182 protein-coding genes and 5 pseudogenes (2 of these 187 only partly in view) are annotated in these 230,686 nt (G+C 44.8%); 89 read left to right on the top strand and 98 right to left on the bottom strand.

From position 1 onward, the window contains the following. Together ACRRSW_RS18105 and ACRRSW_RS18100 are read right to left on the bottom strand one after the other, a co-directional pair. A protein-coding gene (locus ACRRSW_RS18105; protein WP_432460060.1) for an efflux RND transporter permease subunit crosses the window boundary here: on the bottom strand, positions 1–2,951 show its 5' portion. 127 nt of this gene lie to the left of the window's left edge; only the first 2,951 of its 3,078 coding nucleotides appear in the window; its start codon is at positions 2,949–2,951; the stop codon falls past the left edge of the window. Positions 2,952–2,953: 2 nt separating this feature from the next. Next, positions 2,954–4,081 carry an efflux RND transporter periplasmic adaptor subunit gene (locus ACRRSW_RS18100; protein ID WP_432460059.1) on the bottom strand — a complete coding sequence of 376 codons (1,128 nt, stop codon included), beginning with the start codon at positions 4,079–4,081 and terminating at the stop codon, positions 2,954–2,956. Positions 4,082–4,259: 178 nt separating this feature from the next. On the opposite strand from ACRRSW_RS18100, the gene ACRRSW_RS18095 reads away from it, so the two are divergent. From ACRRSW_RS18095 to ACRRSW_RS18045, 11 genes are all read left to right on the top strand, one after another. Further along, the gene (locus ACRRSW_RS18095; RefSeq protein WP_432460058.1) at positions 4,260–5,153 is read left to right on the top strand and encodes a LysR family transcriptional regulator; all 894 of its coding nucleotides are present in this window, start codon (positions 4,260–4,262) and stop codon (positions 5,151–5,153) included. 652 nt (positions 5,154–5,805) lie between these two features. Beyond that, on the top strand, positions 5,806–6,897 hold the full coding sequence (gene gcvT, locus ACRRSW_RS18090; protein ID WP_432451850.1) for a glycine cleavage system aminomethyltransferase GcvT: 1,092 nt from the start codon (positions 5,806–5,808) through the stop codon (positions 6,895–6,897). Between the two features lie 65 nt (positions 6,898–6,962). Then, the gene (gcvH, locus tag ACRRSW_RS18085) at positions 6,963–7,355 is read left to right on the top strand and encodes a glycine cleavage system protein GcvH (RefSeq protein ID WP_432451851.1); all 393 of its coding nucleotides are present in this window, start codon (positions 6,963–6,965) and stop codon (positions 7,353–7,355) included. 109 nt (positions 7,356–7,464) lie between these two features. Next, on the top strand, positions 7,465–10,350 hold the full coding sequence (gene gcvP / locus ACRRSW_RS18080) for an aminomethyl-transferring glycine dehydrogenase (protein WP_432460056.1): 2,886 nt from the start codon (positions 7,465–7,467) through the stop codon (positions 10,348–10,350). A gap of 813 nt (positions 10,351–11,163) precedes the next feature. Then, the gene (locus ACRRSW_RS18075) at positions 11,164–12,072 is read left to right on the top strand and encodes a hypothetical protein (protein WP_432460055.1); all 909 of its coding nucleotides are present in this window, start codon (positions 11,164–11,166) and stop codon (positions 12,070–12,072) included. Beyond that, positions 12,069–12,470 (top strand): hypothetical protein, encoded by a 402-nt coding sequence (locus ACRRSW_RS18070; RefSeq protein ID WP_432460054.1) that lies wholly within the window; start codon positions 12,069–12,071, stop codon positions 12,468–12,470. Before ACRRSW_RS18075 ends, ACRRSW_RS18070 begins: the two co-directional genes overlap by 4 nt. Positions 12,471–12,887: 417 nt before the next feature. Further along, the gene (locus ACRRSW_RS18065; RefSeq protein ID WP_432460053.1) at positions 12,888–13,877 is read left to right on the top strand and encodes a transposase; all 990 of its coding nucleotides are present in this window, start codon (positions 12,888–12,890) and stop codon (positions 13,875–13,877) included. A 430-nt stretch (positions 13,878–14,307) separates the two neighbouring features. Continuing rightward, positions 14,308–14,991, top strand: a complete 684-nt coding sequence (locus ACRRSW_RS18060) for a winged helix-turn-helix domain-containing protein (protein ID WP_432460052.1) — start codon at positions 14,308–14,310, stop codon at positions 14,989–14,991. Positions 14,992–15,003: 12 nt separating this feature from the next. Beyond that, positions 15,004–16,611, top strand: a complete 1,608-nt coding sequence (locus ACRRSW_RS18055) for an ATP-binding protein (protein WP_432460050.1) — start codon at positions 15,004–15,006, stop codon at positions 16,609–16,611. Between the two features lie 167 nt (positions 16,612–16,778). After that, positions 16,779–17,354 carry a porin family protein gene (locus ACRRSW_RS18050; protein ID WP_432460049.1) on the top strand — a complete coding sequence of 192 codons (576 nt, stop codon included), beginning with the start codon at positions 16,779–16,781 and terminating at the stop codon, positions 17,352–17,354. Between the two features lie 599 nt (positions 17,355–17,953). Continuing rightward, a complete protein-coding gene (locus ACRRSW_RS18045; protein ID WP_432451863.1) occupies positions 17,954–18,460 on the top strand; it encodes a hypothetical protein in 507 nt (168 codons plus the stop codon). Between the two features lie 208 nt (positions 18,461–18,668). On the opposite strand, the pseudogene ACRRSW_RS18040 reads toward ACRRSW_RS18045, so the two are convergent. After that, positions 18,669–18,959, bottom strand: a pseudogene (locus ACRRSW_RS18040) (IS4 family transposase); the annotation flags it as partial. 1,489 nt (positions 18,960–20,448) lie between these two features. Between ACRRSW_RS18040 and ACRRSW_RS18035 the strand changes: the two are divergent. From ACRRSW_RS18035 to ACRRSW_RS18025, 3 genes are all read left to right on the top strand, one after another. Then, positions 20,449–21,924: a pectate lyase family protein gene (locus ACRRSW_RS18035; protein ID WP_432460048.1), complete on the top strand. Its 1,476-nt coding sequence runs from the start codon at positions 20,449–20,451 to the stop codon at positions 21,922–21,924. Positions 21,925–22,172: 248 nt separating this feature from the next. Continuing rightward, a complete protein-coding gene (locus ACRRSW_RS18030; protein ID WP_432460047.1) occupies positions 22,173–22,352 on the top strand; it encodes a hypothetical protein in 180 nt (59 codons plus the stop codon). A gap of 619 nt (positions 22,353–22,971) precedes the next feature. Beyond that, a complete protein-coding gene (locus ACRRSW_RS18025; protein WP_432451868.1) occupies positions 22,972–24,549 on the top strand; it encodes an alkaline phosphatase in 1,578 nt (525 codons plus the stop codon). A gap of 169 nt (positions 24,550–24,718) precedes the next feature. Here the strand turns inward: ACRRSW_RS18025 and ACRRSW_RS18020 are convergent, their stop codons facing one another. Both ACRRSW_RS18020 and ACRRSW_RS18015 read right to left on the bottom strand, forming a co-directional pair. Then, complete coding sequence (locus ACRRSW_RS18020; protein ID WP_432460046.1) at positions 24,719–25,474, bottom strand: Npun_F0296 family exosortase-dependent surface protein; 756 nt, start codon at positions 25,472–25,474, stop codon at positions 24,719–24,721. A 651-nt stretch (positions 25,475–26,125) separates the two neighbouring features. Next, the gene (locus tag ACRRSW_RS18015; RefSeq protein ID WP_432458936.1) at positions 26,126–27,073 is read right to left on the bottom strand and encodes an IS30 family transposase; all 948 of its coding nucleotides are present in this window, start codon (positions 27,071–27,073) and stop codon (positions 26,126–26,128) included. Positions 27,074–28,474: 1,401 nt separating this feature from the next. Here ACRRSW_RS18015 and ACRRSW_RS18010 point away from each other — a divergent pair. Further along, a complete protein-coding gene (locus tag ACRRSW_RS18010) occupies positions 28,475–30,352 on the top strand; it encodes a methyl-accepting chemotaxis protein (RefSeq protein WP_432451870.1) in 1,878 nt (625 codons plus the stop codon). A gap of 204 nt (positions 30,353–30,556) precedes the next feature. Here ACRRSW_RS18010 and ACRRSW_RS18005 read toward each other — a convergent pair whose 3' ends face one another. Further along, complete coding sequence (locus tag ACRRSW_RS18005; RefSeq protein ID WP_432460045.1) at positions 30,557–33,526, bottom strand: DUF3857 domain-containing transglutaminase family protein; 2,970 nt, start codon at positions 33,524–33,526, stop codon at positions 30,557–30,559. 305 nt (positions 33,527–33,831) lie between these two features. Between ACRRSW_RS18005 and ACRRSW_RS18000 the strand changes: the two genes are divergently transcribed. Then, positions 33,832–35,133, top strand: a complete 1,302-nt coding sequence (locus ACRRSW_RS18000) for a methyl-accepting chemotaxis protein (RefSeq protein WP_432460044.1) — start codon at positions 33,832–33,834, stop codon at positions 35,131–35,133. Between the two features lie 133 nt (positions 35,134–35,266). On the opposite strand, the gene ACRRSW_RS17995 is transcribed toward ACRRSW_RS18000, so the two are convergent. The 6 genes from ACRRSW_RS17995 to ACRRSW_RS17970 all read right to left on the bottom strand — a co-directional run bounded on the left by ACRRSW_RS17995 (position 35,267) and on the right by ACRRSW_RS17970 (position 41,304). Continuing rightward, positions 35,267–36,373, bottom strand: coding sequence for an anhydro-N-acetylmuramic acid kinase (locus ACRRSW_RS17995; RefSeq protein ID WP_432460043.1), 1,107 nt, complete (start codon positions 36,371–36,373; stop codon positions 35,267–35,269). A 9-nt stretch (positions 36,374–36,382) separates the two neighbouring features. After that, positions 36,383–37,960, bottom strand: coding sequence for a peptidoglycan DD-metalloendopeptidase family protein (locus ACRRSW_RS17990; protein ID WP_432460042.1), 1,578 nt, complete (start codon positions 37,958–37,960; stop codon positions 36,383–36,385). A 380-nt stretch (positions 37,961–38,340) separates the two neighbouring features. Further along, entirely contained in the window at positions 38,341–39,180 is an 840-nt protein-coding gene (locus ACRRSW_RS17985) for a cobalamin-binding protein (protein ID WP_432460041.1), read from the bottom strand. Next, positions 39,167–40,114, bottom strand: a complete 948-nt coding sequence (locus ACRRSW_RS17980) for a cobalamin biosynthesis protein CobD/CbiB (RefSeq protein ID WP_432451876.1) — start codon at positions 40,112–40,114, stop codon at positions 39,167–39,169. The genes ACRRSW_RS17985 and ACRRSW_RS17980 overlap by 14 nt, the downstream gene beginning before the upstream one ends. Then, entirely contained in the window at positions 40,114–40,812 is a 699-nt protein-coding gene (gene mtnN / locus ACRRSW_RS17975; RefSeq protein ID WP_432451877.1) for a 5'-methylthioadenosine/S-adenosylhomocysteine nucleosidase, read from the bottom strand. Before mtnN ends, ACRRSW_RS17980 begins: the two co-directional genes overlap by 1 nt. Positions 40,813–40,875: 63 nt before the next feature. Continuing rightward, positions 40,876–41,304, bottom strand: coding sequence for a GNAT family N-acetyltransferase (locus ACRRSW_RS17970; protein ID WP_432451878.1), 429 nt, complete (start codon positions 41,302–41,304; stop codon positions 40,876–40,878). A gap of 406 nt (positions 41,305–41,710) precedes the next feature. Here ACRRSW_RS17970 and ACRRSW_RS17965 point away from each other — a divergent pair, with 406 nt between their 5' ends. Continuing rightward, positions 41,711–42,988 (top strand): NAD(P)/FAD-dependent oxidoreductase, encoded by a 1,278-nt coding sequence (locus tag ACRRSW_RS17965; protein WP_432460040.1) that lies wholly within the window; start codon positions 41,711–41,713, stop codon positions 42,986–42,988. Between the two features lie 82 nt (positions 42,989–43,070). Here ACRRSW_RS17965 and tyrS read toward each other — a convergent pair whose 3' ends face one another. Beyond that, entirely contained in the window at positions 43,071–44,354 is a 1,284-nt protein-coding gene (gene tyrS / locus ACRRSW_RS17960) for a tyrosine--tRNA ligase (RefSeq protein ID WP_432451880.1), read from the bottom strand. A gap of 172 nt (positions 44,355–44,526) precedes the next feature. After that, positions 44,527–44,910: a DUF2750 domain-containing protein gene (locus tag ACRRSW_RS17955; RefSeq protein ID WP_432460039.1), complete on the bottom strand. Its 384-nt coding sequence runs from the start codon at positions 44,908–44,910 to the stop codon at positions 44,527–44,529. Positions 44,911–45,082: 172 nt separating this feature from the next. Between ACRRSW_RS17955 and ACRRSW_RS17950 the strand changes: the two genes are divergently transcribed. Both ACRRSW_RS17950 and ACRRSW_RS17945 read left to right on the top strand, forming a co-directional pair. After that, entirely contained in the window at positions 45,083–46,003 is a 921-nt protein-coding gene (locus tag ACRRSW_RS17950; RefSeq protein WP_432460038.1) for a TIGR01212 family radical SAM protein, read from the top strand. Between the two features lie 93 nt (positions 46,004–46,096). Beyond that, the gene (locus ACRRSW_RS17945; protein ID WP_432460037.1) at positions 46,097–47,890 is read left to right on the top strand and encodes a sensor domain-containing diguanylate cyclase; all 1,794 of its coding nucleotides are present in this window, start codon (positions 46,097–46,099) and stop codon (positions 47,888–47,890) included. Positions 47,891–47,911: 21 nt separating this feature from the next. Here ACRRSW_RS17945 and folE2 read toward each other — a convergent pair whose 3' ends face one another. Then, positions 47,912–48,838: a GTP cyclohydrolase FolE2 gene (folE2, locus tag ACRRSW_RS17940; RefSeq protein WP_432451884.1), complete on the bottom strand. Its 927-nt coding sequence runs from the start codon at positions 48,836–48,838 to the stop codon at positions 47,912–47,914. A gap of 179 nt (positions 48,839–49,017) precedes the next feature. On the opposite strand from folE2, the gene arcB reads away from it, so the two are divergent. Next, positions 49,018–51,414, top strand: coding sequence for an aerobic respiration two-component sensor histidine kinase ArcB (gene arcB, locus ACRRSW_RS17935; RefSeq protein WP_432460036.1), 2,397 nt, complete (start codon positions 49,018–49,020; stop codon positions 51,412–51,414). A 100-nt stretch (positions 51,415–51,514) separates the two neighbouring features. Here the strand turns inward: arcB and ACRRSW_RS17930 are convergent, their stop codons facing one another. Beyond that, entirely contained in the window at positions 51,515–52,309 is a 795-nt protein-coding gene (locus ACRRSW_RS17930) for a sterol desaturase family protein (protein ID WP_432460035.1), read from the bottom strand. 91 nt (positions 52,310–52,400) lie between these two features. On the opposite strand from ACRRSW_RS17930, the gene ACRRSW_RS17925 reads away from it, so the two are divergent. Together ACRRSW_RS17925 and ACRRSW_RS17920 are read left to right on the top strand one after the other, a co-directional pair. Then, on the top strand, positions 52,401–52,811 hold the full coding sequence (locus ACRRSW_RS17925) for a GAF domain-containing protein (RefSeq protein WP_432460034.1): 411 nt from the start codon (positions 52,401–52,403) through the stop codon (positions 52,809–52,811). A 167-nt stretch (positions 52,812–52,978) separates the two neighbouring features. Then, on the top strand, positions 52,979–54,178 hold the full coding sequence (locus ACRRSW_RS17920) for an HD-GYP domain-containing protein (protein ID WP_432460032.1): 1,200 nt from the start codon (positions 52,979–52,981) through the stop codon (positions 54,176–54,178). Between the two features lie 117 nt (positions 54,179–54,295). Here ACRRSW_RS17920 and ACRRSW_RS17915 read toward each other — a convergent pair whose 3' ends face one another. The 4 genes from ACRRSW_RS17915 to ACRRSW_RS17900 all read right to left on the bottom strand — a co-directional run bounded on the left by ACRRSW_RS17915 (position 54,296) and on the right by ACRRSW_RS17900 (position 56,727). Continuing rightward, complete coding sequence (locus ACRRSW_RS17915; protein ID WP_432460031.1) at positions 54,296–54,742, bottom strand: copper chaperone PCu(A)C; 447 nt, start codon at positions 54,740–54,742, stop codon at positions 54,296–54,298. 11 nt (positions 54,743–54,753) lie between these two features. Then, positions 54,754–55,359: an SCO family protein gene (locus ACRRSW_RS17910; protein WP_432460030.1), complete on the bottom strand. Its 606-nt coding sequence runs from the start codon at positions 55,357–55,359 to the stop codon at positions 54,754–54,756. Next, positions 55,356–55,808: a hypothetical protein gene (locus tag ACRRSW_RS17905; protein ID WP_432460029.1), complete on the bottom strand. Its 453-nt coding sequence runs from the start codon at positions 55,806–55,808 to the stop codon at positions 55,356–55,358. Before ACRRSW_RS17905 ends, ACRRSW_RS17910 begins: the two co-directional genes overlap by 4 nt. Before the next feature lie 313 nt (positions 55,809–56,121). Next, a complete protein-coding gene (locus ACRRSW_RS17900) occupies positions 56,122–56,727 on the bottom strand; it encodes an acetate uptake transporter (RefSeq protein WP_432451892.1) in 606 nt (201 codons plus the stop codon). Positions 56,728–56,918: 191 nt separating this feature from the next. Here ACRRSW_RS17900 and ACRRSW_RS17895 point away from each other — a divergent pair, with 191 nt between their 5' ends. Next, positions 56,919–57,260 (top strand): 5-carboxymethyl-2-hydroxymuconate Delta-isomerase, encoded by a 342-nt coding sequence (locus tag ACRRSW_RS17895; protein WP_432460028.1) that lies wholly within the window; start codon positions 56,919–56,921, stop codon positions 57,258–57,260. On the opposite strand, the gene ACRRSW_RS17890 is transcribed toward ACRRSW_RS17895, so the two are convergent. The 5 genes from ACRRSW_RS17890 to ACRRSW_RS17870 all read right to left on the bottom strand — a co-directional run bounded on the left by ACRRSW_RS17890 (position 57,257) and on the right by ACRRSW_RS17870 (position 64,988). Beyond that, complete coding sequence (locus tag ACRRSW_RS17890; protein ID WP_432460027.1) at positions 57,257–58,246, bottom strand: alpha/beta hydrolase-fold protein; 990 nt, start codon at positions 58,244–58,246, stop codon at positions 57,257–57,259. The two genes, ACRRSW_RS17895 and ACRRSW_RS17890, sit on opposite strands and share 4 nt — an antisense overlap. A gap of 51 nt (positions 58,247–58,297) precedes the next feature. Further along, positions 58,298–58,978 carry a MaoC family dehydratase gene (locus ACRRSW_RS17885; RefSeq protein WP_432451895.1) on the bottom strand — a complete coding sequence of 227 codons (681 nt, stop codon included), beginning with the start codon at positions 58,976–58,978 and terminating at the stop codon, positions 58,298–58,300. Between the two features lie 435 nt (positions 58,979–59,413). Continuing rightward, on the bottom strand, positions 59,414–60,628 hold the full coding sequence (locus ACRRSW_RS17880; RefSeq protein WP_432460026.1) for a phosphoenolpyruvate carboxylase: 1,215 nt from the start codon (positions 60,626–60,628) through the stop codon (positions 59,414–59,416). Continuing rightward, positions 60,625–61,284 (bottom strand): condensin complex protein MksE, encoded by a 660-nt coding sequence (locus ACRRSW_RS17875; protein ID WP_432460025.1) that lies wholly within the window; start codon positions 61,282–61,284, stop codon positions 60,625–60,627. Before ACRRSW_RS17875 ends, ACRRSW_RS17880 begins: the two co-directional genes overlap by 4 nt. Then, complete coding sequence (locus ACRRSW_RS17870) at positions 61,281–64,988, bottom strand: ATP-binding protein (protein ID WP_432460024.1); 3,708 nt, start codon at positions 64,986–64,988, stop codon at positions 61,281–61,283. The genes ACRRSW_RS17875 and ACRRSW_RS17870 overlap by 4 nt, the downstream gene beginning before the upstream one ends. A gap of 276 nt (positions 64,989–65,264) precedes the next feature. Between ACRRSW_RS17870 and ACRRSW_RS17865 the strand changes: the two genes are divergently transcribed. Then, positions 65,265–65,915 carry a 7-cyano-7-deazaguanine/7-aminomethyl-7-deazaguanine transporter gene (locus ACRRSW_RS17865; protein WP_432456145.1) on the top strand — a complete coding sequence of 217 codons (651 nt, stop codon included), beginning with the start codon at positions 65,265–65,267 and terminating at the stop codon, positions 65,913–65,915. Between the two features lie 130 nt (positions 65,916–66,045). Here ACRRSW_RS17865 and ACRRSW_RS17860 read toward each other — a convergent pair whose 3' ends face one another. Beyond that, positions 66,046–66,486, bottom strand: coding sequence for a DUF2059 domain-containing protein (locus ACRRSW_RS17860; RefSeq protein WP_432451899.1), 441 nt, complete (start codon positions 66,484–66,486; stop codon positions 66,046–66,048). Between the two features lie 159 nt (positions 66,487–66,645). Between ACRRSW_RS17860 and ACRRSW_RS17855 the strand changes: the two genes are divergently transcribed. Further along, positions 66,646–67,077, top strand: a complete 432-nt coding sequence (locus ACRRSW_RS17855; protein ID WP_432451900.1) for a DUF3859 domain-containing protein — start codon at positions 66,646–66,648, stop codon at positions 67,075–67,077. Positions 67,078–67,230: 153 nt separating this feature from the next. On the opposite strand, the gene ACRRSW_RS17850 is transcribed toward ACRRSW_RS17855, so the two are convergent. Next, the gene (locus tag ACRRSW_RS17850; protein ID WP_432451901.1) at positions 67,231–68,133 is read right to left on the bottom strand and encodes a LysR family transcriptional regulator; all 903 of its coding nucleotides are present in this window, start codon (positions 68,131–68,133) and stop codon (positions 67,231–67,233) included. A gap of 91 nt (positions 68,134–68,224) precedes the next feature. On the opposite strand from ACRRSW_RS17850, the gene ACRRSW_RS17845 reads away from it, so the two are divergent. Beyond that, positions 68,225–68,500, top strand: a complete 276-nt coding sequence (locus ACRRSW_RS17845; protein WP_432451902.1) for a DUF1330 domain-containing protein — start codon at positions 68,225–68,227, stop codon at positions 68,498–68,500. Between the two features lie 77 nt (positions 68,501–68,577). Here the strand turns inward: ACRRSW_RS17845 and ACRRSW_RS17840 are convergent, their stop codons facing one another. The 4 genes from ACRRSW_RS17840 to ACRRSW_RS17825 form a co-directional block, all read right to left on the bottom strand. Then, positions 68,578–69,177: a glutathione S-transferase family protein gene (locus ACRRSW_RS17840; RefSeq protein ID WP_432451903.1), complete on the bottom strand. Its 600-nt coding sequence runs from the start codon at positions 69,175–69,177 to the stop codon at positions 68,578–68,580. Positions 69,178–69,470: 293 nt separating this feature from the next. After that, positions 69,471–69,953: a DUF4865 family protein gene (locus tag ACRRSW_RS17835; RefSeq protein WP_432451904.1), complete on the bottom strand. Its 483-nt coding sequence runs from the start codon at positions 69,951–69,953 to the stop codon at positions 69,471–69,473. Next, entirely contained in the window at positions 69,950–70,339 is a 390-nt protein-coding gene (locus ACRRSW_RS17830; protein WP_432460023.1) for a tautomerase family protein, read from the bottom strand. Before ACRRSW_RS17830 ends, ACRRSW_RS17835 begins: the two co-directional genes overlap by 4 nt. 5 nt (positions 70,340–70,344) lie before the next feature. Next, positions 70,345–70,641, bottom strand: coding sequence for a carboxymuconolactone decarboxylase family protein (locus ACRRSW_RS17825; RefSeq protein WP_432451906.1), 297 nt, complete (start codon positions 70,639–70,641; stop codon positions 70,345–70,347). 118 nt (positions 70,642–70,759) lie between these two features. Here ACRRSW_RS17825 and ACRRSW_RS17820 point away from each other — a divergent pair, with 118 nt between their 5' ends. Beyond that, positions 70,760–71,647: a LysR substrate-binding domain-containing protein gene (locus ACRRSW_RS17820; protein WP_432451907.1), complete on the top strand. Its 888-nt coding sequence runs from the start codon at positions 70,760–70,762 to the stop codon at positions 71,645–71,647. 159 nt (positions 71,648–71,806) lie between these two features. On the opposite strand, the gene nhaD is transcribed toward ACRRSW_RS17820, so the two are convergent. Further along, positions 71,807–73,054: a sodium:proton antiporter NhaD gene (nhaD, locus tag ACRRSW_RS17815; RefSeq protein WP_432456146.1), complete on the bottom strand. Its 1,248-nt coding sequence runs from the start codon at positions 73,052–73,054 to the stop codon at positions 71,807–71,809. 437 nt (positions 73,055–73,491) lie between these two features. Next, a complete protein-coding gene (locus ACRRSW_RS17810) occupies positions 73,492–73,668 on the bottom strand; it encodes a PA3496 family putative envelope integrity protein (protein ID WP_432460022.1) in 177 nt (58 codons plus the stop codon). Between the two features lie 323 nt (positions 73,669–73,991). Here ACRRSW_RS17810 and ACRRSW_RS17805 point away from each other — a divergent pair, with 323 nt between their 5' ends. The 3 genes from ACRRSW_RS17805 (at position 73,992) to ACRRSW_RS17795 (ending at position 75,803) form a co-directional block, all read left to right on the top strand. Further along, positions 73,992–74,567, top strand: coding sequence for a cytochrome b (locus ACRRSW_RS17805; protein ID WP_432460021.1), 576 nt, complete (start codon positions 73,992–73,994; stop codon positions 74,565–74,567). Further along, positions 74,564–75,136 carry a YceI family protein gene (locus tag ACRRSW_RS17800; protein ID WP_432451910.1) on the top strand — a complete coding sequence of 191 codons (573 nt, stop codon included), beginning with the start codon at positions 74,564–74,566 and terminating at the stop codon, positions 75,134–75,136. Before ACRRSW_RS17805 ends, ACRRSW_RS17800 begins: the two co-directional genes overlap by 4 nt. A 331-nt stretch (positions 75,137–75,467) precedes the next feature. Next, positions 75,468–75,803, top strand: coding sequence for a DUF3634 family protein (locus tag ACRRSW_RS17795; RefSeq protein WP_432451911.1), 336 nt, complete (start codon positions 75,468–75,470; stop codon positions 75,801–75,803). Between the two features lie 385 nt (positions 75,804–76,188). On the opposite strand, the gene ACRRSW_RS17790 is transcribed toward ACRRSW_RS17795, so the two are convergent. Next, positions 76,189–77,094, bottom strand: coding sequence for a LysR substrate-binding domain-containing protein (locus ACRRSW_RS17790; protein ID WP_432451912.1), 906 nt, complete (start codon positions 77,092–77,094; stop codon positions 76,189–76,191). Positions 77,095–77,282: 188 nt separating this feature from the next. Here ACRRSW_RS17790 and focA point away from each other — a divergent pair, with 188 nt between their 5' ends. Then, a complete protein-coding gene (gene focA / locus ACRRSW_RS17785) occupies positions 77,283–78,824 on the top strand; it encodes a formate transporter FocA (protein WP_432451913.1) in 1,542 nt (513 codons plus the stop codon). On the opposite strand, the gene ACRRSW_RS17780 is transcribed toward focA, so the two are convergent. The 11 genes and pseudogenes from ACRRSW_RS17780 to ACRRSW_RS17730 all read right to left on the bottom strand — a co-directional run bounded on the left by ACRRSW_RS17780 (position 78,821) and on the right by ACRRSW_RS17730 (position 83,403). Continuing rightward, the gene (locus tag ACRRSW_RS17780; RefSeq protein WP_439037763.1) at positions 78,821–79,645 is read right to left on the bottom strand and encodes a tetratricopeptide repeat protein; all 825 of its coding nucleotides are present in this window, start codon (positions 79,643–79,645) and stop codon (positions 78,821–78,823) included. The genes focA and ACRRSW_RS17780 overlap by 4 nt on opposite strands. Beyond that, the gene (locus ACRRSW_RS17775) at positions 79,567–80,028 is read right to left on the bottom strand and encodes a hypothetical protein (RefSeq protein ID WP_432460019.1); all 462 of its coding nucleotides are present in this window, start codon (positions 80,026–80,028) and stop codon (positions 79,567–79,569) included. Before ACRRSW_RS17775 ends, ACRRSW_RS17780 begins: the two co-directional genes overlap by 79 nt. After that, a complete protein-coding gene (locus ACRRSW_RS17770) occupies positions 80,018–80,290 on the bottom strand; it encodes an energy transducer TonB (RefSeq protein ID WP_432461133.1) in 273 nt (90 codons plus the stop codon). Before ACRRSW_RS17770 ends, ACRRSW_RS17775 begins: the two co-directional genes overlap by 11 nt. Positions 80,291–80,322: 32 nt before the next feature. Continuing rightward, on the bottom strand, positions 80,323–80,709 hold the full coding sequence (locus ACRRSW_RS17765; RefSeq protein WP_432451915.1) for a hypothetical protein: 387 nt from the start codon (positions 80,707–80,709) through the stop codon (positions 80,323–80,325). Next, a pseudogene (locus ACRRSW_RS17760) lies at positions 80,709–81,038 on the bottom strand (ExbD/TolR family protein). Before ACRRSW_RS17760 ends, ACRRSW_RS17765 begins: the two are co-directional and overlap by 1 nt. An 81-nt stretch (positions 81,039–81,119) precedes the next feature. After that, the gene (locus tag ACRRSW_RS17755; RefSeq protein ID WP_432460018.1) at positions 81,120–81,329 is read right to left on the bottom strand and encodes a MotA/TolQ/ExbB proton channel family protein; all 210 of its coding nucleotides are present in this window, start codon (positions 81,327–81,329) and stop codon (positions 81,120–81,122) included. Then, a complete protein-coding gene (locus ACRRSW_RS17750) occupies positions 81,322–81,651 on the bottom strand; it encodes a hypothetical protein (protein WP_432460017.1) in 330 nt (109 codons plus the stop codon). The genes ACRRSW_RS17755 and ACRRSW_RS17750 overlap by 8 nt, the downstream gene beginning before the upstream one ends. Next, the gene (locus tag ACRRSW_RS17745) at positions 81,652–82,071 is read right to left on the bottom strand and encodes a hypothetical protein (RefSeq protein WP_432460016.1); all 420 of its coding nucleotides are present in this window, start codon (positions 82,069–82,071) and stop codon (positions 81,652–81,654) included. A 29-nt stretch (positions 82,072–82,100) separates the two neighbouring features. After that, positions 82,101–82,337 (bottom strand): hypothetical protein, encoded by a 237-nt coding sequence (locus ACRRSW_RS17740; RefSeq protein ID WP_432460015.1) that lies wholly within the window; start codon positions 82,335–82,337, stop codon positions 82,101–82,103. A 63-nt stretch (positions 82,338–82,400) separates the two neighbouring features. Continuing rightward, a complete protein-coding gene (locus tag ACRRSW_RS17735; RefSeq protein WP_432460014.1) occupies positions 82,401–82,769 on the bottom strand; it encodes a hypothetical protein in 369 nt (122 codons plus the stop codon). Between the two features lies 1 nt (position 82,770). Further along, positions 82,771–83,403, bottom strand: coding sequence for a DUF3450 domain-containing protein (locus tag ACRRSW_RS17730; protein ID WP_432461132.1), 633 nt, complete (start codon positions 83,401–83,403; stop codon positions 82,771–82,773). Positions 83,404–83,868: 465 nt separating this feature from the next. On the opposite strand from ACRRSW_RS17730, the gene ACRRSW_RS17725 reads away from it, so the two are divergent. The 5 genes from ACRRSW_RS17725 (at position 83,869) to ACRRSW_RS17705 (ending at position 92,426) form a co-directional block, all read left to right on the top strand. Continuing rightward, positions 83,869–86,352 (top strand): EAL domain-containing protein, encoded by a 2,484-nt coding sequence (locus tag ACRRSW_RS17725; RefSeq protein WP_432460013.1) that lies wholly within the window; start codon positions 83,869–83,871, stop codon positions 86,350–86,352. A 241-nt stretch (positions 86,353–86,593) separates the two neighbouring features. After that, positions 86,594–87,007 (top strand): alternative ribosome rescue aminoacyl-tRNA hydrolase ArfB, encoded by a 414-nt coding sequence (gene arfB, locus ACRRSW_RS17720; protein ID WP_432451922.1) that lies wholly within the window; start codon positions 86,594–86,596, stop codon positions 87,005–87,007. A 523-nt stretch (positions 87,008–87,530) separates the two neighbouring features. After that, positions 87,531–87,917, top strand: coding sequence for a DUF2799 domain-containing protein (locus ACRRSW_RS17715; RefSeq protein ID WP_432451923.1), 387 nt, complete (start codon positions 87,531–87,533; stop codon positions 87,915–87,917). Between the two features lie 402 nt (positions 87,918–88,319). Continuing rightward, entirely contained in the window at positions 88,320–90,317 is a 1,998-nt protein-coding gene (locus ACRRSW_RS17710; RefSeq protein WP_432460012.1) for a methyl-accepting chemotaxis protein, read from the top strand. Positions 90,318–90,815: 498 nt separating this feature from the next. Next, positions 90,816–92,426: a hypothetical protein gene (locus ACRRSW_RS17705; protein WP_432460011.1), complete on the top strand. Its 1,611-nt coding sequence runs from the start codon at positions 90,816–90,818 to the stop codon at positions 92,424–92,426. 92 nt (positions 92,427–92,518) lie between these two features. On the opposite strand, the gene ACRRSW_RS17700 is transcribed toward ACRRSW_RS17705, so the two are convergent. The 10 genes from ACRRSW_RS17700 to ACRRSW_RS17655 form a co-directional block, all read right to left on the bottom strand. Next, entirely contained in the window at positions 92,519–93,547 is a 1,029-nt protein-coding gene (locus ACRRSW_RS17700) for a YiiX/YebB-like N1pC/P60 family cysteine hydrolase (RefSeq protein WP_432451926.1), read from the bottom strand. Positions 93,548–94,091: 544 nt separating this feature from the next. Further along, entirely contained in the window at positions 94,092–95,501 is a 1,410-nt protein-coding gene (locus ACRRSW_RS17695; RefSeq protein ID WP_432460010.1) for an amidase, read from the bottom strand. Further along, positions 95,494–96,759 (bottom strand): Zn-dependent hydrolase, encoded by a 1,266-nt coding sequence (locus ACRRSW_RS17690; RefSeq protein WP_432460009.1) that lies wholly within the window; start codon positions 96,757–96,759, stop codon positions 95,494–95,496. The genes ACRRSW_RS17695 and ACRRSW_RS17690 overlap by 8 nt, the downstream gene beginning before the upstream one ends. A gap of 21 nt (positions 96,760–96,780) precedes the next feature. Further along, on the bottom strand, positions 96,781–97,476 hold the full coding sequence (locus ACRRSW_RS17685) for an ABC transporter ATP-binding protein (RefSeq protein WP_432451929.1): 696 nt from the start codon (positions 97,474–97,476) through the stop codon (positions 96,781–96,783). Continuing rightward, positions 97,469–98,230: an ABC transporter ATP-binding protein gene (locus ACRRSW_RS17680; RefSeq protein ID WP_432451930.1), complete on the bottom strand. Its 762-nt coding sequence runs from the start codon at positions 98,228–98,230 to the stop codon at positions 97,469–97,471. The genes ACRRSW_RS17685 and ACRRSW_RS17680 overlap by 8 nt, the downstream gene beginning before the upstream one ends. Continuing rightward, a complete protein-coding gene (locus ACRRSW_RS17675) occupies positions 98,227–99,222 on the bottom strand; it encodes a branched-chain amino acid ABC transporter permease (RefSeq protein ID WP_432460008.1) in 996 nt (331 codons plus the stop codon). Before ACRRSW_RS17675 ends, ACRRSW_RS17680 begins: the two co-directional genes overlap by 4 nt. 1 nt (position 99,223) lies before the next feature. Beyond that, entirely contained in the window at positions 99,224–100,081 is an 858-nt protein-coding gene (locus tag ACRRSW_RS17670; RefSeq protein WP_432451932.1) for a branched-chain amino acid ABC transporter permease, read from the bottom strand. Between the two features lie 61 nt (positions 100,082–100,142). Next, positions 100,143–101,336 (bottom strand): ABC transporter substrate-binding protein, encoded by a 1,194-nt coding sequence (locus tag ACRRSW_RS17665; protein WP_432451933.1) that lies wholly within the window; start codon positions 101,334–101,336, stop codon positions 100,143–100,145. Between the two features lie 69 nt (positions 101,337–101,405). Then, on the bottom strand, positions 101,406–102,152 hold the full coding sequence (locus ACRRSW_RS17660) for a FadR/GntR family transcriptional regulator (protein WP_432451934.1): 747 nt from the start codon (positions 102,150–102,152) through the stop codon (positions 101,406–101,408). Between the two features lie 589 nt (positions 102,153–102,741). Further along, entirely contained in the window at positions 102,742–103,503 is a 762-nt protein-coding gene (locus tag ACRRSW_RS17655; protein ID WP_432451935.1) for a DeoR family transcriptional regulator, read from the bottom strand. A 270-nt stretch (positions 103,504–103,773) separates the two neighbouring features. Here ACRRSW_RS17655 and ltnD point away from each other — a divergent pair, with 270 nt between their 5' ends. The 5 genes from ltnD to ACRRSW_RS17630 all read left to right on the top strand — a co-directional run bounded on the left by ltnD (position 103,774) and on the right by ACRRSW_RS17630 (position 108,897). Next, a complete protein-coding gene (gene ltnD, locus ACRRSW_RS17650; RefSeq protein WP_432451936.1) occupies positions 103,774–104,682 on the top strand; it encodes an L-threonate dehydrogenase in 909 nt (302 codons plus the stop codon). Beyond that, positions 104,682–105,938 (top strand): 3-oxo-tetronate kinase, encoded by a 1,257-nt coding sequence (gene otnK, locus ACRRSW_RS17645; RefSeq protein WP_432451937.1) that lies wholly within the window; start codon positions 104,682–104,684, stop codon positions 105,936–105,938. The genes ltnD and otnK overlap by 1 nt, the downstream gene beginning before the upstream one ends. Beyond that, a complete protein-coding gene (gene otnC, locus ACRRSW_RS17640; protein ID WP_432451938.1) occupies positions 105,935–106,567 on the top strand; it encodes a 3-oxo-tetronate 4-phosphate decarboxylase in 633 nt (210 codons plus the stop codon). The genes otnK and otnC overlap by 4 nt, the downstream gene beginning before the upstream one ends. Then, positions 106,567–107,343 (top strand): 2-oxo-tetronate isomerase, encoded by a 777-nt coding sequence (gene otnI, locus ACRRSW_RS17635; protein WP_432460007.1) that lies wholly within the window; start codon positions 106,567–106,569, stop codon positions 107,341–107,343. The genes otnC and otnI overlap by 1 nt, the downstream gene beginning before the upstream one ends. Before the next feature lie 102 nt (positions 107,344–107,445). Continuing rightward, positions 107,446–108,897 carry a GntP family permease gene (locus ACRRSW_RS17630; protein WP_432451940.1) on the top strand — a complete coding sequence of 484 codons (1,452 nt, stop codon included), beginning with the start codon at positions 107,446–107,448 and terminating at the stop codon, positions 108,895–108,897. A 267-nt stretch (positions 108,898–109,164) separates the two neighbouring features. Here the strand turns inward: ACRRSW_RS17630 and ACRRSW_RS17625 are convergent, their stop codons facing one another. The 4 genes from ACRRSW_RS17625 to ACRRSW_RS17610 all read right to left on the bottom strand — a co-directional run bounded on the left by ACRRSW_RS17625 (position 109,165) and on the right by ACRRSW_RS17610 (position 120,796). Then, complete coding sequence (locus ACRRSW_RS17625; protein WP_432451941.1) at positions 109,165–110,259, bottom strand: HD-GYP domain-containing protein; 1,095 nt, start codon at positions 110,257–110,259, stop codon at positions 109,165–109,167. 11 nt (positions 110,260–110,270) lie between these two features. Continuing rightward, positions 110,271–114,911 (bottom strand): transporter substrate-binding domain-containing protein, encoded by a 4,641-nt coding sequence (locus ACRRSW_RS17620; RefSeq protein ID WP_432460006.1) that lies wholly within the window; start codon positions 114,909–114,911, stop codon positions 110,271–110,273. Between the two features lie 702 nt (positions 114,912–115,613). After that, complete coding sequence (nifJ, locus tag ACRRSW_RS17615; RefSeq protein WP_432451943.1) at positions 115,614–119,165, bottom strand: pyruvate:ferredoxin (flavodoxin) oxidoreductase; 3,552 nt, start codon at positions 119,163–119,165, stop codon at positions 115,614–115,616. Further along, positions 119,162–120,796 (bottom strand): NAD(P)-binding protein, encoded by a 1,635-nt coding sequence (locus ACRRSW_RS17610; protein WP_432460005.1) that lies wholly within the window; start codon positions 120,794–120,796, stop codon positions 119,162–119,164. Before ACRRSW_RS17610 ends, nifJ begins: the two co-directional genes overlap by 4 nt. A 705-nt stretch (positions 120,797–121,501) precedes the next feature. Between ACRRSW_RS17610 and ACRRSW_RS17605 the strand changes: the two genes are divergently transcribed. Continuing rightward, the gene (locus ACRRSW_RS17605) at positions 121,502–123,073 is read left to right on the top strand and encodes a methyl-accepting chemotaxis protein (RefSeq protein WP_432460004.1); all 1,572 of its coding nucleotides are present in this window, start codon (positions 121,502–121,504) and stop codon (positions 123,071–123,073) included. Positions 123,074–123,398: 325 nt separating this feature from the next. Here the strand turns inward: ACRRSW_RS17605 and ACRRSW_RS17600 are convergent, their stop codons facing one another. From ACRRSW_RS17600 to ACRRSW_RS17585, 4 genes are all read right to left on the bottom strand, one after another. Continuing rightward, the gene (locus tag ACRRSW_RS17600; RefSeq protein ID WP_432451946.1) at positions 123,399–123,911 is read right to left on the bottom strand and encodes a cytochrome b/b6 domain-containing protein; all 513 of its coding nucleotides are present in this window, start codon (positions 123,909–123,911) and stop codon (positions 123,399–123,401) included. Next, on the bottom strand, positions 123,904–124,188 hold the full coding sequence (locus ACRRSW_RS17595) for a PepSY domain-containing protein (protein ID WP_432451947.1): 285 nt from the start codon (positions 124,186–124,188) through the stop codon (positions 123,904–123,906). The genes ACRRSW_RS17600 and ACRRSW_RS17595 overlap by 8 nt, the downstream gene beginning before the upstream one ends. 79 nt (positions 124,189–124,267) lie before the next feature. Then, on the bottom strand, positions 124,268–125,920 hold the full coding sequence (locus ACRRSW_RS17590; protein WP_432451948.1) for a phosphoethanolamine transferase: 1,653 nt from the start codon (positions 125,918–125,920) through the stop codon (positions 124,268–124,270). A 1-nt stretch (position 125,921) separates the two neighbouring features. Next, positions 125,922–126,278 carry a diacylglycerol kinase gene (locus ACRRSW_RS17585; RefSeq protein WP_432451949.1) on the bottom strand — a complete coding sequence of 119 codons (357 nt, stop codon included), beginning with the start codon at positions 126,276–126,278 and terminating at the stop codon, positions 125,922–125,924. A 715-nt stretch (positions 126,279–126,993) separates the two neighbouring features. Here ACRRSW_RS17585 and ACRRSW_RS17580 point away from each other — a divergent pair. Then, a complete protein-coding gene (locus tag ACRRSW_RS17580; RefSeq protein ID WP_432460003.1) occupies positions 126,994–128,637 on the top strand; it encodes a methyl-accepting chemotaxis protein in 1,644 nt (547 codons plus the stop codon). 115 nt (positions 128,638–128,752) lie between these two features. Next, the gene (locus tag ACRRSW_RS17575; protein ID WP_432460002.1) at positions 128,753–129,304 is read left to right on the top strand and encodes a sigma-70 family RNA polymerase sigma factor; all 552 of its coding nucleotides are present in this window, start codon (positions 128,753–128,755) and stop codon (positions 129,302–129,304) included. A 302-nt stretch (positions 129,305–129,606) separates the two neighbouring features. On the opposite strand, the gene ACRRSW_RS17570 is transcribed toward ACRRSW_RS17575, so the two are convergent. Further along, the gene (locus ACRRSW_RS17570) at positions 129,607–131,034 is read right to left on the bottom strand and encodes an MFS transporter (protein ID WP_432460001.1); all 1,428 of its coding nucleotides are present in this window, start codon (positions 131,032–131,034) and stop codon (positions 129,607–129,609) included. Between the two features lie 86 nt (positions 131,035–131,120). Between ACRRSW_RS17570 and ACRRSW_RS17565 the strand changes: the two genes are divergently transcribed. From ACRRSW_RS17565 to ACRRSW_RS17555, 3 genes and pseudogenes are all read left to right on the top strand, one after another. Beyond that, positions 131,121–131,585, top strand: coding sequence for an Rrf2 family transcriptional regulator (locus ACRRSW_RS17565; protein ID WP_432460000.1), 465 nt, complete (start codon positions 131,121–131,123; stop codon positions 131,583–131,585). A 917-nt stretch (positions 131,586–132,502) separates the two neighbouring features. Continuing rightward, a pseudogene (locus tag ACRRSW_RS17560) lies at positions 132,503–132,794 on the top strand (IS4 family transposase); the annotation flags it as partial. A gap of 20 nt (positions 132,795–132,814) precedes the next feature. Continuing rightward, positions 132,815–133,036, top strand: coding sequence for a hypothetical protein (locus tag ACRRSW_RS17555; protein WP_432459999.1), 222 nt, complete (start codon positions 132,815–132,817; stop codon positions 133,034–133,036). Positions 133,037–133,181: 145 nt separating this feature from the next. On the opposite strand, the gene ACRRSW_RS17550 is transcribed toward ACRRSW_RS17555, so the two are convergent. Both ACRRSW_RS17550 and ACRRSW_RS17545 read right to left on the bottom strand, forming a co-directional pair. Next, positions 133,182–133,418, bottom strand: coding sequence for a hypothetical protein (locus ACRRSW_RS17550; RefSeq protein WP_432459998.1), 237 nt, complete (start codon positions 133,416–133,418; stop codon positions 133,182–133,184). A gap of 797 nt (positions 133,419–134,215) precedes the next feature. After that, a complete protein-coding gene (locus tag ACRRSW_RS17545; protein ID WP_432459997.1) occupies positions 134,216–134,641 on the bottom strand; it encodes a hypothetical protein in 426 nt (141 codons plus the stop codon). A gap of 135 nt (positions 134,642–134,776) precedes the next feature. Between ACRRSW_RS17545 and ACRRSW_RS17540 the strand changes: the two genes are divergently transcribed. The 3 genes from ACRRSW_RS17540 to ACRRSW_RS17530 all read left to right on the top strand — a co-directional run bounded on the left by ACRRSW_RS17540 (position 134,777) and on the right by ACRRSW_RS17530 (position 138,052). Then, positions 134,777–135,901: an ISAs1 family transposase gene (locus ACRRSW_RS17540; protein WP_432459228.1), complete on the top strand. Its 1,125-nt coding sequence runs from the start codon at positions 134,777–134,779 to the stop codon at positions 135,899–135,901. A gap of 912 nt (positions 135,902–136,813) precedes the next feature. Then, the gene (locus ACRRSW_RS17535) at positions 136,814–137,809 is read left to right on the top strand and encodes a permease (protein ID WP_432461131.1); all 996 of its coding nucleotides are present in this window, start codon (positions 136,814–136,816) and stop codon (positions 137,807–137,809) included. Positions 137,810–137,818: 9 nt separating this feature from the next. Next, complete coding sequence (locus tag ACRRSW_RS17530) at positions 137,819–138,052, top strand: thioredoxin family protein (protein WP_432451964.1); 234 nt, start codon at positions 137,819–137,821, stop codon at positions 138,050–138,052. Between the two features lie 149 nt (positions 138,053–138,201). Here ACRRSW_RS17530 and ACRRSW_RS17525 read toward each other — a convergent pair whose 3' ends face one another. The 5 genes from ACRRSW_RS17525 to ACRRSW_RS17505 form a co-directional block, all read right to left on the bottom strand. Then, positions 138,202–148,446 carry an Ig-like domain-containing protein gene (locus tag ACRRSW_RS17525; RefSeq protein ID WP_432459996.1) on the bottom strand — a complete coding sequence of 3,415 codons (10,245 nt, stop codon included), beginning with the start codon at positions 148,444–148,446 and terminating at the stop codon, positions 138,202–138,204. Between the two features lie 126 nt (positions 148,447–148,572). Then, a complete protein-coding gene (locus ACRRSW_RS17520) occupies positions 148,573–149,184 on the bottom strand; it encodes a phage tail protein (RefSeq protein WP_432451966.1) in 612 nt (203 codons plus the stop codon). A 132-nt stretch (positions 149,185–149,316) separates the two neighbouring features. Further along, positions 149,317–149,805: a hypothetical protein gene (locus ACRRSW_RS17515; protein WP_432459994.1), complete on the bottom strand. Its 489-nt coding sequence runs from the start codon at positions 149,803–149,805 to the stop codon at positions 149,317–149,319. A 143-nt stretch (positions 149,806–149,948) separates the two neighbouring features. Next, positions 149,949–150,908 carry a methionyl-tRNA formyltransferase gene (locus ACRRSW_RS17510; protein WP_432459993.1) on the bottom strand — a complete coding sequence of 320 codons (960 nt, stop codon included), beginning with the start codon at positions 150,906–150,908 and terminating at the stop codon, positions 149,949–149,951. A 3-nt stretch (positions 150,909–150,911) separates the two neighbouring features. Then, on the bottom strand, positions 150,912–152,159 hold the full coding sequence (locus ACRRSW_RS17505) for a hypothetical protein (protein ID WP_432459992.1): 1,248 nt from the start codon (positions 152,157–152,159) through the stop codon (positions 150,912–150,914). An 899-nt stretch (positions 152,160–153,058) separates the two neighbouring features. Between ACRRSW_RS17505 and ACRRSW_RS17500 the strand changes: the two genes are divergently transcribed. After that, positions 153,059–155,182: a methyl-accepting chemotaxis protein gene (locus ACRRSW_RS17500; protein ID WP_432459991.1), complete on the top strand. Its 2,124-nt coding sequence runs from the start codon at positions 153,059–153,061 to the stop codon at positions 155,180–155,182. A 114-nt stretch (positions 155,183–155,296) separates the two neighbouring features. On the opposite strand, the gene ACRRSW_RS17495 is transcribed toward ACRRSW_RS17500, so the two are convergent. Next, positions 155,297–156,526: an aldose 1-epimerase family protein gene (locus ACRRSW_RS17495; protein WP_432451971.1), complete on the bottom strand. Its 1,230-nt coding sequence runs from the start codon at positions 156,524–156,526 to the stop codon at positions 155,297–155,299. A gap of 455 nt (positions 156,527–156,981) precedes the next feature. Here ACRRSW_RS17495 and ACRRSW_RS17490 point away from each other — a divergent pair, with 455 nt between their 5' ends. After that, complete coding sequence (locus ACRRSW_RS17490; protein ID WP_432459990.1) at positions 156,982–159,066, top strand: autotransporter-associated beta strand repeat-containing protein; 2,085 nt, start codon at positions 156,982–156,984, stop codon at positions 159,064–159,066. 192 nt (positions 159,067–159,258) lie between these two features. On the opposite strand, the gene ACRRSW_RS17485 is transcribed toward ACRRSW_RS17490, so the two are convergent. Together ACRRSW_RS17485 and ACRRSW_RS17480 are read right to left on the bottom strand one after the other, a co-directional pair. Next, positions 159,259–160,593, bottom strand: a complete 1,335-nt coding sequence (locus tag ACRRSW_RS17485) for a ferredoxin reductase family protein (protein WP_432459989.1) — start codon at positions 160,591–160,593, stop codon at positions 159,259–159,261. Positions 160,594–160,945: 352 nt separating this feature from the next. After that, a complete protein-coding gene (locus tag ACRRSW_RS17480; protein WP_432451974.1) occupies positions 160,946–161,119 on the bottom strand; it encodes an ATPase in 174 nt (57 codons plus the stop codon). A 616-nt stretch (positions 161,120–161,735) separates the two neighbouring features. Between ACRRSW_RS17480 and ACRRSW_RS17475 the strand changes: the two genes are divergently transcribed. Further along, entirely contained in the window at positions 161,736–163,496 is a 1,761-nt protein-coding gene (locus tag ACRRSW_RS17475; protein ID WP_432459988.1) for an alkaline phosphatase D family protein, read from the top strand. Between the two features lie 120 nt (positions 163,497–163,616). Here the strand turns inward: ACRRSW_RS17475 and ACRRSW_RS17470 are convergent, their stop codons facing one another. Continuing rightward, complete coding sequence (locus tag ACRRSW_RS17470; protein WP_432451976.1) at positions 163,617–163,895, bottom strand: peptidylprolyl isomerase; 279 nt, start codon at positions 163,893–163,895, stop codon at positions 163,617–163,619. 439 nt (positions 163,896–164,334) lie between these two features. Here ACRRSW_RS17470 and ACRRSW_RS17465 point away from each other — a divergent pair, with 439 nt between their 5' ends. Then, entirely contained in the window at positions 164,335–165,519 is a 1,185-nt protein-coding gene (locus ACRRSW_RS17465; RefSeq protein ID WP_432451977.1) for an aromatic amino acid transaminase, read from the top strand. A gap of 340 nt (positions 165,520–165,859) precedes the next feature. Here the strand turns inward: ACRRSW_RS17465 and ACRRSW_RS17460 are convergent, their stop codons facing one another. From ACRRSW_RS17460 to ACRRSW_RS17450, 3 genes are all read right to left on the bottom strand, one after another. Beyond that, positions 165,860–167,215 (bottom strand): hypothetical protein, encoded by a 1,356-nt coding sequence (locus ACRRSW_RS17460; protein ID WP_432459987.1) that lies wholly within the window; start codon positions 167,213–167,215, stop codon positions 165,860–165,862. 350 nt (positions 167,216–167,565) lie between these two features. Then, complete coding sequence (locus ACRRSW_RS17455) at positions 167,566–168,495, bottom strand: sodium-dependent bicarbonate transport family permease (RefSeq protein ID WP_432459986.1); 930 nt, start codon at positions 168,493–168,495, stop codon at positions 167,566–167,568. Positions 168,496–168,497: 2 nt separating this feature from the next. Further along, on the bottom strand, positions 168,498–168,731 hold the full coding sequence (locus ACRRSW_RS17450) for a hypothetical protein (RefSeq protein WP_432459984.1): 234 nt from the start codon (positions 168,729–168,731) through the stop codon (positions 168,498–168,500). 107 nt (positions 168,732–168,838) lie between these two features. Between ACRRSW_RS17450 and ACRRSW_RS17445 the strand changes: the two genes are divergently transcribed. Next, positions 168,839–169,765, top strand: coding sequence for a LysR family transcriptional regulator (locus ACRRSW_RS17445; protein WP_432451981.1), 927 nt, complete (start codon positions 168,839–168,841; stop codon positions 169,763–169,765). A 527-nt stretch (positions 169,766–170,292) separates the two neighbouring features. Beyond that, positions 170,293–171,825: a methyl-accepting chemotaxis protein gene (locus ACRRSW_RS17440; RefSeq protein WP_432459983.1), complete on the top strand. Its 1,533-nt coding sequence runs from the start codon at positions 170,293–170,295 to the stop codon at positions 171,823–171,825. Position 171,826: 1 nt separating this feature from the next. Here the strand turns inward: ACRRSW_RS17440 and ACRRSW_RS17435 are convergent, their stop codons facing one another. Together ACRRSW_RS17435 and ACRRSW_RS17430 are read right to left on the bottom strand one after the other, a co-directional pair. Continuing rightward, positions 171,827–172,135 (bottom strand): DUF1330 domain-containing protein, encoded by a 309-nt coding sequence (locus ACRRSW_RS17435; RefSeq protein ID WP_432459982.1) that lies wholly within the window; start codon positions 172,133–172,135, stop codon positions 171,827–171,829. Between the two features lie 218 nt (positions 172,136–172,353). Further along, positions 172,354–173,811 carry an NCS1 family nucleobase:cation symporter-1 gene (locus ACRRSW_RS17430; RefSeq protein WP_432459981.1) on the bottom strand — a complete coding sequence of 486 codons (1,458 nt, stop codon included), beginning with the start codon at positions 173,809–173,811 and terminating at the stop codon, positions 172,354–172,356. A 241-nt stretch (positions 173,812–174,052) separates the two neighbouring features. Between ACRRSW_RS17430 and ACRRSW_RS17425 the strand changes: the two genes are divergently transcribed. Together ACRRSW_RS17425 and puuE are read left to right on the top strand one after the other, a co-directional pair. Further along, on the top strand, positions 174,053–174,724 hold the full coding sequence (locus ACRRSW_RS17425; RefSeq protein ID WP_432451985.1) for a GntR family transcriptional regulator: 672 nt from the start codon (positions 174,053–174,055) through the stop codon (positions 174,722–174,724). Positions 174,725–174,840: 116 nt separating this feature from the next. Then, positions 174,841–175,773: an allantoinase PuuE gene (gene puuE / locus ACRRSW_RS17420; protein WP_432459980.1), complete on the top strand. Its 933-nt coding sequence runs from the start codon at positions 174,841–174,843 to the stop codon at positions 175,771–175,773. Positions 175,774–175,811: 38 nt separating this feature from the next. Here puuE and ACRRSW_RS17415 read toward each other — a convergent pair whose 3' ends face one another. Further along, positions 175,812–176,882 (bottom strand): MFS transporter, encoded by a 1,071-nt coding sequence (locus ACRRSW_RS17415; protein ID WP_439037762.1) that lies wholly within the window; start codon positions 176,880–176,882, stop codon positions 175,812–175,814. A 412-nt stretch (positions 176,883–177,294) separates the two neighbouring features. Here ACRRSW_RS17415 and ACRRSW_RS17410 point away from each other — a divergent pair, with 412 nt between their 5' ends. Then, a complete protein-coding gene (locus ACRRSW_RS17410) occupies positions 177,295–177,468 on the top strand; it encodes a PA3496 family putative envelope integrity protein (RefSeq protein WP_432451988.1) in 174 nt (57 codons plus the stop codon). Between the two features lie 233 nt (positions 177,469–177,701). Here ACRRSW_RS17410 and ACRRSW_RS17405 read toward each other — a convergent pair whose 3' ends face one another. Next, on the bottom strand, positions 177,702–178,055 hold the full coding sequence (locus ACRRSW_RS17405) for a DUF2750 domain-containing protein (protein WP_432451989.1): 354 nt from the start codon (positions 178,053–178,055) through the stop codon (positions 177,702–177,704). Positions 178,056–178,490: 435 nt separating this feature from the next. Here ACRRSW_RS17405 and ACRRSW_RS17400 point away from each other — a divergent pair, with 435 nt between their 5' ends. After that, the gene (locus ACRRSW_RS17400; protein ID WP_432451990.1) at positions 178,491–179,243 is read left to right on the top strand and encodes a substrate-binding periplasmic protein; all 753 of its coding nucleotides are present in this window, start codon (positions 178,491–178,493) and stop codon (positions 179,241–179,243) included. Positions 179,244–179,256: 13 nt separating this feature from the next. On the opposite strand, the gene ACRRSW_RS17395 is transcribed toward ACRRSW_RS17400, so the two are convergent. Then, the gene (locus ACRRSW_RS17395; RefSeq protein ID WP_432459978.1) at positions 179,257–179,535 is read right to left on the bottom strand and encodes a DUF3634 family protein; all 279 of its coding nucleotides are present in this window, start codon (positions 179,533–179,535) and stop codon (positions 179,257–179,259) included. A gap of 271 nt (positions 179,536–179,806) precedes the next feature. Between ACRRSW_RS17395 and ACRRSW_RS17390 the strand changes: the two genes are divergently transcribed. From ACRRSW_RS17390 to ACRRSW_RS17375, 4 genes are all read left to right on the top strand, one after another. Beyond that, positions 179,807–180,004, top strand: a complete 198-nt coding sequence (locus ACRRSW_RS17390; protein ID WP_432459977.1) for an endonuclease/exonuclease/phosphatase family protein — start codon at positions 179,807–179,809, stop codon at positions 180,002–180,004. A gap of 73 nt (positions 180,005–180,077) precedes the next feature. Beyond that, a complete protein-coding gene (locus ACRRSW_RS17385; protein WP_439037777.1) occupies positions 180,078–180,692 on the top strand; it encodes an endonuclease/exonuclease/phosphatase family protein in 615 nt (204 codons plus the stop codon). 297 nt (positions 180,693–180,989) lie between these two features. Further along, positions 180,990–181,922: a formate dehydrogenase accessory sulfurtransferase FdhD gene (locus tag ACRRSW_RS17380; RefSeq protein WP_432451993.1), complete on the top strand. Its 933-nt coding sequence runs from the start codon at positions 180,990–180,992 to the stop codon at positions 181,920–181,922. A 10-nt stretch (positions 181,923–181,932) separates the two neighbouring features. Then, a complete protein-coding gene (locus tag ACRRSW_RS17375) occupies positions 181,933–184,239 on the top strand; it encodes an FdhF/YdeP family oxidoreductase (protein WP_432459976.1) in 2,307 nt (768 codons plus the stop codon). On the opposite strand, the gene ACRRSW_RS17370 is transcribed toward ACRRSW_RS17375, so the two are convergent. Together ACRRSW_RS17370 and ACRRSW_RS17365 are read right to left on the bottom strand one after the other, a co-directional pair. Continuing rightward, positions 184,232–185,089 carry an alpha/beta hydrolase gene (locus tag ACRRSW_RS17370; protein WP_432459975.1) on the bottom strand — a complete coding sequence of 286 codons (858 nt, stop codon included), beginning with the start codon at positions 185,087–185,089 and terminating at the stop codon, positions 184,232–184,234. The two genes, ACRRSW_RS17375 and ACRRSW_RS17370, sit on opposite strands and share 8 nt — an antisense overlap. A gap of 83 nt (positions 185,090–185,172) precedes the next feature. Beyond that, a complete protein-coding gene (locus ACRRSW_RS17365) occupies positions 185,173–186,945 on the bottom strand; it encodes a putative bifunctional diguanylate cyclase/phosphodiesterase (RefSeq protein ID WP_432459974.1) in 1,773 nt (590 codons plus the stop codon). Between the two features lie 411 nt (positions 186,946–187,356). Between ACRRSW_RS17365 and ACRRSW_RS17360 the strand changes: the two genes are divergently transcribed. Together ACRRSW_RS17360 and ACRRSW_RS17355 are read left to right on the top strand one after the other, a co-directional pair. Beyond that, positions 187,357–188,304, top strand: coding sequence for a LysR family transcriptional regulator (locus tag ACRRSW_RS17360; RefSeq protein ID WP_432451997.1), 948 nt, complete (start codon positions 187,357–187,359; stop codon positions 188,302–188,304). A gap of 146 nt (positions 188,305–188,450) precedes the next feature. Continuing rightward, positions 188,451–189,011 carry a hypothetical protein gene (locus ACRRSW_RS17355; protein WP_432459973.1) on the top strand — a complete coding sequence of 187 codons (561 nt, stop codon included), beginning with the start codon at positions 188,451–188,453 and terminating at the stop codon, positions 189,009–189,011. A 365-nt stretch (positions 189,012–189,376) separates the two neighbouring features. Here the strand turns inward: ACRRSW_RS17355 and ACRRSW_RS17350 are convergent, their stop codons facing one another. The 4 genes from ACRRSW_RS17350 to ACRRSW_RS17335 all read right to left on the bottom strand — a co-directional run bounded on the left by ACRRSW_RS17350 (position 189,377) and on the right by ACRRSW_RS17335 (position 195,993). Next, on the bottom strand, positions 189,377–190,891 hold the full coding sequence (locus ACRRSW_RS17350) for an EAL domain-containing protein (protein ID WP_432459972.1): 1,515 nt from the start codon (positions 190,889–190,891) through the stop codon (positions 189,377–189,379). Positions 190,892–191,090: 199 nt separating this feature from the next. Further along, positions 191,091–192,581: an EAL domain-containing protein gene (locus ACRRSW_RS17345; RefSeq protein WP_432459971.1), complete on the bottom strand. Its 1,491-nt coding sequence runs from the start codon at positions 192,579–192,581 to the stop codon at positions 191,091–191,093. Between the two features lie 334 nt (positions 192,582–192,915). Continuing rightward, positions 192,916–194,169: an NADP-dependent isocitrate dehydrogenase gene (gene icd, locus ACRRSW_RS17340; RefSeq protein WP_432459970.1), complete on the bottom strand. Its 1,254-nt coding sequence runs from the start codon at positions 194,167–194,169 to the stop codon at positions 192,916–192,918. A 135-nt stretch (positions 194,170–194,304) separates the two neighbouring features. Beyond that, positions 194,305–195,993, bottom strand: a complete 1,689-nt coding sequence (locus ACRRSW_RS17335; RefSeq protein ID WP_432452002.1) for an AMP-binding protein — start codon at positions 195,991–195,993, stop codon at positions 194,305–194,307. Positions 195,994–196,394: 401 nt separating this feature from the next. On the opposite strand from ACRRSW_RS17335, the gene ACRRSW_RS17330 reads away from it, so the two are divergent. Then, the gene (locus tag ACRRSW_RS17330; RefSeq protein ID WP_432452003.1) at positions 196,395–196,646 is read left to right on the top strand and encodes a DUF2960 domain-containing protein; all 252 of its coding nucleotides are present in this window, start codon (positions 196,395–196,397) and stop codon (positions 196,644–196,646) included. 733 nt (positions 196,647–197,379) lie between these two features. On the opposite strand, the pseudogene ACRRSW_RS17325 reads toward ACRRSW_RS17330, so the two are convergent. Continuing rightward, a pseudogene (locus ACRRSW_RS17325) lies at positions 197,380–197,519 on the bottom strand (transposase); the annotation flags it as partial. A gap of 1,105 nt (positions 197,520–198,624) precedes the next feature. Between ACRRSW_RS17325 and ACRRSW_RS17320 the strand changes: the two are divergent. From ACRRSW_RS17320 to ACRRSW_RS17275, 10 genes and pseudogenes are all read left to right on the top strand, one after another. Then, a pseudogene (locus ACRRSW_RS17320) lies at positions 198,625–199,854 on the top strand (ISL3 family transposase). A gap of 213 nt (positions 199,855–200,067) precedes the next feature. Further along, a complete protein-coding gene (locus ACRRSW_RS17315; protein WP_432459969.1) occupies positions 200,068–200,724 on the top strand; it encodes a hypothetical protein in 657 nt (218 codons plus the stop codon). A gap of 839 nt (positions 200,725–201,563) precedes the next feature. Further along, positions 201,564–202,178: a hypothetical protein gene (locus ACRRSW_RS17310; RefSeq protein WP_432459968.1), complete on the top strand. Its 615-nt coding sequence runs from the start codon at positions 201,564–201,566 to the stop codon at positions 202,176–202,178. 441 nt (positions 202,179–202,619) lie between these two features. Beyond that, positions 202,620–202,877, top strand: coding sequence for a CBU_0592 family membrane protein (locus ACRRSW_RS17305; protein ID WP_432452011.1), 258 nt, complete (start codon positions 202,620–202,622; stop codon positions 202,875–202,877). Between the two features lie 182 nt (positions 202,878–203,059). Further along, positions 203,060–203,980 (top strand): AAA family ATPase, encoded by a 921-nt coding sequence (locus ACRRSW_RS17300; protein ID WP_432459966.1) that lies wholly within the window; start codon positions 203,060–203,062, stop codon positions 203,978–203,980. Positions 203,981–203,982: 2 nt separating this feature from the next. Next, positions 203,983–204,951 (top strand): hypothetical protein, encoded by a 969-nt coding sequence (locus tag ACRRSW_RS17295; protein WP_432459965.1) that lies wholly within the window; start codon positions 203,983–203,985, stop codon positions 204,949–204,951. Continuing rightward, positions 204,951–206,849 carry a transglutaminase TgpA family protein gene (locus tag ACRRSW_RS17290; protein WP_432452014.1) on the top strand — a complete coding sequence of 633 codons (1,899 nt, stop codon included), beginning with the start codon at positions 204,951–204,953 and terminating at the stop codon, positions 206,847–206,849. The genes ACRRSW_RS17295 and ACRRSW_RS17290 overlap by 1 nt, the downstream gene beginning before the upstream one ends. A gap of 155 nt (positions 206,850–207,004) precedes the next feature. Next, positions 207,005–207,622, top strand: coding sequence for a hypothetical protein (locus tag ACRRSW_RS17285; RefSeq protein WP_432459964.1), 618 nt, complete (start codon positions 207,005–207,007; stop codon positions 207,620–207,622). Between the two features lie 187 nt (positions 207,623–207,809). Beyond that, complete coding sequence (add, locus tag ACRRSW_RS17280) at positions 207,810–208,814, top strand: adenosine deaminase (RefSeq protein WP_432459963.1); 1,005 nt, start codon at positions 207,810–207,812, stop codon at positions 208,812–208,814. 756 nt (positions 208,815–209,570) lie between these two features. Next, entirely contained in the window at positions 209,571–209,810 is a 240-nt protein-coding gene (locus ACRRSW_RS17275) for a hypothetical protein (protein WP_432459962.1), read from the top strand. A gap of 175 nt (positions 209,811–209,985) precedes the next feature. On the opposite strand, the gene ACRRSW_RS17270 is transcribed toward ACRRSW_RS17275, so the two are convergent. Further along, positions 209,986–210,240, bottom strand: coding sequence for a TIGR02647 family protein (locus ACRRSW_RS17270; RefSeq protein ID WP_432459961.1), 255 nt, complete (start codon positions 210,238–210,240; stop codon positions 209,986–209,988). Positions 210,241–210,442: 202 nt separating this feature from the next. Between ACRRSW_RS17270 and ACRRSW_RS17265 the strand changes: the two genes are divergently transcribed. Together ACRRSW_RS17265 and ACRRSW_RS17260 are read left to right on the top strand one after the other, a co-directional pair. Beyond that, entirely contained in the window at positions 210,443–211,036 is a 594-nt protein-coding gene (locus ACRRSW_RS17265) for a LysE family translocator (RefSeq protein WP_432459960.1), read from the top strand. Between the two features lie 40 nt (positions 211,037–211,076). After that, a complete protein-coding gene (locus ACRRSW_RS17260) occupies positions 211,077–211,895 on the top strand; it encodes an AraC family transcriptional regulator (protein ID WP_432459959.1) in 819 nt (272 codons plus the stop codon). A gap of 37 nt (positions 211,896–211,932) precedes the next feature. On the opposite strand, the gene ACRRSW_RS17255 is transcribed toward ACRRSW_RS17260, so the two are convergent. Then, entirely contained in the window at positions 211,933–212,640 is a 708-nt protein-coding gene (locus ACRRSW_RS17255) for an SDR family NAD(P)-dependent oxidoreductase (protein WP_432459958.1), read from the bottom strand. Between the two features lie 129 nt (positions 212,641–212,769). Then, the gene (locus tag ACRRSW_RS17250; protein ID WP_432459957.1) at positions 212,770–214,005 is read right to left on the bottom strand and encodes an OmpP1/FadL family transporter; all 1,236 of its coding nucleotides are present in this window, start codon (positions 214,003–214,005) and stop codon (positions 212,770–212,772) included. Positions 214,006–214,415: 410 nt separating this feature from the next. On the opposite strand from ACRRSW_RS17250, the gene gloA2 reads away from it, so the two are divergent. From gloA2 to ACRRSW_RS17230, 4 genes are all read left to right on the top strand, one after another. Beyond that, positions 214,416–214,799 carry an SMU1112c/YaeR family gloxylase I-like metalloprotein gene (gene gloA2, locus ACRRSW_RS17245; RefSeq protein ID WP_432452024.1) on the top strand — a complete coding sequence of 128 codons (384 nt, stop codon included), beginning with the start codon at positions 214,416–214,418 and terminating at the stop codon, positions 214,797–214,799. 123 nt (positions 214,800–214,922) lie between these two features. After that, positions 214,923–216,371 carry a deoxyribodipyrimidine photo-lyase gene (gene phrB, locus ACRRSW_RS17240; protein WP_432459956.1) on the top strand — a complete coding sequence of 483 codons (1,449 nt, stop codon included), beginning with the start codon at positions 214,923–214,925 and terminating at the stop codon, positions 216,369–216,371. A 58-nt stretch (positions 216,372–216,429) separates the two neighbouring features. Next, a complete protein-coding gene (locus ACRRSW_RS17235) occupies positions 216,430–218,814 on the top strand; it encodes a heavy metal translocating P-type ATPase (protein WP_432459955.1) in 2,385 nt (794 codons plus the stop codon). Continuing rightward, on the top strand, positions 218,807–219,223 hold the full coding sequence (locus ACRRSW_RS17230) for a MerR family DNA-binding protein (RefSeq protein WP_432452027.1): 417 nt from the start codon (positions 218,807–218,809) through the stop codon (positions 219,221–219,223). Before ACRRSW_RS17235 ends, ACRRSW_RS17230 begins: the two co-directional genes overlap by 8 nt. On the opposite strand, the gene ACRRSW_RS17225 is transcribed toward ACRRSW_RS17230, so the two are convergent. Together ACRRSW_RS17225 and ACRRSW_RS17220 are read right to left on the bottom strand one after the other, a co-directional pair. Then, positions 219,209–219,484 carry a hypothetical protein gene (locus ACRRSW_RS17225; protein ID WP_432456149.1) on the bottom strand — a complete coding sequence of 92 codons (276 nt, stop codon included), beginning with the start codon at positions 219,482–219,484 and terminating at the stop codon, positions 219,209–219,211. The genes ACRRSW_RS17230 and ACRRSW_RS17225 overlap by 15 nt on opposite strands. 9 nt (positions 219,485–219,493) lie before the next feature. After that, complete coding sequence (locus ACRRSW_RS17220; RefSeq protein WP_432459954.1) at positions 219,494–219,775, bottom strand: pyrimidine/purine nucleoside phosphorylase; 282 nt, start codon at positions 219,773–219,775, stop codon at positions 219,494–219,496. 87 nt (positions 219,776–219,862) lie between these two features. Between ACRRSW_RS17220 and ACRRSW_RS17215 the strand changes: the two genes are divergently transcribed. The 3 genes from ACRRSW_RS17215 (at position 219,863) to ACRRSW_RS17205 (ending at position 221,288) form a co-directional block, all read left to right on the top strand. Beyond that, positions 219,863–220,120 (top strand): DUF3820 family protein, encoded by a 258-nt coding sequence (locus tag ACRRSW_RS17215; RefSeq protein ID WP_432452029.1) that lies wholly within the window; start codon positions 219,863–219,865, stop codon positions 220,118–220,120. Between the two features lie 270 nt (positions 220,121–220,390). Then, positions 220,391–220,603 (top strand): cold-shock protein, encoded by a 213-nt coding sequence (locus ACRRSW_RS17210; protein WP_432452030.1) that lies wholly within the window; start codon positions 220,391–220,393, stop codon positions 220,601–220,603. Between the two features lie 217 nt (positions 220,604–220,820). Then, a complete protein-coding gene (locus tag ACRRSW_RS17205; protein ID WP_432459953.1) occupies positions 220,821–221,288 on the top strand; it encodes a TIGR02444 family protein in 468 nt (155 codons plus the stop codon). Positions 221,289–221,290: 2 nt separating this feature from the next. Here the strand turns inward: ACRRSW_RS17205 and ACRRSW_RS17200 are convergent, their stop codons facing one another. Then, the gene (locus tag ACRRSW_RS17200; protein WP_432452032.1) at positions 221,291–223,087 is read right to left on the bottom strand and encodes an ABC transporter ATP-binding protein; all 1,797 of its coding nucleotides are present in this window, start codon (positions 223,085–223,087) and stop codon (positions 221,291–221,293) included. 115 nt (positions 223,088–223,202) lie between these two features. Continuing rightward, positions 223,203–224,522, bottom strand: coding sequence for a DEAD/DEAH box helicase (locus ACRRSW_RS17195; RefSeq protein ID WP_432459952.1), 1,320 nt, complete (start codon positions 224,520–224,522; stop codon positions 223,203–223,205). Between the two features lie 244 nt (positions 224,523–224,766). On the opposite strand from ACRRSW_RS17195, the gene ACRRSW_RS17190 reads away from it, so the two are divergent. Then, entirely contained in the window at positions 224,767–227,688 is a 2,922-nt protein-coding gene (locus ACRRSW_RS17190) for an HD domain-containing phosphohydrolase (RefSeq protein WP_432459951.1), read from the top strand. A 23-nt stretch (positions 227,689–227,711) separates the two neighbouring features. Here the strand turns inward: ACRRSW_RS17190 and ACRRSW_RS17185 are convergent, their stop codons facing one another. Further along, positions 227,712–228,983: a GGDEF domain-containing response regulator gene (locus tag ACRRSW_RS17185; protein ID WP_432459950.1), complete on the bottom strand. Its 1,272-nt coding sequence runs from the start codon at positions 228,981–228,983 to the stop codon at positions 227,712–227,714. A gap of 327 nt (positions 228,984–229,310) precedes the next feature. On the opposite strand from ACRRSW_RS17185, the gene ACRRSW_RS17180 reads away from it, so the two are divergent. Both ACRRSW_RS17180 and ACRRSW_RS17175 read left to right on the top strand, forming a co-directional pair. Further along, on the top strand, positions 229,311–229,937 hold the full coding sequence (locus ACRRSW_RS17180) for a LysE family transporter (RefSeq protein WP_432456150.1): 627 nt from the start codon (positions 229,311–229,313) through the stop codon (positions 229,935–229,937). Positions 229,938–229,967: 30 nt separating this feature from the next. Next, positions 229,968–230,686: the 5' end (the start) of a DUF748 domain-containing protein gene (locus tag ACRRSW_RS17175; protein WP_432459949.1), read on the top strand. Its footprint extends 2,989 nt past the window's final position; 719 of the gene's 3,708 nt are visible here — the first part of the coding sequence; it begins with the start codon at positions 229,968–229,970; its stop codon lies beyond the right edge, outside the window.

Here is a 230,686-nt window from a genome sequence, read left to right as displayed (position 1 = left end):
TCTGACAGTAAGGGAATCATCCCTAGCATGGTGGTTAATGCTGCCATTCCTACTGGCCGAACCCGGCTCACTGACGAGTGATAAACAGCCTCATAGGGGCTTTGGCCTTCTTCGAGTTCCAGATTAATTTGGTCGACTAAAACAATACTGTTTTTGATGATCATCCCACTTAAACTGAGCATCCCCAAAATCGCCATGAAGCTGAGAGGTGCGTCTAGAGCCAATAGACCAAAGGCCACACCAATCACTGCTAGAGGTACGGTTAACCAAATAATTAAGGGTTGCTTAATCGAGTTAAATAGCAGCACCGTAAGTAAGAACATCGCCAAGTAACCCATTGGGATGGAACCTGCGATCCCTTGCTGGGCTTCAGAAGAGGTTTCAAATTCGCCTCCCCATTCTAATTTATAGCCGTCTGGCAAGGGGATAGCTTCCACTTTATCGCGTACTTTTCGTAACAATGAATCAGCGGTTTGACCACTACCAATGGCGGGGTCGGCTAATATCGTGATCAAGCGTTTTCGGTCTCGACGCATGATAATCGGATCTTCCCATTCGCTGTCGAAGCTAGAGACCAACTGGGTAATCGGCACAAAACTTTGGTATTTAGAACTCCAAACTTGTAGCTCGTTTAAACTATTGGCATTTTTTCGCTCGGCTGCAGGAGCGCGCGCCACAATTGGCAGCAGGTGCGAGCCATCGCGATAGGTTCCAATGTTTTGGCTATCGAAGTTACGCAGCAAGGCCGCATCTAGGTCTTGTTTACTAATTCCAATTTCACGTGAGCGAGCCAGATCCATTTGCGGGCGAACTAACAACTGCTGGTTGCGCCAAGTATTTCGAATATTATCGGCTGAGGGCTCATTTTGAAAAATGATCACCGCCTGCTCCGCTAATTGACGCAGTACCACGGGATCATCACCATAGAAGCGAGCTTCTATTTTAGCTGCTGGAGAAGGACCATTTTCGATCAATTTAACCCGGTATTTGGCTTCCGGATAGTCTTCTCTTAATTTGTGTTGCAGCCAAGGCAAATAGGCCGAAAGACTCTGTAAATCTTGCATCTCGACGATCAATTGCGCGTAGGCGGCGTAGCCTTTCTCTGGTTGATAAGTTAAGGCATAACGCTGTGCACCTTGACCGATCACCGAGGTGATATTCACAATGCCTCGCTGGTCGCTCGTTTTGGCTTTGTCTTTGATTAAGTCCTGCTCGATGCCGCTTACAAATTTTTCGGTGCCAAGAATATCGGTGCCTTCAGGCATCCAGATATCTACCATAAAAATGGGAGTGGTAGAGGCAGGAAAAAAGACATTCTTCACTTTACTCATACCTACAACGGCTGCTCCTAACATTGCGAGAACCAGAAGTATGCTAATGATTCGATTGTGCATAGCAGCATTAAGAATGCGACGATAAACGTTAAAAATTAAGCCGCTATAAGGTTCTTGCTCGGCGCTGTCTTGATCGCCATCCTTAAACAACAGATAACAAAAGAAGGGGGTAATGGTGATAGCCATCACCCAACTGATCGATAAAGAAATCAGCAATACCTGGAACAATGAGGCACAGAATTCGCCAGTGGCATCGGAGGAGAGTCCGATTGGCGCAAAAGCCATAATTGCGATAACGGTAGCACCGAGCAATGGCCATTGGGTTTGCTTAACAATCGCAGCGGCAGCTTCGGTACGGCTTAAGCCTTTTTTAATGCCAATAATGACCCCTTCGGTCACCACTATGGCATTATCAACTAACATCCCTAAGGCAATAATGAGAGCCCCTAAGGAAATATTTTGTAACTGAATGTGCATTACATTCATCACTATGAACGTGCCAAGGATGGTAATGACCAGCACCGCACCCATCAAAATACCCGATCTTAGGCCCATAAAGACGAGTAATACGATGATCACAATGCCAACCGATTGCGCAAGGTTAACAATAAATCCGCTAACGGCCTTATCGACAATCTTACCTTGATCATAAATCACATTAATCTTCATTCCGATCGGCATTTCAGATTTAAGGGATTCTAGTTTGGCGTTCATTGACTTTGAGATGTCGACCACGTTTACTCCTGAGGAGTAAGAGATCCCCATGGATAAAGCCTTCTCGCCATTATCATGATAAAGCTGACTCGGAGTCTCGGTGGTGGCGCGATAAATATTTGCGATGTCGCCCAAATAGATCAGGTTGTCACTGCTTGGCGGGCTCACCAAAATGTTTTTCATTTCAGAGATATCGGCCAATTCACCGGTGGGGTGGATCCGGACTCGGTTATTGTCAATCAGCATTTCACCGGCGTTAGACACTACATTTTGGGTCTGCAATAAACCGTAGATATAGTCGGGTTCGAGACCCAATGCACTCAGTTTTTGCTGGCTAATTTCGACCACAACTTGCTCTTGCGGGACACCGACTACCGATACCTTTTTCACCCCGGGAGAGAGAACCAGTTCGCGACGTAGCAGGTTACTGTAGTTGTCTAAGTCTCGATAGCTGTAGCCTTCACCTGTTAGATTTAGCAAATAACCATACACATCGGAAAAGTCGTCAATAATTAATGGCGAACCGACTCCGGGAGGCATCTTGCCTTGAGTATCACTAATTTTTCGGCGTAATTCATCCCAGACTTGCGGTAAGCTATTTTTGTCATATTGATCATTCATCTCGACTTCAATTTGCGACAGCCCTGCGCTGTTAATTGAAGACACATGTTTGATCTGTGCCATTTGCTGTAGTGCATCCTCTAGTGGCAGCGTGACTTCTTCTTCCACTTGTTCGGCACTGGCACCGGGATAATTGGTGATCACCAATGCCGTTTTGATGGTAAATTCGGGTTGCTCGAGTTGACCTAAACCAGTGAACGAGATCACCCCTCCGACCAACATCAACACGACCACCATCCAGCTGATCACTTTATGGTTAATACTATAGAGTGCTGCATTCATGGTTAAACTCCTCTAACCCAATGCAGTGGTTTGATTAACTCTTTACCTGTGAGCGCGTTGACTCCGCTGGCAACCACTCGGTCACCTTGATTGAGACCAGATAAGATCTCAATGCCATCGGCGCGAATTTTCCCGAGTAACACTGGAGTCAGTTTAAGTGATTGTGCATCGGGCTGGTAAACCCAAACCGATGCGCTTAATGGTTGGCCTTCAGCGGCTTGAGTAATTGTATCGCTATCGCGAACCAGCGCCGTGAGCGGTAAAATAGCAATTGGGTTGCTTTCAGCAGAAGCCGCAGGCATGTTAATCGCGACCGAAGTACTCATGCCGGGTATCAAACGCATTTGCTCTGGTGCCTTAAGGGTAAAGGTCGTTTCATAGGTTTGAGTCCCTTGCGAGGCAAGGCTACTGTGTTCTTTATAGTGGACCGGAATGGCTTGTCCACCAAGTAAGTTGTCGAACTGCGCATAGGCTTGAATTTGCTCCAGCGCCGCATGGTTTTGTAAACTGAGTAACATGGATTCTGGAAGCTGAATTTTTAGCTCGAAAGTATCGGTGTTTTGCAGTGTCACAATCGCTTGATTTGGCTGAACCATTTGATAGTTGTCGGTATGTACCTTGGCAACTACACCAGAAAATGGCGCATAAATCGTGGTATAGGCCAGCTGGTCGCGGCTACTACGTAAGTTAGCGTCGGCCGATTTTAAACTGGCACTCGCACTGTCAACGTCGGCGGGCGAAATCAGTTTGCGGGTTAACAAAGCTTTCTTTCGTTTAAAGTCGGCTTGAGCCAGTTCAAAATTTGCTTCAGCATTGAGCAGCGCGTTACTTGCATCACGTTTGTCTAATTGCGAGAGCACTTCGCCTTGCTGAACCTTTTGCCCTTCAATTAAATTAAGCTGAGTTAACTCGCCGCTAATTCGAAACGCCAACTCAGCCTGTTGGCTCGCATAGACTTTGCCTGGAAAACTGCGTTGCTTTGGCGGGATCGATTGGTCAATATCGATTAATTTAACCGGGCGCGGTTTCACTATGGCTTTGGTTTCTGCTTGGGCTGAAAAGTCGCATCCGGAAATCAAAGTGGATATAAATACCGCCATGACAATCTGATAAGGAGTGTGATTGAACATATTTTTCCTTGAGATCTGTTTTATATAATAAAAGCTGAGTATAGAGAGTTTATCTTTCACAAAAAACATGACTATTTGTAACTTTGTGTTCTGAAATGTGAAACTTAAGTGTTAGGCTCATCTAGAGCTACAGGGCTTCTAGCTGAAATTGTTATTAGACGCGAGAGAAAATACCGCCATGAAAACAGAAGACATTAAGTTATTTCACTTTATTGTGGATTCGGGAAATTTAACCAAAGCCTCAGAGTTGCTTGATTTACCGAAATCTAATCTTAGCCGTCGACTAAAAAATCTTGAAACTGAATTAAAGGTGAAACTATTTCATCGCCATCAGCGCTCGATTGCGTTATCTGAGAATGGACGGCAGTTTTATCAGCGGACCAAGCCGATCATTATTGAGCTTGAATCAACGATTGAAGACATGGTGCACGAGTCCTATGAATTGAGTGGTCATTTGCGTTTGCAGTTACTACCGCTACCCGGTATCAGTGTATTTGAAAATATTATTTTTGAATTTATGGAGCTTCATCCTAAGGTGCATCTGGAGATTATCACTAGCGCCGATGAGCGAAATTTAATTGAGCATAATATCGATGTTGCACTGCGCATTGGTGATCGTTTGGAAGATTCGAGTTTAATGGCGCGTGCGTTGCAAACCATCTCCATGGGTTATTACGCTAGTCCTGAATACTTAACAAAGTACGGTCATCCGCGCAGTGAAGAAGAATTGAAGCAGCACCAATTTATTATCCAGCGGATGCCAAATGGTAAATTGGCAAAACAATTTCCTTTATCTAAGGGAAAGTTTTTTGAAGCGAAGGGGCGATTGATTGTGAATGATATCGCCTTGGTGACTCATGCTTGTATTAAACACCAAGGCGTGGTGTGTCAACCGAATCATCTGGTAAAGCCTGAGGTAGAAGAGGGGCTCTTAGTTCATTTGTTACCCGAGACCAATTCGATTGTTAGCACCGGTTGGCTGGTATACCCAAACCGTAGCAGTTTGTCTCGGGCAGCCAGAGCTTTAATTGATTTTCTCTATCATGAGATTAATAAGCTATCCATCGAATAACTGGTTTTGTTTTGTGAAATACGGTCTTGTTTGTGTAGGACCATTTGATGCGAAGCCTTGGAAAGTTTACCGCGACCTTTTGTGAAAAAATTCAGCTTGAAAGAGTCGACTCAACGAGCTGGCTGTTTGCTATCGGCTTTTAGTGTAACTGCTCGTTTCTTTGGTTGAATCGTAGTCTCCTGCGCAGCGCAATGTTGAGCACATTTGCGCTTGGTTTTATCTTGCCGTTTTACGGCTTAGTCTTAGCAAACTCATTTATTTTAAGCTTTACTTGTCAATCAGGCGCTACGCTGCTGGTTTTTTGAACGTTAATTGTTGAAATATTTTTATTCAATTTTTTAAAGTGGATTAGTTTATCTAATCAATGGCGGGGTGGGGCGAAAAATAAATATGGTGGAGAAAATTGATTTTCTCAGTTTAAATTGGCGTTAAGTTCGATGCTTACCCAGAAATACTAGCTATTAATACTGTTTTTTGGGGTTTTGACAGGTTTGTTGTCAGCGTCTTGTTGTGCTTATGTAAGTGAACTGTTCAACTTATCTATTAGCTCTATTTGGGATTGTCATTTTACAGTCGCATCGTTGTCGCTATAATCGTTCTGCATTGGCAGAAGGGTTTTTCCTTCTCTACCTTATGATAAAGAGAATAGCAGATGACACAGCAAACGGTTCTTCACCAAGCGCATCTCGATGCAGGTGCAAAATTAGTTGATTTTCATGGCTGGGAAATGCCTATCAACTACGGCTCGCAAATTGAAGAGCATCATGCGGTGCGCCAAACCGCAGGCATGTTTGATGTATCACACATGACTATTGTTGATATTCAGGGTCAACAAGCACAAGCCTTTCTACGTAAACTGTTGGCCAATGACGTGGCTAAGCTCACCGTGAAAGGCAAGGCCTTATATGGTGGAATGCTGAACCATGAAGGGGGGGTTATTGACGACCTCATTACCTATTATTTCAGTGAAACCGACTACCGTTTAGTGGTGAATTCAGCCACTCGTGAAAAAGATCTGGCTTGGATCAATCAACAAGCGGCCGACTATCAAGTGAGTATTATTGAGCGACCAGAGCTGGCGATGATTGCAGTGCAAGGCCCGCAAGCCAAGCAACTCACCGCGGCGGTATTGGATAACGAGCAAAACCTTGCTGTAGAAGGTATGAAGCCTTTCTTTGGAGTGCAAGCCGGTGATTTATTTATTGCCACCACTGGTTATACCGGTGAGCAAGGCTACGAAATTGTGGTACCACAAGATAAAGCGGTTTCTCTTTGGAAGGCGCTGCAAGCACAAGGCGTGAAACCTTGCGGTTTGGGGGCGCGCGATACCTTGCGTCTAGAAGCTGGCATGAATCTATATGGTCAGGATATGGACGAGAGCATTTCGCCGTTAGCCGCGAATATGGCTTGGACCATTGCTTGGCAACCAGAAGACCGGGATTTTATTGGTCGCGCAGCATTAGAAGCGCAACGAATCGAAGGCAGCGATAAGCTGGTTGGTTTGTTGATGGAAAGCAAAGGCGTAATGCGTGCCGGGCAACAAGTGACGGTGGTCAACGAATTTGGCGAAGCGCTCCCTGGGGTGATCACTAGCGGTACATTTTCGCCGACTTTAGGCGTCAGTATTGCTTTAGCACGGATCGCCAATTGTGAGGTTGATGAAGCCTTAGTGGAAATGCGCAAAAAACAGGTTAAAGTGAAAGTAGTAAAACCTGTATTTGTACGTAATGGCGCCAAAGTTTAGCTTCGCTGAGCACTGATTTTTACTTTGAATTAACCCTTAAATTAGCAACCTAGAGGAAAAGAATTATGGCTACTATCCCAGCCGATTTACGCTACGCAAGCACCCATGAGTGGGTTCGTGATGAAGGTGAGGGTGTTTACACTATTGGTATTAGTGAGCATGCTCAAGAACTTTTGGGTGATATGGTCTTTGTTGATTTGCCCGACGTGGGTGACGATATTGATGCGGGCGACGATTGTGCGGTTGCCGAGTCGGTGAAAGCGGCTTCTGATATTTACGCGCCAATCAGTGGTGAAGTTGTGGCAATTAACGAAGATTTAGAAGACTCGCCAGAATTGGTGAACAGTGATGCTTACGGCGACGGTTGGATGTTTAAAGTGAAATGCAGCGACTCCAGCGAGCTTGACGAATTAATGTCGGCCGAAGACTACGCCTTGACCATCGAAGAAGATGAATAAAATCAGGTAAATGATGCGCTCCGCTAGTCGGGGCGCTTTTTTTATCTAAAAGAATTTAAATACCACTAAACGCAAACGCACTTTATTTCAGTTATACAGGAATACTTCAATGAACCCGTCTTTGCCGTTAAATGAATTAGAGCAAAACCAAGACTTCATTCGCCGCCACATAGGCCCCGACCAAGCCGAAGTGGCCACCATGTTGCAGCAACTAGGGCTAAATTCGGTTGAACAACTGATCGAGCAGACGGTGCCGGCGCAGATTCGCCTTAGCCAAGGTCTAAACATTGGAGAGAGCCAAACTGAACAGCAGGCTTTAAGTGCCCTGCGTGACTTAGCCAAGCAAAATAAACTGTATCGTAGCTACATCGGGATGGGGTATCACAATACCCATGTGCCGCATGTGATTTTGCGTAATGTATTTGAAAATCCTGGTTGGTATACCGCTTATACGCCTTATCAGCCCGAGATTGCTCAAGGCCGTTTAGAAGCGTTACTCAATTTTCAGCAGTTAAGCCTCGACCTCACAGGGATGGAGTTAGCCAGTGCTTCATTACTCGACGAAGCCACTGCTGCTGCCGAAGCGATGGCGTTAGCGAAGCGGGTGTCTAAAAACAAAAAATCTAATTTATTTTTCATTGCCGATGATGTGCATCCGCAAACTATCGACGTAGTTCAAGAGCGAGCCGATTTCTTCGGTTTCGATATTGAAGTTGGTCCCGCCGAAAGTGTAGTGGAACACAATATATTTGGTGCGCTGCTGCAATACCCAGGCACCAGTGGTCGAGTGCGTGACTTAAGCGAGCTGATCGGGCAAGTTCACGCTGATAAGGGCATTGTTGCAGTGGCCGCCGATATTATGGCCTTGGTGATGCTTAAATCACCTGGCGCGATGGGGGCTGACGTGGTGCTGGGTTGTGCTCAACGCTTTGGCGTACCCATGGGTTACGGTGGCCCGCATGCGGCATTTTTTGCCACCCGTGATGCCTATAAACGCTCGCTTCCCGGACGAATTATTGGGGTTTCCAAAGATCGCCGAGGCAAGCCTGCGTTGCGCATGGCGCTGCAAACCCGAGAGCAACACATTCGCCGTGAAAAAGCTAACTCAAACATTTGTACCGCGCAGGTCTTACTCGCCAATATGGCTTCATTCTACGCGGTGTTCCATGGCCCAGATGGCTTGCGCACCATCGCCCAACGGATCCATCGTTTAACGGCTATTTTAGCTCACGGCCTCGAGGCTAAAGGTCTCAGCCCTGAGCATGCTCAGTATTTTGATACGCTGTGTATTCCGGTGGCAGATAAACAGTTAATTAAAGCCCGCAGTGAAGCCTTGGGCATTAACTTGCGCATGGATCTGGAGGGCCGAGTTGCTTTAAGCCTTGATGAAACCACGACCGCTGCCGATGTGAATGATCTATTCAGCGTATTGTTGGGCGAAGGCCACGGCTTGGATGCGGCGCGTTTAGATGTGGTTGTGAAGGGGGAGACTTGCATTCCACAAACCTTGTTACGCGATACGCCAATTTTAGAGCACGAGGTTTTTAATCGTTACCGCAGTGAAACCGATGTATTGCGCTATATTCGCAAGTTAGAGAGTAAAGATTTGGCGCTTAATCACTCGATGATTTCGCTGGGTTCATGCACGATGAAACTCAACGCAACTGCCGAGATGATCCCAGTGACTTGGCCAGAATTCTCCAGCATGCACCCTTTCTGCCCAAGTGAACAGGCGCAGGGCTACCATGCCATGATTAGCCAACTAGAAGATTGGTTAGTTAACATCACTGGTTACGATTCAATTTGTATGCAACCAAACTCGGGCGCGCAAGGTGAATATGCAGGTTTGTTAGCGATTCAAAAATATCACGCCAGCCGTGGTGATCATCATCGTAATATTTGTTTAATCCCCAGTTCGGCCCATGGGACCAATCCAGCCTCGGCCCATATGGCGGGCTTAAAAGTGGTGGTGGTTGCCTGTGATAAACTGGGTAACGTAGATATGGGTGACCTGCGTAGTAAAGCCAGCGAGCTAGCCGAGCAGTTATCTTGCATCATGATCACCTATCCAAGTACCCATGGCGTTTATGAAGAATCGATTAAAGAAATTTGTGACATTATTCATGACAACGGTGGTCAGGTATATATGGATGGCGCCAATATGAACGCCCAAGTTGGGTTAACTTCACCAGGCTCGATTGGCTCAGATGTAAGCCACCTTAATCTACATAAAACCTTTGCCATTCCGCATGGTGGTGGTGGCCCCGGTATGGGCCCGATTGGGGTGAAAGCGCATTTAGCACCGTTCGTGGCAGGCCACAGGGTTGTGAGCAATGGTAAAGTTAGTCATGCCAATGCGGCCGTTGCGGCAGCTCCTTACGGTAGCGCGTCTATTTTGCCGATTAGCTGGATGTACGTGGCCATGTTGGGCAACCAAGGCTTACGTCAATCCTCAGAGATTGCCATCTTAAACGCGAACTATCTTGCCAGCCGTTTAAGTCAAGCCTTTCCTATCTTATATAGCGGTAAAAATGGCTGGGTTGCGCACGAATGTATTATTGATATGCGGCCCCTTAAAGAAGCGACTGGTATCACCGAAATGGACGTGGCCAAACGCCTCAACGACTACGGCTTCCACGCACCTACCATGAGTTTCCCAGTTGCGGGTACGCTGATGGTTGAGCCAACTGAATCAGAATCGCTAGCCGAAATTGACCGTTTTGTTGACGCAATGTTAGCCATCCGCGGTGAAATAGCCAAGGTAGAAACCGGAGAGTGGACGCTGCAAGACAACCCGCTGGTATTTGCACCACATACCTTGGATGACATTACCGATGCCGAATGGCCACACATCTACAGCCGTGAGCTGGCGGTATTCCCTAGCACGGCAGTGAAGCAAAACAAGTTCTGGCCAACGGTCAATCGTATCGACGATGTATATGGCGACCGGAATTTGTTCTGTGCCTGCTTGCCGATGGAAGCGTACCAGGAGTAGATGATCACATGATCACGTCAATTGAAGTAGGAAACTAGCTTCAGGTTGAAATCAGATGAAAGCGAGCGCAATTGATATTGTGTTCGCTTTTTTGTTGGTAACTCGTTTCTGCCCCAAAATGAGTTAGCTTATTTTTTTGGGGAGCTGTTAGTCTCGTTTTTATCATTTAGTTTTGGATCGATCTGTTAGTGAGGGTTTCGCTCTGACGGCGATATACTAAGCTTGCTTGGCTAAAGCTTAGTATACAAAAGAAAGGCCACCCAGCATCTTCTTAGATCCTCCGTTGCTCACTCACAAGGGCGTTGAAGTAAACACTACGCTCAAACAGACTTCAACTTTAATCCCTTATTCATTTGCGCTACTCGGCGAAGATGATGGGATTTAAAAGCGTAATCTTGGCTATCAAGAGTGTGAAAGATTTTTGCTTTTAGAATGGGTGTCTAGTTTATTGCAGAATGGGTGTCTAGTTTATTTTTATTGCAAATTTTATAATCGAACAGAAGAGCTTGATGCTTTGAGGTGAGTAACGCAAAAGCTTGCCGAGAACAAAGGCCGTTAAGCGTTGTTGTTGGTAAGCGCAGAGTGGGTAAGACGCGCTTATTGAAAGAACCATTTTTTAGCGCTCAGGATGGGAAGGAAGGCTCTGTACCTGTTCATCAGCCGAAAAAGTGAAGCAGCGATGCTGCGCTTTTTTCTGCTTGTTTGGTTTTGTCTGATGTTTTTATTGCTTGATTAAATTGTTGTTGACTGTGTCAATATTAATGAGTATTTTGTCAGCACACCAGCTGTTAATAAAATTTTTAGGAATAACTCTTGATTTCGTTACTAATGAATGGCTCTGTGGGAGAGCGAGGCAAAAATTCTTCCGCTGATGTTTATCTGATCAAAGCCTTGTTAAATTCATACGCACGAAATACTAAAAAAGCTGTGTTACCAATGAATGGCAGTGTTGATGCTGCAACTTTGGGATTGTTGGAAGAATTTCAGAAAAAAGTTGTACGAATGGCTAAGCCTGACAGATTGGTTTCTGTAGGTGGAGGCACTTTTAAGAAATTGGTTGAGCACCTTAAAACAGGTTTTACAGTTCAATCGCTTACAGCGCCTAAAAAAGGTTTATTAACTTGGGTGGCTGAAGGACACGAAGGCGGACTATTCCATAGCCGATTACTTCATGTTCCCAGTTCCAACTCTGGCTTAACAATAGGCCGAGGGTATGACATGAAAGATAAGTCGTCTAGTTTAGTCGCTTCCCAGCTGATGAAAGCAGGCATTGGCTCTACAGAGGCGATGAAAGTAGCAGCTGGCGCCAGATTAAAAGGAAAGGCAGCGAAAGACTTCGTCATTGCCAACGATCTTTTAGACTTTGAAGTTAGCCCAAAAACTCAATTGGCACTGTTTAATATTGTATATGGGGAGAAGGAAAAAACAGTACTGCGTATATGCAAAAAAGCTGATACGGTTGCGGCTTATGGCTTTGTTAATTGGGGTGCTTTGCCTGGTTCTTTATTAGAGCTATTTATTGATTTAACGTATCGGGGAGATTATTCGGGTACAACACGTAAATTTCTACAAAAACCTTTAGCTCAAGGGGACATACCAGCCTTGAAGTTATTATTTAATGACCGTTCTAAATGGGCTTCAGTACCTTACGAGCGATTTAAGGCTCGAAGCAAGTTTGCCTATTCAATTTCTAATATTTCACCAGCTCAGGTTACGCCATGAAACACCTATTAAAAACTATAACGCTTAGCTTAGTATTGTTTTCTGGCTCGGCTTGCACCCAAGAGAGTAAGTCTTTTCAAGCAAGGGACGAAGTTGTTGGTATTGTCGGTAGCGAAACAGTGACTTACACGAGATACAACACAGAGGAGCAGCCATGTATCACTCTGCGGCTAGAAAATGCAAACGTTTCTAAAACTCTATGTGACTTCACCGATCAACTAGGTAATACCGTAGACGTAAGGAAAGATGTTGCGGCTGTAGACTACCTTTCTCCAACATTTGCAGCTCAGGGTCTTGAAGTGACCTTAGATTTAATCTCTTATTACTTGGATTGTCGTATTCCACTTACCAAATCAACGATTGGTGAGCCTGTTTGCACATTTAAGGATATGGACTAATAGGAAGGCAAGATAGTTAGCCACCTGAGGTAGATTAGATAGATTAGACATCCACCCTGCTTACGGTCTTACAAGGGCCAAGTCGGAGAGGTCTTTGTGGGTGTAAAAGTCCCAGATAATTAGACATCCACTCAAACTAGCCAAATGACGATAATAATCTAAACTATCAATAGCAGATAATTAGACATCCACCCTAATTAGCCAAATGATGATAATAATCTAAACTATCAACACCAGATAATTAGACATCCACCCCAATTAGCCAAAAAAGTCCCAGATAATTAGACATCCACTCAAACTAGCCAAATGACGATAATAATCTAAACTATCAATAGCAGATAATTAGACATCCACCCCAATTAGCCAAATGATGATAATAATCTAAACTATCAATAGTGTTTTTTTGGAGTTATTGCCATGCCTCGGTCAAGACAGTCGCAAGTGAGCTTATCGGATACACCTTATTATCACTGTGTTTCCCGCTGTGTACGCCGGGCTTTTTTGTGCGGTAAAGACCAACACACAGGTAAAAGCTATGAGCACCGCCGCCAGTGGGTGGAAGATTATTTGCTGCAACTTACTGCGGTTTTTGCCATTGATGTCTGTGCTTATGCAGTGATGAGTAATCATACCCATGTGGTATTGCACATCGATAAGGCCAAAGCCGAAGCCTGGTCCATGGATGAAGTGTTAGAACGCTGGCATATTCTGCATCAGGGCACCTTACTGACTCAAATGTATCTCAATTCTGAGTTACGTCCAAAGTTAAGTGAGGTGCAACTACAGGCCATTCACGCCACAGCTGAAGTCTATCGGACTCGCCTTTTTGATTTAAGCTGGTTTATGCGCCATTTGAATGAATACATTGCTCGAGCTGCCAATAAAGAAGACCAATGTACCGGTCGTTTTTGGGAGGGGCGTTTTAAATCTCAAGCCCTATTAGATGAAGCAGCCCTAGCAGCTTGTATGGCCTATGTGGATTTAAACCCGGTTCGCTCAAATATAGCGAGCACGCCTGAAACCTCAGACCACACCAGTATCAAACAGCGCATTCAGCAAGCCAAACAAGGTCAGCAACCCAAGCCGCTAATGCCCTTTGTTGGCAACCCCAGAGAAACCATGCCCAAAGGTTTACCCTTTGAGCTACAAGACTACCTGCAACTGGTGGAGCTCACCGGCCGCGTTATCAGAGAAGATAAACGTGGGTATATCGATGATGCACAAGCGCCCATTTTACAACGCCTCCAAATCGATGAGGAAAGCTGGTTAGCCTTGAGCACGGGTTTAGAGCATCACTTCGCCAGTGTGGTGGGCGCCGGTCACTCGCTAGAACGTTACAAACACCAGCACAAGCAACAACGAATTAAAGGTATGGGAGCTGCTAAACGCTGGCTTGATGTTGGGTAAGTAATTTATGGTCTGATTTTTTGTCGACTGAGTAGGTACTTAGCGTATCTCGAATCACTACGTTTTTCGCCCTCATGAATCGCTTCGCATTGACTAAAGCCCCAATATTTAGCGTTTTCAAGAACAAGTTGGCTCTTCAAAATTGATTTGAGTTGATGACATCGACGGATGCTCATTGGATAGTTAGAATGGCTGTCTAAATATTTAGTCTGTATGGCTGTCTAAATATTTAGTCTCTTAACTCATATCCAAGGCTTCCGGAACAGATTATTGTTAATTTGGCAAGTTTTTGTCACAATTAGTCACAGTCTATCGCTGCTTACCACGTATGATAACGGCCAGATTCATTTTCATCATAGGGGCGAATAAATTGAAACCTTCATGCGATAGACATCCATCAGATAGTTATTCAGCCGACAAGAAACACATCATGTTGGTAGAAGATGACATCGAACTTGCTCATTTGATGAAAGACTACTTCACTCATCATCACTTCACGGTGTCTTTGATTCAAAATGGCCTTGATGCGGTTCCTGCAATCCTAGAGCAACAACCAGATCTTGTTATTCTAGATGTGATGCTACCCGGACAAAATGGCGTTGATGTTTGCAAGCAAGTGCGTCAGAAATATCGGGGAATAATTTTAATACAGACCGCGCTTGATGATGATCTTGACCAAATCACGGGCTTGGAGTCCGGAGCAGATGATTATGTGGTGAAGCAGGTGAATCCTCGTCTACTTTTATCCCGCATTCATTCTCTTTTCAGGCGTGTGAATCGGCAAGTTCAGGCGCAGACTAATCAGGATTCCGATCAGACACGTCAATGTGGGGCATTGACGATATCTTATTCAGATCGGAGTGTTAAAATTAATGATCAGATTCTGGCACTCACGACTGCCGAATTCGAGCTTCTGGCATTATTGGCAGCTTCTCCGGGGAAGGTTGTAAGTCGAGAAACGATCATGCAAGAACTGCGTGGCTATGAATATGATGGCCTTGACCGTTCTATTGATCGACGTATTTCCAGATTGAGAAAAAAATTATCTGAAGACTTAGCTGAACAAACGTTTATCAAAACAGTGCATGGCAAAGGCTATCAACTCTGTTTCTAAGGAATCCGGTTTATGTTTCGAGCATTTTCAGGCTTATGGTTACTCGTTTTTATTCCCTTATGTTTTTTACTTTTCCCATCACGTTACAGTCCAATTCACTGGTTTAATCAACATATTGAGCAAGAACGGTATGTTCATCTCTATGGTGGAACACTGACCCTACTTGAGCAGCAGTTACTTATGCAGCCGCAGGCTGCATGGCCCCAAAAACTTGCTCATATTTCACCTTATTTTGGCTATGGACTATCACTCCAGCAGATGTCAACGCTATCCCTTTCTGAGTCACAGCAAGCAGCATTATCCGCGGGAAACATCTTGTTTATTAATGCTGAACCAGAGTACCTGTTGAAGCGGCTGCCAAACAGTGATTGGGTTATTCGTCTTTTTGTCGATATCACACAAGAAGAAGATATCGACAGGGCGTCATCTGGGACAATCTATCTGCTTAGGAAAGCTCTCGAGCAAACCCCTGTGACACAATGGCAAGCTTTGATTCAGCGACTTTCATCTCAATTTCATCTACGATTACAAAAGCAATCAACCATTGTATTCACGCCCTCAGAACAGGCTCAATGGGATAAAAGGGCCAGTTTTTGGCGATTTGATGCTACACATCAACTGGTTTTTTATACTGCAACGCCTGAAAAAGGGATGACATTGGTTGTATCATCGCTACCTTATTCTTCGAACACACCGATGGTGCTTTTAGTGGTTATTCTGATGTTCGTTTTATTGGTATCTGTCGGAATGTTTTTTTGGAGTTACCCGCTCTGGCGTGATCTGAAACGTTTGAGTGATGCGACAACACAATTTGGTCAGGGCGATTTGTCTCAACGCTCTCCGATTCCCAAGGTTGCAGCCGTGGCGAATCTTAGCCGGCAGTTTAATCAAATGGCACAACGTATTGAGCAAACTGTTCAGGGCCAACGCACACTTACCAATGCCATTGCTCATGATTTACGTCAACCCTTACATCGAATGAGATATGCTTTTGAGATACTCAATACATCGTCACTCACTGCGTCTGAACAGGCAAGGTACCAGCAAAGCATTGAGCACAGTATGCAAGATTTGGATCATCTCATTAATCAAACTCTTCAGCTTTCTCGTTATAGTCATGATCGCGAGCAAATCCGGTTTTCTGAACAGGTTTTGGCGCAATTGCTGCAAAAGGAGTGTAACCATGTTGCTCTCGCAAATCCGTCGCTGTCTGTGGTATTGCATGCTGCGCCGTTAATCCGTTTACGAACCACATGGATTGATCCAACAGCGATCCGGCGCGCTATCAATAATTTATTGAGTAATGCTTGCCGTTATGCCGTAACGACGATTGAAATCCATCTCAATTATGATGCAGGGCAAGATCAGTGGGTGATTGATGTGTGTGATGACGGACCAGGGGTTCCTCCTGAGCATCGTGAACAGATTTTCAATCCTTTTGTTCAACTGGATAACGCTTCCCGAACTCAGGAAGCTGGCCATGGCCTTGGGCTGGCAATTAGTCAACAAATTGCACACTGGCACCATGGGCAGCTTACGGTGAGCGATTCCCTCATGGGTGGCGCTTGTTTTACCTTCCGGTGGCCATGTCATCCTCAATTATTACCTGTTTCGAATTAGCCATGTATCGAGCTATTTCAACACGGATTTCGCCCTTTTTTGACCCTCATTTGAGGTTGTCTCAATCTGTCACAATTAGTCACGAAGGGGCTACAGACGCACCTGATACTTCATCTCTAGAATAGTCTCATTAAACATTTATCCATCCACAAGTAGTGAATAACATTATGAGAAATAAAGAAGTAAAAACCGTCAGAATTCTTTCTATGGTGATAGCGAGTCTCTTAGTTTCCGTGCATCAGCCTGTGTTTGCCCAAACGAATAGCTTTGGGCTGTCTTTGGGGGTTGGTTCAATGAATGTAGACGACGAAGCAGACAATGATGAGACTAATACAGCCTGGACCGGGTCTATCGAGTATGAGCGACGCTTTTATCCATCTTTTGCTATGAAAGTTAGTGGGCATATCGGGAATGCGACAAGCGTTAAAATCAAAGATATTGGTAAGACGACCACTTCAGAGCGAGATATTGACTACAAAGCTATCTCTCTGAGTGCCGTAGGATACTATCCTCTCGCACAAAACCATGAGCTTTATCTCTCTGCCGGAATCAATGCCAATGAAGTAAAAATGGACCCTAAATCGGGCCCATCTACCGATAAGGATGGTATTGGTTATACCGTGCAGGCTGGTTGGCAATATCATTTCAATCAGAGAACAGCGATGCATGTTGGCATACAGCGCTTGGGACTTAAGGATGTTGACATCAATACCGCCAATATCGGCTTAAGCGTGTCATTTTAAGTCATTCTGTTTTAGTCAACCCAAATTGGACACTTTCAGTTGCAATAAAAGGGGCAGAGTAACTATAAATATCTGCACCCTTTAGCGTCTTGCTCTCTTAACTAAAAATGAAAAGAGAAGACGAAGATAACTAGACAGCCACCCCAACTACAGATTTGAGTTGATAACATCGACTGATGCTTATTCGATAGTTAAGATGTTTGTTAAGATGGCCGATAGTTAGAATGGCTGTCTAAACTAGAACACCGGATGATTAGACCCGATTGCTCTTTGGAAAACAGCGGAAACGGGTCGTTAAAAAATATCGGCAGTTTATCTATGAGGGAAGTGAGAAAGCCGCTTTATTCATAGATCCCCTTATAAATCTTCCAACCCTGCTGAATATCTCAGATTCTCTAGATATATTGATTATAGTGAATGATGGATGGTGGGGATGTAAGCATGACGTATTGGCTCCTCTTCCCTTATATTAAGACTTGCATCTTATGGTGTGTCTCTAGTTCGGCTAAACCTCGTTTAATGCAGAAGATTGAGACTTTCACTGGGATCATTATGGTTAGGTTTTTATGTCTGTCTTCATCATGTTGAAGGAGTAACATATGGAAGATTTAGAACGTCAAGAACATCTTCAAGCAGTAACAAAGAGGTTAGTATCTTTCACGGGGTTAATTTTGCTTATATTAGCGATTGGCTTGTATGGATTACATGATGATAAGAGGTCATACCTAGTCACATTAGTATTTGCCTCTGGGCTGTTAGGCGGCTTTGTGAGCATTCAACAGCGACTACCGAAAATAAAATTGCAAGAGTTAAAGACATTATCAACCTCTTGGGTATCTATAACACTGATCCCGATAAATGGTGGAATATTTGCGTTAGTTCTTATGCTGATGTTTATCGGTAATATAATTCAAGGTGAATTATTTCCTGAATATCCGAACAAATTCAATATTTCTAACGCGAATGATTTTTACCAATGGATATCTTTGACTTACCCCAAAACAGGTGAAGATATAGCCAAATTGTTTTTCTGGTCATTTGTCGCAGGCTTTAGTGAAAGATTTGTCCCACAGATAATACGCAAAACAAGCGAAAACAAAACGTAGGCAATTCAACGAGCCCAAGATATTGCGGCTTGGAATAAAAGGGGGGAGGGCCTGATGTTCCTCGAATATACTCATGCTTTTTCAGTCCCGTATTTAGCAGGGTTCGTGCAGAGTATCTTTAGCGTATCTAAGGCTTTACGCTAGTGAGCGTTGTTTAATCTGATTCTTGTGCCTTGGTCGTTTATTAAGCAAGTTATAGGGGGTAATAGAGAACGTTGCGATGCTCAATTGAATTAGCCAGATAACGATAGTGTTTGCCCGCGGCTTTCAACGCTAGACCAGTGAAGTACAAGATAAGATGGGTGAGAGCGGCAATCATGAGTAACACGCTAAGCCACCTTATGTTTTGGGTTCTAGATGGGGTCATTCCCAGCCCTGTTTTTACATTTCTAAAACTTCTTCAATTTGCATCCGAGTGGCGTAAATTTCTCTACAGCTTTTGGTGTATAGCCAGCTAGAGGCTTAATGACGTAGCAATCAACCAAGGCTCTTTCTCTCGAGGGAGTATTGGGTTCAGATCTTGTTTTTTTGCTTACAATAGCTCAAGTTTTACTTAGGCTATTTTTGATGGTGTTAGGATGATGATTATCTGATTACTCTTTGGAAAACAGAGGAAACGGGTCGTTAACAAATATTGGCAGTTTGTCTATGAGGGAGGTGAAAAAGCCGCTTTATTCTCGGGTAAGCAGGATAGTGGCTAAAAGCAAAATCTGCCCCTGAGTTACACTCAAATTTGCTCATCGTTCTGGTGAGTAAACTCCTTAAGCTATCCAGTCCTAAAGCCTAGAGACGTGATTCGATGAATAAAGATGGAAAACTCAACCAGCTAAAGTGCAAGGTTTGCAGGTATAGATGAAAGCCTTCTTATGGCTGGCATAAGTTTTTTGCTGAGCTCGTCGAGGTAAAGTAGGATGAGGAACGAGAACAATAGAAAAATAGCTATTGGTCAGACCTAGAATCTATTAAAGCATTTGCTAGTGAAGATATAGATGTCGAACAACCTTATCCAGAAGATGAGCAATATGAATTAAATCCTGATGCACATGTGACGCATTATAAATTTCGTGAAAATAGTTGGCTATAATTAATGTTAGTGTTACTCCGATCACAGAATTATTATAAATATCTAAGAGGCTCTATTTGTTTGCTATAAAAAATCCAATGAAACGCAAATGCTTTGGCATCATTTAATAATTAATGTTGTCATTAGTTGGTTTTGGATTTAGCGTGCTGCCAAGTTCAATCATGTTATCGTTTATTTTATTTGAAACACTTCACTGATATGTGTCACGTTATGCTTGGCTGTGGTCTAGGGAGGTGGCGATGAGTCAAGTCGGTACCATTAGCGCAGCCATCCGTTCAGCGCGAGTTGTTTTTAATTCCTGTGGGGATGTTACTCGGTGTGGATGAGCGATCGCTAGGCGAGTCGCTCTCTGTCTCAAATCAATTCTATCGCTACACATTTTATCGACTTGCCTATCGCTCTATACATCGACTTACTCGCGCCTACTATCGACTCAAATAAGGTTATTTTTGTAGACCATAGAAGGCTAACAATTAGCAAACCGCATTGGTCGCGAGTGTTTATTGATACTTTTAACTACTGTGTATTGACGGGGGATAGTTAAAATTTAGAATCTAGATCACAAATTTTGAATGCAAATCTGGCTTTCTTTTCATTCTGGATTAAAGGCGTCTCGAACCTTACAAGAAGCAAATTGTCGATAACTAATATATTTTGTGCGCTAAATCTAAAATCGAGATTTTAAAAAAATAAAACAGTATTTTTATTTTGTTTTTCTTGTTAGTTTGTTTGTAGATATAGAGGGTTCCCAAATTATTTTTTTCAAAAAAAATGAAACGAGTATATGAGGGGGAAAACAAACTTTTTATGTTTTTTATATATCTAAAAATCAAAATTCTATTTGAAAATAGGCATCGGTTAGGAAACCGAAAATGTTTATTTTCAACATTATTCGGAGAATAAAATGAATAGAACGATTCTAGCTGCGTCATGTTTGGCGGCCAGTTTAATGACTGGATATTCAAGTGCAGCCACTATGGATATGGCAAGAGTGGTTATGCCTGCCAATGACGGTTGGGCTGCTGCTGAAGGTCCTGTTACAGGTGGGGCGAAAGCGACTGATGCACATGTTTATACGGTGAGCAGTCGAAAAGCGTTAGTCGATGCGTTGTTAGCTGCTGGCGACAATGCAAAAATCCTCAAAATTAAAGGTACCATCAACTTGTCATCTGATGATCAAGGTCGGGAATTGACTGAAGAAGATTACCGAGTTGCACCTTACAATTTTGAAGATTATAAAAATGCTTACGCGCCAGCAGTTTGGAACGTGAAGCCACTGATCAAGAAGCGTCCAAATAGAAAATTGACCGGCCCTCTTGAAGAAGCGCGTGTTGCCTCGCAAAAAAATCAGAAAAAACAAATCGTTATCGACATCCCATCGAATACCAGCATTATTGGTTTAGGCACTGATGCCAAAATCGTTAAAGGCATGCTACATATTGGCAAAGGCTCTGAAAACATCATCATTCGCAACATAGCCTTTGAAGATGCCTTCGACTACTTCCCAGATTGGGATCCAGGCGATAGCTTTAAACTTGACTCAAGCTACCCTGGCTGTCAGGCAGAATACGTTGATGTGAAAACCGGCCCACAAATGTGTTCAGGTGGCCGTTGGAACTCAGAGTATGATTTAATCTCTATCGCTGGCGGTAAACGCGTTTGGGTTGATCACTGTACCTTCTCTGATGGTGACCGTCCGGATTCAATGTTCCCACCGGTTTACCCATTCCCTCAGAATGAGATTACCCAAAAAGTTCAACACCATGATGGTTTGATCGATATTACTAACCAAGCTGATTTTGTAACTATTTCAAATAGCTACTTCCATGATCATGATAAAGCGTTTTTGATTGGTAATAGTGATAAGAAAAAAGCTGATACGGGTCACTTACGTGTGACGTTACACAGCAACTATTTCAATAATGTTGGCCAACGTATGCCACGTGTTCGTTATGGTAAAATTCACTCATACAATAACTACTTTGTAGGTGATGCATCTGGTGATGGTGTTGGTGATACACGTTATGCAAGACACGTAAGTTCTTTGAAAAACAAACCGCACCATAACATTTTGCGTCAAGCTTTGGGTGCCGGTAAAGAGTCTGCTATCTACTCAGAAGCCAACGTATTTGAAATCGCAAACGGTACAGCCGCTAATGCAATTGGCAACATGAAAGGCAAAGTAGCATTCGATACTGGCTCTATGTTCAATGGCAAGATGATTGATGTGATTGCTGAGGCAAATAAAGTGAGCAGCAAGAAGAAACAATTGTCTAAAGATGTCGGTTGGAAACCAACTCTTTATGGTGACGCGCCAGCGATGCCAGCAAGTGAAGTGGTTGAGTATGTGAAAGCAAACGCAGGTTCTGGTAAGCTTTAATCGCTTCAGAGCAAACCTTTAATATGAAAAGCCGATGCTAACGCATCGGCTTTTTTTATATCTAATTTTAAGCTCGCGATTTTCATTCATGTTTAGCGCGTTGGATGAGAGTTATAAACAACGCTTTTGTGAATAAAGCTAATCGACATCCTCTATTTGATTACGCATCTATATCAGAGCGAGCAGTATCAATTCAAATGGCTTTAAACAAGGTGCATGCTTACAGGCCTTCATCTTAAGGCGAGACCATGGAACGCAGCATAAAGCTATTTGAAACTTACCGACCAGATAACAGGACCAGTTTACCATTTGGTTTTGTTATTTCTAAGGGCTCCTCCATTGCGCTATTATTGGCCTTGAGTTCACAGCGCCTTGCATTTTCAGGGGGACTCTCGCTGGTGCTTGTTGAATTTGATTTTACTTGGTAATGGCGATGTGTGAGTAGCTTGGCTGGCGATGCTGAAAGGCTAAAATTTCTTCCTTTTGGATCACTCCGCGACAATATTGATTGCTCGGCGAATGGTGTCACTGATTTGTGGTGACTTTATTTTTCGATATGTTGGTTAAGGTCGATTAAGGTCGATTAAGAAAACCAAACTCATAGCGTATGACGCTATGAGTTTTTTATTTTTGGCGAGCTGGAGCAGTACAAGGGCATCACATTTCTCGAAGCTAAATGGTCGATTGCGAGATCGAATATTGCCTTCGATTTATATCAACTAAGCGAGATATTGCCTAATCATGGTCGACTTTTAGTTAGCATTTGTTTGCTTAAATGATGTTCATCATTGCGCTTGGCTAAGTGATTTTTCTGGTTATTCAATCCGCCTGCGGCTTGAGAGTTAAGATGTGCTTTTTTCATTAACCAGTGGTTCATTTCATTTTTGGCAAAGGCGCTTGATTGCTCTGCGGCAACGTTATACGAGATTAAGGGGTCGTATTTAGCGTGATTATTATGTTTGAGTCGTCAAACAAATCACCTTTTGTCATAAAACTGTCAAACAACCTTGTTTAACTACCGCCGCATTTATACATAAGGAACATGAAATGAAGCAGATCGTTAAACCCCTCGTTTTCGCCGCAGCCACCTCGATGTTTTCTTTTTCTGTTTTATCGGCAGAAATTAAGAACGTCATTTTAATGATTGGTGATGGCATGGGCCCGCAGCAAGTCGGGTTATTAGAGCTATACGCGAACAATGCACCGCATTCTATCTATCGCGGTGAAACCACTGCATTGTATAAGCTGGCCCAGGAAGGCGTGATCGGTTCTTCGTTAACTAATCCAGAGGAGGCCATCGTTGTTGACTCTGCATGTTCTGCAACGATGTTAGCGACCGGGGTATATACCGCCTCTGAGGTGATCGGAATTAACTCAAATGGCGATCATGTAGAAACGGTGCTGGAAAAAGCCAAACGGATGGGCAAAGCCACCGGACTGGTTTCTGACACCCGTCTCACCCACGCGACTCCTGCAGCCTTTGCTGCCCATGAACCGCATCGTTCTTTAGAAAATGAGATTGCGTCTGATATGTTGGCAACTGGTGCCGATGTGATGCTGTCTGGTGGTATTCGTCATTGGATCCCTAAATCTACCAATGATAAAGGGGAGACTTATAAGGCGCTTGAGTTATTGACTCAGGGCGATGTGAAGCTTAAGTCTAAGCGTAAGGATGAGCGCAATTTGCTGAATGAAGCGCAAACCCAAGGCTACAGTTTGGCATTTAATAAAAATATGTTGGCAAATGCGTCAGGTGACAAATTATTAGGTTTGTTTTCTTATTCGGGGATGAATGACGGCATTGCTTATAGCCATACTAAAAATGATCCGAAACGCACTCAACCAACATTGAAAGAGATGACAGACAAAGCTCTGGAGGTATTGGCTAAAGATCAGGACGGCTTTTTCCTTATGGTGGAAGGGGGGCAAATTGATTGGGCTGGACATAGTAACGATGCTGGCACGATGTTACATGAAATGATCAAATTCGATGAAGCGGTCAATTCAGTTTATGAGTGGGCGAAAGGTCGTGAAGATACCTTGATCATTGTGACCGCAGACCACGAAACAGGTTCGTTCGGTTTCAGCTATTCTTCAAATGACTTACCAAAACCAGAAAAACGTACTGGCGAAGCATTTCAAAAACGCGATTATGCGCCTAACTTCAACTTTGGTAAGTTTGATATTTTAGACGGTTTGTATAATCAGAAAATGAGTTATGCAGATATGCTTGCTCAGTTCGACAAATTGGATAAAGCGCAACAAACTCCAGATCATTTAGCTGAAATTGTGAACGCAAATAGTGATTTTTCGATTACCTCTGAGCAAGCAGCTCATGTGATGGCAACCAAGCCAAATCCATACTATAAAAAAATGCATAGCTACTTATCTGCGAATGATGTGCCTGCTATTAATGACTTCGACGCGTTCTTCCCTTATAACGACCGCGGTAACGTATTAGCGCGCCAACATGCGACGGGCCAAAATACGGTTTGGGGTACGGGCACGCATACTCATACTCCGGTCAATGTTTTTGCGTGGGGACCGTTAAAAGAAATCATTCCGGTTTCTCGAATTATGCACCACTCTGAATTGGGTCAATATATTAAAGATATGGTGAAATAGTCGGCGGTTTTCACGCTAATATTTACACGATGTTCTTGTCAAACGGTGCTAAGCAAAGGTTTAGCACCGTTTTTACATTTATAAATAAGAATTAGTTTATGGAGAATGCGCAGTGACCGAACCGCCAGCACTGTTCGGATTATCCTTTAGGTATCAGAGCCCAAAGGCTCTATCGAGCGTGTTCAGTTCGCTGCCTGCACCTAGTCTGACGAATCATCAATAGTAACAACCCCAAGCCGATTAACCAGCTGCTTTTGGGCTCAGGTACGCTGACCGCCGCTAATGTTAAACCAGTAATGCGCTCGCGCTGGATGCTGGTTGTGTGATTATCGGTTTCGAAGTTTCGGCCAAAGAACTCGATTGAGACTATTTTATCAGCCTCTGTTTCTGCAAATAAATTGACATAGCCATAAGGCTCGCGTTTATTTCCGCTCACTCTCGTTGGGCTGCCGTAGTGCTCGGGTTCCAATACGGCTGCATCTAAAATTTGGTGAGTAGCAAACATTAAGTTTTCAGACTTGGTGGTAATACTCAATTGATTACCACTATCACCTGCGCTCCACCAAAAACCAAAATACCCGACGGCTTGGTCAAAACTTAATTTTACAGCGCTGTTATTCGGAATAAATAGGTATTTCCCTTCGCCAAATGCCCCCCCATAAACCCCAAATTTGTGGATCTTCGCGGTGCCTTTTTTTACCGAGTAATAGCCAAAATCGGCTTGGTAACCCTTGGCTAGGCTGTTGTTCGATAGTTGGTCAAAATCTTCGGTGAGGGTTAATCCGCTCACTTGAGAGCTTTGAATGCCTGGTTTTTCGATACTGTAGATAACGCCTGCCTGACTAGCTAATGAAGTGAATACTGTTGTTAGAATGCTTGAACAGAGTGTGAGTTGCATGAGTATTTTGTGAAATTTTGCTTGCATTTGATACCTCGACTGGATCGCGCTAGCGTTGGTGGTTTTAGGTGCTGTTGATTACCGAGTAGTCCAGTTTCATGCCAGTTTTATTATATTTTTATTTTTCAATTGCTTATCGCTTAGTTCTTATTGAAATAGAATACATTTCTCGAAATGCAAACTAGGTATTCGCTTTTTGCAAATTCGATTATTCTTTTGATAGTTCAAGGGGGAAGTACAGTTTGTGGGAGAGGGACTCGTTATTGACTTGACGGTGCTCTCTTGGTCACTGAATCGTTTATTTAATTGATGATTTGTATTTGTTAGCTTTATGACAGGAAGGAATCATAGAATAATTATTGTTCCTGATAATTTTTGAGTTTAAATTGGCTTGTACAAGGATAATATTGTATTAGTTGTTTGGTTATATATATGAACCACAACTAATACATGCAGTTATACTTTAGAAAACGGCATTATATAAGTGTCTATTTTCAATGGGTTTTTGCCTGGTTTGTGTTACTAAAATCTACTTTTGTATATAGAAATTTTTATATTATTATTGCTAAGCAAAGCTTTAAAAATACCAGCCAATTAGATTTAAATACATCCGCAGGCTGCGCCTATAAAAATTTAATTACACCCGAATTCAACTCCGAACTGCGACATTCTTAATTCTCAAGCCGCTTCCATTATTTCTTTGAAAATGACGGCGGGTTGCTTGAATCCTAAACATTTTTTCGGACGATAATTTATCCTTCGCTGAGCCCTCTCAATATCCTCATCACTGACAGTTCTTAGGTCTGTTCCTTTTTTAACGTATTGTCTCAATAAGCCATTAGCGTTTTCATTAGCTCCTCGTTCCCAAGAGCTATAGGGATGAGCAAAGTAAACCTCGGCCTCCAATGCCTCTGCTATTTCTTCATGGCCAGCAAATTCGCGACCATTGTCAGCTGTAATTGTATGAACGAATTCTTTGTAAGGCATTAGCATATCAATGGTTGCTTTCGTCACATCTTTTGCCGACTTTGAGGGAACTTTTTTTGTCAGATAGAAACGTGTTTTACGCTCTAAAATGGTGATGACAGCTCCTGTCCCGTGTTTACCTAAAACCGTATCAATTTCCCAGTCACCAAAACGTTCGCGGCTCTCAACAACTTCTGGCCGTTCATCTATCGAAACAGCATTTTTGATAGCAGGCGCTTTCTCTTTCTTACCTCGTCGATACCGTTTGTGGCCTTGGCGTAAGTGTCGAAAGAGTTTGCCACCCTGTCGCTTATTACGAGCAACAAAACGGTAAATCCACTCATGACTCACGTTAGCTCCAGCGCGGGTTAAGACATTAGATATTTGCTCTGGACTCCAATCAATAGTCAGCAACAATTCTACAAAACCTATGCGTGACTGAGATATTCGATACTTACGAGCTTGCCTTCGTTTCACTACCGCTAATTGATGGGCTCTATCTGGCAGATACTGCTCCTTCTTACCACATCGCTTCAACTCTCGATAAATAGTTGAGCGGTGGCATTTAACTGTATTGGCAATTTCTGGTACTGAAATCCCCTGTTCCAAAAGGGCTGAAATCTGATATCTTCTCCCCTCGGTCAACTGCTGATAATTCATGGTAGTACTGCTTGTTTCTTTGGCGAGAAGAGCGTACCACTTTCGGCAGTTGGCTTCCTCTTCTACACCTTTCCATGAATGTCGCAGTTATTATCTGAAATCGGGCATGTTTAAAAATAACGTATGGTGCTTAGATGAGTCAGTTAACTAGCTTAAGTCATCAGAGTACATTGTGACATCTACCTTATGCCATCGTTCATCCGCTTGAAGGCATAAGTAAGCACTGTTATTTGCCGCGCACGACCCTGTTCCCTCCGAGAATGCAGTATCGGGTTGTTTGTGATCGGGATAATCATTGTAAACAACTCTCAAGGCTGGTCTGGCAATCGACCACTTAGTTCAGTTCAACTGGGGGAGCAATGGTCAACAAGAGGTGAGTGTTGCAGGCTATTTTAGATGAAGCAGCAAAGCTAGCGATTAATGCTTTTGATTCCTCACGCATTATGTCGGTGATATAAAAAAGCAACTGGTCAATGCTTAGATAGCCGTCAAGCTCCAATCAAGCGCTAAGATTTATCTCGCTCCGATACTTAAACCAGATCGACAGCTATACCTTGTCGAAGAGTGTTTTCCGCTAGGCTTATATTCTTAGCAGAAGCCAGATACCAATACTTATTCCCAAGCGTTTTCTTGTCGCTGCGTGAACAGAGAACTCTCAGTAACCCTTCGAGTAAATCTGAGGGTGGTTTATTCGCATCGATGATGCGCCTGTGGGGACTTACTCGAAGCGAACCATCGCTGCATTAGGCTTGGTATTCGTTGCGATGCGCTAAATTATTTGTATATGCTGGCATTCAGGTGCGCATAAAAATAGCTCTAAATGACTAGCAGCGGTTTCACATCGATAGGTGTCAGTTATTCGAGAAAGCTCCCTTCAATTAGTTTTTATCAATTGGTGGAGCGGTATTTACTAAGTGCTATTTTTAAACGAGTCGAGAATATATCGGACTCAAATAACGGTACTAGTCTATTGAATGCGATTTTGTATTGTAAAATATTGTTGTTTCTGGAATTGAACACTGTAGTCAACTCTATACAGAGTTTAAATCCTCTGCAGCTGCCATATGGAATAGTGTTTTAATCTAGAATATATATTCTAGCGGTCTAATATATGGCATTTGTCTTATTCTAGGTATTTTGCTTATTCACAAAAAAATCACACCGGAAAAGTAAATGACTTCCCTCTGCCTTCATTGAGAGAAATTTATTAAAGGTTTTGCTTCTAAGCCCTTAAAAATCATCTAATATATATAAAAACGATAAACGAGAGGGTAAGCAGAAGTGCTACAATAATTAATCTTTTATTTCTATCTCCCATCTAAGTCATATATTCATCCCGGCCAAGTTAGGTCGAGATATTGACTGTTTTCTGATTTGTGAAGTGATACATAGAGAGCTTATATGAACAAATTTAAACTTCAAATTGTTGGCACGCTCAGTGCCATTATCCTCATCATCGTAGTGCTACTATCGAGTCTAAGTTTTAATTCTTTCAGAACAGAAAGTATTTATTTACATGAAGAATTACTTCGTGAAAGAACGATCACTGTTGAGACTAAATTGAATGAAAAACTCAAAGCTTATAAGCAGATGTTATCTTCGATTCAAGTTGCTCCTAAGGATTTTTCCGACGCAGGCCTATCTGAAAAATTGGTCACTGAGCTGAAGGCATTACGTCGTTCGATGGGCAAGATAGGCGATGGTGTTGCGGTATTTAACAGAGATGGTGAAGTGTATTTTGAAACTGGTAAAAAGCTTAGTTTTAATGTGAAGGATTTGAACCGTGCATTTTACACGGCCTTGTTCAAACAAGGAGAAAGCTTTTTTGTCTCGCCTCCTTTTGAGTCGAAAGAAAGTGGTAATACGGTTGTCGCGATTGCTTATAAGCTCAGCGATTCAGCAGCCGTGGTGGCGAATGTATATTTGGCTTCAATACTTGAAGATATTGCGAACCGTAAAGATATGGTTTTATACACCGCCGATGGCACTATTTTGCTATCCGCCTATCCAGATTTTGTCGGCAAAAATATCTTTACCAAGCGCCCTCTATATAAACAGTTTAGCCCAGAGTCACCGAAGTTATCTTACGAAAGCGAAGTGAATGGCGAAATGGTCGCCTTCACTGCTTTTTGGGGAAAACTTGAACAGGCGAATATGAACTTTATTACTTACATTCGTAATGATCAAATTCATGAGAGTGCAGATGAGCAGTTATGGACATCTATTGTTATCGGTTTGTTTTGTCTGATTATTGCTATTTTAGTTTTATTAGTGGCCTTGAATAAGCTGGTGATTAAGCCGGTTGGCGGCGCTCCCGATGACATTGCAGCTTTAATGGAAAGTATGTCGAAGGGACATTTAAGTCAAAATCTAAAGGTGACGGGTCAAGAGACAGGGATCTATCTTTCATTGGTGAATTTATCCAGACAACTGAATGAGTTGGTTAATAACTCTCGAAGCATTTCTGAAAGTGTTTCTTCGGCATCTCAAGAGTTGAATGTGGTTATGAATGAGACTCAGAACAATGCCAATCAAGAGTTGATACAAGTCGAACAAATCTCAACTGCGATTAATGAGTTGTCATCAACTTCTCAAGAAGTGAGCAGTAAGGCGGGTTTAGCGGAACAAGATGCCGAAAAAGCTCAAGCGAATGTGTCCAGTGGGCAGTTGGTTTTAGAAGAAAATATTCGTCTTACGGATCAAATTCATCACTCGGTAACAGAGGCTGCCACTATTGTGGAAGAACTCAGGCAGTTTGCTATTGAAATTGGCTCGGTCACTGAAGTGATTACCAGTATTTCGGAGCAAACTAACCTTCTGGCGCTCAATGCCGCGATTGAAGCTGCTCGCGCTGGTGAACAAGGACGTGGTTTTGCGGTGGTTGCCGATGAAGTGAGAAACTTGGCATCGAAAACTCAATCATCGACAGTCAAAATTCAAGAGATTATCGAAAAACTGCAATCTCAATCGGATAAAGCAAATCAGCATATGATTGGGAATGTAGAGTTGATTGAAGGCTCAGTAACTTTGGCCGACCAGATCAAAGCATCTTTTGAAGATATTTCGACAGCGGTAACATCTATTTTGGACATCAATAGCTTGGTGGCCGAATCTTCACAGCAGCAATTCATGGTGACGGAAGACATTTCGAAGATTACGACACAAGCTTTTGACTCCGTGAATCAAAATGTTGCAGCGGTGAGTCAGACTTTACAAGCATCGGAAGAGTTAGCGCAGCTGGCTGAATCGCAGAAAAAAGAGTTGTCTTTCTTTCATTAGTAAATCAAGTTCGCTTGTGTTCAAAACTTGGCTTGGTCGCTTGAGACGGCAAAGCCAAGGGCCGAGCACTAGGCCCATCATCAAGAAAGGCTCATGTCTTGCTGAGTCGTGGTGGGCTCGAATAGCTTGATTGGCGTTGATAAGCCTTATGGCGGATACTTCAAGTCGCACTCAAGGGTATCTATCCTTATGCGAAGCATTGATTTAAGGACTGGCTTGCCAGTGTTTTTTTAGTGCTGTAACAAACTGTTGATCCTTATGGTCAACATTGGAAACGTAAAGTATAAACTCACTACCGTCTTTTCGAATGACCGTCACGGTCGAGTTTTTGTTGACGGTTTTTGCCCAATCAACTTTAATCTGTCGGATCTCGCTATAGGATGCTAGCTGTTTGTTTATTCGTTGCTCATCGTCCTTCCAATAGGAGAACACATGGCGCTGGGTGAAGCCATTTCCATCATTTCCCACAAAGAATAAAGCATCACTATAAAAGTAATCTATTTGATCTCCGGGTTTAATAATGCCCTGACGCTGCATGGTTTTTATATCGTGGTCTAGCAGCCATGTACCTTTCACAACGGTATCACTTGGAATGACTCCAAATGATGAACTTACTTGAAATATAAATAATGGGGCCGTTAATATCGTCAATAAATAGTGGCGGAAACGCCACTTTGAGTTTCTCAACATGGCTGCTGAATCTGGGCCATTAATAAATAAAATATAGTTTGCTAAAGGAATCACGAGGGCAACACTAAGTAATAATGAAAGGAGTTGCCAATAGTCTGTATTAATGATGAATCCACTTGCTGAATAAATCAAAGCAAGTAATATTGCAAGCCATTTGTTGGGTAAGTGGCTTTGAGTAAAACGTTGCTCATTATCAGTTTTGAGTTTACGCCATAGTGGATAATACCAAAAAATACTGAAACAGGCTCTGGCCCAAGGCATTGAAGCGTTTTGTTCTTGCTGTTTTATATATTGAAAGTTCTGATAAAACCAATATACGGCGTATAAGCCAAAGCTCAGTACCCACATCAGGGCTAGCTTTACTATCGAGACCGGAAAGAACAGCGCTTCAGTCTGGTCGACAGTGTGCTTACGCTCCATGAGCCATAATAACATCACCAGTAAATAGAGCGCTCCATATACCATAAGTATGGTGGTAGCTGTTAGATACTGCATCAGCCAAGCGAGCGTCGGATTACCATCAGCTGCTGACGAATGACTTTGAATGATGCTATAGCTGAGGTGGTCTTGGGTTTTTTGGATAGCCTTACGATAAGCTGAGTAATCTTCTGGTGATATATGATCCAGTTTACTTTGATATTGATAGATTAAACTTAGCTGTTGTTTCGCTTTATCGAATTTAACCTGATGACTGAAGTGAAAAAATGGATTGTCTTCAACAAAGCTCTCATTATCAAAATTCCAGTCGCCGTCTGTTAAATCGATATCAATGGTTTGTTCTACGCGATGCGGATAACTGAGATAAAGCGGGTCAATCCGGCTTAAATCATCGGGAACCTGAAGCGAGGAACTCACTAAATTCGCATAAAAATCGGCTTGAGTGCGCTGTTGTTCGGAGTCGTTTTGCCAAAAGTTTTCAATTTGGTATTGCTCGTCGCTGCGCAATATATTCAGTTCGGTGTCATCCGTATATCGAATGGCTTGTGATACTGATGTTTTTGGGTAATACCCCTGAAAAAACTTTAAATAATCTTGCTGGATTTGCTCGAGACTATTTTCGGCTAAACGCTGGCGCTGTCTTTCGGCATCTTTACCGATATCTTGGGTTGTTGATAAGAACTGGCTTGGGCCTTCATCGGCAAGGATAAAGTGGTCGTGAACCAAAATGCCATGCTTGGCCTGAGAGACTTGCATCTGCGTTAATTGCTGGTGGTCTTTTAATAGCACCAAGGCCTCGCCAAAATCGGCTTGGTAAATATTATCGATGTGACCATGTTGAAAACTACGGGTGGGATCGAGCCAATAACGCCGTCCTTTATATTCAAGATAGGTAATCACATGATCAAAGGCCTGAACGTTTGGCAAGATGCTATCCAATTTGTCTTCGGTATTTACTAGCGCCGGATAAGCCTTAAATCCTAATTCTTTGAAGAGTGTGAGTAATAATACGGTTTTGTCTTTACAGTCGCCGTAGCGATTACGCAGCGTTTCGAAAGCAGGGGTGGGAATGTGTGAGTTTTGGTTGAGCTCGATGGCAAAGTAGCGAATTTCATCTTGAACGAAACGTAATGCGGCTGAAATTTGTGCTTCTCGATCGTGATGCTGTGTTTGAATATCGCTGACTAAGTTTTTGATGTGTTGGTCGGCGATCATCGCATCTCGGTAGAATGGTTCACTCCAACGAGCGACTTCCGCCCAAGACTGAAGCTCACTAAAATAGACCTTTGCTCTGGGATCGAAGCCAATCGGTGTATTGTCCTCAATTTTTAGCGCTTTAATCCAATTTTTTTGGATCAGGTATTCTGTCCCATGAACTGTTTGATTTTGGATGACCTCTTGCTCAGTATTTTGTAACTGGTAGTAAAGTGGTGTGGCTTTGTTCCATAGGATCCGTAACGAAAATTTAGCCAAAGGAACCGACCAATTGAGTAAGCGTTGATAGGCAAAAATATTTTGGTAGGCTGGATTCATGCCCTGGATACTGTAACTGTATTCGATAATATCGCCGACGCGAATATCATCGAGAATGATATTAAGTGTCATTTCCCCCTGATAGACCAGTTTTTCCAATTCTTCTTCACGTTGGAGCAGCTTGATAAGTGCCGAGTTGCGTTTATTGATGGGCTGCAGGTCTCTAATCACTTGGACCGAATGCAAGCGCAATTGTTGGTAGCTAGGGTCAAAGTCGATATTGATTTGGGAGTTATTTTCGACCCCTGTTTGATTCACGATGTAATCAGCATAGTGATAGTAGAACTGTGATTGTTGCTCTTCAACCTTGAGCTGAGTATCCGCTAATAAGTAATAGACACCATTTTGAATTTGATTATTTTGAATAAGCTCGGGATCAGGGAGAGCGGTCTCGCTCACCCAGTTTGGTTTTGGTGCGGTGGGAATATGATCGTCGGCCTCACTCATCGCACAGAAAATCAACAGCAAGCAGAGTAATAATTGAAGGGATATTTTATGTTGAACAATCTTCATTTGCTGTGACTTTAATCCTTTAAAACAGCTAATTACATGAATGTTAGATTTTTGTACATTTTGTCAGTATGCCATTAGTTTACAGTTGACTCAATAAGATCAAAAAAAACAGACTCTTATGATCGAGCACAGCGGAATATACGTGATTAGGTGGTGCGATATAACAATATTTAAAAATGTGTGTGATGTTCAAGATATTTAATTCGCTCTATGGTGAACACCGTTCTATATTTTAGTGGCACCACATTGATTTCATACCGCAATAGTATGTTAAGAACGCTTATTGTCATAGTAAAGGGGAACCTATGTTCGCAACCAAATTGAAAGCAGAATTAGCCAAAAATATTGAAATGATGAGCGAACTAGAGGGGATAGTGTCTTCGATTAAAGCCAGTGTTGCCACCATCGAATTTTCGACAGATGGAAAGATACTCGATGCCAATCCTTTATTCTTAAAGACGATGGGCTATCAACTTGATGAGATAGTTGGTAAACACCATTCGATGTTTTGTAAGTCAGCATATGTCGCTAGTCATGAGTATCGCAGTTTTTGGCCCGAGCTGAGCAAGGGAGTTGCGCATCAAGGGACTTTTGAACGAGTGGCTAAAAATGGTCACACCGTTTGGCTTCAGGCAAGCTATTTTCCAGTTAAAAAGAATGGCTCGATTTTCAAAGTTATGAAAATCGCCAATGATGTGACGCGAGAGTATTTAGAGTTAGAGAGTAAAAACAACATTATGCAGGCCTTGGAACGGTCTTTAGCGATCATTGAGTTTGATCCTCAGGGAAATATATTGCGTGCTAATGATAATTTTTTAGCCACGGTCAAATACAGTCAGGAGCAAATTAAAGGACAGAAACATAAGATGTTCTGCGATGAGCTTTTTTACCAGGAAAACCCAAATTTTTGGGCCGATCTTGCCAAGGGAGAATTTAAGTCTGGGCGGTTTTTACGAAAGACCAGCTATGGCGAGGATGTTTGGCTGGAGGCAACTTATAATCCGATTATTAACCGTGAAGGCAAGGTGACTCGGGTCATTAAATTTGCGACCGACATTTCTGCGCAAGTCGCGAGAAACTTAGCCGTGGCAGAAGCCTCTGAAATTGCATTGAGTACTTCTATCGAAACCGCACAAATCGCCAAACAAGGCTCTGAGCTTTTACAAGACTCGGTTCGGCTTTCTGGCGGTATTGCTGATCAAGTCAAGCAAACTTCTGGGCGAGTACAAGAATTGAATATTAAGTCCCAGAGTATTGAGGCGATTGTTTCAACGATTAAAAGTATCGCCGAGCAAACCAACTTACTGGCCCTGAATGCGGCGATTGAAGCGGCCAGAGCTGGTGAACAGGGGCGCGGATTTGCAGTGGTTGCGGATGAGGTGCGCTCATTAGCTTCCAGAACCAGTCAATCTACTTCTGAGATTGCCGAAGTGGTATCAGAAAACCAGAAATTGACCAGTAGTGTCACCAAAGCCATGGAGGAAGTTGCGGCTATTTCAGCCGAAGGTATGGATAAAATCTCTGAAGTTTCAACGGTAATGGATGAAATTTATAAGGGAGCAGAGAATGTTTCGAATACGGTGACGCAACTCTCCGAAACTCGCTAGTCGTTTTACTGGCGGGATGACGCGCCATTCAGTTGTTGCCCTCAGGCAAGTTTATAGTATCTGGTTTGGCACTTTTTACTCGAGGCTGTCGTTTGACGCTTTACTTCGGCTCTTAATTCGCAAGATTGGTCTCTTACTTTGCAGGATATAGTGCCCCCAAAATTGCTGCTCTGCTTGCTCCGGTGACCGAACTCGCATTGCCTGCTTGTTGTTTGATGAAGCAGCGAGCTAGCCAGGCAAATGCCATCGCTTCTAGCGCTTGTTCTGGGATCCCCAGTTCTGAGGTTCGACTGAGTCGTAAGTTGGGAAGGGCCTTGGCTAGTAATTCCAGTAAAAATGGGTTGTTATCGCCGCCGCCACAGACATAAACACAACCCTTATCATGCTTGTTCAGTGACTGAGCAATGCTTTGAGCGGTAAGGTGGTACAAGGTGCATTGCACGTCTGCAGGTTTGATTTTAGCGAATCGGGCTTGTTGGAGATGGGTATCTAGCCAAGCTAAATGAAAGTACTCTCGCCCTGTACTTTTGGGGGCGGGTAGGCAGAAATAGTTATCACTGAGCAAACAGGTCAATAATTCGGGATTTGGCTGGCCACTACGCCCCCAATGACCATGGTCGTCATAGGCTAAGCCTTTTGGGTGGTGGCGTTGAAAATGCTGGTCAAGTAAGGTATTGCCGGGCCCCGTGTCGTAACCGAGTAGCGTTTGGTTAGCGATGAGGCTAGTGATATTCGCAATACCACCGATGTTTAAAATAAATCGCGCCTCGCTGGGATCACTAAAAATGGCTTGATGGAACGCTGGTACCAGAGGAGCGCCTTGGCCCCCTAAAGCCATATCTTTATTGCGAAAGTCGGCAATCACATCAATACCAGTTGCGACCGCAATGTGACTGGGGCTTCCGATTTGCAAGCTAAATCCGAGTTCAGGAAAGTGACGAATGGTTTGCCCATGGCTTCCAATTGCTTTTATTTGGGTGGGCTCAAGTCGAGCTTGTGCTACCACTTGGTTTGCGGCGTTTGCAAACAGTTTCCCCATTGCCACACTGGCTTGTGCCATTGCTGTTAATTCATTCGTTGCCGGACTACATAAGCGGTGCAGTTGGGTTAATAAAGTGTTAGGAATGGCCTGCTGGTAGTGGGCTAATAAACATGGTGGCTGTTTTGCGAAGTCAACCAACACCGCATCGACCCCATCCATGCTGGTGCCAGACATTAAACCAAGATAAATTTCGCTCATGTGAATTGCTTAATTCATGGCCAATAATACACGTTTGGTATTATCGAGTTGGGCAATCCGTGACTTAGCCGTAGGCAAGAAGCGTTTTTTCTTATCACCCTTAAGTGGCGTAGACGTCGGTAGTTTCACCGTTCGAGGGTTTTTATGTACACCGTGAACCAAAAACTCATAATGTAAATGTGGCCCGGTAACACGACCGGTAGCGCCTACCGTACCAATTATTTTCCCTTGTTTAATTCGTTGTCCAGTTTTTACATAACGTTTTTTCAAGTGCAAATATTTGGTGACATAGGCACTGCTATGTTGAATAAACACATAATTGCCATTGTATTGATTGTATCCTGATTTTATCACCCGGCCATCGCCTGCAGCCTGAACTGGCGTACCCGGTTTCGCCGCATAATCGATCCCATTGTGTGGACGAACCTTTCCTGTCACCGGATGTAAGCGGCGAGGATTGAAATTGGAGCTGATATATTTAAAATTGACCGGCGCGCGTAAGAAGGCCTTGCGCATGGGGCGCCCTTCTGGTGAATAGTAGTTATCATCATCGTCGTTGCGAACCGCTCTAAATACTTCGCCCTGATTAATAAATTCAGCGGCAATAATATTGCCATTGCCAGCATACTGTCCGTCAACATAGTATTCTTCAAACAACACCATAAAGCTGTCGTTGCTGCGAATGTCGAGAGCAAAATCGATGTCCCAACCAAAAATGGCCGCTAAAGCCATGATTTGTCCCTGACTGAGTTGTGCGCTAATCCCGGCATTCCAAAAACTTGATGTAATGTTGCCTCGCGCAAAATTGGTTCTAATTTCTAGCGCTTTTGTTTCCACTCTGGCCTGAAATTGTTGCTGTTCATCACGCTCAATAATTAAGGTTTGGTATTTTGAGCGTGGATAACGTAATTCTATTAACTGGTCATTTTCATCTAAGTAAAAATCTAGTTTATCGCCAGGATGCAGGGTTCGCAGTTGATGTGCTTCGCCGCCTAACTGATCGATTTGATAGAGGCTCTTTGCGCTGAGTCCAACACGAGAGAATAATAACGCCATACTATCGCCAGATTTTACAGTTTGTCGTTTTAGGGTATAAAAATGTTCTTCTTCGGGCTTGAGTTGGCTGCTCTCGATTGCTAAGTCTAAACGGTAACGAACACCACGTTGTAGTGGCTGTTTGGTATCGAATTGGCTGAGCCGTTGTTGCACTTCGCTTGCTTTTAGACTTTCCTTTGAGGCGTTTTCAGTCGCATTGAGAGTTAAGGCGCTGATTGGTTTTGACTGCAACGAAGGGCTTGCCTGTGGAGCCGCTGAGCTCGCTTGTTGTAAGTGCGCTTGGTTAGCGGTCGATTGACTGCTATTGGCTTTCTCGTGAAGATCTTGTGAGTTGTTTAAATCACTGCTGGCTGGCTCTGAGGTCTCATTTGAAGGCAAACTGATTTGAGCTACCGGAGCAGATAAATCGATAGGTTGGCGTGATTGTTCTGCTGATACGGGAGGGTCGCTGGGAAAGAGCAGTGCGGCCAGCACTACAATCAGCGCAATCAATAAGAGCCGTCTATGACGTTTTGGTAATAAGCTTGCCAATCTACTTCCAACATACAAACAAGAGATTAGGCCGATTGTAGCTAGATGCCGGTCAGAATGCCAGATTCAGTGCGTTTGCTGGCGATTTATCCATAATAAATTGAAGCTAAGACCCAATTTGGCGCAAGTTGACAAAAGGTGGTGCAAGCGTTTTCGCTTCGATTTATAAACATAATGTTGTGGTCGTTAAGCGCTCAGGATAATGATTGGTACACTGAGGGAAAGTTGAGTTATTGGTGAAATAAATCGCTAACAGGATGCTTATTGGAGGCTGTCTGTGTTGAAGTTTTGTTTATACTTATTGTTCAGGTAAAGCTGGCACAAGACTTTCATTAGTTCATCTGAAGATTTTTCTTCACTCGTATATGCTCTCGTCCCACTCAGTTATCTGAGTGGGTTTTTTTTCGAGTTTTTTCTAGAACATCACATAGCTCAGTTAAGCTTTCGAGAGTGCGTAGTGTTAGCCGATGTGCTTTATCGGGATCTAAATGATAGATGGTTTGCTGCTGTACTGCTTGTAGTTGCGGCCATTTATTCCAGAAGTGATTGAATGCCCACTGAGCCACAATGATTGCCTGTGGATTGGCGGCCAATACCAACTCTTCAGATAATAAGGGATAAGGTGCTGGCGCTTCGGCCATAATATTCTCACCGCCGCATAAGCGGATCCCATCGTTAATCCAACTCTTGGCTGAAATACTGCGTAGTGGATTGTGCCATAGTTGATAAAAGACACTGACCTTAGGCCGAGTTTGGTAGCGTTGTTGAAGTTGCTTCAGAATTTGTTGGCTTTGTTGACTGAGTCGCAGACCTTGCTGCGGCTCTCCTAGGGCTCTCCCCAATTGTAATATTTCTTGTGGTAGTTGCAGCAGTGTTTTGGGAGCCGATACGTAGACAGCAATATTGAGTGCCGCTAATTTCTGAGCGAGACCTTTTTGATTCCCCTGTTGCCATACCAACACTAAATCGGGCTGCAAGGCCAAAATGCTCTCTAAACTAATGTATTGGTAGTTACCTATTCGCGGTAGAGATTTCGCCGCCTTAGGGTAGTCGGCGTAATCTACGGTGGCAATCAGACGATTGCCAGCACCTAAGGAATACACTAGTTCGGTCAAGTGAGGGGCTAAGGATATAATACGTTGTGGTTTGCTTACCGCGAAGCTGTTAAAACTGAAGCAAAGTCCTGCAATGAGCAGCCAAATTCCTCTATAAGTAGACAATACGCGCCACATAGATTGGGCTGAGTAACAATAAAAATAACAAAGCACTCATATTCAGTTTTAAGGCTAGTCGGTCTAATTCAGCGGCTTTGGGATAATGTTTACTAGGGCCAAATCTAGCTTGTTCAACTTTTTTTTGTTGATAAAGGCGAGGCCCTCCAAGCTCACTTTGTAGACTAGACGCGGCGACGCCGAGCAATTGACCGCTGCTGCTGTAGGGCCAGCGAAATCCTTGCTTACCTGCTGTGAAGTTGCGTCCGTAATGACCATAGCAGCAAAAAATTAAACTGAGTATGCGGAAGGGGAGCCAGCTAAAGGTTTGATAAAGAATGCTCGCAGTGCGACCAAATTGTCGATATTGCACTAGCTTGGGGTTCCAAGTTTGATGTAACTCGCAGACTAAGCGATAGCTTAAGGCTGGAACGATACCGCCGACCATAAACCAAAAAATCACCCCAAACCAATTGCTAGCTAAGCGGAGAAGCAGCATCTCGGCGCTGGCTTTGGCTACCCCCACTGCCGAAAGCTCTTCACAATCGCGCAGTACCCAAGGGCGAAGTAAGCTGCGGGCTTGCTGATGCTGCTGCCTATTGATCAGCAAAGTGATTTTGTGATAGCTGTGCATTGGTTGTTGCCATTGCAATAAACACAGTAATAACAAGGGGTCAACCAGCATTGTTAAGGGATTCAGTTGATTAAACAGAACTAAGCCTATGGCTAAAGGTAGCACTAGGGTAAACAAGGCCATGCTGCCAGCTAGACGCTGTTGTCTGGTTCCATTACTGCTCCGATTGACTTTTTGCGCTAACAGCTCGGCTAAGCGACCAACAACCAACAAGGGTTGCTTGAACAGCTGGCCGCTGATCAGTCGCTCTAAGGCAATGCCGAGTAAAGGGATGCTAAGGCTGAACCAAAGCCAAGAGCTTTCATCCATTAGCGTTGCAGCTGTTGCAACATCGCTAGCACAAGGGCGGTAGAGTGCTTGGCTGCGGTTTCTAAAAATTCATCAAAAGACGCGGGTGATTCTTTACCAGCAATATCCGATAAAGCACGGATCACAACAAAGGGCACTTTGGCTAAATGGCAAACCTGAGCGATTGCCGCTCCTTCCATTTCCACCGCCATCATATTGGGGAAGTCAGCGCGGGCTTTTGCTACTCGCTCTGGGTCGGCCATGAAAATATCACCAGTACAAATTAAACCTCGGACGATTTGATGCCCCGATAGTTGTTGAGCGGCCTGCTCGGCAAGCTCAATTAACTTGCTATCGGCCTTATAGGCGGCGGGGTTGGCTGGTAGTTGACCCATTTCGTAGTTAAATGCGGTGAGGTCAACATCGTGGTAACGCAGCTCCTCAGAAATGACTACATCACCCACTTTTAGCTTGGGATCGAAGCCGCCAGCAGAACCAGTATTAATCACTTGGCTGGGCTGGTAGCGCTGCAATAATACGGTGGTGGCGATCGCTGCGGCAACTTTACCAATACCAGAGCGAGTGACCACAACGGGATGCTGATTAATCTCTCCACTATAGAACTCACAACCTGCAAAGCTGTAGGTCTCACAGTTGTTGATTAGTTCGCGAAGTGCTACCACTTCTTGTTCCATTGCACCAATAATTGCCGTTGTCATAAGTGTCTCTGTAGTTAAAGAAGAAATCCGCCAGATTTTATCATAAGCCGATGGGATAGACAGCTATAGATCGCGCACAAACACGTGTTGTGATTTGCGATGTTTAAAGCCGATATGTTGATAAAATTGGTTGGCCTGTTCACGAGTGGTATCGCAACGGACCCGAATTTCACCTACCCCGCGACTGTTTGCCCAATGGCGGCATTGTTTCACTAAGTGGCGGCCAATGCCTTGTTTTTGGTAGTTCAAGTCGACAGCCATGCCACTAATTTCGGCAAAAGGAAGTGAGCCTAAACGTAAGGCTACATAAACATGTACCCAGCCAATCACTTGCTCTTGTTCATTGAGGTAAACAAAAGATTGATGGGCAGGGTTTTCCAAAATGGCATGAATGTTCGGTAATACAGTTTGTGCCGTTGGGTGGTAGCCAAGTTGTTCAGCCAATTTGGCCACTGCGCTGGCATCTTCTTCACGAATGGGACGAATATGCATAGTTTTCCTTATGTTCGTTAAAATTCACTATTATTTTTATCAGTCAATAGTTACCGCCTTCTGCGGCAGACTGCAAGCAGCTTAGGTAAGATTTATGACTTTTTTAAGTCTGTTACAGGGATTTTGTTGCCAGAAGCTTGTTGCAAGTGTAATTGTCCCGAGAAATAAGCGGCGAAATCGGTATTCGTCTCATCATTAACTTCGCTATATTATCCTTGTTTATTGAGGGCTTAGTATTATCTATCAAGCTTTCTGACTCTGCATTACAGCTAGAGAGCTGCGAAATAATGTAAAACGGCGTGGGTCACATTTCTGTATCGCTATAGACAATAGTCGTATTGTAGGGTTTTCTAAATTAGTCTTTACTAATTTAAATTCTCAGCTTGTTATAGCAGGAGTTCGTTAGATGTCGCATATTGTGGTATTGGGTGCCGGATTGGGTGGTTTAGCGGGGGCTTACGATCTTAGAAATAGATTGGGTAAATCACATCAGATCACGGTGGTAAATGAGTACCCCGCATTTCATTTTGTTCCTTCTAATCCATGGGTGGCGGTGGGATGGCGAAAGCCAGAACAGATCTGTATTGATTTACTTAAGCCTTTGACTAATAAACAGATTGACTTGGTGGTGGGACGAGCGACTTTACTAGATGCTGCACATAATCGGTTGGAGATAGAAGGGGCTGATGACTTGCAATATGACTATCTGGTGATCGCAACTGGGCCCAAATTAGCTTTTGAGCTGATTGAAGGTGCAGGGCCTGTGGGCGGTTTTACTCAGTCGGTTTGTACCTTAGGGCACTCGATCGAATGCTATCAAGATGTGCAAAAGCTCATCGAAAACCCCGGTCCAGTGGTCGTGGGGGCTTTTCAAGGCGCGAGTTGTTTTGGTCCTGCCTATGAGTATGCACTGATTTTAGATAAGGCGCTGCGGGATGCGAAAATCAGGCATAAAGTCCCGATGACCTTTGTGAGTCCAGAGCCTTATATTGGTCATTTGGGGCTGGGTGGGGTCGCTGACTCTAAATCGATGTTGGAAAGTCAGCTGCGTAATCGGCACATAAAATGGGTGGTTAATGCCAAAGTTGAGCGGGTGAGTGAAGGGAGCATGCGAGTGGCTGAATGTGATCACCAAGGAGAGCTGAGAGACATCCATGATTTAGCATTTGTACATGCGATGTTGATCCCTCCTTTTAAAGGAGTTGAGGTGGTGGCTCAGGTACCAGAACTGTGTAATGAGAAAGGCTTCGTTAAGATAGATGAGTTTCAGCGCTCTCCCCATTATCCAAATATTTTCTCGGCTGGTGTTTGTGTAGCGATCCCGCCTGTTGAAGTTACCCCAGTGCCACTAGGCACACCAAAAACCGGTTATATGATTGAGTCGATGATGACCGCGATTGCAGAAAATATTCATGCCGATTTAACTCAGCAACCAGCCACAGCAAAAGGCAGCTGGAATGCGGTTTGTTTGGCCGATACCGGGGATGGTGGGATCGCATTTGTGGCGATGCCACAGATCCCTCCGCGTAATGTCACTTGGTTTGCCCAAGGCAAATGGGTGCACTTAGCCAAGGTTGGTTTTGAAAAATACTTTATGCATAAGATGAGAGCTGGAACCAGCGAGACATTTTACGAGAAGTTTGTGATGAAAAAGCTTGGCATCGAGCGTTTAGAAGATGAGTAGTTTATAGCACGCTGATCTTCGAGGATTGACCAACAATAAAGGTGCTGTATTTTGCGGCACCTTTATTGTTGAGTTCTATTGTTTAAGCCCAAATCACCAAGCTGAACAGCTTTTTACCGCGCTTAATTAAGGTGTATTTGCCAAACAATGCGCCGTTTGCACTCAGCTCTGCCATTGGGTCAGTGACTTTCTCGCCATTAATGGCAACCGCACCATTGCCAATGAATTCACGCGCCATCTTGTTCGATTTTGCCAGTTCGGTGGCGGTTAATAGCTCAACCAAGCTGGCTTGTGTTTGCTCAATTTGACGACAGGGTAAGCCATCTTGGGCCAGCTGCTCTAAGTCTGATTCGCTGAGCGAGCTTAAGTCACCAGAAAATAGCGCTTGGGTGATCCGCTCTGAAGAGGCTAAACCTTCTTCACCATGTACTAAGCGGGTGACTTCACGAGCTAAGATGGCTTGCGCTTCAGGTCGGCCCTGAGCACTTTTATCACGCTCTTCAATGGCAGCAATCTCTGCAACACTTAAGAAGGTGAAGTAACGAAGGAATTGGTAAACATCGGCATCGGCGCTGTTAATCCAAAACTGGTAGAATGCGTAAGGAGAGGTACGTTTAGGATCGAGCCAAATTGTTCCAGTCTCAGTTTTACCAAATTTAGTGCCATCGGCTTTGGTGACGAGCGGCATGGTTAAACCATAGACTTTATTGCCATACATACGGCGCGCCAGATCGATACCGCCAGTAATATTCCCCCACTGATCGGAGCCACCAATTTGCAGGGTGGTATTTTCTTTGTCGCTCAACTCGGCAAAATCGAAAGATTGCAGCAACATATAGCTAAACTCGGTGAAAGAAATGCCCGATTCATCGCGGTCGATACGCTGCTTCACCGACTCTTTCTTGATCATTGCATTTACGCTGAAGTGTTTACCCACACCGCGCATGAAATCAATCACGTTGACGTTGCCAGTCCAATCGAGGTTGTTAATCACTTTCGCCGCATTGTCTTGCTCGCCAAATTCAATAAATTGGCTGACTTGTTTTTGTAGCTTAGCAACCCAACCAGTCACCACTTCATCACTGTTGAGTTTACGTTCGGCCGCTTTAAAGCTTGGATCGCCAATTAAACCAGTTGCCCCACCCACTAGGGCTAAAGGTTTATGGCCTGCCAGTTGAAAACGCTTCAACATCAATAGTGGCACCAGGCTACCAATGTGTAGGCTGTCGGCGGTGGGGTCAAAGCCACAATACAGGGTGCGGGCTCCACTAGAAAGGTGTTCGGCCAGTTCTTCGTCGGCAGTACATTGGGCGACTAAACCACGCGCCTTAAGATCTTCTATTAATGGATTAACCGTTGTTGTCATAATTTAACCTGTATCTATTGCTGTGCCCACGGGGGCGGTGAACAAATTTCGAGCCGAAGATTCTACACTTAAGCTAGCGCTAAAAAAACAGCTTAATTCCGCTAACTGGCCTATTTAAGCTGAACTTGGGATGAATTGCCTGGTGCTTGGCTCGTTTCGCCTGATTTTGCGCTTATTTTATTTTGCCGCTTGAGAGTTCTTCGGCGAGATCGAGAGGCGCGACAATGGTCCCTTCTCCAGCAAAGCTGGGAGCAACGGCAATGTCGAAGCCATCTTGGCTCATACCGGGTGCCCATTTCTCGATAAAATCGTCGAGCGAAATTGCAAGCGATTGAAAGCTGGAATGATCTTTACTGGCCCAGTGTTCCGCAAATGCAGGTTCGCTCCATAGTAACAGGACTTTTTCTTCGCCGGTTTCGATGATTAAGCAACCCTGCTCATCACTTAAAGTCCATAGTTGTTGCGCTTGACGAGCCTGCTCTACAAACGACTGGTAACGTTGTTTGCTGGTGAGACGGTTGTATTGCTCTATGACGGCATTGTCGCTGCTACTCATATTGATTCCTAGGTGATAAATTGCGGCGCACAGTATAACAGCTCTGTTTGATCAAAATAGCCTTTAGATCTGTCGTTGGATTGATCTATGCCGATGCAGTGCACGGCGCTTATCGCTAGACTGGCTTCCGTGATTTTAAGCTGGTTTTGGTCAACGTAGGTAAGTAGTTGTTGTGCAATTAGATTTATATGTAAATACGCTCGGGCGTCACTTAAAGCAGCAGTTTGCTGGAAAAGTCCGCAAACTTAGTGTGGATGGTGATTTTACCTGTCCTAATCGCGACGGTAGTATTGGCGTTGGCGGCTGTACTTTTTGTAACGTGGACTCCTTTGTGAAACCCGAACAAAAACGTTTATCAATTGCTGAGCAGCTGACTGCGCGTAAAGCTGAAATGAAACATAAAAATATCGCTTATCTCGCCTATTTTCAGGCCTATACTAGCACCTATGCTGAGATTGAGTATTTACGTTCGATGTATCAGCAGGCTTTAAATGACCCATCGGTGGTGGGCTTGTGCATTGGTACTCGCCCAGATTGTGTGCCAGATGCGGTATTAGAAATGTTGGCCGAATTTCAGCAGCAAGGTAAAGAAGTGTGGCTGGAGTTAGGAGTACAAACCGCCCACGATGAAACCTTGAAGCGAATTAATCGAGGGCATGATTTTGCGGCTTTTGAACAAACGGTGGCGCGGGCTCAGCGACACAAAATTAAGGTTTGCGCGCATTTAATTTTAGGTTTGCCAGGAGAAACGCTAACGCATTACATGCAATCGCTTGAGGCTGTATTGGCTTTGGATATTGCAGGTATTAAGCTACATCCCTTACACGTGGTGGAAGGCAGTACCATGGCTAAGGCTTGGCGAGCGGGTCGTTTAAGCACCATGAGCCAAGCTGAATACGTGAGCGCAGCGGTAAAGTTGATCCAGCATACGCCGCCACATGTGGTGTTTCATCGGGTGAGTGCGCATTCACGCCCTCCCATATTATTAGCGCCAGAGTGGTGCCAGAATAAATGGTGGGCACTCACCGATATTGCGAAAGCACTGGCTGAACAAGGCGCTCAAGGAACAGCCTTAGCCACTAAAGTTACTTAGTGTGTGACGTAATTACTTGTTTCATAATAGAATAGTTCCATATTTTGCATTATCAGGTAAAGTAGTCTACGGCTGCAGAAAAATGGACGATTGATGCAAGAGACTTTTTATCCGGCGATTTGGATGCAATTCACTATCGCGGCGCTAAGCGCATTGTTAATTACGGTGATTATTCTCTGGGGCTTGGCTCGTCGACGGATCCTTATCCAGCAGGCTGCGATGGTCAAGTCTCCCGCGGCACAACTGATGTTAGATGCGAACACCAAAGAAGTTGTGTTTGCTAATCCCCGCTTTTGTGAGTTGCTACAGCTGACGAATAACGGTAAAGCTTGGGTTTTCTCTGAGTCTCGGCATCTCACGCAATTGATTGACTTGCTTCAACCTTATACGGCTTCACAGAAGATGGAAGGGGTGCACTGGCAGCTCGAGTCTCCACCACAAGCCAAGGTATTATTACTTTACGCCAGTTTAAGTGTGCACGGTTGTCGAGAGCTATGGTTTATTAATGCTTATGAGAATGCGCAAGGCTTTGCCTATCTAAATCGAATAGAGCAAGAACAGAAGTTGTTTGCAGACGTACTTCATTCCATTCCAGAGTTTATTTATTTTAAAGATGCTAATGAACGTCTACTGGGCTGTAATCAGGCTTGGGCAGGGTTCCACGGCCTAAAACCCTCTGAATTAACAGGCAAGCGTTTAAGTGATTTTCTGACGCACTACGAGTTAGGGCGTAGCCAATTACATGATCAACAGGTACTCGCGGGAGAACCATGCCAGTACACCGAGTGGTTTAGCGCGCCAGATAGTCGACAAATTTTATTACAAAATAATGTTTACCCACTTAAGAATCAGCATGATGAAGTCACTGGAGTACTGAATGTTTCTTATGATGTGACCAAGTGGCATGAGTTGAACCGTAAACTGGAACAAGAAAACCAAAATCGAATTAGTTCCGAGAAAAAGCTCGGGCGACAAAACAATCTGATCCGTACGGTATTTCATTCAACGCCAGACCCACTTGGGTTTATCGATGATAAAGGCAACTTTATTGGCGGGAATGAACCCTTTGCCAAGATGTTTGGTTACACCAGTGACGATTTGCATGGCAAGCATCTCACCGAAGTTTTAAGTGAAGAACAATTAGAGCAGCATCAACAGCAAAATCGACAAATTTTAGAAACCGGTAAACCGCTCCGTTATGAAGAATTGGTTTATCTCGATGATGGTCATCAGATCTGGTATGAAGTGATCAAAGGACCTTATCTCGATGATGAGAGCGGTGAAAAGGGGATTATTTTTATCACCCGTGATGTGACGGAGCGAAAAACCACCGAACAACAGCTGGCTGATGCAATTATGCAGCTTCAAGAATTGAGTTTTATTGATAGCTTAACCCAGGTGGCCAACCGGCGTAGTTTTGATGAAAAATTGCAGCAGTTATGGGTCACCCATCGTCGCGAGGGAATTGAGCTCAGCCTGCTGTTGTTAGATATTGATTGTTTTAAGCAATATAACGATAACTATGGTCACCAGCTGGGGGACGATGCGCTACGTCAAGTGGCGAAAATAATTAGTCGTTCGGTGAAGCGTGGTTCTGATTTAGTCGCGCGTTATGGCGGAGAAGAGTTCGCTATTTTATTACCAAACACCAGCTTGGATGGGGCTAAAATTATCGCAAATAATGTACTTGAATATCTCGATGAAGCACAAATACCTCATGAGTATTCAGGAGTGAAACCAATTATTTCGGTGAGTCTTGGGTTAGCTTGTATTGTCCCCGAGCAGGGGATGGATTATGGCGAATTAGTTCGAATTGCCGATTTGCAATTGTATCGCGCGAAACACCAAGGCAAGGCGCGTTTTTGCGCCGCCAGTGATAGTGTTTAGGGATGGCTCTATGCGATGTTGTTATTGTCCAGAGTAACCCTGCTTGATGCCTTTGGTCACAATGCTCACCGCATCGTGAGCATGTAAACTTTCTAAGTGGTTCACTCTCACCCAAAAATCACAGAAGTCTTGGCGTTGATTGAGACGGTGTTGTAAACGGCGAGCGGCATCTTCACAAAACATTAGGTTTTGTCCGTTAAGCCGAGCAAATTCTTGTTCGTCTTCGCGTTTTACGGCTGCTTGCACCGGGGTTTGTAAAGTATTTTCGACTTCATCAATTAAGCTAATTAATGGTAAGTCTTGAGCTTGAGTGCTTAGTTTCACTTTAATTTGGGCAATGCTGCGTTGGCTATGCGGGGTTGCGACTATTCCATCGGTGGTGCCCAACCAACGCTGAACGTCGGCTTTATCAACAGATTCTGAATCGAAGCGCTCGGCGAAGGCTTGCTGAATGAGTTGCCGTGATAAAGCAGCTGAGCAAGGGCAAGTCGAAGAGTAAGGGACTTCAACACTGAGTTCGATCTCGGTGAGCTGTTTCAGGCGGGTGGCTTTAATCTGCAGAGGATAGGCCTTCCAACCAGTTTTACCTGAAACTAAAGAACGGCGACGTAGGTGATAGTCGAAGTTAAAGCTTACTTGTGCGTGTTCGCTTAAATCTTGATGACTGGCAATAAACTGATCCAGTAAACTAGTTAAACCTGCATAATCTAATACCTGCTGATTTGAGAGTTGATCAAGGAGCAGGTATAAGCGAGACATATGAATGCCTTTGGCCTTTGGATCATCTAAGCTGACAAAGGCTTCGATGTGGGCGCTCACTCGACTGGGGGCCTGATCCTCAAATGCCACCATGATCGGCATTTCTATTTGGCTCATGCCAACCCAATCCAGTTGACCTTCTGTTTGGGCTTGGCTTGAATTAGCGATATCAGGCATTGCAGTAGACATGCACTTGGTACTCCACGGACGATTATGTGTTAATAAAGCCTTGTTCGATGGCTTTAGTTAAAAAAAGATGGGCTGTTATACCACAGAACCCTGTTTAATATTAACCATCTTTATCGTAGGGTATTTAGCTTGGCTACCCAAAAATGTAAGCGAATAGTGAAGATAAGGAAGCATTGTTAATGACGCCACTAAAAAAATTAGCCACCTATTATGTGCATTTATTGTCTCGTCTGGGCGTGGTTAAGTTTAGCATTAGCCTTGCGGCAGCGATTATCATGGTGGCTTTAGCGATTCAGATGAGCGTTACCTTTGCCCTTACCGGTAAAGTTTCGGCGGTGGATCTGATCCGCTCGGTATTTTTTGGTTTAATTATCACGCCTTGGGCGGTGTTTTTCATGTCGGTGGTGGTGGAACAAATTGAAGATTCTCGACAGCGTTTAAGCAAGGTTATTCGTAAGCTAGAGAAAATGCGTTCACGTGATTTACAACTTACCAATAAGTTAAAAGCCAACATTAGCCAGCTAAATAAAGAAATCGACGAACGTGAGAAAGCCGAGGCGGCTCGTCGTCAAGCGATTGTTAATTTGGAACAAGAGGTGAAACAACGTCAACTGGCTCAACAGGAGTTAGAAGAACATTCGGCCTTGCTGCGTAGCTTTATTGATAGTTCCCCTGACTTGGTTTATTACCGCAATGAACAAGGACAGTTTTCTGGATGCAACCTTGCCTTAGAGCGGTTGGTTGGCCGAACAGAAAAAAAATTAATAGGTTTGACCCCTTATGATGTTTATCCAGAGGATATTGCCGATAAAATTGTTGAAACCGATCACCAAGTGTTTGATAACGATGAGCCGCTGACCTACGAGCAATGGTTGGAATATCCCGATGGCCGAAAAGCTTTCTTTGAATTACGCAAAGTCCCTTTCTATGGTCGTAATGGTAATCGTTTAGGCCTATTGGGTTTTGGTCGAGATATTACCGAACGAATGCGTCATCAGGCGAATATAGAAAAGGCTAACCGCGATAAAACTCAGTTTATTTCTACGCTAAGCCATGAGTTGCGCACGCCACTCAATGGGGTCGTTGGTCTGAGCCAGATATTACTGGATACCGCACTGAATGATGCGCAGCGTAAGCATGTGAATACTATTTTATTAAGTGCCACCACGCTGGGTAATATTTTTAACGACATCATTGATTTAGATAAGCTCGATCGGCGTCGTTTTGCGGTGTCGATGGAACCTATGGATTTTAAGGCCTTGGTGAATGACATCGAAACCTTGACCGAAATGCAGTTGCAGAATAAAGGCTTAAGTTTTAAATTTGAACAAATAGGCCCGATCCCGAGCAGTATTGTCGGCGATCCGACCCGGTTGCGTCAGGTATTATGGAATCTGACCCAAAATGCGGTGAAGTTTACCGAAAAGGGAGCAGTCGGGTTGATGATTAAGGCACAGCCTTTGGCCGAGCAGCAAGTACAACTCGATATCAGTATTACCGATACCGGACCGGGCATTCCACAAAATCAGTTAGAACAAATCTTTGCCATGTATTACCAAGTGGAAGGCCGAAAATCTGCCACCGGTAGTGGTATTGGTTTGTCGGTGTCTCGTCAATTGGTTCGGGCGATGGGCGGAGATATTAAGGTCACGAGCAAGGAGGGGGAAGGCTCGTGTTTTACGGTCAGTCTCAAGGTTCAGTTGGACTCTATCCCCGATGAAGCGGAGCAAATAGACCATCCCCCTTTAGACATTTTATTAGTCGAAGATGTTGAGTTAAATGTCACCATCGCGAAAGCTTTGTTAGAAAAACTTGGCCACCATGTGGCGGTGGCAATGAATGGTAAGCAAGCCTTAGCGAGCTTTGATCCCGACTCGTTTGATTTAATATTGTTGGATATTCAGCTCCCTGATATGAGCGGTTTCGATATTGCTGAACGCTTACAACAAGACTACGCCAAAGAACAACTTCCGCCGATGGTGGCGTTGACCGCGAATGTGGTCAATAGCAAACAAGAGTTTGCTAAAGCTGGCATGGTGGATGTAATCCATAAACCGATCAACCGCAATGCGGTGGTTCATTGTTTGAATAATGTATTTGCTATTGGCCCACATGATGAGCCCTCCGAGACTCAACTAAATCCAAGTCAGGCCCTTAGTCGCAGTTCTCAGCCGGTATTAGATTTGGAACTGATTGAACAGTTTTGTAGTAGCATTGGCAGTCAGGTGCTTACCGATAGTGTTACTTTATTCAGGCAAGTGATGCCCGATTATATGCAAGTACTTGAAAGTAATTTGTTTGCGAAAGACCAGCAGGGAATTGCTTCCGAGGCTCATAAGATCAAAGGTGCCGCGGGCTCTATTGGTTTGGCTCGCATCCAGCGTTTGGCCAACAAAATTCAATCTCCCGAATTGCCAGCTTGGTGGGATAATGTTGACGATTGGATCCATCAGTTGAGCCATGATTACCCAGAGGATCTGAAGTTGTTAGATAAGGCTATCGAAGATTTTAGCTCGGCGGAAACCACCGAATCTAAGGATAGTCTTAACTTACCGCTACCGCTTGACCAAGACTAAAATGATCCACCCATATTCAATATTCGTTTCATCGTGATTGAGTCGATATGATATTGGTCGCTCCAGCGGCAGCCTCTCTAGCCCTGCTTAGTTTGCAGGCTTATTTGGCTGAACGAAAGGGGAGTGAGAGCAAGCCTTTGAGCTGCCGATTATCTTTGGCGTCGGGCCAGCCACTTAAGCCGAAACGAAGTTGCTGGTGGCCGAGTTTGGGTTGTGCAATGTAACTATTAAACCAGCGATCCCAGCATGACAGATTGAAGCCATAGTTACTATTATGCTCATTTATGCGTTGTGAATGATGTACCCGATGCATGTCGGGAGTAACCACGAATCGACGCAGTATCCCATCTAATTTGTTGGGGAGTTTCAAGTTGCTATGATTAAACATCGCCATACCATTGAGTATCACTTCAAATAAAAATACTGCCATCACTGGTGCGCCTAGCAGCAGAATGATTGCCAGTTTAATCGCCATCGACAGCAATATTTCAATCGGATGAAAGCGTAAGCCTAGGCTGACATCATAGTCTGGGTCGACATGATGCATCCGATGTATACGCCAAAGTACAGGGAGGGCATGAAATAAACGATGTTGCCAATAGATCGCAAAATCTAATAACAGAATACTCAGTGGGATACTCAAATAAGTATTGAAATTTAGTTGATTCAATACCCCCCATTGTTGCTCCGAGCTCCACATGGCTAAGCCGAAAGTACTGATTGGGAAGACTAATTTAACGCACACACCATTGACGATGATTAGCACAAAGTTAGCTGGCCAGCGTTGGCTGCGAGGAATTAAACGGGGGTGCCTTGGCCAGCGGATTTCTAGCAAGATAAATAAGCTAAGTAGGCTGACGAAAATGAGCATTCGCCATAGGTCAAAGTTGTGCATTGCTTGAGTATACCCGCTGGCTCTCAAACAACAACTCAACTTAGACTAAACTTAGTCACAGATATACACCCAGAGTCACTTGGAGTTGAGTATGTTAGACATTCAATTGTGGTTGAAGGATGCGATGGAAGATCTGGGCATGCAATTAGCCATTGTGAGTCAGGTCGAAGGTAATCACTACCGCGTCGTTGCAGCTTATTCGAGCTTAGATTTAGTTCGGCAAGGGGATGAGTTTGAAGTTGACTCTACCTATTGTCGTGAAGTATTACGACAAGCTCAAACTGTAGCTTATGAGCGCGTTGGTGCGATTACCGAGATGTGCCTACATCCTTGTTATCAAGCCTTACATCTAGAAAGCTATATTGGAACCCCTTTAGAGAAAGAGGGGAAAATTTTAGGAACTTTAAATTTTTCTTCGCTGACCGCGAGAGCAGCAGCCTTTACTGAGAAAGAGAAGACACACGTAGAAAGTTTGGCCAAAGAGTATTTAGCTTCGGTTTGATGAATCAATTTGTAAGCCATCGCCCAAAAATCATCATTTGTCGCTTTGTTGAGATAGATAACATTCTACACTTTAAATAGAGGCTTTTTTAAGCATAGATAATGCTGTCAATAGGTGTGGGCGTAAGTGCTCTTTGATTGGGTTGATTGACGGAGCCGTGGAACCATATGGTGAATTCGAGCTATGACATCAGAGTGGTTGATATTGATGCCTTGAAAAAAGGTATGTTTGTTGTTGCCATCGAATCGCAAACTGGTCATAGCCATGTGAGCCAATCAGGACTGATCACCCAAAATAGACAAATTACCCAATTAAAAAGTAAAGGGGTAAAAACGCTCAAAGTTGATTGGGCGCGTAGTATGTTTGAACAGCCTGTGCCTGCCCCCACTAACGGGCTAGAACGATCTGCAAGCAAGCCTCACATATCCAGTGATGAAACTCAGAAACGTTTGGCGAAGAAGCTATTTCATGAAGCTAAAGTGATACAAGGTAATTATTTTAAACAATTACAACATGGTGAAGCGATTGATATTGCTCCGATGGAACGGGTCGCTGAGAAGCTGATTGATTCATTAGAAAATCAAAGTAATGCAATGTTATGTTTAGCAAGGATCCGCGCCAAAGATCGATATTTAATGGAGCACTCGCTTAACGTAGGTATGCTGCTGGCCTATTTTGGAAGTTTTTTAGGCCAAAGTAAGGGCTTGCAAAAACAATTGCTCATGGGCGGAATGTTGCATGACATCGGTAAGATTTATACCCCCAATGCAATACTCCACAAACCAGATAAGTTAACTGAGCAAGAATTTATAATTATGCGGGAGCATGTGGTTCACAGTTATTCAATTTTGAGAATGCAAAAAGGGATTAGCAAAGTGATGCTGGATATCGCTAGTAATCATCATGAGCGCCTAGATGGTTTGGGTTATCCCCATCAAATAAGCGGTGAGCAATTGTCAACTTATACCCGGATGGCGAATATCATTGATTGTTATGATGCACTTACCGCCGATCGTGTTTACAAAAGTGGTATGCCTCCGACGGCAGCATTCCGTATTTTGTTAAAAGGTGTCGGTAGTCAGTTTGATAAACTGTTGGTTGAAAAATTTATCCGTTGTATGGGGGTTTACCCGGTTGGTACCTTAGTGAAGTTGATATCCGGGCGTTTGGGTTTAGTGGTAGCTCGTAATCAGCTTAAACCCTTGCAGCCAGTGTTGAAGCTAATTTATAGCGCGGTCTCGCATACCCACCTTGAAGTGACGACTTTGGACTTAAGTAAAGTTGAAAGTGAGGAAATAGAAGGGGCGGTATCAGCGCGTGATTACGATATCTGTTTAGATCATTATTTAGAATTGGCGGTTGGCTAAGCGCTTAGCCTGATTTGCTAAAGCGCTTATCTTCAAGCCTTGTTTCTCTTGTCGTTATCGTGCATTTGTATCTGCAACAAACATGAAACGCCAAGGCTTAAAAGGCTCTTGCTCGTGTTACTGTGTCATTTTCATCATCGCCATGACGTTTTTTACCGGAACGTTCAGGTGCTGCTGACTGCCATCTGAAAAATTCAAGTACAGTTGTAGTTGCTCTCCCTCAACGAAGGCTTTCTGCAAATCAAATAACATTAAGTGAAAACCGCCGGGTTTTAACTCAATGGTCCCTTTTGCTGGGACTTCAATTTGCCGGACTTGACGCATCTGCATGATATCGCCATCCATTAACATAGTATGCAACTCGACTCGACCAGCAGCGGGTGTGCTTGCCGAAATTAAGCTAATCGCTTGCTCGGAAGTGTTATGCATACTGAGGAAAATAGCACTCGTAGGGGCATTCGGGGGGGTGGCCCGAGCATAGGGCTCGCTAACTTCGAGAGTATCCGCCGCGAAGGCTAACTGTGTACTTAAAATAAAACTCAGTAGAATTAATAAAGGGCGCATAAGTAATCCTTTTAGGGTAGTAAGCGCTGAATTTGCTTAACCAGCGGCTTTGGATCGAGGGTATGAGGAACTTTCGCTAAGAGCTGGCCATCGGCGTCGAGAAAGTAAAAGAATGAACTATGGTCAACACTATATTCTAACTGCGAATTGGGTGTATCAACGTACTTATAATACACTCCCAGGGCATGGGTTAAACCGAGTAGCTGACCTTCGTTTGGACTTAATCCAATGATGTCGGGATGAAAATAAGCGGCGTAGGTACTGACCGTTTTTGCGTCATCGCGTTTTGGGTCAACACTGATAAATAAGCTTTGTATTTTTTGTTGCTGTGTTTCGCTGGCCCCTTGTAAGGCGGCACTGAGGATCGCTAGTGATGTGGGGCAAACATCTGGGCAATGGGTAAAGCCAAAATAAGCGATATAAATCTGTTTATCATGGCTAAGCTGATGAAAACGCCCATCATCACTGTTGATTTTAAATAGATTGAGAGGGACTTTGACCGGAGGAGCCGCTGCTGTCATGTCTGCATCTTGTGGGCTTGTGGTCAGCCACTGGTAACTGGCGATGCCAGCGCCAAGGCTGATAATAAATAGGGCAATCCATGCTAGGTATTTCATTGACTATTAACCTCAAAACTAAGGGCAACGGGCTGCTGCGGATCAAGGGATACGATGTATCCTTTCCAGCGCATTTTTCCAGTATTACAAATCGGTAACAATAATTGGCCTAAATAGACGCCGTCTGCATTGGGCTTTAGTTGAACTTTTACCTCGCCCATATACATATCAACACCTTCCAGGCGCAGTTCTAGTGGCGGTGGCTGAGTGATATTGGTGGTTAAACGGATCGGGTGAACCAGCATGGCGGCCAGATTATCTCCGGGTAGCTTGAGTAACCACTGTTGTTGCTGGTCTTGCCATTGACATTGCCCCAACTTGAGCGTTGGGCAATCAAGATAACTAAGTTTTGTACTCGGGTCTTGCCAATAACTAAAGCCCAGACCTAAGCCAAAAGCACTACACACAATCGTGAGTACCAGAAAAACACTCTTAGTTGAACCAGTCAATTAAACAATCCATTGTCATCATAATGTTAAGCCATGGTAAAGCTAGGCTAATTTACTCCGCTTGAAATGATCTCTCAAGGCTTAATGCTGAAATAGTCTACTTGCTTAGGTTTTTTTGTTCGATAGAGGCGCTGAGAGCTTATTTGTAAGAGAAAGCAGTGACCAGTGGCAAGGAAGGGATTGTGGCGTAGTAAGCGTTGATATTAAGCGCCCCAATCTCGAATTGATAAGAAAGGGGCTCATGTCGACCACGATCATGGCGTGTTAAGACGCCAGGTTTGTACCAAAAATTAGCTTGAAACCGGCAGCGCGATTAGGCGGCTACTTTGAGTGGTGCGTTATTGTTTTGTAATGCAAATGGGCGTCCTACAGGTAAGATGGTACGGCCATATTCGGCATTAAGAACCAGTGCCATACCAAAGTACATTGCCGATAAGCCACAGAAAATACCTTCAAATCCAGCGATGGTGCCAATGATTTCATTGCCAGTAAAATCATGTAATGCTAGTAAAGCAAATAACACGGTAAGGCTACCAAATACAATTTGTTTGGCGGTAGGGTAGCGCAATGAGCCCACAAACATGAAGGCGGTGAATAGGCCCCATAGGCTTAGGTACCAAGCCATGAAACCTGCTGGGCTTGGCTCTGCGAGGCCCATTTTAGGGAGTACGATTAACCCAACCAGTGTTAGCCAGAAAAGACCATAAGAAGTAAATGCTGTGGTGCCAAAAGTATCACCGCGTTTAAAGCACATGATTCCAACGATCACTTGTGATACTCCGCCGTAGAAAATCCCCATTGCGAGAATCATGGCATCGATGGGGAAAAAACCTGCATTGTGAATATTAAGTAAAACGGTGGTCATGCCGAAACCCATTAATCCTAGTGGTGCTGGGTTCGCGGGAGTAGTGTTGGTCATTGTGTATATTCCAAATAAAAGTAGCTAAAAACGCCGGAGCTGGTCGGGCGAGCATTATCTGAGCGAGTCTAATACTTAGGCGTGATCTAGATCAACTTTCGTGTGGTTATTTTTTAATTGTATTACTAAATATTTTTGTTTAATGTAATTGCAGCTTATTAACACTGTCGCAACAGAGAGGAAAAGTAACGATGCCCCATTGTATTGTTGAGTATTCGGCGTCGATTGCCGAGCAAATTGAAGTCCCGAAGTTGTTACGGAAAACCTTTGAGATCATCCGGGATAGCGGTGAATTTGAGCCCGCCAGTATAAAATTGCGGGCAATCGCTTATGAGGATGTTTATAGCGGATTAAGTGAGCATAGCTTGGTGCATATCCGTTTATGCATTTTATCGGGACGAAGCACCCAGCAAAAGCAAGCACTCAGCGCTTCACTATTAAGCCAGTTGTCTGCTAGCTTAAATATGGTAAAAAGCCTCACCGTCGAAGTGGTCGATATGGATCGCGAAAGTTATGCCAAGCGGGTGCTTTAATCGCGGCTTGGCAATTTATCGAGCAAGGTGAGTCGGGTTAGAGCCAATTGTATGGGGGCTTCCGCTTGCTGAATAAATCGCACACAGCCAATTTCGCAGAAGAACAGCTTATCGGCCACAGGGTGAAGCGAAAATTGTAGTGTCTTATCTTGTAAGTCTTTGCATACTAATGATAAACCCTGAGGTTCCTGAGTTATCGACACATAATCCTGATGGTTACCATAGTCGCCGAGTAAGGCGTCAAATTTACCGGACACCGTTGCAGTTTGATTTGGATGCAAATTTTCTTGTTCTAACAACCACTGCCAAAAACTAGGACGGTTGTATAGCTCATCCCAAATATTGTGACCATGCTGTGGATATTGGGTAAATTGCAGGCTGGCGGTGCGTTCGAGTTGCGAGAGCTTATCGACTAGTTCTTGAGAAAAGTCTGCTGGGATGGTTTCATCTTTTAGGCCATGAGCCAGCCAAATGGGTAACTGCGCCAAGCGCTGATAGAGTTCGGCACATACTGGCCGGGCAGGCATATTCATGGACCAAGGTGCTAGGCGGTTTGGGTCTCCTGCAGCCAGTACAGCCAAAGCGGCGAACCGCTGCGGTTGTGCAAGTGCTAGGTTGAGTGCGCCAAATCCCCCCATGCTTAAACCTGTGAGGTAGACTCGACTGCGGTCGATATGATGTTGTTGTTCGAGTTCATCTAATAAACTGATTAATTCAGCGATTGCCCAGCCATTACGCCCTTTGGGAACCTGTGGGCTAACACAAATAGCATCCAGTTGATGCTGTTTTAAATAGCTGTTGGGGCCAAAATCCAGTAACAAGTGAATATCATCGCCAATTTCTCCACGGCCATGCAAAAATAATATCAACGGTAAGGCTTGATGCTTGTCGCGCTTTTTCGGCTGGCTCAACAAGTACTGATAAGAGCGCCTTTGTTGGTGGTAATGTTGTTGCAGTGAAATTTGATGAGGGTGGGGGTTATTCACGTTAAGCTCCTTGTCTTACCCAACGTGAACTATCATAGCGATTTTAGTCGCTTAAAAATAGAGACGAACCACCGATTCCACAACACAGGCAGGACGACGACAGCCTTCGATTTCTACAGTAATTTCTTTGACCAGTTCTAAACCGCGTTTTACTGGTGCCACTCGGGTGAGTCGAGTGCGTGCTCGGATCCGGTTATTCACCTTGACCGGGTAAGGGAAGCGGACTTGATTGATCCCATAATTGACCATCATTTTCGCCGAAGGATAGAGTGGTTGCTCGGGGTCGACACTCTCGGTTAATGCAGGCAGAAGAGACAAGGTTAAAAAGCCATGAGCAATGGTGGTCTTAAAGGGAGACTCTTCGGCGGCTCGCTGGGGATTGGTATGTAGCCACTGATGATCTTTGGTCACGTCGGCAAATTGGTTAATTCGCTCTTGGGTAATGGTGAGCCATTCACCCACATGCACTTCTTCTCCCAGTTGCATCGACAGTTCTTCTAGGAGTGCTTCGGCCTTGGGGTGTAATTCGATCGTTTCTTTAAAACTCGCTTGTTGCTCACTGTTGGCACTTAACTGGTATTCTCTCACCCAGTTTATCAGTTGGCTGTCATGCGCTTTATTCAGAAATTCAATCCAATGGTCACGAATAGCAGGAGATAGCCAATCTTTGAGTTCAAAGGGATTTTGAGCCAGCATTTCACGTTTTTTCTTAAGAAAATCGACAACTTTCACTTTTACTTCCTACTGCTTTTGGCTCAACAATGCCGTTATTCTAAAATATTCGACTAGTCAGTCAAATAAATATGAATTCAAATTGTAAGCGATTGTATCTAAATGTAAGCACTTACTTCTGATTTAGTCTTTTGTGTCAATGAATTATTGCGTTTTTATGTCAGCTATGGACTGTCAATAGTCGACCTGATTTCCTGCTGTTGTGATGCTGTTTCTAGGAGCGGCCGATCAATGGTGGCAGTGTTTATCTGAATAAACTATCTGGTGGCAGTGTTGGACGCTTTTCGTTGGTGATTGTCCGCTGAACTTGAGCCACTCAATGCTATCCTTTCTGCCTTGTATTCATCATCGAGCATTGCATAAAAACAACTCCCGAAGAGCAATAGGTCTTCGGGAGTGATGAGCAGTGTAAATGAATTTTACTAAATTTACTTATTAGCGTAGCCATATTTGTAAATCACGTACGATGCGATTGCCGCTAAAAATAGGGTGCAGATCCTCAATTGGATCGAGAGCAAAATAGTCGCGCTGTTCTTCAGGGAGTGCATGATAGCTGCCCCACACCTGATATAGCCACGCTTCGGCATCCCAATTGAGCTGATGTTGTTGATAATATTCTAAAGCGGTTTGTCCTTTGGCGTGCTCGATGACCGCTAATAAATAATCTTCTACATCGCGCTTAATTTGTTGTTCTCGCAGGGTGAACTCGGCGACATTTTCTAGAGAGACCGCCTGTTCGGTATCACTGAAGGTTTGCTTGGAGCGATGTTGCCGCTGGAGCTGACTCACCACCTGGAGTAGCTCATGCTCATGTTCAGAGTTATGAATATCGATGCTAGCACTGCGCATCAGCGGTGGGGCTTGGTTAAACAATGGCGCAACATCTAATTGGACCGTTGGATCGCGTGGGCTAAAATCGGGGTGCTGGGCATGGAATATCTGTAAGCCTTTGAGTAGTCGAGATTTACCGCGTAACTCTCTAAACCGGCCAAGCAGCGTGAGTAGTCGGGTTTGCACCACAGCAAGCTCTTGAGTGCAGTCATATACTGCTTGACTGAGGGTTATCACTAACAGCCGCCTCAGTTCACGAATATCACCGGCAACTTGACTGAGGGCGTCGAAGTTCAGCAAGGATAAGCTATCGAGTAACTCGCTGACTTGTTGTTGGGCCAATTCGTTTTCGCGGATCTTGGCACTAAGACTAGGGACATAACCAAATTCGTTATTAATTCTGCTCCATAAGACTCGTGAACTATGGCGTAAGCTCTCGGTGAGGCTATAGCAATGTTCGCTTAAATCACTTAGGTAGACATCGCTGGCGGCTAAGTCATCATGATGTAAGGCTTCTTTATAGTGGGCGGCCAAGGTTTTTATGGTTTCGAGTCGAGATCCGACATTGGCATCAATCTGTCGATTACGGGTATCGCTGAGGGCCTCTTCGAGTAGGGCCCGAAGGTTAGAGCTGAGATGTAAACCCTCATCGGCAGCGGGGCGCCAAATGACACCACTTTTTAATAGTGCCTCGACTTGTTTGTTATCGAGTTTGGTTTCATCTAGCTTGCCGTTGATATAGGCATGCATCAAGCTTTCGCCATGACGAGCGAGCAGTTTAAATAATTTAAGCCCAGCCTGTTGCAGATGTTGATTCACAGTAGCGACTCCTGCTGGCCAATCGCATCCATTGCTTGTTGTTCCAAGCCTAAACCTTCAGCCTCGTCGATAAAGCTAATCACTTCGAAGATATAGTCAACCTTGGCGGTCGCAATGTAGATCTGTTTTTCTTGGTTGGGGCGAACCAAGTATCCCTGCTCACAGAGGCGTTTAAATACCTGCTTGAGTTGGCCATCCACTTGACTACTGGTAGAGCCAAATAGTCGATATTGAGCGATTTTAGTCAGTTGTTCGCGTAGCGCTGGTGTATCTTCGACCACGCTTTGTAGCTCATTGAGGCGTAATGCTGCACCAGCACTAATCGGACTATCTTGTCCAAGGGCTTCTTGGCTTAGAATCAACCATTCGGTGAGCGGTAGTAAGCTGCTTGCTATATCATTAAATTGCTGGCTAATTACCTTGTGCTCCTGATCTCCTAACTCGCGATAGGCACAGAAGTACAGTTCGCCTTCACAGGCTTTGGCTAAACGCCGATTTAATACATGCAGGTGGTTGTCGATACGTTCACGGTTGGCTTCGTTACTGAGATAACTAAAGCCATCTTCATCGCTGATCTGACAAATAAATTGGCCGCTGAGTAAGGCTTCAAGCACCCGGCCGGTTTCGCTCATCCCCGTGGCAGATAATCGATTCATGACTCTATCTCCATTTGTTTAGCTTTGGCCGCTTTCAGTTTTTGTTGTAGCAAGTTAACTCTTGGCTGTACCACCTGTAATTGGCGTTTGTCGCGGTTGATGATGTAGCGGTGAGTGAATAGATCCAATACTTCCGATTCAGGGTTGGGGAAAGCTCCTAAAATGCGGATTTGATTGTGATCACAGGCGTCAAAAATTTTCTTCACATTACTCTGGTGTAAGGTGCCTAGCTCATCAATCGGCCAGTGGATATAGGTACTGGCATTCCCTCGGAGCAAGCGAGTAAAGGCGAGTAAGAACTTACACAAGATGAGGTAAGCCATCCCGTGGCTACTGGACTCGTTGAGCTGACGGTCGGTGCGGATCACCAAGTCACTGTTGCCTTCGCGCAGCGTGAGTTCGATCAGTAATAGCCGGGATACCCCTTCTTTGAGTGCGCTGCGCCCAATAATATCTAAAGCGACCCGCATGCTGTTCGCGTAATCTTCATCGGGCAATTGGTTAAAACCTTGTTGCTGCCAAGTTTGAAAATTATCTACGAAGGTTTTTAATTCATCCCAGAATTCGAGTTCGCTAATCTTAGAACGAATTTTAACCGCTGAATCGGAGACGCCATCGAGACTTAAATCTTCACCGATTTCACGGGTAATGCGACGGCTTTGGTTCAGGATCCGTTGGTCAATATCGCTTAAGTTTTGATAGAAGCTGCTAATGCTCATCCCTAAATTACGGCCGTGGTCGATCAGCCCTTGAACTTTTTGGGGGACCAGGCCATTGAGTAATTCGGCCAAATGAGGGACCAATTCGCGGTAGGCTAAGCTTGCTTCGCCATCTTCTTGGAGATGACGGCAAGCGGCCCGAGAGCGTTCCCAGGTTTCACTTAAGTCGGAGCCAGCTTGCTGGGCTAACAAGGTGTCGAAATGGCGTACCGATTCATTCACCTGCTCCAGTTGTTGATTACGTTGGCTAATCCGCTGTTCTGCATCGCGAGCTCGTTCGGCAGGGGTTGCGTGTTGTGTTGCGCTGTTCGGCTCTTGCTGTGTCGTTTTAATTAAGTCCAGCTGTTTGATGCGACGAACCAAGTTTTGCGTCTGAGCATGCTGCTGTTGGCTGAATTCTTGTTGTTGCTTTAGCTCGCTTAACCGTTGTTGTTGGCTATCACGCTGTTGCTTAAAGACACTTAGTTGCTCAGCGAGTGCTTGTTTGGCAGTGGTTTGCTGTTGGCGCGCTTTTGCTAGGGCATCGTTGAGCTGAGGTTTTTGCTTGAGCCAAACCTGTTGCTGCCAAATTTTATATTCGCTGACTTCCTCGCGAAATTGTTCGGCTTCTTGGATTTGCAGGTTCAAATCACGTTTCTGCTGTGCTAAATCAACAATCAGCTGATCATCTAAGCCGAGTGCTTGTAACTCGCCGCGATACCATTGGTCCAATTGTTTGAGTGTTTGTTTTGCTTGTTGTTGGCGTTGGCTAATCGCGTCATGTGCCTGACTAACTTGCTGCGCCAGCACATCCACCTTTTCTTCCCACCACGCCATCTTTTCTAGCTTGGCCTCTTGATGTTGTTCGCGTAGTTCTTCAAGGTAGTTTTGGTGACGGGTACTGGCCTCTTGTAAATAGCTTTTAAGCTGGCTTTGTTGCTCACGCGCGGCCGCTTGGCGCAGCTGTAAAGCCTTCGAACAATTCTCTTTAAGTAGTTGTTTTTCTTCTTGGAGGCGCTTCAATTCGTCCTCGCTATTGTGGTGAGCAGCGCTGGCTTCGGCGCAGCTTAATTCCTGTTGCTGTATTGCCTTGTTATAAGTTGTTAAGTTGCTTTCTGCTTCCTGTAGTTGTGTTTGGGCCTGCTGATATTGCTGCTTGAGTTGCTCTAGTTGTTGCAGTATTTGTTGCTCGGTGGCGGCGCATTCGGGCGCTTCGATGGCTTTTAGGTCAAGGTTTAAACCAAAGAGACTGTGGGGGTCGCCGTCGTGATGTGGTTTTAGATCGCGACGAGACAACAAACTGGGGTCGATCACCTTACCAATAGAGTGTTCCCATTGCGGATGTTCGCTGCGTAAATGTGCCAATAGGCTACCATCTGCAGGATGTAAACTGGCTTTTAAGTTTTCCAGTTGTTGCTCTAGTCGACGATTTTGTTGGCTGCGATTCGCCAATTCCTGATCGGCTTGGTAACGCTGTTGTTTTAGCTGCTGTAGTTGTTCACTGTGTTGGCGTAACTGGCTCGATAAAACCTGCTGTTGTTGACGCGCTTCATCCAGCCGGTTATCCATGATGTTGAGTTGCCGGCTTTCTTCTTCGGTGTGCCCCATTTGCAGGCTGCCAGCTTCCAGTTGAGCCAGCTCTAATTGGTACTGATGTTGTTGCTGCTGAAACTTTTGCTCGGCTTGGTTAACTTGGCTTTGTTGCTGTTGCTGCTCATTATTTAGATCCGCCTGCTGCTGTTGGCGCTCTTGGGTGAGCTGTTGTTGCAAGTGATCTTTGTTTTTATGTAATTTATTTAAGGCCACATTGAGCTGTTCGTTAATCAGGCTCTTCCGTTGATTCAGTTCGGCTTCAATATCGCTGTGCTGCTCGGTCAACAATTGGTGGCGTTCGCTCACCTCATTTAGCTGTTCTCGCCACTGTGGGAGTTGTTCGACAGCCATCAAGGCCTGTTCTATTTGTTTGTCTTGCCAGCTCTGGTAATTGTCTTCAATGTGATTCAATTGTCGATCGTAACTGTTTACATCGGCACTTGCTTCAGACACGGCTTGATTGAGCACTTCGCGTTGGTCTTGCCACTGGCTTTCTAGCTGACTTAAGTCCTGTTTGGTTTGGTTGAGCTGGCGTTGGCCGTGTTCACATTGGGCAAACAATTCGGCTTCATCATTTTGCAGACCCTGTTCTAGCTGTAATAGATAGCTTTCACTGTGCAACAACTGCTGGTAGATCTGCTCGAGTTTGACAAATTTGGGGCGGATAGTTGCAAACTGTTGGATGAGTCGGGTTTCTTGGATCCAGGCTTGTGCTTTATTCGCATCAACCCATGTTGGCTTTAGGGTCACGCCTTCTTCTTCCAAAATAGCGGCAATCATCGATTTGATAGTTTCCATCTTGCCTTCTTTGGAGTGCACGGCTTTTGCCAATTTTTCGATGTGACGTAAGCTATGTTTTGGATCGCACATAGTAAATTGCCGCGCATAGGCTTTGATGTCGGAATCGCCGGTATTTTGTAAGCTGCGGTCATTTTGAATAATGGCGCGATACTCTCGAGTATTAAGAAAGCGCGTGGTGGCTAAAGGTTTACCCTGATGCGTGATTTTTTTGAGTTGTTGGCCGAGCTTAGCAGGCGCGAGAAACCAGCTTCCTTGTTCGTCTTGGCGTTCAATAAAATCGTTTAACTCAAAGGGCTTGCCAATAAAACGATATTTTACCCCTTGATCTTCTCTTCCTGAAGATAACACCACTTGGGCCAGGTCACCGTTGTAGCGTTGGTATTCGTAAATAATGTAGCTGGCTTCGCGTGGCAGATACCAGCGCTCGAAGCTATCTCGGGTACTGGGTACGACTCGACTCGGGTATTCACCGTAAAATACCGGTATCAATCGCTGAAGGGTGGTTTTACCCGAGGCGTTGGTACCGCAAATATTACTATGTTGGTCGAGTTTTAATTCTACTACCCCTTGAAGGTGGGTATCGATCAAGATGATCCGCAATAGGCCAGACAAAATGCATCCTTTTAAATTAGCTAAATAAACTATGGTCAAACTACACCATAGCTACGCAGAGGCATGACCGCACGCCAGCGCAATGACGCAGTGTAACTAAGATTGCCTAGGAAGCGAAAGAGTTGCGTGTTTGGTTTGCTTAAAAATTGCGAATCAGGTGCTAAAAAGTTGCAGGTCTAGGTGCCACTAGTACTTGCAGAGCGTTCACTGTTGTGGAATAATCCTGCGCCCTTGGGTTCTCTTACCCCAATTATCAAAAAGATAGGTCGTACTATTATGTGGTTTTTACAATTATCTGAGGCTGAACGCCGCAGTGTTTTTATCTTGGCTGTGTTTCACATTGTGACGATTGCTGCCAGTAATTATTTGGTTCAACTTCCCTTCACTATTTTTGGTTTTCACACCACTTGGGGTGCGTTTACTTTCCCGTTTATTTTTCTTGCCACCGATTTAACGGTGCGTTTATTTGGTGCCAGTCGCGCACGGAAAATCATTTTCTCGGCTATGTTACCGGCGCTGCTAGTAAGCTATCTGGTTTCAGTGTTGTTTTATCAAGGCCAATTTCAAGGTTTAGCGGGCTTGCTTACTTGGAATAGTTTTGTTGCACGGATCGCGCTCGCTAGTTTTATTGCCTATGCGGTTGGTCAGCTATTGGATGTGAAGGTATTTGACCGTTTACGCCGTTTAAAGCGCTGGTGGATAGCACCGACAGCCTCAAGTATATTCGGCAATGTAGTGGATACCTTGTTGTTTTTCGGGGTGGCTTTTTATGCCAGTAGTGATGCCTTTATGGCGCAACATTGGCTTGAAATAGCATGGGTTGATTATGGTTTTAAGTTAGCAGTTAATTTGGCTTTATTTGTGCCGCTATACGGTATGTTGCTGCACTTCTTACAAAGCCGTTTATCAGTGCTTAGTCCCGCCTAATTAATCGCAACATGGCTTGAGAGTCATCGCCAAAGAGCTGGTTACAGCTCTTATTAGAAGATTCCGAGTCTTTAAGTTTTAGGGCGGGCCTGCTCGCTTGGATGCCTACCCGTCAAAATAACGTGCTTGCTTAGGGCTGGCCCGATTGTTTGGCTGCCATTGCTTTTTTCAACATGGCCTCGAGTTCACCGTGATGTTGCTTGGCGACCAGCGCGCTGGCGACAGCCGTTTCACGCATTAGCGTTGCGTTGAGCGCTTGAGTTTTTTGTCCCAAAGGGGTCTTGTAAAATGCAACCAACTGCGCCAGTTCTTCATCGGTGAAGTGTTTTAAATAGACTTCGGCAATTTTGGGTTTCATTTCTTCCCAGGTCAGATAATTATTGGCCCATTCGTTTAATATTGCCTGAAAGTCTTTTAAGGGCGGATTTTGTCGCATTAATGCCTTGTTTAGATTACTGCGGATCGCTGCCATTTGTTGTTCACTATCATTGAGTGCGAGCAGGTCATCAACGGGGGTCGCTTGTAGTGAGAAACTGGCAATGATTAAGGCGGCACCGATAAAGGTTTTCATAAGGTCATCCCTGATTACTATGAGAGTGTGGGCAACACAAAGTCGCACTTGATAAGGACTAAGCCTACACTGTCTAGACCAAGGGGGAAAGCATCTGCGTGGCAGTTTTAGCCTCGTTTAGGCTAGAATAAATGATTTTTAAGTCTGCAAAAGGTGTCCATGGCTAAATCGAAACCTCAAGTAAAGCTACATAGTTACGGAATTTATAATCAGTGGGATAGTGAGGCCAAGGCGCTACCACAAATTGTTGAGTTTACGCAGCGAGTTGCCGCGCAAGTGGATGTCGAGTTTGGCTTGATTGTGAATATCAAAAAAGCCAAGGGGCAAAAGTTACGTTATTGCATTTATCATCCTAATATTCCAGATGATCATGGTCGAGTCCGCCCTCCATTTGATGGGGAAGTATATGTGCGCAATAACGATTGGGACTTCTATTTAGGGGATACAATTTGGCCACCAGTGAGCAATAAGCTGGGGACGTGGCGAATGACCATCGAATTGGCTGGCCAGCTGATTGCCGATAAATCCTTTGAACTCTACCAAGACCAACCCGGAGATCCACAGCAGTTTTATCGTCGCCGAGGGATGTGAGTGTTTACTTGTATCCAAGCATTAGCCATTACGCTCCCTCGCCGAACTATTATACTGGCTTTCATGCTATTTTTTCGGTCGTTTATTTGTTAGCTAAAAGCGAGGGAGGCTGCGCTTGAATCACGAGTGGATAAAAATGCCTAGCAGTTATCGCTATAGGCTAGCCTTGGCGAAGTAGTGACGGAATAATTGATAGAAGCGAGTGACATGTATTGGTTTCTCGCCTTTATATTGATGTAAAAAATAAAAATGCCAAGCTTTTCCTCTCACCTCTGGTAGCACTCGAATGACTCGTCCGTTAGCGAGATGAGATTGTGCTAAGAACTCCGGAAAAAATGCGATCCCCATATCATGCAATACCATCTCAAGTACTGTTGCCAGTGTATTTACTCGGGCGTGATGTGTCACTTTCACTTGTCGTTTATTGGCTTGATTATTATCAAATAATTGCAATTCATCATGTTGCCAAGGGGTCGCGATAAACTGCTGTTCGATTAACTGTTCAACATCTTTTAAAGTACCATGTTGTGTGATGTAGCGAGGTGAAGCGATTAATATCTCTGATACCTTTCCTATTGATAGTGCTCGGTAGCTGCAGTCTTTTATATTTCCCCCAAAAATTGCCGCATCTAGGTTGTGCTCTATCAGATCTTGCCATTTTCCCGTGACAAGAACTTCAGGCTGAAGTTTTGGAAACTCTAAACTCAACTGTTTTAATGCAGGAATAACAATATGTTGCTCAAAAAACGGAGGGACGGATACTTTAAAGCTACCGCTAGGCTGCGATTTGGCACTATTTAACTCAATTAAGGTCATATTTAGTTGTTCGCTAAATAATTCACTGCGGGCGAGTAACGCTTCTCCAACGGCTGTTAATACAAGACCTCGAGTATTACGTATCAATAATTGTTGACCGGTTGTTTCTTCTAAGCGCTTAATTTGTTGGCTAATTGCCGACTTACTCAGGCCAAGCTTGTTAGCCGCCTTTGTAAATGAACGTTGATTGGCCACTTCAACAAAAATTAATAGTAAAGGCGCTAATTTTACGCTGTTCATAAATTTAAACAGTAAGTTAATTATTGGGTTATTGTTTAGTGTTAATCGTAAGCATAAGCTATGTCAACTCAATCATTTAAGGATTTAGAAAATGACAAGTTTAGTGATCGTCGATGTGAGCCCTATAGATAAAACGCAACTATCAAAATACAGCGCCCTAGCTGCTGAAACATTGAAAGCCTTTGGTGGGCACTTCATCGCCAGAGGTGAAATAGAGAGCTTACATGGTGAAGTTGAGCACCCAATTAAAGCCGTCATCGAATTTCCAGACAAGAAAAGCGCCCAAAATTGGTATAACAGTGCAGCATATCAAGCGATTATTCCAATCCGAGAGCAAGGGATGCGCAGTCAGTTTCATCTCGTTTAAATTTGATTTAAACCGCCGGAGTGGCATGACCGAGGTAGGCAGCGCTAGCTGGAGGTGAAAGACCTCCGGCTAGCCGATTATGTTGGTGGTTCCGAGGTCGCTACTCTTTGGTTTTTTCGAATGAACAGCAAGTGCTGATTGTAAAATTCACTTTCGATACAAGCATGTTGCAACGCCTTCTTGTATATTGAAGCTACAAATATATCTGCCAGACTAAAGTGTGTACCTATAGCATATCCCGATTCATTACAGAGAGTTGCGCTTAGTCGTTCAAGGCAATGTATAATCCAATCTCCGCGGAGTTTTCGTTTAGATGGTTCATCGAGCTCAGGACGAAAAAATTTGAGCACAGTTCTATTTTGAGGTGAATGAATACTTGAGTTTACGTATTCACAAACACGACGAATATTGGTTTTTTGGTTGATATTTTGACTAAGTAAAGGACCGTTCTGAAATTTTTCCTCTAGATATTCGGCGATAGCCATCGATTCCGAAAATACAAAACCATCTACAGCCAAGGAGGGAACATAGCCAAAAGGGTTAATGGCTCGATAGCTGGTTGCCAATTCATTGGCGCTAAGCTCAATTTTTTGGTGTGGGATAGCTTTGAAATTGAGGATCCATTCTACTCTTTGCGAGCTATTTGATCCTTTCGCGCTATACAGCAATATTTCCATGTTTCCTCCGAAAGTATAAGTGTTGATTCAATAAAGTCCTTTATGCTAACAAGGGAATTTCCTATTTTAAGGCTGTTGGAGAAACTCATATTACCACTTTCATTAGGATTTTAAGGAATTGAACGTATATCGACAAACGATAGATGCTCATAGGAAAGGACTCGTAGAAAGCTGAAAATGAAGAATACTAACTGACCTCACCGTGAACTGGTCGTTGCTTGGGAGGATGATAATAGGCAGTGATTGCGGGCGCATCAGCAGATAAATGACTGCTGATGCGCAAGTGCTGAGTTTTATTGGCCGCGAGCGAGATAGCCAATTTGGTAATATTGTTTTTGCTCACTTGGCTGGGTGCTGGCTTGGTTGAGCCAGTTCAGCTTCAGCGAAGACCAGTTAGAGCAGTCGAAGCCAATCAGATCGGCTGTATCTGTGCTTGTTGATTCGATACAAGCGTAAGCTTGCTGCTCTGGCATCTTTATTTCACCTTCAAGTAGCCAGCTTTTCACCGAAGGGCGACCGAATTGCTCACTCAACGCGGCAAAGCCAGGACTGCGCAAAAAGCTCGCCATTGCTGAGGTATCTTTCCATAGGTAAAAAGGGGCGTAACTATTGACCGTACTGAAGTAGTCTGGACTATCTTTGATTGAATATAAATAGGCCTTGAATACTAATCCGGGGTAGCCATCGAGTAGATGGGCTTTTTCTTTAATCCTTGTTTGAATATTGACCATGTTGTAATCGGCCGGAAGGATAATTCGATATTGCATGGCTATCATAGAGCCTCCGTAGTGAATATCTGACCTTGACTAAAAGACCAATCTTCAGCGTGGTTGAAACAAATGACCACCATTAAATCGGCAGGCGCGAGGTCCAATTGTTGCTGACACTGCTCTGCCAATTGTTGGTACAAGTTTTGTTTTTGCAGGCTGCTCCGCGGGCGCCCAGCGGTGATTTGAATGAGCACATAATCATCGCTTCTGCCGGGACTCAAATAGGTGGGGTGAATGACTCGATTCTCGCTCTCATATTCATCAAATAGTTGAAAACAATCATTGGTCGGTACTGCAAAGCAAGACGCTAAGCTTTGTTGTAGGATCTGGCTGAGCTTTTGTTTGTAGCTGCGGTTGTGTCCGCGGGGTAAAGATATTCTGACCATTGGCATGGAACTTACCCCTGTGGTTCGATACGAGAGAGGCTACTGACCGCCGCTGGCCAACCTGCGTAAAAAGCCAAGTGGGTGAAGAGTTCCCCCAGCTCTTCCTTGGTTAAGCTATTTTTTTCTGCCAGGGTTAAATGAAACGGCAGTTGTTCGGTTCGGCCTAAAGCTGCCAGTGCCGCTAATGTTATAAGGCTGCGCTCTCGTGGACTTAATAAGGGGCGCTGCCAAACATCAGCAAATAAGACTTGCTCGCTCAGTTGTTTTAATTTTGGGGCATAACGAAATAGTTGTTCGGTGTTGTTCATGATCTTTCCTCGAATTTTGGGGTTGCTACTTGAAATACCCATTGATTCTGGCATGATGTGTTGATACATAAAATCAAAACATTTTTGATTAATTGTTTTGAATTTCAGGATGATTTGAATGAGCCAACAAACCTTAGATCTTCAGGCCTTACGTAGCTTTGTATTGGGCATGGAATTAAACAATTTCGCGCTTGCTGCCAAGCGCTTACATCGTTCAAGTTCTGCGGTGAGCGCTCAATTAAAGAAGTTAGAGCAGCAGACGGGTTGTCCCTTAGTTAAAAAATCAGGTCGCCAGCTGTTGCCGACTGATAGTGGAGAGCAGTTGCTTAGTTATGCAAGACGCCTATTAGCATTAAATGATGAAGCGATGGCGGCTTTGGTGGTTCCCGAGTTAACCGGGAAGCTGCATTTTGCGATGCAGCAAGACTTTTCTGAGAGCTTTCTGACTCAAGTGCTGGGACAATTTAGTCGCGCTTATCCGCAAGTTCAATTGTGTACTAGTGTGACCCGTAATCAACAGTTAGTTCAAGGCATTGAGCAAGGGCAATATGACTTAGCGCTGGCCTGGGATGCCGGTCAAAGTTGCGCTAATCAACAAGTTTTGGGTGCGCTTCCCTTGCTGTGGTTAAGCCATCCTAACTTGTCGCTGGAGTCATTGTTGCGACGTCGACAAGCCCTACCTTTGGTGATGTTTGAAGCACCCTGCTTAATGCGGGAGAAGGCCAGTGCAGCACTCGATAAAGCGGGAATTCCCTGGAAGGTGGTTTATAGCAGTCAGAGTTTGAATGGAATCTGGGCTGCGGTGGAGGCGGGTTTGGGGGTCACCGTACGCACCAGCATTGGCTTGCCAGCCAGCCTTTTGGCCATTGATGATTTATTGCCATCCTTGGGGAATTTAGGATTATTAATGCATCGCACCGAGGGAGCGGAAAAGCCGGAAGTTGTTCGCTTAGGAGAGATTGTGCGCCAGCAAGTCGTTAGTCGCTGTTTAAAGTTGCCGGCTTAAGCCCGCATTGTTGATGGTGAGTGAGGTTTGTTGCATGGTGATGATGCAGGCTCGCGATCAAGTATTTAAGCCTAGTCAATGGTTCGTCTCAGGGCAGCCCTGAGCAGGGCAGCCCTTGCTTTAATGAATCACAAATGGCACTCAAAATTGCGCCAGTATTTAGCCCATCATTAGCGTGCTAAAGTAATACACTGCGGCATAACCCACGGTGTAAGAAATCAGCAAATAGAGGAAGTAGCGTAAATAACTACCAAAGGTTAAACCATCAATTTTACTCATGGCAACAATGCCTGCAGCTGAGCCGATCACCAGTAAGGAACCGCCCACACCAACTGCGTAAGTCAAACCCAGCCAATCTGGCGCTGACATGCTAATACCGGCTTTCAATAAGGCCGCGGTGAGTGGCACGTTGTCGATGGTGGCAGACATTGCGCCCATTAGATAGTTAGCGGCGATTGGTGGTAAGACTTCGTATACCGAAACCAGCTGGTCGAGTACATCTATTTCTTTCAGCATGCCAACCAATAGCAAGATCCCGAGGAAGAATAGTAGGGTTTCAAATTCAATGACTCGAATGTATTCCAAAATCGAATCTTCGTCTTGGTCTTCGTTAAAGAAGCGGGCGGTGAGGAACATTAACGACATGCCAAATAGGAAACTAAGCACAGGCGGGATTTGATAGAGCGCATTGCCAAAAATGGTACAAACAATAGTTGCCAGAAAGATCATCGCAATAACCGCATCTACTTTGCGAACTTCGGTAATATGACGTTTGATTTCAATCGTATCTTTCATGCCAACAGAGAGCATTAGTGCTAACAGTAATACCGAGAAGAACGAAGGGATCGACAGTAATAATAGATCGGTAATGGTGACCTTATTGGCAAGGAAAATCATCAAAGTTGTAACATCACCGGTGATCAATGCTACCCCACCAGAGTTGACTGCAAATACCACCAGAGTGGCAAAACGCAGGGTTTTCTTGCGGCTTAAGTTGAGCGATAGGATCAAGGTAACCGAAACGAGTGTGGCGGTGATGTTGTCGGCTAAGGAAGAAAAAACGAAACAGAAGACAGCAGTTAGAAACAGTAGCGCTTTTTCACTAATTTGTTTTGGTAAGAAAAAATAGATAAGATTTTCAATCATACCTTTTTTATTTAAATAGGCTACGAAGGTCATTGCCGCCACAAGGAATAGCCATAATCCAGCAATTTCTGAGATGTTTTCCCCAAGCCCATCGATGACTTGTTGATGCTGCTCCCCCTGTCCCTGAAAGATGAATAACAGGATCCAGGCCAAAGTCCCCAAAAACAGTGTGACCTTGGCTTTATTGACGTGAATTACATCTTCTAGAACTACACCTAACAGCGCCAGTACGGCGAAGCTGATTAGTACTACCTCTAAGATTGGAGACATCTTTTTTCCTTGTTAATTAGCTAATGGGTCGGCATTGCTTAAAGCGATCGTCGGCCAATGAGTGCGGCAAACAGCTATGGAGAAGCGCTGTTGATAGAATAAATTGACGGCGAATTATAGGACTAAAGTGCCAGCAGAAAAAGCCTTGTAGCATTTTAGATCCATTTTTTTTACAAAACTCTTCTTATTCATTTACTTGTCGCTGTGGGTGTTTGAATTGTGTTGAGCTTTGTGGGTTGGTGTAACAAAGGGCGGTTGGCTGTAGTTTAATTGGGAGGTTAGAGAGGAACTCAGCGAGGATGATAAGCTTAGTTGATCAGGGGGACTCAAGCAGCCAAGATTTTGGCTGCTTTTTTGCTTCACCGTTAAAAATCAGGGAAGCCCGAAGCTTCCCTGATTGTTACATAAAAGGTCTGCATTACTACCGATTAGTAGTCGTCATCATAATCTTGATCGAGATGGCGTTGTAACTGCCTACGCTCGTGGTATTCATCAATGCGGCGACGAGCTTTGGCTTTGTCCCGCTGAGTTTTATGACTTTTTGCGTTATGGAGTAGGTCTAGTTCGTCCCATTCGTCCATATCGTCAAAGCTTGGTTGTGTCATAAATCTGCTCCAACACTGACTTCATCGAGTTCAAGCGCGCTCTCATTATCTCTGGCTGTTGTGAGATACGAAAAATGTACCTTAAAAGTATAGCCTTGAAAGTGAAGCTTTTGTTAAGTCTTAACACTTTTGCGTAGTGGGTCGAGCTTGCTTTTGTCAGGAATTCCATTACCTTTGTAGCTGAATGTGGTGTGATGTGGTCTTGCTGTTATCTTTGCTTCTAATAAATAGAACATTCCTTAACATTAAATTCGATTTTATTAGATGGCGTTATCGGTAATGCTAATCCACTAGAAAATGTTAAAGCAACAAAAAGGACTGTTATGCAGTTTCGTAATACCGCCAATGGCTATGGTTTCATCTCGATTATGATCCATTGGCTCGCCACCATCATTGTGCTGATGTTGTTTGGTTTGGGCCTGTTCATGGTGGATTTGAACTATTACTCGAGTTGGTATCAAACCGCGCCGATGATCCATAAAAGTGTTGGGATCTTATTGTTTATTTTAATGGTTTTTCGCTTATGTTGGCGCTACTTAAATCCTCAGGTCTTAAGCCTTGAAAACCATCATCCCTTGGAAAAACGTGGCGCTAAAGTCGGGCATTTTCTGCTTTACTCTGTGATGTTTGTATTGATGGTTTCTGGTTATTTGATTTCCACTGCCGATGCTCGTCCCATCTCTGTATTTGATTGGTTCGAAGTGCCGGCTACCTTGCATGGTATTCCTCAGCAAGAAGAATTTGCAGGCAAAGTACATGCGTTTCTTGCTTGGAGTTTAATCGCTTTGGCGGCCGGGCATGCCTTGGCTGCTGTAAAACACCACTTTGTAGATAAAGACCGAACATTAATTAGGATGTTGAAACCCGCTCGTATACTAATGAAAGGAATAAAAAAATGAAAAAACAGTTTATTGCTGCTGCATTTGCGGCAAGCATGTTCGCTTTACCGGCCAGTGCCGCAGATTATGTCATTGATACCCAAGGCGCTCATGCCTCGATTAACTTTAAGGTTAATCACTTAGGTTACAGTTTTGTGGTTGGACGCTTTGATACTTTCGATGGTGAATTTAGCTATGATGCGGCTGCTCCAGAGGCGACTCAGGTGAAAGTTAATATTGATACTAAATCGGTAAATAGCAATCACGCTGAGCGTGATAAACACATCCGCAGTGGAGACTTCCTAGAGGTTGATAAATATCCGCAAGCCAGCTTTGTGAGCACCAAGTATGAGGCCAGTGATGCAGAACATGGCAAGTTGTACGGTCAACTTACCTTACGCGGGGTGACGAAAGATATTGTGATTGATGTGAGCAAAGTTGGTGAAGGTAAAGACCCTTGGGGTGGTTACCGTGCTGGTTTTGTTGGTTCAACCCAGTTAGTGATGAAAGATTATGGTATTCCGATGAATTTAGGCCCTAAATCCACCTCTGTAGAAATGGATTTAGTGATTGAAGGTCGTAAAAAGTAATCCTGTTGTAGCCTAAATGCGCAGCATAGCCTCCTAGCTAAGATGCCCAAGTGAAATATCTAAACTTCACTTGGGCATTATTTTCTCAAAACCTACTCTGCTTCTTGGTTGTGACTTTTAAGCGATGGAGAAGTATTTTCTTGAAACGGTTTTCAGTCTATTTATTTGTGGTTCCCCCTATCAAAAAAACATAAATTTTTGATTAATAGCCAAAAATTTATGTTTGCCATTGTCTTTCTGAGGCATCACATTTACTCTTATTGAGTTTTTTATCTTCATAGCTGAGCGATGTAGAACGGATTAGCTGAAAGCTCAACACAAGGAGTGTGGTGTGATAATTGGTATTATGTTTGGTTTAGTCATCGCTGCGGTATTGGTTTATCGACTGCGCTATATTCATTGTACTTTTGTCTGTGAGCTACGCTCTGGCAAAGTGAATGTTATCAAAGGCCATCTACCGAGCTCATTTATTTATGATTGCCGCCAAATGATGCGGGGAAGGAAAGTACTCGGTTTAATCAAAGGGATTGAAAGCAATCAACGATTACATTTGCATTTTTCTTCGTCTATTGATGTGGCAGACCAGATCTATTTGGAAAAACAATTTCCGCACAAACTTTATAGTCAAAAAACTTCAGAGACCAGCAGTAGCGTTTTTCTCGATTAGCCTGCGGCCTATTACCGAGCTTTTTTACTCTGGTGATGTTATCGACCCATCACTTCAACTGTTGTGATATATGGCTGCTTTTTAGCGCTTTAGCTTTTTGGGTAAAGTGAGTAGATGAGGCTGATTTAGAGCGCGTTTAATAGTTTTTATCAACCATATACAAAATATCATGCAGAACATCATCGATAAGGCGAGCGCTATATTTTCGAGGGTTGAGAGTTCTTTTGCTGGCCAGCCATGGTTGGCCATAGCTGGGTTCGCTATAAATAATGTTGCAGCCGATGCTGCGAGAGTCAATTGATGTTTCATAAAGCACCATATATTAAATGATAACTATTCGCATTTAGTGTATAGTGCTTTTTCTCAATATACAAGTGACTTTTGTTTATAGGTGAGAGGTGCGTAACTTAAACATTCTTTTTGCTTCCGTAATGACTAAGTCGCGCAGCGGGTTTTCTGGTGTATCGTTCCGCCAAATAAAAGACAGTGAGCGTTCAATGTTAAGTTCAGGTACATTGAGTACGACCAATTCGCCACGCTCTAAAGCTTTTATCACATCCAGATAGGGCAGGCAGCTAAGATAACTATTGTTAGCGACCAAAGAACGAAGCACCGGTACATGCTCATATTCGCGATGCACTTTTAGGCTTTCGATGGTGCCTTGAATGGCACTATCAAATACTCGTCGTGTGCCTGCTCCGGGCTCACGTAATACCCAACGTGCTTGCTCCAACTGAGCAATGCTGACTTTTTCGAGTTTGGCGTAAGGATGGTGGGAGGCGGCAACAATCACTAAGTGATCATTACACCAGATGTGGTGAGCGATACGGTCGTCATCACAACGCCCTTCAATGACCCCAAGTTGGTAGTCGTAGTTAATTAGGCCATTGATCACTTCAGCGGTATTTTCTACTGAAAAGTTAATTCTCAATTGAGGGAAATCGTTATCGATCGCGCTAATTAGGTCGGGGATCAAGTGTTCCGCTGCGGTTTGGCTGGCGCAAAGTTGTAGTTCACCACTCACCAAGTGCTGGTTTTCGAAACCTTCTTCTATTTGCATTGCATCGAGTAATAGCTGTTTGGCTTTGGGTCTTAGCCATAGACCCCATTGACTTAATACCATCCGTTTGCCTCGACGGTCAAACAAGGGTTTACCTAACAGTTTTTCTAATTGTGCGAGCGACATGCTGGCTGCTGACTGGGTTAATGCGAGGTGTTCAGCTGCTGCGCTGACACTACCATGGGTGGCAACGGCTTCAAACACGGTTAATTGCTTTAGGGAATAACGCATTAATCACTCCAGTGAGTATCGGATGACGGCCAACTTTCAAGCCTAGCATAGTAAAGCTAAGTGCTATCAATAGTTTTGATAGCGGTCATAAAAATTATGCGCTTACTGCGGAGCAATTATCTGTTTAAGGTAGTGTCACGATTAGCTACCGAGCGGCTGAGCTGCTTTCAATAAAGGTTTTTGTGGGAATGAATCAACAGCAACCCGAGCGTTTTAATGCCCCATTTGTAGTATCAACAAGTAAGCCAAGTGCCTTGCCTGTTCATGCTTCAAATGCTGCTTTAAGCCCGGATCAAATGACACAGTACGCCGAACAGTATGCCTATAAGAAGGCGAGTGGCAGTACTGGTAAAACTTTGAGTTTAGCAATTAGCGCAGGAATATTTATTGGTCTTGCTTTCGTTTTCTACATTACGGTGACCACTGGCTCAGGACAACAATTGGGCTGGGGCTTTAACCGCCTATTTGGAGGTTTAGCATTTAGTTTAGGTTTGGTACTGCTAGTGGTCTGTGGCGGTGAGTTATTTACCAGTACGGTATTGTCTATTATTCCTCGGGCCAACGGTAAGTTGAATACTCGGCAGATGCTCGCGAACTGGAGCAAGGTTTATTTAGGTAACTTTATTGGTGCCATCTTACTGGTTGGAATTGTCAGTGGCGCCAAGCTTTATCAATTGGATCATGGACAGTGGGGCTTAAATGCCTTGGCGATCGCACAACACAAATTAGAGCACAGCTTCTTGCAAGCCGTATTGTTGGGAATGTTGTGTAATTTGTTGGTGTGTTTAGCGGTATGGATGACCTTTAGTACCACGTCGAGTGCAGCCAAGGGCGCATTAGTGATTTTGCCTGTGGCGATGTTTGTGAGTACCGGTTTTGAACACATCGTGGCCAATATGTTTATGGTGCCTTTAGGGATCGCAATTAAAACTTGGGCTGAACCATCGTTTTGGAGCGATTTAGGGATTCAATCCAGCGCTTTTGCTCATCTTACTTGGTCAAACTTTTTTTGGCACAACGTCATTCCAGTCACTATCGGTAACATCATTGGTGGCGCAGTGATTGTGGGCTTGGGCTATTGGTCAATCTACCACCGTAAGCCACAAGCAAAAATCCATTCAAGTTCTATATCTGTTTTATCAAATCAAATTTCTGGTCCTATCGGAGAACCAACTATGCAAAACTTAAAATCGATGACTGTTGCCGACATTATGTCACCGGTAACCACCCCCTTAAGCCCGGATATGACTCTGGCGACAGCCTGTGATGCATTGTTGGCGAATGGCTTGTTTGGCTCTGTGGTCGTGAATCAACAGATGGAATTACTTGGGTTTGTTTCTGAATTAGAAATTTTACGTAAGTTATGGCTGGAAGATTACAGCAAACCAAGTGCGACTAACGTAGAAAGTATCATGCAAAAGGACGTAATGACCGTGGCTCCTAATCATAATTTACTTAAACTAGCAGAATATATGAGTGTTGATGTTGCTCAAGTGTACCCCGTTTCTGATTCAGGTGTATTGTTGAGCAGCACTCATCAACCACTTGAAGAGCGGCTACGTAACAGCAGTGTTTACCGTCCGAAGATTTTCCCTGTTGTTGATAACGGTAAGTTAGTCGGTGTTGTTACTCGTCATCAAGTACTGAAAGCCTTGCGTCCAGCACTCGGTGCGCCAGCCAAAGTTGAAGCCGAGACTTTTAAAGCAGTTGCTGAATCATCAGTAGCTTAAGGTAAACTAAGCGTTTGTCGCTGCTGTAAATAGCGCAGCGCTTGTTGGCTGATAGAGGCGGTTGAAGATGATTCTCCCGCCTTTTTTAATGCCTGCTCGGCCTCGGGATAACATTGCAATTCCAGATAGAGCAAACCGAGGTTCAAGTAGTTGTGGGCTGGTTCGGTGTCGGGATAGTCAAGCGCTCGCTGTAAGCTATTGATACTTTGCTGCCATAGCCTTTGTTGCGCTTGTGCATAAGCGAGCTGTTGATAATGTTTCCTGCTCGGCTCAAGATTGAGCGATTGACTAAAACAGCTGGAAGCTTGCGGGTAGTCTTTGGCGCTTAGCCATAATTGGCAGCGTTTTTGGCGTAGTTTGGCTTGCCCTGCCATGCGCCCTTGCTGCATGCCTTGTTGTAATACCAAAGCTGCTTGATAAGGCGCGCCTTGGCTTTGCCATCGTTGACTGAGTAAAAGGTAGGGTTCGCTATTTTCAAATAAGTTGGCTTGAAAGGCTTGCTGTAAGTAAGCCAGCGCTTTATCGGGCTGTCGTGCTTGTTGTAACAGTGCTACCAGAACCAGATAAGCTTGAAGTTGCTGTCCTTGCCTCAATAATACTTGCTGTTGCACTCTGATGGCTAAAGGCCAGTGTTGTTGTTGGCTATAAATACTGACAGCCAGTGGTAGCCAAATTAAAGGAGGCACCGCGGGTTGTTTGGTTAAAGCTTGAGCGATGTGTTGTTCTGCTTTATTCCAATGTCCTAGCTGAGCATGCGCCTGCGCCAAGTAAAATTCACTATCGGCCAATACAGGGGGGGGGGGAGCTGTTGTGCTTGCCAAAGAAAAGACGTAATGGCGGCCGACCATTGCTGCTCTTGTAATTGTAGCTGCGCAATTTGGTAGAGAGTGCTGTTTTGTTGGTCATCGGAAAGTTGCTGTAAATGGTAAGCCTCTTGCAAATTGTTGAGCGCTTGAGCATAAGTTTGCTGTTCCAGAGCAACTTGACTTCGATAAAGCAAAGCAACGGTTTGTGCGTAAGCCCGTTTTTGTTGTTGATATTGATGATTTAACTGCTTGAGATAGTGTTCGGCCTCTGTGAATCGTTGTTGTCGCAGTCGTTGTGCGGATTGTAGCTGACGGCTTTCGCTTTGACTTAATTTGGCCGCATTGCTGCTAAATGAAATAAATATAATTGATAGTACGATTAAGTATTTACTGTTCATGCAAATTAAACTCAATCAGCTGGCGCGTTATAAAGCTTACTGACCGTTGTTGTTGATACTTAATGGGGAAACGCCAGTTCTGCACGGCACGGCGTGCAGCCTGTTCGAATATCAGGGCAGGCTCGGCCGCTAGTACTTTGATGCTTGAAGCCTTTACTCTGCCATCGGAGCCGACCATAAATTCTAGTTCAACCTTGCCTTTGAGGTTGCGTCGTTGCGCATTGAAAGGATATTGCGGTTTTACTTGGTAGCTCGGTTGAATTCCGAGTATGAGGCGAAGCGCCTTGCCTTCGCTCAGTAGGTTATTGGGGAGCTTAGCTCGGCCTTGGTCACGCTTGCGGTAAGAGCCGGTAGTTTAAGGGGGCTAAGACTAACTTTAGCGAGGGGGAGAGCGATCGCTGAAACCGAGAGTTCTATATTTGCTTGTGTTTGGTGAACACTGGTTGCTGGTGGACTGAAATGAAACTCCGTTGTGGTTGGCGCTAAATGAGGCGGTACCAGAGGTCGACGCTGAACCAATTCGGGCTTGCGGCTGTGACGTTGAGCAAATAACTGTATAGCAGCTAAGGGTTGCGCTTGGGGGAGCGGCACTTGTTTGAGTCCCGAGATGTTAGCCAGGAATACAAAAAAACTGCCCGCTACGAGCAGGCCTGCGGGAAAGGCGAATAAAAGGCGTAACATTAAGGTTGACTCGCTTGGGTTGCTAGGCGATAAGGAACTTTGGCTAAGCGAAGTTGATCTAAAAGTGCCACCAATTGCCCGGTTGTGGATTGTTGGTCGGCCTCGACTAAGATGGCAAAATTGGTCCGCTGCGTTGTTAATTGCTGAAGTTTTGTCTTGACCAAGCGTAGGTCGGTGCACTGGCCATCGAGTTCAATATTACCATCGGCGGCTAGGCTTAAGTGGCTGGCCGAGTCATTTTGTAATTGGCCAGTCTACGCACTTGGAGGATTCACTTCGATACTACTTGGTCTGACAAAACTGCTGGTGACAATGAAAAAAATCAGCATGATGAATACGATGTCCAGCATTGGCGTCATGTTGGTCTCGGCGTCTTCTTCCGGTTTATTGATGATATCGCGCCGTTTCATCTAGGCATCCCTTTTTATATTTGCTGGACGTCGTTGCAGCGCTAACTTACTGCGAGTGGTCCAGCGTTTAATATAAGTAAAATTGATTAAGTCGATGACGGCGATACTCATGCCTGTCATCGTGGGCAAACTTGCCCGAGCAATGCCTGAAGACATTAAATGTGGATCGGCGCTGCCCGCCAAGGCCATATTGTCAAAGACTTCAATCATGCCACTGACGGTGCCGAGCAAGCCCAATAAAGGACACACTGATTAGCGTTTTGATTAAGTTCAGGTGTTGATTCAGTTTAAGTTCCATATCGCAGCGTAGGTTAAGCCATTGATCGCGGTGTTCTAGGCCTTTTAGTTGAGTTTGGTAAGCCTTGTGTTGGGCTGGATAGCTGATCAGTCGAAACCGGTCTCGTTCCAATAATAGGTTCGCTAGTAATACCGAGAGGCCGAGTAACAACGATAAAACCCACCCTCCGAGATGCAACAGCAGATGTAGGCTGTCGAGGCTTGAGTGCAGCAACATCAGGCCATGCTTCATCATTTATTGGTCGACAGCATTGCTGGACGGTTCGTGTCGGTGTTGCTGAGCAAGCAGCGCTAAACCTTTCTGTTGAATCACTTGCAGTAATATTCGACTGCGAGCGCTCATCAGGCTACGGCAAAACAACAAGGGAATAGCGGCGAGTAGGCCCAGTAGCGGAGCGAGCCCAGCGAACAACTTGACTAAACTTTGGCCTCGCTCAATCTTTGGTAGTTCGCCTAATATTGCTTCATCGATACGTAGCTCTAAGTCCTCTAGGCGAGAGCTTGGCCCTTGGGCGGCGCTTAATACCCGAGCTAAGGCGTTATTGGCAGACAGCTGTTGGGGATGATTTAATTGTTGTCGTACTCTCCGTTCATTTTGTAAGAGTATGAAAAGACGGAATAAACCGACTACTAAGCCGACTAGTGCGAGCACCATGATTAGCCCAGCTACGGGACCGGCTTGTTTTAGTCGTTGTTGTCAGTTGGCTTGTTGCTTGGGGTGCGGGGATAGAGCTGTAATTTTTCTAGTGCTGCCTGCCATTCCAAGTATTGGCCCTGTTGATTGATAATATTAAAGCTACCAATTCTTAGTAAGTGCTGTCGCTGCACTTGACCATCGCTACCGATTATATCGGTATCAAAAAAACTGATACTGGCTGAATATTGCAGTTGTGCCAGTAACACCCGAGGGAATTGTTGCATCTCGGTCGCTGTGGGAAGACCTTGACGCTTGGCAAAGTCTAAACGCTTGCTGGCATCGGGGTACTACTCTGCTGCCACTAAGGATTTATCTAAGGCTATTTGGTTTTCTGTCGCCTTGGCCTTGATCAGTTCAAATACTTTTCCAAGTTGGCCACTACTTTGTTGAAGTTGCTGCTGGCTCAGGCTCATTGCATGTTCATTGTTCACAAACTGTTGTTTTAACAGCTGTTGTGTGGCTTCAGCCTGCGCTAAACGTTGGCGAGTTTGCTGTAATCGCAGTCGTTGTTGTTGAAGAGCTGGCTCAAATTGCTGTTCGCGTTGCTGGTTTAGTGCTTGGCTTTGGGTGAGCTTGAGTTGATTATTCGCCCAGCAAGTGATGCTATTGAAGCTGAGCTGCGAAATCATCAGTAATTTGGCCGGAGACAAATGCATTTTATGATTCCGACTTGTTGATGTGGTTTGATGGAGGTGGTACCGGTAAGCTCAGTAGGCGAGGCGCTTGTCGTTCCCAAGCAATAGCGATGGCATCTCTTAAACTGAGGTTGTCTGTAGGGCTTAAAATTTGCCATTGTTGCGTCGCTGGATCCCACAGTGCCGACTGCTGTGCGTTGAGCGTTTGATAGTATAAGGCGGTGCGATCAAGCCGAAAGAAATTGATCTGACGCTCGTTGAGCATGGCTTGATATGCCTCGATGGTCTCCCCATATTCCATTTCGATTTGGTAAGCATCTAATACTTGGCGATATTTTTCTGCCAAGTTCATATCAGCTCTGTTTAAAAGTTGCACGAGGTCCTGTAAGCGTAGCTCTCGTTCTTGGCTCAGAAATGGCAGATCTCTGGCGACAAATGGTGTGAGTTCATTCAACATCTGATGCACCAAGGGAAGGGCATGTTGTTCGCTTTGGGCTAAGGACGCGAGATCGCCTTTGAGTTGCTGTAACTGTTGTTGCTGCTGAAGGAGCATGGCATGTAAGTGCAGGTTATATTGCTCTAAGAGTTCGCTTTGCAAGCGTAATTGACGTTTTTCATTGAGGGTCGCTTGACGTTGTGCATCTAATTGATCGATTTGCTATTGTGAGCTTCGATTAAGTTGTTGGAGCTGGCGTTGATCTGCCAGCTTTGAAGGCATTAAGTGTTGCTTATTTGCTAGTACACTCGCTGAGGCCAGTAACAACGTAAATAGCATCAAATATTGATTCATATCCTCCGTCCTTGCAATGAATAGTCAATTGTCGTTACCAACACATTCATACCTTAATTTGAGAGAGCCAAAGCCAGCCAAAATCGGTTTAGGCTCATAACTTAACAAGCCGCTAGTATCAGATAAAATGACTCGATGAAGCTGAATTCTCTGCATGATTGGAGCCATTATGGGGGCTACATTTTCAATTGCTGGGGTCGATGCCTGCTGATCCATTGGATATTGACTCGAATTATGATGAGTTCTGAAATTGGCCACAACTTTAGTTGTCGCATCTTGCTGAATATGATGTAGAGTTAAACTTAATTAGCATATTTCTGGCTGGCATGGATGACTCGGCGGATTTCCCTCAAATATATTTTGTTTATTATTTGTATGATGGCGGCTTTGCTGCCGACTTTGATCGTGAGTTCTTGGTTACAACATCGAATTCAACAAAGTGACATCGCAAGTGTGCAACAAAAACATCGACTGCTGGCCAAGACGACTAGTTTTAACTTGTCGCGCTATGTCACTGACAGCGCAGCAATGCTGAGTGCTGTCAATCAGCAAATCACTTCTCAGCCTTTCCCCCAAGCGTTTTCTACTTTGCTACGTCAAGCCAATATCTATGCCTTATTTGAGTGGCAGATGAGCCGTGGGCAGCGTTTTTTTTATGCGGATCAAGCGCTGAATATCTTTGATGACGTACCGTTGCAACTGCGCACTGCAATGGCGCAGGCGAGGACTGATAAGACTCGAGTTGCATATAGTGCGGTGGTGACCGAAGGATTACCGCAAGCCACTATCTTTATGGTGATTTATCAAGGTGAAGATCGCTTTCTGATCGGGGCGCAAAGTACTGAGTTTTTAGTGCAAAGCCAAGCTGAGATAAGCTTTGAACAACAAGGTTATGCGATTTTAGTCGACCAAAATGGTCGCGTATTGGCGCACCCTAATGCTCAATGGTGGCAACGCGCTAAAGATTTATCGAGTTTAGCGCCGGTGATCATGCTTAAACATCACCGCGATGGGCTGAGTCAGTTTTATTCCCCTAATTTGCAAACAGAAATGGTCGCTGGATTTGCTAAAGTTGCAGAGACAGGCTGGGGAGTATTGGTGGTGCAGCCTGTTTCTGAATTGCTCTTATCTTCTCACCAGCTAAAGCAGTTTACCTTTTGGTTGTCGCTGCTATGTGTATTTGTGGTGGGGATGGTGAGTTGGTATTTAGCTTGTATGTTGATCCGTCCCATTTGCCAAGTCGTGGAAGCTGCTCAAGGCATCTCTCATGGAGAAATGGGGAAGTATGTGAATGTTAATCGACGTTTTATGCCAACCGAAATAGAAGCCTTACTGGTTAAATTTAATGCTATGGCGAGTGAAGTGTACACGAGTCGAATGTTGCTTGAGCAGCGGGTGAAGCAACGTACCGAAGCCCTGAGTAAAGAGGTGCAGGTTCGCAAAAAAGCGGAGCAGAGAATATGGCAACAAGCCAATTTTGATGCGCTGACGAAACTGCCAAATCGGCGCATGCTTAATCGTTTACTCAGTGACGCCTTGGCTAATCGTCGTCAGCAAGAGTCTGTTTGTTTAATGTTGTTAGATTTGGATCAGTTTAAGGGGATTAACGATACCCTTGGTCATGATATGGGCGATATGCTATTGCAAATAGCGGCTCAGCGGATCCAACATTGTATTGGCGAAGGTGAACATGTGGCTCGGTTGGGGGGGGATGAGTTTATCCTTTTACTCACTGACAGTGGTCGCGAGCAGCGAGTCACGAATTTGGGTGAGTTACTCTTAAAAACGCTGAGTACGCCGTTTCAACTTGGAATTGAACGAGTCTACATCTCGACAAGTATTGGGGTTGCCTTTGCTCCTAAGGATGGAGATACAATCGATGACTTGCTAAAACATGCTGATCAAGCGATGTATGTCGCCAAAAAGCAAGGGCGTAACCGTCTCAGCTATTTCACAGCATCTTTACAGGAGCAGGCACAACTGCGACGCTTGTTGGTGAACGACTTACGAATGGCGCTGGTCAAACAACAGTTGCATTTACGTTTTCAGCCCATCGTCGATTTAAGCAATCATCAGTTAGTCAAAGCCGAAGTGTTGGTGCGTTGGTTACACCCAAGTCAAGGCTGGATAAGCCCTGATGATTTTATTCAGGTTGCAGAAGAAACTGGGGTTGTCGTAGATATTGGCAACTGGGTATTTAGTTGTGCAGTCGCGCAATTACAACGTTGGCAAGAATTAGGTTTACCCGCGGTGCAATTGAGTATAAATACCTCCCCCAAGCAGTATTTTGAGAGCGGCTGTGATGTGAATGCTTGGCTCAATGAGCTGAGCGAGGCTGGGTTGTCGAGTAGTGCGGTTGTGATGGAAATCACTGAAGGTTTACTGATGAATAATAGCCCCACCGTTAACGAAAAATTACTCACCTTAAGCAAGGCTGGTATTGAAGTGGCACTAGATGACTTTGGTACGGGCTATTCGTCCTTGGCTTACTTGCAAAAATTTGCCATCGATTATTTAAAAATCGATCGTATGTTTATTAAAAACTTGAGTTTAGAGAGTGATGATTTGAGTGTTTGTAAAGCGATTATAGTGATGGCTCATAAATTGGGCATTAAAGTGATCGCTGAAGGGATCGAGACTGAAAATCAGTATCAGTTGTTAGCGAACGAGGGTTGTGATTATGCTCAAGGTTATTGGTTTTCTAAGCCCTTAAGCCAAGAGAGTTTTGAATTGCTGCTCAAATCTTCATCTCGAGTGTTACCCTTAGCGAGTGAGTCATATGGCCTGGTTCATGACGGTGGCGCTCGTGAGTGACATTTTAAACTGGGGTACACTTTACTTTAAGCCGCATATTCTCTGTTTCTCGGAATACGAGTACCAATTAGGCTTTAAATGGCTGTTGTTGGCATAACGAGGTGGTTGCGAGTGATAGACTTAGAGTGCTAGTCTGCGCGACAGCTGTCGCGATTACACATTTATCCGCGTCATCATTAATCGCCCAAGTTAAATTGACTTTGAACCCGATTAATACTCTTTAGGAATGGTTTAATCAGAAATGCTGGAATTATCTAATAAGCTAAGCTTGGCCGATTGGGAATTGGAATTTACCGCTATCAGAGCTCAAGGCGCTGGAGGTCAAAATGTTAATAAAGTCTCTAGTGCTGCCCATTTAAGGTTTGATATTAAGCGTTCAAGCTTGCCTGATTTCTATAAAGAACGTTTATTAAAGTTATCTGATCAACGGATTACCAAAGATGGGGTCATTATCATTAAGGCACAAACCCATCGTACCTTGGAGCGAAATAAGGAAGAAGCCTTACAACGTTTAAAAGAACTGATCCTTGATGCGACAGTGGTACAAAAGAAACGTCGCCCCACCAGAGCAACCTTGGGTTCAAAACGTCGGCGGATGGATCAGAAGACTCAGCGTGGTCAAACCAAGCAAATGCGAGGAAAAATCAATTATTAAGTTGCGCTTGTTCTGATCGGTGCTGCCCTGCGCTGATTCATATGATTTGTTTTGCATCTATGATTTCATCATGGCTTTGGTTCTGTTTGAAATGCCGCAGTATTTTTGCAGTCCGGTTTTGCCTTGTTTGCGGATATTTGCCTTTATCTAGTCAGAATGACTTTGAATGTGAAGCAAATACAACGGTTTCTTGCTGGTAAAGAAAAAGAGTCAAACATATGGAGACCAAGTCTTCGACCCCACTAATCGCGTATGGATGTGACCTTTCATCTTATAAGCTTTGTCTTAATGAACCACCGAGCGCAGAATAAACCCATTAAAAAAAGGACATTTTTTCATGGTCTTTGGTGGCGTTTAAAACTGAATTCTCATTTGTTTTCTAGCTCAGTAAACGGCGCTGTTTCAAAATTTGTAAACCACTGTAAAGGGCGCTTAAAGCTTTGTAAAGTCGCTTACTTATTGGTTCTGGCAGTCTTATATTTAAGGTGAAGTTTGATTACCCAGAGCCACCAAGGAGGTTCACATGTTTAGGTCTATTTTTATCGTATTTAGTTTCGTCATCGCCGCTTCAGTTAATGCTGCATCGCTAAGTAATTTGGTGCAACAAGAGCAGTGGCAAGAAGTGGGTGTGCTTGACGGACAGAATGGTCACCATCAACGTACCAGCATCGAGTTAAGTCAACTCAAAGCTTTGAGCCAAGATCAAGTTGCCAGTTACAAATTAGGTTATAGCGAAGGATTAACGCAGTTTTGTTCCGTTGATACTGCCTATCAGGCTGGAAATTCAGGTCAGTCTTATCGTGGAGAATGCGTAAACTTTAGTAATGAAGATGAGTTGGTACTTAGCTGGCAAGCAGGGCTGTACGATTATGAGCAAATGGAAGAGGTTATGGGCATGTTTAGCGATTAATCAGCACATGGTTTATGGTGCAGTTATTTATAGCCCCCAAAAAAAGATCGCAGTCGCGATCTTTTTTGTATCTCTCGAATCTGCAGGATAAAGTACTTAGGGTGTTTATCTACACTGTCGAGTCATCATAGAACTATCAGGTCATGCCGACTAAAGCTCTCTTCTCACAAAGTTTAAGCAACTCGAAGGTGCTAAATCCAAGCTGCAATAACAGCACAATTATTCTTAACCCGTAGCTTATTAGTCTGAATATTTCTACATAATTGGTATTTTTTCTCGATCTTTTACTCGGTTTTGTGATATGTATTTGATACGAGCTTTCTTATGTGCTTAAAAAGTACGGCAGAAAACGCTAGATAATGGAACGGCTCGGCCGAGTTGTGGGTACAAGGAATGATGGAAATGAATTTATCGGTAGTGATGCGAACCTTGTTAGGATTTGTTGTCTTGTTGCTATTATTAGTGGTTATGGCTGTGATTGGCCAAATCAATATGCGAGGTGTCGAAGCGCAGCTGAAAAGAACCGTTGAGCAGCTTACGCCGATGACCGAGCGCGCTAATCAATTGTCGGGCTTATTGCTTAATTCTGCGCGGATGGTTGGTTTACATAGTGGAAAAAAGCAAGCCTCCGAACTCAGCGACTTAGAAACCAAGTTAGCGTCGCTTAGTCAGCAGTATCTAAATAGTTTTCAACAATTACTAGAGCTGGGACGTGATGATGCGCAATTGAGCGAAGGCCTCTCGGAATTAGCTAAGCAACAACAGCTGATTAGCAGCACTTCGGCGCAACAACTCGAAACGCGTCACCAGTGGTTAGCCAGTACTGAAAAATTAGCAGGCTTACGCAAACACTATAATCAAGAATGGGTCTATTTTAAAGATGATGCAGAACTCTTAGTTGATAGTGTTGAAGATGGCGCTCAATGGATTGCCAAGGGGATCTTAGGTGATGGGATGGGTTTGAGCCGCACGGTGAATAATGTGTTTACGGCGCAAACTGCAGAAGATAGTCAACGTTTGTTAGGCGTGATTCATACCTACTATGATTCAATGCTAAGCAAGCGTGAACAGTTGAAAAAAGATGATCCGGTGAGCGCCGGTGACTTAGATGCTTATTTCGATTTATTAGCTAAATCTTTTAGTGAACAGGGCCTATTTGCAGTGGTCGCTAGCATTAGTCAATTACAACATCAGCAACAACTTAATTTAGCGCAATTAAATCAACAAACCGACACCGCCTTAGCGATGTTGGACAGTATTAATCAGCAGGTTTCATCGATCATTCATTCTGCGAGTGAGCAGGCTCGTCAAAGTACTTATATGGCAACCTTGCAGATGCTGGCCGCGATTGCAGTTTCGTTGGTGATTGCCTTAGTGGTTGCCTGGAGTGTGACTCGAAGTATTCGATTGCCCTTGAAACGAACCTTGGATCAAATGAAACGTTTGGTTGACGGTGATTTTAGCCAGCGAGTCAAGTTACAGCGTAATGACGAGTTTGGGCAAATTGCTAACCAACTGAATACGCTTACCGCGCAGCTTAGTCAAACCATTGAAGCGATGGTTAGTAATGCCTCACAATTAGAGGGGAGTGCACAGCAAGGCTTAGCGGCAAGCCAGCATACTCGTGGTTTGATCCGTGACCAACAACAGCAAACCGATCTGGTCGCGGAAGCCGTCACTTTGATGGAAGTTGGTGTGCAAGATGTGTCGCAGCAAGCTAATGTTTCACGAGATGAAATCAGCGCGGTATCGGCTTTAACCGAGCAAGGGCGGGTTGCGGCGCAAAGTACTCGCGAGACCACCAATCAATTGCAATCAACCATTACTCAAGCGAGTTCTCAGGTGATTGATCTTAAACAGCAATCTGATGGCATTAGTTCTATTTTGGATGTTATTCAAGGGATTGCTGAACAAACCAATTTATTAGCCTTAAATGCCGCGATAGAAGCCGCCAGAGCGGGAGAGCAAGGTCGCGGTTTTGCGGTGGTTGCCGATGAAGTTCGAAGTCTTGCGAGTCGGACGCAAAACTCCACGGTCGAAATTTTTCAAGTAATTGATACCTTGCAAAAAGGTGCTGAGTCAGCAGCCAAGTTGATGCAGCAAGGTGAAACCATGGTTGATAGTTGTATGGTGCAGGCCGAGCAAAGTGACCAACAGTTACAATCAATCGCCGAATTACTGAGCCAAATTAGCGAACGTAGTCAAGATATAGCCAGAACAGCGGAAGAGAAACTCACGGTAGCGACTCGGGTTGCCAGCAACGTGAGCAAAATTGTCGAATTGGCTGAGTTAGCTAACCGCGATGCTCAAACCAGCGAAGATGCCAGCCATGCCCTTAAAGCGCAGTCGGCACGACAACTTGGTCAGCTAGCAACCTTTACCTTAGAGGCCGCGTCTTAGTTTGGTTGCTTAAGAGCGACTGCATATATTGATGGAGTCGTTCGTTTAAACAGCGAAGTCATGATAAACGCTCCCCCAGCGGTTAGTGCATTGCTTACTGAGGGCTTAAGGCTTGCCCTCTCTTTATTTCCGCTAAGCAAGATCTCTGGCTGAAGTGACTTACCTTGTGTAAGGTGAAGCGATAGTGGACTTAAGTCTGATCGCTGGAACAACTTTATAATAATAGTTTGATAGTCATAACTTTTTTAAATATTGCTCATTGCTTCGCCAATTTAAGCATTGCTATAGTTCTCCCTCTTAATTCAATTTGCCTCAAGATAGTTTGATTCATCTGATTGCTTACAACTTATTTTCGGCGGATTTGAATAATTAATTTTGGTCTGCTGATATACATAGTATTGGGCGTCAATAATTATATCGGCATATCCTTTGATTTTTATAGTTTGTTATATGAGTTGATGGCAATAAGTCTCTGGCTCAGGAGGCTCGAGGAATAGCATGGATGGCAAACAGTTACACTCTCTAGCTTGTCAGTTGATGATCGAAGGTGGCACATTAGATTCGTCATCCCTCGCCGAGTATCTCAGTCAACATACAGACGCAAGCTTTAGCCAAGAGCAGCTTGAGCAAGCGATCACTGCCACACATCAGCAGCTCAATAAAATGTATCGTCAGCAGCATGCCATCGCCGCCTTACCCAATGGCTTTGCCGATTCTCTGAATCAATGGTTTGTCCAGCTCAATCAATCTATCGAGGCGCGGGTTGATAGATTGACGCAAGAAAAACAACAGTCTTGGGATTCTGGGCGGCTTGAGTTAATGGCCCAACATCAGCAGCAATTAGGCGAACAAGCCACTAAGTATCAGACTTTGGAAGCTGACATGATTGGCTTACGTACTCAGTTAGCAGGAGCGGTTGAGAAAACTAGTGAACTACAGACTGAAGTTGATCAATCCAAGCAGCAGCAACAGTTGCTCAAGGCAAGTTTGGAAGAGGCAGAACAAGCGCAAATGCAGGCGCAGCAACAACATGCCAGTTTGAGTGCTGAAAATCAGGCCTTAAGCCAAAGCTTACAGCAAGTACAAAGCCAGCTTGAAGCTTATCAACAGCTTGAAGAAGAGGCCGCCTTAGAGCAATCAGAGCATGAGCAGCATTTACGTCAGCAACTACAAGCCAGCCGAGAAGCGCTCGAACAAGAGTTGGCGCAGGGCAAGTTGCGGGGAGAGGCTCAAAGTGAATTGAGTCATCAAGCTCGCGAACTTGCGACACGTTGTCAACAGTTGGAACAACATAACCAGCACTTAGATAGCAGTAAGGCCCTACAACAGTCTCAGATTGAGCGATTAGAGCTACAATGTCAGTCTTTGGCTGAGCAGTTAAATCAACAGACCGCGCAGCAGGTTCAGCGGGAGCAAGTGGCGATTGAGAGCGAAACCGTGTTACGTGAGCAGCTGACTATTTTAGAGCAGGGCAAGCACGCTGCTGCTCAGCAAATAGAGCGTTTACAACAACAGTTGCAAGAGTACGTCGCTAAATTGACTCAACAAGAGGCGGAGAGGCAAGCTTTAGTCGAGCGTCGCCAATCGCTGAAAAATCAGCTAGCACAAGTCTTACCGGAACTTGAGCAATATCAGCAAACAGAAGTAAGGCTTCAGCAGCATGTCGCTCAACTAGAGTCTAAATATTTGGACAATACGGCTGAACTGAGCCAGTTAAAAACCCAGCTTGCAGCAGCGAAGTCTCAGCTCCAGTTGAGCCAGGATATGGCGGAGAACGAGCGTCAACGGCAGACGGAACAACAGCAGACAGAACTTCAGCAACAGTTGGGTCATTTACAGGCTAAGTTTGGTAAAGAACAACAGGGTCATCGCTTAACAAAGTTAGCGTTAAGTCAACTGGAAGAACAGTTGCTTGATGCGCAGATAGAAAATAGTACTTTTCCAGGCAAGTTGAATGTGCTTACCGAGCAGTTGAACGCTGCCGATTTGCTGAATGCTCAGTTACAACGGGAGGTGAAAGAAGCCAACCAAGATATTGCGAGTTTGAGCGAAGCGAATAGCAAATTAAATCGTTTATTGAATCATTCGGCGAGCAAAGGAAAGTTCTAATACTCAATCTCGTGTATCGCGATATGGGCTTCGGATTAAGGCTTACACTGCTTATTTAGCCATAATGAATGCACTCTGTGTAACGGTCTGGTTTAGCTCAATAAAAATGCCTGAGTCGTTGCAACAAAATTTTCTGAGCGCGGTGTTGAAAAGCTCTTTTTTATCACGGCTTCGGCTGTCATCTTATGATTTAATGCGTTTTCGACTAATTGCCTATACAAATTGAACTGCTGTTCGGCATATTTTAATTTATATTGTTCCTTAATATAAAAATATTGCTCAAGGTTATTTTTATACAATGCTAATAAGCTTTCTGCGACTTCAAGTTCTTTATATGCTCGTCTAATAATCTCTTGCTTGGTTAATCGCAGTTCCATGAATAAGTTTGCGTTGTAGCGCCAGGCATTTCTCTCTTTTTCGTAACGCCACATATCAAGATAGCCTGAACAGGCATATATCTCGGTGACTTGTTGGTCAAAATGTGGTTCTTTAATCAGCCTGGATGTGATGTCTGCTAATGACTGAATCTTATTCCCCATTATCTTTCTTACAGACTTTAGAATGTCATTGGTAATTTCAGTTTGCTTGTTAATTGGGTTAAAACTTAATGCAAAATCAATTTCTTCTTTACTTGCTTGGTATATGCAGTCTTTAATCACCGAGACTCGCTGTGAATCAGCGATATCCTGAGGGAGGCAAGTATCACTATTGGCAACTAACGCCAAACCCGCGTATTCATAAGACTTAGCCACCAAACGAGAACAAAACTGCTTTTTGGTTTCTAGTTTGGAAAAAAATTTTGCGCCCGCATTCACGGCACTTAATCTTGAATAGGATGAGCCAACTTGTAGTCGAGCAAATTCAATGGCTTTCTTGATGGGCTGAGGATCGTTAACTCTTACCACCTGGACATATTCAGGTTGTTCCAAAATCATCCGTTGTAAATTTCCGGAATGCACCCCTTCAGGATCAGAATGAATATAGCTAGATTCACCGACATATAATATGACATGTGAATACGCCGACCTCGTTAAGGTTCGTATGGTTTTACTTGGTTTTTTGTCGGAACAAGTAAGAATAATATCCCCTTGTTTTAATCTTTCCCTATTTAAGAGATACATGCACCACCCTCTAAACTAAAAGCTCATCAGGAGGGGAAAATCCTCTATTGTTCAGGGACTTCCCCAACATAACTCAATTGATAATTTAAAAGCTAACATATAATGGGCGATTAATCAGTAGATTAAATTTCGAACTTTGCGCCTAAAATATGATCTGAATCAGTGCTGGGCGTGTTGAGCTAGCTGTGCTTGGCCGAGCAATCTCATGTTGAGCACGCAATATCTGGAAATCTTTTGTATTACGGAAAGTACTCTCTTGGTTCTTTGGGGGATTTGTTGCGGCGTAGCTGACAATCCAATGGCTTCATTGTATTTGGATATCGCTTTACCTTACTTGCCATTAATTTTGGTGATGCAAGTGATAGGGGGATAGCGCTGTGGCGGGCTATAGAGGGCATAGCCCAATTTTTGGGGGAGCCCTTTGGCTGGTATTTGTGGCGCATTTCTACAGCATTATTGCCGATTGATATCGAATGAGGTCATCAATCGGCTTTGTCTTGATTTAGATAGCTTGAAAAATTATCCAACTAACCATTTGCTAAGATCAAGCAATTCTAGGGGCATCCAAAAATTGAGTGGGAATTAAATCTTCAATATGTTTTGCGATGTTTATGGCCATTAAGTCATTCCCTCTATCCGCGACAATTTGAAGTCCTACAGGTAATCCGTTGACTTGACCGCAGGGAATCGACAATGCGGGTTGCTGCGTGAGATTAAAGGGGTAAGAAAATGGCGTCCAATCCATCCAGTGTTTCTGCTGTTGAGTCTCGGTGTTTTGGCCTGCTTCAAAGGCCGTACGAGGCAGGGTTGGGGTGATTAAAATATCGTAGTTTGAATGAAAGGCCTGCATGGTGCGTCCTAATTCGGCTCGTTGATCGACAGCCTTCATATAGTCGACGATGTCAATCTTACTCCCCTGTTCACCAATCTTGAGAAAACCTGGGTCGAGCAATTCGCGTTGTTTTTGACTGAAGCCAGAGATTACTTTCGCAGCCCCAGCAAACCAAAGCGTTGAAAAAGTATCGATGGGATCTTGGAAGTTGGGTGTGACTCGCTCCACCTTTGCGCCCAGTTGCTCAAGTGATGTGACAGCAACATCAATTAGTTTGAGTATCAGGGGATCAACATCGACGTAGCCAAGCGTTGGACTGTAGGCTATTTTGATGCCATCGAGAGGCCATTTATTGGCATCGCTCCAAGTCCCGCTAAAAACACTGTTTGAGTACCAATCCCTGATGTCGGGGGTCGCGACGATATCCATCATTAACAAGCTGTCTTGAACCGTTCTGGTGATTGGTCCGAGGTGAGAAAGAGTTGTCATCGCGCTTGCGGGCCATTGAGGTATGTAACCAAATGTCGGTTTTATACCAAATACTCCGCAGAAGGAAGCGGGGATCCGTATCGAGCCTCCAGCATCACTGGCCTGGTGTAGAACCCCCATGTTTAAAGCTGCTGCGACAGCAGCACCACCAGAAGATCCTCCAGAGGTTTGAGTTGTTTTCCAAGGGTTTCTGGTGATACCGGTCAGTCGACTATCGGTTACGCCTTTCCAGCCGAACTCGGGGGTGGTTGTTTTACCAAGTATCACCGCGCCAGCCTGTCTCATCTTTTGAGTAAACGGAGCATCGACGACAGCCAAGTCTTCAGAACTGGTCAATGAGCCGCTACGGATCGGCCATTTAGCGACAGAGGTTAAGTCTTTGATAGAGCTAGGTATACCATCAATTTTGCTGAGTGGGGCTCCTTTAAACCAACGTGCTTCAGATTGTTTTGCAGCCTTGAGCGCATCCTGCTCAGCAATAAAGCAGTATGCATTAACCGAAGCGTTACACTGCTCAATCCGTTCCAGTGAAGCTTGAGTCGCTTCAACCGGAGAAAGTGCTTTGGATTGGAACAGCTGGCTGAGTTCGACCGCTGTCATGTCTGCTACATGAGTATGTTTGGAATTAGTCATTTTCGAAGACCCCAGCAGCAGATAATAGAACATTCAGTAGCACAGAGGCTCCTGCACCAAGGTCTTCTGCCTTTGCTCTCTCGAGTTCATTATGACTTATCCCTCCCTCACAAGGGACGAAAATCATTCCGGCAGACGTCACGTCGGCCATAAAAATAGCGTCATGTCCCGCACCACTAACAATATCCATATTCGGGTATCCTAAGTCGGTGGCCGCAGTTCTTACTTGATCGATACATTGGCTGTCAAAGGAGATGGGAGGAAAATTGGCTGTTGCGCTTATGTTTATTTGAAGGCCGTATTTTTGAGCCAAGGTATCCACTTTGCGGTATAAGTCTTGGGTCATTGCTTCGAGTACTATTGAATCTAAGTGTCTGAGATCGGCCGTCATTTTTACACGACCAGGAATCACATTGCGAGAGCTTGGAAATATCTCAAAACAGCCAACTGTTCCTCGGCCATGAGGCGAATTTTGCAGGGCTATTTGATGTATAAATTGGAGTAATTTAGCACCAGCAACGGCGGCATCTTTTCGAAGGTGCATGGGGGTTGGGCCTGCGTGAGCTTCTATGCCCGTTATTTCTATATCAAACCACTTTTGGCCAAGGGCTCCAACCACAACGCCGATCTGTTTCTGCTGTTCTTCCAGTACTGGACCTTGCTCGATGTGTGCCTCGTAATAAGCGGTGACTTTATGGCCAAGATGGCTTTTGTTACCGTTATAATCAATTTGATTGAGCGCATCTTGCACTGAGATCCCAGCATCATCTTTTGTGGATAGCGCTTCGTCGAGTGAAATTTTTCCAGTAAATACACCAGATCCCATCATGCATGGCGGAAATCTTGAGCCTTCTTCGTTGGTCCATGCGACAACTTCGATCGGAGCAATCGTTTGTATGTTCAGGGCGTTCAAGGTACGTATTGCTTCTAAACCAGCCATCACACCAAAGCAGCCATCAAACTTACCACCAGTCGGTTGGGTATCAATGTGGGAACCTGTCATGACAGGGGGGAGATGATTGTTTTGACCAGCTCTTCGTGCAAAAATATTACCGATCTCATCGATTAAAACGGTACAGCCCGCGTCTTCACACCACTTCTTAAATAAGTCTCTGCCTTGTTTGTCTCGCTCGGTTAGCGCCAAGCGATTTAAGCCACCTTTTAGGGTATGGCCAATTTGCCCATGGGTCATCAAACTGTCCCAAAGACGTTCGGTGTTTACCTTGATCTTCCCTAAGCTAGGTGATCGTTTATTCATTTGCATACAGCGTTTCTTCCACTAAACCGCAAGATATCGATTTTTAATCTCGTCTTGTTTGCTAAATTCTGTTTGAGAGCCTTGGTAAACAATTTCACCAAGCTCGATCACGTAGTGTTTGTCGGCTAACTTCTCGCATACCGATAAATTTTGCTCAACCAGCAGCACGCCAACACCAGCAGCGCGAATCTGAGCGAGGATCCGGATGATTTCATCAACGATGACGGGGGCGAGACCCTCTGTTGGTTCGTCAAGTAGCAGAAATTTTGGGGCATTGACTAAAGCTCGCGCGATCGCGAGCATTTGTTGTTCACCCCCAGATAGGGCGTTGCCACCGTTCTTTCTGCGTTCTTTGAGGCGTGGGAACATTTGATAAATGTCTTCAAGACTCCAGGGACTACGCTTGTTGATTGCAATTTTGAGGTTCTCTTCAACGGAAAGAATGCCAAAAATGCCTCTGTGCTCCGGTACTAAAGCAATCCCGCGTCGTGCGATTTCGTATATTTCTTTACCAACAAGGTTTTCCTCATCTAATAGCACTTCTCCTTGTTGCGCTTTAACGATACTCACGATAGTTTTTAGGGTGGTGGTTTTGCCGGCACCGTTTCGTCCCAGCAGTGTCACAATTTCACCAGACTCAATCGCCAAGTCAATTCCGTTTAAAATATGGCTTTTACCGTAAAAAGAGTGCAGGTTGTTGATCACTAATCTACTCATTGCCACTTTCTCCTAAGTATGCTTTTTTAACCAATTCATCCCCTTTGACTTCTTCAGGAGAGCCTTCGATTAAAATATTGCCTTGGTGCATCACGGTGATCCGGTCGGAAATAGACATCACGAGTCGCATATTATGCTCAATCAGCATGACCGTATGATCTTTGCCTAGTTCTGAAATTAAGCCGGTCATCATTGGGATATCATCAACGCCCATTCCTGAGGTCGGTTCATCAAGCAATAGTAATGATGGGGATCCGCAGAGTGCCATACCAACTTCCAGTATTCGTTGTTGTCCATGTGATAACTCACCGGCCAGTTTGTCAGCCCACTTATCTAATTGAATTCTTTCCATCACTTCATCGGCTTTTAGCAAATGCTTGTGGTTGGCGGTTTCAGGAACCCAAAACTTGAGCGCACTAAGGCCGTCTCGACCCTGAGCGGCGATACGTAAATTTTCACGTACATCTAAGTTTTGGAAGAGACTGGTTACCTGAAACGAGCGAGACATCCCTTTCGATACTCGTTTATGTGCCGCAAGATAAGTCAAATCTTCGCCATTAAAAAAGATCTTTCCACGGGTTGGTTTTCGTTCGCCAGTTAAGCAGTGAAATAATGAGGTTTTTCCGGCACCATTTGGGCCGATCACCGTATGAATTGAGCCTTTCTTGATCTTTAAATCAACACTTCCTACCGCAGAAAATGCCCCATAATCTAAGCCTAATTTAGAGGTTTCTAATAAGTAACTTGAGTTCATTTGGTCACCTCGGAAATAGCCTCTTGCTTGGATTTTTTAGATACCAATAATTTGGAACTTAAAGACCTTAGCCCCCCCCACAAACCCTCAGGAAGGAACAATACGACCGCGATCAATGCAGCTCCCAAGATCATCATCCACCTCGGCCATATCGATGAGAGTAGATCTCCTATCAAGACAATTGAGCCAGCCCCCAGAATGGAACCGAGTAATGAGCCGGTTCCTCCGATGATGGTCATAATCATGATGTTTTCTGACATGGCTAATTCAATGTTTGACAGCGGGGCGAAGTTTAAAAGAAGCGCGTAGAGAGCCCCAGCAAGGCCGGTTATCGCCCCCGAAATGACAAAGGCCGTTAGCTTGAAATGGTTGGTTGAGAAGCCGACCGCCGAAGAGCGGCCTTCGTTTTCTCGAATTGCCACAAGGGTTGTTCCAAAGGGCGAATGGATCACTCTTCGGGCAAACACAAACACAATCACAAAAAGGCTTGCGACAAAAACATAAAATGCTTCGCTGCTCTGTAGATCGCTGATTGTCATTCCAAAGATTGCGAGCGGAGGCCGAGGTACATCGAGTAGCCCGTTATCACCGCCAGTCCATTGACTAAATGTATAGGCTAAGAAATATGCCATCTGAGTGAAGGCCAGCGTAAGCATGACAAAGTAAATCCCAGTTCTTCTGATCGACAAAGCGCCAACGATTAGAGCCAGTGATGCACCAATCAAAATGGCCGTGGCTAGGGCTGCTATTAATCCAAAATTTAGATGGATCATGACTAATGAAGCGCTATAAGCGCCGCCGCCAAAAAAGATCCCCTGTCCGAATGACAAGAGGCCGGTATAACCTAGAAGAAGGTTGCAGGCTAATGCGGCGAGAGCAAATATTAGAATCTCTGTTGCGAGTGTGATGGAAGGAAGTAATATCGGCATTAACACAATCAATGCTAAGGCTAGGATGGTTATTCCGCCAAAAATAGAAGTCTTCGTATTCATCTTATGCTCTCCCGAATAATCCGTAAGGACGCAATAAAATGACCACTGCCATCGCGCCATAAATCATTAAGCTGGCACCTTGCGGCCAAATGGTGGTCATTAGACTTTGTACCAAACCAACCAATAACCCGCCCACTAACGCGCCAGTGAAAGAACCCATTCCTCCAATGACGACCACCACGAATGCAATCCCAAGAACTTCTGGCCCTACAAATGGACTTACGCCTCTAATGGGGGCTGCGAGTACGCCAGCAAGACCTGCAAGACCGACTCCTAAGGCAAAGGTAATTGAGAATAAGCGATGGGTATGGGTTCCTAATAGTGAAACGGTTTCAGCGTCTTCACTGCCGGCTCGCACTAGTGCGCCAAATTTGGTTTTATCTAGTAATAGCCAAACCAGAATCGCAACCACAGCCGAAAAAGCAATCACAAAGAGTCGATATTCTGGATAGAAGAAGTCTCCGATTTGAAATACACCTTTCAGAGAATCAGGAGGCGCAACGTGCTTCCCTATTGGTCCCCATATTGAAATACAGAGCTCTTGAATGATGAGGGCAACGCCTAAAGTCACTAGAATTTGATAGGTGTGTGGAAGATGGTAGACCCTTTTGATCAAGGTTCTTTCACATGCCCAGGCAATGAGTGCGATACAAATGGGGACGGCAACCAGTGCCAGCCAGTAATTTCCAGTTACTGCGACGGCGGTATAGCTCAGGTATGCTCCCAGAAGATAAAAAGCACCGTGAGCAAAGTTCACAAAGTTAAGTAGCCCAAAAATGATAGTAAGCCCTACCGAGAAGAGGAAATAAATCATTCCAAGCCCTATCCCATTTACTGCCTGAAATAAATACAGGTTCATAATTCACCTCTAACAATATTGACGCGCCACTTCGTCAATTGAGCAAAGTGGCGTGGAACTTTTAAAGAGCTTTGCACTTGAGCGATGATTGGTCAGGGAAAGACTGTCCATAGCTGATAATGTCTGCAAAATCATCTGCATTTTTCATTTCTGAAGCGGCTTTACCTTTTAATAGGTAGTAGTTTTTCAAGACTTGGTGATCGGCGGCTCGAACGGTTTCGGTTCCAGTTGGGCCCGCATAAGACTTGCCCTCTAAAGCCTTGATGACAGCACTCGGTTCGGTTGAGCCTGCATCTGCAATGGCATCTAACAGAAGTTTGGTACTGGTGTAATCGGCCGCTAATGGGTAGTTGGGGGTGATACCATATGCATCTTTAACTTGCTTGACTAGGGCTGCATTGAATGGGGTGTCAACGGTGTGCCAATACTGTGCGCCGAAGTAGACATTTTCTGTGATATCAGCACCGAGTTCTTGGAATTGATCTAAGCCTGATGACCAAGTGACTAAGATGGTCATTCGATTTTTTAGGCCGAAGTTAATCGCTTGGCGTAAGGCATTAGAGGATTGAGCGCCGAAGTTTAGTAATAAGAGAACGTCTGGTTGAGCCGCCATTGCGTTGGTGAGGTAGCCAGAGAATTCTTGCTCTTGTAACGAGTGGTAACTATTACCCACATGCTCAATGCCAAGTTCATCAAATACGGCTTCTGCATTAGATAGTAGCGCTTCACCGAATACATATTGAGGGGTGATGGTATACCAACGTTTTTTTTCTGGGTGCTCTTTAAACAAAGGGATCACGGTTTCTCTGATAGCGCCGTAAGTTGGCACCGACCAACGAAATGTGGCGGCGTTACAATCGACACCGGTTAGCTCATCAGCACCTGCTGGCGTGATAAAGACGCCGCCAGATTTATTGATTTCCTTACCCAGTGCCAGAGACGTTGAAGATAGGGTGCCGCCATCAAAAAACTTGGCTTTATCTTGGCTAATCGCTTCTTGTACTTTACGAAGCGCTTTCCCTGCATTACCTTCGGTGTCGATCTCTTTATAAGTGGGTGTTTGCCCAAGCAATTTTCCATATTGCTCAACTGCTAATTTCGACCCCATATCTGCATACTTACCATAACTAGCAAAGCCTCCCGATAGAGATTTTACGCCATAAATTGTTACGGCTTCGTCTTGGGCAAGTGCAAGGCAAGAAGCGGATGCTATTGAGAATACAAGTGCAGTATGTTTCAAATATTTTTTAATCATCTTTAGTTCCTTTGGTGATGTTGGCCTTAAGGCTTGGTTTCATGGCTTGTAATTTATATTTAAGATCCCTTACATTTTTTTAGAAATTTCTCCGTCAAGCGTGACAAAGTGCATTTCTGCTTCACACATGTGCTCCCCCATCAGGGTTCGAACCTGGGTTTTATCTTGTTTGTCATACGCACTAATGAGTGCGTAGTGATAATCAACATTCGACTTTGTGAATGCGTAGTAGTCGATTAAATAGGCTTTTTTTAATACGACGAGATCTCTCAATAATTCGTTTAAAAATCGTCCAAAAAATCCCAGGACTGGATTTGGCGAAGCATCCGCTAACACATTGTGGAATTCCAATTCGGCGATTTTCTGCAGTCGCTGCTCTTCTTCTGTGCTTGGTTTTTTACTGCACTGATCGGTGTACTTTCTCAGCAATGAAAGTTCGTCTTCCGTCAAATGTCCGACCACAGACACGGCTATCTCAACCTCAACTAGTTTTCGCATTTGATACAGTTGTTCTGGGCTGATGTGACGAAAGTAAAGGTAGTTTCGCAAGGCTTTACTGGCTGGCTCGGTGCCAACTTCAGTCAGTGATGCACCGCCACCTGGACCTGGTTTTGTTTTGATCAAACCCTCAACTTCCAAGGCTTTTAATGCTTCTCTAACTGTTCCTTTGGAGATCTGATATTGCTCGATCAAATCTTTTTCACTGGGTAGACGATCCCCTGGCTTGAGTTCTTCAGACACAATCAGCCGTTTTACTTCATCGACAATTAAGTCTGATAGTTTTCGTTTGGTTTTATTCTTGAATTCGGATGTCATTTCAGCTCCCAAAAGATGCATGACAGAGTGAAAAATATTAAATACAAATCATTATGATTAATTACTTGGTTAGGTTTTCTGCAAATTGAGTGCCGAAGCTCCAATGAGAACTTGAATTATGCTGCTTTTATAAGCAGGTAAATAATTGTGTAACTTATGATTTAATTTCAAGGGTGTTTTTAAGTTATTAATTTTATGTAATTTTTATGTTTTTTTGTTTATTCGTATATGAAATAAGATTTATTCAATCAATTGGTAAGATGACAAAATTGGCTGGAAGGAAAGTTGCCTATCAAACAAATAAAATCATCGAGTTGAACCAATTAGGTGCATTAATGAACATTTATGGGAGGGTTTTGCTTGGTGGATTGTTGCAGATAATTGAAGTGAAGCTGACCGCCGCATGTGGAATACCTGCGTGATTAAGGGCTGCTCTTCGATTGAAGCAAGAGTAGCACGCGACCAAGCAGGGGGCTTGCCGTTGCTTGGTCGATCAAAGCATATTAAGCGTCGCTTCTCAAACATGAGTTTGCGTGATTGTTGTGAATAACCGAGGCCTCGGCTGCGAAGCGGTCAGCTTGATGGGCAGCTATCGCGGAGTTAGCACGGTGATCCCTTTCTCTTGTAACTCTTGTTGAATGCTCTGTGGAAAACTTGAATCGGTAATGATGATGTTGAATTGATTCATGTCTAGGGCGTGAAAAGTGCCTACTTTTCCGTATTTTGAGGCATCAGAAACTAAAACGACATTCTGCGCGGCTTGCGCGATGGCTTTTTTCACGATGACTTTGGGCTCACTGGGGGTGGATATTCCTTTTAAGTTCCAAGAAGACGTCGACACAAAGGCGATATCGATATTCATACCAGATAGAAATTCAGCTACCTTGCTGCCAATACAAGATTGATTTTCTCGATCAATTCGCCCGCCAGTATGGTAAATCTCACTGTGACTATGCTGGATCAGAAAATTGGCAATTACAAAATCATTGGTGACGATCACTAAATCGGAACGCTCACTAATTAAATGGGCTATTTCTAGGGTTGTCGTTCCTGCATCCAAATAGACGGTACATGCTTTGGGAATGAGAGGGCTGGCTAGGGCGCCAATTGCGACTTTTTCCTGTGCGTGCAGGGTGGCTTTTGCATCGTGAGAGGCCTCTTGATGGATTTTTTGAGTCAGTTGAACGCCACCGGAAACCGACAATACTTTTCCTTTTTGTTCTAGCTTTGCGATGTCTCTTCGTATTGTCATATGTGAAACATCTAATTTTTCTATCAGCTGGTTAATGCTGATGAGCTGCTGCTGTGAAAGTAGTGACAAGATTAACTTATGGCGTTCTGCTGGGATCATTCAGATTTATTATTTATGAGAGTTGGTGATGTTTGTATCTTAACAGTAAGGGATAAAACTGTGAAGTTGTGTTAATAATTGTTGGCTAGAATATTGTCTTGGCGGATGCTGAGCGGGTTTGTTAATGGTCATGCGATTTTTTTACCTGAATTTAATATTAATATTGCTGTTTGTGAGTTACATCTCAGGTTTCTTCACATTAATTAACATATAATCACACCATGGAACATAAATTAACACACTGTATTCAACATGTTTTGGGAAAAGACGATGGATAATCAAATAGTTAAATCGGTAGCTGTGATTGGTTTAGGCTCGATGGGGATGGGGGCAGCGAAATCTTGTGTCCGTGCAGGTCTCGATGTTTATGGGATTGACCTTAATCCAATGGCTTTAGAGACCTTAGATCATTTTGGTGCCAAAGGTGTATCGACAGATGCGAAGCAATTTGCGCCGCTGCTGGATGCAGTGTTACTGCTGGTGATAAATGCCAAACAAGTGACATCGATCCTGTTTGATTCCGGTTTGGCAGAAAATTTAAAGCCAAATACGGCAGTCATGGTTTCGGCCACTATTTCAGCTCAAGATGCGCAGCAAATAGACGCAGAGTTGAAAAAATATGGTCTGTTGATGTTGGATGCCCCGGTATCGGGAGGTGCAGTGAAAGCCGAAGCGGGTGAGATGACCATTATGGCTGCCGGTTCTAGTGCGGCGTTTACCAAGCTTGCGCCAGTATTGGATGCGACAGCTGCAAAGGTTTACAACATTGGCGAAGCCATCGGTTTGGGGGCAACCGTGAAAATTATTCATCAGCTTTTGGCGGGAGTGCATATTGCGGCGGGGGCCGAAGCTATGGCATTGGCAGCACGGGCGCAAATCCCATTAGATGTGATGTATGAAGTGGTGACCAATGCTGCGGGGAACTCTTGGATGTTTGAAAACCGTATGAAGCATGTGGTGGATGGGGATTATACACCCAAATCGATGGTGGATATTTTCGTGAAAGATCTCAATCTGGTGGCGGATACGGCGCAAGATTTTAAATTTCCATTGCCGCTAGCAAGCACCGCCTTGAACATGTTCACCGCTGCTAGCAATGCTGGTTTTGGCAAAGAAGATGACAGCGCGGTGATTAAAATTTTTGACGGTATCAAATTGCCCGGCATGGAGGAGTCATAATGTTACTTGGTGTGATTGCAGATGACTTTACTGGTGCCACCGATATTGCCGGTTTTCTGGTAGAAAATGGTATGCGAACGGTACAATTAAATGGTGTTCCGAGTTTGCCGATAGAGATTGAAGCAGATGCTGTAGTGATAAGCTTGAAATCACGTTCTTGTCCGGTCGATCAGGCAATATCCGACTCACTGGTGGCTTTAGCATGGTTGCAGGCCAGAGGTTGCCAACAGTTTTACTTCAAATATTGCTCAACCTTCGATAGCACGGCACAAGGTAATATTGGTCCTGTGACGGACGCGTTGTTGGCAGCACTGAACGAAAATTTCACGATTGTTTGTCCGGCCTTGCCTGTGAACGGTCGCACGGTGTTTAACGGGCATTTATTTGTGTTCGGTGAGCCGCTGCATGAATCTGGAATGCGTCATCACCCCGTCACTCCAATGACGGATTCAAACTTAGTTCGTCTGATGAATGCACAGTCTGATGGCGATGCTGGTTTGGTGAATTATCAAGTGATTGAGCAAGGTAGCCAAGCACTCAAGGCAAAATTTGCTGAGTTACAACAGCAAGGCTTTCGTTACGCAGTGCTTGATGCGTTCAATGCGCAGCATTTAGCGACAATAGGGGAGGCGATTCAGTCGCTAAAATTAGTGACCGGGGGCTCCGGTTTAGCGGCTGACATCGCTCAACATTGGGGGCGAAGTTTGGCGGAGCAAACTGAAGCCAAAGCGCAAGGCTTACCTCGTCAAGCAAAAACGGTGGTGCTTTCTGGCTCATGTTCAGCGATGACCAATCAACAAGTTGTGGCTTACCAAGCGCGAGCGCCACACTTTGCGGTGGATGTTGCTGCGTGTATCAATGATCCATCCTACAGTGAAAGTGTAATGCAGTGGGTCATCACGAACCTCGACGGTGAATTTGCCCCCATGGTTTATGCTACGGCCGATACTGAGACACTCAGTGCAATTCAAAGCCAATACGGTGCTCAAGCCTCAAGTCATGCAGTGGAGTCCTTTTTTAGTTTGCTCGCTCACCAACTAAAAGAGCATGGCGTGGTCAATTTTATTGTAGCTGGGGGAGAAACCTCCGGTACGGTGACCCAAAGTCTTGACGTTGCGGGTTTTCACATTGGTCCTCAAATCGCTCCCGGTGTGCCTTGGGTCAAATCCCTTGATGGCTCGCTGTCGTTGGCGCTGAAATCGGGCAATTTTGGTGATCCGCAGTTCTTCTTTAAAGCACAAGGTTTTCTTGCATGATAGAGCAACAAATTAGACAACAAATGGTCGACTTAGCTCGCTCTATGTTTGAACGAGGCTATGCGACGGGTGGCGCGGGAAACTTATCCGTTAAACTGCCCAATGGGCACTTCTTGGCGACGCCAACCGGATCATCATTTGGCCGATTAGTGGCTGAGCAGCTCTCGGTCGTGGATATCGACGGTCATTTAATTTCTGGGCATAAGGCATCGAAAGAAGTCGCTTTTCACTTGGCTATTTATCGTAATAATCCAGACTGTAACGCCATTGTACACCTACATTCGACTTATCTCACGGCATTGTCGTGTTTGGATAATTTGACGGTGGAAAATGCCATTCGCCCGTTCACACCATATTACGTGATGCGAATTGGGCAGCTGCCAGTGCTTCCATATTTAAGACCGGGAGATCCTAAAATAGCCGAAGACTTGGGTAAACAAGCCGCCGACTATCGAGCGTTTTTACTTGCCAACCACGGACCGGTGATCACCGGTAGTGATTTAGTGGATGCAGTTGACAATGCCGAGGAGCTGGAAGAAACAGCAAAACTAATGTTCTTACTGAAGGACTATCCAATTCGTTATCTCAGCGACGCAGAAGTCGAAGACCTAAAAGGGAGAGGCAAGTAATGGCCAAATTCGCAGCAAATCTAACGATGTTATTCAACCACGTGGACTTTTTGGAGCGTTTTGAGCAAGCCCATCAAGCGGGTTTTAAAGCGGTAGAGTTTTTGTTTCCCTATGCCTATGAACCAAAAGTATTGGCAGATAAGTTAAGTCAATTTGGCCTTGAGCTGGCGCTGTTTAATATGCCGCCGGGTGATTGGGATGCAGGGGAGCGGGGTTTTGCGGCTATTCCTGGACGGGAACAAGAGTTTAAGCAAAGTGTCGACACCGCGATGATGTATGCGCAGGCTCTCAACTGCAAAAAAGTCCACGCCATGTCAGGTCTTGTGGATCCGCAATTTAGTGAGCAACAGCATGTCGACACATTCATCAGCAATATTCGTTATGCCGCAGACCGATTTGCTGAGCAGGGAATTGAGCTGATGATCGAGCCGCTTAATTCTCGCGATGTACCTGGCTATTTTGTGTCCCATCAGCGGGACGCCGTCGCGCTTATTCAGCAAGTTGAACGCACCAATGTAAAACTACAATTTGATTTGTATCACGCACAAATCATGGATGGAGACGTCACCGTGTTGATGGCGGATTTGGCGGACGATATTGGTCATGTTCAAATCGCTTCGGTTCCCGATCGCAATGAACCTTCAGATGGTGAACTGAATTATCCATATTTGTTTCAAGTATTAGACAAGGTGGGGTACCAAGGATGGATTGGCTGCGAATACAAACCTAAGTCAAGCACTGAAGCTGGTTTAGGCTGGGTCAGACCTTACCTTTAAGCAACACATAATAAGAACGACAACCAAACTCACTGCCTCCTTTCAAGGAGGTAGTAGCTAAACACAACTGAAGAAATATAATCTGATAGGTAGGACAATATAATGGACGCTGCTCTTATAGGAATTATAGTCGGGATCATTGCCATGATGGGGATGATTATTAAAACACGGATCCCCGTGGCATTGGCGATGGTTATTGCCAGTATCATCATGGGTTTATTTGCCGGAATGGCACCAACGGAACTGATTGGTGCGATTAAAGCGGGTTTTGGTGGAGTGCTTGGTGGCATTGGTTTAATTATCGCGTTTGGCGTGATCATGGGGGCATGTTTTGAGCGCTCCGGGGCGGCGATTCGAATGGCAAAAACCTTCGTGAAGCTCTGTGGTAAAGGACGTGAAGATATAGCGCTTGGTCTCACAGGGGTGCTGGTGGCGATCCCTGTATTCTGTGATTCGGCCTATATCATTTTGCACTCACTGGTGCGTGCCATTTCACGCAATACCGGAAAATCTGCCGTGGGCTTAGGGGTCACATTAGCGCTTGGTTTGCTGATCACTCACGCCTTAGTGCCGCCAACGCCTGGCCCAGTGGCTGTTGCTGGCATTCTTGGTGTGGACTTGGGCGTATACATGTTATGGGGATTATTGGTCTCTATTCCGATGATGCTGTTGTCCTTGTTTTATATTCGAAAAATAGGCAAAGAGTACTACCGCGTGCCAAACGGTGAGCAATGGATTACTTCCGAAGCGGCTTGGGCGAATTTAGATACCGTGCAAGCAGCCGACGAGAAAAAACTGCCAAGTAACTTTCTATCTTTTGGACCGATCCTGATCCCGATAGCGCTGATCTTGGCGAATACTATTGTTGGTAAAGGAGATTCGACTTTCCACGCCTTATTGTCATTAGTCGGCAACCCTGTCGTGGCGGTAGGGATTGGCGTATTAATGGCGCTCTATGGTCTAACGCGGAATATCGAACGCAAAGATATGGTGGGATCGATGGACGATTCGCTGGCCACTACCGGTCTTATCTTAGTGGTCACTGGTTGTGGTGGCGCAATGGGCGCAGTGCTCAAAGCATCCGGTGCTGGCCCTCAGGTGGCAGAAGCGATTTCAAGTAGTGGCATACCTCCTTTATTGGTGCCATTGGCGATAGCCTCGATGTTGCGTTTGATCCAAGGTTCCGCGACGGCATCAATGATGGTTGCAGCCACCATGGCATTACCATTGGTGGAAACCTTGGGTCTGGATCCGGTCTTTGTTGCATTGGCATGTGCGGTAGGCCCGGTTGGCTTCTCCCATCTAAATGATTCTTACTTTCATATCATCAGTCGTACTTTGGGGATTACCGAGTTGGGTGACCAATTGAAGATCTGGAGTGTGACTTCGACCATTGCTTGGGCAATTGGCGCGAGTATTGTGATGCTCCTAAACCTTATTTTTGGTCAAGGGGGGACCCTGGTGGATCCGATCGTTCCTTTCGCGGTACTCGGTGGCATTATGCTTTGGATGAAAAGCAGAGAAAAACACGGCAGTTTAGTATCGCAGCATTAATTTAAGCCATTGAATTATACCAATCGGATTACTTATATGAGCAATTTATTACGCAGAATAAATCTGCCGATAATGAGTTAGATGGGTATTAAAAGGCGGTCGAAGATTAACTGCCCTCAGTAAGTGAATGAAGCTTATTGAGGGCGGTTGTTTTTTACTTAGCAATGGGGGCTGAGTTCTTGAAAACTATCTCTGAACCATCCTGTTTGTTGTTTCACTGCTCAGAGTGATGTTGGTTTGCCTGAAACTTAGTGGCGCAAAGGACATTTATTCGTCTTCATCTTCGGCAAATTGTTGGGCAATTTTTATAAAGGACGCTTCTAAGGCGATAAAGGCATCGACTAAAGCGGGTTCAAAATGGCTACCGCGTCCCTGGAGGATGATCTCTTTGGCACTTTGGTAACTAAAAGCTTGTTTGTAGCTGCGCTTATTGATCAGTGCGTCATAGCAGTCGGCAATGGCCATTAGCCGTGCCGAGAGCGGAATTTGCTCCCCCGATAAACCCCGAGGGTAACCGCTACCATCCCATTTTTCATGGTGGTTATAGGCAATCTCTTTGGCGATGCTTAAAAAACTGGACGGTCCATACTCTTTCTCGGCCTTTAAGATGGCATCGCGCCCATATTCTGAGTGTTTTTGCATTTCTTGCCATTCAGTTGCATCGAGAGGCCCGGATTTAAGCAGAATTGCATCGGGCACGCCGACTTTACCAATATCATGCAGCGGTGCAGATTTAAATAATAGTTCAACGAAGTCGTTGTCGAGCTGAGCGGTATAGAATCCTTGCTCTCTTAAGTACTCTGCCAATAGTTTGATGTAATGCTGAGTTCGTCGCAGGTGTTTACCGGTTTCGTTATCACGGGTTTCAGCGACCGAGGCCATGCAATAAATCGCCACATCTTGGGTGCGCGAGATCTCTTTGGTTCTTTGATTGACCAGCTCTTCAAGCTGTGAATTCTGCTGTTGTAAGGTTTTGTGCATTCTGGCTAAAACCATATGGGTGTTCACTCGAGCACTCACGATTGGCAGGCTAAAGGGCTTGGAGATGTAGTCGGCCGCTCCTAGGTTGAAACCATGAATTTCCGATTCCACATCGCTTTTGACGGTTAAGAAAATAATCGGAATGTCTTTGGTTTCGGGCATGGCTTTGAGCTGTTGGCAAACCTGATAGCCATCCAATCCCGGCATTAATACATCCAATAAGATGAGATCAGGTAAGAAGCCACGTCTGATCCGCTCTAAACCTTGTTCGCCATTTTTAGCCACCGAAACCACAAATTTCTGGGCGAGTAACTCCACTAGCACATCGATATAAAATGTTTCGTCATCAATAATCAGTATTTTTTCTGTTGGCTTAAGCATGCTGGTGTAACCTATCCTTTTTTATTGATATGTTCGTCTAGCACCGTGAGGGCATTGTCGAACTCAAATTCGTTGATCAGTCTGACGAGCTCATCATAGAGTATACGCGGTAGCTTATTTTCAAATTCAGTAATGGTTTTCTTGGCCTGTGGATTGCCTTCTTCTAGTAATTCTCGAAGCGGCGTTAATAGAGCTTCGGCGCTAGTATTGAGCACAGTTGTTGGTGATTGACTGACGATTTCAGGGGTTGAGCTGGGTGGTGCAAGACTATTGGCAAGTTGTTCGAACAAGTGCTTAAACTGGTGCTGAAACTCCTGCCATTGTTGGCTGGCAAAAGCTTGCTCTGCTTGGGCGATGAGCGGTTCAAAATCGGTTGCTGCTTGTTCAAGCGATTTGGCACCAAGGTTACCAGCGACCCCTCTAATGGTGTGAATAATGCGTTTTACATCGTCAAATTGTTGTAGCCTACACGCTTGAGAAAGGGTCTCTAATTCTTGGTGATGCCTGCTATAAAAATCACTCAGTAGTTTTTGGTAAAGCTGTGCATTGCCGCCGACTCGGGTGATCCCCCATTGGCTATCTAAGCCGTCAATGACTGGTAATGGATCTTCGGCTGGAGCGTTTATCACCAGCGCTGGCTCAGTATCTGGCTGCGCTTGAGGCGCAAGGTATTGGCTTAGTACTGAGAATAATTGCTCGGGATCGATAGGTTTCGCTAGGTGAGCGTTCATGCCTGCTTCGAAACATCGTTGCTGATCTTCTTTCATTGCATGAGCGGTCATGGCAATAATCGGGAGTGTGGCGAAGCGGCTATTTTTGCGAATGGCTCGAGTGGCTTCAAAGCCATCGAGTACTGGCATTTGTATATCCATTAAGACTAAATCGAAGGGTTCAGCTTGCAGCATATCGATTGCTTGTTGACCATGCTTGGCAATGCTGGCTTGTAGGCCCATTTGGGTCAGCATTTCTTTGGCGAGTTCTTGGTTAATGGGGTGATCTTCTACTAACAATACCTTGCCCTCAAGTAAGTGGGGCACCATCGCTTGAGTTGCCAGTGAACTGCTTGGCTGTTGATGAAATAGCTTCATGATGCAATCAAATAATAGTGAAGCGTTGAGTGGTTTAATTAAGAAGGCGTCAAGTTGTTCTTTTTCTACCTGCCGCAGCACATCTTCACGCCCATAGGCGGTGACTAAAATGATTGCGGGCATCATGCGAAGAGGCATTTCTTTGATGTATTTACTCGCTTCAATGCCATTCATTCGTGGCATTTTCCAATCCATTAATACCAAGCGATAGGGATCTTCCGGTTCGATGTTGTTGTGTCGGTCAAGCATATCGATGGCGGTTGCAGCGTTACTCGCGCAATCAACTCTAAATGAGAAGGAGTGTAATATTTCGCTGCTAATGTCTCTGGCCAATTGGTTGTCGTCGACCACCAAAACTCGCATATCTCTGAGTTCGGCTTGCAACTGTTGGTCGTATTGTTTGTCTTCGGAGTAAGCTAAGTTAAGCTGAAAGCTAAAAGTACTGCCTTGATTTTCAATGCTGGTGGCGCGGATTTCTCCCCCCATCAGCTCGACTAATAATTTGCTGATGCTTAAACCCAGGCCGGTACCGCCATGGGTTCGAGTGAGGCTGTCGTCGGCCTGAGCAAAGGGCTGGAATAATTTACTGAGGTTGTCTTCGGAGATCCCAATGCCGGTGTCATTGACCGAAAACTCAAGGGTAACCCGGTTTGGCACCGATTCGAGCAGTTTGATCTTCACCACAACTTGTCCCTGCTCTGTAAATTTTATGGCATTTTGAGTCAGGTTAATCAGGATCTGTTCCAGCCTGAGAGGGTCGCCAATCAGGATATCGGGCACTTTCGGATCAACATCCATGAAGATATCTATGTTCTTCTCTATTGCTTTTGGTGCCAAGAGATTTGATAGGTTGTAGACAATTTCACTTAAATGGAATTTGATTTGCTCTATTTCTAGCTTGCCAGCTTCGACTTTAGACACATCTAAGATGTCATTGATGACGCCCAGTAGGGTGAGCGACGCGCGTTTTATTTTCTTGGCGTAGTCTTGCTGGGTATCATCCAGTTTGCTACTGAGCATCAGATGTGTAAAGCCGACGATAGCATTCATCGGGGTCCGGATTTCATGAGACATATTGGCTAAAAACTGACTTTTAAAGTTATTGGCCTGTTCTGCACTTTGTTTGGCTTGTGCGAGCTTTTCACTACTCAGCTTTAATTTATCTTTGGCGATAGCAAGTTTTCTATTCCAAATGAAAATCACAATGATAATTGGCAGTGCAATCATGCAAGTGATTAGAATGGCTCGCCAAATTAAGTAGTTATTTGCTTGATGCTCAAAGTCAACTGAAAACCAGTGGTTCTTGATCTGCTTCATTTGTTGTGCCGATATTCGGTCGATAGCCTGATTGAGGATGGGGATTAATTCAGGCCAATCTTTACGGACGCCAATTGATGCTTGGTAAGAGTAGGGACTGGGTGCGGCTATCTTGATATCGGCGATGCCTAACTCGGTTAATGATAAGGACGTGGAGTCCAGGATCCCGATGTAGGCATCAATTTCGCCAGCACTTAAGCTTAACAAGGCTTGTTGAGGTGATGAGAAAGGAAACTGTTCGAGTAGTGGGTAATCTACCTGTAGTTGGTTTTCTAAGTTGTGGTGATTGAGCACCCCCACTCGATGTCCGACGAGATCTTCAACACTGCTCACAAATTGGGTGTTGTCCTGCACAAATATCATATAGGGGCGAGTTAGGTAGGGCTTACTGAACAGCATTTCTGCTGTGTCTTGTTGATTTTGTTCGACATAGGGAACCGATGGGACGATATCGACCTCGGCTTGCTGGAGAGCTTGTAAGGTATTTGACCAACTACTTGTTTCAGAAAGTTTATAGCTTACGCCAATAATGTTGGTCACGATATTCAGAACTTCTGAAGAGATACCGCCAAAGGAGCCTTTTTCATCCACAAAGCTCAAGGGGGCAAATTTAGGGTCTACGCCAATGTTCCATTGTTGGTGCTGTTCTAGCCAAATATTTTGTTGGTTGCTTAGATTGAGAGGGAGGGCATTGATGAATTGTTGGCGGTTGTTTACCCAGTGACTGAGTATGGCTTGGCGTTCGGCAACGCTGATACTGGCTAAGGCTTTATTCAGAATGCCGACCAAGGGTTGCCATTGTGGGTCTTGATGTACCGCAAAGCGTTGTAAGGCGAAAGGCAGCTGAGGGTCACCGCTAAAGGAAATATTACTGAGCTGTAAGTTTTGTTTTAACCACGAGATGACCGCTTGATTTCCCACATACGCATCAACTTGTTGAAAGGAGAGAGCCTTCAAGGCATCAGCGGTGGAAGGGTAGGTTTTTAAGTTGATCTCAGGATGACTTTTACGCAGTACATCGATAAGGAAGAAGCCATCTTCAATGGCTAGCGTTTTCCCCGAGAGCTGAGCTAAGTCACTATATTGCTTGCCTTCGCTGTTGCTGACTATGACTTTCACTGCGCTGAAATAGGGGAGGGTGAACCATAAGTCTTGTTCTCGGTCTGCGGTTTGTACAATGGTAGTGCCGAGCTTAATTTCTCCTTTCCTTAACTGCTGAACCATGTCTTTGAAACGAGCATTGCTTTTCACTTTTAAGCTGATCCCTAAACGGTTCTCGATAAGCTCTAAATATTCGGAGAGAACTCCGCTATGTATGCCTTGTTGGTTGGTAAAGTCTACCGGTGGCCAATTGCCATCAACGCCAATGGTGATCTCTGGATGTTTCGCTAACCAGTCTTGTTCTGTCGGGGTTAAGTTGAGCTGAACTTTGGCATTATTGATAGCATTTAATTTTGGGGGCAGATATTCCCAGTGAAAACCGCTCCATTTTGCAGAAATAGCATTTTTGTCCTGATTGGATATATCTGCCAAGTGGCGATTAATTTTAGCTAACAGCTGTTGATTATCGCGCTTTACGGCTGCGCGGTAGGCTCGGTCATACAGCACCGACGTAAAGGCTTCAAAACGAACGCTCACCGGATGATCACTGAGGTATTTTTTTAGATAGATAGCTTGGGTGATGAACAGCTCAACCTCTCCAGTGATTGCGGCTTCAAATAGCTGGTTGTAGCCGGAATAACTATGTATATCAGCCTTGGGGTAATGTTCTAGCAGCCATTGATGATGGTAGCTACCCTGAGTCACGCCGATGGAGCGTTGGTTGATATCGAGGTTGGTATCAAGTTGAGTTAAGTTGGGGTTGTAGTATAGGGAATAAGCGCTATGTAATAAGGGCTTAGAAAATGCCATTTGGGTTTCACGTTGGGCGCTGCTGAACAGGCCTGCAATCGCATCCACCTTTCCTTCATTTAACCAGCGTTGAGTTTCACTGTTGTTTCCTCCGATAAACTGGATAGATTGTTGGCTTTTCTCGGCCCATACTCGCCAAAAATCGATCAGAACGCCGCTGGCTTGACCAGATTCGTCTTGATATTGAAGGGGGGCACTGTCGATCCGATAAGCAATTTTGAGCGGTTGTTGCGCATCAACTTGAGCGAAAGTCGATTGGGGGGAAACAATCAGAAGTAAGCAAATGAGACAAGTTGCGACCAAACAAAAAACACTTTTGCCTTTTATTTTCTGCATGCATCCTCGCTTAATTTGCTAAGTCATCGTTATTTAGCTGCGCACGATTTATCCCTCTATGGGGTCATCTGTTAGGGCTAAAAAGAGCGTATATCTTATGGGCTAGATGAAAATTCCTTTTGTTTATTTAATATACCGACTTGATATATCGGTGACAAATAATAATCATTTATCGTTTAAGTAATATGTTTTATTTTAGGGCTAGCTCATTGTTTTAACATTCATTATCGAGTTAATTAAAGATTAGACTATAGGCTTTTAATCCCATAGTAATCGTCGCTATCTTGGGGACTTTAGTTAAACTTCATAAACCTCGGTGGCGTAAGCTCGATAGCTATCTAGAACATTCTGTATTGAGCGAGATGGGTCGTCTGTTGAACATCGGTCGGCCAAGCTCGCTAGAAATGAACAAGTTTAGGATATGAAAAGGCTCCTTTGTTTTGCTGATTCGAATACTTGGGATTATGAGCCTCAGCGGCACCCTTATGCAGGTAATCAATGGTGACAGGGATGGAAGAGATATGTCAGGGGGAATCCCCAGCTAAAGTTTTGCCCTGCAAAGTCAAAGGTCCTGTTCGGTTCTGTTAATTTTGTCGCGTCAGCGCCTGTTCTTTCGCTCTTTGTTTAAGGTGTATCTGTTTGATTTTCACGCGCGCATCGGAGCGAAGGAGAGTATGGCTGGCGCCGCCTCTCCCGCTTTGTTTAAAGTTCACGCCGTGCATCGGGATGGAAATGGCTGGCATCTCGATGGGCCATTTCTTCGTAGGTGGCCCATTTTTGACGCGCCACCTGCTCGGCAATATCCATTAAACGTTGCGCCTCTTCGGGCTGGCTCTGGGCTAAGATCTGGTAACGATTCTCCTGTTCTCGGTAGTGTTTTAAGGGCACGCTGGGGCGTAAGCTGTCTAGGGCAAAAGGGTTCGCTCCCTGCTGGCGCAGCACTGGGTTATAGCGAATTAATGGCCAGTGCCCACTGAGGACTGCATTTTGTTGCTGCTCTAAACCTTTTTGCATATCAATACCGTGGGCAATGCAATGTGAATAGGCTATCACTAGTGAAGGGCCGGGATAGGCTTCGGCTTCACGTAAGGCCAACAGCGTTTGCTGAGGATCGGCGCCCAGTGCGACTCTTGCCACATAAACATTGCCATAGGCGATGGCTTGCAGGGCCACATCTTTTTTGGCCATGGTTTTTCCGCCGGCGGCAAATTTAGCCACCGCGCCTAGCGGGGTTGATTTACTCATTTGGCCACCGGTATTGGAGTAGACTTCGGTATCCATGACTAAAATATTCACGTCTCGGCCGGAAGCCAATACATGGTCTAAGCCGCCAAAACCAATGTCGTAGGCCCAGCCGTCGCCCCCCACTATCCATACCGAGCGACGTAACAGATAATCTAATACCGAGCTGAGCGTTTGTGCGTGAGCATGGCCTTTAATTTGTTGCATTAGTTGCTGCAGGCGTTGACGTTGTGCTCTGAGTTGTGATTCAAACTGCTGAGGCGCGTTGAGTACCGCTTCGATGAGTTGTGGATCGAAGGCGGGTTGCCATTGCTGTAGTTGTCTCTCGGCTTCGCGTCGCTGTTGATCGGCGCTGAGTCGCAGACCCAAACCAAACTCGGCATTGTCTTCAAATAGCGAGTTTGACCAAGCGGGTCCTTGGCCCTCGGCATTTTTTGACCAAGGAGTGGTGGGTAAATTACCGCCATAAATAGATGAACAGCCGGTGGCATTGGCAACTAACATACGATCGCCAAATAGTTGGGTAATCAGTTTCAAATAAGGTGTTTCACCGCAGCCACTACAGGCCCCGGAAAATTCAAACAGCGGCTCAAGAAATTGCACTCCATGCACAGTGGAAAAATCCACACGACTGCGATCGTTGACTGGCAAACTTTCGAAAAAAGCCAGCGCTTCACGCAGCGGTTGTTGCTGTTGCGGTTTGGGCTGCATGGTGAGCGCTCGCTGTTGTTCGGGGCCGCGCACCGGACAGGCCTCGAAACATAATCCGCAACCAGTACAATCATCCCCGTAGAGCTGCAAAGTATAGTGGGTATCGGGAAAGCCTCGGGCGGCCAGAGCTGCCGACGCAAAACTGCTGGGCGCCTGGGCTAAGTAAGCTTGATGATAGAAACGGGCGCGCAGCGCCGCATGTGGGCAAACGATGACACAGTTTCCGCATTGAATGCAGGCCTCGCTGTCCCATTTGGGCAGTGTGGCGGCAATGTTACGTTTCTCATAACGGCTGGAGCCGCTGGGCCAAGTGCCATCATCGGGCAGCATCGATACCGGAATTTGATCGCCTAAACCACGGATCATCTTGGCGGTGACCTGTAGCATAAAGGCCGGAGCCGGCGGGCTGAGCGCGGGGCTCAGTTGTCGTGCCGAATTTGCCTGGCCTAAAGTCACTGTTCGTAGCGCGGCGATACTAGCATCGACAACGGCATGGTTGGCCTCGACAACTTTAGCCCCCTTGCGTTGATAGCTCTTGGTAATGGCTTGTTTCATGGCGTTTAAGGCTTGCTCGAGTGGCAGAATGTTGGCTAAGGCAAAGAAACAGGCCTGCATAATCGTGTTGATTCGGCGCCCCATGCCGCCAGCGAGGGCGACCGCGGTGGCATCAATCGCATATACCTTGATTTGCTGCTCAAGAATAGAGTGCTGAGTATCTGCGGTGAATGAGTCCCAAAGTTGTTGGTCATTCAAGCTGCTGTTGAGCAACAAACAGCCTTGTGCTTTGATTTTGTTCACTAAGTCCATTTGTCGTAATAATTGCGGTTGGTGAACCGCGACTAGGTCGGCGTGTTCCAGCAAATAGGGCGCATCTATCGGTTGTTGGGCAAAACGTAAATGCGAAACCGTGGTTGAGCCAGACTTTTTAGAATCATAAACAAAGTAACCCTGCGCATAATACCCCGGACGTTCGGCGACGATTTTAATGGTGTTTTTATTGGCCCCAACCGTTCCATCGGAACCTAAACCATAGAACAGTGCGCTACTGACGCCGGTTTCTGGCAAAGTCATTTTGCTATCAACTGTTAGGCTGAGGTGACTCAAATCGTCGTTGATACCAACGCTAAAACGAGTTTTAACTGGCGAAGCGCGTAGGGATTTAAAGACCGCATCGGCCATGGCTGGGGTGAATTCTTTGCTGGATAGGCCATAGCGCCCACCACAGACCTTAATATGCAGGCGCTCGGGGTGTTCGTGGATCACCGATTGAACATCCAGTAGTAATGGTTCGGCTTGTGAGCCGGGCTCTTTGGTGCGATCAAGCACTGCTATCCTTTGCACCGTATTTGGCAATACCGCCAAAAAGTGTTCGCTGCTAAAGGGACGGTATAGCCGTACCGTAACCACACCAACTTTTTCGCCTTGTTGACAGCGGTGCGCGACCACTTGTTGTGCGGTGATGCTCGCCGAGCCCATCACCACCAGTACATCGCTGGCGTCTGCTGCACCATGATAATCGAAGGGGCGATAAGGTCTACCGCTTAGGCTCGCGACCTGCTGCATCACATCGGCAACGATGCTGGGGGCGTGTTGATAATAAGGATTGACGCTCTCGCGAGCCTGAAAATAAACGTCGGGATTTTGAGCGGTGCCTCTAATTTTTGGGCGTTCTGGTGAGAGCGCGCGTTGGCGGTGTTGCCACACCCAGTGATCGTCGACCAGCGGCTTAATTTGCGTGGCGTCCAGAGCGGCAATTTTATTGACTTCGTGGGAGGTTCGAAAGCCATCGAAGAAATGCACAAAGGGAATGCGGCAGCGTAGGCTTGCGAGATGGGCCACTAAAGCCATGTCTTGCGCCTCTTGCACCGAGGCCGATGCGAGCAGGGCAAAGCCTGTGGCGCGCACTGCCATTACATCTTGATGGTCGCCAAAAATCGATAATCCTTGAGCAGCCAAGGCGCGAGCGGCTACATGAAATACCGCTGGGCTTAGCTCTCCAGCAATTTTGTACATATTAGGGAGCATTAACATCAAGCCCTGAGAAGCGGTAAAGGTGGTGGCTAAAGCGCCGCCTTGCAGCGCGCCGTGAACCGCGCCAGCCGCACCGCCTTCACTTTGCATCTCAATGATTTCTGGTATTTGTCCCCATAGGTTGGGTTTTCCTTGATTGGCCCATTCATCGGCCAGTTCAGCCATGGTTGAAGAGGGGGTGATGGGATAAATGGCACAAACTTCACTAAATAAATAGGCGATTCGAGCCGCTGCTTCGTTACCGTCGAGGGTGAGCATGCGTGGTTTCATTGGTTTTCCTCCACCGTATCGATCATGGTCATCGCACCACAAGGACATTGGTTTACACAGGCTTGACAACCAGTGCAACGTTGATAGTCGATGGCATAACCTTGTCCTTCGCCTTGCTTACTAATGGCTTGTTGTGGGCAAGCGCCATAGCAGCTGTCACACTCAAAGCAATTGCCGCAGGAGTAGCAGCGTTGGGCTTCAAATTGAGCCTGTTCAGCGCTTAAACCTTGAGTGACTTCGCTAAAATCATCAACCCGTTGTTCGGGGGAGAGTTGATTTTTGGGATTGACAGGGGCATCAGTTTGATACCAGAGGTGAAGCTGTTCGGAGGTGGCAATTTTTGCTTTTGGGGGCGTGGTTAGTTGTGTTTGTTGTAACCAAGTATCGATGCAATGGGCGGCCTTTTTGCCGTGGCCTGTGGCAATGGTCACAGTGCGTAGCGAAGGCACCATATCACCGCCGGCAAAAATACCTTCGGCACCGGTCATCATGTGTTGATTTACTTCCACCACTCCATCGTGATAACGGATCTGTTCGAACTGGCTGAGCAAGCGAGTATCGACGTTTTGTCCGAGGGCTAAGATCAGGCTATCGGCGGCAAGTGTTTCAAACTTACCGGTGGGTTGAGGGTAACCTTGTTCGTCTAATTCCATCAACTCGACGGTGAGTTGTTGTTCGCTGAAGTCTTTGATGGTGCGTAACCAATTGATTTGCACTCCTTCTTCCAGCGCTTCATAGGCCTCAAACTGGTGGGCGGGCATATTCGCCATGTCGCGGCGATAGATGATCATTGGCTCGGCGCCAAGGCGTTTGGCACTGCGGGCTGCATCCATGGCGGTATTACCTCCTCCGTAGATGGCGACTCTACGACCGAGATTGAGTTTTTGGCCCTGTTCGATAGCTTCTAAGTAACTGACGGCATCGATGATTTTGCTCGCCTCTTGGGCTGGGATCTCAGTTTTCTTGCTGATGTGAGCGCCAATGGCAACAAAGGCGGCGGCAAACCCACCTTGTTCTCGCTCCTGTTTTAGATCGTCGACCCGGTGGTTGAGAGTGATTTTTACCCCCATTCTAAGTAAGCGGTAGATCTCACCATCCAATATATTTCTCGGTAAGCGATAGGCCGGAATGCCAAAGCGTAGCATGCCGCCAGCGCTGTTGCCGGCATCGCGTATTTCTACGCTGTGTCCTAAACGAGCTAGGTGGTAGGCGGCGGCTAAGCCGCTGGGACCAGCCCCCACAATCAAGATTTTTTTGCCACTCGGCGTGGCATTGTATTCTGGTAGCCAGCCTTCGGCTAAGGCGACATCGCCTAAGTAACGCTCGATGGCGTGTACCGAGACGGCTTGATCCACCTCATTGCGATTACAGGCTGCTTCACAGGGATGGTAGCAAACTCGGCCATGGATCGCTGGGAAAGGATTGTCGTTCATCAATACCTGCCAAGCTTGTTGTATATCACCTTGTTGAGCTAGTGATAGCCAAGCTTGGATATTTTCTCCCGCCGGACAGGCAGCATTACAAGGTGGCAGCAGCGATTGATAAATTGGTTTTCGTTTTGCGACGGCACCTGTGCCATGGCTCAAGGTAAGGTCGGGAGGACTTGATAAATCGACAGATTTTGCTTTCATCAGGGTTCCTTAAGTTCAGTGCACCATCTTGCCGCGCTAAGAATAGGCAATAGCTTGCCATTCGTTAGTCGCTAACGATGCTATGGCACGGTGTTATGAAGGCAGGTGATTCACTGCCGACGCTAAATCTTAAGAAATCAAAATTAGTAAAAATTTAGCATACGCTGCATTTTATGAGAGCTATCTAGATCAAAATTTATCAAAGGATCCATGTAGGGAGTTCACAGTTTTAATTTATATATTAGTAATGTCTAAAATAATTTATGGCCGCTTATTAGCAATGCTTTTGAAATAAAGTGAAAATGTTTTTGGCTTCGCCGAATTTATTATATGAATCAAAGATATTTCTAAGTTTTTGAGTTTGATTGAGAACCTTAAAGGTTCGATGGCTTTTTGATTTATCGGCCTGGAGTGCGAATCTACGGGGATTGTCGTGGATACTTTAGTTTGCTAGTTAGTTAAATATATTAAAAAAACCGAGTGATGAATATTCATGGTTTTATCTGTTGAAGACTGTTTTTATGACTCTAAACATATTATTTCTACGGATAGCTATCAAAATTCAGAGCAATATTTTGAAAAACAAACTAATGATAAAATAGAAGACAAATATCAGTGTATTACATATTTGTTAAATACATAAATTGTTTTTTTTATGTGTATTTTTTTGTGTATATTTATATCTTTTAGATTTAAGTATTCGTTATGGCAGTACAACAGCACGTAACTCAACAAGAAGTCGATTACTCTGAATTTGACAGTCTGATCTCTACCACCGATAACGATAGTTATATCACTTATGCCAATCAAAGCTTTTGTGATGTAGCAGGTTACTCGGCCACTGAGTTATCTGGTCAACCACATAATATTATCCGACATACGGATATGCCCAAAGTGGCCTTTGCCCAGATGTGGGAGTACTTGCTATCGGGCCGAAGCTGGATGGGTTTAGTCAAAAATAGCTGCAAAGATAGCGCTTATCACTATTGGGTGAGTGCCTTTGTTACGCCGATTAAAAATGAACAGGGTGAAACCATTGAATATCAGTCGGTGAGATCACGCCCTGAACGTGAACAAATTAAACGAGCGGATGCGGCCTATAGTCAATTGCAGCAAGGAAAAAAACCGCAGCGTTTATTGGGCTGGCGACATCACTATGCTTCCTATATGTTGCTATTAACGCTAAGCATGTTGGGCTTGCTGGAATGGCAGGCTTTGACTGCGGGAATGTATTGGTTGGCCGGGGGAGGCGCTTTACTTGGTGCTGCCAGCCTATTTTTCGGTTGGCGACAACGCTCGCGGATTCAACAACTGAATCAACGAGCCCAGCAGGCCTACCACAACCCTTTGATGGAAAATCTTTACACTGATCATTATGATGAGTTTTCGGCCATTGAATTGGCCTTGCGGATGCGCCAAGCTGAATTGCGTGCAGTGGTGGCTCGCACTGGGGAAACCACAGGCGATATTCTGCTGTCTGCCGAGGATGAATTGGCGACCATGCAGTCTATGAAACAGAGTCTCTCTCAGCAAAACGATGAAACCACTCAGGTCGCTACAGCGGTGACCGAGATGGCCCATGCTACTCGAGAAGTGGCGGAAAGTGCCGAGTCAGCATCGCAGCTGACCAGCCAAGCCAATACCGCGGTGGTTGCAGGGCGACAACAGGTTGATACCACGATCGACTCGGTGCAGGCTTTACATAAGGAGTTAGCAAACTCCCAAGCAGTGGTGAGTCAATTGGCTGAAAGTAGTCAGCAAATTGAAGGGATCCTCGATGTGATTGGTTCGATTGCCGACCAAACCAACTTGTTAGCTTTGAATGCGGCCATTGAGGCCGCTCGAGCTGGCGATGCTGGGCGCGGTTTTGCTGTGGTGGCGGAAGAGGTGCGAAACTTAGCCCAGAAAACGCAAGTTTCTACCGAAGAAATCCATACCATGATTAATAATTTGCAAACTACTGCTGAGCAGGCAATTTCAACCATGGCCTCGGGAGAGGTGCTCTCTGATCAATGTTTAGTGAATGCTCAGAATACCGGAGATTCGCTGATTGAAATTGGTGATATGTTGCATCGTGTGACGGATACTAGTCATCAAATTGCAGTGGCAGTAGAAGAGCAGGCCACGGTGACCGAAGAAATTAATCGTAACTTGATTAATATTAATAAGCTAACCGAGGAAACGGCGGTGACAGGGGATGAGTCGGTCGAGCGTACGGGGATGTTGGTCGATAAATTACAAGCCTTACAGCGCTTGATTCATCAGTTTCAGGCTTAATATGCCAGAAGCGAGGACTTGTAGACTCGAAGTGGTCGATGTTGCTTCGAGCTGAGTTTGTTTGCAGAAGGCGGGGATTCTTCTGTTCAAAGGCTGATAGGTATAGCGCCTGAGCTGCGATTAAAGTGAAGCGGTAACATAGCCTGGTCGCTGAGCGCTTTGAACCGAGCGTTGGGATGATGTGCGGTTCTTAAATAAATCACCTCAAGGGAGAGTTTGGTGTCATTTATTTGAAGCAACAATTGTCGCGAAAATAGTCATTCCAGTGTCGTCGTTTTGTACAGTCAACACTGCAGTGGAACTGCATTGTTGACTGTACACCAGGTTAGTTTTTACGACCCCACAAAATGCCATTGAGGTAAGGGTTGCCGGTGATTTTGGTCATGATGATCACCGCTGAAACATGGATTGCAACGGCGATCATACACAGATCAGCTAGTAATCCATGGACTTTCTCAAGCCACTCCTCTCCCCAGAATAGATCGGTCTGGGTTGCCCAGCCCGAAAGACCAGTAGCAATCAGTAAAAACCACATGAGCCAGATCATCAAAGCACCTGCGGGATTGTGCCCGTGGTGTTGATCTTGCCTGCTCACAAGCACCTCCTTCAGGTGAGCAATACCTGCTGCGATTGACGGCCTAAAAGTACTGAGTCGAGCCGGTGAACGGGTAATCAAGCCCCAGACTAAACGCGTCGCAATAGCGGCTAAGACCCCATAGCCTGCCCACTGATGCAGTTCGCTGCCTTCTTCCAGCAATAAAAAGTTACTTAAAAATAGTATTGCAACGGTCCAGTGAGTCAGTCTTACTAGCCAATCCCAAACGTAGTGTTTAGTCATCGATTTCCTCTTTTACTTTTTCCATGTTGGTTGGGTTAAAGTAAATTTCTGCTCGTTTTCCTTGCTTGGTATGACCGTAAAGTTCATAGCAACTAGTGTGGGTTCTTTTAAATACTTTGATTTTGTAACCCATTTCTTCAACCCGCTGTTGGGCTTGTTCGATGGGGATCCAAGTACTTTCAGGCTGTTGAGTACAAGTAGGGTCGGCTAAAGCCACAAAGGAGGTTGCGGCTAGGATACATGCAATAAGTTGAGTTGACATTTTAATCGGTGACATCTTGTTCTCCTGTTCGTTTAGTTTCAACTTCATCATAAGTTGCAAAACTTAAGGAAGACTTAAGGTTTGACAAAATAGGCTAAAAAGAGCTGTTTGTAAGTGAACGACAAGGGCTGAATATATCTTCAGAGGCATGGTATTCCTGAGTCGAGACATCCATTAAACCGAGTAAGGAATGAAATAGATTGTCGTGGGAATAAGGCTTATCACGAGAAGCGTTTAAACAGCTTGAGTCGATATGTTTTTGCTTCGCAAAACCTGGAGACATCCAAAACAGCAAGGGAACCTTGGTTTGAGTTTCTGGGGCTAAGCTGTAGGGCATGCCATGCAGAAACAGGCCATTTTCACCCAGTGATTCTCCATGGTCTGAGACATAGATCAGCGCAGTATTGTATTGTTGCAAACTTTGTAAGTGTTTTATCACTTGTGCGGTGACAAAGTCGGTGTAGCGAATGCTGTTATCGTAACTATTTTGAATTTGCTCTATCGAACAGTTTTCAATATCGGCTCGTGGACAATCGGGTTGATAGGTTGCCATTGAACTTGGGTAGCGTTGAAAGTAGGTGGGGCCATGGCTCCCCATCAGATGCATCACAATCATACGATTCCCTGACATCGCCGAGATTTGTTGATCGAGATTTTCCAATAGCACCATGTCATAGCAACTATGACCATTACATTGTTGATCTTGTCGCGAAGTATCTATATTGATGAGAGGAATGTTTTTTGCGACTGCTTTATCGCCTCCATCATTTTCCTTCCATAGTAAGTTAATACCAGCTCGTTGCAGAATATCTAACAGGTTGTCTTGGTGATCGGCTTGCTTGCGATTGAAGTTAGCTTTATTCATGTTAGAAAATAAACAAGGTACCGATACTGCAGTGGCTGTGCCGCAGGAGGACATATTGGAAAAGAAGAACGGGTGATAGGCTTGGGTATAAGCGTTAGTATCACGAGCATAGCCATGGTATTGATAGTTTTGTGCGCGGGCGGTCTCACCTAATAAAAAGATGACTAAGTTCGGCTTATTTGCACTTGTGTTCGCAGCAGCATTTGCTATTTGTTTGGCGTCGGTTGCGAGGGTTTTATAGACCATGGGTTTAGTAAAGTAGCTGTCTTTGACCTGCCCATAGGCACTGTAGACAAACTGGGTCGGAATAATCATTTTGTTTAAATAGGAATTATTTCGACCGACCGACGAGTAGTCTTGATAATACAAAGCTGCGATTAATAGAATACCCAAAACAGATAGGATCATGGCTAAGCATTTTTTAGCGATGAAACGAATAAAGGTGCGCTCTTTTTTTATTGGTAATAGTGCGAGTAGAACACTTGGTAGAACGCCTAAGCCAAGGATCCAGGTTAGTGAATATAAGCTGATATATGAGCTGGCTTCACCAGCATTGGTTTCCAAAATATTAACCAACATATCCTGGTCAAAAATGGTGCCATAGTTAAAGCTACTGTAGCTGACAATACTCGATAATAAGATCAATAGAATAAAAAATGGTTTAAACAGAAACGGCCAAGAGAACAGCTGAAATATCAGGTTTAAAGCGAGTATAAAAAATAGCGGAATGCTTATGATGAAACCTAGTTTTACTTGTTCGAGGTGGCTGAATATCTCACTTATTTTGGCATATATGGGAAGGTTAAGTACCACTGCAAAATACAGGGCGATGAACAAAGTGGCGAGCCAATAGGGTAAGGCGAATCTAGTGAATGAACGCATGTTAAATGAGAATCCAACTCCAAGTAAAAGCAGCGAAAATGAGAGATGTAAGCACTGCGGCTGAGGCTATGTCTTTGGCTTGACCACTCAGCTCGTGCCATTCAGAGCCGATGCGATCAACCACCGTTTCGATGGCTGAGTTGAGTAATTCCACAATCAGAACCAGTATCAGGCTACCAATAAGCAAAATCTGCTCACTCTTGCTTACAGGCAGAAATAAGGCTGTGATGGCTAAAGGCAGTAATAACGTGACTTCCTGCCTGAGAGCGGCTTCACTTTTCCAGGCGGAAATGAAACCATTTATAGAAAATCCTGTGGCATAAATAATGCGTGCGAGGCCAGTATGAGTTTGTTTCATAAGTCTTAATCAGTGGTTAATTTTAATAAATGAAGCTTTCCTCATGGCTCTGTTAACAGCAAACGAGGATCAGCCTGAACGCAGAGAGCTTAAAATTGTTTTCTTAAGAAATACTTAAGAAAGCGGCTTTATATTGCTGGCTGCCGACCGGCCGCAAGTGAGACTAATGATTGGGGAGGCGGTATTTTTGCGATTGACCAATATTTTACTTTGGAGCAAATTGTTCAACTTTCCTTGGCTGTGGTCGATAGCAAAACCAGCGGCGCTGAATCAACTCGTTATCCCTTGAATAGTTGATACTTCTTCGCTTTGTGTTTTGATTTGGAAGATTGCTTATATCTAATCCATGCTTTCTTCAAGCAAAGTACTGTTTTATTGATTCTTATCAAATAGATTGTGAATGATAGTTAGCTGCTTGTTCTAGTATTTAACTATCAGCAACGGTTCATATTGGGGGATTCTTTTACTGCGGTTTATGGTGTTTTTAAGCAAGGTATGCCATGTGAAATTAGTTATCCATATAAATGGTGGTTTAATGCGCAACCAATGCACCGCAGGGTTTGATTAACAGGGTTTGACGCTGTTTTGGAAGATTAAAATTAAGATACGTTTGTTTTGAATAACACTGACCGTGACGAATAAGGGATTTCGAGCCAATTTTGGTCATTTATTCAAATTTACGGTGATTTGGGTTTTCTCTCACATGGAAGGATTTATGCGCACAGTTAGTTTTCGACTTAAAGTTATCATTTTATTATTTCTTATTGCCTTTGGTTTTTTGGCTTATGAAGGTATTACCGGGATGAACCGAGAGAAAGCCGCAATAGAAGATTTATATACTCAAGGGATACAACACACCGTTCGAGCTGGTAAGATTTTGGATAATATCGGCAGTGCGCGAAGCTCCTTATTATTGGCCTTTCAGCACGATCCCAGCTCTGAATTTGCAAAAATGCATGACCATCCTTTAGGTAAACATATCGATGCGATTCAAACTAACATTGAAGCCTTGCATCAGCTGATTGACCGGGAAATATTAGGTTCAGATTTATCGGATGAAGAACGCAGGGTTACTCAGCAGCTGGCGAAAGAAGTTGACCAAGTGACGCAGCGTGGTTTTGAGGTTGCGATTAAAGCGCTACAGCAAGGCCAGTTTACTGATGCTAATTTGGTATTATTAAAGGTGATTAACCCTGGTTATGCCTCTGTCACCATGGTCGCCCAACAATTCTTAAAGCTGCAAATAGATGAAGCCGCTAAAAACTTTCAACAGGCCGAAGCTGATACCGAACATTTCATGTGGTCGGTTGGTATTATTATTAGTTTAAGTTTGTTGGTGATTATTGGTCTGTCGGCACTGATAGTGAAGCGCGTTTCGGAAGCGGCTCGTCAGCTTCAAGCTAAATCGAGCTTGATTGTTGCGGGGGATTTAACCCAGCGAATTGATGTGGATGGAGAGGATGAATTTACTGATATTGCCAGCGATGTGAATACCATCGTGGCTAAGTTTCAACATGTGGTGAGTACCAATAAGCAGTCGGTTGAAGTGCTTGCTAGTTCAGCAGAAGAAGGTTCATCGGTTGCGATGCAAACCAAACAAAACATTTTTGATCAACAGCAACAAACTCAGTTAATTGCAACGGCGATGCACCAGTTTACGGCCACTGTTCATGAAGTCGCGCAAAGCGCCAGTACAGCCGCCGAGGCATCGGAAAAAGCCGATTTGGCGGCCGCCGATGGTCAACAGGTGGTGCGGCAGAGTATCGCGATGATCGAAAGTTTGTCTAATGAAATGCAAGACTCGGTTAAAGAAATGCAAAAGCTAGCGCAGCATGCGGAAGAAATTGGTAGCGTGGTAGAAGTGATTCAAAGTATTTCTGAGCAAACTAATTTACTTGCACTGAACGCGGCTATCGAAGCTGCTAGGGCCGGCGAGCAAGGACGAGGTTTTGCGGTTGTGGCCGATGAAGTTCGAACTCTTGCCAGTCGTACTCAACAGTCGACAGGGGAAATTCAGCAAACGATTTCGCAATTACAAGAGGGCAGTCGAGAGTCAACCCAACGGCTTGAGCAGGGGGCTAATAACGCGAAGTTAACGGCCGAAAAGTCTTTACAGGCGGGGGACGCTTTAGCGCAAATTACTCAAAGTGTTGATCATATTTCGGCGATGAATGCACAAATCGCGACTGCAGCTGAACAACAAAGCTCAGTCACCGAAGAGATCAATCAGAACATTATTGCGATTAGTGATATCTCTAATGAAACGGCTCAGGGAGCCGAGCAAAGCTCCAGCTCAACGATGGCTTTGGCCAAGTTAGCTGAGCAATTAAAAATGGAAATCGAAGCCTACACCGTATAGTGGAAGGGCCTTTGAACGGCACTGTTAATCTTGCGAGTGTCCATCGGATATGACGGCACTCGCCATCTCAGAAATTGAATGCAACTGTGCTTTATTAATCTTTAAAAGGTGATTCATGCCGCGTACTCAGCCTAAACCGTGTTTAACTCAAGCGTGGTTACAATACCAAACAGTTTTGCTGGGTTGGTTACTCTCACAGACCCAAGACTCTTTGTTAGCAGAAGATGTGCTACAAGATGTTTTTGTGAAAGCCATACGCCAAAAAGATAAGTTTTGTCGTATCGATAATGTGAAAGCGTGGTTGTTTAAAGTTGCGAAAAATCGTTTAGTCGATCACTATCGCGAGTCTGCAAAGTTTATTAGCAGTCGTGATTTGAATCGTTTTGAGCAGCCACAAACGGCGCTTGAGCCGATCGATGCCTTAGTTCAATGCTTACCCAGACAGCTCGAGCGATTAGCGAAGCGCGATCGTCATATTATTCAGTGCTGTGACATTGTAGGGATGTCGCAACAAGACTATGCGAGGCAGCATAAACTGAGTTTACCGGCGGCTAAGTCTTGTTTGCAGCGCGCCAGAGTGAAGCTTAAACAGCAACTTAATTGTGCATGTCAAATTGCTTATGATGAGCAACAGCAGATCTGTTGCTTTAAACCGAAGCGCCCTTAAATCAACAGGCTTACTGTCGAAGGACAATATAGTTTGATGGAAAAATGCAGTCATCTTGGTCAGTAGCGAGCGTTTAATGAATACTAAAGCTTGCTCACTTCCAAATTCATTGTTGGACATTGCTTATTAAAGGGGGATTGGCTCGGAAGAATGCTTATCAGTTAATGCCAAGGTATAGTCTGGCTGCAACGTGGGTAAGTTTTTTGACAAAAACACGATAGAAATCATGCTCTAATCGTTGATTTTCGAATTACTAAAAGTAATGTAATTTTTAAATTACTTGGGAGCACAATTATGTGCTCTTAGTTTCTTACAACGTCAACGATATTTCTTTTTTTGTCGATGAAACTATGAAGAGACTTCAACGTAAATCCTCCAATCATGACTGCGCTGTATAACACGCAGTTTTTCATCGCTACCAGTGGCATTTCATAAAAATCAATAGATATAAAATAGATCTGGCCAGCTATACCAATACCTATTGCCATACCTATATGTTGTAATGCTTGCATTGCACCTGAAGCAGTACCAGAATCTTCTCTATCTACAGTGCTCATCATGCTTTGAAATAACGCAATTATTGCGCTTCCCATTCCAAGCCCTCCTATGAATAAAGGCAATGAAATCCAATATAACTTATCAAATACAGAAACATAGCTAATTGTGAGATATAGTATTGACCATGCAACGGTAAGTCCTAAACAACCACCAAAGACTCTGTAGCGTTGCCATGATAAAGGGCTATTTTTTAGCACTGATGAAGAGATAAGAACCCCTAAAGGGAATGCCAAAGTCACAGCTCCTGATTCAAACGGACTAAAGCCAAGATGCCTCTGCATGTAATATGTTAGAACAAAGAACAACCCAGGAGTCGTGGTACCAAACAACATCATGAACATAGCTTGGTTGATGAAGAAACGGTTTGTATACAGGCTAACAGATATCAATTTAGGACGACTACTATCTGCTGTAGGCTTCTTCAACCAAAGGTTGAGACCCCATATACTAGGTAGAGACATCGCTAACACAGCCAGTATCCATGGTTGCCAGCCTAAGCTGTAGCCTTCAATGAGAGGCACAATAAGAGAAATACTCATCAATATAACTAGACTATTCCCTAGCCAATCTATTCGTAATCGTGACCTTTTCACTTCGTTCGCTAGATTTCTTTTCACGCCAAAATACGCGATTACTCCAATGGGAATGTTTATAACAAAGATAATTCGCCAATCAAGGCTGAATAGATTGAGTGAAATCAACATCCCTCCGACGACGGGGCCAAGGATTGACGCTAAACTTCCCACAATCCCCACATAACCAAACATCTTTGTTTTTTCTTCTACAGGAAACATTGACACTGCAATGGCTAACACCTGTGGAACCATCATCGCACTTGCAAAACCTTGAAAAAACCGGCTGAACATTAGCATCTCAATGCTAGGAGAAACCGCACACATCAATGATGTCGCCATAAAGGCGATTAGCCCGCTTTTGAATAATCGCAATTTGCCATACATATCTCCCAGCTTACCCAAAGGAAGCAAGCAGGCAGAGAAGCTTATCAAATATATGATTGATACCCATTGTGCTTGAGAATGTGAAATATCCATATCTTGGTAAATCCGCGGAATAGCAACATTAACAATGGTCACATCCAATATATTGAGGAAGTTGGCAAGCAACAAGAAGAAGAGTGCTTGCCATCTGTTTGGTAGATATTGATCGTGCATTATACCCAACTCATGTAACTTCAAATGTATCGTGAAGCTCATTGTATTTTCATGTATCTTTAAAAGCAACATGAAAGGAGTTAGCGATGCGAACCGATTCTCGGCTATCAAGAGTTATTCATGCCTTACTACACATGCACGATACTCAGCAACCTTTAACCTCTGAAGTTTTAGCTAAGATGCTAAACACGAATTCATCTGTCATCCGGCGAACAATGTCAGGGTTACGTGATAGAGGTTATGTTATGTCCAACAAAGGGCATAATGGAGGCTGGATATTAACGAAACGCATCGACGAAATTACGTTGCTTGGGCTTTACGAAGCCTTAGGTATGCCTCGCTTATTTGCAATATCAAGCGATTCCGACAACCCAACATGTTTAGTACAGCAGATAGCTGATGAGTCTCTTAACAACGCTCTAGAGATGTCTCGACGTGTATTTATCGCTCAACTTGAGACCGTTACACTTGCAGAACTCAATATGCAATTTAAATGTCGTTTAGAAAGTTTGGATAATGAGCGGGGTCATAAGTCAGACCCACATGAATGACAGTAAATCTGCTCTAGTAAGCCAGATTCACAGTAACATTATTATAATTTGGACACAGGTTGTTTGTTTGCCAAATATCTCGTATGACTTCCAACTTGATGTATGGGATCCACTCCCTCCTTTGCCAAGACTAGACTTAGGAGAATGAAAAAAACGAGGATTCCAGTATGTGGTAAGGCCTTACCAGGTAGCGCCTTCAACAAGAAGCCGAATATACGTACGTATCTTAACCGTCTATTGAAATGATCACTTTGTAAATACGTGGATCCCATATATGTTTGGGTTGCGATTCTTCGCTGTAACACGCCTCTGGACAGAAACGAGTTACGAATCGCGACTAGGCAAAGGCATGGTCTATTAGTTTATGTATGACTGAGTGATAGTTAACGCCCAAAGCAGCGGCGCGCGTTAGCGCGTCCAGCCCGCAGGGCGATGCTGCCTTTGCTTGTTATGGTGCATAGCCTAGTGGCACCGAAAAGAATAATGTTAGAAAACCAACAATGTAGATGGCAAAGAAAACCAACATAGATTTGCCCAACGTTGCCAGCCCTGAGTCATTTAGCTCTCGCCACTCTCTTTTAAAGAGAAACTTCATGAACGTAATATTGCTAGAAAGTGAATTATTCATGATGAGGCTTGGTTTACCCATAGATTCATATTTTTCGGGATGCCTAGTTTCTAATATTTTGAATAGTCGGTAGCAAAGGAAAAACCAGACAAATACCGAGCAAAATAAGACTCCGAACATTATTGGGAACACTTCTTTTACTTCATACTCCTTGAACCATAACGCCGCAATCTAGCGAATCCCCTCATAATCTCTTGAGAATTCATATAAGTAGACGCGCACCCCGTTGTTTGATCTAATTAATTTCGCCAAAAACCTTTCCTATCAAACCTGCACGGAGGCAGTCGGGATGCGCGAAACTCAAATTCTACACCAAATGCTTATTGAGCTGTGCCCGAATATTCACAAAAAACGCCTTAACTCTCTGATGGTTGCAACAACATCGCTATTAGATGGCGATAAATTGTCTCTCACCGAGCTAGGGCGTAATATCACCAGCCGTACCTCACCTAAACACTGCATTAAACGCATGGACCGTTTGCTCGGTAACCACCATTTAAATAGTGAGCGTTTAGCGATATACCAATGGCATGCTCGGCAGATTTGCGGGGGCTAATCCCAGGCCTGTGGTGCGAGTCGATTGAGCTGATGTGCGTGAGCAATGACGCATGTTTTGTGGTGCTTAGGTTTAGTGGCACAACAGATTGGATGGCAACGACACTTTCAGGCCAATACCATCCGCAAACAGGCGGTTTTATCGGTAGTAAGGTTAGGAAAAGAAGTACGGCGAAGGCCTGAGTATGTGATAACAGAACAGCGAATACGTTGGGCAATTAATGCGTTTCGCTGGTTAACTCTCTCTTCAGGACTCAAAGATTTATGAGGGGATCCTCCAGCGCCCACATTAGGGGCAATAAAATGTAGCGGCGATTTTGTTAAACTTGCGAAGCACCAAAACGAAACCGCCGCGTAATTTTAGTGTCCCAGCCCAACTTGTTGGGCGACTTAATGTGCTTGTTAGTTGCCGTTTATTTAACATTACCCTTGAACTTTAATAATGACTGTTTATATATTAAATAATTTCCAAAAGTCATTGCAGCAAGCGGGATTAAAGGTATTACCCAATAAAGCACATGCCCAAATAAAGCCCCTGTAGAGAAATCATATTCAGAAAAAATTATACCCATAAAAATGAATATCGCTAAAAGTAAAACTGTTAACAACATTGCTACCGAAAAAAGTACAATTCCAGTGAAATTATTCAAAACTATTTACACCCTCTGTTTCAGTAATGATTGGCAACTAACGCCAACCTCAGAGGCGTAAAAGGTGAGACCTTTTTTTGCGCTTTTGCTCCTGCAAAAAACGGGCTGGCTTTTACGTCCTTTGCAGGTTTTTGTGTACGCCCAGCATGGGCATGAACTAATGAGGTGAAAGTCCTCTGTAGGAAGGTCACCGTTTAATAACACTTTGATTATTAAACGCTAAGGACTAGCGAATGGCAAGGGCATTGCCGCGAGGGAATGTCTGAAGGAAGCCGGATGCCTTTTTATCTAAAGAGAGGGCGAGCTGATGAACAAGAACATCATATGAGGCGTAGGCTGGAGGCGAGTTGGCACAAGACTTTGAGCTCATGTGATCTAACGGCCACCGTAAATGATGCAGCAGTGCAGAGAAAAGAGAAAGTGCATGTTCTACTTCTTATAAACAAAGAGTGGGAGATCTGCTTAACAGGCGATTGTTTAACTCACGCTATGGCGATTTAAGCAGACGGCTTTTTTTAGATAAAAAGTCCCAATGCCGTTCTATTGTGTAATGGTTGGGACATGGTGAAGGCCTGAACCTGAAAATCAATGAGGAGCCTGTGCTGCTCACTCGTTCTATATCCGACCGGACTTAGGAACGGTGGCGCAAAAAACAGAAGCCATCATTGGAATGCAAAGGAGCTAATCGGCCGTTGTATTTTAACCGTTTTCAGGAAACGCCCTGTGCGGAGCCGCATGCAGGGTGTTGTGGGGGCTGGAGGTTAGATACCTCCGGCTACCCGATTATGTTTATGGGCTTACTTTATAGACAACTTCCCAACCCAATATACTTTGAAAGGACCTGTGCCCTTGTGTGACTGCCCAAGAGCAACAACGACTTCTTTTCCTGACTTAAACCCTTCAAATAATGATGCTTCTGAAACCAACGAATTTTCATTTAGTAAGTATTCGCCCTGAGACACTTCCCAGTAAAACGAATGCTCTAATCCATCCACAATTACTTTCGCAGTATTTGGTAGCCCAATTAACATTGGACTGAAAGAGGTATAGTCATATTGAGTGGCATCCAAAATTAGTTCTTCGCTTGATTCAATAGAGTATATCTTGCCTACCTTCCCCATTTGGATATGCTCTTTATCTACAACGATTCGCTGAGAATCAGTATCCGAAAAAGCAAATGGCGTATATAAAATGACGCTTAACAATAGTGCTAATAATTTCATTGAAACTCCCTTTAAACATAACGCTAAGTAGGCCGCACGTGCAGGGTGAGATCGCGAACGTTTTTTGAGCAAGCACAAGCTATTTGACCTGACGTTCGCGCTGTGATCTTATACTCCCTTTTTCGGGAGCCCTCCATGACCATCGACGTATTTTTTGAGCATTTCGCCAGCATTAAAGATCCTCGCCAAAGCGCTAAAGTAAGCTATCCGCTGTTCGATGTGATGTTCCTTACCGTATGTGCAACTATTGGCGGAGCCAAAGGTTGGGAGGATATCGAAGATTTTGGTGAAGCCCACTTCAACTGGTTACGTGAAAAGGGCCTGTTTGCTTCAGGCCTACCAGTACACGATACCATTGCTCGGTTGATTTCACGGCTTGACCCATCGCAGTTTCAGCAGTGCTTCAGCAAGTGGATGTTAGCGGTGAGTGAGCAAACCGGTGGGCAGCTAATCGCAGTAGACGGCAAGGTGCTCCGCAGCTCCTACAGTCGGGATGACCGCAAGTCTACGATACACATGGTCAGCGCGTTTGCCACCGCCAATGGTGTCGTAATGGGGCAAGTAAAAACCGATGCTAAATCCAACGAAATTACCGCTATCCCAGAGCTGCTCAATGCACTAGAGCTCAAGGGGGCGCTTGTATCGATAGATGCCATGGGTTGCCAAACCAATATCGCAAAAACCATAACAGACAGAAAAGCGGATTACTTGCTGGCAGTAAAAGGTAATCAAGAGTCACTCTATAACGCTGTGCAAGCTCAACTGAACCCCGTAATTGATGACCCCATTGTATGTATAGAGAAAGGCCGAGGCCGCAAGGAGGCGAGAGCCTATGCGGTGCTGCCTGCCAACGAGCTGGCGAAAGAGTTCGCGCATTGGCCCGGGCTGAAAACGCTCGGTGTTGCAATGGGTTATCGCATGGCAGCTAACGGCAAAGAGTCGCTAGAGTACCGCTACTACATCAGCTCGGCAGAGTTGAACAAAGAACAATTCGCTGATGCAGTGCGAGGCCATTGGGGTATCGAAAACAGCCTTCACTGGGTGCTTGATACATCGTTCAACGAAGATGACTGCCAAATCTACCGAGAGAACGCTGCTGAGCTTTTGGCGATTATCCGCCATATAGCACTGAACCTGCTGCGACAGGAAAAGGGTAAAAAGGCCAGTATCAGACGTAAGCAAAATATCGCGGCAATGAATACGACTTACCTTGAACAGGTGCTATCGGCAGGGTTCTCGCGGGATGAGAGCAAAAAGTAACCATTCACGCTCTCACCCTGGCCGCACGTGCGGTCTATCCCATTCAATGAGCGCGCGTCCTATCACAAAAAACATGACCTTCATCACATTCGCTCATCAATTAATGATTTGATATTAACCCATTGTCTACCTTAGTTTTTTACTCGGAATCAATCAATCGTTGATCCATTTCTATCATTGATTACTTTGACAAATGACGCAAACGAAACTAAGAATGCTGTATATATACAGATAAAAAGTGCGCAACATGTCAAACACACCATTGCGGCTCCAGCAGCGATTTAGAAATACAATTTATCAGCACTATTACAGTATTCGCACCGAGAAATAAACTAGACCCCCATTCTAAAAACAAAAACCTTTCATACTCTCGATAGCTAAGATTACGCTTTAAATCCCATCATCTTCGCCGAGTCGCGCAAATGAACAAGGGAGCAAAGTTGAAATCTGTTTGAGCGTAGCGAGTTAGTTCAACGCCCTTGATAATGAGCAACGCAGGATCTAAGAAGATGCAGGGCGAGCTTTCTTTTTGCTTCGTTTTTCTTTGCTCGCCAAAGAAAAATGACGTCGCCGTAGGCGAAAGCTTTTACCCCGTTGCTAACACGGAATGGGGCAAATACGCATTAGTTTAAAGTAACTGGCACTTGGACAGGAATTCGATGAACCATGGAGTGATCAAATTTTTCCGCCGACACTTACTGTGCTTGTTATTCCGATTTTTGCTTCCGTTATAACTGTGATTCGCAACCAGTGTGGAGCATCGAAGTTTAACTATCCTTAAGAGGGAGCATATATTTTTGCATCTTTTCACTTCCTGTGCCGTCTTACCCTAAAGACACTGCTAATCGAAAATTACAAGTGAGTTTTACCATGGTTGCATTGCCGATGGTGTGAACTCTAGGGGAGACAATGATGTTCTACTATTTTAGCTGGTTCGCAGACTGGTTTACCTACCGCTTATTAAATTTAGAACCTGATGAGCGATGGGCCACTGCGGTACATTTTTTTATTGAAGATACAACCAAGATTTTTGCCTTGTTGCTGGTGATGATTTACTTCATTGGCTTATTAAGGGCGTCTCTAGACGTGGAAAAAGTAAGGGACTTTCTACAGGGTAAAAGCCGCGGGTTTGGCTATGTATTGGCGAGTGTCTTTGGCGCGATTACCCCATTTTGCTCTTGTTCTAGTATTCCAGTGTTTTTGGGATTTAGTTCAGTTGGGATCCCTTTGGGCATCACCATGGCCTTTTTACTGACCTCGCCGCTTATCAATGAAGTTGCCATATTATTGCTGATGAGCCTGCTTGGGTGGAAGTTTACCCTACTTTATTTGCTGATAGGGATGTCGGTTGGGATCCTTGGCGGGCTGTTTCTTGATGCCATTCATGCGGAGCGATGGTTGCAGTCTTTTGCGGCTAAGGCCTTACATGAGGGACAAAGCCAAAGTGCACAGCCTTCTAATGAGCAACGTTCTACACGTTTAAGTTATCGAGCTCGCCATCAATTTGCTTTCGATGAAACTCGAACTATTTTTTCTCGTGTCTGGAAGTGGGTGATTATCGGCGTTGGAGTTGGTGCTGCCTTACATGGTTTTGTTCCTGATGGTTGGATAGAACAACATTTGGGAAGTGGTCAGTGGTGGTCGGTGCCTGCTGCGGTGGTGATTGGCATTCCCCTCTATTCGAATGCGACAGGGGTGATCCCCATCATGGAAAGTTTGTTAGTGAACGGCTTACCTTTAGGTACGACGCTGGCTTTTTGCATGAGTACTGTGGCCGCCAGTATGCCGGAATTCATTTTGTTAAAACAAGTGATGCAATGGCGTTTATTAGCCATTTTATTCGTGACCTTGTTGTGTTCCTTCACCTTGATTGGTTGGATTTTTAATTTTTTAAGTACTTTTATTTAGGAGTGAATCATGAAACATTTTAAAGTTTTAGGCTCAGGTTGTCGTAACTGTAAAAATACCGTCGCTTTATTAGAAAAAGCCGCCAATGAATTAGATAGCGAAATTAGTGTGGAGAAAGTCGAACAGCCAGCTCAAATTATGGCTTATGGGGTGATGTCGACACCTGCGGTGGTGCTTGATGAACAGGTGATACACAAAGGCAGTGTACCCAGTTATCAACAAGTGCTTGAATGGCTACAATGAGTTATTTATAGCAAGCGTTATCTATTGAGGTATTTCAAGGATATTTGATTGCGATTTAAGCCGAGAATTTGCAGCACTTTGAGGTTTTGGTGCTGCAAATCGAAAGAGCTGCGGATTTGTTTATAATAGAACCCTGTAAATAGGATGGCTTATAAACGATAAATAAGTTTTATACTGAAAGCGTCAATATCGTTCTCAGAAATGAAATAATGAGCGTATCCAAGGCCTAGGGCCCATTGAGGACTTAATTGATAAGCGGCTTGTAGACCGAGATAGGGATCGGTGGCGGTTTTATCATGTTGGATCACACTGTCTTGCACAATGCTTTCTAACTGACTTTTCCAGCGGAACAGGCCTAGGCTGCCATCAACCAGAATATGCTCGTTATTCAGCAGTTGGTAACTCAAATCACTTGCGAAACCATGGCCAAGTACTGGCGTCGCCTTTGCAACGGCTTGGTGGTATTCCTCGGGTGAGAGAGTCTCCGCTTTTAAAGTGGCACTGCCCTGACCAAGATCGATGTAGCGAAGGGCTAACTTCCACTTGGGTTTGAAACGATAAGCAATTCCAATGGACCAAGCAAAATCTGAGTCATCAGTATCCATGACTTGTACCGAAGGAATGTTATCGAGTTCACTGTTGTGGTGTGCTTTGGCATAGCCAAGCTCTGTTTCAACTGACCATCGGTTTGGCTCTGCTTGTGCCTGAGCGCTAATGATAAGTAATAATAGCATGCTGCCTATTTGTTTATGGCGACGTAGCAGGAGCAAGCCTGCGAATAACAACATAGTTACTCCCATAGAGCCTCCCGAAGAGTTTTCAACAGTAGTTGATACATAGGCTTTCACCGTGACCATTACCGTGCCTTGTGCGCTTGCTGATTTTTCATCTTGTATGCTGTAAGTGATCATATCCTCGCCATCAAAACCTAGTTTGGGTGTATAAGTTAAGGTTTGATCATCATTGATGACTACGTCTCCATAGTTTGCGCTTGCTTGAGTGAGGGTTAGTTGATCATTGTCGGCATCGAGATCATTGCTCAGGACCGAAATTTTGATTTGACTATGGTCGTCGGTCGTGGCGCTATCTTGATGGGCTATCGGAGCAAAGTTGTTGACAACTTGGATAACAACGGAGCTGTAAGCTGATCCGCCATGGTTATCGGTAATGTTGTATTGAATGGTTGCTTTATCGAAAAAGCTATCTGACGTGGTGTATACCAGTTGTGAATTTTCAATGGATAATTCGCCAAAGTCGACCGTTGCGGCAGTGATATTAAGTGTATCGTTATCTGGATCGGTATCATTTGCGAGAACGTCAATAACAATACTCTCATTCCATTTTACGGTCACACTATCGGGCATTGCGACAGGAAATTGGTTGTTACTTAAGTTTATGGCGACTCCGCCCGGATCGGTAATACTTGCATTCACAAGGCCATCATCGTCATTTGGGCCTCCATCTTGAATGGTTAATTGCACACACCAATATCCAGCGTTTAAGCCAGCAGCCCACTGTGGATCATTGGGGGGCGGACAGTACCCTTGTTCGCCAGCCGCAGAGCTGACTATATTATTTGTATCTTCGACAAAATTAACCCATTGTCCGTTTTGAAATTTTCGATAAACAGCACTTTCGGGGATCGGTAAGCGTTGGGGGAGTACTACCGTATAGTTTTGTCCCGGTGTCGCTAAACCCGTCGCAATAAAATCAAATATACCACCTACATTCGTCATCTCATCATTGGCTAGTAGCTCGTGTTCAAGTAATTGCGCGCCGCCTGTTTGATTTCCAGCAATGGTGACTCCTTTGTGTAAACAAACGCCGGGCTCTGCTTCTACTAAGAATTGATGTCCGTGTAAGACTTGTTCTTGTAATACATTGCATTCATCAATGGCGTCGAGGTAATCAGGAACTCCGTCATTGTCAGAATCTTTATAGCCCTCTTGGGCATCTGAGATCAGATCATTATCACTGTCTTCATTCCCCAGTTCGGCGAGTGCGTTGGTCACCTCAATATATATATTTTGTTTGGAGCTGAGAGCTTCGGGGGCATCATCACTTACTGTTGCGGTTAACGGGTATATTCCAGGAACTAAGGATGTTGGGTTAAAAATGAATTGATCCTGTTCGGTCGCTAAATTAATCATCTCTGAATGCTTGGAAGCCCAGACTATAGTGTGATTATCAGCTGGGTTAGCATCGGATATTAAGGCTTTAATGAGCACTAAGTCTTGATTATTGAGCACTAAATGCCGTTGTTCTCCAGCTTGTGAAACTTGAAGCTCCATTTCTGGGGCCACATTGTTTTCAACAATCGTTAAAGTATGTACCGACTTATTGCCTAAGTTGTGCTCGCGACTGAGGTGAATTTCAATGGTTTCATTTCCTTCTGTTTGCGAATCTTGGTAAATGAATAATGGAATCACCCCCTCCGTTCCCTGCTCAATAATAAGTTCCCCGTCACTTAAATCATGGTCGTTCTCATCTGCGGTTCCCGAAACGCTATAAGCAATGCGAACCGGGTAGTCAGGGGCTTTACCATTCAGGTATACCGTAACCTGTTGCTCTGTACCTTCAACCACTTGTTGGTCTTTAGCGATTGAAATTAATGGATTTACTTTTATATTCTGGCTTAAGATCACGGTGTTGCCTTGAGCATCACTGGCTTGCCAATGTACAGTGTTATTGCCGGGAGGAAATAAGCTCGGGCCATTCACCAGAGAAACTGGAAGCGCTTCACCTGCTGCATCAACCGCACTTGCCTTTCCGATATCAAGTTTTGTAAATAAGCCCGTGGCATTTGCGACAACATCCTCAGGTGGACTTAATATAGGTAATCGCTCATTGGCAATCGCCTGCAGTAGTAAAGAGACTTGGGCACTGGCACTTGCTCCCGTTGGATCTTGAATCATGTAGTTAAATTCGACTTTACCCGCGGTGCCAATAGGCGCTTGATAAACGAGTTGGTTATCTTTAATTCGCACTTCTCCTACACTCACCGAGGCTGCAATAATGGAAATAGGGTCGCCATCGGCATCACTATCATTGGCTAAGACGTCTATTTGATAGCGGTTCTCATCATTGGTTTGTAAAATTGGTAAATCATCTTCGGCAATCGGTTTGTCGTTAAGTCCGTTAACATTCACGGTAATGGTTTTTGTTGTTTGATAACCATTGTTATCGGTGAGAGTGAGGACAAAGCTATCATTACCAAAGAAATCCGCTTCGGGTGCATAGCTCACGCTGGTGCCGTTTACGCTCACCGTACCATGGCTAGCTAGGCTGCTAACACTCGCGACCACGGTATCACCGTCTAGGTCTGAATAAGTAAAACTCAAACTTTGGCTATTATCTTCATCGGTGCTCAAGGTGGAGCCCATGCTAATGCTGGGCGCATCATTCACCGAAGCCACGGTGACGTTGATCTGCTGGCTGGTGCTGTAACCATTATTATCGGTTAGGGTGAGGGTAAAGCTATCCGAGCCAAAATAGTTCGCTACGGGGGCATAGCTGACGGTAGTGCCATTTACGCTGGCCGTACCATGGCTTGCTTGGGTGGATACTGAAGCGACTACTGTATCGCCATCCACATCTGAGTAGCTAAAACTGAGACTTTGGTTATTATCCTCATCGGTACTTAAGGTGGAGCCTATGTTGATGCTCGGCACATCATTGACTGAAGAAACGGTGACGTTAATTTGTTGGGTGGTGGTATAGCCCGCATTATCGGTGAGAGTGAGGGTAAAGCTATCACTACCGAAGAAATTCGCTTCGGGTATATAGTTCACGCTGGTGCCGTTTACGCTGGCTGTGCCATGGCTTGCTTGGGTACTGACACTTGCGACGACCGTGTTGTCATCTACATCTGTGTAAGTAAAACTTAGGTTCTGGTCATTATCTTCATCGGTACTGATGGTAGAGTCAATGCTGATACTGGGGGCATCATTCACCGCGCGAATCGTGATATGTATGGTGGCTTGATTGGAGCGCCCCCCTTCATTGTCACTGATGGTATACATGAAACTATCTAGGCCACTGGCATTTGCCTGAGGGATGTAGGTGATCGACCCATCGCCATTCACGGTGACCGAACCTAAACTCGGAGTTGTTACGATCATCAAAGATGTGGTTTCCAGTGAACCGTCAACATCGCTGTCGTTGCTGGTTACATTTAGGCTGACCGGCTGATCTTCTTCTGTTGAGGCTTCATCGTTGTTCGCTATGGGGAGGTGGTTCACCACATTATTGGTCAGCGTCACGGTGGCCACATTAGAAATGGCACCTGAGTTGTCGGCAATCGTATAGGTAAAGCTGTCTTCTCCACTAAGATGTGTGTTTGGGGTATATTGAATCAGGCCAGAAGCAATCACCGTGGCAAGCCCTTGCGTTGGCGTTGCTACGATAGAAATCGAACTCAGATTTAGTGTGCCATCGATATCACTATCGTTCCCCAACACATTGATGTGATGGGGAATATCTGCCTGCAGCATCGCGATGTCATCGCGGGCAACTGGCGCGTCATTGAGAGAATTGATGGTCACCGTGACGGTGGTTTCTGCAGAACTAGCATGTAAATCGTCTTCAACAACATAGGTGAAACTATCGCCACCGCTATAGTTAGCCTCAGGGGTAAAGGTCAACACTCCACTGGCATTTGCACTCACCGAACCATGCGCTGGTGGCTTAACTATTTGGACACTGGCGACATCAATTGTGCCGTCGCTATCGGTATCGTTGACAAGCACATTGATATCAACGTCATGATCTTCGTCTGTTGTGACACTATCTGCGACGCCGATAGGAGCCTCATTTGCTCCAGATACATTGATCGTGACCGTGGCAAGGTTCGACACTCGCCCAGTGCTATCTGCAACGGTGTAGCTAAAGTGATCTGTCCCGGTAAAATCAAGGGAGGGTGTATAGTTCACTTTGCCATCAGCTACCACGGCACTGCCATGTGCGGGTGGTGTGACTACAATTTGAGTGGTATTTAGTATATCGCCAATATCTGGGTCGGTATCATTGGCAACAACGTCAATTGGTAATAAGGTATCTTCCATTGTCTCTGCAACATCATTGATCGCTACCGGATCATCGGCAACAGGTGCCACTGTTAGGGTAACTGTTGCGGGTATGGATTCGCCTCCATAGATATCTTCAACTGTATAGGTAAAGCTATCGCTGCCGACATAATTAGGATCCGGTGTGTAGTTCACGACTCCCGTTCCGGTATTCACACGGGTAATGCCATGAAGCGGCTGACTATGAATCGTCATACTCGCTAAATTGATTGGACTATCGTCGTCGCTATCATTCTCCAAAACAGCAATCGCAACTTGATTATCTTCAGCGATTGAAATGGCATCATCGGATACATGAGGAACGAGGTTGTTAATGGTGAAGTTGTATGAGTTTTGTGTCGAAAATCCGCTAAAGGTGTTGCCTGCACTATCTTCAAGGGCATTGTTCCCAATCAGCACATAATAACTGTGAGTAGGCGTAAAAGTGGCGGTAGGGTTGATGGTCACAACTTGCCCAGTCATGATTATTTTCGAACCACCCACCGCTATGGCTTCGAGTAAGCTATCATCGGCGCTGTCAAAAATCGAAATATTGCCACTCCCGGCAACGATGGTTTCGTTAAATGTGATCGCCAACGACGCATCCTTAGCCACATTGGCGCTGTTATCTGCAGGAAGCAATGCCGTAATATAAGGGGAGGTTCCGTCATACTGAATATGCTGAGTTGTTGACGCTACATTCAGGTTCCCAGATGCATTGCTGAAGGTATCTGCGGCAACGGAAACGTTTATTTGACCCTCGACCGTGGGGGTCAATGTGACAGTATAGCTGGTACCAGAACCAGATAATCCACTTAAGGTGCCGCCCGTAATAGAGATATCGCCGAGCGTGAAGTCGCTGCTAGCTTCACTTAAAGTTGCAGTAATGGTGGCGGTTTCACCGACTTTTAACTGGGTTTTATTACTAGAAAGCGTCACGCTGGGACGCAGGGTATCCACTGCGATATTCAGTTGAGTGGCAACCGTATTGTTGTTGCCCGCAGCATCGGTAAAGGTATCTGCGGCCACATTAATGGTTGCCGCCGAGGTACTGTTTGTGGTTGGCGTAAAGGTGGCCGTATATAGTGAGCCACTGCCACTAAAGCTTGACAGGCTGCCACCCGCTACGACGATATCCCCTACCGTAAAGTCACCACTGGCTTCACTCAATGTTGCGGTAATGGTGGCGGTTTCACCGACTTTTAACTGGGTTTTATTACTAGAAAGCGTCACACTGGGCAGCTGGGTATCTACTGCGATATTCAGTTGAGTGGCAACCGTATTGTTGTTGCCCGCAGCGTCGGTAAAGGTATCTGCGGCCACATTAATGGTTGCCGCCGTGGTACTGTTTGTGGTCGGTGTAAATGTAGCCGTATACAGTGAGCCACTGCCACTAAAGCTTGACAGGCTGCCACCTGCTACGACGACATCCCCTACAGTAAAGTCACCACTGGCCTCACTCAATGTTGCGGTAATGGTGGCGGTTTCACCGACTTTTAACTGGGTTTTATTACTAGAAAGCGTCACGCTGGGACGCAGGGTATCCACTGCGATATTCAGTTGAGTGGCAACCGTATTGTTGTTGCCCGCAGCATCGGTAAAGGTATCTGCGGCCACATTAATGGTTGCCGCCGAGGTACTGTTTGTGGTTGGCGTAAAGGTGACCGTATAGCTGGTGCCTGAGCCGGTAAATCCACTTAAGCTACCGCCGATGATCGCGATATCACTGACCGTAAAGTCACTGCTCGCTTCGCTTAACGTTGCAGTAATGGTGGCGGTTTCAGCGACTTTTAACTGGGTTTTGTTACTCGACAGGGTCACGCTGGGACGCAGGGTATCTACTGTCATATTCAGTTGAGTGGCAACCGTATTGTTGTTGCCCGCTAGATCGGTAAAGGTATCTGCGGCCACATTAATGGTTGCCGCCGTGGTGCTGCTTGTGGTTGGCGTAAAGGTGGCCGTATAGCTGGTGCCTGAGCCGGTAAATCCACTTAAGGTGCCGCCCGTAATAGAGATATCACTGACCGTAAAGTCGCTGCTCGCTTCGCTTAACGTTGCGGTAATGGTGGCGGTTTCAGCGACTTTTAACTGGGTTTTATTACTAGAAAGCGTCACGCTGGGACGCAGGGTATCCACTGCGATATTCAGTTGAGTGGCAACCGTATTGTTGTTGCCCGCAGCATCGGTAAAGGTATCTGCGGCCACATTAATGGTTGCCGCCGAGGTACTGTTTGTGGTTGGCGTAAAGGTGGCCGTATATAGTGAGCCACTGCCACTAAAGCTTGACAGGCTGCCACCTGCTACGACGACATCCCCTACAGTAAAGTCACCACTGGCTTCGCTTAAAGTTGCGGTAATGGTGGCGGTTTCAGCGACTTTTAACTGGGTTTTGTTACTCGACAGGGTCACGCTGGGACGCAGGGTATCTACCGTCATATTCAGTTGAGCTGCAACCGTATTGTTGTTGCCCGCTAGATCGGTAAAGGTATCTGCGGCCACATTAATTGTTGCCGCCGTGGTACTGTTTGCGGTTGGCGTAAAGGTGGCCGTATAGCTGGTGCCTGAGCCAGTAAATCCACTTAAGGTTCCGCCCGTAATAGAGATATCACTGACCGTAAAGTCACTGCTCGCTTCGCTTAAAGTTGCGGTAATGGTGGCGGTTTCAGCGAGTTTTAATTGGGTTTTATTACTCGACAGGGTCACGCTGGGACGCTGGGTATCCACCGTCATATTCAGTTGGGTTGCACTGGTATTGGTGTTGCCCGCTAGATCGGTAAAGGTATCTGCGGCCACATTAATTGTTGCCGCCGTGGTACTGTTTGTGGTTGGCGTAAAGGTGGCCGTATAGCTGGTGCCTGAGCCGGTAAATCCACTTAAGGTACCGCCGATGATTGCGATATCACTGACCGCAAAGTCGCTGCTCGCTTCGCTTAATGTTGCGGTAATGGTGGCGGTTTCAGCGACTTTTAACTGGGTTTTGTTACTCGACAGGGTCACGCTGGGACGCAGGGTATCTACCGTCATATTCAGTTGAGCTGCAACCGTATTGTTGTTGCCCGCTAGATCGGTAAAGGTATCTGCGGCCACATTAATTGTTGCCGCGGTGGTACTGTTTGTGGTCGGTGTAAATGTAGCCGTATACAGTGAGCCACTGCCACTAAAGTTTGACAGTGCTCCTCCCGTAACGACGACATCCCCAGAAGAAAAATTACTACTTGCTTCACTCAGGGTGAAGGTTAGGGTTGGCGTCTCTCCCATTTTTAGCGCGTTATCTGATGTGGTTGTCACCACAGTGGGGGATATTTTATCGAGCGTGGCCGTATCGGTGACCGCTGTCGCCGCATTGCCTGCCGCATCGGTCACAACCACACTCAGGGTTAATGTCCCATTATTCAGCCCTGTGACATTCAAAGAACTAACCGTATCTACGGCCGTGGCAAGTGTGCCTGTCCCCGTAATTGCGCTCCCGCCCCCAGTTGATGTCAGGCTATAACTGTAGTTTGCTCCAATTTCACCACTAGCAAACTGGAAGGATAGGCTGCTGGCTTGAGTCGCGTTATAGCTTGTTTGATTCAAGGCGACACTGTGGCCACTGGGCGGAGTGATATCTCCTGTCACATTAATCGTCACGGTCCGAGTGAGGCTATCATCAGTCCCATCGTTGATCACCACCGTCGCGCTTCTGGCGCTCAGATCCGGAGAACCCGCCGTATTGTTATAAGTGATACTTTGCAAAAAAGTAGCCACTTGTGCCGTGGTCGCTGATGCGCCTGTTATGCTAATGGTATTTTGCAGCACACTGTCACTTTGTCCACTGATACCACCTAGTGCATTCTTTGCTGCGGCCGTCACGTTCAAGCCTTCTGCACTTCCGTCCGGGCGACTTGCCATCGTGACGGTGATAGTACTCATGGTATCGCCATCACCATCGGTGACCGTCGCATCGGGGGCAATGGATACAGTACTGGTGCTAAACGAGATCGTGTGATCGTTACCCGCGCCAACACCATTTAAATCAAGGGCTGGGGCCGTGTTAGTCGCAGCGACAAAATCCGAAATCGTCACGCTGGATATAGCTATTTCTTGATAGCCAGCCGTTCCTTGGATCCCGGTCGTATTCCCGGCAACCTCAGTTGGCCAGACTATCACCACTTTATCTACCGATTGCCATGCGGGATTGGCTGCCCAAGTGCCTGAACCTCGGGTAAAGGTTTCGGCAGCAAAGGAGCCAGTAATCACCCAAGTTAGGGTATCTGAAACAACTTGTGAGCCATTATCAAAACCAATCAGCGTAAAGTCTTCGGTATTCCCATTCGCTGCACCTCTTCGAAATAGTTCAAACGCATCCAGCGAGAAGTTGCCTGTAGCGGTGAGTTGCAATCCTCCGCTTCGATTATTATAAAAAGTGTCATCCACATCAACGGGACCAACCGCTCCGCCAAGCGCTGTTAACTGCTGTACCCGACTATTTGTGTATACATTACTGCCTTGGGTTCCCGTTCCCCAGTCGATGGTTAAATCGACGGTGGGAGAAATATTCACGGTCATTGTCACATCATCAACAATCGCAGAACTGATGTTTCCATATTTCACGACTTGTTGGCCAAGCACGGTTGGATAATCTGCCAATAATAGAGCGTTTGAATTAAAGAGGTGCGCCGTATTTATCTTGCCGAACTGACGCTCAAGAATCCAGTTTCCCCCTTGCTGAACACCCCCGGTATTATCAATAGATGCAGCGACATCGGTTTGAGTCAGTTGGGCTAATGCGCTAACAAACTCGGCACCTTGCGCACCTTGACCAACTTGGCAGCCATAAATAAGCAGGTCACCGCTTGGTTTGAGTGCGTGTTTCAATGCTGCGAGTAATTGATTAGAGGACCGAAGGGTGTTTGAGGAGAGAGTTTCACCCAGCAAGAATAGTTGTCCGGGTGCACCATGTGAGATGAGATGAATCGCGTCTAGATCTACAAAACTTGCCAGTTTTTCGCTAAGCGTGGCTAAGGTATCTAGTGCAGAGAGCTGAATAATCTGGTTATCCATATCCATATCCATGCCAAAAGCTCTCTGTAATACAGCACTGTGTGGGACGTCTGCATCGATGATCACGAGCCGGTCAAATGGAACCGACTGGAAAATGTGTTGATCTTCGCCAACCAGAGGGCTTAAGTGATGCTTGGCCTCTTCAATTGACCGCGTGGTAATAGACGGTTCCCTGTCCGATGATGAGGATGTTTCCCAGCTATCTGCACCAAAAGCGCTGACCGAGACAGTGATAAGTAATCCAGCGAACGCGGAGGTGAGATCAATCATCTTTTTATTCCTTTTCATTCGAGTCTTCCCTATCAAATACAATTATCTTAATTGCCTTAACTCACTTCGATGCGATACCTTTCGCTGTTTGCAAATCAATGGCGAAGTTGTTGTTCACTGCGCCATTTAGATTTCAGGGACGAGCTAAGCTCTGGGTGGGTACAGTCCATCCAACGATATTTGCCAGTTCACCACCTGCACCGGATTAGTAATATCAATGGCATTACCACCTCCAGTGTTGTCTACAGTCACGTTGCCACCAGTGCTTCCTTGCAACTCTACCGTCAAGCCTTCTATCTCGGTTAGGGTGGGGGGTTGAAAGCCGGGTGCAACGTACATACTTGAGGCTCCAGCAGCGAGGTGGGTGTTCGATGCTGGGGTGGTCGTTGTTGCAGTGTCAGTGGCAGCCTGCAAACTACTTGAGACTGATATATTCCCGCTCGGCGCGAATGTTGCTGCGTGCGTATGTTCCGGCATTTGTGATAGCGCAAGAACAGCGTACTCGTTACCCATCATGTGTCCTTGATAATAGGTTTTCCCGCCAGGCCTTGTGCCAACACCGACAGGGGAGCGGCCACGCATATCGGGGATCCCAAAGGTGGTTCGAGCATCCCCGCCGTACGTCGCTCCGAGTATTGAGAAAAGTGACGGGTTTTGCGAAATAGCGACCAGTTGTCCAAGACATATCGCAAATTTTTCGATCGTGAAGGTGCCAGCAAATGGTGTCATGGTGCCTAGATAGGGTTCAGCAGACATAATTAATCCTCATCATATTGATTAAACGTGGTTTACTTTGCTCAGCTTCATGCATGTTAAAAGGCGTATTTTTGCCGATAACGATACATGTGTTGCCGTTGTTGGAAAGCATAGGGTGAATGTTCATAGGCTTTAAATCGGTTCACATTTTTCTGGTAAGTCGACCAGAAACACCGGCGGAATAAAAAATTCAGGTAGCGATATTTTTCTGGCTTCGCCATGATGGACTTTATCGAGGCACAGAGTGCCTAATTCATTGACACTGATATCCAGCTCGGCATCGCTTTCTGCACTTGGAAATCGCCAATATAATTCTGTTGTTTTATAACGGAGCAATACCATCTGTTGATAGTGATCAAAATCACTAAAGGTCTCGGTAAATTTGTCATGGCAGTTTTCAATTTTTTGCTGACCTAAAAAATGGATGAGTAACTCGCCCATCCCCGGCACGAAAACAATGGTGGCTTCTCCACTGAGCACCTTAAATGACCCCGTTCCTTTTGATTTGGCGATACGCTCTGTCTCTGAAAGCTGTATTGAATCAGGGAGCAGCCCATGGTTGTAAGGTAAAATGGCCAATTGATAGAGGTAGTGATTGGTAACATTGACTTTGATCTTCATCGCTCTCTCGCTTCTAGGTTAGGGTTTCAGTCGAGATATGATAAATATATCGCTAAGGCTATTATCGTATCTGTCTAAATTTGCTGTTTATCTCTCTATTCACTTATTGTCAGAGGGAACGCTTTAGTCAGTGCTCTCCATCTCTAAACATTATTTTTTCGATGAAGCGCCATGTCGATGCAGGTGCCAGCGTCTAAACCAAATAACAAAGCAAAACGGTAACCATCAAAAAAGCCCTGTGGGCAGGAAATGATGTCTAGCCTTAGCGCGCTATCTTTGGTTTTTATGAGCATTCCCGCTTGAATGCTCACCTCTAAAACCGTTCCAACAGTTATCCCTGATAGTTCACAGTTGACCTTGCTTGCTTGATATAGATGAAAGTTACCTTGGGGAAAAGGCAGTATTACGCCCCCGCAATCACTATTTCCTGCCCGAGCCATATTGACAATGTCTTCACTGGAGTGACGATGCCAATCTACTATTAGGTCTTGTTCGCTGATCTTCGGCGCACCAGTAACATCTTTCTGCGCTTGAGCTTGCCAACAGATATCATCAGATTGGATAGCGTTCAATAAGCGTTCAATGAGTTGCGGTGCATATTGTGCGGCCTTTTGATATAAACATTGCAAGCTATCGAAGGGGTGGATCGGCACGAGCTGTTCCATGCCAATATCCCCACTGTCAAATTCGGCTGCGACTCGATGTAGGGTTAAACAAAGTTGCTTTTCTCCATGACGCAACTGCCAATACAGCGGCATTGGTCCTCGGTAATCGGGCAACTTTCCTGGGTGAATATTGAATAGCCAACCGTTGAAAAATTGGATGACTTGAGGGCTGATCTTATGCCTGAACCAATACACAAGACCAGCACTGACTTGCAATGCATCAAGCTCTGCCAATAATTGAATTTCACTTTGGAGGGAATATTGCAAAGTTTTTATCTGATGTTGCGCGAGAAGCGCTTGTAACTGGGTCAGATCTGGATTCGCTGGGCTATTCACCAGGACGACACAAGCCAACATATCCAGCTGCTGCAATCGCTGAATCGTGGGAAATGCAAAACAGCTACCAGTAAAAATTGCATATTGTTGTTTCATCATCATTCCCTATAACTTGCTTGCTATAAAACCAGGTAGTCCTGTGAGTTGATAAAAAAACTGCACTGTATCGCCACTGTTTGCGACAAAATAAGGGTGATCAATTTGATTTGGCTGGGCATCGATGTAAAAGCTCATATCCGGTCGAGGATGAGTGATACCAGAGTCATACTGCTGAACAGTTTCTTGGCCGTAGGTATGAACATGCGCATAAATGGCCAGTATCCGCTGAGACATATCTTCAATGCCTTTTGGAATGGTCAATTGGTTGGCTGTGAGAACCTTTATCCCGCCATCTAGAGCAATTGGCTGTGCCTTTAATAAGCTGGATTTGTTGACCTTGAAAATCTCACCAAGTTCAATACGGTCGGCTTGTGCCGTTGGGTCCACATTGAGTGAGTGAGTAAATGCTGCAGTTCGCCATTGTTGGCTAAACTCGGTCTCTCCAATCACCATGATGCCGCGTACCGACACTTGTTGCGGGATCAGGCTACCTTCTAGGTCTAGGTAGTGCACCAGGTGTTTGGCAATACTCAGCTGGCCTTCTTGAGTGAAACCATGTTGCATTGCTTCCAAGATCAATAAATCGATGCTTTGTTCAGGAATATATTCGGTGGCGTCTTGCTCGACGATGTCGCAGATATAGTCAGTAATCTCCAGATCACTCACTAACTGGCGAAGCGAGAGGATCGCACCAGCTTGTATATCGAGCAGAGTAACTTTAAGTTGGCCCGCTTTGATCTGACCTTGTTGCTGATAATATTTAAGTAAGGGGAGTAATAGCGGGGCGAATGGGCCGCAGGCAGGGTAGAGAACATTTACTACTGATTTTTGACGTAGCTGTTGTTTAATTGCGAGATCGATACCACGCACATAACCTTGAATACGATAAACATCTTTAATGGTGTGACGACAATTGAGAGGCGACATAATCAGTCCGCTGCTCGATACGTACTGACGGGTCAGTAATTCTTGACTTAATTCAGCTAAAGCCATTGATTGCGTCGCCGACTCATACATTTGCTCAAAGGCTGCAACTAACTGCTGATGTTTTGCTGATTTGTCTGCGAGTACTAAGGTTATTGCCTCAACAAAGCTTTGTTGAAGTTGATGTTGTCGCTGCTGAATCGTCATTTCAGTCTTGAAAAGAGACTCAAGTTGCGTTCTGAGTGAGTATTTTAACAGCTCGTCGGTTAAAGGATCCGCAAAGGTGAGTGGACGGACATTTGGATCGTTATCAGCTTGAGGGTTTTCCATTTCTGTCGCCTATTAAGCCTTGAAAATCTCATTAAGTATTTAGCTAAATGGTTGCAGCACAAGTATGCAATTTCATCCCTAAATAACATAAATGTCAGAATTAACTATAGTTGGCCATATTAACTTTGCGGTTATTAATTTGTTATTGGGATCACAAACTAGTCTGATGCTTAGCTGAGTTTGTTTTTGTTCAGTCGTCTCGATGACGGTGCATGGGCTAGGTTTACTGAGTTTTGGTCAGATATTTTCGTTTCAGATAAAATTTGTCGCTGCATTTGTTCGACAGTGTTGGTGTTCAAATTATTGTGCGCCATCTTCAATGGTTCGGCTGTTGATTGGATGTAAAACCTCGCTGAAGCGCAATCAGCTTTAGGGCCCTGTAGGACTTTGACGTTTGAACTTACTTGTCACAACGCTGAATACTGAAGTTAATACTCAATTTTGATGTTTGCGTAAAATTTAAATAAATATTCATTTTTGTTCAGTTGCTTGTGCTGCTTTGGAGAAGTATCACGGTTTTATTAAGTAATTTAATCATAAAAAAGTAGCAGACAATAGTGAGATTTTTAAATTTCACTATGTTTATTACTAGCCCTCCCTCTTCATTATTTTGTTATTTGTTATTGTGCTGAAAAGACGCTGATTTAATTTTATGTTGCTGTTTATTTTATAAAAAAATATTTCTGTTTTTGTGCGCTCGTCTACGCACCCAACCGAAAGGCACTATATATGGGCTTATTTTTGGTGCATTTGCACTAAATTGGTTCCATTTTTAGTGCTTGGTTTTTTAAAATTGTATGATTTATTATTTGCCGCACTAGCTTGGTGCTTATTTTGCTTGGCTGGCTTATTGATTGCATTGGCGTGACTCAATAAAAATAATTATGCGAGATAGGCGGATGAATTTGACTAATGCAGAGCGGCGTTGGCTCCCCTGGATGGGAAGTACCGGTAAATTGGCTATGAAGAAGGCAACTTGGCTAAATCGAGGGAGAAGCGAGTTGTTGGCGGAGACCTTTGAGAGTGTTGCGCAAACCAGAGTGCAAATATTGCAAGCCTGGGTGAATAGTCAGTGGGCTTTCTTAGAAAATGCTGCGCTTTATTTACAGACCAAGAAGACGCAAGATAAAGTTGATACCCTGCAGCATTTAATTTCTCGTGGTGCAGATTTCTCCGAGCTATTTTTAGTCGATCATAAGGGGAAGGTAAGTCATTCATCGGCTGCGATACTGGCCGAAACCCAATGCGATAGTAAAGCCTTACAACAAGGTTTGCAGGACAAGTTTTTACATGGCCCTTATGTGGATCCGCGGACCTTAAGCTTAGGGGCTTCCAGCTCGTCTTTTCATGACGCCGTGACTTTGATGTTTTACCTACCTCTGTTTGATTCAGATAAGCAGGTGAGTGGCTGCTTATGTGGTCGGGTGCCGAATGATGTGCTAGGCGATTTGATCCAACGCGAAGCGGGTCATATTTATAGCGAATCTGGCGATAATTATATCTTTATGGTGGAATCGAACTTTGATTCGAGTATTTTGCCCGGAACCGCTCTGTCCCGCTCTCGTTTTGAAGATAATACCTTTTCCCATGGCGAAAATTTAAAGTCAGGGGTGAAAACTGAGTGGGGAACGGTAAAAGTTCAGCAACATACCGAGTTTGAGATCCGTTTTACCGATCCTGCCACCGGACAGTTACATCCCGGGGTAAGGGAAACCATCGCCAATGGCAGCAACCTTTACGTCGACTATCCTGGTTATTCAGACTATCGGCATATCCCGGTTATTGGCAAAGGGGTCACCTTTCAGATGCAGGGCTCTGCTGATCGATGGGGAATGATGTGTGAGGCCGATCTGGAGGAGGTGTATCGTCATCGCTCGCTGACCTATAGCTTAACCCGACAATATGTACTGTGTATGTTGATGGTGTTATTTGCTCCTTTGTTGGCGAATCACTGGCTGGAGATGGGCCTAGTGGGCCAGTGGGGACTGAGCCTTTCAATGGCCTTATTTAGCGCCTTGGCTTTTAAGCATTTTTGCGCATCTCCGGTGACTCAGGGCCTGAAGGGGATGACTCGAGTGATTCAAACCATCGCCGAAGGGGATGGCAACCTAAATCAGCGTTTGGATGCCAGTCAGTTTAAGGCCGATGAGACTGGTGATATGGGGCGTTGGGTGAATAGTTTCATCGATAATCTGGAAGAATTAATGGGCCGACTGGTTCAGGCCTCCAATGAAGTGCAACAGGTCTCGGCTTCGATGTTACGGCGTTGTCAAAAAATGGATGGTGCCACAGTGGAAACTGCTGAGTCTATCGACTCAATGTTGAACTTGGCAACTAGCCAGCAAGATGAAATTGCGCTTGCCAGTGACTCTGCGCATACCATGCAGGCGGTGATGCAACAGGTGGTTGATAGTGCTCAGCAAGAGTATTTTAAAGCGTTAGAAGGAGCGAACACCATTCGTGAAATTGTTGAGTCTTCAGCTAAAAGTGTCAACGATATCAATAAAGAAATGCAAGAGATCGGTGGTATTGTTAAGTTGATTACCGAGATTACCGACCAAACTAACTTGCTGGCCTTAAATGCGGCGATTGAAGCGGCGAGAGCTGGCGAGCATGGGCGCGGATTTTCGGTGGTGGCTGATGAAGTGAGAAATCTAGCAGATAAAACTTCTCAGGCGGCCAATCATATTGGCGAGTTAATGAATAAACTACACCGAGAGTCTGAAACTGCGGTTAAATTTATGCAGCAAGGCATCGAGAACGTTGACAGTAGCAGCGTGAATAATGAATCTTCTAACCGCAACGAGCAACTGCAAAAATCCGTATCGTCTCTGTTCGATATTATCAACGATTTATCAGCGAATAGTGAGAAACATAAGCAAACTGCCTGTGGTGCGCAGGATATTACCGTTCGTCTGCAAACCTCGGCCCAACAAATGTCGCGTCGTACCACCTTAATGGAGAATGCGATTCAGCGTTTAGAGCTATTAGTGGGACGTTTTGACGTGTCTCGTATACATTAGCTTGTGTGTTTTTGAGTGAAGCCCTGAGCAACATGAATGTTGTTCAGGGCTTGTAAAGCCTATCTTATTATTTTCGTTGAGAGGCTGCTATGTGCTATGAATGATAAGCGTCGCTTATTGAACTTTATCCAAGTCGACGATTAAGTCCATGCTTTGCTTCAGCTCTGTGCCTTTTTGAATATTTTTAATTTGAGCTAAAGAAGACTTCACTTCTTGTTTATTCCGTAAAACCGTATAGCTCACATCAAAGTGTTTAGTTTCTCCTGCTTTGATGGTGGGAACTAAACCAAGCGGACGTTGAAATTTGGTGTTATAGGCATAACTAGTGCCGGGCTCAATACCAGTGACGTAACCCTGTTGGTCGGTATCGGTATTTTTCCACAGTGTTAATACGGGCAATTGTTTTACGTTATAGCCAACCGCAACTCCCTGATTACCCTGTTTATTGTGCAGCACCACCAAGCTGTTGCCTTGTTTATCGCCGATGGGTTTCAAATTGAAGACCATTTCGTCATAGTCTTTGGTGGGGCCTAAATAAGTTTGCCAATCTTTGAGTCCAGCTTTGGCATAACTATTAAATGGCGATATTTCCTTGGCGGCAGCAGTGACTTTGGCGCCTTTTTCCAAAATAGGACGACCAAAGTTGGAGTGATAAATGATTTGGTATTCATCATCATAATCGGCTTTATTGGTGAGACTGTCGTGCAAGGAGAAGCTGTTTGCACCTGGCGTCACCTGAAACTCAGTCATGGTGACCAGCTCTGCTTTTTTAAAGGTCCGTTCGCTCACTTCACCCTGAATGGTAATTTTGTGAGGGGGGGTATCGTCAATAATCACTTTTACTGTGGAAGCTGGGGTGTTCTGTAAGCGGCCATGCAGGCTGAGCAATTGACCATTATCGTCAACGCCCGGGTGGCCCGTCCATTCATAGCCGCAGCGGACTAACATTTCATTAAAACCATCTAACCAACCCAAACCGCCGCGACTCTCTAAGTCAATGAAGGCGGGGTTTACAATTTCTTTGACTGGTGAAGTCCAACCTAGAATGCGTTTACCATCCATTTGTACATTGTAGATCCCCATGCCGCGAGTCGGCACAAGGGTAATCGACATTTCTCCATTATTGATGACCAATACATCGACACCGGTTTGTTTGCCACCCTTTAGGCTGCGTTTTTCAATCGAGAATGGGGTATCACTTTGATAGCCAAGAGAGGCACTGCTTACTTTCCAGTCCCCTACATCTAAAGACGAGCTGGAGTCGGTGAGTAGGAATTCGGCTGAGTAAGCATTTGCAGAGCATAAACCTAGAGCAACAGCAGCTAACGAGTATTTAATGTTCATTGAATATTCCTTCATTAATTATCTAAGTACACATAACTGAATCGATTCAGCAAGACCATACGCTTACCGATGATTTATTCAATAAGAGAATGAGTGAACGTGATTTCAGCAAGGTTCAGCAAGCAACACAGTGTGATAATTGATTGCTGAATCACTTTCAGCAGCATTTCACTTGGCTGGTCGAAAGGGCGACAGAGCGCTTGGCTCAGTTATTTATCCGGGTGTTGTAAAGGCACCGCTTGGTCGGGCCTGATTATTCAGGTTTCGTTGCGTTTTAGGCATTAATAAGCCACCAAAAAATAAAATATTTCTATTTATATCAATTGTTTATATTATTTTTTATGGATTTTACCTTTGCTGGATTGGTTTTTACTTTTTTGCAATGGTCGGGTCATATTCGGCATATAAGGTCTTGGCTCTTCAAATTTATCACTTACTTATTGCTGACAAAAAATATGACAACATTTGCAAACCATAAAATACAATTGAGCCTGGCTTCACTGCTGATGCTTAGTCTGCTGGGCTGTAATTTTTCTAGCTCTTCATCCCCTTCGCCGACGAAGCCAAATAAGCCTGAAGGAGTGGGCCATGAACTCGATGTGGCGATTCCGTCTCGCGTTTATCCTTTGCCAGTCGTCGAGCATGCCGAGCATAATGCTCAAGATCCCGAACGGTTTATGATTGAGCACAACCCTGTAGCCACCATCTTAAATGGATTTAATCGTATCTGGCACCTGGGCTTATCGGGCTGGCAAAATGATGCAAATGGTGATGGGCCGGAAAGCTTCAAGGAGCAAAAGATCATCGATGCCGATGCCTGGCGACATAATATGAGCTACGTGTTGCAAGTGACCGAGCAGCGAACCCCGGAACAAGCCATCGAGAGTTATTCCGATGATCGGCGTAGTAAAAACTACAGCGTCATCGATGGTTTTGGTCCCCTGACTCATGCCTACCTTGCGGGGAGTGGTGCCTATGTCGATCTGGATGTTCCACGGGTGAGCGATGTGCTTGAAAATGAGAACTTCTTTGCGGTTCATAATGATGGTGGCGATTACTCAGGTGATATTCACGCCGACCTCGGCGCAGTGGTGCAGTTGGTGAACGATTTTCGCCAAAATTCGCCAGCTTCGGCGAATGGTTCTAAATATATTTTCTCTAGTCCTCGGCCCTGGCGGATGACGGCATCTGGAGAAGTTGACTATCTGGGGACCTATCTTCATCACTGTGAACAACAGGATGGCAGCACCGAGCAAAGAATTTACGACTGGTATCAGAGTCCGGTGAAGGTATTGCCGGGTCTGCGCTGCGCCGCTCGGCATCATGGAAATGATCCCTTAACTGATGAAGGGGAAAATCGTCGCAAGGACGGTGGTTACCCCAGTGGCCATACCAATGCGGGTTATTTGGCAGCCATGGCCTACGCCTACGCCTTCCCGCAGCGTTATGCAGAGCTGTTGACTCGTGGCTCACAATTGGGTGAGAACCGAATCATTACCGGAATGCATTCTCCCTTAGATGTTATGGGCGCGCGGATACATTTTCAAACGATTGCGGCCTATGCCTTAGGTCAGGACCACATCTATCAGAATGCACAAGCTGCCTATCAGCAAGCGCAAGCGTATTTTGCTGGGCAAGCGCAAGCTGAAGGACTAGAGCTGTATGATTACGCACATCGCTGGGTCGAACATGAGTTAGGTTTTATTGATGGCGATAACATTATTGTCGAGGTTGGGAATAATAATCGCTATGCAGATCGTCAGGCGAATAAACGGGTTTATCGTGAACGTTTAAGCTACGGGTTTAGCCAAAACCTTCAACTTGCGGGTCAAGCGCCAGAGATCCCGGAAGGTGCGGAACGTTTGTTAGAGACTCGCCAGCCCTATCTGAGTGATATGCAACGTCGTGCGGTGTTATATACCACGGCGCTCGATTCCGGTTACCCTATTTTAGATGACAGCAAAGGTTGGGGCCGGCTTGACTTAGTCACCGCTGCCGATGGTTATGGGGCATTTATCGGCGATGTAACGGTTAATATGGATGCACGTAAGGGCGGTTTTCATGCTCGGGATTGGTGGTATAACGATATCAGCGGGGCCGGCAAACTCACCAAGCAGGGCTCGGGCAGCTTGCATCTTGCCGGTAATAATTCTTACCGCGGCGGCAGCTTAATTGAGCAGGGCAGGATTGTTGCCGAGAGTGCTCATGCGCTAGGTTCAGGTGATGTTTATCTGTTAGATGGCGGTCTAAGCGTGGCTCTGAGCGAGCCTTTAAATATTGCTGGTCACTTTACTCAGGAAGGCGGGATTTTAAAGCTGGTGCCAGGGGCTGATTTTACGCCGGTCAATGTTGTGAAGCAGTTGTTTATTGAGGGGGGAGAACTCCACTTGGATTTAAGCGCGCTGGACTTAAACGCCGGTGATGCAATTCCTCTCATTGAGGCCGGTCAGCGCTATGGTGAGTTTACTCGAGTGGATGCCGGAGACATTGAGCTTCGGCTTGAGTACCGCAATCAGGCGGTGATCGCTCATATTCTCTAAGTCGCTTGAGCAGCCGTAAGCTGGCTCGCCAGAGGCTTGAATGTTCTTGCATGCAGGTCTTATGATGTGAGGGGCAGCTCGAAGCGCTGGCCCTCGGTACTTGGGTAAAGCCGTTGCAGGCCAGAGATCTGGCGCGTTGACATAAGGGACCCTGGCGGGTCCCTTTGGCATCGGCGTGGGGAGCGACGTGGTTTAGCGCATTTCAAAAAGTTCTTCGTGGAAGTGTTTGAGTGGATAGTGGATGGCGGCGAAGTCACGTCGCAGATCGCCGGAAAAAGCACTGGGGCCGCAGAACCAAGTTTTACGTTCAAATAGATCGCCCACCTCTGTCTGTAGTTGGGCGACACTGAGCCGAGCAGGCAATGTTGTTTGCTGTTTACAGCGGTTGATGATCCGCAGGTCGACCCGAGCGCGTTGCGCTTGTTCAATTAAGTTATCAATTAAGGCCTGGTTGGGGGCGCTGGTACAATAATAAAGTATCGCATCAGGACTATCTTTACTGGACTGACGTTCCTCTAAGATGGCCTCAAATGCGGCGATGCCAATGCCGCCGGCGATCCAAAGTTGGGGGGCCGGATCTTTAAAGGCGAGGTAGCCATAGGGACCTTCTACTCGAAGCTTATCTCCCACTTTTATACGGTCTTTCAAGGTGGAGGTGAAGTCTCCGAGTTCTTTGATTAAGAACCGTAGTTGCCCACTTTTATTGTTGGTAGAGGCAATGGTAAAGGGGTGAGGGGGCTCGCCAGCAAAGCCTAAAAAAGCAAACTGTCCACTTTGGTGGCCTTGCCAAGTGGGGGCTGCTAGTTGTAATTCCAATACCTGATTATCGGGGCTGAACTTGAGATCGCTAATCCTAGCCTGATGTTGACGGGACTTACCGATCAGACCCAATAAACTCCAAAGTGCGGCCAAAGAGCCTAAGACAGCAAGACCGATACAAATATAGGTGATTGGGTAAGGCCAATAACTGTGTTTAATTAATATGAGCGAATGCATCGCAATCGCCAAATAACAGAGCGACATCAAACGGTGGGATAGTTTAAATTTGTTGTAACGGATCGCGCTAATTAAGGCAATCGCCGCCAGAATAACGAAGGCATAGAAAGCCCATTCACCAATATCTTCGGCGGTATGGCGTAGCGGTTGAATGACGGCATAGAAGGAATCGGGGTTGCGTGGACCATGTGAGCGACTTGGCCGACTGAGAATTTCCCAGCTCACTAGGTATCGTGGAATAATCGACAATAACCAGTGGCAGATCCCGGTCACCAAGGCCGCTATGCCCAACCATTTATGCAGGCGATACGATTTATCTAAACCCTGAGTGAGCCTTTCTACAAAGGCTAACCTTAAAGCCAGGATCATCGTTAGAGTCATTAACGCCAATGCGAGCATGCCACTATATTGCACCAGCGCCGAGCGATATTGAAAGAAGTTGTCATAGGACCAGAGCTGAGGCTCGGCTTGCAACCAAAATGCTGACAAAACGATTAACAATAGCGCTACAGCATAATAAATCTTTTTCATGGTGGTTCCCAAATACATATCGTCACTTTAAGTTTACTGAATACAATCTTGTAAAACGTCAAGCTATGTAAAGAAATGTAAAACGTCAGCTATTTTTGCGGCGGATAGATTGATGTTCACTGGGAATAGTTGTTTGATCATGCTCAACGGTAATCATGAGTCGCGACATGTTGAATGATATGAACCGAATGTTGAATTTAGCCTGAGTTTACTTGGTGGAATTATCGATACAGAGAATCAATGAAGGGGGGATGTGGAAGATATATATTCAGGCTGAGTACATTGTTTAATGATTGACGCTTAGGGATAAACGATTGGATGGCATTTGTTTATCCCTATGAAGCGAAGAAGATTACTCAGGCTTACGTTTGCCGGTCATGTAGGCCTCGAGAATTTCCGGCGTGAGTTCACCAGCTTCTTCTAAGCGTTTTAACTCTGCGACAATTTTTTTCTGCTCTTCGATACTAGGAATGGGGAGTTCAGGTTCCTGCTCTATGTTTTCGGGGATTTTAAGATTGTCTAACATGTACTGGTCTCGTTGCTAAAACTAATCGCATAAGTATACCAGTAATTTGTTTGATCATTGCACTGCTTTTATTCCAAACCCTCAGGGCAGGCTTAGCTGTATTAGCGTTATCGAATAAGTCCTTGATCGATCTTAAATTGATTAGAAAACACGATCCCTGGCAAGGTAAGCAGACCGTTTTGTGGTTTTGAAAAAGCAAATATTGGAGGCGCGACATCGAACTTCGAGCCGCTTGTTATCGAAGTGCATTTGACCCTTAATGATGATTTCGGCGCTTGCTTGAGCAGCATTCAGTTGTGCAGCGGGATCAGTGCCAAATCCATCAAGGATCGCTCTAGTAAGAAAGCTGCGGCTGAATTTATTCTCTTTATGTTGGATGGGAAAGTTGCAAAGTCGTTGCTTAGAAAGCTCTATTTTAGAGTTTTCGCTGCGATTACAGATTTGGTTTCGAAGCAACATGCACCGATAGGCCATTATCGCTCATTCATGGACTCTAAATGATAAAAATAATTACTTAGATTTATTTATAGTACTTAATTAAGTTGTCATATTCACCTCCCACACTAAGCGCTGTTAGTCATCTGACCACTATTTATTTAATGCTAATGGAGTAGTAATGACAGCTTCACTTTCTCGTCGTGATTTTTTAATCATGTCTGCCAAAGGCGCAGGCGCAGCAGTAATTTCTTATGGTTTAATGGGCTGTGGTAGCAGTCAAGAGTCGGCAATACCGGTTGAGTTTACCCATGGTGTGGCAAGTGGTGATCCACTGGCCGATGCGGTGATCCTATGGACTCGAGTTACGCCCGCGTATGCGGGAGATATTACCGTTTCCTGGGAAGTGGCCAGCGATGAGGCGTTTACTCAATTGGTGAGCAATGGGCAAATGGTAACCAATGCATCTCGCGATTATACGGTCAAGGTGGATGTGATTGGTTTAGAAGCTGGGAGTCGCTATTTTTATCGTTTTATTAGCGCAGGGCGTCAATCGCCGGTGGGGAAAACCCGCACCTTAGTACAAGGTTCTCCAAGCTCGGTTAAACTGGCGGTAATGTCTTGCTCTAACTATCCTGCGGGGTATTTTAATGTTTATGATTTGGCCGCGCAGCATCAAGACTTAGATGCCGTATTGCACCTTGGGGACTATATTTATGAATATCCGAGAGGCGGCTATGCCAGTGCTAATGCAGAGCAAATCGATCGCCAAGTATTGCCGGTTGGAGAGTTATTTACACTGAGTGATTACCGTACTCGCTATGCTCAATATCACACGGATTTAAGCCTACAAAAACTACATGCACAAGTGCCTTTTATATGCGTTTGGGATGATCATGAGGTCGCGAATGATACCTGGCGTGAGGGGGCCGAAAATCACAATGATGGCGAAGGTGATTTTGAAGAGCGTAAACTGGGGGCCTTACAAGCGTATTTCGAATGGCTTCCGATCCGGCCGTGGACTGAAGGGAATTATCAGGAAATATACCGAAGCTTTAGCTTTGGTGATTTAGTCGATTTACATATGTTAGATACCCGGGTCTTAGCAAGAGACAAGCAACTCGATTACGCGGATTACTTCGATGCTGCGACCGGGAGTTTGGATCAAACCACGCTGACCAGTGACCTGAGTGATCCAACACGTACCATGATTGGTAGTGAACAGCTTCAATGGTTGCAAGATAACGTCTCGGCTAGTGGTGCCCGCTGGCAGGTATTAGGTCAGCAAGTCTTAATGGGGAAAATGCACCTACCGGCAGCGATCGTACTGGGTTTAATGTCGGTTGAAAGCTATGCCTCATTGGGCGCTTTGGCTCAGCTGGCCGCACGTGCAAACGCTGGCGATCCTAGTTTAACTGCCGACGAATTGTCTTACTTAGCCGCTAACGCTGACAAATTGACCACTGAAGTGCTCGCTCAGTTACAGTTGCCGAATATTCCCTATAACTTGGATGCTTGGGATGGCTACGCTGATGAGCGTGAAGCAATATTACAACTCTTTAAGCAGCAATCAAAAAATTTAGTGGTGTTAGCCGGGGATACACATAATGCTTGGGCTAACGATTTAAGTGACGCAAGTTCAGCGGTTGTTGGAGTCGAGTTTGCCACTTCATCGGTGAGCTCTCCCGGCTTAGAAGAGTATTTAGCCATTGATGAAGCTGCGGTGCCGAATGTTGAGGCGGGCCTGGTTTCTTTAATTGACGGTTTAAAATATATGAATGTTAATAATCGTGGTTTCTTAACGGTGACTTTTAGTCAAACCAGCGCCAGTGCAGATTGGTATTTTGTGGATACGATTTTATCCACTGATTATCAGCCATTAACTGCACGCCAAATGAGAGCAACAACGACAGCGGGTCAAGCTGGCCTCACGATGTCTTAAATATAAGCTGTGATATATGGTTGAGTGGTATAGACAGCATTAAACACTGTAAATCTGCACCAACTCCGGCGGTTAAAAAAAGCCTTGGCAATCACCAAGGCTTTATGGAACCGTTTGAACTTAACTGCGGCTGGTTATTTCTAGCAAATGATAACCAAATTGGGTTTTGATTGGGCCATGAACGGTGTTGAGCGCTTCGTTAAATACCACCTGATCAAATTCTGGCACCATGTCGCCTTGGCCAAACTCGCCGAGTTCACCGCCATTGGCGCCTGATGGGCAACTCGAATGTTGCTTTGCAATTTCGGTGAAGGCTGCGCCATTCTCGATTTGCTGTTTCAGTTCTAAACACTGTTGTTCGCTATCAACCAAAATGTGACGAGCACTTGCTCTAGCCATGAACGTTCCTTAAATCTATTGAAATGATGAGCACTACACACCAAGCGAGTACGATGATCTGCAGTGAGAGTGTGCAACTTTAGTTGCAAACTTACTGAGCTGTCAAATTCGCGGAGGCTTTTACCATTATCGGTCTGACTTTCGGCGATTGAGTTTGATGGCTATCTCTGGATGATTGACTGGTTACAGAGGAGCCATATCGGTACTAGGAAAATGATTTTAACTAGCAGGTCTATATGAATCACCAATTGAATGCAGATTTAGTGCATAGGCCAAGCTTGTTTTGGCTTCGATGCTGGTCTTATCAAGGGCTATTTTGAGCATATCATGAGGTGAGTTTAGCTAAGGTGTATATTCGTTCTAGCCAGTTGTGCAGATGTCTGATATATAGATGAAGCATTTTTGCTGTTATTCAAGGCATTTACTAAAAGGAAGCCCCATGTTTGAAGCCATCGACCAAGCCAAAGACGATCCTATTTTATCTTTAGGCGTTGCCTACCAGCAGGATCCTCGTCCTAATAAACTCGACTTAGGTATTGGCGTTTACCGTAACGAGCAGGGCATTACTCCTGTGATGCAGGCGGTCACTTTGGCTTCGGAGCGTTTGTTAGCGGCGCAAACCACTCAAGCCTATCTGGGCTTAGCTGGAAACCAAAGTTATAACCAAGCCATATTAGATCTCTTGTTAGGCGATACGGCTGCGCATGCTCGCTCTATTGCTATGCAAACGCCGGGCGCCAGTGGTGGCTTGCGTTTGTTAGCCGATTTAATCGCCAGTATTCGCCCTGATGCGACGGTGTGGGTATCAACGCCTAGTTATGTGAATCACCAACCGATCATGGAAGCGGCAGGTTTGAAGGTCGCCTATTATCCTTACTTTAACCCGCAGACTAAGCAGGTTGATGAAGCCGCAATGTTAGAACAGGTGGCGAAGCTAGGCCCTAAGGATGTATTGTTGCTCCACGGGTGCTGTCATAATCCTACAGGTGCCGATATTTCTTATGCGGCTTGGCAGCAGATTAATCAGTTGGCGTTAAATCATGGATTTTTGCCTTTTATCGATTTGGCTTATCAGGGCTTTGGTCAAGGGGTCGACGAAGATATCGCAGGGCTTCGACTGTTAGCCGACAGTTTACCTGAATTAGTCATGACTTGTTCTAATTCAAAAAACTTTGGCCTTTACCGTGAGCGGACTGGCGCAGCCATTGTGGTTGGGAAAAGTTTACAGCAAGCGATGAATGCGCGAGGTAAATTATTTGAATTGGCTCGACGTAGTTACACTATGCCACCAAATTGGGGGGCTGCAATTGTGAGCGAAATTTTAGGGGATGAGCAATTGCGAGATTTGTGGCAACAAGAACTGAATGTTATGAGTGTTCGAATGCGCGGCCTTCGCCAAGCCTTAGCCGAAGAGTTTAGAACACAATCTAACAGTGAGCGCTTTGATTATTTAAGTGCTCATCAAGGAATGTTTTCGCTCACTGGTTTTAGTTTTGAGCAAACCGAACAGTTGCGTGAACAGTATGGCATTTACATTGTGGGTGGTGGCCGGATCAATATTGCAGGGCTAGCGCAGCAGTCGATTCCGCAATTGGTGAGTGCTTGTTTGGCGGTTGGTGCTTAGCGACTACCGCGGGCTAAGCTGGTAACTGTAAGCTTTGCAGGCCCTATTGTGAACATTTTGAGCGGCTTTCCTCGAATGGATAGCCGCAACGTTGCTCTTGGATATTGTTTGCGATCAATGTCGATCTATCTGGGCTTATATCAATCCCACTAATTATCTGTTTACTCTTGCTGGCCTAAATATCACCGCTAGTTGCATTCTGAATCGTGGGACTAGAACCATGAATTATTGCGCTTCACTCCTCGTTATCGGCAGATTTATTCTGTGCAATAAGCCGATTATATCATTCGTCAGATTGGTATTTGATTTAGTTCGCGACCGGGCTGAGCAAGAAAAGCCTTCATGCCGCTTCAATATCAGCGATTTTGCTACGATTTAAGGTGATTTTATAGCGTTGGTAAATTGGTTCTTGATCACCATCGGCGATGGCCAATATCAGATTAATTTGATAACGACGTTCGATGGATTCTTTGGATATTTTCCCCTTGTCTTCTTGATAAACGACGCCTCGCCCTCCTTCCAAATAACGAGCGAAGGGTCTTAAATTGAAGTACAAGGATTCGTTAATCGCGCTATAACCAGCCCTAAAGTTACGGCCAAACACCCGGCTTTCTATCCGGTAGTGGAGTAATTCTTCAGCTTGGCGATTACGGCGATGGCGGTGGGCGAGTATATCGGCCACTGGCACTGGTAAATGTTTGGTTCTAATATAATCGAGCCAAATTTTTTGCTTGGCAATCAAGGTATTGTTTGCGCTATCGTGTAGTTCTCTAGACCATTTTGCTCGTCCTTTGCTAATCCATCGCCACAGGGCATTTTTTAAGTCTTCTTTAAAGACCTCCCTCACCCCATAAATGGTGGCAAGTACAACTACCATTAAAGCCGTTAAACCACTTAAGGCTCCCTGAGTCTTGATGATTAAACTTAATACCACCACCATGATTAAGGCTGTTGCCAATCCAGTGACAAATTTTCGGCTGGTATTGCCAAGGGCATAGGTCTTTTCTTTAAACACAACGCCGTACTCAATTAGGCGGCGAATTAAACGCATCTTATTGGCAATTCGGTTGGGGTCTTTAATCGTTGCTGTCGAGTTATAGGCTCGCTCGGTACGATAGTTTTTCTCGCTTCGCGTATAATCTAAGATAAGCTTCAGTTGCTCTGAGAATTCACCATTGCGAGGGCGAGTTGCGATGAGTTTCATAAATACTTGCTCGGTATGCCAAGATAAGTAATTGTCGGCATTTTCGAAGTGAGCCAGTTGGGCTGCTCCGGTGGGGGTGCTACGGCGAAACTTTTTCAGCAGAGAACTACTCTGCTCCATCAGACTATTCGCAAGATTGTAGAAATTTTCGATGTCTTGCTCTTTTAACAACAGCTTTAAATCGACGTCGAGTGCAACTGCATATTGATAAGCAAACAGATTTAAGTTGACGCGGTACTCTTCGATGGCCAAATTATTCATGCTGGCAAAACGGCTTTGCAATAAAGGCAAATGTAAGCCAGGGCTGTAATAACTGTGTTTGCTGATGACGTTGCTGGTAAAATAATTGCTTTCTTTTAATGTTTTGGCACTAATCCCCATTTCTTTGGGAAGGGACAGGTACACATCAACCCGTCGATGGGTGTGCATTTCCATTTGGTGGTTAATTTTCACCACCATCTTGTCTTCTTGTTTTAACTGAATATTTGGCAATAAGCTAACCTTAGAGAAATACGAGTAGAGGGAACCGCTTCATTTTTAATGAGAAAATGAAGCGGCTTAGTAATATTGATTATAATACAACTAGTTGGCTTGGCTAAGCGCTGGGTTTATTTTTGTTACCGCTTGGCGTAACTGAGCCGATACGTGGTGAGTTAAAGAGTTTGTTGCTTGTCGTCATTTTAGGAAGAGGTGCCGGCTATCGGACGCGGAACCATTTGGTTTATGTGGATAGGGATAAATCACGCGGTGCGGAGTCAGGCGCAGGCTCTGTAAGGCGCTGCGCCGATTAAAACTTTTCGCTTCAAATGACTCTGTTGTGGTTATCTCTTTTTATTCTTCGGTTAAAACCAATGCTGAATTAATGCGAAGTAAACAGGGATCCCTACCAATACATTGAAGGGAAAAGTAATCGCCAGTGAGGCAGTAAGGGCGACACTCACCTTCGCATTGGGCAGCGCCACTGCGAGGGCTGCTGGCACTGCGATATAAGAGGCACTGCTACCTAACACCGCTAGCAAACATGTACCGCCTACCGAAAGGCCTATCGCAGCACCAAGCATGGCGCCTAAAAAGCCACCGATCACCGGCATCGCGATACCAAAACTAATTAGAAAGGCACTTTGTTTACGAATATCACGGATCCGTTCGGCTGCCACACGACCCATTTCCAGAAGGAACAAGGCCAGCATCCCATGAAACAGTTCGCCAAAAAATGGCATGATAGATGCCGTTCTAGGCCCCGCCCAAGCGCCGATTGCAAGCCCACCTAACAGCAGTATGACCCCCTTATTCAATAGTGCTTCACGTAGCACTGGCAGCATTTCTTTCCACTTGAATTGGTTTTGCGCGAGTAAAATTCCAACTACAATCGCTGGCACTTCGAGTAGCGCCACAAATAGGGGTAAATAGGCTTCATAAGCGAGCCCCAATGATTGAGCATAGGCAACTGCGACGGCATAGGTGCCAACACTAATTGAGCCATAATGAGCCGCTGTGGCGGCAGCATCTAAGCGTGACCAACCTGCAATAAAATACAATATTGGAAAAGCGAGTAAGGGTAATAGCGCACCAAAGATCATCACCGCGAGTGATTGTGGCAGGATCTCTAAACTACTGTTGGAATGTAATGCAATACCGCCTTTAAGACCAATGGCAAGTAGTAAAAAAATCAAGCAGCTTTGATACAAGCCCGAGGGTAATTTTAAATCGCTTTTTATCAGTTTGGCGAATGCCCCTAACACGAAGAAGCCGACAACAACATCGATTTGCATGCTTAGGGATTCCCATTGTAGTTTGAGCTAGTCAGGGCATGTGGCGCTTGTCGGTGAATATTTTGCTTGGTTTGTTTGATCAGCTCAATTGACCAAGATATTAAGTTGAGGGCACAAAGGCCTAGTCCCACCATGAGTAATGCGGCACTGGTGAGTTGTTGTTGCCAAGTTGTGATCCCAATGGCGCTTAATATTAAGCCGATACTTAAGCCAAACAAGAGTTGAGTTTTAGTCATTGAATAAGCCCTGTTGATATAGGAACAAGGATTATCTACTTCAATCATAATAGATAAAATTAGATATTAACTATAATATACATAGATAAAAGTCTATGAGTTGTTATATGAACAATCCTTATCGTTCGCATTCTCAAGTGGGAACTGTACGCCAACTAGAGTTGTTGGTTGTGGTGCATGAGCAAGGCAGTATCACTCGTGCTGCGGAAATTTTACATCTCACTCAACCGACGGTGTCGATGCAGCTGAATAAATTAGCAACGACTATCGGCATGTCGCTTTATTACACTTCGGGGAAAAGGCTACATTTTACTGAAGTGGGCAATATGCTTGTAGAATCTGCGCGCGAGATCCTTAAACAGTTTAAGTATCTTGAGATTAAACTCGATAAGTTTAAAGGCTTAGATAGTGGGGTGCTTTCGTTGTCGGTGGTGACTACTGCACAATACTTTATCCCCCGTTTAGTCGGCGATTTTTCAGAGCAATACCCCAATATCAACATCAAATTTAAGGTGGGAAATCGCGCTGAAACTATCACGCGAAGTTTTGCTGACGAAGATGACTTTTATGTATTTAGTCACCCTCCTGAAGATCCCGATTTAGAGTTGATCGATTTTCTACCGAATCGCTTATTGGCGATTGCCCCAGAACATCACCCTTTAACAGAACAAGCACAAGTCTCTCTGGAGCAATTTGTCAGCTACCCTTTTTTAATGCGCGAACCCGGTTCTGGCACCGCCCATGCGATTCATGGTTTTTTAAGGCAGCAGAACTGCCAATTGAATGTACGAATGACGATTGAGAGTAATGAAGCTATAAAATATGCGGTGATGTCGGAACTTGGGGTGTCCATATTATCGGAACACACCTTGAGTTATGGCGGCTTAGAAGGCTTGAGTATTGTCAATGTTGAAAATTTACCAATAGTCACTCAATGGTATCTAGTTCGACGACGTTCTCGTCCGATGTCGCCTATTGCAGAAACGTTTCTGCAATATGTGAAACAGCATGGTTCATTATTACTCGATAAGTGAGTCTCGAGCACCGGCTTATCTGACACAGGGCTTATATATTCTGATGCAAACTAAGTTATTGATTTAATAGATTCTATTGTTATCGAGTCTATTGTGATTCAGCAAAACCCGGCGAGCGGTTGTTTGCCATTATTATTGTAATGGGTCGGTATCAATGAGCAAGCCACTGAGTTACTGCTGATAGTCGTGAGATGAGTCTGTGCCGTAAAAGTTATTTCACCACGTTAAGAACTATGCCGATGGCTGTATTTCGAAATGAGTATATCAAAGCCTATTGATCAAAGAGTTGTCTGAATACACATCGACTATGAAAAATGAATAGGCGCGAGGCATGCTGAGGGGGTTGCGTGATTGGCTGTGGTAAACGAGGATTATTTCATAGACCTTCATATGTTAAGGAATCGATGCTGATTTAGAAAACTGTGTTGGGAGTCGCTAATTAATGACAAATATACTCTTAATTCCCTAACATAATCGATAGTTGACTTATATTTAAATCATCCATGAAGATTATTGGCAATTCAATAATGAAAATTACTGATGAAGAAGTCTTGTTTAGTACCAGCCAGCAGCTCGTTTCAACGACTGATTTACAAGGGGATATTACTTACGCTAATGATGATTTTTGTGAAGTGGCAGGTTATTCCTTAGATGAGCTGATGGGACAACATCATAATATTGTACGCCATCCCGATATGCCTAAAGCCGCTTTTGCTGATTTGTGGCTTAAGCTGAAGGCAGGTCAGGCGTGGCGCGGAATGGTGAAAAATCGTTGTAAGGATGGTCGTTATTATTGGGTCGATGCTTATGTGACTCCACTTTATGAAGGGGGGCGTCATGTTGGCTACCAATCCGTTCGGGTTTCGGCTAAACCAGAGTTGAAACAGCGTGCCCAGCTGATCTATAACAAGTTAAATCAGGGGAAAGCCATTGAGTCTGTATGGCGTGGTTCCAATATGCGTCTTGGAGCCACAATGCTGGTATTACTGCTTGCTTTCATCGGTGTGGTAAGTGAACGGGGAATGGCTGCCGCTGGTTTTTTAGCATTACTATTGATATTGTTAGTTGCCATTAACTTTGATGTTTTGGTGAAGCTCCCGAATCAGATAAACGAGCTTAAAGCATCTTTTGACAGTCCTAGCCGTTACATTTATGAAGGCGCGAAACCCTTCGATATCGCTCGTTTTCATATCGGGTTATTGGAAGCGAGAATTAAAACGATTTTGGGTAGAACCGCTGATTCGACCAAACGTTTGCAGTTATTATCTAAAGAGTTAGCTTCTATCTCTTTAACGACCAGTCATAGTGTGGATGTTGAAACACAGGAGTTGGAACAGTTATCAGCAGCCATTCATCAAATGTCGATGACCGCCGCTGAGATTAGTCATTCTACTGTGACCGCCAATGATAAAATCGCTGAAACACAGAATCATTGTCTGCAAACGCAATCCAATATGAGTCAAACTACTGAACAAGTACAAGCTCTTTCACAGGATGTCACTCAGGCGGAAAACTTAGCCAATGAGCTTACACATGATGCTGAGGAGATTGCTCGGGTGATGGGCGAAATTCAAGGTATTGCGGATCAAACGAATCTACTCGCCTTAAATGCAGCGATTGAAGCGGCAAGGGCGGGTGAGATGGGGCGAGGATTTTCGGTGGTGGCCGATGAGGTTAGAGCGTTGTCAACGCGAACTCACGAAGCGACGGGGTTAATCGAAACATCGGTGGAAAAAATGCAGCTGAGTTTGGCAAGTTGGGGGGCTCGAATGAAGTCGAGCCGAGAGCAAGCGGAGCAGTGTTTAAATACGGCTAACTTAAGCTCACAGTTAGTCGCTGATATCTCAAACATGATGAACGAAGTGTGTGATATTTCTACATCAATTTCGGTGGCCGCTGAACAGCAGTCTGTTGTTAGCGCTAATATTTCTGAAAATGTTTCAAAAATCAGCCAATTAAGCCAAGAAACCAAACAGCATGCAAAAGAGCTAAAGGCGAGTAGCAATGATCTAGCGAAAAAGTCAGACGATATTGCATCTCTATCGGATATGTTTGCTTAAATTACTCCGCTTGTGGTTCGGTATCGTTGCTTTTATAGCTAATAATTGAGACATCGGCAGCCTGTTCTCGTAGGGGGATGAGAGCCTGATAAGCTTCTGATTGAAACCAGCGCTCTAGCTCTGTGACTTGTTCAAACTTAATCACCACAGCGAACTCGAAACTGTTGTTGCCGGCGAGCACTTGATGTTGTTCTCCACGCATGAGTAGCTTGGCTTTAAATGGTTCTAGGCTGATATCCACGCCCGCTACATAGCGCTTCCATCGTTGAGGATCTTTAACTTTTATTTGACCAATTAAATAAGCAGCCATGGTTTCATCCGAGCCAGCAGGGTAAGTGCTTAACTGTAGTCTGTATTGACAACTTATGCTAAGCCAGTTGAATAGGCTGCCTAAAGCTTTTATTTGTGTGAACTGGGTTCACTATGGCTGAACCCAAATTTGGGCTTAGTGTTCGCTCTTCATTTGAGGAAAATGTAAGACCCAGCCAAGGATTGGCTGGGGACTGACGAATAACGCTTGGTTTGTGCTTAGACTTCATCAAGCGATGCATATTGTGGTTTATGGCTGCTGCTTTGCCATTCTGGTTTCATTAGACCGTAATAGATAACCGAGGCGGAAATACCACCAATGAATAGTGCGAAGTTCGCCATTTCGATAATAATAAAGGAAGAGATTAAGGCGGCGAATGTTGCCGGAATCAAGGCATATAGCGCCTTTGGATTGATACCACTTTGATACCAGTAGCGACCTTTAGGATCTAAGGTATAGAGAGACGCTAGGTCGATTTGTTGCTGTTTTACTTTAAAATAGTCAACGATGACAATCCCGTAGATCGGACCGATCATGGCCGCTAAGATATCCACCGTATAGTGGATCATCTCGGGGTTGTTGAATAAATTCCAAGGCGTGATCAGTACAGAGCCAAAAGCGGCCAAAAATCCCCCCGTTTTAAAACTAATTTTATTGGGGGCTACATTTGAAAAATCAAACGCGGGCGCGACGAAGTTAGCCACAATATTGATGCCAACAGTGGCGAGAATAAAGGTGAGAGCCCCTAAGATAATCACCAGTCCTGAATTGAGACGGCTCACGGTTTCGATTGGATCGGTAATCATTTCTCCAAACACCGGAATTGAAGTTGCCACGATAATTACACTGAAGAATGAGAACAGAATAAAGTTGAGGGGTAAACCTAAAATATTACCTATTTTCAACTCTTTGTAAGATTTGCAGTAACGGGAAAAATCACTGAAATTTAAGCTTGGTCCTGCGAAATAGCCGGCCACGAGAGCTGTGGCAACCAGCATCTGGTTGAGGGCTTGCCAGCCGTTAAGGCGTTGCTCGCTTAGATTTAAATCGATGTTTGACCAACCAGCCTTGTAGACCATAAAGGCGGTCAATAATGCCATTGCAAGATAAATGGCGGGTCCCGACCAGTCAATGAGCTTTTTAATTGCGCCCATGCCAAACATGAAGACTAAAGCTTGAACCACCCACATAAACAGGAAGCCAAACCAGCCCAGCGGGGATAAGCCTAAAATCCCCCCTTGGGTATAAACTTGGTATTCAGGCTTAAAGTACAATACTAAAACGATAAATACACTGGAGGCGAGAAAGGTTTGTATGCCGTACCAAACCACTGCAATCAATCCGCGGATTACGGCAGGTATATTGGCTCCCAACACCCCAAAAGACATGCGACAAACCACTGGAAATGGTACGCCAGCCTTTTGTCCTGGTTTGCCCATTAAGTTTGCAAAATATAACACAATCATGATCCCGGCAATCAAACAGCAGAATACCTGCCAACTGGCGAGCCCCAAGGCGAACAGGCTAGCCGCAAAAACGTAGCCGCCAACTGAGTGAACATCGGACATCCAAAACGCAAAGATACTATACCAACCCCATTGTTTTTGTTGGGTAGGGGCTAGGTCGGGGTTAATGAGCCGGGCGCTTTCTTTAAACTTAGTTGTCACTGTAGGCATAATGGTCCTCCATTTTGTATACAATTGAAGGTACAAGTTGTATGCCAATTTATAACAGTCGTTAAATCCAATAATTACTAAAAATTAAACCTTGCTTATCATTTTAGCGAGCTGTTTTGGTGCAAGCTTGAGCTGGACTAGTGCAGTCATCATCGAATTTATTATTAAGCGCAAATAGTGATTGCTATCCAATAAAAAATTGGATTAGTCTGATTGTATACGATTGGTAATAGTGGCTTCGATGATCCCATACGAAAAAATACATAATCAAATTGTGTCGGCGATTGTCGCCCAAAAGCTTGAGCCTGGTGCTCGCCTTCCCGAAGATAAGTTAGCCGACTCGTTTAAGGTGAGTCGTACTGCGATCCGTAAGGTATTACAGCAGTTAGCGGTGGAGCATTTGGTGAGTCTGGAGCCAAATAAAGGGGCGCAAGTTAAGCGCCCGAGTATTGCTGAAGCGCAGGAGATTTTTGACAGTCGAGGTCTCATTGAACCTCAGTTGTTACCGATGGTGATGGCTAATTTTAATCGCTTACATCAACAGAATTTAAGCGCCATTATCATCAAAGAAGGGCAGGCCAAACAAAAAGGTGATTTTGCCCAATTGGTGTTGCAAACGGCTTATTTTCATATCGAACTTTCCCGAATTACTCACAATCGTAGTTTGAGTCAATTTGTGCAACAACTGGTCTATCGTTCTTCGTTAATTATTGCGGTTTATGGATCAAAGCATAGCGTTGGCTGCAATTGTGGGAATCATTCTGAATTGCTCCGCTTATTGGAACAGCAGGATAGTGCGCAAGCGATGGCGTGGATGACTCAACATCTGGAGATGATTCGGCAAAGTCTTTGTTTGGAGCCCCGTCCCCAACAGTCGATAGACTTTGACCGCTTGTTTTCTCCAGAGGTTTAAGTTTGGCTAATGGTGCTTCGGATGGGCCGTTGGGTTTGAGTACTTAAGTATGGCTTAGCCTTGAGTGAATATGCCCGAGGTTATTTCAATAATGGTTGGATTAAAAAGGAATCAACATGAGTCAACAGCAAGGATTTCCGGTAAGGGATATGCGCGGTTATGCTGGTCAGCCGCCTCACGCCAATTGGCCTAAAGGCGCAAGAATCGCAGTGCAATTTGTATTAAATTTTGAAGAGGGGGGCGAGAACTGTGTATTGCATGGAGATCCTCATTCGGAAACATTTTTATCCGAGATAGCTGGTGCGGAAGCTTATAATGCTCGGCATATGAGTATGGAATCGATGTACGAATATGGTTCTAGAGCAGGTGTATGGCGAGTCTTGAATGAATTTAAACAGCGTGATTTACCCTTAACTATTTTTGCTATTGCGACAGCATTACAGCGCAATCCCGATGTGACCAAGGCGCTTGTTGCTGCGGAACATGACATTGTTTGCCATGGCTTAAAATGGATCCACTACCAGCATATGCCCCTTGAGCAAGAGCGCGAGCAAATGCAACAAGCCTTAAGTTTGATGCAACAATTAACCGGTAAGCCGGTCAATGGTTGGTATACAGGGCGAGACTCTCCCAATACTCGGGCGCTGTTAGCCGAGCATCAAGATATCATTTACGACTCGGATTATTATGGTGATGATTTGCCATTTTGGGTATCGCAGCCCTGTGAGCAAGGCTGCAAGCCTCATCTTATCGTGCCTTATACGCTAGATACCAACGATATGCGGTTTGCTTCACCTTATGGGTTTAGTCATGGTGAAGAGTTTTTCCAATACTTAAAAGATAGTTTCGATTGTCTGTATGCGGAAGGTGATAGCGCCCCAAAAATGATGTCGATAGGCTTACATTGTCGAATTATTGGTAAACCTGGACGTTTCCAAGCGCTTAAGAAATTTTTGGATTATGTGCAAGGACATCAGCAGGTTTGGGTGGCAACTCGTCAGCAAATCGCCGAACATTGGATTGCCAACCATCCTCCTGAGTTAGCTTAGCGCTTAAGTTTTTGAAGCTAAGTTTAATCAGCTGCTCGCTAAATGGCCCTCGCGATAGCTGTATTTTTAGCGGCCACGATTAGCATATAGATGCAGGTGCTGGCAAAAGTTGCGGCTAAATAGAGCGGTAAGCGAGTAATAGTTGTTTCTCCGAGTCCAGCGATGAGCGGCCCAATGATCGAACCAATGCTATAACTGAGTAACATGAGTTCGGTAATGGCGACAATATGTTCGGCTTTAGCCTGAAGACTCGCCTGACAAATAGCCACGGGGTAAAGCGAAAATGCAGCTGCTCCCAAAGCAAATAGACTGAGGCCAAGGCTCAGCAAAGAGTTAGCCAAGGTTATTGCAATGGCGGCTGCAAACCCCATCAAACAAAATAAAGCCTGAAGCAGAGTCTTGCTGAATCGAGCCGATAAATAGCTAGCTAAAGGCTGGATTAACATACCACCTAAAATCAGCGTCGCCATCAGTTGACCGAGTTGGTTTTGCCATAAATCATTATCGTTAAGAAAGCCTGGCATCAGCCCATAGATGGGGCCCAAAATTAAGCCTGAGACTAGGCAGCCGATTACTGCCGGTGTACTTAACTGGCCAATGGCTTTGAGTGACAAGGACTGGTGTCGAGTCACTTGTGGTGTTGTGCTGCGGCTCAATATCGGCGCCAATATCGCCAAGCTGAGTAGGCTGATAATACAAACAAAAGGGAGATGACCTTGGCTGCCTAAGTGTTCAATAAGTAGTTGACCGAAGGCGTTGCCTGCATAGAGTGTCACCATATATAAGCCAAGACGCTTCGCGCGCTGTTTGTCATCATCGACCAGCAATAACCAAGACTCTATCACCACAAATACGCCTGCGGTGGCTGCGCCAGCGATACCTCTAAGGATTAACCATACGCTTGAGTACGAAAGGAGTGGCATTAATAAAACCGTTACCAGAATCCCGCTGAAGAATAGGATAAGTGCCCGTCGATGCCCCAGTGTATTAATCACTACTTGTATTTTTAGCGCGCCGAGTAGCAGCCCGGAGTAAAACGCACTGGCAAGCCAAGGACTTAATGATTTGTCGAGCTCGAAATAACTTAAAGCCAGCGGTAAAAGGCTCATTAGGTAGCCAGTCGCTATTGCAAATAAACCGAGGCCAGCTAAGGGGGAAAGCAGTCCGGAAGCGTGCGAGTTGAGGGAATTTGAATGTAGCATCAGCGTATACCAGAAGGGTTAAAGATCAGTCGGTTTGTTGGAAATTGGCGCGATGATGCCAGCGATCACTTAGTAGGTAAAACAAAGCTTATTTGTCGTCACGATTAAGATAAATTGATGGGCCTTATTTTCTTGGTAAATCAATAACCGATTGTTTTTATTATCTTTATGTGCGTTTTTGTCGCTTTGTTTCAATTTTAATTTGTATTGACCGATGGCCGGTTTTATTGCACATTTTTAGTACTCGTCGTGGCGAGTCGCTGGCGCTTAGTAAAGTTAGGTGCCGATATTATTAGATGTTTAATTGGGTTGAAGAGTCATGAAATACTCACAGTTTGATGATATAGATGAATGGGACTTAGAAGATAAGGCTCAGTATTCAAAGCAGAACAAGAAAGCCAAAAGTGATGTTCGGGTTCGCCGACGTATCGATGAATATAACGAGAAAAAGCAGCTAGATAACTATATCGCAGATTTTGTCGACTTTTCGTAAAGTTGCATGATCAGCTTAGCTTGGCTTGTGGGCGGCGAAAGTGCATCCAATTAAACTCAAGAGGATGCTTTAAGATAGCGTCGCTTGGGCTGCTGAGTGAGCGTTAGCTGTGTACGTCTCTGGCAATCATTGACTTTAGATTGCCAGTTGGCTTGAAAGGCCTATGCCACAGCATAAAAAACGCCACTGTTAAGTGGCGTTTTAGTCATCTCTGGGGCGCCTTTATTTGGCGGTCATTTTGCATCATCTGCTGCTAACTGTTTGGCTAAATGAAAGGCTTCGATTTCTTCGCCAACTAAATTTTCATCGAGATCGATGGCCACTAAGACTTTGTCTTCGTCTAAGTTTGGCAACCATTGTTCAAAAAACTCTTCTAAATTGATGGAAACAACCTGGTATTCACTCCAATCATCAAGGCATAGGGCTTGAGCCTTGGCCGCCGTTGAAAACAATGGCATCACGTCGGTATTTTCATAATTAATGGAATCAACGACTACAAACTCGTCGTCGGCACTAAGTACCCAAAGCTCGCCAGCTTTAATCACGGCCTTGCTAAAGTCTGATAGGTTGTTTTCTGAAGTAGACATTTATTGCTCCCAAATTATTGATTGTAGATCGTCGTCGATTGCGCGATTTTAGGCAACCATTATCTATATATATTTTGCTGTCGAAGTCGCAATACCATCCCAGTTAACAAGCAAGCTAGCTGGTGGGCGTTTTGGCCGATGTTTTGAGCGGAATACTTTTACTGTAAGGGATATTTCTGATGCTTATTAAATATTCTGCCTAATTTGGACTCGTTTAAGGGTTGGAGATTTTGTGTGTTTAGCTGGATAGGAGGGGTTTACTGCTGGCTGAAATATAATCTAGCGAGATTAGGTTATCGAAATTCGAGTAGCAAAATCCATTTTGTTAGCTCGATATAGCGAATTTATATATTACAGGATTGACTTCGTGCGGGCTTGTCACTAATAGTAGTGACTCACTGGCTTTCTTTATATGCAAAGGAACATCATTCAGTCATGCGGAAGGTAATCTGGGTCGTTTTATTGCTAACGGTGGCAAATAAGACTCATGCTGCTCAGTCAAGTTGGCAGGTTGGCCGTTCAAATAAGCAATATATTTTAAGCCAAGCGATTATGGACATGTTTATAAAAGCATCGGGTGTGACTAGTGTGAATCATTACCTTCCCTTCGCTCGCCGTTTGCGAAGCTTAGAGTTGGGAAGTATTGATATTAGTGCTGGTCTGCATAAAACCAAGGACCGTGAGAAATCACTTTATTTTTTGAAGCCCCCTTATCTAGATTCTTCTCGCCATTTCTTTGTCTTGCGAAAGCAGGAATTACTACCTTTAGCTCGCTATAAGGACCTGTATGCCTTGAGAGTTGGGGTTAAGTTAGGTGCCCGTTATTTCGAACCTTTTGATCATGATAGCAAAATGACTAAGGTGAGTTTAAATGACAATAGTGCTTGCTTAGAACTGTTATATCGTAAGCGGCTGGATGCTTGTATTGTTGGTGAAGTCGGTCGACATTTTGCTCTTAATGGCAAGGTTTGGAAGGGGCGCTTTAAACTTGCCAGCTTTCAGGGGGGGAATGATACGCCGGTGTATATTGCTATTTCTAAGCGCTCAAGTTTGTATGTCGAAAGGGAGCAATTAGACGCGTTATTGCAAGGTTTAACCGATTCCGGTGAAATCAGACAGGTGATCGATGATTTTTATCAATCTCGTAATATCGCCACGCCGATTGATGATGAGCCAAGTCTGGAGTGATTTAGCGGATTGATTAGTGGCGCAGCCGACCTTGATTATTATTGCCTGGGTCCGGATTGGGACGCCATACATTACGCAGGCGTTGTAAGATGTTGTCCGGGATCGAAGATGAACACTCTAAATTTATTTGTCGTCCTCGGCGCATGCCATAGAGTTTACCGTTGATGGCGCCGCTATTGCCTTGAAGTAGTTTTATTTCACGAATAAAGTACTCCGGCACTCGGCCTTTTGTCACCTCAACTCGGATCCCATCGATTTTTATGACAAATGCTGCACTGATTGCTTTTAACATCTATCCCCACTTTCTGATTTACCGATATTGCTTCTTATCATAACAAAACTATATTGCCAGTGGCCACTTAGGTATCTGTAGTCTATCCATGGCGGTTGTGAGGGGAACCTTTTATTTTGATTTGAAGTTTGTACTTACTTTTAGTCTCAAAGCTATTTAAGCTTATAGGACGTTCGTGATGAAGGGGCGCTCAGCAGGCTCGGTGGCAATAGGCAACACCAAGCACTAAGGAATCTGTATCAAAATTTTAAGTCTCAATTTATTGAACTATGTGGCGCCGCCTTATGCTGCCTACGAGTTTGATAATATCCTCGATAGCCAGCAGTGGCAGCAAAAGCAAGCGTGGTTAATGGGCTTGATTCATCAAGCTCAGCCCGATGTGATGGCTTTTCAAGAGGTATTTAGCGCAGAGGCGCTCGCGGTGCAGTGTCAGCAATTAGGCTATCCCTATTTTCCTGGCGACTGCTAGCGTTTTAGATGAGTCAAGTTATGTTTATCGTAAACCCGGCTTAGCTTTGGCCAGTAAGTATCCTTTGCGGCAAGTGAGTTTGTATCAAAGTGCAAGATCTGAGCAATTTAGCCGACAGCCGCTAGTGGCGAGAATAAAGCTGCCAGGGATTGCCTGGGTTAAATGTTACGTGCTGCATCTAAAATCTAAACGACCGATGCTAGATGACTTACCTGAGCCGATTAGTGATATTGATGAGTATCTTGGGCGCTGGAAGGCAGATAATTTGCGGGCAAAAGAAGTTCGTTTATTGCTACAAGATATTGTTGCTTGTCGTCGCCATAAAGTTGAGCCTGTGATCATCATGGGAGACTTTAATGATGACTTGTCGGCGGGAGCGCTAGCGCATATTTTTGATTGTCCCCAGCCTCATAATGTAGGAGTGGAAAATACTTGGCGTTTGCATGATGGTTTTGCTTTAAGTCTGCAGACCGACTTGCGGCCTGCCACTCATTACTGGGGAGGGCAAGGCAGTGTACTTGATTATATTTTGTTGTCGGCAGAGTTTGCCCCAGATTATCAGCAACAAATGGCCGAAGTTGTGCGCTATCAATGCTTTGATCGTCATCTCACTCACGCCGATTTTTCCATCGACAGTCAAGCCAGTGATCATGCAGCGGTGATGCTTGAACTTAGGCCAAGAAAATAGTGAACCAATAAGCTTGTGAAGCGCAAGCAGAGCCGCGGTTATGGTGTTTGTTTAAAGCTGTGAGTAAGGACTTGGTTATCTTACTGATTCATAAGTTGTTAACTAGTTCATAACTTGATGTAATGTTGATAAAAGCACTAGCCTTGGCCTAGGCTTTTGATTAACCTGTAGATTAGTGGTCGTCGAGCTTTGGCGCTTGTTTTTATCTGGAAGAGAAGATCGATACTCAAATTCAACAGGCCCTAGTGTAGCAGTCGAGAGTGTTCGCTCGGACTCGTATCTTACAGCAGGTAATCTATGTTAAAGCCTAAACGCCGTTCTCAGTGGGCTTGCCTTTCTGCAATGCCCGAGCAATTATCCCACAGCACTATTTTAGAGCACGGGCTTGGTGATGTTTCGCTGATGCGCTTTAATGATACTCGCGAAGCTGAGCCGATTTTATGTCCCGATTTAATCGCTATCGAAGAGCCTCTGCTGCTGAATTTGACATCTTATTGCCCGAAGCAACAATGTTATCAAACAAGACAACTGAGCTTAACGATGCGCACGCCCGGTGATGATTTAGCGCTTGTCATCGGTTTATTGTTTAGTCAAAACATTATTAGTCGTCTTGACGAGATCGAGGCGCTACAGTTTGTGAGCGAAGCGGACGCCACGCTAAACCAAACCAATCATATAGAAGTGCAGCTAGTTAAAGGCTTGGTGCCTGATTGGTCTATTTTGCAGCGTAACTTTGCCAGCTATTCCAGTTGTGGCTTATGTGGTAAAAGTAGTGTTCAAGCTCTGGCATTAAGTCATCAAGCGAGCATCGATTGTCGCGCTGAATGGCTCGATGAGCAGTTGCTTTATCAACTGCCTAGTCAGCTACAAGGTTTACAAACGCTTTATCCTCAAACAGGAGCTGTGCATGGTGCGGGGTATTTCGCGGATCAGCAGTGGTTAATTGTAGAAGAAGATATCGGTCGACATAATGCCGTCGATAAAGTGTTGGGGCAGTTGTTATTACAGGACTGTTATTCCGAGCGCTCGGTTTTAGTGTTAAGTGGTCGGGTGAGTTTTGAGTTAATGCAAAAAGTAGTACGCGCTAATATTCCAGTGGTGGTCGCGGTAGGGGCACCATCGAGTCTAGCCTTAGCGGTGGCACGGCAGTTTAATATTAGTTTAATTGGTTTTACCAAAACAAAGCAGTTTAACGTGTATCACGCGCCTTGGCGGATTAAATATAAGTAGGTGAATATTGATGAGTCATAAACCTTATACGGGGGCGGCGGGAGGCTGGGCTGCCTTAGCGAGTACGGCAAAACATCTTGTTAAAAGTGAAAATGTAGCCAAAAATTTAAAAACCTTGTTAAAGACCAATCAAGACCATGGCTTTGATTGTCCCGGTTGTGCTTGGGGAGAAAAGGGCAACCGGGCCACTTTTCGTTTCTGTGAGAATGGTGCTAAAGCGGTGAATTGGGAGGCTTCGTCGCGTCGCGTGAATGCCCAATTTTTTGCTGAGCATTCGGTGGCTTGGCTTGCCAAGCAGAGTGATTACTTTTTGGAATATCAAGGTCGTTTAGCGGAACCCGTGGTTTATAACTCGCAGAGTGGTCACTACCAAGCGATTGCTTGGGATGAGGCTTTTCAATTGATTGCAAAGCATTTGCATCGCTTGGAAACCCCTAATCAAGCCGAGCTATATACCTCTGGACGAGCGAGTAATGAAGCGGCATTTTTATATCAGCTGTTCGGCCGTCGTTTGGGCACAAATAATTTCCCTGATTGTTCAAATATGTGTCACGAAGCTAGTGGTTATGCGCTTAGTAGCAGTATTGGCACTGGTAAGGGCACTGTGACCATTGAAGATTTTGAGATGGCTGATGCCATTTTTTTGTTTGGTCAGAATCCTGGAACCAATCACCCGCGAATGCTCGAAACACTGGCTCACGCAACACATCGTGGTGCCAAGGTGGTAGCCTTTAATAATTTAAAAGAGCGTGGATTGGAGCGTTTTGCCAATCCTCAAAAACCAGCAGAAATGCTTAGCGGCGGCTCAAGTCCAACTACCAGTCATTATTTCACTCCTAAGTTAGGTGGTGATATGGCAGCGGTTCGGGGGATAGTTAAGGTGTTGTTGGCGCGTCATCAGCAGGCCCTGCTGCACGGCGATAGTGTATTCGATTTGAATTTTATTAAGCAACATACTCAAGGTTTAGAAAGTTACTTGATTGAAGTCGAACAGACTTCTTGGCAGAAGATTGTTGAGCAATCGGGGCTCAGCCAAGCCCAAATTGAATCGGCTGCAGATATTTATCATCAGTCAGACCGAGTGATCATTGCATGGGCCATGGGAATTACTCAACACAAACATTCAGTAGCCACCATCCATGAATTAACCAACCTGCAACTCTTATTTGGTCAGATTGGTAAAGATGGTGCAGGTCTGTGTCCAGTACGTGGTCACTCGAATGTGCAAGGCGATCGAACGATGGGCATTAATGAACGTCCCAGCAGCGCCTTTCTTGAAAGCATTGAGCAGGTGTTTGGCTTTACGCCACCAAAGAAACCGGGGCACAATGTAGTGCAGGCTTTAACGGCGATGCTCAAAGGGAAAAGTAAGGTCTTTATTGGACTCGGTGGAAACCTTGTTGCTGCCGCGCCTGATACGGCATTAAGTACTCAAGCCTTGGCCAACTGTGAGCTCACGGTGAGCATCGCCACCAAACTCAATCGTACTCATGTTACCCCTGGTCAACAGTCTCTCATTTTACCTTGCTTAGGTCGCACAGATGTCGATGAGCAACTCGCAGGTCCACAGCGAGTGACGGTTGAAGACTCCTTTTCAATGGTTCATGCTTCTGCTGGATTAATTGATGAAAGTCGTGAACATATGCGCTCTGAGCCAGCGATTATTGCTGGTATTGCCAATGCGGCCTTTGGGGCTTCGCCAGTTGATTGGTTGTCGCTGGTGGAAGACTATGACCGGATCCGGGATCTCATTGAGCAAACGATTCCTGGTTTTGAACGTTTTAATCAGAACCTACAACAACCTGGTGGTTTCTATTTAGGTAATAGCGCGCGTCGACGAATTTGGAACACCGCGACTAATCGAGCTCAAATCAGCTGTCATTCACTCCCCGAAAATATTATTAGTGCTGAAGTGCGAGCCTTGAGTGATAATCGTATTTTTGTGTTACAAACTTTGCGTTCTCATGATCAATACAATACCACTATTTATGGTTTTGCAGACCGTTATCGGGGGATCTACGATGAGCGAGAGGTATTATTTATTAACCCGCTCGATATCGCTGAACTTGGCTTTAAAGAAGGCGCTTTGGTTGATATTGAAACCCTCTGGGCCGATAATATTGAACGTAAGGTGAAGGGTTTTAAACTGATTGCATATGCTATTCCACGAGGGAATGTTGCTGCTTATTTTCCAGAGGCAAATCCGCTTATTCCTCTAACGAGCAAGGGCGACCTAAGTGACACGCCTACCTCTAAATCCGTGGCTGTGGTGTTGACTGCGTCGGCCGACTCAGAGATTGCGATTGCGCTTAGTTGAGATTGTTGGCAAATTGTTGGTCTAGCGTTGCTGTGTCGCTTTCTCGCGAGGCTGCTAGCCAGCGGATGATTCGTTGCTGATGTTCGGGATGGTCACGGGTCAGGGCTCGCGCATGCGCACAGGACTCGAGCCGCCAAAAAACCTTGTTGCCTGTAAGTTGCCGGTAAATTGTTTCTCCAGCTTCGATAGGGACCACTTGATCTGAAGCACAATGAACTACCAGCGAGTTGAGTCCTGGGAGCCGAGATAGTGACTCTGCACTGGCGTAGTCATCCCGCATTAACCAACCTGCCAGCCAAGCATAAAGCTGACTTAACTTACCTTTATTTAGGATGTATTTGGTTTCTTCAACATAGCTACTAAAGGATGAATCGATAATCATACCGTCGATCTGAATGGGCTTATCAGCCAAGGCTCTCATTAAAATATTACCGCCGGTGGAAGTCGCAATAATAAAGCTGGCTTGTTGCGACTGGAGCGCAAGCTGCTCAAAGTAATCTAATATACTAAGCGCGTCTAAATAGGCAGCTTGGTCACTGACTTGACCACTAGAGTGGCCGAAGCCCGAGTAATCAAAAACCATGACGTCGTAGCCGTGTTCGATTAACCAATCAACTTTTTCTTTGGTTTGTTCCATGTGCCCACTGTTGCCATGAAAGTGGGCGATGATGCCTGCAGGCTCAAGCTGTTGACTGCGAGGAAGCCACAGATAGGCGATATCGTTACCGGAACGAGACTTCATCCAACGAACTTCTGGATTGATGGTGTCCGCTTTTGAAGGGGAAAAGAATAGTTTGTTGGAGCAGCCGCTAAGACTTAGAAATAACAAGCTGATAAGTATAAGGCGCATCGCATTCCTCCGTTTATAACATTTACGGAGGTTTATCATGAAAGGATCAGTTGGTTTTATTGAGCTTTGATTGGGTGTCAGGCTCAGTGATTTAGCTTGGACGCTTCTATCAGTTGTCTCACTTGTTCGACAGGCAAGGGTTTTGCGAAGTAATAGCCTTGCAAGTAATCAACCCCTAACTCGGTTAATTGATTCATTTGTCGTTCGGTTTCTATGCCTTCGGCAACCACGCTGTGGTTCAGGGACTTGGCAATATGCATCACGGCTTTAATGATGGCATAGCCATTGGTTTCCATACGACTGACAAATGAGCGGTCAATTTTCACGGTATTAACCGCTAAGTCTTGCATTATTGATAATGAAGAATAACCCGTACCAAAATCATCGATAGAAACCTTTATTCCCTTATCTTGTAGATCTTTAATTTGCTGCGAGAGCAGCACAATATCGGAGGTGAACACTGATTCGGTCATCTCGATATGTAGTTGTTCAGGGTGTAGTTGACTCGCACTTAATGCGTGCTCAACAATCTCAATAAAGTCCTGATCTTGAAGTTGTATGACTGATACGTTCACACACACCGCGAATTGCTGTTGGGCGGGCCAAAGAGCGGCTTCTTGGCAGGCTGAATTTAACACCCAGACGCCTATTTTTCTAATTAATCCATATTGCTCGGCAATACTAATGAATTCATCGGGTGAAATCCATTCACCATTAAATTGCCAGCGGATTAGCGCTTCGAAGGATACTATTTGTTTATCGGAAGAGCGTAAAATAGGCTGAAACACTAAACTGAATTGTTGTTTATCGATGGCCTGACTCAGTCCATCTTTCAGGCGTAATTCTCGGTGAATTTTCTGCTCTAATTGTTGCGAAAATAGGCCCACTGTCGAAGGACTTAGTTTTTTTTGCGCATACATCGCTGTATCGGCTAAACGGATAAGACTGTGTTCATCTTGGGCATGTTCAGGATAAAACGCGATCCCCACCGTAGCGCCCACCGATAAACGATTATTTTCAAAGCTATAGGCCTCTGAGAGTGTTTGTATCACCTTATTTGCTAATGCAATGGCGGGTTGATGGTCGCTATTTTCTAGTGCCAATAGAAATTCATCGCCGCCCCAACGACAAAGTAATTGTTGGTTGGTGGCTAGTTGTTTTAATCGAGTCGCGGTATTGGTCAGCACCTGATCTCCGGTGTCGTGACCGATGGCATCGTTAATTTTTTTGAAGCCATCTAGGTCAATAAATAGCAGCGCAAGGTGTTGCTTGGCTTGGGCACTTTGTTGAAGTTGTTGTGCTAAATGCTCTAAAAATGCGGAGCGATTAAATAGACCCGTGAGCGGGTCTAGATTCGACAACTGGTAAATAGTCCGTGTGCGTTGTTCTACTTTTTTTTCCATCTGTTGGACTAAGGTGACATTTTGGTTTTTTAGCATAATTGCTTGCTGAGTGAATGCTGCATTGCGTTTGGCAACGACTAACATCGCTAAGCTGCAAATAATACCTAACATGCCCAAGACCTGTCGCTCGTACTGACCTGAGAGCAACAGCGCTAAGGCTGGAAACGCAACCGTGCTCGACGCATAAAACATGGCGGTATATTTATGTCCAGCCAGAGTCGTGGCCGAGCCGCCAGCCATTGCGGCAACGATAATCATATGTGTGCTTAGATCGAGATCTGAGCTGTATTTACTGGTGATCACATACACAATATAGGTCGACCACATTAAAGCGGTTAGATTGGCACCGATAATAAAGCGTTGAATGGCTTTTACTTCATCGAGTTTGGTGCTTTGCTGGTGACGTTTCCACCACCATAAATCGATTAAACGCAACAATAACAAACTGCTCATGAGTAGCCACCAAGCATGTTTAAACGATTCAATTTGGGGGATATTAAAGGCGAACACGAGTATGCAGGAGGCAATTATTGAAATCAATACTCCCGAAAAAGCGTTGTCATAGAGTAAATTAGCCGCATCTCGTTGGCTATGAGCGATGAGTTGGTCCTGATTGATGGTTGTTTACCTTTAGGTTGTTACTTAATCAAAACGGATCGTCAGATAGACGAATAAATTTTAGCATGCTGTTACTTATCAGCCTTTAATCTCGAAGCTTTACTCGCTGATGATTAAATGAAGCTTTTGGTGTTCAAACAAAGCATAGACCTAATGTGTGAAAGCTAGCAATCATCGCTTTACTCTAAGCTTTGTCGCCGTTAATAATAGAAATCACTAATGGTTTTTTTAAAAGGCATATGCAAAATGAATATCAAGAAGGTCGATCTGAATCTTTTGGTGTATTTAAATGTGCTATTAGAAGAGCGTAACGTCTCTCGTGCGGCGAATAAGCTTGCTTTGACTCAACCTACCATGAGTAATGCTTTAAAGCGTTTGCGTGAGCTGTTCGATGATCCTTTGCTGGTGCGTACTGCAGAAGGGATGAGTCCCACCGAAAAAGCGACCAAATTGAAACCTGAGATCGTGAGTTTATTGAGCCTGGCGGAAAAAATAACTCAGCCAGATAAAGACTTCTCGCCCGCACAAAGTCGGCTTACGTTTCGTGTAATGTGTAACGATTATATTGAGGCAGCCTTGTTAGCACCATTTATTCAAAGTTTGTTAGAGTGCGCGCCTAATCTTAGTTTCGACTTGTATGGACCGGGTGATATTGGACTGGCCGATATGGAAAAGGGCCACATTGATTTAGCCTTGAACCGCTTTACCAGTTTACCGAAGACTTTTCATCAATCGAGTATTTGGCGTGACAACTTTTGCTGTTTAGTACATCAGGAGCATCCTTATGCGCAGGCGCTCGATCTAGACAGCTATTTGACGGCAGAGCACATCTGGGTAAACCAAACGGGTTGGGGAGCGGAAACTTCGCTTGTGAACAATAGAGGAGGGCAGCAATTTTCGTGGGTTGATGAAGCGCTCGCGCAACTGGATAAAACGCGCAATATTCGAGTTTATACCCGTCACTATGGCCTCACATCCTGGCTGTTGAGGCAACCTAAGCTGATTGCGACACTGCCTCGCCGTCAGGCCATGTTATACAAAGATGATCCTCAGTTACGATTGGTTCGAGTCCCATTTCAAATTGTCCCCATAGAAATTAAGATGATTTGGAGTCCTTTGCTGCAGCATTCGAAGGCGCATCAATGGTTGCGGCGTTCGTTATCGACCTTTGCGAGTACTGTGGTTGACCGTTGAGCGATTACTATTCATAAAATCTATACCTTATATTGAAAAGTAAAATTTTATTTAGTTGTGTATGGACGTTACCTTAAAGGTGAAGCTTGGTTGAGCGGCGCTTGATTCAACACAACAGAATAATGATTAGTATAAGGAAGTTAACCATGAATATATCACCCCACAGCACTCAAGGTTACCAACATCGAGAAGAGCTTTTTATTGACGGGTCGTTACTTGTGTTTGTCGAACAACAACTCTCAAGTCATGAGGGGGGGGCCGTGGATGACTTTCTTGAAGCCTTAGCCATTTTGGTCGACGAATTTGGCCCTCGTTATCGACGCTTAAATCAAAATAGTCAGGAGATGAGCTGTGATGAACACCTCTCTCGGTGTCAGCAAAGTTTAACGATGTCCACGGCAATTAATATTAGTCGCGGTAGTAGTAAGGCGGTACTGGATCAACACAGCTGTGCGATCCCAAGTTGTATTTTTGATGCGCTATTGACCGCGATGATTGCTCACCAGCGTGGATGGGTATTGTCCTTAAGTACGAGCAAGCCATTAGAGGCTGTTCTGATGGAAGCATTGTTTAAGCGTGCTCAGCAGTTAATGAATTTGAGTGATGTGCAAGTTGAGGTATTACCTCCATTAGATAATGTGGCCTGTATTGCACAAGCTCGTCAGCAAGCTACTTTTTCGGAAAGGTCTTTAGTGAGCCATGCATAGGGCTGTTGAATTTTGCCGAGTGCACGTTTTTTATTGCGGTAAGCCGAGAGGTCCTCTTGTGAGCGACGCAGATAAAAACGTAAAAGCCTTGAATTGAATTCTTCGGACACCGCAATTGACTATTTTTACAGCTTTATTATCTTCTTTGCCGAGAACGATATAGCGAAGACGGTTGCGGGTGCCAATCTAATCTTCACCAAATGGCTTAAAAATAACACACAAGCTTAACCGGCGGTGTCAGCGAAGCGCTTATAGGAAGGGCATATTTGTGGTGATTGAGCGCACTTCAACTGTAAAACAGCGGTGAGTGCATATATATGTATGCGCTACATGCCTTTGATGAGCTATTCTTCATTGAGCATATTCTAAGTATATTTTTTCATAAATTCTACGAGTGGTAGCGGTTTGTCAAAATAGTAACCTTGATAAGCATTAACACCACGACTGAGTAGATAATCCAGTTCACTCTGCTGCTCAATACCTTCGGCGATGGTTTGTACTTTCAGACGTTGGGCCAGATCGATAATATTTTCCAGCAATTTGATTTTATGAGTATCATGAATTGCTTGTACAAAGCTCCTGTCTATTTTTAAGTAGTCGGTGTCGATTTGATGTAAATACTTTAATGAACAGTGCCCCGTGCCAAAATCATCGAGGGCAATTTTTACGCCGATTAACTTTAGCTTATCAATCGCGGTGAAATACAGCATGTCATTGGGGAGTTCTTCACGCTCGGTGATCTCAATGATGAGCGTGTGTCCATCTTCGGCGAAGTTCTTGATGAAACGTTCGCACTCCACAAAAAATGCGGGTTCTGTTAATTGCACAGGGCAGATGTTGAATGCGATATGTAAGGGCTTACGCTTGGCGACTGGAATGTTGTTCAGAGCGGTAGTCACTTGTTCAAATAGTAGTGAGCTAATGGCACTAATTTGACCACTTTTTTCGGCGATAGAGACAAAGTCTGCGGGCAATATTAGCCCCTTGGTAGGATGCTGCCAACGCACCAATACCTCTGCGCCATTCAGCTTTCCAGAGGCATCAATCACTGGTTGAAGATAAGCCGTAAACTGTTTATAACAAATCGCTCTAGCGATACTAAAAGAAAGCCAATTAAAGGCATCGATATATTTATAAACCGCCCTTGCACCTATATTACAAATGACCAGCCATAGCGCTATCATAAGACCAAATTTGTTGAACACGTAGTGTACATAAGTTTTTAGGGAGTACTGGTAGTACACTTGAAATAAGTCATTGCCATAACTGGCTTGAGGTAGCGTATTGAAGTCCTCTACCTTGACGACGCTGGTGTGACTAAAAATGTAATCGTTGATCCTTAAATAGCTATTGAAGTTGCCTTCCACATTCTCCAGCATTTCTTTGATATGCTTTGGGTGTATTCCAAAATCGATAAAGTTGCTACCGGAAACTGGGATGGCAATTAGTACCTCGCCTTTTTCTTGCTCTTGATCATAGACGTCAAAGATAGTTGAAGGGACAAAAAACATCCGTTTTGATTGCGCAGCATGATTATTGTTCGAGAGCTTAATATCTTGATAGTTGGGTAGTGTGCTGCATTGTATTTGTCGTTGATTTACCCAACTGATACTTCTTATATTGGAGCTACTTAATACCGCATTTTCTGCTCGAGCCTTAAACAGCGGGCAATCCTTGGGCATTTGCATATCTTTAAATGAATACTCATAAAAGTTATTCATATCTTTGGTCATTGAATTGAGTTGTTGGTAGATGGCGGCGGAGTGGGCCATCCCTTCATTCTCAACATTTTGGTAGGCTAACAGGCAGATGAAAGCGAGTCCAAAAAAGTTCGAAATCCAAATAAAGGTTCTGCTACTGATATAGGTCGATAATTGCATAGTGACGATGTGCGGCGCTTTATCTTTTTTACATACTATGTTGATATAAACGATGATATGCAAGTTAATTTATTGTCGATGATGTCGCCGTTCTTATCTGTTCGTATCGCTGATCGGTCACACTGTAAAATAATTGTAAGATCTCGCAAAATTATTATTACGTAGCATAAGGTAGCAAAAAACCGTTTACCTTGATCAATTAACCATATTTTTGGATAAACGCTGCGAGCGCGAGCGGTCCATCAAAGTAGTGGCCTTGATAATAGTTTACCCCTCGACTGAGCAGAAAATCGAGCTCACACTGTTGTTCTATACCTTCGGCAATCGTTTGCACTTTTAGGCGCTGAGCGAGGTCGATAATATTTTCTAGTAACTCTATTTTGTGGGCATCGTGGATCGCTTGCACAAAACTCCGGTCAATTTTTAAATAATCAGTGTCGATTTGATGTAGATATTTGAGAGAACAATGGCCAGTACCAAAATCATCGAGGGCCATTTTCACGCCGATTGATTTCAATCGTTCGATCGCGACAAGATACTCATCGCCATTGGGGAGTTCTTCACGTTCCGTGAGTTCAACGATCAAAACATAGCCATATTTGGCAAAGTTTTCGATAAAGTGCTGGCAATCGGTAAAAAAAACGGGCTCGGTTAATTGGATCGGACAGATGTTGAAGGCGATATGTAAGGGCTTACGATTGACCTCGGGAATATTGTTTAAGGCGATACTCACTTGTTGAAATAATTGACCACTAATGGCACTGATTTGCCCTGTTTTTTCTGCGACGCCAACAAAGTCACTCGGCAAAATCAGTCCTTTATTTGGATGTTGCCAGCGCACTAGCACTTCACCGCCAATTGGCAGGCCTGAGGCATCAAATACGGGCTGTAGATAAGCGGTAAAGTGCTTATTTTTTATGGCTCGTGAAATACTAAAACTTAGCCAATTGAAGGTGTCGATATAGTTATAAACTGCTCTTGCTCCAACAGTGCTGATAATGAGCCATAGTGCAATGAGTATGCCGAATTTGTTGAAGAGGTATTGCAGATAAGTTTTTAATGAATATTGATAATAGACCTGAAACAAGTCATTGCTATAACGTGGCTTAGCCAGTTTTTTGAACATTTGGACTTGGCTGATAGATGAACGACTAAAAATGTAATCTCCTAGCTTTAAGTAACTATTAAAGTTTGCTTCAACATTTTCTAACAACCCCATGAGATGCTGAGGGTGTATGCCAAAATAAATATAGTGCTCGTTTGATACCGGGATCGTTATCAGTACCACCCCTTTTTCTACAATCTGAGAATTAACACTAAAGATGGTCTGCGGAACAAAAAATATCTGTTGATGTTGGGCCGCACTGTATTTGGGGGAAAGTGACACGCTTTGATAATTGGGTAAGCTACTGCAGAGTAATGTTTTCTGATACACCCAGCTAACACTTCTCACCACCGAGCTGTTGAGTATGGTATTGGTTGCCTGCTGGGTAAACAGAGGGCAGTCTTCGGGTAAATGGATATCTTTAAATGAAGTGCTATATAAGTCTTTTACCTCACTCATCATTGAATTGAGTTGTCGGTAGACCGATGCGGAGTGCGTGCTCGCTTTGTCTTCGATGTCTTGATACGCAAATATACAGATGAAAGCGAGTCCAATTAGGTTTGAACTCCATATAAAGCTTCTCATGTGAATATAGCTTGATAATTGCATAGTGAAGATTATTAATTTTGTATTATAAATTTACTATGTTGACATAAATATTCACTCTTAAGTTAATTAATTATCAGTTTTGAGTGCTTGCTCAATTGCTCATGTATCAGTATTCGCGCTTGAACACCATCTTGGGTCATAAAGGACGAAGTCCAGTTTACTATCGTGGGCAACAAAGGTGGTTTTGGAATAAGTAATACTTTGTGCGATGGGTCACTTTTAGGCATCGTTGAGAGTACCAGTATTCAAGACCTCCAGTCGGACGACTCCCCAAACTGTCAGAAGGTAAATGCCTTTATCCCTTGATATTTTACATATGTTTGATCACTGCCACGCCGAATTCAGAACAACTGACTTCGCTGGCTTGCTCAATCATTCGGGCAAAGTCGTAGGTGACGGTGCGGGCCGCAATGGCCCCCTCTACGCCTTGGCTAATCAGTTGTGCGGCTTCCGTCCAACCAATGTGTTTCAGCATCATTTGGGCGCATAGAATAATTGAGCAAGGATTAACCTTATCTTGCCCCGCTAGACGTGGGACTGTGCCATGGGTGGGTTCGAAAAAGGCCACTTCACTACTTAAATTAGCGCCAGGGGCGATACCTATACCGCCGACATGGGCGGCTAGCGCATCGGCCAGTAGATCGCCATTTTGGTTCATGGTGGCAATTACATCATAGTGCTCTGGATGTAAGGTGACTTGTTGAAACATATTATCGGCAATCACGTCTTTTAGTACCAATGGTGCTCGTCCATCGTCACGCGGGATTTCTAACCAATAGCCATTGGGATGTCTTTGCGCAGCAAATTCTTGTTCGGCTAATTCATATCCCCAGTTTTTAAAGGCTCCTTCGGTGAACTTCATAATATTGCCTTTATGCACCAGGGTCACCGATTGCCGCTGGTGGTCTAAGGCATATTGGATGGCGTGGCGGATCAGTCGCTTGGAGCCCTGCTCTGAAATATGTTTAATGCCAATGCCGCAGTGTTCACTAAAACGTAACTTAGTCACGCCCATTTGTTGTTGTAAAAATTCGATGATGCGCTCGGCATCAATACTATCGGCCTTCCACTCTATGCCGCTATAAATGTCTTCGGAGTTCTCTCTAAAAACCACCATATCGGTTAGTTCAGGATGTTTGAGTGGGGAGGGCACGCCTTTAAACCAGCGGATTGGGCGAATATTAACGAATAGGTCCATTTCTTGGCGAAGCGAAATGTTTAGAGAACGAAAACCGCCGCCAATAGGGGTTGTGAGGGGCCCCTTTATGGCAACTCGGTGTTCTCTAATCGCGCCGAGAGTTTCTTGTGGAAACCAATCGCCGTCGTACATGGCAGCAGCTTTTTCACCATTGAATACCTCCATCCACATGATCTGACGTTGCTTTCCATAGGCCTTGGCCACTGCGGCATCGACCACCTTAAGCATCACAGGGGTGATATCGACTCCGATTCCGTCGCCTTCGATATAGGCAATAATTGGAGTATTGGGTACTTGCAAGCCATGCTGTGGGTCGAGGGTTATTTTTTCTCCGCCAGCGGGAACGACAATATGTTGGTAATCCATTCGAGTGGCCTTTGAGTGTAACAACAAATGTTTACTCTACTTGGGGCGAAGCTCAAGGGCAATTGTCGTCACCGCGAGAAGTGAACTTGTCGCGGTTTTTATGACGGACTGAATAAGCAAGCGACAAACCTTGGCTCAGTTCAGCTCTGTTTGGGCTTGCTTAGTCTGGCGCAGCTGCCGGCGCAAAATTTTACCAACATTGCTTTTGGGCAACTCTGTTCGGTACTCGATCAATTTGGGGATCTTGTAACCGGTGAGGTGTTTACGGCAGTGCTTTTTAATCTCTTCGCGACCGACTCTCGCCTTACAGACCACAAATAATTTGATCTGTTCTCCGGTGATATCATCAGCAATGCCAATCGCTGCGGCTTCGACGATCGAGGGGTGTAAGGTAGCCACTTCTTCAATTTCGCTCGGAAATACATTAAAGCCAGACACAATAATCATGTCTTTCTTACGATCTTCGATGAAGAAATGCCCTCTTTCGTCCATCCGGCCAATATCTCCGGATTTAATCCATCCATCGTCACTAAGTACTTCGGCAGTTTCTTCGGGTTGGTTCCAATAGCCTTTCATCACCTGCGGCCCCTTGATTTGCAATTCGCCAATACCGCCCATTTCTAGTTCTTGTCCTTGTTCATCGACAATGCGTATTTGCGTGCTGGGCATCGGCACCCCAATAGATGCAATGAAGGATTGCTGCTGGTGGGTTCCTGCTGCAACAACGGGTGAACATTCGGTTAAACCGTAACCTTCAATTACCGGCATTTGGGTGAGTTCTTGCCATTGTTCGGCGATATGCTTTTGGGTAGCCATCCCGCCACCGATGGTAAAGCGAGCCTTCGAAAAATCCAGTTGGCGAAAACCAGCATGATTGAGCAAGGCATTAAATAGGGTATTCAGGCCAAAAATCATGGTGAAGGGGTAATTACGCAAGTCGCGAACAAAACTGTCGAGGTCGCGGGGATTGGTAATCAATAAGTTATTTCCGCCAATATGCATAATAAACATCATGCTCACAGTATTGGCAAAAATATGGTATAGCGGCAGCGGCGTCACGGCGTGCTCTTTATCATAGAGGGTGCGAGGCCCAAAGTGATAGTAGACTTGCAGCACGTTCGCGACGACATTGTGATGGGTGAGCATTGCGCCTTTCGCCACGCCAGTGGTTCCGCCAGTATATTGTAAGTAGGCGATGTCATCGCCAGTGAGATGAGGTTTTTTGTAAACTAAGCTCTTGCCTTGGGTGAGCGCTCTACGCATCGAAATTGCGCCAGGCAGATTGTATTTAGGCACCATTTTTTTAACGTACTTCACGACAAAGTTAACCAGTGTTCGCCGATGCGGTGCTAATTGATCGCCAATGCTGGTGAGGATCACATGCTTGAGCTGGGTCGACTTAATCACCTGTTGCAGACTATTGCCAAAGTTAGTGACCGCGACGATTGCTGTGGCGCCAGAATCACGTAACTGATGTTTTAGCTCGCGCGGGGTATAAAGTGGATTTACATTGACCACCACTAAACCCGCCCGCAGAGCGCCAAATAAAGCGATAGGATATTGCAGCAAGTTAGGCATCATCAGCGCGATCCGCTCCCCCTGCTGCATGCCTAAATATTGCAGGTAAGCGGCGAAGGCAAGAGACTGTTGATCGAGTTCTTGGTAGCTGAGTTTGTGTCCCATGTTGACAAAAGCGGTCTGCTCAGCATATTTTTTGGCACTATGGTCAAATAATTCCAAAATATTTTGGAAGCGTTCCGTGTCAATGCTTGCCGGAACATCTTCTGGGTAGCTTTTTAGCCAAGGTTGTTCTGTTGAATTCATTTTCTATCCTCGCCCTCGGTTTAGCATTGCGACAGCTTGATCAAATTCAGCATCAACAATGGGTTAGTGATCTCACTAACGATGGGCTACTTGTTAACGCTCGCAAGGTTAGCCTATCAGCTGCATAAACCCTAGCGCATTTTTGTAAATGGTTGAGCTAAATCGTCCGATTATTGGGAGGTTTTATAGCTTTAGCCAAATTTTCAGCAGAAATCTTATGAATACAGTAGCTTGTTGGTTTTTTGAACTATATATCTTGGGCTACTAATTAGATTGGAGTGGAGGTTTTGTCTCATTGTACCTATGACTGGTGATTGCGATTAAGGGCGCTGTAATTTACGTAACATCCTGTGGTCGTTTGCGATATGATCGAGCCGCATAGCTAGTTTTAGAGGTTTACAATGGCGCGTCAGGTTACATACACCTATCAAAACACCACCAAGGTGATTAATTTTTCTTTCGATAAATATTATGACATTCACGAAGCGGTGGCGGCCGCGGAAGGGATCGATCTTCATGCTTTTTTGGCAATGGAAAAACAGCTTGCCATGTCAACTCGCGATAAAGGAACCCTGAAAGCATATCGTGAAAAAGAGTTTCAACGTTTGGGCTTTAGTCATATTCGTTTTTTAAAAGATGAAGAAAAAACTTAGGCTTGCTGTCGTTAGTTGGGCAAGGGGAGCTGTTTAATCAGAGATGGGGTCCAGCAAGGTCCTTAAGTGGAAATACGGCGCACAGCGCTGTTTGGTTTATTGGCATTAAGCAGGGTCGGCAATCTATATGCGGACAACAATGCTGTTCCCTATATTGAGGGGAGAGACAAGGCTCTCTGTGGCTGTTCGATATTTATCGATGAGGGTGGGACCTACAAGTTAGCAGGCACCGTCTGTTGGCCCATTTCCACCATGGCTTGACCAAGTTATAGCAAGCAGTGACAGCGAGCTAGAAGATGAAACTCTGTGTGCCCAACCAGTCGTTGATGCTACCTCTTCCGGTGGGGGAGCCTTTGGTGGGGTGCGGTCGGCGATGTTGGCTATTCTGTTATGGGTTCGCCGTGCGCGACGCTAAGTGAAATAGAATCAGCTGATTCGTTTTTTAGCTATTTCGCTGATTCTTTATATTGCCCTAGCTGATCTTACCGTTTTTATTGATTTGGCTTTGATTGACTCAGGGTTTATTTGGCCGAACCACCATTTGTCGCTGGAACCATAGAGTGACATAATTGAATCATACTGTGACATAATTTACCCATAGAGTGACAAATTTGCCCCATACCTTGACGTAAGGTATGTTGGTTTAAGGTTTGTTGCACATGGGTATTTTTATGTACATCAGAAGCTTGTGAAAACCCTCACCGAATAAAAACATCTTTAAGTTTGCTAGCGTCAAAGTTAATAGTGCTAACTGAATGCGCCGCAATACGTGTTTGGCGTTACCCCGTAAAAACCATAATCTCTCGCCCGCTGTAAGCCCTTGGGCAATATATGCTGCAAGGTAAGCTTTAAGAATGTGAAGGTCGGCAAGGTCATGTATGTCGTGCTGGGTAAGCATGCATCGAATGAAGAATGATGACTAACCAATAGTTTTGTCGAGTTATCGCAACACTAACGTGCTTTTGCCCCGTTCTGTGTTAGCAACGGGGTAAAAGCTTTCGCCTACGGCGACGTCATTAAGCTTCAACGAGCAAAGCTTAGCTAAGCAAAAAGAAAGCTCGCCCTGCATCTTCTTAAACCCTGCGTTGCTCATTCTCAAGGGCGTTGAAGTAAACACTACGCTCAAACAGACTTCAACTTTGCACCCTTGTTCATTTGCGCTACTCGGCGAAGATGAAGGGATTTAAAAGCGTAATCTTGGCTATCGAGAGTGTGAAAGGTTTTTGTTTTTAGAATGGGTGTCTAGTTTATTCTTTGCTCCCTTGTTCATTTGCGCTACTCGGCGCAGATGATGGGACTTAAAAGCGTAATTTTGGCTAGCGAGAGTGTGAAAGGTTTTTGTTTTTAGAATGGGTGTCTAGTTTATTTGTTCACAAACAGACTTCAACTTTGCTCCCTTGTTCATTTGCGCTACTCGGCGAAGATGATGGGATTTAAAAACACAATCTTGGCTATCGAGAGTGTAAAAGATTTTTGTTTTTAGAATGGGTGTCTAGTTTATTTATTAAGCGGTGAACAGCGCTTCATACGACTTCACGTCGCACGCCCCATTGTGTGTTAGCAACGGGGTAAAAGCTTTCGCCTACGGCGACGTCATTAAGCTTCAACGAGCAAAGCTTAGCTAAGCAAAAAGAAAGCTCGCCCTGCATCTTCTTAAACCCTGCGTTGCTCATTCTCAAGGGCGTTGAAGTAAACACTACGCTCAAACAGACTTCAACTTTGCACCCTTGTTCATTTGCGCTACTCGGCGAAGATGAAGGGATTTAAAAGCGTAATCTTGGCTATCGAGAGTGTGAAAGGTTTTTGTTTTTAGAATGGGTGTCTAGTTTATTTACAAAATTTTGAATTAGTTGAGCTTCCAAGGTTTGCGCACTTTTTAACTGTGTATTTGCGGCTCTTCACCGAATGTAGTGGAAACACTTTCAACAAACATTAATGAGCGAGATAATAAGTAAACGTTCATTAATACCTCGCGACTATGCAAGACACGACGCTTTATCAATCCATTCTTGGATTAACTCATCCTTGAGCTGTTTCATCTGTTGAACTCAATGAGTTAACCCAAACCATCACCGTACGCGTTGACTATGACCGAGGCTCATTAACGGCTTGCCCCTCTTGCGGTAAGGCTGTTCGTCGACACGATACTCGGCGGCGGGTTTGGCGACATTTAGATACCTGTCAGTTTGAAACGCGCATTGAGGCTGAAGTACCTAGGGCTGATTGCCCAGAGCATGGGGTACAAACACTTCAAGTGCCTTGGGCTACCAGTCATAGTCGCTACACAGAGCTGTTTGAGACTCGCGTTATAGACATGCTTAAAGTCAGTTCATGATACGCGGTGAGTAAAACCTATCGGCTTAGCTGGGGAGCCATTGACCGCATGATGACGCGGGCCGTTCAACGCGGCCTGACAGCCAGAACCACCATGAACTACCAAGACCTGTTGGTCGATGAAACGGCATTTAAGAAAGGCCATGACTATGTCACGGTATTATCCAATCGTGATGGTCAGGTGATATCGGTTGAAGACGGTCGAACAGGCCTGAGCCTATCTGCTTGCTTTAAGGCATTGCCCCCTGAGTCAATAATGGTTACACGTTCCATATTGATGGACATGAGCAGAGCGTATATAAACGCAGCATATGATTACTTCGGTGAGCGGGCTAAGCAGATGATAGCCATAGACCATTTTCATATCGCAAAGGTCCTCACTAAAGCGGTTAATGAAGTGAGAAAAAGCGAACTCATGGCGTTGCCCCAGCATTTAAAAAGAGAGTGCCACCAAACACGGTATGGATGGTTAAAACGAAACCGCCACCTACATGGGACATTGAGAGAAAGAGTGAATACGCTGGCCAAAATGATGCAAAATACTGGCTTGAGCTGGATATTTAAAGAGCAAGCAAGGGCCATTTGGTATGGCCATGCAGATAACGCCAAAGCAGCTTGGAATGATTGGTTGGCACTCATAAAGGTCAGTCAAATCAGGCCGATGATGACAGCAGCAGAAACCGTGAAAGCGCACTTAAAGGGCATCATCAATGCGATGCGTTATAAGGTATCAAATGGCTTGGCAGAAGCGATAAATGGAAACATTCAGCGCCTAAAAATACGTTCGATGGGTTTTAGAAATAAAGAACGCTTTAAACGAGCTATTTTATTTCACTTTGGAGGGCTTGATATGACTTTCCACCAAGAACGGTGAAGAGCCGTATTTGCACAGTGTTTCTGGTTTTGTTTGCGTCATTTGTCAAAGCAATCAATGAAAGAAATGGATCGGCGATTGATTGATGCCGAGTAAAAAACTAAGGTAGACAATGGGTTAATATCAAATCATTAATTGATGAGCGAATGTGATGAAGGTCATGTTTTTTGTGATAGGCCGCACGTGCAGCCTACTTAGCGTTAGATGAAAATCATGAATACAAGTCAGTGGATAGATTTTGGAATATCGGAGACGGAAACAGCACTTGCACTGCTATATTCATATATGCAGTTTAAGAAAATGCTAGCTTCGGAAAATGATGTAAATCTGATTAATAGGAACCCTGAGTTCTGGATGTTACACACTGGCTCCGTACAACATACGTTGTTTTTATATCTTGGTAGGATTTCGGATGACTCAAGAGGTACTAAATCATTTTCTGGCTTAAAAAATCATTGCATTATGAATGTATCGGATTTTTCCAGAGATGAATTTTTAAAGAGAAAACCAAACATCCTTAGTCTAAATGAAAGTTTTCTGAATGGTAAAGTAGAGCCAACTAAGGAAGATCTTGCTAAGCTTTTTAAAACCTCCTCAGAACATAACCAGTTTCTTAGGGGTGCGTGTAAGAAAATACGAAGTGAGGTTTTTGCTCATGCTATTCTTACAGAAAAACATGAATACTCACATCTTTTTGAACAAGTTAGTCTTGAAAGAATTGAGAGTTCTCTATTGGCATTCTGGTCAATTTCACAACATCTATGGCAGTGCTATCACAACGCCAGAACGATCAGAGTTGAAGTCTTGGAGTACCCTGAAAAAGAGCGTATATTCAAAAATACTGCAGAGGCTATCCGTGGCATCATCTAATCGGGTAGCCGGAGGTGTCTAACCTCCAGCCCCCACAACACCCTGCATGCGGCTCCGCACAGGGCGTTTCCTGAAAACGGTTAAAATACAACGGCCGATTAGCTCCTTTGCATTCCAATGATGGCTTCTGTTTTTTGCGCCATGACTCCTCAGTCCGGTCGGATACGGAGACAATGAGCTGCACAGGCTCCTCATTGATTTTCAGGTTCAGGCCTTCACCATGTCCCAACCATTACGATGGGCGTTGGGCTACTATGCCGTCTGCTGACTTCTGCTTAATCACCGTTTGAGTTACCCCAAATAGCGCTATCGTTGTTCATCGTATTTGCTCACTTAAGTTGATGAGACTTAAGTGCCAGGCCTGTTTGAGCTAGCGGCCAAGCTAGTGAGTTTAACGATCGCCTGTTAAGCAGATCTCCCCAGATAAGAACATGCACTGTCTCTGCACTGCTGCATCATTTACGGTGGCCGTTAGATCACATGGCTTCGTTGTCTTGTGCCAACTCGCCTCCAGCCTACGCCTCATATGATGTTCTTGTTCATCAGCTCGCAGATTTGCGTCCGGCTTCCTTCAGACATTCCCTCGCGGCAATGCCCTTGCCATTCGCTAGTAGTTAGCGTTTAATAATCAGAATGTTATTAAACGGTGACCTTCCTACAGAGGACTTTCACCTCATTAGTTCATGCCCATGCTGGGCGTACACAAGGCGCTAAAGTCGGACGCTCAATGCTACGTTTCGCTCTTGCGAATGGCTTCGCCATTTTGTCGCAACGCTACACTCCCGCATTGGCGCCGCTTAGCTTGGCGTTAGGTCTCAGTGTTACCAACAAGGATGTGTATGTATAAATTAATAATAGTTTTAATAAGTTTTTTGCTAATCAGTTGCGCAAGTACCCAAGACTCAAGTTTTAGGCCTCAAACGTTCGAGACCAAAGGTTCCTATGTTCATAGTGTAACTACCACGGAGTACCCTGAAACTCTGGCTGGTTTCAAACTTGTTTCTGTGACTCAATATAATAAAGATGGCACTGATATCAGTGTTGCTTACAATTACTTCTCAGATACAACACCTATTGTACTAACTGTTTATAGCTATCCAGCACCAGATTTTATTTCAATTGGCTCACCAGATGACGTTGTAGAGGATATGAGACTTCAACTGTTTCTGAACAGGTTTAATGGTACAAAAAACTATATCTTAAAGAACAAAAGTAATGCTGAATTAACTTCTGAAGGTCCATTTGAGATATCACAAGACAACTTACAGCCTCCAGGTATGGTTGCAAAGTTCAAATATTCTGAACGGTTTGCTGGTGAGTTTATGGATTTACGCTCTTCTTTGTATCTGTTTCAAGTTGGTGAATCACTATATAAATATCGAATTACGTATCCTGAAACTGTAAATGTCGATTCACAAATAAGTGAGTTTATGAATCAACTTGAACTTAAATAAAGACCTAACAAGAAATTCAACTGGAAGATGTAGTTGATCCGATTCTTCCTTACTTTCTCTAATCCGAAACGCCTTCGAACAAGTGAATGCTCTAACAAGCTTCTGTCCAAAAGTGTGTTTGGGGGCGGCAAACATACGAAATGCACTATGCCATATTATGGTTCTATTTTATGTCAAACTATGGTTCAAATTTTGGATTTGCATTAGATGTAACGCTGGTCCTTATGTCACTTTATAGTTCCAGCGACACCATTCGCCCGCTTTCTAAAAAACTGTCAAAATAAACCTGCATCGAGCTGTCATTTCTGGTAAATTACGCTCGCATTTTAATATGCCACTAACAAGCTGTCTCAGGGAATACTGCATTGCAGTTGAGAGCGTCCACCCCAAGGAGCGGGCCAGCAATTTGGACGAACCAGTTCGCTTGTTAATGAGAATCTTATGCAACATTTATTTGCCAATATCGTCGGCCTTTCGGGGACCGCTTTAGTCGTAGGAGCTTTCTTCCTACTCCAGTTAGAACGCTTAAACCCAAAACAGCTCAGTTACAACTTAATGAATCTCAGTGGTGCAGTATTGTTGCTGATTAGCCTATGCATCAACTTTAATTTAGCCAGTTTTATTATTGAACTGTTCTGGATTAGTGCTTCGCTAGTAGGCATTGTCAAATACCTTAAACGCTCGCCGGCGATGGCTTAAGTCCCGTGTAGTTAAGCATTCTATATACGGAGTGCTTAACTTTAATGGCTATCCTTCTATCCTTTAACATATAATTTACCATCTTGCTTAAAGCGATCTTGTCGGAACTCTAGTGACGAACATTGCCTAAAATCCTGAAAGCTTTGTATGCTAATACTATGGCTTATTTGCAGTAGACGCATGTGGAATCCTTACATCCCGAGTTACAGGCAATTAGTTATCAGCTAGAGCAACAGCTTTTAGGTAAGCCGCAAGTGGTGCGTTTGGCTTTAAGTTGTCTACTGGCTAAGGGGCACTTGTTAATTGAAGATTTGCCCGGAGCAGGTAAAACCAGCCTCGCAAAGTGGTTGGCCAGTAGTTTTGGTTTGAGTTTTCAACGGATCCAATTTACCAGCGATTTGTTGCCGGCCGATATCATTGGAGTATCGGTATTTGAGCCATCGACTCAACAATTCAGTTTTCATCCGGGGCCTATTTTCCATCATTTAGTGCTGGCCGATGAACTCAATCGTGCCAGTCCAAGAACCCAAAGCGCTTTGTTAGAAGCAATGGAAGAGCAACAGGTGAGTACCGATGGCAACAGCTATCCACTGGCTTCACCATTTTTTGTGATCGCCACTCAAAATCCACGCGAACAGCTCGGCACTTTTGATCTACCTGAATCGCAGTTGGATCGCTTTGCAATGCGCCTCAGTATTGGCTATCCCGACCTTGGGTCTGAAATGGCGATGCTGAAACGGGAGCAAAATGCCACACCAGCCCTATCGTCGCTGACCATTGAGCAATTATTAGCCCTGCAACATGAGGTTCAACGGCTGCATTGTAGTGATGCCTTGCTCGATTATTTATTACGCTTAATTCACTTTAGTCGGCAATTGGAAGGCGCTCATCCTTTGTCTCCTCGCTGCAGTTTAACCCTGTTAGCTTGCGCCAAAGCTTGGGCTTTTGTTCACCATAAGAAGCATGTTTCGCCAGATGATTTACAGGCGGTTTTTACAGCGGTTAGCGCTCATCGTTTGGGACGCGGTGACAGTGGTGAAGCCTATGCTAAACATATTTTGGCAGAAGTTGATCCCTATCGCGATTTACCTTCGGGAGAATAGCATTGCGGCTGACTGAGCGATTAAAGCATTGGCGAAAGCAGCGAGTGGAGGCGTGGTTGGCTCGGCGGATCCCAGCGGCGTCTTCGTTGACGCTCAATCGAAAGAACTTATTTATCTTGCCAACCGCCTTTGGTTGGTCTTTTTTATTGACCCTAGTGACCTTACTCACGATTGGGACCAACTACCAAAATAACCTTATTTTGGCTCTGAGTTTGTGGCTGTTGGCGTTGTGGTTACTGTGTTTAATCCTCTGCCATCAGAATTTGTCAGGGAGCTTGCTGCAGTTACGTTATACCGCTGAAGGTCAATGTGACCAGCCGTTACGTTTGTTGTTAGCCTTGGACAAAACCGCCGATAAAAGAGCCCTCGCAGTCGTCGGGCAATTAAGCGCTTGGCAGGGGCCTCAGGCGAGTGAGTATAGCGCAGGGTGCTTGGCGATTGATATTACCGTGAGTCAACGTGGCCATTGGCCCTTACCTCGAATTGATATTTCGAGTGTTTATCCTTTAGGTCTATTTCGATGTTGGACACGGGTTGATTTTAACGCCACGATCACAGCTTATCCGGTACCGCTTGCGGGGTTTCCTTGTCCTGTGGCTGAGTTGGCCGGAGAGCATGATGTTGAACAACTGAGCACCGGTCCACAACCGAACGAGTTTTCTGGCTTAAAGGCTTATCGCAGTGGTGAGCGTAAAAGCTTGTTAGCCTGGAAGCAATTTGCCGCAGGTAGAGGGCTACAAAGTAAGGAATTTAGTGATAATCCGGCACTCGAGTTGCAGCTGACCGATCGCGCTTTAGTTCATTTACCTTATGAGCAGTCCTTATCGGTCCTGGTCTTCTGGGTTCGTCAACTAAATCAGCAGCAACAAGCTTTTAGTTTTCAGTTGGCGCAGCGGCGGCTTGCCAGCGCTAGTGGTAACGAACACTTACAAGCTGCTCTGCGAATGCTAGCGGGGGCTGAGGTGCCTTGATGAACACTTTAGGTGCTCGCAGTATTCATTTATCTCTGGTCTGTTACTTGGCCAGCGCCTTGATATTAATGCCACATCTGCCTTGGTTGCTCGTATTGGTGGGAGGCGCTTGTGGTTGGTGGCGCTTACGAGTGGTACAAGGTTTAGCTAGCCTCCCCAAACCCAGGTGGGTGAAGTTGATCCTGTTATTGATGGTATTGCTGACCTTATGGTTAAGTTACTCGATGGATTTGTTCGACAAGTTAGTGAATGTGGTGATGCTCGGTTATAGTTTGAAATATATTGAGTTACATCAACGCAGAGACTTAGAAGTTTTTGTTCTTACTGGGTTTTTTTTAGCATCATTTTCGTTAGTGTTTTCCAGTCAGCCTCTCGCGGCAGTGTTGGCGCTGTTGGTTTGCTTCATCCATTTGTTGCTTTTGCTCAGTCTGGATGTTCGTTTATCGTTTAAACAGGGAAAAATGCTGGGGCTATGGTTGTTGGCAATGAGTCCCTTAGCGGTGGCGCTATTTGTATTGACACCGCGGCTTGCACCCTTATGGAAAATGCCTCGTCCCGACACTGCTCAAACCGGTTTGTCCGAGGTGGTTCGACCGGGGGATATTAGTCAGTTAATTCGCTCCGACAAACTGGCATTTCGAGCCGAGTTTAGCCAAGCACAAATCAGCACATCGTTGTATTGGCGGGCTATGGTATTAGATCAATTCGATGGTGAACAATGGACCCGCAGTGCTTTAGCTAAACAAATTGTTGAGCCGCCCGACGCGCCGCTCACTACGCTCCCAAGCTACCAATTATTGTTGGAACCAGCGTCCAATAACTGGTTGGCAACTCTTCATCCAAGCGTGCTAAACGGCAGTGGCGCGCAGTTTCAAGCTGATGGTAGCTGGTTGCGAAGTGGTGATAGCTTTGCTCGACAGTTGCTGCGTTTTGGGCAACTTTCCGATGCCGAGTTACAGCCACTTCCGCAGGCTGAACAGCGTCGCCTAAGTACTTTACCGCAAGGGATCCCTGATGCTGTCAGCCGTTTAGCCTCGCAATTTAGCGCGCAAGCTACCGCTCAAAGCTCAGTTGTGCGCACCGAACAAGCGATTGCAGCGATGCAACAGTGGTTTTTAGCACAAGCTTTTGTTTATACCTTAAACCCGCCCGCGTATCCCGCTTGGTTAGGAGTTGAAGAATTTTTGCTTAGGCAGCAGCGTGGATTTTGTGTGCATTATGCGCAGAGTGCTGTGGTATTGGCACGTTTGATGGGGATCCCTGCGCGAATGGTTACTGGCTACTTAGGCGGGGAGTGGCAGCAACCGGGACTGCGAATATCGGTGCGTCATTATGATGCGCATGCTTGGGCAGAGTACTGGAATGGCCAGCGTTGGCTGCGGCTTGATCCTACCGCTTGGATTGCTCCGGATCGGCTTGAATTTAACTTGCAGCAGAGCCCGTCGACAGCAGCTCAGTGGCAAAATATTCATAGTTGGGGACAACGTTTATGGTATAGCCAAGGTTTAAACCAATTAAGGTTGCTAATGGCACAAGCCGATTTTTGGTGGGCAACTTGGGTGCTCAATTTCGATCAAACTCGCCAGTTGTCTCTATTTTCCCGCTTATTAAAGCGTTTGCCGGGAAGTTCTTTGTGGATGTTAACGACTTCTTTATTGTTGCTTGGGATCTTGCTTAGTGCAGTGGCACTTGCCAAACCCTGGCGTTGGCGTTTACCACCGGCGGAGCTAAGGGCGCTACGTTGGCAGTTATACTTACTCGAACGACATGATATTCATCGTCGCTCAGGGGAGACCCTTGATCAGTTTGTGGCGCGTGTCGAGCTAGAATCTCCGAAACATCTTGCCGCCTTACGCCAAACGGTGCGAGCTTATCAGCAGCGTCGCTACCTTGAATAACGGTGAAACGCTTTATTGACGGCTTGCGATCAACATAGCTGGGAAAGATCTTTTTAAAAGTGTAATTCTTTTGATTTTTTGTTTGAACTAACCAGATTATTGTCTGTCTGGCTCGTAAAGTGTCCAGCGATTAGAGTGCAGTAAAGGGAGGATTAATGGATTGGGTTGAATGGTTTGGTTATTTGGCTTCGGTGGTCGTGGCAATATCGTTAACCATGAGCTCGTTGGTGAAGTTACGTTGTTTAAATATGTTCGGTGCAGCGCTGTTTTCCAGCTATGGTTTTGTGATTGGCGCAATGCCCGTAGCGCTCCTCAACTTGTTTATTGTGTTCGCCAATATTTATTACTTGTACGGTATTTTTCGTCGTGTTGACCAGTTTCATATGGTTGATGTCGGGGCGAACAGTCCATTGTTGGCATTTTGGATCAAACAGCATCAGGGTGATATTGAGCGGTATTTTCCGCAGTTTAGTGAAGCCTCGGTTGCGGGGCAAGAATGTTATTTGTTGATGCGAAATTCTGAACCTGCCGGTATGTTAGTGGGTTTGCGGCAACAACAAGAGTTCGATATTAAGTTAGATTATGTGTTTCCGGCTTATCGAGATTTTAAAACTGGTGATTACCTTTATCATCGTTCCGAATTTTTTCAGCGTTTAGGAGTGACTAAAATAGTCAGTTACACGACAATTTCTAAACATCGGCAATACTTAATCAAGATGGGATTTAAGCCTTATCGTCATCGTGATGATTTGTTTGTGTACCGCCTGAGTTAAGGGCGCTATTGGTAATTGGCTTGTTAAGCTCAGTAATTGCTTACTTTAAATCAACATATTAAGTTAAAATAGTGAGCGGTTTGAAACTATTCCAGTTAGGCGATGTTATTTCAGCCAATCTAAGTTGGACTCGCCTGAGCCGCTGACTACACTGAGTTCAATCATTAAAATAACAGCAGGCTTTACGATGTTAATCCAATATCCAGTGACTGATTTACACCGCCATCTCGACGGAAATATTCGCGCCGAAACTATTTTAGAGCTGGGTCGAAAGTTTAATGTAGCCTTACCAGCTAACCAATTAGCTGGATTGGTTCCACATGTGCAAATTACCAAACAAGAACCGAATTTAGTCGCTTTTTTGTCTAAGTTGGATTGGGGAGTTAAGGTACTTGGTGATTATGAAGCTTGCGCGCTGGTGGCCGAACAGAACGTAGAAGATTTGATGAAGGCGAAGATTGATTACGCCGAACTGCGTTTTAGTCCGGGTTATATGGCGATGAGTCACCAGTTGAAGCCCGAAGGTGTGGTAGAAGCGGTGATTGAAGGCGTTCGCCGTGGCATGCAAAAATATGATGTGCAGGTGAAGTTAATTGGCATTATGAGCCGCACTTTTGGTCAGCAGTTTTGTCGTGAAGAGTTGGCTGCCTGTATGGCCTTTCGTGAGCACATTGTTGCAGTTGATTTAGCGGGTGATGAGCTGGGCAAACCCGGCGGGTTATTTGTAGAACACTTCTCTCACGCTCGTGATGCTGGTTTTGCGATCACTGTGCACGCTGGTGAAGCTGCTGGGCCAGAGAGTGTTTGGCAGGCGATTCGCGAGTTAGGCGCGACGCGTATTGGTCATGGAGTGAAGATCATCGAAGATCCGAAGTTAATGGAATATGTGGCGAAGCATAAAATAGGCGTCGAGGCCTGTTTGTCATCAAATTTTCAAACCAATACCGTGGCTGACTTAAGCCTGCACCCTCTAAAAGCTTTTTTAGCGGCGGGTATTCGAGCTAGCCTGAATACTGACGATCCCGGAGTCTCGGCTATTGAGTTGTCTGATGAGTATCGGATTGCCCGAGAGATCTTAGGTTTTGCTGATGAGCAAATGGCACTGTTACAAAGTAATGGCTTAAAAATGGCTTTTGTGAGTGAGCAAGAGCGCAGAAGGCTGCGCGAGAAAGCAGCGAAACGTATAGCGTAAATCCTGTCAATGAACAGCGGTATTAGGCTGATGCGGCTTCTGCCGACTGTCATGCCTCAATTATCTGGTAGCGAAGCAAGCCGTGCTTGCTGTTATCAGGCCAAAGTTCTTGGTGTAGTGGATGATATAACATCAACCTGAATGATTAGATTTTAGAGAATGAGTTTTGCTACTTGATTTGCGTGTTGCAATCAGCTTGGCGATCTTCGCGGGTTCAGTGGCGTAACCATACATCGCGATTCTGTCGACTTCTGGATCGGAGCATAAGCTTAAATCTTTCACCCATGCGTCAATACTTACTGAGCTCATTAATAAGCTAAAAGCGGGGCAGGCTTGGTAGCCATTAGCTATTAGCCATAGCAATCGCTTCTAAACGAGACTTTTCTAGCAGGAGTCAGGGAAAAATGAATAGAAAACCAACTACGATCGACATTGCATATGCTTTTCCTGAAGGGTTTTCAATGGTTAAGGGTTTTCTTCCTCGTTTTAAGTAAATAAATTGCCACTTTTATGCATATCTGAGGCTAAAATCACGATGTTTTTTACGTCGAGTACTAGCCCGCCATATTGATTCACAAGACCGAAAGATGAAATGAGTCATTCTTGGGCTAAATCATGTCGGCCTAAGCTTCTCAATTTCTGGCTTATCTTTTTTTTTCAACCCTCGGGATCTTTGTTGTGCGAGCCAAACAGAAATAAATTCTGGCCATGTAAAACATACAAATCGACTTCTGCTCCCTCGCGAGCATTTAACTTTTGAAGGCATTTGTTTCTGGTTCGTTTATTTCTGAGTGTCATGCACTGAAATTGCTCGTTGACCATGAAATTAATTCCATTTTGATTTCATCGCAATTGCAAATGCTGTTAATGATAAAGCAAGCATTAGCGAGAGGGGCGGTTTTTGATACCCTTGGTGCGCTTCAAATCCGTCATTTAGTGGAAGGGGAAATGGATGACAGTAAGCAATTTATGTCGTGCCTGTTGTCTGATATGTAACATCAATGACTAAACGAGTCTTCATCTTCACTTGTGTAAATGTATAGATAAGGAGTCAGTTTTTGATGATTTAAATTGAAGCTGATCGGCAGAAATGGATTGGGTGATGATGGATTTTTAATTGAAAATAGAGCCAAGCTTTTTGCTGCTTGGCTGTCAAATATTTGAGATTTGTTTAAGCGGGTTCGTGTTCTGGTTTGGTGTTCAGAACCGCCAGTAGTCTTTGCCCATGCTCCAATACTTCAACGCCTAAATCGGTAAGATACCCGCCATCGGGGAGCGTGGTTAGCCCCTTGTCAAATAGGCTTTGGGCGGCTGCAACTAACTCTGAAGGGGCTTCTTGGTGAACTTTAATGCCAGTTTGCAGGCTGCTGCTATCAAACTGTAATAACAAATTTAGTTCGGCGATATTAGTCGTCGCAAATTTCATAGGGTGTTCCTTTATTATTGTGTTGTTCTCACCATAAAAAGACTGTTCGCAGCGCGCAAGCGAAGTGGCACAGAAGTGATAACTAACGCAGTGTTTTTCTCGATAGCTTTCTCATCGGTCGATAACTTAGCGCAATTTTGTTCAATAAAACGTTGAGGCGATCCTCTATGTTAGCGTGACGCATTGAATGGGGAGGAACGAGATGAGTGTGTTTGTATCGATGTTTTTGTTTGCCTTGATTGGGGCGATAACGCCGGGACCGGTTAATATTATCGCGACGGGTGCCGGGGTAAATTTTGGTTTTCGTCGCGCACTACCGCATGTGCTTGGTGCCAGTTTAAGTTACAGTGGTGTGGTGCTGCTGGCAGGGCTTGGTTTGAATAGCCTCAGCTTGGTGATGCCATTGTTGACCCCCATATTGCAATATCTTGCGGCGGCATATTTATTGTACATGGCCTTGCGCATTGGCGCTGCGCCAGTGAGTCAAACAGCGCAACTCAGCTTAGCAATGCCTCCAAAATTGCTGGAGGGGGTTTTGGTTCAAGGCCTCAATCCTAAAGCCTGGCTGGTGGCTATGTCTGGTGTAAGTTTGTTTGTATCGAGCCAGCAGCCAGCATTTTATTACTTGTTGGTTTTTTGTCTGGTTTCTTTTATCGTGTGTTTATTTGGGGTGGGTGCTTGGGCTGCGCTTGGCACCTTAATTTCCTCCTTTTTAGCGACTCCGCGGCGGATGCGCGGCTTTAATTTGTTGATGGCAAGCTTATTGGTGTTATCGGTGTGTTCTTGGTTTTGGTAATTCTGCTTACTGGTCTAATCGACTTGCAGAGGGAGGGGGAATGGCGTCAAGCGAGAAAGTGATGTTGAAACGCAGTATTGGTTTACCTAGCGTGGAATTGCGTCAGGCTTACCAGTCGCGGGCTTGCTACCACCGTCACTCTCATGATGAGTTTTCTTTTGGTGTGATTGACGCTGGAGAGGCGAACTACCAGAACTTGCGTCAGCTGCATCGTATTCAGCAAGGGCAGGTCGTCACGATTAATCCTGGCGATGTTCATTCTTGCAACCCAAAACAAGGTGCTTGGTCCTTCCGGATGTTGTTTGTAGATAGTCGGTGGGTCGGTCAACTACAAGCTGAAATGTTGGCCAAACCGGCAACTGACTACCATGCCTTTGGCCAGGATTATTTGAGTTGCGGGGCCAGTTATCGAGCTATTTCGCAGTTGTTTAATCGTATTGCCGAGGAGCAGGCGCTTTTATTACAAGAAGAGTTGCTGATCGGTTTTTTTGAGCAGCAATTTAGTGCTAAACAGGGTTTACGTTCTGATGTTGAGCGCTTAGCGCTACCTCAGCTGGCAAGGGTGCAACAGTGTATTCAAGATCAGTTGGCGGAGACTGTTAGTTTAAGTGAATTAGCCGATGTCGTAGGTTTAAGCCGCTACCATTTGGTTAGAAGCTTTAAGCGAGTTTATGGCTTATCACCACATGCTTTTCAATTGAATCAACGGATCAATCAAGCCAAAGCCTTACTACGCACCGGTAACAGTATAGCCGATACCGCCTTACAGCTCGGTTTCGCCGATCAAAGTCATTTTCAACGTAACTTTAAGAAACGGCTGGCCTTAACTCCTAAGCAGTATCAGGGATTTTTTGTTTAGGCTTAAACTTAGTGTCAACAAATGCTGAACACGCAGTTTACCAAGGCAGCTTTTGCCCATCCCAAGACCAGAATTGACCACTATCACAGGCTTTGAGTTGGTGTAGTATTGCCAATAGATAGTTGGCGCTTTGCCCTGGCGTAAACAATTGTGCTGCGGGTACATTGTTTTGATAAGGCTGGGATAGCGGGGTATCGGTGGTGCCGGGATGCAGTGCTGCAACACAGCAATTTGGATGGCTGCGTCGCCATTCAATACTAATGCTTTTCAGCGCCATATTTTGTGCCGCCTTGGCACAACGGTAGCTATACCAGCCGCCGATACGATTATCTTCAATGGAAGCTAATTTAGCTGAAATACTCGCGAATATCGCTGTTTTGCTTTGTTTGAGTAACTTAGCGCTATGTTTTGCCAACAAGATGCAGGGCAGTGCGTTGATATGCATGTTGAGCATAAAGGCTTCACTGTGACATTCAGCGAGACTTTTTTCTGGTCTAAGTGCTGAATTGTGTAGTAGACCAGCGCTATTAATTAGCCAATCGAGTTGTTTCATGTCGGCAAACAGCTTTGAGATATCATTTTCTTTGCGGATATCTAGTTGTGTCCAATGGAGTTTTGGATGTTGGTAGTTGGCAGGGTGTGAATGCCAAGTGGCGCTAATGCGAGTAAAACGAAGGTCTTGGCACAGCTGTTTGACTAATGCCAAACCAATACCGCCTGAGCCGCCGATGACCAGAGCATGCATATACAATCGCTAGTGTTTGGTGAGTTATGGCATTAATACGTATTGCTGAACGATAAAGTTCACCGATCGAAAAGGAAGGGCAGAGCTGGTGCAGCGATGATGAATTCGCTCATCATCGCTTGGTTTAACTTAGAAAGAGTAGTTGTATTGCATCGAGTAATAAGCTGCGTTGGAGCGGGTGTGGCCAACGACTTGACCAAGCCCTGGAATACTACTGTTTTCTTTGACTTCAACATCTTCCCCTCGAACCAAGGCTAAACCGAAGTCGATGCTACTATGACGGCTGAGGTGGTAGGTAGCGCCAGCGGTATACCAGTTACGGTCGGAATCAGGGATGGATAAGGAACTTAACTCATCGACCACGCCTTGATCATACATGTAACCCGCGCGGGCGGTCCATTTGCTGTTGATCTGATAGGTGGCTCCCAAGCTAAATAGCCATGAGTTTTTCCATTGGTAGCTTTTTACGGTTTGTTCGGCTTGAGAGCCAGTAACGGTAATGTGATCAAAATCACTCCAGCTGGTATGTTGCGCGGTATAGTGAACCGCCCACTGTGGGTTTAACTCATGGTAGCCGGCAATTTGCAAGATATTGGGCAGTGGAATATGGATTTGATCGTAACTTTGACCGCCATAATTAACTTTTCCTTCAGCGACAAACTCGGGGCTGATCCGATAGCTCATGCCTAAGCGGTTTTTATCATTGAACTCATAAGTTGCGCCGACAATACCGCCAATCGCCCATCCATCGGCTTCGACATCAACTAAAGTGCTTTGCACTGTGCTGCCACCAATCACTTCACCCGTTCGGTTGAGGGTGCCTTCACCGTAAATCAAGTCAAGGCCTGCACCCACACTTAGTTGTTGATTCACTCGATAAGATAGGCTGGTATTAAAGTTCATGGTGACAATTTCGGTTTTACCGAATAAATCAACCGGAGTCACTGCTGCGCCACTGTTGTTGAGTGCACTAATATCGGTGCCGGTACCAAAATTACTAAAGGCGGCTACCCCAATCGCTAAACGTTCATTGATCGGATGGATGTAATAGGCATTGGGAATGACTTTATCTTCTGCAGCGTCGCGCTCACTGCCATAGTTGATGGGACCATAGTTCACGTCTTTAATCGTGACATCAATATCGGCATAGGTGAGGCCCAGTGACAAGGCTGGGCTATCAAACATGGCCATTGAAGCAGGGTTACGCGATAATACGGAGGCGTTATCGGCGATCACCGCATCACCGGAAAATGCACGACCAATCCCTGTCGCAGATTGGCTGTTGAGTTGAAAGCCTGCCGCCAGACTGTGGGCACTGATTAATGAAGCACTAATAGACATTAGGCCTAATATACGTTTATTCATTGAGAAATGGTCTCTAAGTAGGAGCTTTTGCCGATGGTTAGCGCAGCTTTTATATTATTGATTGGAATTTGCTGGCGCATCTTAGGCAAGTCAAGGCTTTGCTACAACTCCGACCAGATGGAATATTATGAGCTTATCCAGCACCACGGCATTGTTTATTCTAAAGTTGGTTGCTTTTAATGGTTTTTTTAGTGAATTATTTTTCTGTCCTACTTTTTTTAGGGACTTGTTCGAGGCAGGGGCGGGTCCTTGTGATAATGCTAGCTAGCTCCCATTGTTTCATTCTGAGTTTAATTTGCAGACTAAAGTACATTTAGTCGTTGATTTTAAGGGTTGCTATTTAGCCTCGTGGCTCATTACATGAGTTTTGTTTGCTTGAATCGATAATTATTAATAGGAGAGAATTCAGTATGTTTCAGGGGATCCATCACATTGCGATTATTTGTTCTGACTATAGCCGCTCTAAACAGTTTTACAGTGAAATTTTGGGCTTGACGATTGTGGCTGAGCATTATCGAGCCGAGCGTCATTCTTACAAACTCGATTTAGCCTTGGCTGACGGTCGTCAAATTGAGTTGTTTTCCTTTGTTGGTGCGCCATTACGCCCAAGTTACCCAGAGGCGCAAGGCCTGCGACATCTGGCTTTTTCGGTGGAAAATATTGATCAGGCGATTGGCCATTTGGCTCAGCACCAAATCGCAGTTGAACCTGTTCGAGTCGACCCCTATACCCAAAAACGTTTTAGTTTTTTTCATGATCCTGACGGTTTACCTTTGGAGTTGTACGAGCAATAAGCTGTCGAGATAATTCAGGTCTGGGTTCTTAGTCGAACAATGGGCGAATCGCTTAAGCGGCTGATCAATTTGGTGAGTCGCTACGTAGTACAGCTTGAGTATAATAATCGCGAAAGGGATCCCATGGCCACCCATTTGGTTTGGTTTAGAAACGATTTACGAATTAAAGATAATCAAGCGCTGAGCACTGCGATTGCCGAGGGCGGGGATGTGTTAGCCATTTATATTGGCTGCCCTGAGCAATGGCAGGCGCATGCAATGGCACCAATTCAAGCCGATTTAATTGGGCGACGTTTGCAAGTTTTGCAAAGAGAGCTCGCGGCTTTAAATATCCCACTGGTGTTACGAGAATGTCCGCATTTTAGCGATGTTCCACAATGTTTGACTGAGCTGTGTCAGCAATATCAAATAGTTGCTGCGCACAGTCATTACCAATATGAGCTGAATGAGCAGCGCCGTGACCAAGCATGCCAGCAGCAATTGTTAGCCGTCAATGTTCGATGGTGTCAGTATCATGGCGAGTGTGGTATTGCGCCTGGTTCACTGAAAACTCAAACGGGTAATTTCTTTAAAGTGTTTACGCCGTTTCGCAAAGCCTGGTTGGCTCACTTGAGTGAAAGCGAGCTGAGCCCACTACGCAGCCCAACTGCGCTGGTTAGTCGTCGCTTGAGTACAGGCATTAGACATTTGCTGGCTCACTCAGCAGCAATTCCTGACATTAATTATCCGCGAGTAGATAGCAGTGCCTGGGCAGTGGATGATGAGGCGATCATTACTCAGCTGAGACAATTTAGCGCGAGTCAAGCAACTACTTATAAACAGCTGCGTGATTTTCCAGCTGAGCCTGCCACCAGTAAATTATCCGCTTATTTGGCCTTAGGAATGTTAAGTCCAAGACAATGTCTGGCTCGTTTATTATTAGACCATCCCCACTGTTTAGTTGAATCTGAGGGGGGCGCATTTTGCTGGTTAAGTGAGATTATTTGGCGTGAATTTTACCGCCACTTACTGGCTGCAAATCCACGTTTATCGATGTCTCATGCCTTTATCGGTTGGACCGAGGCGATCCCCTGGCATGAGAATCAAGACTTGCTAAAGGCTTGGCAGCAGGGACAAACGGGTTATCCGATTGTTGATGCAGCGATGCGCCAGTTAAATCAGACCGGTTGGATGCACAATCGTTTGCGGATGATCGTGGCGAGTTTTTTAAGTAAAGATCTGCTGCTCAATTGGCGGCTGGGTGAGCGTTGGTTTATGCAGCATTTAATTGATGGCGACTTCGCGTCGAATAATGGCGGTTGGCAATGGGCGGCGTCTACGGGTACCGATGCTCAACCCTATTTTCGTATTTTTAATCCGACCACTCAGGGCCAACGTTTCGATCCAGAAGGTAAATTTGTTCGCCAATGGGTACCTGAGCTAGCGGATATTCCTGGTAAGTATGTGCATCAACCCCATGCTTGGGCGAATAAAAATAAGCGGTATATTGATTACCCCTTACCCGTAGTGAACCATGCCGAACAGCGTCAATTAATTTTAGGTTACTTCGAACAGGCTAAAAATTTCGCTTGACCCTCCTGTTATGGGAGGGTTAACACTATACTCATCACGAGGTTAATTTAGGGCGTTGATGATGAGTGCTTCACTGGTGTTTCCTTTACAGGGTTTACGCTGTGCTGGATGTGTACGAAAAGTTGAAGGGATCTTAGCCGAGCAAGCTGGGGTAGAAGAGGGCAGTGTTAATTTAGCCTTGAATCAGGTGCGGATCCGCTCAGCACAAATTTCGGTGCTACCAGCGCTGCGTCAAGCCTTGAGTGCCCAAGGTTTTGAGATCCCCTTCGAGCATCATATCTGGCAGATTACTGGTCTTAATTGTGCAAGTTGTGTGACGAAGTTAGAAAGCGCACTTTATCAACTGCCAGGGGTTGATAAAGTGAGTGTTAACTTAGCCTTAAATCAACTGAGCATCGACATACTGCCTGAGGCTCAGCATCTGAGTGCGGTGAAACAAGCCATCATTGACTGCGGTTTTGCGGTTCAGCAAGCGCAAAATGAAGTGCAAGGGCATGTTCAGCAAGCTGTTATTCCTTGGCGCTTATTGTTTAGTTTGTTGTTATCACTACCCTTATTACTTCCAATGTTGCTTTCTTCCCTCACTTTAGCGCCCTTATGGCAGTGGTTACTGGCCACGCCAGTGCAGTTTTATATTGCCTTGCCTTTTTATCGCGGTGCCTGGTTAGCCTTAAAGCGCGGTAGTAGTTCAATGGATACCTTAGTGGTGATGGGAACCAGCACCGCCTATGGGTACAGTGTTTATCTGTGGCAAAGTGGTCAAACGGGGCATCTATATTTTGAAGCGGCCGCAGTGATTATTAGCCTTATTTTACTCGGTAAATACCTGGAGCAACGGGCCAAATACCAAGCGGCTAGCAATATTGCCGAGTTAGTTAATTTAAGCCCCCAGCAAGCGCTGCGTTTAAATGAGCAAGGCATTGCTGAACAAGTATCGGTTGAAAGCGTAAAGGTGGCAGATATCATCTTGGTGAAGCCGGGAGAAGTTTTAGCCGCCGATGGCGATGTACTGTGGGGCAGCAGTGAAGTGTCGGAAGCGGTGATTACCGGAGAAAGCCTACCCTTGAAGAAGCAAGTGGGAGATCGAGTTCTGGCTGGTAGCATCAACGGCTCGGGTTTACTCAAGGTCACTGTGAGTGCTGAAAACCGCGATAGCACCTTGAGTAAAATTATTCAATTGGTAAGTGAAGCACAATCGGGTAAGGCTCCGATCCAAAGCTTAGTCGACAAAATCAGCCATTATTTTGTGCCTGCTATCTTATTGGTTGCGCTCACAACTTTGTTGGTTTGGAGTCTTCTTGGCCAGCCGGCTCAAGGGTTGTTAGCGGCGGTCTCGGTGCTGGTGATAGCCTGTCCTTGTGCTTTAGGTTTAGCTACGCCAACTGCGTTGGTGGCTGGCACAGGGCGGGGAGCGAAACTAGGGATCTTATATCGAAACATTCAGGCCTTAGAGCTGAGTCATAAAGTGGAACAGGTATTGCTCGATAAAACCGGTACCTTGAGTGAAGGTCAGCCTAAATTAGTGAACAGCCATAATTTCAGTGAACTGGCCGACAGCGATTTACTGCGCTTATGCGCCAGTGCACAGCAAGGGAGTCAACATCCCTTAGCGGCGGCGATGATCGCGGCAGCTGACTCGCAACAGCTATTCGCATTAGATTATTTTAATAGTTATCCGGGACTTGGCATCGAAGCGCAGTTGCTACAACTGCCTCAAGGTGAGCAGCTTGAGGATCGGCTTTATCTCGGAAATCAGCGCTTCATTGAACAGCAAGGTATAGTACTTGGCCAAGCTCAGTTAGATATAGCTGAACAATGTTTGCAACGAGGCCTCACGGTGGTATATGTGGCGAATCAGCAGCGACTACTTGCTGCTCTGGCTTTTGCTGATGTACCACGTCCTAGTGCCAAGTTAGCGGTTGCAATGTTAAAACGGCTTAAGCTTAAAGTCAGCATGTTGAGTGGTGATGCCTCACAGGTGAGTCGGAGTTTAGCCAGTGATTTGGGAATTGATGACTGGCACGCGGAGCTACTGCCCGAACAAAAGTTAGCGCAGATTAAACAACGACAGGCTCAGCAGGCGACCGTGATGATGGTGGGGGATGGCGTGAATGATGCGCCGGCACTGGCGCAAGCAGATGTTGGTATAGCCATGGGTGGCGGTAGTGATATCGCGCTAAATTCGGCAGATGTGGTGTTAATGCGTGATGATCCCTTGTTGATTGTTCAGGCTATTGCCTTGGCCAGACAAACCTGGCGGATCTTAAAACAAAATTTGTTTTGGGCTTTTATCTATAATTTACTTGGCGTACCGATTGCCGCCATGGGCTGGCTTAATCCGGCATTTGCGGGCGGCGCTATGGCCTTAAGCTCGGTGTGTGTGGTCGGCAATGCTTTACGGCTTAAGTATTGGCATGCCCCTCAAGGAGAGACAGATGTATAAGATTGGTGAAGTGGCTAAGCTCACGGGCTTGTCGGTGAAAACAATACGTTACTATCATGATATTGGCTTGGTCGAGGCGCTTAAAGGCGACAATGGCTATCGTTATTATCAGCCTGTACAACTTGGTCATTTGCAATTTCTCGGGAATTGCCGAGAACTTGGTTTTAGCCTGCCGCAAAGTAAACAGCTGCTTTCTCTATATGGTGATCAGCAACGTCATGCTGCGGAGGTGAAAACTATCGCCATGCAACATCTTAAAGAGGTGGAACAGCGGATTCAGCAATTACAGCAGTTGCGATCGAGTCTTACGGCGATGGTCGATTGTTGCCATGGTGGAGAGCGGCCAGAGTGCCCTATTTTGGAAGGCTTGGCTGGTGCGAGTCGCTTGCAGCATTTAGCTACGTCGTAGACGCACCACTTTCATGATCTCAAAATCAAATCCGCCACGACTTTGCGTACTCGGATAATAACTTAGATTGACTCTCGCCCCGACTAAGTTTTTATATCGTTGTTTGCGCTTGTAGATAAAGGGCACATCGTAATTGCTGATCATCAGGGTATGTAAGATCCAGTCTCCTTCTTCGCGCTGCACATGCGAACTTACTTGCAAATGCTCGGAGTGGATCAGTGCTGGGCGCTTTTTTAGAAGAGAGTCGGGATCTTTATTCATCATGAAGACCTAGCCGTACACACACAAATAGGCGGTTTCGCAAGGTACCTTCAATTGAAACTTTGCATTGCCGGGCACATTAAATTGTTGACCGTCTTTGAAGCTTCGCCATTCCTGTTCTGCGGGGAGTTTGACGATCAATTCACCCGATACAACCACCATTAACTCTGGTTCGGCGGTGCCAAATTCGTATTCACCCACAGCCATCACGCCGACTGAACTAGGCTTTTCTTTCCCTGCAAAGCCAATAGATTTCACTTGCCCGTTAAAGTACTCGTTACTCTTTAACATTAAAGATCCTTGTTTGAATTGATTGTACAAAATAGCAGGCTAGCATAATGTGAACTAATTTGGATCGTCCTAAGAGTTAGTTGAACAATGAATGAACAGAATTTGAATCCCTGTGAGCCTTTTGATAAGGCGATGTTAGTCAAAATAGCCCGGCATAAAATGCCCTTTGGCAAATATGCTGGGAGAGAGATTATCATGCTCCCCGAAGAATATTTATTATGGTTTCTCAATAAAGATGGTTTTCCAGAAGGTGAGCTGGGTCAGTTGATGGCCTTTGCATTAGAAATAAAAATAGCCGGCTTAGAGAAGGTGATTTGGCCACTGTTAGAGAGAGGAGTCGATTAACTTTCGTCTATACCTGGTTGTTTTTTGCTCATCTCTTTGCTAGCGTATTAAATCTAAGTACTCTTATTATGCATTTAATCAAAATTAAGCCGTAACTAGTTGATTAAAAGATGCACTGATTAAGTATTTAGTAGAGAATGTAATGCGCTGTAGCAATGCTTGTTGATATGTCAAAGGTTTTAGCCTGTCTATTTTAGGTGTGGTTAACTTTTTGTCGCTGGCTTGCCTAGCTAATACGTTAATTTGCACATGATATATGAGAGGACGATAATGTCAGGTCAGGTATTATCAGGAACCGTGAAATGGTTCAACGACGAAAAAGGTTTTGGTTTTATTGCTCAAGAGAAAGGTCCGGACGTTTTTGTTCACTTTCGCGCGATCAATGGTAACGGTCGTCGTAGTTTGGCTGAAGGTCAAGCGGTGACTTTTGAAGTGGTACAAGGTCAAAAAGGCCCTCAAGCTGAAAATGTAACTGCCATTTAAATCGTACAGTTAAGATTTTTAGTCAAAACGCTATCTTTCAGATGGCGTTTTTTTTTCTTTACAGTTCGTTTGATTAAGGAATAGTTCAAGAGTTGTCAGATAGTTAGCCACTTTGTTAGGGTAGGACTTTGGTAATTAGCAGATTTTTAGCTTTTTTAGCTTTTGATCAGGCATAAGAATATTACTTAAATTGGTTTGACATGGAGTGAGTTAGACTATGATGCAAGAATCTTCTTTAGTACCGGAACAGCAGGTCATCGTCGATCAGTTTTGGCGTTACTCCCTACAAGTTTATGCTGCGCCTGAGGTAAAAAGCCTGTGTTTGTCCTTACAAAATAAATATCAATGCAATGTTAATTTGCTACTTTGGTTAGGATTTTGTAAGCAGCAGCGATGGATGGTCAATCTTGATTACTTACAACGAAACATTGACGATAGCGAACAAAAGCTGAAGCAATTTCGGGATTACCGCAGCGTAGTGAAGCCCTTGATTAGCCAACGTCAATATGATCTGTTATTACAGCATGAATTAAAATTGGAGCAACGTCAGCAGCAAAAGTTGGTGATTAGCCAACAACGCTATCCTGGTGGTCAGCCAGCTGAGCAGGCTTTATCTGCGTACCTTGAACAGGTAGAGCTGAGTCCAGAGGAATATATACAGCGAGTTGCGCTCGCCCTTGGCTAGTCTCACTCGGTTTGGTGCTGATAAAGGGTTTGATATAGGCCCTGTTGTTGGATCAGTTGTTGGTGTTCGCCTACTTGGCTAATTTGCCCATCATCCAACACATAAATTAGATCGGCCTGTTTGATAGCGCTTAAACGGTGAGCAATAATCAAGGTGCTACGATTATCTAAAAATCCTTGTAAATTATGGTGAACCTTCGCTTCGGTCTCGGTATCTAGGGCCGATGTTGCTTCGTCTAGAATCACCACCGCAGGTTTTGCTAAAATCATTCTGGCAATCGCTAAACGTTGCTTTTGTCCTCCAGATAAACGTACACCGCTGCGCCCTACGATCGTATCCAATTGCTCAGGTAGTTTTTTGGTGGTGGTCTTCAGTTCTGCGAGCGCTAGGGCCTGCCATAATTCGCGGTCGCTATGTTGTTGCCCCATATTGAGATTTTCTCTAACGCTGGCATTAAATAAGATCGGTTGCTGTAATACTGTGGCGATATTGCTACGGACCGTGGCATAACCAACGGATTCAATAGGGTGACCTGCAAAATAAATTTGGCCGCTGTCTTTTTGGTAGAGACCTAACAGTAAGTTGACCAAGGTTGATTTTCCGCCTCCACTTACCGATACGATGGCCACTTTTTTCCCTGCGGGGAGCTGAATATTAATGTTTTTTAATACAGGGCTTTCGGCCGTGTAACTGAAACAAAGATCTTCAAAACGAATGTCGGGCGCTTGCGATTGGCTAAAGGGATTTACTTGACAGGGGTAACGAGGTTCTTGCTTTAACTCAAATATTTGGTTGAGTCTTGCCATCGCTGCATTGGCACTAAAGTAACTGTATTGAATATTGAGTATTTCTTGAACGGGGCCCATCATAAACCAAAGGTAGCCGAATACAGCGAAGATTTGGCCAACCGTTAAACCGGAAAATATCACCATCAGCATGGCTACGGCGCGAAACACTTCAAAACCAATTAAGAAAACAGTAAAGCTTAAACGATTAACCGCATCGGTCTTCCAATGCGAGGCGATAGCATGATCTTTGAGTTGGCTGGCTGCGGTGACCACCCGTGAGAAGTAATGGTCTTCGCGCTGGCTTGCGCGTAATTGTTGAATGCTGTCTAGGGTTTCAATCAAGGCTAATTGAAAAGCCTCAAAGGCTGCGTTTTCTTGTTTTTTAAGTTCTTTAACATGCTTGCCAAAAGATCGAGAAAAATAGATGACTGCTGGGTTAAGCAGCAGAATAATCAGCCCTAGCTGCCAATCTATCCAAAGTAAAATTGCCGCAGTACCGATGATCGTGAGCACCGCCACTAAAAACTTTGACAGGCTTTCACTAATAAATTTATCCAAGGTTTCCACATCGGTGATGCAACGGGCGCTGATCCCACCGGATCCTTGAGTTTCATATTCTCGGAGCTGAACTTTGGGTAGGTGTTCGACTAAACGTTGACGGATTAAAAAACTGATCTGTTTGCCGATGAAAGTAAATTGTCTAGATTGTAGTACTCCAACAATTAAAGATAGTAGTCGCAGGCTAATCACTAGGGCCAAAATCGTTAGAATGTAACCACTGGGTTTGTGCCAAACTTCGGGAAGCAGTGTTTGCATTATCGCAACGGCGGTTCCCGGTTGCTTAAGTAGCACTTCATCAACCAGTAGCGGCATCATTAACGGGATTGGTACGCTGACCAAGGTCGCGATGATGGCAATCAAGTGAGCATAAGCGAGCGGCCGTTTGTATTGGAAAATTTGTTGGCGAATGCTTGCCCAAGTAAAAGTCGGAGAGACTGAGGCTGAATCCATAGTTTAAATAAGAATCTTTTTCATTTGAGATGCTGCCAAGTCTACGGACACTTGATTGAAAAAGCTAGCCGCAGGGTACGGCTAAAGAATTAGTGGTACCCTGAACGACTTGAATTTAATCGCTTTTCTTCTGGCGAACAATGGGGGCATCACCCATATCGGTGCCAACATCAAAGGTTCGATTTGATTTTATTACTTTGTCTTTTTTAATTGTGCTGCGCTTTTTGTTCGCCGCAGGCTGGGCTTTGTGTTTCATTTGCTTCTTCGTTGGTGCTCGTAAGCCTTTAAACTTGGCCTTTAACTCAGCCCCTTCAAGTAGGCTGAAATCAACTTTTTGTTCCAATAAGGCTTCTAAGCTTTTAAAGCTCTGCCAATCTTTTGGCCCTATCAAAGAATAGGCGGTGCCTGAGTTACCCGCTCGCCCGGTGCGACCGATACGATGCACGTATTCTTCCACATGTTTTGGCATATCAAAGTTGATGACGTGGGAAACTTGCACAATGTCTAAGCCTCTAGAGGCTAAGTCGGTGGTAAACAAGACTTGTTGATGGCCGCGACTAAACTCATCCATAATTTTGTTGCGAGCCCCTTGGTTGAGATCTGCATTCAAAGCCGCACATTTTAAGCCTTGTTGGTTAAACTCTTCGGCCAAGCGCTGAGTGTCGGCACGAGTGGCGGTAAAGACAATGGCTTGTTTTAAATGCGCCTGTTGCAGTAAGTGGCTTAACTGTAACTGTTTTTGTTCCAAGTTATCGCTTAATACAAAATGTTGGCTAATGTCTTGGTGTTGAGTAAAGCTAAAGCCAACGGCAATCCGCTCTGGCTCATTAAGCAGCTTGAGGGCGAAAGAGTTAATCGCAGCATCATCTAAAGTGGCCGAGAACATCAAGGTTTGACGTTTACGATGGTTGGCTGCTTGGTCAACAATATTTAATTGTTCGGCAAATCCGAGATCGAGCATTCGATCGGCTTCATCTAGGATCAGCAGTTCTAAACCTTCTAGATATAAATGACGTTTACTCAAATGGTCTGCTAAACGGCCGGGGGTGGCGACAATAATATGTGGGTCTTTGCGCAAGACTTTACTTTGATCATTAAAATTCTCTCCGCCGCTGATTAAGCAAGCTCGCGTTTGCGTATTGGCAACCAGTAGGCGCAGTTGCGCAAATACCTGTTTAGCTAGCTCGCGAGTAGGAGTGAGGATCAAGGTCCGAGGATCTCGTTTGGAAAGTGCTCTGGTTTTTAACATCCGCTGCATTGCGGGTAGCAGATAAGCTAAGGTTTTACCGGAGCCAGTCTTTGAAGATGCGAGCAGATCCTTTCCTGCAATGGCTGCTGGAATCGCTCTAGCCTGTATTTCGGTTGCCTCGGCAAAGCCAAAGTGCTCAATGGTTTTATTTAAGCGAGGATCTAAGCCAAGTTCGGAAAACTGCAAGTTGTTACTCTCATATGATGAATGTGTGTTGATTATAACCGTAAAGCGGAATGCTTACCTAAAGGATTCATAGCCATGGGATTAATTTGTTGGTTTATCACGCGATTGATTGACTATCAGGCAGGGTTTGATGAATGAACCTTTTTGGTTACATATCAATTTAACGACGGGTTGTACTTGCCTGTATTGGCTCATGTTGCGATAGTTATCAATTAGGACAGAGCTCTTTATTGATGGATCGATCATGAACACAAATCAAAATATAAGTGAAAAACCCGCTTGGCGATTTTCTTTTCACATTCACCTGGTGTGCGTAATGATGTTTATGTTGATTATGAGCGGCGTGGTGATAGGGGCGCTCAATTATTACCATACCAGCGATATTGTGAGTAAAAATCAGGCCCATGCCTTTGAGCAAGTTGGGAACGCTACGGTGTCTGAATTAGAGGGGCTTATTTATCCGGCGCAGCATTTCATCCGCGATTTAGCGGCTCTGGATTTAAGTATGCAGCAGCTTGATCAACAAGAGCTGCGTTGGTTACCGATGCTGTATGCCAGCCTGAACCAGCAGCGGGGCTTATCGGCGGCTTATCTGGGGTATCAAAACGGAGACTTCTATTTAGTTCGTCCGCTGGATACCCTAGAAAAGCATCGCCAACTAAAGGCGCCCTTAGGCGCTGTGGTATTAGTCACCAAAGTGGTGGCGGGAAAATCGAGTTTGACTTTTTATAACAAAAAAATGCAGACCTTAGTTGATTCGCACACCCGAAATTATCAGTTAGATCCTCGTGAGCGGCCATGGTATCAGCTGGCGATGAGTAAGCCTGGTTTGGCGACAACCAAACCCTATGTGTTTTATACCACCAATGAGGTCGGGGTGACCCTCGCCACCGCAAATACCAGTCAATCGATGGTCGTAGGGGTAGATATTACACTGGCCAGTGTATCTTCCAGCCTGCAAAAAAATATTATCAGTGGATCTTCGCAGTTGGTGATGTTTGATCAAGATTTTTCGGTATTAGCCCATCAACAACCGTCGTGGATTAGTGAACACTTGCAAGTGAGTGACGCGGCGGTGGTTTTACCAAAACTTGAACAGCAAGACTTAGGGGTACTGTCTTGTTTAACCAAGCAAGCGAATTTAGTTTCTGGAGAAAGCTTCCTGTTTGACTATCAAGATCAACAGTGGATGGGAAATGTGATCGAATTGAAGCTGGCGGGGGCTCGCTCTGGGAATGAACAAGGCTTAGAAAATCTGTATTTAGGTTTGGTCACTCCGGAAGATGAGCTGTTAATGGACGTAAGAGCGATACGTGATCAGTCGGTCATATTTAGCATTATCATTATTTTAATTTCGCTACCTGTTGCTTGGTATGCCTCGCGCTTAGTTGCTACGCCGTTACGGGCGTTAATGAAACAAAGTGAAGCGATCATGGCCTTCAATTTCGATGCCACTGTACCCGTGAACTCGGTCGTATTGGAGGTGGATCAGCTGAGTAAAATTACCGAACAATTAAAGAAAACCATTCAACAGTTTGCCGATGTTTCAACCATGCTCGGTGAGGAGAGTAACTTCTCTCGCTTATTAGAAAAAAGTGTCCAAGAGATGCAAACAGTGGCGAACATGAACAATGGGGCCATATGGTTGAAGCAGGATCAGCAATTTGTGTTGCAAACCCAATCTGGTAATACCATCTCTTTGCCCAAGCAGTTTGACTATGTTGATAGCTTGTCACAACCTCTCGTAAAGCATTTGTTAGATGCTACGACGACTGCCACCAGCAAATTCGAACGTTTGAATTTTCAACAGCAAAACTTGAATTTAGTCGTGTCGCCGTTAATTAATCGTCAACATAAGTTGGTCGGTATTATTGCCACTTTTGGTTTCGAAAATACCGAAGTATCTTCTCGAGTCCTGTCGTTTATCGACGCCTTGAGTAGTGTTGTGACGATTGCCATTGAAAACAGTCATTTAGTGGAATCACAAAAGCAATTACTTGAGTCTTTCATTCGTCTGACCGCCGGTGCAATTGATGCTAAATCGCCATATACCGGCGGGCATTGTCAACGCGTCCCCGAGTTAACAAAAATGTTGGCGAGCGCTGCGGTTGCGCAACAACAAGGGGTGTTTGCTGATTTTTCCATGACTGAGCATCAGTGGGAAGAACTGCATATCGCGAGTTGGTTGCATGATTGTGGCAAGGTCACAACCCCTGAGTATGTGGTGGACAAAGCCACTAAATTGGAAACCATCTATGATCGGATCCACGAGTTAAGAATGCGCTTTGAAGTGTTAAAAAGAGATGCACAGCTACGTTATTGGCAGCAAGTTGCTGATGGAATTAGCCAGCCAGAGCAGGAGCGTCTTGCGCAACAGCTAGCGCAGGAACTGCAGGTGTTAGACGATGAATTTGCTTTTGTTGCCAAGTTGAATATTGGCGGTGAATTTGTTGGTGTAGATGACATCGAACGTTTAGAGAGCATTGCCCAACGAACTTGGTTGAGAACATTAGATGATCGTTTAGGTTTATCTCATGTGGAGTTAGAGCGTCGTAGTGCTGAGGTATCGCCACTGCCTGTTAAAGAGAAGCTGATCGATGATAAACCAGAACATATTATTTATCGGCGAGAAGATGAAAAAATTGCTGATGATAATCCTTGGGGTTTTAAACTTGAGGTTCCTAAATATAAATATAACCGCGGTGAACTCTATAATTTGAGCATTGCACGCGGCACTTTAACGGAAGAAGAACGCTATAAAATTAATGATCATATTGTGCAAACCATCATTATGTTAGAGAAATTACCTTTTCCAGATCATTTACGGCGGGTTGCCGAAATCGCCGGTGGCCACCATGAAAAAATGGATGGCAGCGGTTATCCCAAACAGCTGATCAAGTCTCAAATGCCTTTCACGGCCCGGATGATGGCGGTGGCGGATATATTTGAAGCTTTAACCGCCGCTGATAGACCCTATAAAAAAGGTAAAACGTTGAGTCAGTCGTTGATGATTATGTGTCGCATGTGTGAAGATCAACATATTGACGCAGATGTGTTCCGTTTGTTCTTAAGTTCGGGGATCTATCTTGATTACGCCAAGCATTATTTAGCTCCAGCGCAAGTTGATGAGATTAACGTTGATGATTATATGCCACAAGGCGTATAAGGCTTCGACAAGTCATGATTTGCTCACTCCGGTGATTCATTGTGAGTAAGTGACTCGTCACCAACGACAATATTCCGTCCAGCACTTTTTGCGTGATATAACAATTCGTCGGCATAATTGAGCTGAGCTTCTAAATGTTCGTGGTGCTGGTTGGTTACGCCAATACTGACACTGATCGATAATATTTGGTCGTTGTAGTAAAAATCAGTGGCTGCCACTTGAGCTCGAAAAGCATCGAGTAATTGATAAGCCTGATCGTTATTTAATCCGGCTAAGGCGACATTGAACTCTTCGCCTCCAGTTCTAGCGAACAAAAAATTTGTTAATCCTGACTTTAGTAGGCGGGCGAAGTGAACTAACACCGCGTCGCCAGCTTCATGTCCATATTGATCATTAAAATTTTTGAAGTGATCGATATCGAGCACAGCTATTGCAAGTGGCGAGCCTTTCTGAAGAGCCTTTTGGTGTAGTTTTCGGCCATGTTCAATAAAATAACGTCGATTGGGGATGACGGTTAAGTAATCTTGATAGGCTGCTTTTTCTAGTTTTTCGACCAAGGCGAGAGTATTTAGGCAGTGGTTCACCCGACATTGAAACTCTTCAATGGAAAAGGGCTTTGGCAGATAATCATTGGCACCATTTTTAATAAATTTACTTGATACTTGGGGATCATCCGCCGCAGAAAGTCCTAAGATGCTGATCCGTCGCTGAGTCATTTCGTGACGGACTTTTTGGACTAATTCAAAGCCATTTAAGTGTGGCATTTGGTAGTCACAGAGCAGTAATTTAATCTCAGGTTCCTGTTGCAAAAGTTGATACGCACTTGGTCCGTCTTCGGCTTCAAATACTTGGAATAATTGGCGTTGCAGTAAACTGCAAATGTGTTTCCTTGCTAAGCCAGAATCTTCGGCAACCAGTACTTTAGTATGGCGATTTTGATAGAGTCGATTAATTGAATCGAAGGCAAGTTGGTAGGCATAACGACCTTCTTTTAATACATAATCAACCACACCTTTATGGATTAAGGATTGGCTCTGTTGATTAAATGAGCCTGAAAGAACAACGGTTGGTAAACCTTGTTCAAGTAAGTAATCGATGAGTTCGCCATTAGGGGCATCGGGCAAATTGAAATCAGCGAGAGACGCAAAGAAATGCTCTGGGTGTGCCGAATACGCTTGTTTTGCCTGCTCGAAGTCGGCGGCAAAAACAGGAACTAAATCACGAAGCATCGGTGATAGATGACGTAGTATTTTTAAAACTGTGGCACTGTCTTCGACAATGAGTACTTTTTGCATTGTATGACTTCCAATAAGCGCTTGTTTGATTGTAGAGTAAGAGAGCTTAAAGTTTAGTAAATGACCCAAGTTTTTCTCAATATAAATACCAAGGGCTGGTTGAAGGTGGCCGTTTGGAGAGACGCTTGCTCTTCAATGTATAATGGCCAGGAGCTGCGCTTGTTGTGCTTGTCGCACCATGGTGCAGACTATGATTGTGAAAAGTAATCGTTGTGAAAGCTTTATTTGCTGCGTGATTCAGCAGTTTCACTCAGCTTGCTCTGTGACTCTCTGGAGCGGAGATATTGGGCTTGTGTTTGTAGATAGTATTGTTCAGGAGGGAATGTGATGTATTGGATGGAGTTTTTGACCGTAGTAGTGGTTCATTTATTGGCTGTTGCTTCACCTGGCCCAGACTTGGCAGTGGTATTAAAGAATAGTATTGGCGTGGGGCGGCGGGCTGCCGTTATGACGTCGTTGGGGGTGGGCTGTGGTATTTTGATTCATGTGGTCTATTCGGTACTTGGTATTGGTTTGGTGATTTCACAATCTATTTGGTTGTTTAATGTAATCAAATGTTTAGGTGCCGCTTATCTATTATGGATTGGCTTTCATGCCTTACGTTCCAAGGCTCGAACCGAACACGATCTTCACCAGACTGCGCCCGTAGAACTCAGTGATCGCAGCGCCTTTATCAGTGGTTTTATGACCAATGGTTTAAATCCTAAAGCAACCTTATTTTTCTTGTCATTATTTACCGTGGTGATTAGTCCTGCAACCCCGATGTTAGTTCAAATAGGCTATGGTTTATATATGGTTATGGCCACCGCTTTGTGGTTTATGATGATCTCTTGGTTGTTTAGCACTCAGCGAGTCAGGCGTAAGTTTTTGCAAGTGGGTCATTGGTTTGATCGCAGCATGGGGCTGGTGTTAGTGAGCTTGGGTATTCGCTTATTGTTTAGTAGTCAAAAGTAAGTCGCGGTAAGTTAGTTTTATGGGAGCGCTATGAGTTTAGTTGGATGGATAAAACTACTAAAAAAACGTTGGCAGACCTTACGGCCTTGGCAAAAGATAACCAGCTATTTAGCGCTCACTTTTATATCGTATTTGTTGTTGTCTCTTACTTTCTTGCCATGGCTATTGAAACAGCAAATTGAGAGCCAACTCAGTCGCAGTAGTGGCCATCCGGTCTCAGTGCAAGCACTGAGTTATCATCCTTTAAAGCTTGCATTAACTTTACGCCAATTCTCTTTGGCCGAATTGGCGGTTCAGCCATCTCAACCCCTGCTTGGTTTTGAACGACTGTATATTGATTTCAGTCTGAGTTCCCTATTTTATTGGCGCTGGCAGTTTGACAAAGTTGAGCTCGATGGCTTGTTTGTTCATTTGAGTCGCTTGCAAGATGGTCGTCTGAATATTGATAGCTTGTTTGCGACAGCCGCTGAACCCGAAATAGAACCAACGGATATCTCTGGTCGCAGTTTACCAAGGTTTGGATTCGGGAAATTTTTGTTACGTGATGCGAGTTTGCGGATCAGTGACTATTTACCTGAGCAAGCAGTAGATTTCGATATTTCGGAAGTTTCTTTATCCTTACAGAATTTCTATAGCCAAAAAACCGGTGCGGGCGTTAATGCTTACCAAGTGAATGCTCAGATTGGAGATAAGGGGCGCTTAACGTGGAACGGTTATGTGGACTTACCCGCTTCGCAAATCTCTGGTGA

This window comes from Agarivorans sp. QJM3NY_25 (genome assembly GCF_050870875.2).
In the GTDB taxonomy this organism is placed as follows: domain Bacteria; phylum Pseudomonadota; class Gammaproteobacteria; order Enterobacterales; family Celerinatantimonadaceae; genus Agarivorans.
The sequence above is the reverse complement of the archived record's forward strand: the minus strand, read 5'-3'. Positions and strand labels throughout refer to the sequence as shown.

What these genes read in the sequence shown, in the direction of transcription:
- ACRRSW_RS18025 (WP_432451868.1), top strand. Translation starts at nt 22,972, where the DNA reads ATGAAGCAGATCGTTAAACCCCTCGTTTTCGCCGCAGCCACCTCGATG.
- ACRRSW_RS17505 (WP_432459992.1), bottom strand. Translation starts at nt 152,159, where the DNA reads ATGGAAAACCCTCAAGCTGATAACGATCCAAATGTCCGTCCACTCACC.
- ACRRSW_RS17235 (WP_432459955.1), top strand. Translation starts at nt 216,430, where the DNA reads ATGATGAGTGCTTCACTGGTGTTTCCTTTACAGGGTTTACGCTGTGCT.
- ACRRSW_RS17250 (WP_432459957.1), bottom strand. Translation starts at nt 214,005, where the DNA reads ATGAATAAACGTATATTAGGCCTAATGTCTATTAGTGCTTCATTAATC.
- ACRRSW_RS17230 (WP_432452027.1), top strand. Translation starts at nt 218,807, where the DNA reads ATGTATAAGATTGGTGAAGTGGCTAAGCTCACGGGCTTGTCGGTGAAA.
- ACRRSW_RS18070 (WP_432460054.1), top strand. Translation starts at nt 12,069, where the DNA reads ATGAAACACCTATTAAAAACTATAACGCTTAGCTTAGTATTGTTTTCT.
- ACRRSW_RS18100 (WP_432460059.1), bottom strand. Translation starts at nt 4,081, where the DNA reads ATGTTCAATCACACTCCTTATCAGATTGTCATGGCGGTATTTATATCC.
- ACRRSW_RS17925 (WP_432460034.1), top strand. Translation starts at nt 52,401, where the DNA reads ATGTTAGACATTCAATTGTGGTTGAAGGATGCGATGGAAGATCTGGGC.
- ACRRSW_RS17515 (WP_432459994.1), bottom strand. Translation starts at nt 149,805, where the DNA reads ATGAAGATCAAAGTCAATGTTACCAATCACTACCTCTATCAATTGGCC.
- ACRRSW_RS17315 (WP_432459969.1), top strand. Translation starts at nt 200,068, where the DNA reads ATGAATACAAGTCAGTGGATAGATTTTGGAATATCGGAGACGGAAACA.
- ACRRSW_RS17955 (WP_432460039.1), bottom strand. Translation starts at nt 44,910, where the DNA reads ATGAGTAGCAGCGACAATGCCGTCATAGAGCAATACAACCGTCTCACC.
- gcvP (WP_432460056.1), top strand. Translation starts at nt 7,465, where the DNA reads ATGAACCCGTCTTTGCCGTTAAATGAATTAGAGCAAAACCAAGACTTC.
- ACRRSW_RS17530 (WP_432451964.1), top strand. Translation starts at nt 137,819, where the DNA reads ATGAAACATTTTAAAGTTTTAGGCTCAGGTTGTCGTAACTGTAAAAAT.
- tyrS (WP_432451880.1), bottom strand. Translation starts at nt 44,354, where the DNA reads ATGACAACAACGGTTAATCCATTAATAGAAGATCTTAAGGCGCGTGGT.
- ACRRSW_RS17455 (WP_432459986.1), bottom strand. Translation starts at nt 168,495, where the DNA reads ATGCAAATCGATGTTGTTGTCGGCTTCTTCGTGTTAGGGGCATTCGCC.
- ACRRSW_RS17910 (WP_432460030.1), bottom strand. Translation starts at nt 55,359, where the DNA reads ATGAAATACCTAGCATGGATTGCCCTATTTATTATCAGCCTTGGCGCT.
- ACRRSW_RS17920 (WP_432460032.1), top strand. Translation starts at nt 52,979, where the DNA reads ATGGTGAATTCGAGCTATGACATCAGAGTGGTTGATATTGATGCCTTG.
- ACRRSW_RS17310 (WP_432459968.1), top strand. Translation starts at nt 201,564, where the DNA reads ATGTATAAATTAATAATAGTTTTAATAAGTTTTTTGCTAATCAGTTGC.
- ACRRSW_RS18045 (WP_432451863.1), top strand. Translation starts at nt 17,954, where the DNA reads ATGGAAGATTTAGAACGTCAAGAACATCTTCAAGCAGTAACAAAGAGG.
- ACRRSW_RS17435 (WP_432459982.1), bottom strand. Translation starts at nt 172,135, where the DNA reads ATGGCTGCTTATTTAATTGGTCAAATAAAAGTTAAAGATCCTCAACGA.
- ACRRSW_RS17335 (WP_432452002.1), bottom strand. Translation starts at nt 195,993, where the DNA reads ATGAATTCAACAGAACAACCTTGGCTAAAAAGCTACCCAGAAGATGTT.
- ACRRSW_RS17660 (WP_432451934.1), bottom strand. Translation starts at nt 102,152, where the DNA reads ATGACATCCGAATTCAAGAATAAAACCAAACGAAAACTATCAGACTTA.
- ACRRSW_RS17185 (WP_432459950.1), bottom strand. Translation starts at nt 228,983, where the DNA reads ATGCAAAAAGTACTCATTGTCGAAGACAGTGCCACAGTTTTAAAAATA.
- ACRRSW_RS17740 (WP_432460015.1), bottom strand. Translation starts at nt 82,337, where the DNA reads ATGCAACAATTCCCTCGGGTGTTACTGGCACAACTGCAATATTCAGCC.
- ACRRSW_RS17400 (WP_432451990.1), top strand. Translation starts at nt 178,491, where the DNA reads ATGCGGAAGGTAATCTGGGTCGTTTTATTGCTAACGGTGGCAAATAAG.
- ACRRSW_RS17260 (WP_432459959.1), top strand. Translation starts at nt 211,077, where the DNA reads ATGGCGTCAAGCGAGAAAGTGATGTTGAAACGCAGTATTGGTTTACCT.
- ACRRSW_RS17465 (WP_432451977.1), top strand. Translation starts at nt 164,335, where the DNA reads ATGTTTGAAGCCATCGACCAAGCCAAAGACGATCCTATTTTATCTTTA.
- ACRRSW_RS17355 (WP_432459973.1), top strand. Translation starts at nt 188,451, where the DNA reads ATGAATATATCACCCCACAGCACTCAAGGTTACCAACATCGAGAAGAG.
- ACRRSW_RS17200 (WP_432452032.1), bottom strand. Translation starts at nt 223,087, where the DNA reads ATGGATTCAGCCTCAGTCTCTCCGACTTTTACTTGGGCAAGCATTCGC.
- ACRRSW_RS18060 (WP_432460052.1), top strand. Translation starts at nt 14,308, where the DNA reads ATGTTGGTAGAAGATGACATCGAACTTGCTCATTTGATGAAAGACTAC.
- ACRRSW_RS17395 (WP_432459978.1), bottom strand. Translation starts at nt 179,535, where the DNA reads ATGTTAAAAGCAATCAGTGCAGCATTTGTCATAAAAATCGATGGGATC.
- ACRRSW_RS17555 (WP_432459999.1), top strand. Translation starts at nt 132,815, where the DNA reads ATGACGCATGTTTTGTGGTGCTTAGGTTTAGTGGCACAACAGATTGGA.
- ACRRSW_RS17605 (WP_432460004.1), top strand. Translation starts at nt 121,502, where the DNA reads ATGGCAGTACAACAGCACGTAACTCAACAAGAAGTCGATTACTCTGAA.
- ACRRSW_RS17865 (WP_432456145.1), top strand. Translation starts at nt 65,265, where the DNA reads ATGTGGTTTTTACAATTATCTGAGGCTGAACGCCGCAGTGTTTTTATC.
- ACRRSW_RS17980 (WP_432451876.1), bottom strand. Translation starts at nt 40,114, where the DNA reads ATGGATGAAAGCTCTTGGCTTTGGTTCAGCCTTAGCATCCCTTTACTC.
- ACRRSW_RS17670 (WP_432451932.1), bottom strand. Translation starts at nt 100,081, where the DNA reads ATGAACCTGTATTTATTTCAGGCAGTAAATGGGATAGGGCTTGGAATG.
- ACRRSW_RS17440 (WP_432459983.1), top strand. Translation starts at nt 170,293, where the DNA reads ATGAAAATTACTGATGAAGAAGTCTTGTTTAGTACCAGCCAGCAGCTC.
- ACRRSW_RS17995 (WP_432460043.1), bottom strand. Translation starts at nt 36,373, where the DNA reads ATGAGCGAAATTTATCTTGGTTTAATGTCTGGCACCAGCATGGATGGG.
- ACRRSW_RS18050 (WP_432460049.1), top strand. Translation starts at nt 16,779, where the DNA reads ATGAGAAATAAAGAAGTAAAAACCGTCAGAATTCTTTCTATGGTGATA.
- ACRRSW_RS17285 (WP_432459964.1), top strand. Translation starts at nt 207,005, where the DNA reads ATGGATTGGGTTGAATGGTTTGGTTATTTGGCTTCGGTGGTCGTGGCA.
- ACRRSW_RS17625 (WP_432451941.1), bottom strand. Translation starts at nt 110,259, where the DNA reads ATGCTTAAGCCAACAGAAAAAATACTGATTATTGATGACGAAACATTT.
- ACRRSW_RS17600 (WP_432451946.1), bottom strand. Translation starts at nt 123,911, where the DNA reads ATGACTAAACACTACGTTTGGGATTGGCTAGTAAGACTGACTCACTGG.
- ACRRSW_RS17835 (WP_432451904.1), bottom strand. Translation starts at nt 69,953, where the DNA reads ATGATAGCCATGCAATATCGAATTATCCTTCCGGCCGATTACAACATG.
- gcvT (WP_432451850.1), top strand. Translation starts at nt 5,806, where the DNA reads ATGACACAGCAAACGGTTCTTCACCAAGCGCATCTCGATGCAGGTGCA.
- ACRRSW_RS17845 (WP_432451902.1), top strand. Translation starts at nt 68,225, where the DNA reads ATGACAAGTTTAGTGATCGTCGATGTGAGCCCTATAGATAAAACGCAA.
- ACRRSW_RS17370 (WP_432459975.1), bottom strand. Translation starts at nt 185,089, where the DNA reads ATGCGCCTTATACTTATCAGCTTGTTATTTCTAAGTCTTAGCGGCTGC.
- ACRRSW_RS17345 (WP_432459971.1), bottom strand. Translation starts at nt 192,581, where the DNA reads ATGAGAAGCTTTATATGGAGTTCAAACCTAATTGGACTCGCTTTCATC.
- ACRRSW_RS18095 (WP_432460058.1), top strand. Translation starts at nt 4,260, where the DNA reads ATGAAAACAGAAGACATTAAGTTATTTCACTTTATTGTGGATTCGGGA.
- ACRRSW_RS17745 (WP_432460016.1), bottom strand. Translation starts at nt 82,071, where the DNA reads ATGGTGCTCGCACTAGTCGGCTTAGTAGTCGGTTTATTCCGTCTTTTC.
- ACRRSW_RS17380 (WP_432451993.1), top strand. Translation starts at nt 180,990, where the DNA reads ATGTTAAAGCCTAAACGCCGTTCTCAGTGGGCTTGCCTTTCTGCAATG.
- ACRRSW_RS18030 (WP_432460047.1), top strand. Translation starts at nt 22,173, where the DNA reads ATGGAACGCAGCATAAAGCTATTTGAAACTTACCGACCAGATAACAGG.
- ACRRSW_RS17425 (WP_432451985.1), top strand. Translation starts at nt 174,053, where the DNA reads ATGATCCCATACGAAAAAATACATAATCAAATTGTGTCGGCGATTGTC.
- ACRRSW_RS17350 (WP_432459972.1), bottom strand. Translation starts at nt 190,891, where the DNA reads ATGCAATTATCGACCTATATCAGTAGCAGAACCTTTATTTGGATTTCG.
- ACRRSW_RS17570 (WP_432460001.1), bottom strand. Translation starts at nt 131,034, where the DNA reads ATGCACGATCAATATCTACCAAACAGATGGCAAGCACTCTTCTTCTTG.
- ACRRSW_RS17225 (WP_432456149.1), bottom strand. Translation starts at nt 219,484, where the DNA reads ATGAATAAAGATCCCGACTCTCTTCTAAAAAAGCGCCCAGCACTGATC.
- ACRRSW_RS17265 (WP_432459960.1), top strand. Translation starts at nt 210,443, where the DNA reads ATGAGTGTGTTTGTATCGATGTTTTTGTTTGCCTTGATTGGGGCGATA.
- ACRRSW_RS18005 (WP_432460045.1), bottom strand. Translation starts at nt 33,526, where the DNA reads ATGAAGATTGTTCAACATAAAATATCCCTTCAATTATTACTCTGCTTG.
- ACRRSW_RS17675 (WP_432460008.1), bottom strand. Translation starts at nt 99,222, where the DNA reads ATGAATACGAAGACTTCTATTTTTGGCGGAATAACCATCCTAGCCTTA.
- ACRRSW_RS17210 (WP_432452030.1), top strand. Translation starts at nt 220,391, where the DNA reads ATGTCAGGTCAGGTATTATCAGGAACCGTGAAATGGTTCAACGACGAA.
- ACRRSW_RS17800 (WP_432451910.1), top strand. Translation starts at nt 74,564, where the DNA reads ATGAAAAAACAGTTTATTGCTGCTGCATTTGCGGCAAGCATGTTCGCT.
- ACRRSW_RS17365 (WP_432459974.1), bottom strand. Translation starts at nt 186,945, where the DNA reads ATGAGCAGTTTGTTATTGTTGCGTTTAATCGATTTATGGTGGTGGAAA.
- ACRRSW_RS18000 (WP_432460044.1), top strand. Translation starts at nt 33,832, where the DNA reads ATGTTCGCAACCAAATTGAAAGCAGAATTAGCCAAAAATATTGAAATG.
- ACRRSW_RS17220 (WP_432459954.1), bottom strand. Translation starts at nt 219,775, where the DNA reads ATGTTAAAGAGTAACGAGTACTTTAACGGGCAAGTGAAATCTATTGGC.
- ACRRSW_RS17810 (WP_432460022.1), bottom strand. Translation starts at nt 73,668, where the DNA reads ATGACACAACCAAGCTTTGACGATATGGACGAATGGGACGAACTAGAC.
- ltnD (WP_432451936.1), top strand. Translation starts at nt 103,774, where the DNA reads ATGGATAATCAAATAGTTAAATCGGTAGCTGTGATTGGTTTAGGCTCG.
- ACRRSW_RS17405 (WP_432451989.1), bottom strand. Translation starts at nt 178,055, where the DNA reads ATGTCTACTTCAGAAAACAACCTATCAGACTTTAGCAAGGCCGTGATT.
- ACRRSW_RS17855 (WP_432451900.1), top strand. Translation starts at nt 66,646, where the DNA reads ATGGCTAAATCGAAACCTCAAGTAAAGCTACATAGTTACGGAATTTAT.
- ACRRSW_RS17900 (WP_432451892.1), bottom strand. Translation starts at nt 56,727, where the DNA reads ATGACCAACACTACTCCCGCGAACCCAGCACCACTAGGATTAATGGGT.
- ACRRSW_RS17415 (WP_439037762.1), bottom strand. Translation starts at nt 176,882, where the DNA reads ATGAGCCTTTTACCGCTGGCTTTAAGTTATTTCGAGCTCGACAAATCA.
- ACRRSW_RS17450 (WP_432459984.1), bottom strand. Translation starts at nt 168,731, where the DNA reads ATGACTAAAACTCAACTCTTGTTTGGCTTAAGTATCGGCTTAATATTA.
- ACRRSW_RS17540 (WP_432459228.1), top strand. Translation starts at nt 134,777, where the DNA reads ATGACCATCGACGTATTTTTTGAGCATTTCGCCAGCATTAAAGATCCT.
- ACRRSW_RS17665 (WP_432451933.1), bottom strand. Translation starts at nt 101,336, where the DNA reads ATGATTAAAAAATATTTGAAACATACTGCACTTGTATTCTCAATAGCA.
- arfB (WP_432451922.1), top strand. Translation starts at nt 86,594, where the DNA reads ATGCTGGAATTATCTAATAAGCTAAGCTTGGCCGATTGGGAATTGGAA.
- ACRRSW_RS18055 (WP_432460050.1), top strand. Translation starts at nt 15,004, where the DNA reads ATGTTTCGAGCATTTTCAGGCTTATGGTTACTCGTTTTTATTCCCTTA.
- ACRRSW_RS17330 (WP_432452003.1), top strand. Translation starts at nt 196,395, where the DNA reads ATGGCGCGTCAGGTTACATACACCTATCAAAACACCACCAAGGTGATT.
- ACRRSW_RS17305 (WP_432452011.1), top strand. Translation starts at nt 202,620, where the DNA reads ATGCAACATTTATTTGCCAATATCGTCGGCCTTTCGGGGACCGCTTTA.
- ACRRSW_RS17620 (WP_432460006.1), bottom strand. Translation starts at nt 114,911, where the DNA reads ATGCAGAAAATAAAAGGCAAAAGTGTTTTTTGTTTGGTCGCAACTTGT.
- ACRRSW_RS17255 (WP_432459958.1), bottom strand. Translation starts at nt 212,640, where the DNA reads ATGCATGCTCTGGTCATCGGCGGCTCAGGCGGTATTGGTTTGGCATTA.
- ACRRSW_RS17205 (WP_432459953.1), top strand. Translation starts at nt 220,821, where the DNA reads ATGATGCAAGAATCTTCTTTAGTACCGGAACAGCAGGTCATCGTCGAT.
- ACRRSW_RS17610 (WP_432460005.1), bottom strand. Translation starts at nt 120,796, where the DNA reads ATGAAAGCAAAATCTGTCGATTTATCAAGTCCTCCCGACCTTACCTTG.
- mtnN (WP_432451877.1), bottom strand. Translation starts at nt 40,812, where the DNA reads ATGACAACGGCAATTATTGGTGCAATGGAACAAGAAGTGGTAGCACTT.
- ACRRSW_RS17590 (WP_432451948.1), bottom strand. Translation starts at nt 125,920, where the DNA reads ATGCGTTCATTCACTAGATTCGCCTTACCCTATTGGCTCGCCACTTTG.
- ACRRSW_RS17495 (WP_432451971.1), bottom strand. Translation starts at nt 156,526, where the DNA reads ATGAACATTAAATACTCGTTAGCTGCTGTTGCTCTAGGTTTATGCTCT.
- ACRRSW_RS17685 (WP_432451929.1), bottom strand. Translation starts at nt 97,476, where the DNA reads ATGAGTAGATTAGTGATCAACAACCTGCACTCTTTTTACGGTAAAAGC.
- ACRRSW_RS17180 (WP_432456150.1), top strand. Translation starts at nt 229,311, where the DNA reads ATGTATTGGATGGAGTTTTTGACCGTAGTAGTGGTTCATTTATTGGCT.
- ACRRSW_RS17595 (WP_432451947.1), bottom strand. Translation starts at nt 124,188, where the DNA reads ATGTCACCGATTAAAATGTCAACTCAACTTATTGCATGTATCCTAGCC.
- ACRRSW_RS17290 (WP_432452014.1), top strand. Translation starts at nt 204,951, where the DNA reads ATGAACACTTTAGGTGCTCGCAGTATTCATTTATCTCTGGTCTGTTAC.
- ACRRSW_RS17790 (WP_432451912.1), bottom strand. Translation starts at nt 77,094, where the DNA reads ATGCGTTATTCCCTAAAGCAATTAACCGTGTTTGAAGCCGTTGCCACC.
- ACRRSW_RS17375 (WP_432459976.1), top strand. Translation starts at nt 181,933, where the DNA reads ATGAGTCATAAACCTTATACGGGGGCGGCGGGAGGCTGGGCTGCCTTA.
- ACRRSW_RS17705 (WP_432460011.1), top strand. Translation starts at nt 90,816, where the DNA reads ATGGATGGCAAACAGTTACACTCTCTAGCTTGTCAGTTGATGATCGAA.
- ACRRSW_RS17525 (WP_432459996.1), bottom strand. Translation starts at nt 148,446, where the DNA reads ATGAAAAGGAATAAAAAGATGATTGATCTCACCTCCGCGTTCGCTGGA.
- ACRRSW_RS17480 (WP_432451974.1), bottom strand. Translation starts at nt 161,119, where the DNA reads ATGTTAGACAATCTTAAAATCCCCGAAAACATAGAGCAGGAACCTGAA.
- otnI (WP_432460007.1), top strand. Translation starts at nt 106,567, where the DNA reads ATGGCCAAATTCGCAGCAAATCTAACGATGTTATTCAACCACGTGGAC.
- ACRRSW_RS17930 (WP_432460035.1), bottom strand. Translation starts at nt 52,309, where the DNA reads ATGCACAACTTTGACCTATGGCGAATGCTCATTTTCGTCAGCCTACTT.
- ACRRSW_RS17190 (WP_432459951.1), top strand. Translation starts at nt 224,767, where the DNA reads ATGAACACAAATCAAAATATAAGTGAAAAACCCGCTTGGCGATTTTCT.
- ACRRSW_RS17695 (WP_432460010.1), bottom strand. Translation starts at nt 95,501, where the DNA reads ATGACTAATTCCAAACATACTCATGTAGCAGACATGACAGCGGTCGAA.
- ACRRSW_RS17475 (WP_432459988.1), top strand. Translation starts at nt 161,736, where the DNA reads ATGACAGCTTCACTTTCTCGTCGTGATTTTTTAATCATGTCTGCCAAA.
- otnK (WP_432451937.1), top strand. Translation starts at nt 104,682, where the DNA reads ATGTTACTTGGTGTGATTGCAGATGACTTTACTGGTGCCACCGATATT.
- ACRRSW_RS17735 (WP_432460014.1), bottom strand. Translation starts at nt 82,769, where the DNA reads ATGCATTTGTCTCCGGCCAAATTACTGATGATTTCGCAGCTCAGCTTC.
- ACRRSW_RS17575 (WP_432460002.1), top strand. Translation starts at nt 128,753, where the DNA reads ATGCCGCGTACTCAGCCTAAACCGTGTTTAACTCAAGCGTGGTTACAA.
- ACRRSW_RS17565 (WP_432460000.1), top strand. Translation starts at nt 131,121, where the DNA reads ATGCGAACCGATTCTCGGCTATCAAGAGTTATTCATGCCTTACTACAC.
- ACRRSW_RS17750 (WP_432460017.1), bottom strand. Translation starts at nt 81,651, where the DNA reads ATGATGAAGCATGGCCTGATGTTGCTGCACTCAAGCCTCGACAGCCTA.
- ACRRSW_RS17445 (WP_432451981.1), top strand. Translation starts at nt 168,839, where the DNA reads ATGAACAATCCTTATCGTTCGCATTCTCAAGTGGGAACTGTACGCCAA.
- ACRRSW_RS17825 (WP_432451906.1), bottom strand. Translation starts at nt 70,641, where the DNA reads ATGAACAACACCGAACAACTATTTCGTTATGCCCCAAAATTAAAACAA.
- focA (WP_432451913.1), top strand. Translation starts at nt 77,283, where the DNA reads ATGAATCAACAGCAACCCGAGCGTTTTAATGCCCCATTTGTAGTATCA.
- gloA2 (WP_432452024.1), top strand. Translation starts at nt 214,416, where the DNA reads ATGTTTCAGGGGATCCATCACATTGCGATTATTTGTTCTGACTATAGC.
- ACRRSW_RS17970 (WP_432451878.1), bottom strand. Translation starts at nt 41,304, where the DNA reads ATGCATATTCGTCCCATTCGTGAAGAAGATGCCAGCGCAGTGGCCAAA.
- ACRRSW_RS17580 (WP_432460003.1), top strand. Translation starts at nt 126,994, where the DNA reads ATGCGCACAGTTAGTTTTCGACTTAAAGTTATCATTTTATTATTTCTT.
- ACRRSW_RS17360 (WP_432451997.1), top strand. Translation starts at nt 187,357, where the DNA reads ATGAATATCAAGAAGGTCGATCTGAATCTTTTGGTGTATTTAAATGTG.
- ACRRSW_RS17850 (WP_432451901.1), bottom strand. Translation starts at nt 68,133, where the DNA reads ATGAACAGCGTAAAATTAGCGCCTTTACTATTAATTTTTGTTGAAGTG.
- ACRRSW_RS17945 (WP_432460037.1), top strand. Translation starts at nt 46,097, where the DNA reads ATGCAAGAGACTTTTTATCCGGCGATTTGGATGCAATTCACTATCGCG.
- ACRRSW_RS17755 (WP_432460018.1), bottom strand. Translation starts at nt 81,329, where the DNA reads ATGATTGAAGTCTTTGACAATATGGCCTTGGCGGGCAGCGCCGATCCA.
- ACRRSW_RS18015 (WP_432458936.1), bottom strand. Translation starts at nt 27,073, where the DNA reads ATGAATTATCAGCAGTTGACCGAGGGGAGAAGATATCAGATTTCAGCC.
- ACRRSW_RS17965 (WP_432460040.1), top strand. Translation starts at nt 41,711, where the DNA reads ATGTCGCATATTGTGGTATTGGGTGCCGGATTGGGTGGTTTAGCGGGG.
- ACRRSW_RS17490 (WP_432459990.1), top strand. Translation starts at nt 156,982, where the DNA reads ATGACAACATTTGCAAACCATAAAATACAATTGAGCCTGGCTTCACTG.
- folE2 (WP_432451884.1), bottom strand. Translation starts at nt 48,838, where the DNA reads ATGTCTACTGCAATGCCTGATATCGCTAATTCAAGCCAAGCCCAAACA.
- ACRRSW_RS17765 (WP_432451915.1), bottom strand. Translation starts at nt 80,709, where the DNA reads ATGTTACGCCTTTTATTCGCCTTTCCCGCAGGCCTGCTCGTAGCGGGC.
- ACRRSW_RS18010 (WP_432451870.1), top strand. Translation starts at nt 28,475, where the DNA reads ATGAACAAATTTAAACTTCAAATTGTTGGCACGCTCAGTGCCATTATC.
- ACRRSW_RS17630 (WP_432451940.1), top strand. Translation starts at nt 107,446, where the DNA reads ATGGACGCTGCTCTTATAGGAATTATAGTCGGGATCATTGCCATGATG.
- ACRRSW_RS17690 (WP_432460009.1), bottom strand. Translation starts at nt 96,759, where the DNA reads ATGAATAAACGATCACCTAGCTTAGGGAAGATCAAGGTAAACACCGAA.
- ACRRSW_RS17895 (WP_432460028.1), top strand. Translation starts at nt 56,919, where the DNA reads ATGCCCCATTGTATTGTTGAGTATTCGGCGTCGATTGCCGAGCAAATT.
- nifJ (WP_432451943.1), bottom strand. Translation starts at nt 119,165, where the DNA reads ATGAAACCACGCATGCTCACCCTCGACGGTAACGAAGCAGCGGCTCGA.
- ACRRSW_RS17840 (WP_432451903.1), bottom strand. Translation starts at nt 69,177, where the DNA reads ATGGAAATATTGCTGTATAGCGCGAAAGGATCAAATAGCTCGCAAAGA.
- phrB (WP_432459956.1), top strand. Translation starts at nt 214,923, where the DNA reads ATGGCCACCCATTTGGTTTGGTTTAGAAACGATTTACGAATTAAAGAT.
- ACRRSW_RS17270 (WP_432459961.1), bottom strand. Translation starts at nt 210,240, where the DNA reads ATGAAATTTGCGACGACTAATATCGCCGAACTAAATTTGTTATTACAG.
- gcvH (WP_432451851.1), top strand. Translation starts at nt 6,963, where the DNA reads ATGGCTACTATCCCAGCCGATTTACGCTACGCAAGCACCCATGAGTGG.
- ACRRSW_RS17915 (WP_432460031.1), bottom strand. Translation starts at nt 54,742, where the DNA reads ATGCGCCCTTTATTAATTCTACTGAGTTTTATTTTAAGTACACAGTTA.
- ACRRSW_RS17535 (WP_432461131.1), top strand. Translation starts at nt 136,814, where the DNA reads ATGTTCTACTATTTTAGCTGGTTCGCAGACTGGTTTACCTACCGCTTA.
- ACRRSW_RS18035 (WP_432460048.1), top strand. Translation starts at nt 20,449, where the DNA reads ATGAATAGAACGATTCTAGCTGCGTCATGTTTGGCGGCCAGTTTAATG.
- ACRRSW_RS17725 (WP_432460013.1), top strand. Translation starts at nt 83,869, where the DNA reads ATGACTCGGCGGATTTCCCTCAAATATATTTTGTTTATTATTTGTATG.
- ACRRSW_RS17820 (WP_432451907.1), top strand. Translation starts at nt 70,760, where the DNA reads ATGAGCCAACAAACCTTAGATCTTCAGGCCTTACGTAGCTTTGTATTG.
- ACRRSW_RS17430 (WP_432459981.1), bottom strand. Translation starts at nt 173,811, where the DNA reads ATGCCTACAGTGACAACTAAGTTTAAAGAAAGCGCCCGGCTCATTAAC.
- ACRRSW_RS17700 (WP_432451926.1), bottom strand. Translation starts at nt 93,547, where the DNA reads ATGTATCTCTTAAATAGGGAAAGATTAAAACAAGGGGATATTATTCTT.
- ACRRSW_RS18020 (WP_432460046.1), bottom strand. Translation starts at nt 25,474, where the DNA reads ATGCAAGCAAAATTTCACAAAATACTCATGCAACTCACACTCTGTTCA.
- arcB (WP_432460036.1), top strand. Translation starts at nt 49,018, where the DNA reads ATGACGCCACTAAAAAAATTAGCCACCTATTATGTGCATTTATTGTCT.
- ACRRSW_RS17805 (WP_432460021.1), top strand. Translation starts at nt 73,992, where the DNA reads ATGCAGTTTCGTAATACCGCCAATGGCTATGGTTTCATCTCGATTATG.
- puuE (WP_432459980.1), top strand. Translation starts at nt 174,841, where the DNA reads ATGAGTCAACAGCAAGGATTTCCGGTAAGGGATATGCGCGGTTATGCT.
- ACRRSW_RS17470 (WP_432451976.1), bottom strand. Translation starts at nt 163,895, where the DNA reads ATGGCTAGAGCAAGTGCTCGTCACATTTTGGTTGATAGCGAACAACAG.
- ACRRSW_RS17510 (WP_432459993.1), bottom strand. Translation starts at nt 150,908, where the DNA reads ATGATGATGAAACAACAATATGCAATTTTTACTGGTAGCTGTTTTGCA.
- ACRRSW_RS17485 (WP_432459989.1), bottom strand. Translation starts at nt 160,593, where the DNA reads ATGAAAAAGATTTATTATGCTGTAGCGCTATTGTTAATCGTTTTGTCA.
- ACRRSW_RS17875 (WP_432460025.1), bottom strand. Translation starts at nt 61,284, where the DNA reads ATGAATCGATTATCTGCCACGGGGATGAGCGAAACCGGCCGGGTGCTT.
- ACRRSW_RS17545 (WP_432459997.1), bottom strand. Translation starts at nt 134,641, where the DNA reads ATGAAATTATTAGCACTATTGTTAAGCGTCATTTTATATACGCCATTT.
- icd (WP_432459970.1), bottom strand. Translation starts at nt 194,169, where the DNA reads ATGGATTACCAACATATTGTCGTTCCCGCTGGCGGAGAAAAAATAACC.
- otnC (WP_432451938.1), top strand. Translation starts at nt 105,935, where the DNA reads ATGATAGAGCAACAAATTAGACAACAAATGGTCGACTTAGCTCGCTCT.
- ACRRSW_RS17860 (WP_432451899.1), bottom strand. Translation starts at nt 66,486, where the DNA reads ATGAAAACCTTTATCGGTGCCGCCTTAATCATTGCCAGTTTCTCACTA.
- ACRRSW_RS17655 (WP_432451935.1), bottom strand. Translation starts at nt 103,503, where the DNA reads ATGATCCCAGCAGAACGCCATAAGTTAATCTTGTCACTACTTTCACAG.
- ACRRSW_RS17680 (WP_432451930.1), bottom strand. Translation starts at nt 98,230, where the DNA reads ATGAACTCAAGTTACTTATTAGAAACCTCTAAATTAGGCTTAGATTAT.
- add (WP_432459963.1), top strand. Translation starts at nt 207,810, where the DNA reads ATGTTAATCCAATATCCAGTGACTGATTTACACCGCCATCTCGACGGA.
- ACRRSW_RS18065 (WP_432460053.1), top strand. Translation starts at nt 12,888, where the DNA reads ATGCCTCGGTCAAGACAGTCGCAAGTGAGCTTATCGGATACACCTTAT.
- ACRRSW_RS17410 (WP_432451988.1), top strand. Translation starts at nt 177,295, where the DNA reads ATGAAATACTCACAGTTTGATGATATAGATGAATGGGACTTAGAAGAT.
- ACRRSW_RS17520 (WP_432451966.1), bottom strand. Translation starts at nt 149,184, where the DNA reads ATGTCTGCTGAACCCTATCTAGGCACCATGACACCATTTGCTGGCACC.
- ACRRSW_RS17715 (WP_432451923.1), top strand. Translation starts at nt 87,531, where the DNA reads ATGTTTAGGTCTATTTTTATCGTATTTAGTTTCGTCATCGCCGCTTCA.
- ACRRSW_RS17585 (WP_432451949.1), bottom strand. Translation starts at nt 126,278, where the DNA reads ATGAAACAAACTCATACTGGCCTCGCACGCATTATTTATGCCACAGGA.
- ACRRSW_RS17710 (WP_432460012.1), top strand. Translation starts at nt 88,320, where the DNA reads ATGAATTTATCGGTAGTGATGCGAACCTTGTTAGGATTTGTTGTCTTG.
- ACRRSW_RS17500 (WP_432459991.1), top strand. Translation starts at nt 153,059, where the DNA reads ATGAATTTGACTAATGCAGAGCGGCGTTGGCTCCCCTGGATGGGAAGT.
- ACRRSW_RS17775 (WP_432460019.1), bottom strand. Translation starts at nt 80,028, where the DNA reads ATGAACAGTAAATACTTAATCGTACTATCAATTATATTTATTTCATTT.
- ACRRSW_RS17830 (WP_432460023.1), bottom strand. Translation starts at nt 70,339, where the DNA reads ATGCCAATGGTCAGAATATCTTTACCCCGCGGACACAACCGCAGCTAC.
- ACRRSW_RS17215 (WP_432452029.1), top strand. Translation starts at nt 219,863, where the DNA reads ATGAATGAACAGAATTTGAATCCCTGTGAGCCTTTTGATAAGGCGATG.